Here is a 230,686-nt window from a genome sequence, read left to right as displayed (position 1 = left end):
TTTTATGTTATAAAAAATGTAACTTGCTGATCTAAAATACAAATAACAACTTGTCCATTTGTCAGCCAGCAATGCAAACTTAAACAAGAATCAAACTCAATATTAACCATATGATTTATAAGTAAATTACTTGCAATTCTGTGCCTATATACTAGACTAGCCACAATTAGAATTTTTAGGATAAGCGCTATGAAAGGTAATCAAAAAGTAATCGACGCCTTCAATACATTGTTAGCTAACGAATTAGCTGCTATTGACCAGTATTTTATTCATTCTCGTATGTACGATGATTGGGGCTTAAACAAACTTTATGAGCGTCTTAACCATGAAATGGAAGAAGAAAAAGACCACGCTGACTGGCTAATCAAGCGTATTCTTTTTTTAGAAGGCGTACCAAACATGACCAAACGTCGTGATCTGTTAATTGGTGACGATGTAAAAAGCATGATGCAAAACGACTTAACCTTAGAACTTGAAGTGGTTGAGTGTGTTAAAGAAGTTATTGCCATCTGTGAACAACAGCAAGATTATCAATCACGTGAAATTCTAGAAAAGCTATTATTTGATACCGAAGAAGATCACGTCTACTGGTTAGAGCAACAATTGGGTCTGATTGACAAAATTGGCACTCAAAACTATCACCAAGCTCAAATGGGCGAATAAGGACTTATATTATGAAAGGCGATAAAGACGTTATTGCAGCACTAAATAAAGTACTTGCTAATGAGCTTGTGGGTATTAACCAATACTTTTTACATGCACGTATGTTTAAAGATTTTGGTTTTAGTAAACTAGACAAAGCTGATTACAAAGTATCGATACAAAAAATGAAAAACGCCGACCGTTTAATTGAGCGTATTTTATTTTTAGAAGGCTTACCTAATCTTCAAGATTTAGGACGTTTACGTATAGGCGAAAACAGCGAAGAAATGATTGCCGCTAACATGAGCTTTGAACTTGATACCGTAGACGAGCTACGTGCTGCCATTAAACTCGCTGAAAGTAAGAAAGATTACATTAGCCGTGAAGCGCTCGACAACATTTTAAATGAGCAAGAAGAACAAATTGATTGGCTCGAAACACAACAACTGTTGATCAAAAACACTGGGCTTGAAAACTACTTACAATCGCAACTGTAAGTTAAAGTTATAAATACAAAAAAAGCAGCTAAGGCTGCTTTTTTTATGTTTAATTTTTAAATGTTAAACCAATTCGTTTAGATAGGGGTAATTATATAGATTACTCTTAAGCCACTTGATCGGTTATATCTGCAATTTGAATCAGTTTACGATTGAGGATCTTTTTAGTACAACAACAACACTTACCGCATTGGCTGCCCACTTTAAGCTCTTTAGTTAGCTCGCGCATGGTAGTAGCACCATCGTCGATGGTTTGCTCAATTTTTTTATCGGTCACACCGTGACAAAGACAAATATACATGAATACAAACAACTCTCAATTTCATTTAGTAGGTTTATACTAATCTAAACGAAAATAGTTATCAATTGGTTTTTTATAAAAATTGATTTTTTTGCATTTTTTTTGGCCAGCGCCACTTAAATTGAGAATTCGCGGCAGCTTGAGAATTGTTTGAGTTTTAATCGAGGTATGGCACTTAAATCGAGATTTATTAACTAAAGTCTCGCCTTAAATTTAAGTAGGTTTAGATTTAGGTAAATAGTTGAATGATTAAAATGAATTACATTAAGCCTGAAGAAGCCTTAATGTATAAATATAGAATTAATGCGTAGGCTATTTCTGGTTTGTGCCAACAGCGGACGCTGGTAACTCCCGTGCAGGAGCGAAACTTAAATGCGTCGAATTGACACGCTTGTTATGCATTATTGCCACCACCCTTGATAAGGATCGAACTTTAGAACTAATTCATTAGGGGAAAATGAGTGAGTAATTTTTACTGATACATCTCTAAATTCGGAACCATCGTTTCTCCTAATATACAGATTCTCTGTATTTACGATCCCAAGCAACCCAGTTGGATCTTCAATATTTCCGTCCTTAGAAATTGAGTTTGACCACGTTACTGGAATTTGCTGATTATCTTGATCATATACTTTTACGGTTGTTACAAATACTTTTCGAGCAGATTTATTGAAAAGTGCTGTACGTACTAAGGGGTCATTATGAGCTTTTTCAGAAAGCCCCACCTGATGCAAGCGTCCTGCTATTAAGGTTTCATCCGACTTAATCTCATCGTATATACGTTTAGAAAGGAAGTAACTAAAGCATGCTGAAACAGCAGCGACTACCGCAGCAGATGCTGCGATAATTGTAGTTATGTTCGTGGTTGTGATATCTAGCATATTTGAGTTATCTCGCTACTTTGATTGAGGTGTGCATAACAGTGTAATAGTACAGTCCCTGCGGTCCATATATTAGTTTTTAAAGCCAAACGGGTAAAATCTTGACTTCAGACATTTAAATTCTAACTGTCCGATTATCGATCACAGCTGAGCTTCGCAAAAGTGCCATGAGCGGAAGTTAGATACGCACAATTTTTTGTCCTTATTTAATTTCTTATTAGCAGTCAATTACGACTTTCTAGAAATTATCGTTCTTATAAATGCAGCTGACATATGTAACGCTAATTCTGCATCCATCTCGCCAACGCCTGACATTTTATTACTACCATGCCTTACCGCTGGTTCAGCATTTGTATATGCATAAAACTTCTCAAAAACTGTTACAAGCATAGGAGAAATAAGTTGCTCCCTTTTCATTGCCTTTAGTGCGTCACCTAGTGTAGCGCATTTGGGATAGATAGTTTTACAAACACTCTCAACTGCACTTACGGACTCTTTAATTGAATTCTCAGGATCCTTACTTGGGCTCAATATATAAGATCGAGCTTTGGAATAATGGACTCTTGCGGGTTCAAATTTATCCTGCAAAGTAGAGTCTATAGCTGATACTCTTGTTTCAAGATCTTTGGGAAGTGAGGTCTCTAATTTACCAGCATCATTCAATTTCCACTGAATTTTATGCTGCGAAAATAAATCATTTACCTTTTGCCTATATGACGGAAACATAAATGATTCGAATCGCGAGTTTTCCCATGCTGAGCTGTACTCTATTTCCTGTTCTTTAATCTTTATCGCTGTAATTTCAACAAAGTCATAAAATTGATACCATTCGAGATTCATAAGTCTGCATTTCAATGCATCCCAACATGTCCATGAGTCAAAATCTTCGGAGTCAGTTTCGTGCCCATTTTCTGCACATAACCTTTCAATTAAGTCTTTAACTCCCAGCGGTTTTGATTCTTCATTCTTTTGACGGCTATCACCATCAATATAAAGGAGAGGCTCCAAAACATTAATAAAGAAAAGGCTTTTCAACCAATTTGGCGCTTCTTCGCTAATTGGTTCATTTTTATACTCTGGGTCAAAACCAAATCTATGGGAAAACTTCATACCTTTCCTTAACTACTAACATTTTAGTATTTATACGATACGCAATTTGTGTTGCATAATCGCTTGTTGGGCTGAGTCGCTATCTGTTCGATGTGTCAGGATAGGTGTTGTTTAAGCTATGGGAGTTTGCTTTTAGAGGTTTTAGCTAAATCAGCTTACTTATTTCCCTACATTGCTCAGCGTTAACTATGTATCCATTACACCTAAAGTTTGCTCAATAAGCAATTACATTTATCCAATTTCAATGACCGGTTATCGCTCAAAAAAGCCCTTGAAAAGTTGCTCATTTAGCAATCTAGGTTAACACTATCAAGAAAACAGGTGTATATTTCCGAAAACGACCTTTGAAGCCATAGAAACGGAAGTTTGCTTTCGAAATATAGCAATACAGGCTTTAAAACCGGAAGTTTACTTCCGTTTTGTGCTTTAAGATTATAAGCTTGTATCTAGTAAAAGCTGAGAAGTCCAAACTCGTTTCTGCCCCAAAATGAGTTAACGTAATAACTCTATAGGTCGACTTTGAGCGAAGCAGTCAATCAAAAGTTTTGATATCTGAAGTCAAGATTTGATCCTCGTCGGCTTTTTCAAAACGAATGGGCACGAGCTTTTGTAATAGTGGCAAAACAAGTAAAGGAAGGCTCAGAGCGATTAATAACACAAACAACGGCATTTGCACTACTCAGCGCTCTCACCAATGCATCAACAGGGGTTATATCATCAACAGATTCAATAAAACAATTGTCTTTCTCAAACTCACTGATATCGTCGAAATATGCTTCAGGCGAAAACCAATATAACTCAAGCGACTTAACTACCACGTTATTGTTGTTTGATAGTTTTTTCCCTAAAACGATGAGGGGTTCGGCTTTTTTACCTAAACGGAGCTTAAGCAAAAGCGTTTTTATCAAATCCATGTGCTTACTATATGCCCAATAAAATAGTGACATGTTTTATCGTGCATTATTAGGTACATTAAAACAATAGTTACTTTTATGGACTACCAGCGTTTGTACTTTAAACTATTGGTTAATTAATTTAATCCATTCAATTGGATTCGAGACAATGAATTGATATTTATTACCATCTTTTAATACGATTTCAATTGCATCATGTGTATAAGGCAAAATACCCGCAACTTTACCAGAGCACTTACTCACTTTTACAATTTCACACCGTGCAAACATATAAGGCCCTAACCCAAATTGTGCATTCAACGGCGCAAAATGAATATCGGTGTTGGTTAGCCAAAATTTGCCGTCGGCTTTGATTGCCCCTTGTTGAATCGTGGCGATGGTCGATTTGATTGTTATTGCATGCATAATAGTATTCCTTTATGTGGTGCTTTTAAGTCATTACCAAGTGACGATATTTAAGCTGACTGTATTACCTTTCTCTTGGTTTGCCTACCGTTAAGTAGTGCGCCCAACCACGTATTTTTAACTAATAATAAATAACTTATTTGACCTATAAGTAATGTAACAACCACGCTAACTATAAACTTTACTAAAACTGGCCAACTAGTATTAATTAATGGCATCTGAATATAAATCAGCACTGGCACATGTATTAAATAAATCCAATATGATGCATTTGAGATGCTGCGACTGAGCTTACTTTGGTGATTTAAAAAACGATGCCCAAGTAAAAACGTTATGGCGGTTAACAAAATAACACTCAGTCCTTGTGATAAAACATGCAATACATGTAGCTCTCCCGCTGCGGCAAAATACCCAGTAGTTGCGGCGGCAATCACTTCATCTAAGCTTGGCGCGGCTGGTAATAAAGAAAAATAAGCAGTCAGTGATAGTGCAACACCCAAAATAAGAGGCCATAAGTACTTATTATATGACCAAATGAGTTGCTGTTTTTTATTAAGCCCCACTCCCAACCAATAAAAACTGCCGTAAAAACCATACGACCATAACTGTGGCGTGAGTTTATCAGGAGCAGGAAATGGAATAGATTGCCCCATTAAAGAAAACGTTAACACGATGGGAAGTACAACCCACATAAATAAAGGGTGAGCGCTAAGCGCATCGAATTTATTGCCTAATAAGTTAGTTGTTTTCAACAACCAGTGAATTAAGCAAAACTGGAATAAGTTCCACAAAAACCATAAGTGCATAGTGCTAACAACAGGCTCTTTAATAACTTTAAACACAGCAAAAATCGGCGGTATTGGATTAGCTATACCGGCTCCAAAACTCAAGGCATGGTAGTAAACGGCAAAGCTTAACGGTAAAAATACAATAAAAGGCAGTAGAATATGTTTACTGCGATGATGTAAAAAGCGCGCGTTGCTCGATTTATCTATTAAAAGTGCACTGCAAAACCCTGCAATAATAAAAAATAACGGCATACGAAATAAGTGCAGCGTATGCGTAATATAATCAAATAGACCATGTGTGCTTGGGTCTGCCGTAAACCAAATATTGCTAAAGAACGGACTGTAGGCTAAAGCGGCATGAAATACGATGCCGAGCAATAGCGCGAGGCTGCGTAAATTATCAATGTAGTGTAATCGACTGTCTTTATTCATTAATGTGCCCAACTAACTTTTATTAATCAAGCATAAATGAATGAGGTTTCATGGCACTAGTCACAAAGCTCATAGCCCGAGCTATGACAGATGTCACTGTTTTTACAACGTGAGTTCTGCAATAATTGCTAAAAAAATATGGCCACAGTAATGGAATCAACTATACGACATACAACCGATTGGCATTTTTCAACATTGGCATCGTGGCTTGGGGTGACATCGGCGTGTGCCTATTATGCCAACTCAGAATTAGCACTATATTTGCAAATCATAGTAAGTGGTTCCATTTTAGCTATTTTGCTGTATGTGTTAAAACAACCCAACAAATTTGTTCACGGCGTAGCGCTTGGCTATTTCTTGCTTATTTTGGCAATGATACAACTGAGTTCAACATCCTTAGTTTTTATCCACCTAGTGATGTTTACCGCGGTTTTTAGTCCTCATTTTTCGCTTCCTAAGATACTGGCTTGTGTTGTGGCCGCCATGCTGGTGTATGGTTTAACGCATTATGCGCGCTGGGAAAATGGCATTCCTTGGATCACGTTTACAATTTGGTTTTTCTTTTGCTTGATGAATTGGTTTGTCAGTCGCCGGATTGTCGAAAGTTTAAATACACATTACCAATCCCGACAAAACTATAAAGAGTTAAAAGCCACCCAACACATGATGGGGGCGATGCATGCAGCGCAAGAGCGACAAAATATATCACGCGAGCTCCATGATTCACTCGGCCATAAGCTTACCGCGCTCAGCATTAATTTAGATTTTGCTAAAAGAGCTGCAAATGAAGCCACCGTTGAAACCCTCTCTCTTTGCCACCAACTTAGCCAAGAAGTATTGGCAGAGGTGCGCGAAATCGTTTCCACTCAGCGCAATGACAAAACGATACTTAAGCAAGCTCTTGAGGCCATTTGCGAACTAACACCTAATTTACACTGTGATCTCCAACTAAGTAAGGAGACAGAGCAGCTCCCGCAAGACTTTGCCCTGTGTGTATTGCGGTTTACCCAAGAGATGATCAGCAACACCCTTAAACATACCCAAGCAAACCATTTTACTTTGCATGTAAATGTCTCCCACGTTGGCCAACAGCCGCTGTTAATTGCAAAAGCGTATCACAATCAACCAGAGACCCATTTACCAAAACAAGGGAACGGATTAGCAGGATTAAATGAGCGAATGGCACAATTTGGTGGTGAATTTTCACAACACCTTGAGCAAGAAACACTGATCAATACCATGACCCTACCACTAAATTTAGAAGAAAAAAGCCATGATAAAGTGCCTACTAGTTGAAGATCAGACCTTAGTTCGTTTAGGCCTCGCTAATTTACTTAACCTCGATAACGCCATTAATATAGAAGCCCAAGCTGAAGATGGCTTGCAAGCGCTTGCACTATTAGCTGAGCATAGTTTTGACATTGCTTTACTCGATATGAGAATGCCGAATTTAGATGGGCTCGGGGTGCTGCAAAAAATGCGCGAGAAGGGTGATAAAACCCCCGTGCTAATCATCACCACATTTGAAGATTGTGATGTATTAGTCAAAGCCCTTAATCTAGGTGCTCGTGGATATGTACTTAAAAACATTGAACTTGAAGAACTCATTAGCGCTATCAAGCAGGTCGTTGCAGGTGAGCGAGTATTGCAAAGTGCGGTGACTGATTTTCTACTCAAAAAGCAACTAAGCCCTCAGCTCTGCTTAACAGGCAAAGAACAAACCGTATTGCAGTGTTTGTCTTTAGGCATGTCGAACAAAGTGATTGCCAAAAAGTTAGATAACTCTGAGGGGACTATTCGTAATCATGTGTCACAAATCCTTGCTAAATTAGAGGTAAAAGACCGCACTCAGGCCGTTATAAAAGCCATTAATCACAACCTAATTTAACATGCGAAGAATACCAAATTACTATTTTCGATTAGGCTTAAGTGGTGCAATCAACATAAATAAGAGTAAACAAAACCAACTAATATACAAACAGGCGACTATCCATGCGAGCTTTACTAGGCGTTCCACTTTTTGTGACCTAGCAATGAGTATGATTGGCATCACCCAAATCTTGATTTCAGACATTAAAGATCTTCAGTCTGCTCATGGCACAGAACCGCCCATCGACTCTAACTCATAACTGCCCAAACCCTAATCAGTAATACATTCGCTATCCTCATAGTAACTTTTAAATAGGAGGTCACTATGAAACCAGAACTAAATCACAATGCGACTGGTGTGAAACGTCCTTTCAAGCTTGAAGAGATTTGGCGTATTCGCACTCGAATCGAAATTAAAAACAACTTGATGCAATTAGCGTTACTCAATTTGGCTATAGATAGTAAATTAAGATCATGTGATTTACTGTCTTTAAAAGTTCGAGATGTCGCTACCCAAGATCAAGTTTTTGAGAGAGTGCAATGGATACAAAAGAAAACAAGGATCGAAGTTCAATTTGAGATAACGCCGAGAACACAACAAAGTATTAGCCGTTGGGTTCAAGAAGTTAAATTGCAACCTAAAGATTATTTGTTCCGGAGTTTACGTCGCTCTAATCAACCAATAAGCTATTCATATTACAGGTCTATTATCAGGAGTTGGGCTGAGCAGTTAGGGCTTGATTCTGCTCTATATGGAACTCACTCAATGCGAAGAACCAAAGCGACATTGGTTTATGCTCGAACCAAAAATATAAGGGCCGTTCAGTTACTGCTTGGCCATACAAAAATTGATAACACCATAAGATATCTCGGAATTGAAATTGAAGATGCAATTAAGATATCCAGAGAAACGGATTGTTAATTTAATATAGGCAGCAACCCCCAAGCTGCCTTTGCCCCAAAACGTGTTAAAGCAATTATTCTATAGGTCGGCTTTGAGCGATAACCGGACACTGAAAAAGTTAAATTTATTCCTGTGTTTTAAGTAGAAATCTAATTTTGTCCAATAACATTATTAAACGCCGTTTTGGGGCAAAATAACATGCTTAATTCCTAGCTGTTTTAATTACTTGTTTACAAAGGTAATTATTGGTGAAATTATCAGGGTATGTAATATACGCCGTTTCGGTGTGTTATAAACCACCAAAATGGTGTTCAATAAGCTGTTAGCTGTTTTGCTATGTTCTAGGCTTTTTTCAAATAAAAACATCGACTTTCTTTTTGTCGGTTAACAATAAAGCAGCCTTTTCTTGATATAAATCAAAAGTATCGTCTGATATAAATTTATCAAACGTATTAATTATTTCTTTCATGTAAGAGGCTCTTACTTGATAAGTCTGACGTTCAGGATATTCTTTAGCAAGTCCATCTAATTTCTCTGAACTATTAGAAAAATACTCCATAACATTAATTTTTTTATCAGGATCTACATCCCCTCCACCATAAGAAAGGATCCTAAGTTTAGACTCTAAACTATTCATATCTTCTCTTTTTTTGGATATTATGGGGTTTCCTGACTTACCTAATCTAACTGGTTCATCACTATCGTATTTTTGTGTGTATTCTCGTTCCATTTCATTCACATTTTTAACAATACTATGAAGTTCTTTTATACTCATATTAGAAAAGTTGAGCTCTTCTTTTTTAAATACTTTTTCATATGCACTTCCCTCAATTAATGATGAATCAAAAGCATTATTGTCTTTTTTTTCTTTAACTTTAGGATCAAGGTGAGTTGTGTTTATATTAATTTTTAAGCCACTTTCGCTTGTTTTAGTAGAAAAGCTTTTTATTTTTTCATCATCACTGTTTGTAAAAATAGATATTTTACTTTCAAATAGAGTAGGTAGTAGATTGGTGCTGATTTTCATAAAAATCCTTTTTCATATGTCGTTTTCTTTTATCGACATAATTTTATAAAACTTAAGCTTTTATTTTAGATTGTTTTCTATTAACGACTCATAGGGCTGAGTCGTTAATAGAAAGTTTAACTAGCCACCAGATCTTACTTCATAAGTAATTCCACCATAAGTAGATCCAGTTGTTGTTTTATTTTCAACTTCCCAATAATAAGTGCCTGCATTAAAGATAGAAGTGGAAACTGCTACGCTATATCCGCCAGCAACTCTATCTCCATTGCTATCAACCAAAGTCACTTTGAAATCATGTCCGTCATAGTTTCTTAAAATTGCAAAACTGAATCGCCCCGTGTTTGCCAGAGACTCAATAACTTGAGAAACTGGAACTATGAAAAAATCAAATCGCTATACATCAGAATTTCGTGAACGTGCAATTAGGCTTGTTACCACACAACAGCATGAATACCCTTCTCTTTGGGCTGCGCTAGTATCGATTTCAGATAAACTGGGATGTACCCCAGAAACACTTAGAGCATGGGTCAAGAAATCTCAAGCTCAACCGTCTAAACCCTCTTCTAATACGCAATCAACTGAAGAACGCCTTGCCGTCTTAGAGCGCGAGAATAAAGAGCTCAAGCGAACGAATGATATCCTGAGGCAAGCTGCCGCTTTTTTCGCCCAAGCGGAGCTCGACCGCAAACAGAAGTAATAGTGGATTTTATTGATGCTTGCAGAGAGCATTACGGTGTCGAGTCAATTTGCAAGGAATTGCCGATTGCACCATCAACGTATTATTCTCATAAACAGATACAAAGAGAGCCTGAGCGACTGTCTAACCGCAAAAAGCGTGATGCTGAGCTGATAATACTCATTCGCGAAGTGTGGGAGGATAATATGTCAGTTTATGGTGCAAGAAAAATATGGAAGCAGCTACAGCTTGACGACCATCAAGTCGCCCGCTGTACAGTCGAACGATTGATGCGAGTTATGGGAATTCAAGGTGTTCGTCGGGGTAAAGCACATAAGACAACGATACCTGACGAGCAACAAGATAAGCCACTTGATTTAGTTAATCGTCAATTTACTGCTGAGCAGCCAAATCAACTTTGGGTAGCTGACATCACCTATGTTGCCACATGGAGTGGGTTTGTTTATGTCGCTTTCGTGATAGATGTTTTTTCACGATACATTGTAGGTTGGCGTGTATCAACGACAATGCACACAGAGCTTATTCTTGATGCGTTAGAGCAAGCTATTTGGCATCGTGGCAACCCCGAAGGGTTAATTCACCACAGCGACAGAGGCAGCCAATATTTGTCTATACGATACACTGAGCGACTTGCTGAAGCTGGAATTCAAGCGTCTATAGGCAGTGTGGGTGACTCTTATGACAATGCATTGGCTGAAACAATAAATGGATTATTTAAAACAGAGATTATTCGCAGAAATGGCCCGTGGAAGAATGTTGATGCTGTTGAATACGCAACGTTAGAGTGGGTCAATTGGTTTAATAATCAACGCTTATTATCTTCAATTGGGTATATTTCACCAGCTCAATATGAAACAGACTACTATGATAATTTAAACGAGTCAGGTAAAGTGGCCTGACTTAAACAAACTGGTCTCCGATGAACTCGGGGCGATTCATTTGTATACATTCGACAGCGTGCCTATTATCTCATTTTGTCATACACAGTTTTCATCTAAAATAACCTGTTGCGCCTTTAAAAATAGGCGTATACGCTTTGTTTACACCCGTATACATCAGAGGTATTTTAGAATGGCTATTCTAAGCATCCGAATTGACGATAAATTAAAAGAGTCTTTAAGTAGTGAGGCGCAAAAGGAAGGTATTTCTTTATCTGAATATGTGAAGAAATCACTGGAAATTAAGAGCGTTGATACTCATATACTAGCAACAGAGAAAAACTTAAAAAGCTCTGTTGATAGTATTAAAGATTTAGCGCTCGTCTCTCAGGAGACTGTACACGAAGTTGAACTAAATATTCAGCGGCTAAATGAATCGCTTAAAAATGCAAATCACTTAAAAGAAATCAAAAAATTGAAATGGATATTGATTTCTATATCCCTCATCTTTGTATCAATCTCGATCCCAATATTTCACTTTAATATTGCTTATTTCAAAACCTTCTTTTATTAGGCTTTATCCTGAATAATTTAAGGCCTATGAGCCAAGCCTATTAGTAAATATTCCAGTTACCGGAAAGCCTTTGCCGTCCAACACCTCTGTATTAAGCTTTTCACTTTACGATGAATTACCTTCAACAACTTAATTTAAATAAACTTTTTAAAGGCGTTTTCAAAAGACTATAAGTGTATAATTATGGCGCAGGTTTTGCAGTTAATATCACTCATACGATCATACTAAGGAAAAGAACCTATGCGAGTTGATGCAAACGTACATTATTTTAATGGGAACCAGCGTACCAAGCCTTCAACAGAGGCCTCAACGTCATTTTCGGCTGCATTAACAGCAGCACAAACAGACAATGATAAGACTGACAGCAGCACAAAACAGGCGGATTTCACTAGTATGACCCGGCAAGAAATGCGGGACTGGGCCAACACTCAAATCCGCAATGGAGAAATGTCTCTCGATGACGGCAGGCCTTTCATGGCTATGACTATGAAAATACCCGTAAATGGAGGCGAACTGGCAGGTGCACACAGTGATGAAACACGATATAACTTCATTCAAAAAACGCGTGATGGCATCCAAGGCGCACTGTCACGCAATGACGAGACTACTTTGAAGATGTTAGAATCAGCTATGTCTATCATGCAAGACAAAAGTACTGGTGTTAACATTCGTATTTAGAAATATAAAAAGGCCAGAATGTCTGGCCTACATCATTAATAAATCAAAGAATACTGATCTGGACTGACATAGTATTCCATGGCGAATTAGTCGAAGTATTTTGGTATTTGAATAATCCGTTTTGATGACCATCGACATTGTATTCATTGAGGAAACCCACGACAGTTTGCCCAGCGGTACAAGGCCATGTGTAATTACTACCAGTCACACAAACAGGCGTACTTGAGTACATTGTGGAACTCGGAAGTAACCCACCGTTCATCCAAGCAATATGATTATAACCATAACCAATTTCTAAAACAGCAGTACGCAGCTGCTCTCCCCCATGATCACATGCAGTTGTTGTCATACCAACAGTGGACTCCCACCCACAATCAGTTGAACCAACAGCATATACCCACATTGAAGATAGCGGCGGAGCTGATGCTCGAGCCATTAATTCAGACTCCATGCGGATGTTTTTGATTTCGGCAGGAGCTGGAGCATTCTGACTAGTGAGTACAGGAAGGGAGGTAATTACTTGTTGACTGCGCGGAACTTCCTCAGCATAACTCATATTACTTACACCAGTTGCTATGACTACAGATAGCAGGCAATTAATTAAATTTATTTTCATAGTCCTTGAATTTCCCTTTTAATATCAATTGAAAGGTATTCATAGTTCACGCCTTTAGCATTGTCAAAAAATGAAAACATAATGATAAATAATTAATTTTTATATTTGTTAACTGATAGCAGAAAATCAAACACAAGACCTTCATCCAACAACTGAGTTTCACCGGTGAAACTTTAATTTTAGCGGCTAAAATAATGGGGTATCACACTTTGACCTGCAATACCCCCTACCTAACAATTAACCTATTAAACTTATAACCAATTGGGCTACAGAAATTAGGGAAATTAAATTAATAGAAAACCTTCCTTCTACTTTCACTTTATAATGAATATCTATTTTCATTCGCGTGCTCATTAATATTGATAGTGCCCCAACCGCAGTGTAATCTTAAATTGCCGTAAAAGATTGGCGGTTAGAACGTGGCATCCATGCCATTTTACTATCGTTGATTTTCAACCAGGCCTCGTGCCTGGTTACCTTCATTTTTTATGTTTCTTTGATACTAACAAAATTTTTTAACTATCTGCGGCGCTGAAAAAATTAACCTGTCGCCTTAGTTCCGCTTAATCATAATTTAACGCATAGCACTTTTACGAATAAGCAAAAGGTGAGTATTTATTAAAATAATTGCCGGTGTATCTACCATTTCACATTAAAAACAGGTGCGGCGGCACTCTAGGTTACACTGTCGTATTAACCTAGAGGCCTTGCCATGTAAGCGCTAATAACGAATTGCACACGGGAAAGTTACACGCGTGATGTGAACGGTACTTTTGAACGGACTCGATAAAGTTATTGAATAAACAGGTCTGATAAACACAGCCGTACGTATTGCTATCTGTGCGTTGCTAATTTAGAAAAGTCCCTGACACGTTTCTGTCCAAAAACGAGTTTACCTGACCGTCTGTTTCTCGCTCTAAGCGCAGTTCAATCACACATAATTTGCTTGGCGTGTTGCAAACAATGACAAGATTACCTACCCCCTATCTGCAGTAACAATAATAAAGATTGATTGGATTATGCGAGTAAAAGCTTTTTGAAATGAGACTTGAGTTATTAACTTAAAGCGCAAGAAATATAAACCCTGAATAATTTTCATATAAAAATTCAGTAAAATTTTTTATCCATATTATACTTTTTTATTATTGCTGTAATTTTGGATAACTATGTTAAACAATTATTCTGTGCGTACCCGTTTAGCCGTGCTTGCATTGCTACCAATTATGATTTTTTTAATTACATCGTTTTTTTCAATAAACACAATGGGAAGGTTAGTAGCAGGGATTGATAGTTTATACGACGACCGTGTCGTACCACTTAAGCAAATTAAACATGTGTCAGATAATTACGCTGTAAATATTGTTGACTTACTTCACAAGTATCGTGCTGAGTCTATTACCAAATCAGCGCTTTTAGCGAATATTAATGATGCTAGAAATACGGCTGATAATGAATGGAAAGCCTACCTGAGCACACAGCTAACAGCTGAAGAAAAGCGCTTAGTAGATAACGTTGAAAGCAAACTACAGCCCGTGCTTACGCACTTAAATAATTTAATTTTAAGCATTAATAGTGGTGAGTTTTTATTAATCCCACAAAAGCAATTTGTTTATGAGCTTTACCAATTATTTGATCCGCTGAGTGCCAGCTACCAAGCTTTAATTGATTTACAGCTTAAAGAAGCAAGTGATTTTAAAGTTAAAGCTGATGAGAATTATCAATTTATAAAATTGATAATGAGTGTGACAATCGCGATATTGATTTTACTGTTACTGATTGTTGCTTACTTTATTTATTCTTCGATACAAAATCCATTAATGTCATTACGCGATACCATAACGCACATTGCGACCAATGCTGATTTAACAGCTCGTGCTGAGGTTCAGGGCAAAGATGAGATTGCAGATACCGCATCTAACTTTAATGATATGCTACTTCGGATCCAAGGTTTAGTAAAAGATATGGCAGGCGCAACACTGACACTTGCCTCTGCAGCTGAAGAAATGAACTCTATTAGTATTCAGGTTGCCAGTACAGCAACGCAGCAAGAGCAACAATCGGCTATGATTGCAACTGCAATTACTCAAATGAGCAGTGCAATAGAACAAGTTGCTCAAAACGCGCAAACAACCTCCGACAAGGCAACAAGTGCCGACATTAAGGCAGGCCAAGGGCAACAAGCTGTTGCTGATAATATAGAGTCAATAAATACGCTCTCAGCTTTAGTTAATACAAATACGCAGCTCATCACAGATCTAAACACACAAACCAATGATATAAACCAAGTTGTTATGATGATTCAAAGCGTTGCTGAGCAAACTAACTTGTTAGCTTTAAATGCAGCTATTGAAGCAGCAAGAGCTGGCGATTCTGGTCGTGGTTTTGCCGTTGTAGCCGATGAGGTAAGGCAACTTGCCCACAATACTCAAAAGGCAACCGCTAGTATTAATGAAATGATCACTAAACTACAAGGCATGGCTCAGCAAGCTGTTAATGCCATGGGTAACGCAGAAAGCAGCGCTAAAGAGAGTGTTGACCATGCTAATTATTCTTCGCAGGTGCTCAGCGAAATTAACCGTGAAGTTACTGAAATTGCAGATATGAATACTCAAATATCAACCGCAACACAGGAGCAAAAAATGGTCGCAAATGAGCTAAGCAGTAATATTAATGAGTTTAGCGCGAGTATCACGTCGGTTAGCGAAAGCTCACAGCAAAATGCACAGGCATCGCAAGAACTTGCACAGCTTGCGGCAATGCTACAAGGGCAAGTTAATGTATTTAAAGTTTAGGTACTTTCATTTTGCCGCATGTTAGGAGTTATACCTTAAATGAAAGCCTTATTTGCCATCATTTAAAATTATTAATTGATGGCATTCTTGTTACTTTAAGCACTAGTTTGATTTGACAATATATTTATCCAATCACTGGGGTTTGAGAGTATAAACTGATACGAGCTGCCATCTTGCGTGAAAACCTCTATCGCATCAGCTGTTATTGGAACAAGGCCTGCGCCTTTGCCTTTACATTCAACCACTTTTAAAATTGTATCACGGGCAATTGTATATGGTTCTAACCCTAATTTTTCATTAAAAGGTTCAAAATTTAAGTCTGTTTGCGTAATCCAAAACTTTCCGTCCGCTTTCATAACTCCATTTTGAATGGTTGCCATTGTTGATTTAACGACCGTTGATTGCATATTTAAATTCCTTTACACGTGCATATAATTTCAAATTGTTCAACTTCTTTCTGTTTATTATTACAGCTAACTTGATAGCCAAAAGCAAGTTTATTTGTGCACTAACGCCACAAAGCCACCTTTTAAATTTAAAAGTTACCCGCATATATTTACCTGCTTTAAACTTTGTGGAATAATCACTGCCCTCTTAGGGGAGTAGCCCGCTCAGTAATGAGTAAACTTATCAACATAATTGCACCTCATGTGCATGGTAAGTTTGTAATGTTGTAGCAAGCGTTATCGGCGAGACCTAGGTAGACACTATCCTCATGGCGGGAGATAGCTGCTTGCCTTGGTTTAGTATTCCCGCCTGAAGATTATATTAATGGATATTTTTTTAACCTCTACCGTCACTGTTGCCCTTGCTGAAATAGGCGATAAAACCCAGCTTTTATCTTTACTATTAGCTGCTCGCTTTCATAATAAAATTGCACTTATTTTAGGCATTCTCGCTGCTACTATTATTAATCATGGTTTATCTGCATGGTTTGGTGATTGGCTAAGCGGGAACTTTGCCGTCGAATACTTACCTTGGATAGTCAATATAAGCTTTATTGTGGTAGGGCTGTGGCTACTTATTCCAGATAAAGATGAAGAAGTGAGCCATAAATACGACCGCTATGGTGCATTTTTAGTGGCCTTAATCTTATTTTTTATTGCTGAAATTGGGGACAAAACACAAATTGCAACCGTATTGCTCGGCGCACAATATCAATCAGTACTTTGGGTTACGGTGGGTACTACAGTAGGAATGTTAATTGCTAATGTCCCTGTTATTTATGCCGGTAAGGCGTTACTAAAAAGAATTCCATTAAATACCGTAAGAGCGATAGCAGCCAGTGTTTTTGTACTGTTGGGTATTTATGGTTTAGTGACTATATAATGATTAAATAACGTTTAAATCACTCTTTAATCGTTAAACAATAAAAAGCGCTTACCTACTTTTATACAAGTTAGTTGTAAGCGCTTTTTATATAAGGGTATATGATTTAGGCGTTATTTACACAATAGCAGCCTTTTGTATCCGCTATTAATAATGATGAGTTAAATCCGGCCTGTAAATTACTAATAACGGTTTCCACAAAGCCACTACCTTGAGAGCATGCCAGCCCTTCAGATAAAGGCCCTGCATAAACAAACTCACCATTTTTATCAATTAAAACGGCGGCAGGTGTGGCAGGGATCACTGACTTTAACTCATTATTTAATACAAAATTTTGCACTTCAACGCCTTGGTTTGTAGCAAAGCGTTGCAGGGCTGATAAATGAGGCTGTGCTTGAATTGTACAGCCGCAATTTTCTTGCGTAATAATCACAAGTTGAGCACTGTCTTTGTTTTGCCACAGTACTTGGTTTTTAAATTGCGAAAACCAGTTTTGTTGTTTAAGCATATTACCCTCATCAAAGGGCTTTAGCTGCCCTAGCTGAAAGTAAACAAGTGCCGACACAACAAAAGCAAGCCATATACAAATTAAGCTAATGGTGAAATAACGAGACTTACTTAAATTTTGCAATACTTTGCTCTAATACATCAATACTTACGTCTATCAGCTGCACTTTAGCCGTTAACTGCTCAACTATTTTAGCCTCTTGATACTGATTTTGGCGCATTTGATCTGTACTCATTGCTATTTGCTCTGTATTTCCAGCCTGTTCGGCAACCACTTGAGCTACTGAGTTAGTGCTGGCAGATACCGCTTGAATTTGATCACTCATTGACGAAATATTCTCTTTCATCGTTGCGCTTATTTTTGTTAAATCAACCACAAATTCTACACATTGATTCATCGACTGAGTTGACGTGCGACTATTATTTACCAGATCTGTAAGCGTAGACGCTATTTTGGTTGTTGTTGCTTGGCTGCTATTTGCAAGCGAGCGTACTTCATCGGCAACAACAGCAAACCCTCGGCCATGCTCACCCGCTCGTGCGGCCTCTATTGCAGCATTAAGGGCTAATAAATTAGTTTGGTCGGCTATGCCTGAAATTTCATTGAGTAAACTAGTAATAACATCCCCAGCGGCCACTAAGTGGCTTAACTGCTCTTCAGTGTTTGTTAACAAGGTGAGTAGCTCGGTGCTTTTTCTGTCGGTTTGTAATACTTCTTCCAGCGCAACATTGGCTGATTCAGTAATGCTATTAACTTGTTGTTTTAAAGTATCGCTTTCTTGTTCAACTAACTTAAAACCATGCGCAACTTGTGCGCCTGAATTAGCAATATCATCTGTTTGCGCGTTTCGTTGCTGCGCGCTATTGGCTAACTCATCATGAACATGAATAAGCTCTTTAGAGTTATTTTTTAAAGAGTCAGACTGAACTTGAACTTGCTTAATCACATCTGATAAGTACTCAAGCAAAGTATTAAAACCAACTACCGCTTTGCTTGTTGTGTCATCTGCTCGCATAGAAAGCTTAACTTGATTTGGATCTTGCATTATTTGCTCTGTGGCATAACTTAACGATAGACCCGCACGGCGTTCGCGATTTAACGTTACGGCAATAAAACCAGCTACAAGCGCTTCCACAATGGCATACGCTGCGTGAATAAGCACTGTTGAAAAGGCGAGTCGGTCTGGATCAAATACGTAAAACCCCGTGTTTTGTGTTTGCAAATAGTAAAAAGATAAATGGTGTATAGCTACAAACACAATAGCGGTAATAAACACTCGCCACTGTATGAACATTATTAGCATGGCTAAGAAAATGAATATTTCGAAATGCACTTCAATAAGGCCATAGGCTTGTTGAATATGTAAAAATGAAAACATCATAATTGCAGCCGCAACAACATGCGGTGTCATTTTGCTATCGGGTTGGGTTTTTAAAAGCCAAATGGGGAGCAAACATAACGGTAAGCCGACAAGAAATGCTTCTGTCAAGGTGCCAAAATAAAGACCAATACCTATAGACTCAATAAACAAAAGACTAAAAATAATTGTGAATAACCGACTTACACTAGACATAAAAACCTTAAATTAATTGTGTTCTAATTTAAACACGTTCAGCTGATATTTAAACTCAAAACAGCTAGCTATTTATTATTTCAAATCAAACAAAGTACAAATTATTTGATTTAAAACCGTTTTTAATGCGCTACTTAACAATTGGTAGTATTTGTTTAAAGGTAGACGTCCCTGCTTTTGTTGTCCATTGAAATATGATGGTCTCTACACAAGAGACTATAGCACCGGCTTGACGAAGCTGTTCTAGTGCAATAGCTTTGTGCTCTGTGTTTCTTGATGCTACTGCATCAGCTGCCACAGTGACCGCATAACCCTGCTGTAATAAATCTAAGCATGTTTGTAACACACAAACGTGCGCTTCAGTGCCAATTACAACTATATGTGGGCGATTTAATTGCGCAAGAATATCTAAAAACCCCTCTTGTGCACAGGCACTAAAGTTAATTTTTTCAAAATAGCGTGTATTAGGTAACACAGATTTTATTTTCTCATCACTTTCACCTAGTCCTTTTTTATAATGTTCTGTAATTATTGAAGGAATTTGATGAATAGCACTTGCTTTTGCTAACTGCAGAGCACAATCTAGCGTGTCATTAAACGAAGCAATCGCTGGTGCTAACTTACTTTGTAAGTCGATAACTAAAAGTATACTGTGCTCTGCTTTAATATTTCCTGCGTAATTCATACTATGTCCTTACGTTATAACTAGATTAACCTTGTAAAAAACAACAAAAAAAACAACAAACAGTTTACATTTAATGCTTTTTGTAATTTTTGGATTAAACTCATGTTATATTACGCCAACATTTAATATCAACCTTGTTCGTTGTAAGGGTAAGTGCTTTTGAGTAAGTTTTTCTTTATTGTTTATATGTTTTTATTTGTTTGCTCGCAGCATAGCTTTGCTTCACAAACTTATTCAGAACAATTACAACGTATCACTAACAACGAACAATTGTCGCAAAGCTTTATAGTGAAATCACTCCAAGATGACATGAGCTATGTATGGATTGCTACAACTGAAGGTTTATACCGATTCGACGGATACCAAGTCACGCCTTACGAGAGCGAATTGGGTTTAAAAAATAACTACATTAATAGTATTTATAAAGCAATTGACGGCCAAATTCTGGTTAATACTCAACTTGCAGGAAGTTATTTGATTAACCCTAATACCTTGCAAGCAGAGCTAATATATTCAGGGCACTTAAACCAAAATCAAGAAAAGTTCTCTCCTGTTCAGGCTGTTGCTGAACAACCGGCGCATTTTTATTTTTCTATTGATTCGCACATCTACCGATATGGTAAAACATCAAAAGACCTAACACTCATCTCATCTTTGCCCGATGAAAATATGTTTATTAGAGCATTATCATTATACCAAAACACATTGTATATTGGTGCCGATCAGGGGCTATATGTTTATAACTTTGCCAATAACGACCTACAACAAATAACACTTAACGACATTCAAGAAGTTACAAACGATAGCAACAATGTTAAATTTTTATCCATAGATGATGAGCTTGGTTTGCTAGTTGGTACGGTTGAAGGAATGTATCGGATTGCTTTTGATGAAATTAAAAATATAAACCCTTCAGCATTAACAACTTTGATAAGTGACTATAATATTTGGGATTATATAAACACACCGTATGGTGAGTTTATTGCCACAGAAAGTGGGTTATTTGAATTCGATAGAAAAAACACAAGCATTAGCCCTATTTTAAACTTCAAAGATAGTAACTACAACGTAACAGAGAACACAATAAACGATATTATGTTTGATGAGTCGGGCTTACTTTGGTTAGGTTCTAGAACACATGGAATATTTACTTGGGCAGCACAAACAAAAAAGTTTAAAAAAATAACCTTACCTGAAAATAATATTGTAAACACTATTTACCAAGATAATAGTAAATTACTGTGGATAGGCACTGACGATGGACTTGTTCAGTATAACTTAGAAACCCAAAAGAGTGACTTATATCTACAATCTAAAGATAGCAAAGCGGTCTATGGCCTATCGGCTATAGGTGATATTTTCCCTGCATATGGCAAAGGCGATAACTACCTATGGCTAGCAACTTTTTCCGGGCTCGATCTCTTTAATAAAGAAACAACAACATTTGAAAAAAACAAATACATTACTCAGTACAAGTTAAATACCGACTATACGTTCGGCATTGCACAAGTTGCACCCGATACTTTTGCTTATATTAACAATGATAACTTTTATATATTTAATGGTAATACAGGCGAAAACCGAGTTATTAATGGACTAAAAGAGCAGGTATCGCCCATGCTTGCATATACGTTTCATACCCCCTCTGAGGCTTTCCCTGGCGAATTACTGTTAAGTACCTCTGACACACTTTATCGATACAACGAAGAAACAGAGACTTTAATTACTATTTTTGAATCTAAAACAGCAAAAAACAATCTTTACCATACAGTAGAGAATTATTATTACGATGCTAAGCGAGGGCTGCTGTGGTTAGCCACCACCCAAGAAGGCTTAATTGCAGTAAACGCTAAAACATATCAGCAAGTGCATGTATTTGATAAACACAACTCATTAAATACTAACTCTATTTTTAAACTTATTGCAGATAATAAAGACTTTTTATGGGTAAGTACTGATAACGGTCTTTATCAACTTAATTTAGATACGCTTAACATCACCACGTACACAATAAAAGATGGCTTAAGTAACAATCACTTTACAGCTCTAGCAGCATTAAGGTTACACAACAACGAGTTAGCGTTTGGTAACCGTAGCGGCGTGCTAATGTTTGACCCAGAGCAATTTGATAATGAACAGCGAAAAATCAATAATAACTTAGCAATTACTAATATTAGTTTGTTTTCACAAGCCCTTAATTACTCCCCTTCAAAATACAGCACTGATCCATTAATGCTTAAGCACGACGATATGGGCTTAACGGTTCGGTTTTCAAATTTTGATTATAAAAATATTAATAAAACCTACTACAAAGTTGAGCTTACAGGCCCTTCGTCTTTGAGCTACAACGATTTAAAATCTAACCAGGTGTTTTTTACTAAATTACAACCTGGTGATTATATTTTGTCTGTGTCTACTCAACAGCGAAATGGAGTGATCACAAGTGACCCCATACAGTTAAAATTTAGTGTAGCTTACGCCCCTTGGCAGTCTCCTATTGCATATACTTTATATTTTATTGCTATTGCTGTTATTTTGTTTTATTTTTCTGGCAATACCGAAGCCGTAAAATTGCAATTGAACAAGCTCACCGCGCCGCTGTGCACTCTAAAACACAAACTGAGCTGGCACTAAAAAGTAATAAAAGCGGTGTATGGAACTATAGCTTTGCAGATAACTCAGTAAATACAGATAGAGGCGCAGAGCTTGGCTACGAGAACTTACCTGAACGCATCGATATAAGTAGTTTTTTTAATATTATGCATCCTGATGAGCGTCGCAGGCTACAAAGTAAATGGAATACTTTTACAAACCAAACTAAGCAAAAACATTGGCAAGCTACTTATCGTTTACGGCACAAAGATGGGCACTGGTTATGGTTTCATGATTTGGGGCAAACTATTTATAATGAAGACACTAAAGAGCCTCTTTATGTGTCGGGTATTTTTACTAATATTACCGAGCAGCTGGCAAACGAACAACAAGCCAAAATATTAGGCGAAGCATTTAGTCAAATAAATGACTTTTTACTTATTTTAGATGAAGACCTCGTGCCATTTTCAGCCAATAACAGCTTTATGGATGTGTTTTCTGATGAAGGCAGAGAGGGGGTTGTTACCTCAAAATTATTTATTAATGCCATTGGACAAGCTAAGTGTAGAGAGTTTGCAACAATTTTAAAAGCACTTAAACCAAAAGAAAACTGGCGAACAAATGCTTATGTAAAGACCACAAAAGCTGAAAAACACCCTATTCATTTAAGTGCCACAGCCGTTGCTAATGAAAAAGATAAAGTCAGTTATTATGTTATTGTTATTACCGATTTAACAGAGCAGAAACGCGCTGAAAATGAGTTACGCTACCTTGCTAATTACGATGCGTTAACGGGCTTACCTAATCGTAGTTTAATGAATCAAAAAATCGAAAATGCCATTACAAGCGCCGCTAAAGACGATTCGCAATGCGCTGTTATATTTATAGATTTAGATAAATTTAAACCCGTCAATGACTCTTTTGGCCATGCAGTGGGTGACAAACTATTGTGCAATATTACCGAGCGAGTGAGCCAATACTTAGGTGATGACGCTACATTTGGCCGCCAAAGTGGTGATGAATTTTTAGTGTTAGTTGAAAACGTTACCTCAATGGCCTCTTTACAACACACTCTCAACGAAATGAGCAAAGAGCTGGCTAACAAGGTTATTATTGAAGACTTCGCTATTAATATATCAGCCAGTATTGGTATTGCATTGTACCCATACGATGCAACATCGACCGATGCCCTCATACGTAACGCAGATATTGCCATGATGCATGCTAAACAAGCAGGCAGAAATGGATTTCAGTTTTTTAATGAAAAAATGAATGAGCAAATTAAACAAAAGCTTATTCTTGAAAACGACTTAAAAGATGCTGCTAGGGACAATCTGTTTTTTAATCACTATCAACCTATTGTTAATACACTAGATAAAACAATAAGTGGGGTTGAATTACTCATGCGCTGGGAAAACAAAGGCAAACCGGTTTCTCCCGCTTTATTTATACCTATTGCTGAAGAGACTGGCTTAATTGATATGTTAACTGAGCAAGCATTACAGCGTGCAATTACTGAGCTTGCTCCACTTTTGAACATTAACCCGTTGTTTTACATATCGTTAAATTTGTCTCCAAAACATATTTTAAAGGCCAATATAACGCAGCAGCTCAGCTCCATACTAGAAAAAGCACAGATAAAACCACAACAACTTCGTTTAGAAATTACAGAAAACACGCTATTAGAAGATAAATACAAAGCAGCTAAGCAACTAAAAAGCTTACAGGCTGCTGGGTTCAAACTGTTTCTTGATGATTTTGGCACTGGCTATTCATCGTTAACTTATTTGAGTCAATTTCCAATTAATGTGATAAAAATAGATCAAAGCTTTGTTAATAGTATTGGTATTGATAAAGGGGATGAATCTATTATTAAAACGATTTACTCACTCGCTGAAAACTTAGAGTTATATTGTATTGCAGAAGGGGTAGAGACGCGGGAGCAGCTAGAATTTTTAAAAAATATTGGCTGTCATAAGCTACAAGGTTACTACCTTGCTCGCCCTATGAGTGCTAACGATTTAATGAGCCCAGAATGCTTCGAAAAAATTATTGATTTGATATGAACCTAAAAGCGACTTAGTTAAGTCGCTTTTAGGTTTAACGCATTAGTGTATGTGCTTGCATTCGTAGCTTTCTATTTGTAATACGCTGTTGCGCACATTAAATTTATCTGCAAGCAGTTTAATTACCTTTAAGCGGCACTCTTCATCATGTTTTTCTATAGTACAGTGTTGTTTTAGCACAACATGAGCACCAACAATAACCTTTTTGTTTTTACGAACAACAGTGACATTGTGCACATTTGCAACATGTTCCATGGTGGTTATTTCTGTTTCAATATCGGCCACTTTAGGTAACTTAGCTTTATTTGAACGCAACCCCTTGAGACAGCTAATAATGACCTTAATACCGGTAAACAAGACAAAAGACGCAATTAACATGCTCGATAAAATATCAATTACATTCCAGCCTGTTATGTATATAAGTACACCAGCAGCAAAAGTAGAAACCGTTGATATTAAATCAAAAAACGAGTGTAAAAACACGGCATACACATTAATGCTCGCCTTACGGCCTTTATAAAGCACCCATGCCGCCGCGCCATGAAATAAAAAACCAATAGCAGCAATTACCGACATTAAGTAACTATTAATAACCAGCTCATGTCCCCCTTTATGATGCATAAAGCGCTCAGTGCCCTCATATAAAATAAGTGAACTAATGGCTAGGTATAAAACGCCGTTGATCAACCCTCCTATTAGCTCTGCTTTTTGATGGCCATCGTTATAGGTTTTAGCTAAATGAATAGCAAAGCTAGACGCAATGAGAGCAATGAACAAAGAGCTATTATGAACAAACAAATGCCCTGCATCAGCAAGTACTGCAAGTGAGTTTGCGTAATACGCACCCACTAATTGAATCACCATAAATGAGCAGGTAATTGCAAGTGCAATTAACAAACGGCGACGAGAAGCGTGATGTGTGGTTATTTCTGTCATGAAATATAATAGACCTTCACTAAAAATAAAGTAAGCTTATGAAATAAAGCAAATTGGGAAATACGTAATGATATACAGTCACAATTGTAATACGTAGGCCAAATAAACGCACTAAAAACTTAGTAAAACACAAAAAACTGTACTAAAAATAACTAAGCAGATACAAAAATAATAATTAATTCATAAATATGGTCAGTTATCATATTTTAATGCGGAGAAACCCGTGAGCCATGACTCAAACAATACAATCTGGAAGATTTTTAATCTAATTAATTTAGCGGTGATTGTTTATGACAATAAAACACATAATTACATCTTAAACCAACATGCCAAAACGTTACTTAACATAAATAGTGACGACGCGCTTAGCAGCGATGTTTTTAACAATATTACGCTTCGCGACTTTAATGATGATACGGTGATAACCATTGAGCAATTATTTTCATCAAATATCACAGCTGTTTTATTAGAGTGTGAATTTTCGCCGCAGCTTTTAAATGTTAATCATTCAATAGTTAATGACTCTGTATCTATGATCACTTTAGAGGAAAATCATAGTCACGCAGAGCAATATAATTTTGACCATATTATTTCAAAAATATCCACCAAACTAATTGATATTCAAAATGATAATATTGATCAACAAATTAACTTTGCACTCAAAGCCATAGGCACCGTTTGTAAAGCGGATAGAAGCTATTTATTTGAATTTAATACCGATAGTGAAACCTTAACCAATACGCATGAATGGGTGAACACCGGCATAACTGCCTACAAAGGTAGGTTGCAAAACGTCCCTAAAGCCGAACTACCCTACTTTTTTGATGTAATGAACTTAACACACCTATTTAAAGTTAATGATGTTGCTCAGCTACCGCCAGAGGCGAATTCAGAAAAAGCAGAATTTGAAGCGCAGAGTATTCAGTCTGTTTTATGTGTTGGCCTGCGCTTTGACAAAGAGCTTGTTGGTTTTATTGGCTGTGACTGTGTTAACACAAAACGCCACTGGAGCAAAATAGATTTAATAAGAATCAAGCTCGTAGGCGAAATTATTAATAACGCACTCAAAAACATAAACTATAAAAAAAGCTGCAGTTAGCCCAAAAACAATTAATTAACGCTAATACAAAATTAAATAAGTTAGCAAACACCGATGCACTTACTGATATTGCCAACCGCCGATTTTTTGATACTTCCCTAAAGAGCGAAATTAAACGCTCTGCAAGACAACACCAACCAATTAGTTTAATTATGTGTGATATCGACTTTTTTAAGCGCTATAACGACAATTATGGCCACCACAAAGGCGATGAAACGTTAAAACACGTTGCTCGTGCTTTAAAAAGTTTATGTAAGCGTGAGGGTGACATAGCAGCTCGCTATGGCGGTGAAGAATTCGCAATCATTTTACCTGCTACGAATATAGAGCAATGCCATAAATTTGCTTTGTTAATTGAGCAAAAAATAAAAGCGCTGAATATTACGCATGAGTTCTCTCCTATTGCCCCTTACATAACACTTAGCTTTGGTTGTTTTTGTAGTTATCCAAATGCAGATACACACACAGAAACCCTAATAAAAAGCGCTGACATAGCTTTGTATAAAGCAAAAAAAGCTGGCAGAAATCAAATATGTATTTTTGAATAATAAACAATCATAAATTACTCTTTTCACAATGAAAGTCATATCATTATATTAATAACCACTTTGTGCTATTTAAATGAACAATAAATTGCCCATTTAAATTTATAAATTAAAAACACTTTCTTAGCTTAAGTCATCAGCACTTGGGATAACCACGCCATATAAGTCATTAATGGTTGCTAAGGCACTTTTATGTAGATCAGATGCCAACACATCACTTACTGAAGTTTGTAATGGCCTTGTAGCGCACGCGTCAGCGACTACCGTTGCGTGGTTACCTCTTAAAAATGCACCTTGCGCTGTAAATGTCACACACATGTGGGTCATAAACCCAACAATGATCAATTTATTATTACCAATTACATCTACTTGTTCGCCTAAGCCTGTTCCTACAAAACTATCGGGAGCTGTTTTAACGATAACTTTTTCATCCGCAATTGGCGCGACACTTGAGTGTATTTGGCCTATTTCGGCATTAATATCGTAAGGCGAGCCTTCACCACCATCATGCATAATATGAATAATTTTAGAACCAGCAGCACGTGCATCAGCCAGTAAAATTGCCGCATTATTAAGAGCATCTTGCCACCCTTCTAACTCCATAACACCTTGTGTATAAGTATTTTGATAATCAACAAATATAAGTGTGGCGTTTGTAAGTGAAGCGGGTGTTGAGTCAAGCCCATTAAGTTCACGAAGTGTCGTCGTCATAATTTATCCTTTAATACCGAGTAAAATTTAAGTTTATAAGCTATCACGGCTGTGACAGCCGTGATAGCTGCGTTTGCACCATGACAGCTTATACTTTATAGTCGGTTGCAAATAGTGTCCTAAAGGACGGTAGTCGATGATATTAGGCCAAAATGACATTACTCTGTGAACATACCGTTGCGATTGTTGCTTATAACAATATCAGTTTGTTTCACCTATCTATTCCGTGTAGTATTTTTGGTGAAGACTTAGACCGCGTGGGCGCTCGTCCATATAAAGTTACAGTATGTACAGAAACTGTAGGTCTGGTGCCAACACTTTCTGGCTTTCCCATAGAAATAAAACAAGACCTGTCAATACTTGAAACTGCTGATACTGTCATCGTACCCGCGTGGTGCGATCCTGATATACCCGCCTCAACAGCTTTACTTAATGCACTTCGCCGTGCACATGCTCGTGGAGCAAGAATGGTAGGTTTATGTTTAGGCGCTTTTGTGCTTGCTGAAGCAGGTATATTGGATGGCAAAACAGCATCAACCCACTGGGTATGGGCTAACGACTTCGCAAAAAAATACCCAAAAGTAAACTTTGATAACGATGTACTGTACATTGATGAAGGAAATGTTTTTACCTCAGCAGGCGCCGCTGCCGCAATTGATTGTTGCCTACATTTATTACGTCGTGATCACGGCGCAGATATTGCCAACAGCGTGGCCAGACGCATGGTTGTGGCGCCTCACCGCAGTGGAGGACAAGTACAGTACATAGAAAAACCCATTCCTCGACACATCGATAGTAACCGTTTAGAGCCGGCTATCACTTGGGCACTAAAAAATTTAACTAAACCTTTAACAATCGATGAACTCGCCAGTAAAGCAAGTATGAGTCGCCGTAATTTTTCTCGACTTTTTAAAAAAGCAATGGGCACTACATTTACACAATGGCTGCTGAGTCAACGTCTAACCATCGCGCAGCAGCTATTAGAAACAAGTAACCACAATATAGATAGAATTGCTAATCAATCTGGGTTTTCATCGAGTGTTAGCTTTCGACAACAGTTTTTAGCCGCTTTCTCTATTTCACCTTCCGCTTACAGAAAGCAATTTAAAAGTAGCGAGCCGCAATAAAAAGTTACTCGCACATACGCAAATCACTTGTTAGCATGAGGTATTATCAAAGGATGGAAATGAGCATGACGAACAATAATCATACGTTAGTCGTTGAAGGTGGTGCAATGCGCGGTATTTTTGCTGCAGGTGTGCTTGATGAGTTTTTAGAGCAAGGATATCAACCCTTTAATCGGTATTTTGGAGTATCAGCTGGTGCTACAAATGTGGCAGCCTATTTATGTAAGCAGCCAACACGCAACTACAAAGTGATCACCGATTACTCCTGCAGGCCAGAATTTATTAATCTCGCACGTTTTATCAAAGGCGGCCATCTATTTGATTTAGATTGGCTGTGGCAAGAAACAGTTCGTGAAATCCCCTTGAATACCGACGAATTCTCGCAATCTCCTTACGATTTTTATATTGTTGCAACGGCAATAGATTCAGGTAAAGCTCACTATTTGCAAGCAACGGGCAATGAAATGGTTGAGCAATTAAAAGCCTCTTGCGCCATCCCAGTCGCTTATCGGGATTACCCAACAATAAACGGGATCGCAATGACCGATGGTGGCGTTGCCGATTCTATTCCGGTAAAAAAAGCCTATGAAATGGGTGCATCAGAAATAACAGTTATCCTTTCCCAACCTTTAGGCTATCGTAAAAAAGACAACAAAGTACCGTGGTTAACTAAACAACTCTATAAACAGAGCCCTGCGCTTGCAGAGGCCGCCATACAGCGTTCTAAAAATTATAATGACAGTATTGATTTTTTGCACAATGCTCCGTCAGATTGCAAAATAAATATTATTGCACCACCAACAGGGTTTAAAGTCGGCCGCACCACTAAAAATCGAGCTATACTCAATTCAGGCTATCAAATGGGCATAAGTGAAGCTAAAAGTTACTTGGATAAACCTAGATTTGGTAGCAATGGTTATGAGCGATAAAACCATTCCAAACAGATTGCTCGAAGTCAAAATTGCATTTACTCATACACCCAAAGCTATTGAAATTATAAAATATGTTTATGGTGAACGTTACTCAACGTGCTTGAGCATACACAGGTAATACAAGAAGGGTTATTAATAAACAGCGTGGACTAAGAAGAACTACATAGTGATATAACCCTGAATTTACATCTAATTCAAGCTATTAATTTTTAAACCCGCGAGTTAATGTAGTAAGGAATTATGTGTTAATGGCTTATTGTCAAAAAATAGATTATGTTTAGGCATAGTGCTTGCTTGTGTTTTTGTGTACGTACTAAATAAATTAAGGTTTTTTGTGAATTTTCTTCGATGCTTTCATAATATAGTCTCTGATCAACAGCTTAGCTTTGATCAAAAAATTGCAGACTTACTTGCTTTTGGGCTCGATGTTTTTCAGCTCGATTTGGCTATTATCAGCCGCGTAAAAAATAATTCTTACACTGTTTTACATGCTATTACCCCTGACAATTCTCTTGCTATTGGTACTGAGTTTGAGTTAAACGGCACCTATTGTACACATACTTTGTTGGCCAACTCTGCACTGGCATTTCATAATGCGTCGCAAAGTAGTATTGCAAATCATCCTTGCTATATTAATTTCCAATTGGAGGCGTATATTGGAGCGCCTATACGAATAGGTACTGACGTATTTGGAACTGTTAACTTTTCATCAGCTCAAGAATGCGCCCCTTTTAGCGATGAAGCTTATGATTATATTGAATTATTGGCTCAGTGGTTGGGCTCAGAATTTGCGCGCAATCAGGATAAAGTTAATCTCACTAAAAATAGTGACACCTTATTGAAACTTGAAAATGTTGCCAATATAGGCACATGGGAAGTCGACCTAATAGACAATAGCATTTTTTGGAGCCAGCAAACTCGACGTATTCATCAAGCCGAAGAAGGCTATACTCCAAACATGGAAACAGCCATTGAATTTTATAAAGCGGGTAAAAGTCGAGATAGCATTAATAAGGCGGTAGAAAATGCGGTATCTAAGGGTGAAAAATGGCATTTAGAGCTGGAAATAATTACCGCAAAGCAGCAAAATATTTGGGTGTCGACTTTTGGGGAGGCCGAGTTTAACAACGGCAAATGTGTGCGATTATTTGGTACTTTTCAAGATATAACTGAAGCCGTTAAGTTACGCGAAGAGTTAAAACAAAAAAAAGCACTTGCAGAACAACTCCTCCAAGACCGTAGTATGCTGTTTGCCAAAATTAGTCATGAGCTTAGAACCCCGCTTAATGGTATTACGGGAATGTTAGCGACTCTCATTGATGAACACGATTATGACAAGCGGGCAGAAAAAATTAAAGTCGCCCTTCGAAGTGCTGACATTTTATTAAGTATTATTAATGAAGTACTCGATTTTTCAAAAATAAATCATGGTGAGTTAAAACTGGAGCCTCACCACTCTCTACTTAAAACGGTATTTACCGATTTGGTTTCTTTATATTCGGTATTGTTTAGTAATAAAAACATTGAACTGCTAGCCACTAATCTCATTCCTAATGATGTTTGGGTACACTGCGACACCTCTCGATTAAGCCAAATTGTCTCTAATTTACTAAGTAACGCGTTAAAATTTACAGAGCATGGATCTGTTTCTCTCTATTCGCAATTAGCATTAGACACAAAACACCCTTTACTTACCATTAAAATAACCGACACGGGTCGCGGCATGAGTAAAGCGTATTTAAACTCATTATTTAAGCCTTTTACCCAAGAGGTTGATGCTAACAACAATAAAGGCGGCACCGGATTAGGTTTAGCAATTGTTAAAGAACTCGTTGGTTTTATGAATGGCAAAATTGAAGTAACGAGTGAGATTAATGTGGGTACGTGTTTTACCTTAACTATCCCGATTGAACTTGGCAAACAACAAATACAGACACCGAGTCTTAAATCGATTAATAATCATGGTGCCAAATTATCAGTACTGGTGGTTGATGATAACGAAATAAACCGCCTTGTGTTAGAAGCTGCGCTGGATAAGTTTAATATAAAATCAGACTTTGCCATAGATGGCCAAGACGCAATTTTAAAGTGCAAACAAAAGCATTACGATCTTATTTTTATGGATTGTATTATGCCAATACTTAATGGTTTTGAGGCTACCAAACAATTAAGATCTAATAACATTTGTAGCCCCAAAAGCACATATATCGTCGCTCTGACGGCTAATGCTTCTTCCCAAGATAAACTAAGCTGTAAACAAGCGGGCATGGATATGTTTATAGCCAAACCATTTAAGCTTCCAGCAATAGAAGAAGCAATTACAAATACATTAAAAAGGCTGAGCGTAGCCACATTATAATAACGAGTGTCGCTCAGATTAACTTGCACTAGAAAACAAAGGATCATTATGACAAATAAAATTATTGGTATTGTACTTATTGTTATTGGTATCGCACTGGCAATATGGGGCTATGACGTTTATGACTCAGCAGCCTCTCAGGTTACCCGCGCATTAAACGGCGAAACACCTATGGAAGCCTGGCTTGGCTTTATTGGTGGCGCAGTCTGTATTTTAGTGGGTATTACCCGACTTAAATAGCGCTCAAAAAAGCCGCCTTTGGAGAGGGCGGCTTGGGTGAACAAACAGCTATGGGTGAGAGCTGTTATATCAAGAGACTTTAAGCTAAAACACTATTAAGCAGCGCTTTGCTCTGCATCGGGCGTTTGACGAATTAAATAGTCAAACGCACCTAGGCTTGCTGTTGCGCCCGCCCCCATCGCAATAATAATTTGCTTAAATGGCGTAGTGGTTGCATCACCTGCAGCATAAACGCCTTGTAACGATGTTGCGCCTTTGGCATCAATGAGTATTTCACCAAATTGGCTCAGTTCAAGGTCGCTGTCTTTCAACCATTCGGTATTAGGTATTAAACCAATTTGTACAAATATACCGGCTAAGTTCAACTGTTTACTCTCGCCGCTTAGGCGGTCGGTATAACTTAACCCCGTTACTTTTTTGCCATCACCAAGTACTTCCGTGGTTTGGGCGTTTTTAATAATAGTGATGTTTTTTAAGCTATTAGCTTTACGAATAAGTACCTCATCGGCGCGTAACGTATCAGCAAATTCAAGCACAGTAACGTGTTCAACTATATTGGCTAAATCAATTGCCGCCTCAATACCTGAATTACCACCACCAATAACCGCAACCGGTTTACCTTTAAATAGAGGCCCATCACAGTGCGGGCAGTATGCAACGCCATGGCCTTTATACTGTTGCTCACCGGGTACATTCATTTCGCGCCAGCGTGCACCGGTTGCTAGTACGAGTGATTTTGCTTTTAATACAGCGCCATTTTCTAAAGTAATATCATACCCATTACTGCCTTTTTGCAGGTTTGCCGCGCGTTGGTTGTGCATAACATCAACATCGTATTCTTTAACGTGTTCTTCCAACTGAGCCACCATTTTTGGCCCTTGCATTGCTTTAATTGAAATAAAATTTTCAATCGCTAATGTATCAGCAACTTGACCGCCAAATCGCTCTGCTACAACCCCAGTATTGAGCCCTTTACGTGCTGAATAAATAGCTGCCGAAGCACCAGCTGGCCCACCACCGACGACAAGTACATCAAACACCGACTTTTCATTGAGTGATGCTGCTTGGCGCTGTGCACCTTTGCTATCCACTTTATTTAAAATATCAGTGAGGCTCATGGCCCCTTGGCTAAAGGGTTCACCATTCAAATATACAGCGGGTACAGCCAGTATGTTTCTTTGCTCTACTTCATCTTGAAATAACGCCCCATCAATCATGGTGGCTTTAATATTACTATTTGTTGCTGCCATAGTATTAAGTGCCTGCACAACTTGCGGGCAGGTTTGGCAACTCAAGCTAATATACACTTCAAAATTAAGTGTTTGTTCAAGTGTTTGTATTTGTTCAATGTCATCTTTACTTGCTTTACTAGGGTGACCACCCGTATGTAATAGCGCTAACACTAAACTAGTAAATTCGTGCCCCATAGGTACACCTGCAAAGGTAATATGGGTGTTTTTTTCTGGTGAATGCACCACCATAGAAGGCCTGCGGGCGCTAGTATCGGGATTATTTATTACACTAAACTTATCGCTTAGTGACGCTAAATCGTTTGCAAGACTTTCTACTTCTGTTGATTTTTTGCTGTCGTCCAAGGCGATAAGCAGCTCAACAGGCTGAGTCAGCGATTCAAAATGGCTTTTTAGTTGGTTCTTTATGTTGTTATCTAACATGGCTTAGCCTCTTAAGGAAAATTAAAACAGCAAGGTTCCCATGCCATCAGTGCATGTGCGAAATTTTAGAAACGTGTGATGGCGTGGGAGAGTGCCCAGTGAACCTATACAGGCTCACTGGGTTTAGAGTCATGTTCTACTCTAAATTTAGTTAGTGGTAAGGTTTAAATCTTACCAACTAGGTCTAGTGAAGGTGCTAATGTGTCTTCACCTGGCTGCCAAGATGCAGGACAAACTTCGCCATCGTGTGTTGCAATGTATTGCGCTGCTTGTACTTTACGAACTAACTCTTTAGCACTGCGACCAATGCCTAAATCATGTGTTTCAACAACTTTAATTTCGCCTTCAGGGTTCATTACAAATGTACCGCGAAGTGCTAAACCGTCATCTTCAATCATGACACCAAAGTTACGTGTGATGCGTCCTGTTGGGTCACCAATCATTGGGTAAGTAATTTTACCGATGGTGTCTGACGTGTCATGCCATGCTTTGTGCGTAAAGTGTGTATCAGTTGATACTGAATAAACTTCAACGCCCATTTCTTGTAACTGTGCGTAATGATCTGCAAGGTCACCTAATTCAGTTGGGCATACAAATGTGAAATCTGCAGGGTAAAAGAAAAAGATAGACCACTTACCTAATACGTCTTTTTCAGTGAGTTCTACAAAGTCACCATTGTGGTAAGCTGTTGCATTGAAAGGTTGTAATTTTGTGTTAATCAATGAAGTGCTCATAGTATTCCTCATTTATGTTTAGTGTATTTAAAAAGTTAACGCCTTGTGCGTTGGCTTGATTAATACAATAAGGCCATTGAGAAATTAAATAAAATTGATTGTTTAGATTAAAACAATCGATTTTTAAGATTGAAAATCCAAGGAGTGATCTACTGCTTACTTTTAAGCGTTAAAGCAGTTATAACTCAACTACCACTCATAGTCAGTTGCGCTATATAGATTTTAATAAGATTACGCTGCACATCCTTGCTACAATAACGTGGTTTACATTACACAACCTTCAAAGGCATTTCATTTATGGAAAAATTCGTCAATCACATTCAACTAGGCTATTTAGGCTTATTGCCATTTTTAGGCTGTGTGGGCTGGCCGCTCATGTTTGGCAGTAACAGTGTAAATTTAGAGTTTTTTAGTTTTTACAGCATTGCTATTTTAGCGTTTATGGCGGGTAATTTATGGCATGCAGGCCAACAAAGCTTTGCCGATGCGATTAAAGCAGTGCTACCGGTCATTCCTATTCCGTTTTTATCATTCTTACCGATTGAGTGGATGCTTGCTTGGTTAGGCGCGAGTTTTTGGTTAGTACTGATTTTTGAAAAGGCCACAATACAGTGGCAGGGTTATCATAAAGATTATCAAAAAATGCGCTTTGTGCTCACATCTGTGGTGTTTGTTTGTCATATTCTTATTATTGGTATGAGTATTTACCCTAAATAGTCTGCCATTACTTAACCATTGGTCTGTAATAGGGTAACATCCGCGCACTGTATTGAGAGGACACCCCATGATAGACCAATTACGCCAACAGCTTACTGACCTTGGTGAGAATTTTGTAGAAAAAAACGCTGCTTTCAAAATTAAAGTGATCCCGTTTTTTTGCGCTATTAGCATAAAAAAAGATCATAAAAGTGAGGGGCGTCTTTCTTTTTATTCAAATCAGCTCATTGAAATATTTATGGTGGTGTTGTTTGTTTTATTTGGCTTAGCCATTTACGACCCTCAAGCCGGTTTTACTCATGGCCCTATTCATATTGTGTTTGCTATTTTGATTACCTTTAACTTAATTCTTAAACAAGTTGCCATCGAAGGGTTAAAAACGCGTTTAGCTATGTATAGGTTACATCAACAGCTGATTAGTACACCGCATCCTGACACATCGCCTGTTACTAATAAAAACATATAATTTAATATGTACTTAAACCCAAATTGGAACATACTCACGGTAGGTGATGGCGACTTATCGTTTTCAAACGCGCTTTACAACCACATTAAACCGCAAAAGTTAGTTGCCTCAACCTATGATGCAGCTGCAACTCTTACAGAAAAATACCCCGATAACGCGCTTGCCTCACTTAAAGCACATAAAATTGATGTGCTTAATGAATTTGATGTCACCAACACACAATGTTGGCAACAACTAGCCGAGCACCTAAACAGCTTTGATGTAGTGATTTTTCAATTTCCACTTATTCCTGCGTTTATTGGTCGCGACGCATTTGATAAAAATACACGTAATAACAGCATGAACGTGCTTAACCGTGCGTTACTGCATCAATTTATAAAATATGCCAATGAGTTTGCCTTGAACCCACAAGGCCCTGGGTTATGCTACATAACCTCAAAAGATGTTAAACCGTATCGTGAGTGGAATATTGAGGGGAGTTTAAATACCCATTTAAACGCGGCATACCAAGGACAAATGCCATTCGATATCAGTCGCTTTGATGGCTATAAAATTCGCAATGTCGACCGTGACAAACACGTCAAAGACACCAGCGGTATTACTTATGTATTTAGTGAAAATACACTACCCGAACTAAGTGATATGTTAACAACCCCTAATTATCTAACTGATGATTATTGCCCGCTTTGTCGTGTGGGGCCGTTTTTAGCGGATGAAGATAAAAACAAACATTTTGCCGCTAAAAAACACCAGCAAATGGTCAAACTAGAGCAAGACTGGCAGCAATGGTTAACGGCGTTTTATAAGTCAAGTTAATCGTGCAGAGTGCTTAGGGTCTGTTGACCTTTCGGATTAAAATTTGTTCAAACTAGGGGCGATTAAATCGCGGCGCGAGGTTTGTAACCTAGTGGGCTAAGTAAAAACCGAGCAACAAAGAGTAAATCGCCCCTAGGCAGAACCCTTCGGGCAGCGCTTGTTTGGCATTGATGCTGCGTTATCGCCAATTTATGGGGAATAACCACACGACATAGGCTCTGCCTTGCCTAAATACCAAAAAGACTGCTGCAAATTCAACCTTGAAGGTCAACAGACCCTAATTAAGTCAGCTGCTTTTTCTGCAATTGCTATTACCCCAGCATTGGTATTTCCGGTAATAATACTGGGCATTATAGAGGCGTCTACCACCCGTAAATTTTGCACACCGTGAACACGTAATTCGCTATCAACCACAGCCATATCGTCTTGGCCCATTTTGCAGGTTCCTACGGGGTGATATTCTGTATCGGCTGTTTGCCTAATAAACTCAATAAGCTGCGCATCATCATTAATATCAAGCGGATACACCATATCTGCACGAATAGTATCAAACGCTTTGCTTTGCATTATGCTCAATGTTTTTTTTAGCCCAAGTAGCATAACCTGTAAATCATCGGGGTGGCTTAAATAATTAGGATCAATGAGTGGCGCACTTACAGGGTTGGCATCCGCTAAACGAATAGTGCCGCGGCTTTTAGGGTGCATTATGCTGCTATGAATACTGTATCCATGGCCATAATGCAGTTTACGGCTGTGATCGTCCACCAGCCCAATAACAAATTCAAGTTGCACATCGGGCACAATAGAATCTGTAAATAAGTTTATAAACGCATGTGATTCGGCAAAGTTACTGGTTAGCTTTCCTTCGCGTTTGGCAAACCAATCAACGCATCCTTTTGCAATATTAAACGCACCGCTGGCACTTATTCCAAATGTGCCTTGCGAATATTTTGCTTTGTATAATGGCACAACGGTTAAGTGATCGTGCAAATTACTGCCTACACCTTCTAATGGGGTTACAAGCTCAATGTTATGCTGCTTTAAATGATCTGCAGGCCCCACTCCCGATAACATTAAAAGTTGGGGGGAGTTAATCGCACCGGCACTTAAAATAACTTCTTTATGGGCATTTAGCACATAGCTTTTATTATTAACTGCAACTGTTACACCAGTTGCAGATTTCCCGCAAAAATTAATTTTATGCACCTGCGCATCAGTGAGCACGGTTAAGTTTTTACGAGCTAAATTAGGTGTTAAGTACGCTTTTGCCGCACTGCAACGCTCCCCTTTATGTTGAGTGACCTGCGATAACCGCGCACCTAGCTGTTGCTGCGCATTAATATCGTCATTAAGGGCTACGCCTTGCTCTTGGCATGCTTTTAAAAACAGCTGATTAACTGGGCTTGGTAAACTTAGCTCTTGCACATGTAAGGGGCCATTTACACCATGATATGGGCTGTTGATAAAGGTTTTGTTGTTTTCAGCTTTGATAAAATAAGGCAGCAAACTGGTATAATCCCAGCCGGTATTTCCCATAGCGGCCCAGTTGTCGTAGTCTTTTTTATTCCCTCTAATGTACACCATGGCATTGATTGAACTTGAACCACCAAGCACTTTACCTCTGGGCATAAACCCACAGCGGTTATTAAGCTCTTTTTGTGGCACCGTATTGTAATGCCAGCTATTAATGCCATAAGGCACACTAGCTGCAACTCCCGCAGGCATTTGCACCATAGCACTTTGGTCACGGCTGCCGGCTTCAATTAAACACACACTCACATTTTTATTTTCAGATAATCGCGAGGCAACAACACAGCCGGCACTGCCTGCGCCAATCACAATGTAATCAAATGAGGTGGTATGCATAAAATATCTCCCATTAAAAAAACTACTTTGCATGGATTATCTACTAAAAACTTGATATTTTTAGACATCTCTTCACTAATGCAATTGTTATGAGCAGCCTAATTAAAGCCACTTCTTTACAGGGAATTGATACATTAATTACCGAACTAGGTGGTGATACAGCAAACATTATGCGACATTGCGCTATTGAGGTAACGTTAAACTCCCTTGAAACCCAAAGCTTAACTTATCGCCATTATGCCGAACTTTTAGAATACTGCGCTCATAGCTTAAACTGCCCAAGTTTTGGTCTTAAACTCGCTAGCAAACAAAGTTTTGATATTTTAGGGCATATCGCTATCGCCGCTAAAAGTGGAACTGATTTAGGTGAAGCGCTTACATGGGTAATTAAATACCTGCACTTACATACACCCGCACTTAATTTAACCACGCATACACTTGAAGATGACCAAAATATATTTTTATCATTCGAAATAAAACTCAAGCCATTACCTGTTATAAATCAAGTTATTGAATTAACAATTGCACTGGCGCTCGCTACCTTAAAAAAAGTGAGCCAAAATCAATGTAAACCCATTAAGGTATTTTTACCGCAAAAGCTTGATGCAAATCTGCGCGCTTACCATCAACACTTTGGCTGTAACGTTATTGAACACAGAAACAGCGCCGGTATTTTAATCGCCAAAAACGATTTATTATTGCCACTTAATGTTTCTGATCAACACAAAGTACAAGCCGCATTAAACTTTTTAGCCGCTAATAATGCGCATACTCAGTCGTTACCTTCGCAAGTAAGTGCACTTATTCGACCCATGCTGCCCCTTTTTCAATGCTCAAATCAAACGATAGCAACGGCACTTAATCTGCATCCTCGCACCTTGCATCGTGAACTTAAAAAACATAACACCAGCTTTGTAAAACTAAAAGATGCCACTCGCCGCGCATTATGTGAACACTATTTAATGCAAAACCAATTTTCTATTTCACATATTTCCGAGCTGTTAGGTTATCAAGAACAAGCCACATTAAGTGCCAGTGTAAAACGCTGGTTTAACTGCTCTGCTCGCGCATTTAGAGCAAAATATTGTTAAACTGCAAAGCTGTGTAAAATACATAAAAAGGCTAAACATGAATTTTGTGATTGTAGGTACCAATTTTATTAGCGACACCCTACTCGATGCGGCAAGTACTCTGAGTAATTTTAATTTATACGGTGTGTGTTCTCGGGCAGAAAGTAGCGCTGAGCGATTTTTAGCTAATCACCCCACTCATTCTCAAGCAAAAATATTCACCTCCATTGACGCTGTTTGCCAAGACGAGCTTGTAGAGGCAGTATACATTGCCGCACCTAATAGCCTGCATAAAGACTATGCTGTGCAATGTTTAGCTGCGGGCAAACACGTACTTGGCGAAAAACCCTCAGCAGCAAATAGTCATGAGCTTACTGCTATTTTAACGGCTGCTCAAAAACATCAACGTTTGTACATGGAAGCGATGATGACAACGCATTTACCTAACTTTGCTGTTTTAAAAAACGCATTAAAAAGAATCGGTACACCGCGTAAATTTATTGGCCAATTTAGCCAATACTCGTCTCGTTACGATAAGCTCAAAAACGGCGAGCGCCCTAATACCTTTTTACCTGAATTTGCAAATGGCGCATTAGTAGACTTGGGTATTTACCCACTTTATTTACTTATAGCACTGTGGGGCGCACCAAACAGTGTGCACGCCAGTGGCGTATTACTAGAAACCGGTGTTGATGGTGCCGGCGATGTACTTTTAAATTATGCAGATAAACAAGCGGTAATTAGTTATTCAAAAATATCGCAAGGCGAGAACATCACCGAAATACAAGGTGAGTTAGGCCGTATTCGTATTGAAGCTGTATCGCAACTTAAAAAAGTGGAATTCATCGCTAATAATGGCCAAAAAGAAACAATAAGTACAGATTTTGATGAGCATTTTATGAAGTATGAAGTGGCACACTTTATTGAAATGATTGAGCAAAATGCATTAGAGTCACATATTAACAACCACCAGCTTTCACGCGATGTGATGACGGTTCTCGATACCGCCCGCGCACAATTAGGCGTTATATACCCTGCAGATAGTAAAGCTAAACTATAAATTTTTACTCAATCAGTCAGCCCACATTACCTGCCACCTCAATCTTAAAAAAGAGTAACGCTTATTTTTCATTCAGCCCAGTGATAGCCTCTCATCACTGGGTACTCCATGTAAAACGTTAATTTACATTTACCTGCGAGGGTAAAAGCAGGTAATATGCGCCGCAATTAAATGGCAATATTTAAGGACGACCATGCAAAAATCAACCAAAGAGCTATTACTGGCTATTTTATGCATATTGCTTGCAATGATCACTATTCAGTCTGGGGCTTCACTGGCTAAGCAGCTTTTCCCTATTGTTGGCCCTGAGGGCACAACGGCCTTACGTTTAGGTTTTTCTGCCGCTATTCTTTGTTTAATTTTTAAACCTTGGAGACACTTTCCGGTTGCAAGCCAGCGTTTACCCATCTTAATTTATGGTTTGAGCCTAGGCGGCATGAACATTCTATTTTATTACGCCATTGAACGTATTCCACTGGGTATTGGTGTTGCGCTTGAATTTACCGGGCCACTTGCCGTTGCGTTATTTTCATCAAGACGAAAGCGTGATTTATTTTGGGTTGCTTGCGCAATTACCGGAATATTATTACTGTTACCCGATATGAAAGGCCAAGAAAGTTTAGATCCAATTGGCGTGATTTTAGCTCTAGCAGCGGGTGCGTGTTGGGCAGGTTATATTTTATTTGGTAAAAAAACCGGCAGCCAAAGCTCTGGTGGCGCAACAGTAGCGATGGGCATGACCATTTCAGCTATTGTGCTTGTACCTTATGGTGGCATATCACAAAGTGCCGCATTTACTTGGGATATTATTCCGTTAGGTATTGCCATTGCGGTACTCTCTAGTGCCCTACCTTATACTTTAGAAATGATCACGCTGCGTAATATGTCGCCGCAAGGGTTTAGCATTATGATGAGCCTTGAACCCGCTATTGCAGCACTCGCTGGCTTAGTTATTTTAGGTGAACTACTTAGCATTTGGCAGTGGCTTGCTATTTTATTAGTTATTATTGCCTCGGTTGGCAGCTCAACGTCAAACAGTAAAAAGCAGCCATCTCCTGCTTAATATTTAATTAAATATTAAGCTACCGAGACACACAAAACCCACGCTATTTGCTTGGGCTTTGTAGTTAAGTTATTCACTATTTTATAGGGGATGGCTTGCCATGTGGGCTTGAGCGCAAATATTGCTTTGGTGCCTGCACTTGCGCGCCCAACTCGGCCGCAGCATGCCAAGGCCAATGTGGGTTATATAAAATCCCCCGCGCTAAAGCGACACCATCAGCACGTTCATCACTAATAATACTTTCAGCTTGCTGCGCCTCGGTAATTAAACCCACCGCTATCACTGGCATATTCACAACCTGTTTAATGGCGGTTGCAAACGGCACCTGAAAATTCTTAACAACAGGTATATCTTGCTCAGGGCTTAAACCCGCAGTGCTTACATGAATAAAGTCACACCCTAACGCGTCAAGCGCTTTTGCCAGTTCAATTGATTGCGGTAAATCCCAACCACCATCAACCCAATCGGTTGCTGAAATACGTACACCCACCGCTTTATTGCTTGGAAATGCCGTTCTTACAGCTTTAAATACGTCGAGTAATAATCGCATTCTATTTTCTAGGCTACCACCGTATTGATCATCACGTTTGTTTGCCAGCGGCGATAAGAACTGGTGTAGCAAATAACCGTGTGCGCCATGTATTTCTATTAAATCAAGGCCCAACTCGTCAGCGCGCTTTGCCGCATTAACAAAGTCACTTATGAGCGAATCTATATCATCTTGGTTCATCGCTTTGGGAGTGGGGCTGTTTTCATCATAGGCAATGGCTGATGGCGCAACCGTTTGCCAACCATTGAGGTGATCGGGTATAAGTGCCCCACCGCCATCCCATGGTTTATCGGTTGACGCTTTACGACCTGCATGGGCTAATTGAATACCAATAGGCATTGGGCTGTATTGTCTTACGGCCGTTAAACTTTTTGCTAATGCAGCTTGGGTTGTATCATCCCATAATCCTAAATCGGCGTAACTAATTCGCCCTTCGGGATTAACGGCCGTCGCTTCTAAAATAAGTAAACCCGCTCCACTTAAACTCAATTGCCCTAAATGAATGGTATGCCAGTCACTTGCAGCGCCATTGTTGGCCGAGTACTGGCACATGGGTGCAATAATAATTCTATTCTCTAGGCTTAACTTACCAAGTGACAATGGTGAAAACAGCTTTGACATTATAAATCCTCATATAACTAACTCACAGCCACAACTAAATTGTGCTGTTGGTGTTATCAATAATTAAACGTGTATTTATAAAGGTTATGGGGGGGAATATTCATTTTTATAGTGTTTATAAAAATATAAGTAATGACGTTTTAAACTATTCATTATCCAGTTTTTATCTATATTAGGCACAATTATTATTTTGGTTGATTTTTAAAGCAACGCCTTTGTTTATTTAATATACAGCGTGAAACACTCAAACTCACTTTTATATTTTTATTCTAAAAAAGTGAATTAAAATTCATGTTTTTATTTCCATCACTAAAACACCCTGATACTATTAGCGCTCATTTATAAACACATTTTATTGAACTAGGATCACTTTTTATGTTTAAACCAAGCCTGTTAACCTTGGCTGTATCAAGCGCACTGAGCGGTGTATTATTTAGCAGTAATGCAGTGGCTCAAGAGCAAGTTATTGAAAAGAACAAATCGCTTGAAGTTATTGAGGTTACAGCAACGCGCCGAAGTGGCTCAATTCAAGCTGCGCCTCTTAACATTACCGCGCTCGATGCTGATGTAATGAAAGATCAAAACATCAGTGAGCTGGCCGATGTAGCACGTTGGGTACCTGGCTTAACAATTACAGATCAAGGTGGCCGTGCCGGTTCACCTATTATAGTCCGTGGTTTAAATACTAATTCATCAGGGCCTTCATCAGATGGTGGCACTGTTGCCACTTATATTAATGAAATTCCTGTCTCAGTTGATATGCGTTTAGTTGATGTAGAGCGTGTGGAAGTGCTTATTGGGCCGCAAGGCACATTATATGGGGCTGGCACACTTGGTGGCGCTATTCGCTACATGCTTAAAGAACCAGAGCTTGATTTCACCTCAGGTGAAGTATTTGGTGATGTTTTTCAAACTCAAGAAAGTGATTCGGTCGGTGGTGAAGCGGGCTTTATCTTCAATTTACCATTAATTGAAGACAAACTTGCTGTTCGTACCAGCTTAAATATTTATGAAGACCCAGGGTTTATTGACTACGCCTACACCGTTCGTGAACCAGGTGTGTCGATCACCGACCCTGATTGGACAAATCTTGATGCAGTAAACAGCAATCTTAAAAATGTAAAAGACGCCAACGGTGAAACCACCACAACTGGGCGTATGTCATTACGTTACAAGGCAAACGAGTCATTCGAAGGCACATTAAACTACTTCTATCAAAAGCAAGACACCGAAGGTCGCTCAATTGTTCATCACAATAGCCTAAACGAAAATAATGGTTTAAATGATCGCATCGGCAAATACGAGTCAGCGTACCGTTTTGAAGAGCCACGGGAAAAAGAAGATCAATTACTCAGCCTTGAACTTAAAGCCGACTTAGGTTTTGCTGAGCTGGTATCAGCTACCGGTATTTCACACTTTGAAGCCGATGGTCAACGCGACCAAACTGACCTTTTAATTCGTTTAGACTATGGCTACGAAGAGTTTCCTTCGTTTTCAGCATTTACCCGTGAATTAGACGAAGTCGATACCTTCACTCAAGAGCTACGTTTGGTCTCACAAAGCGATAGCGACCTAAGCTGGATTGTTGGTGGTTTTTACAACAAAACCGATACTGATGCATCAAGCAGAGAGTTTACACCAGGCTTTGATCAGTTCGCGGTTGACAACTTTGGTGGCGCACAGCTAAGACCAGACTCTTTAGAATATTTAGAAATTACTGGTAGCAAAGTCACTGAATCTGCACTTTTTGGTGAAGTGGGTTATCAAGTAACCGATAAACTCGATATTACTATTGGCGCGCGTTTTTACGAATACGACGTAGAATCAAAAGCGGCTTTTGACTTCCCATTAGCAAATACCTTGTATGAAGGTGCTGCACCTGATGCAATCTCAATTAATTTTGAAGAAAACAAAGCGGGTGACAACGGTAATCTGTTCAAATTTAATGCTAAATACCAATTTACAGATTCAGTAATGGCGTATGCAACTATAAGTGAAGGATTTAGAATTGGTGGCTCAAATGGCTTAGTACCTTGTCCAACACCTCTACCTGAGGACCAACAAACAGGCTGTGGTACACCAGATGAAATGCTATACGATGCAGATACAACCACCAACTATGAGCTAGGCTTTAAAAGTACATGGTTTAGAAGCCAACTACACTTTAATGCCGCACTATTCAATGTAGATTGGGATAACGCACAAATTGCCGGTGCAACAACAGTAGGCCAATTACCTTACTTATCAAATGCTGGTAGCGCAAATGCGAAAGGGATTGAAATTGCCACGCGTGCAATTTTATCAGACTCGTTTACTGCCTATGCAACTTATGCCTATACAAAAGCAGAGCTAACCTCAGACGCTCCGTATTTATTTAATGCCGATGGCACTGATGGCGCAAAAGATGGCGACCGTTTACCAGGCTCACCTGAGCACCAGTTCTCTATGGGGATTAACTACCAAACAGAAGTGTTTAACGACAAAACCCTCGATATAAACTACGGTTTAACTGCACAAAGTGATGTAATTTCAAAAGTAGGCCTACGTGACAACGGTGAAGCACTCCCGGGTTATAGCTTAAGTAATATTTCAGCTAAATTAACCGCCGATGCATGGTCGACTACGTTATATGTAGATAACCTATTTAATAAATATGCGGTGACTTCTGTTCGTCGCTCAGATGCGGATATTACAACAGCCAATGGCGCAGACATACAACGTAACTATGGTTACTATATTAATCGCCCGCTTACTGTTGGCATTAAATTTAACTATAAGTTTGAAATATAATTAAGCGACAAGTTTGAAATGTAATTAAACGATAAGTTTAAGTACAATCAAGAGGCTCAAATTAATTTGAGCCTTTTTATTTTGTAAGTACATTATTTATAAGAGTATTCATGCAGCCAAACTTAAAGCAACTACACCAAAGCGCTATCAACAACTTAAACCAAGGCAATATTCAGCAAGCGCATAAAGCACTGGTTGAGCTAGTGACACAGCAGCCTGACTTTGCTGATGGCTACTTTTTGCTCGCTATGGTTAATTTACAGGTTGGTCAAATTTATAAAGCGATAAAGCTAATTGAAAAAGCATTAAGCTTTACTAAGTCTATTGAATATACAGCGCAACTTGCCAAGTGTTACGCCCTTACCGGCGATTTACAAAAAGCGAAAAGCACCGCCCTCGGCGTTAAGCCTGAACATATTAGTAAAGCACTTGATGCCGATACATTAGGCGTGGCGCTCACCCAAGCGGGTTTACATCAACAAGCAGCTGATTACTTTATATTCGCATTAAGTTTAGCTGAGGCGAGTAATACTCGTCAGCCGCAGTTTTATTATAACTATGGGGTATGTGCTAAATTTTTAGGCCAGTTTGATAAAGCACAACACGCGTTTGAAAATGCCATTGCACTGAATCCGCTTCATCATCAAAGTCATTTTGCTTTAGCTGATTTAACTAAAGTCACTGAGCAAAATAACCACATAGCGCGACTAAAAAACGCATTTGAACAGGTCAATCATCCTGACGCTAAACTGCATATAGGTCATGCGCTCGCAAAAGAATATCAAGACTTAGGAGAATTTTCAGCAGCCTTTGCCGCGTTACAACAAAGTAAAAAAGCAAAACACGCTAATAAGGCGTTTGATAATCAAGCGTCTGAGGCACTATTCGCACACATTAAACAGCTCAGTGTTAAATATAAAAACCAACAAACAGCTGGCAACCAAAGCTGTGAGCCAATTTTTGTGTTAGGTATGCCGCGCTCTGGCACCACATTAATTGAGCGAATTTTATCAAGCCACAGCGACGTACAATCGGCTGGCGAGCTGCAAGACTTTGGCCTAAGTGTAAAAAAGCTTAGCCAAACACCCACGCCTCAAGTACTCGATACAGACACCTTAAGCCAAGCTTACCAGCTTGATTTTGCAAAACTTGGCAGCACTTACCTTGAGGCGACCCGTGTAGTTACCGGTAGCCATAAACACTTTATTGATAAATTACCGTTTAACTTTTTTTATATCGATTTAATTACCAAAGCACTGCCTAATGCTAAAATCATTTGCCTACTTCGCGACCCCATGGACACCTGCATTGGTAACTATCGTCAGCTATTTACCATTAACAACCCATATTATGCTTACTCCTTAGACTTACTCGACACCGCTAAATTTTACAGCCGCTTTTATAAACTGATGCAGCACTTTAGCGCCCTGCACAGCAATATTAAACTAGTAAAATACGAAGAACTCATCGCCGCACCAGGGCAAAAAATAAAAGAGTTAGTGAGCTATTGCGACTTAGACTGGCAACCGCAGTGCCTTGATTTTCATTTAAACACCGCACCGGTATCAACCGCTAGCAAAATGCAAGTGCGCCAACCGCTTAACAACAAGGCCATAGGCCGCTGGAAGAATTTTAAGCCCCATACAGATGAAGCGCAGACTCATTTAGTTAATGAAGGAGTGATAGGTTTAATTAAATAACAACAATTGTTACGTGGACGGGTAGTTCATTGTGATTAATTTTAAAGTTACCGGATGGATATAAGTTTTTAAGCTGAATGTATTTGGGGGTTTTTCTCTGTTAACTTACCCTCTTCCACTTAAGGAAAAACCCAACGCTACCATAAAAAACTAACAAAAAGTAATACACCAATTACAACAGCAGCTATAAATAAGTATTTACCAAGCTTAGCATTGAGTTTAAGAGATTCTTGATGTTTAGCCTTAAGCATAAGTAATTGTGTTTCGTTTAAATCGGAACAATGCGTACATTTATCCAAAAACTCAGAATAATACAGTTCACACCTATCACATCGTTTTTGTTTAGGTTGCTTAGATCTCCATGATATGCTCATCCCTAGAGACATTATAACTTCCACTCGAGAGTACCTGCGTACTCAACCTTAACCAGCCTACCATTTAATAACGCAGGCTTAAATCGCCATAGCTTTAAAGCCCGTAAACCTTCCTTTTCAAATACACCTTTTGGGGCAGATTCAATTACTTCAACTCTTTCTAACGCTCCAACTTCATTAACTATTGCTTTGAACTTTAAGTAGCCCTCTACGCTTTTTTTAGCCGCATCTTCAGGATATTTTGGTTCAATCTTCACAACCCATTTAGCAGGTGAATCTGTTTGCGCATTGATATACACAATACTTGAATTTGCCACTTTATCAGTACTATTACAACCAACCAGTAAAAGGACTAAAAATATAGTTATGTACTTCAAAGACTACTCCTAAAAATATAGCTCAGTTAAATGTACAACTAGTGTTTAAGTTTACTAAGGTGTGCAGCAACACGAAACAAGACCAACCATTATGTATCCGATAATTTATGGCCTTGTTATATATTTTATTGCATTAACAAATCAGAAAAAAGCTACCTAAATTAACGTTAGCGTTTTGCATTATCGATAGTCTGCAAAGTGCCAAAAGCGGATATTGAGCACCATAGCCACTTTTTATGTTTTAGTTACTACGACATACCTATTATCCAAGGCATAGTAATACCTAAACTGACCGACGATACTCCAAGGATAAACTTTAGATGATTCATAGAACTACATTTTGAATACATATATATCCCTGAAAAAAGCGCAATTACCGACCACATGGCAGACCCCATAAAATATGCTCGAATTGCACTTTGATTTAGTGCCGTTGTATAAGCAGGGTCTGCAATAAAATTTAAAAGAAGTGCGACGAATAGCCCCATGAAAGGTAAAAAGCCTATCATAAAAATTCTTTTCTTAAGCACCCATTTCTTCATATGTATGAATCCATTCGATTAAAAACATAACGCCGTTGTAACCGGCTAAAAATAGTGGGTTAAAATGTGTAGCGAAGCGAAACCTAACCCACTGTCTTAGTTCCGTTTAAATGCCTTGTTAAATTTTTATTTGTACCACTTTTGATATGAGTTAGAAGTTACAGCCTCTCCTGCTTTTTTCTCATTTTGATTGCACTCTTTACACAGCAACTGGATATTTGTTACATCATTAAAGCCATATTGAGCAAGTGCTACAATGTGATCATAATTTTCTTTGTTGTCGAGGCTTACAATACCAGATAGATCTTTATTACACAGGACACATTGCCCTCGATCTCTAAAATATACAGCCCTCTTAACCCATTGCGGTATATGACCTCGTTTTAATCTACCTCGTTTAGTTACAAGATCACTATCAATTTCTTTAAGGTCTTCTCTTTCAAGTGCTCCCGAAATCATTAAATTAAATTCCATGAGCAGATCTCGATTTTGAAAAAGAATATAAAAAACTTCTTCGACTGTATGAGTTAATAATTGATCATAAGCATCATTCAGATGTTCCATATAATTATGAATCAGATCATCATAATGCTTAGTATTATTTTCATTCTTCTCCATATAACTCTGGAATGATATATGAGGGATAGAATGAAATTTTAGGGCTCCTTCAATAGGTAGTCGTTTACTTTTATTTTCAGCAAACTTATTTAAATTCTCATAGTAAATACGATTTATTACAAAATATAAATATTTATGAAAAAGTGAAAACTTAGGAAACGTTTCTATCAAATAGGTGACATTACCATCACCGTAAAATTCATTCAGAGCTCTAGCCAATTCAAATTGATCTTGAAGGGTATTCTTAATCACATTACAAAAATAATACGTTTCATAAAATTTAGCGTTTAACATGAACCCTCCAAAAAAATTTAACATTTTAATAGTGCGCTCATCTCGCATATTTCTGCCGACTTAACGCTCATTTATCTAGCTTATATAGTTTTAACAAATAACCTAAGGTATTACTATCACAAAGTTTTCTAAAACTTTTAAGTAAAGTTAAATGAACCAATATGCGCGCAGCGCTCATTTTCATGAATATATACGCAAAGAGCTGTTTAACCAATCAATTAACGACGATATTTAGCCAATCTCAATGGCTGGTTTTCGCTCTTTACCAAATTTTACTTAAGCGCAGAAGACGTTGTAATCTTGCTAGTTATTTGTGATAACAAACTCGTGGTAGCCTTCTGTTTCAGGGGGGTCAACTTTATCAACACGCACAACGTTTAATTTAGCAAACAAACTATTCCAAAATTTCAACGCTGAACTATCGTTTAAATGAACTGCTACATGCCACTGATTTGTTTCAACAGGCATCAAATTTTGAATAACGAATTTAGCAATGCCTTGTTTTCGATATTTGGGTAGAATAAAAATATCAGCCAACTCAGGTATTTCTTTGCCAACGATCTCAGTTGGTTCTACGGTAGCAAAACCAGCAATTTGGTTAGAAACGAGTACAAGATAAATAATGCAGTCTTCCTCACCACGCACTACACATTCTAAATATTCTTCATCAATATCATAGCAACCATCTAAACCAACATCTTCTAAGTCAAATATACTCTGATGATATTGGTAAAACTGCCATAGCATTTTTATTGCAGCGATATCGATTGATTCAGCTTTTCGTATTGTAGTGTCCATTTTATACCTATTTCCTTATGTGTGTGTAGTGGCATAGTTAATTTGGTCACCCATTAAGAAAGAAATGTTATGCTAATAAGCATACAAATTTGGGTGAAAAAATGACGAAATTAAAACGCGCAACATACTCTGCGGCAATCAAATTAGAAACGGCTCAGCTTGTGGTGGACCAAGGTTATACACAAGAAGATGCAGCCAAGGCTATGGGGGTGGGTAAATCAACCGTCAGTAAATGGGTTACCCAATTAAAGCAAGAGCGTAATGGTCAGTCACCATCTGCTTCGCCAATGACGCCCGAACAAATTGAAATCCGCGAACTTAAAAAGCAAATCCAACGCATTGAATTAGAAAAGGATATATTAAAAAAGGCTACCGCTCTCTTGATGTCCGACTCCCTGAACAATTCTCGTTAATTGAGAAACTAAACCAACGAGAGCGTTACCCAATTAGCGTGCTGTGTAACGTATTCAATGTGCATCGGAGCAGCTATAAATATTGGGCTATACGGGATACAACGCCGACGCCAGAGCAAGTAAGGCTAGAGGCTGAAGTTAAAGCAATACATGCAATGAGCGGCGGCTCAGCTGGGGCGCGGACAATCGCGGCAATAGCAACGAACAATGGTTTTGAATTGAGTCGTTATCGTGCTGCTAAGCTAATGGTTAAATTAAAGCTTGAAAGCTGCCAAGTACCTCAACATTCATATAAACGTGGTGGTAATGAACACCTTGAAATTCCAAACCTGCTTGATAGACAATTTGATGTTGTTGAGCCAGATACCGTGTGGTGCGGTGATGTGACGTATATTTGGGTAGGTAATCGCTGGGCTTATTTAGCCGTTGTTATTGATTTATTTGCACGTAAAGTAGTTGGCTGGGCCATGTCGTTGTCGCCAGATACTAATTTAACGCTAAAAGCACTTGAACTCGCGTATGAAAGCAGAGGAAAACCGACAGGACTGATGTTTCATTCAGATCAGGGTAGTCATTATACAAGTTTAAAATATCGTCAACGTTTATGGCGCTATAAAATCAAACAAAGTATGAGTAGGCGCGGAAATTGTTGGGATAATGCGCCAATGGAACGATTTTTTAGAAGCTTTAAGACGGAATGGATGCCAAAAGTTGGATATGAAAACTTTAGAGACGCTAAATATAGTGTGAGTGATTATATCAACGGATATTACAATAATGTTAGACCACATCATTATAATGCTGGTTTAGCGCCGAATGAATCTGAGATTAGATATCAAGATTCTAAAACTGTGGCCAAAATTAGTTGACCACTACAGTGGTTCGACATTAGCTTTTACTAAAGAGATGAAGATTCGCTAGTAGTTATCTTTAAAAAACATCATGTTATTAAACGATAACGACTCGAAAATAACAACAAAATAAATTTTAAGAATGAATTGAAAAAAAACCGCCAACAAGCTGATAGTCAGGCGGATAAAACTTCACGTCACACAGAAAAACTCTGACTAACAGCTTCTCGCTCTTTGTCGAACTTCGCAAAAGTGTCAACTTTAGTCATTCAGGACTATCTCGTTTATGCTTAAAAAGTTGTCGAAAATACGACAAGGTGGGCTTTGTACGATATCACAATAACGTGGTCAAAAAGGTTAGCAGGCAAACACAAGGGAATGGACGAAGTGCATATTTTATTCAGGCGCTTAAATGTAGAAATATCATTGTTAATTTAATAAGATAGGCTACAAATTTAGAACCTTAGTTTCTGTTTGCTTAAATTATTGAGTCGACCGTAACTCTTACCTCTGCGATCGAAGATGATATTTAAATTTACCAAAAACTGGCTCTCTCCAAATTTTGTTATGGTTGTTTTGTTCTCAATAATATCCATGATCTCTACCTATTATTTACATGACTCTGAGTCTGTAAAGATAAAGGCTGCTTTGTTTGTTTCTCCTTTTTTCTATTTAACAGGGCTCTATTACTTTTTGCATTTATTAACAACTCCCAATGAAATTACTTTAGGCAACAACAGTATCGAAATTGATGGTAAGGTTTATTCGTTAGGCTTAAATACTAAGTGTAGTGTTTTATTTAATAAAGCATCACAGGCTGAATTCGAAATAACCATAAATAATAAAAAGATTGTCACAACGTCTTTTTTTTATAAATGTGATTTTAATGAGGAAGAATTTATCAGCTATTACATTGATAATGAATATGTGTTTGCAGACTCAATGGCATTTAATTAATGGATAGTATCAAGCTGCTTTTAGTTAAATGCACACCTGTCGGTTCCCGTTGATAGTAATGACAGAACTAACTTAGATTTTGCAGTGACCAGCTAAACCCATCCTTATGGCTCATACCTACATGCTAAGTTTTGATCTAATAGTCAAAACTCAGCACGTAAATTAAGGGTTATTGCTCATCAGCGTCGCGAATGCGTTCTTTACGTTCTTGCTCTTCATCAAAGGCGGCTTGAATTTCGTCAAGTACTGAATCTACATCTGCAGCTTCGCTGTCGTCTTCAAATTCGCCACTGAGTTTTGAGTGCGGGGTTAAGTTAGCATCTTCATACAGTGCCCACATTTCTTTGGCATATTGCGTGTGTAATAACGCAGGTGCAAATTGGCCATAATAGCGGCGCATGTTATTTACATCGCGGGCAAACATGGCTTCGGCGCTATTATTAGCAGAGGCGTTAACCGCTTGGGGTAAATCAATAATTACTGGGCCGTTGCTATCTACAAGTACGTTAAATTCAGATAAGTCACCGTGAATAATCCCAGCGCATAGCATTAGTTTGATGTAGTGCATCATTAATGTATGTTGTTCAATGGCTTGTTTCTCGGTTAAATCAACTGCGCCAAGTTGTGGTGCAACATCGCCTTCGTCATCACTTACAAGTTCCATTAACAAAACACCGTCAATGCAGCCGTAAGTTTGCGGTACCCGAACACCTGCTGAGGATAAACGCGAGAGTGCGTCAACCTCGGCATTTTGCCAAATTTCTTCTTCTAATTGACGGCCATAGCTTGAACGTTTACCCATAGCACGGGCTTGTCGGCCACTGCGTACTTTGCGGCCCTCTTGATACTGGGCGGCTTTTTTAAAACTTCGCTTACTGGCATCTTTGTATACTTTAGCGCAGCGAATGTCATCGCCACAGGCCACTACAAATACATCGGCCTCTTTACCGCTCATTAACCGGCTGATCACTTCATCAATAAAACCATCATCAACTAATGGCTGTAAGCGTTTAGGTATTTTCAAACGACACCTACTAAAAATACAGGGTTGGCTTTTTGTTTTGCTATGTGGTTCAAACGAGGCATACCTTTGGGGATTGAAGAAAGTTATAAATTATTAGTAAACTTTAAAGTTACATTTAATGACTAAATTACGCAGCTAGAATAAGCGACTACAGCTAAAAAGCCAACCGCCTTTTTTGCTTTTTAAGTATTATTGACCAAGAACCGAGATAAAACCAAAAAACGAGTACGGTTTAGCGTACTCGTTTACTTAGTATTATTAAAAAGTGTTTAGAACTGCCACACTAAAGACGCCCAATAGCGACGGCCATCTTCAACATAGCCATACTCTTGCTCTGTGATCTCTTTATCAAGGAAGTTGTAAATTCCAGCACCAAGTTTAACGCTGTCACTTAGCTGATAATTAGCGCCTAAATTGGCAATGGTATAATCAGGAGCAATTAAACTACTTTGTGAAGGCCCTGTGGTAGGCTGGCTTTCTTCTCCACGATATTGCACACGTAACCATCCGCCTAACTTATCTGTTGGACGCCAATTTAAAGACGTTTGTAAACTATGTTTTGGTAGCTGATTAAGTGGGCTCCCTTTATATTGACCGGTTTTTTGCTCTGAGTCGGTGTAGGTATAACTGGCACTCACATCAATTTCAGTTGAAATATCATAATCTATGGATATCTCAATACCTTGGGTTTTGGCTTCATCCACATTAATGTAGGTAGTTGGCATGGAGCCGAACTGATTTGGGCCATCTGTGCACTGCGTTAATGGGCATGCTATGCGGGTTATTTTGTCATCAAATTCATTATAAAAAACGGTTGTCGATATGCTTAAATCTCGCCCAGAATCATAGTAAACACCCATTTCATAGTTAACTGATTGCTCAGGCTTTAAGTCAGGGTTACCATAAATATTACCGCCACGACTCACTTGTCCCCATTGCGCGGTAGATTGGCGAATATTTGGCGCACGGAAACCCGTTGATATGCCGCCTTTGATGGTGATTGTTTTAGATGCGCTATAAACACCATACAAACGTGGGCTCCAATGACCCGCAAAGTTGCCATCATGATCGTAACGTAGGCCTGCGGTAAGCTTAAAGTCATCCGTAGCTGCCCACTCGTTTTCACCAAAAACTGACCATTGCTCGTTTTCTACATGGGTTAAGTCGCTAATTTTATTGCTTGTATAATCATCCAATGACTCTTTTAAATAGGTCGCACCAAACGTAGAGTTATGATCACTAAATAGCGGTAAACTCCATGTCGTTTGAATGTCGGTATTTTCGATAAACATTTCACGTGAGTTATTATCAAACTTATCGTACTTAATGTAACTACGCGACGAGCCAAAGTCGTAAAAACCGTTGTGTGACATAGAGTATGTTTGTTGCTCATACTCAGTAGTTGCTGATTCAGGGCAGCCACGTCGACCACAGTTTTCACCTGGCGCAAGCGGGGCAACTGTTTTACCAAGTGTTTCGTCTAATGTTTGTTTTGCCGAGCCAAGTTCAAACATTAATTCGTGACTATCATTAGGTGTTAATGTGAACTTGGCTTTAACATTACTTTGTTCTTTACCTCGAAATCCTGCAGTAAACTCATCTTCATTTCGCTTTGAAAACTGCCCATACAATTGCACGCCCAATAGATCTGGAATAATGCCACCAGAAGTGAAAAAGCTGGCTTGGTTTATATCACCTGACTGACTTTGCTCTTGAATGGTGCTGTCTAAACGCAGTTCACCGTACCACTGCTCTGGCGCTTTACGGGTAATAATATTGATGACACCACCAATAGCATCAGAGCCATACAACGACGACATAGGGCCACGTATTACTTCAATACGTTCAATCGCTGAAATTGGCGGCGTCCAAGCACCTTCTACGCCTGGGCCATCACTATTAGGTCGTGTTTCTCTTGAGCTTTGGCGTTGTCCATCAATAAGAATAAGCGTGTATTGGCTAGCCATACCACGCAAGCTAATATCTTTTCTGTCGCCTCCGCCGGTCACTATTACACCCGGAATATCAGCCATTGCGTCAGTTAAGTCACGATAAAAGCGTTTTTCTAGCTGCGCTCTGTCTATAACACTAATACTTGCAGGTGCCTCTTTGAGCATTTGTTCGTAACCAGAAGCAGTGACAACCATTACTTCCATATCTTGTTTTTTTTCATCAGCAAAAGCAGGGTTAGCAATTGCAAAAGTACTTAAAATAAATGCAGTTACCGGCCTTAACTTACAACTTACCGTGTTCATGATATTTCTCCGTGACATTTAGCATGTAAATGATAATAATTAGCGTTTGCGATAATAGTGAGAAGTTCCCTTTCTCACAACGTTATTTTTATTAAAGCTAATTTAAGTAAGGCTTAACGGTATGAGTGATAAGTTAACTAAAACCCTGAATATATTTGTTCGCACAGTACAAACGGGAAGTATGAGTAAAGCTGCCGCAGACCTTTTAATGACAACCTCTGCAATTAGCCAGCAAATAAAACAAATAGAGCTAGATGTAGGTTTGAGTTTATTTAATCGCAGCCCTCGAGAATTAACGCTTACCGAGGCCGGTGAGCTGTATTATCAAAGTTGTTTACAAATGCTTGCCGTTGCAACAGCTACATCAGAACAATTACAGCATTTACAAAATTGCCCGAGTGGGCAATTAAAACTAGCAGCCCCTGTTGGTTTTGGAGGTGGGTTACTAAGTGAGCCTGTAAAGCATTTAATTAGCCAATTTAGTGATATAGATGTGCACTTAACGCTTTCTGACGAGCCGATTGATATGATCAGAACAGGTATAGATTTAGTGCTGGCAATTGGTCCTCTCGAAGACTCAAACTTAATTGCACGCCAACTCGCTAGTTGGCCATTAATACTGTGTGTTCATAAAAATCATGCACTAGCACAGCAACCAAAAATCACACTGGATGACCTAAAAGCGCATAACCGCATTGCACATATAGCTGTTGATCCGGCGCTTACGCACCTTACCCGCGGTGAAAGCACAACACTACCAAAAGCGCGTATTGCCATTAATAATATGCAAACTGTGATTCAATTTGTTCTCGACGAGTTAGGCTATGCTATTTTGCCAGAGCCTGAAGTACGTAATTTTTTAGCTACAGGAGAACTTTTAGAAATATGCACGGATTGGCAGCTTCCCCATTACGATGTATTTGCTCTAACGCCTGCACGCGACACGTTAGCAGCAAAGACAAAAGCTGCAATTAAAGCACTTAACGCATCATTTTCAGCTATTTAAATAACCTAAGTTCAGGTTAAGGCTTGTTTATAGTTAACTAATTGCAAGCCAAACTCCTACTAGCACCATTAAACTTCCCGCAATACGGTTCATCCACTTAATGTTATTGCCTTTGGTTAAAAATAACCGCAGGCTTTTACCACCTGTTGCGTAAATCATCATACAGATAAACTCTGAGAGTAAAATAATGGCCACCAGCACCGCTAATTGCGGCGCAACACTGTATTGTACGTTAATAAAAGGAGGTAATAAGGAAATCATAAACGCCCATCCTTTTGGATTGGCAATGGCGGTTACAAACCCCTGTGAAAATAATGAATATCGGCTCACGGCTGTTGTGTTATGCGTATCAACCGACATTTTTCCTTTTGCACGCCACATATTAATGCCAATGTAGATTAAATAAGCGCCACCTAGCCATTTTAAAATATCAAATGCACTGGGGTAATTAAGCATAACACTGGCTACACCAAGCACCGCGGCTACCGCAACTGTTGCTACACCGAGGAGTTCACCTATCATCATCCATAAAGTTCGTCGCACGCCTATACTCATGCCTAAAGTCATGGCCAGTGTCATGCACATACCAGGAGTAATAGACACAAAAAAGAACGTAGGAACAAATACCGCAAGTGCAGCTACATCAATCATTTAAAGCTCGCAATAGGTTAAAAATAAAGTCGTGATAGGTTCATCCCAGAGGGTAAATGAAAAGAGCAAAGATTAAAGACAAATGATCTGACCCGATACAGGAGACACGGGGTTTTAATTTATTGATTCATATTGCATGGGGCTCATATTACAGAATTAGGCACTTCTTGGCCGTGGTTCATTATCGTTGATTCATTAAGTTTCTCAATATAGAAAAATAGCGACATGGTTGCATATTCGCTTTGTAACATATACTAAGCGCTTATTCAGCTTTACCACGGTAGTATTCACACCCTTGAACTTTAATAAATATAAGGTTATCAAAAAGGAGTAAGTTACATGGCAGCTACACCTAAAAGTACTTACGCGGTTACTAATGCGAAATCGGCTTTATTGAACCCTGAGCACAGTATTGAAGTAAGAGGCGCACGTGTTCATAACTTAAAAGATGTGGATTTAAACCTCCCCCGTAACTCACTCGTTGTATTTACCGGTATATCTGGCTCTGGTAAATCATCTCTTGCCTTTGGAACGTTATTTGCCGAGTCGCAACATCGTTACCTTGATTCGGTATCGCCTTATGCGCGCAGATTAATAGATCAGGTAGACGAGCCTGATGTCGATTCAATTGAAGGCCTGCCACCAGCGGTCGCACTCCAGCAACAGCGTGGTGCGCCATCGGTGCGTTCATCCGTGGGTAGCGTAACCACTATTTCTAACGCACTGCGAATGTTATATTCGCGCGCAGGCGAATACCCCAAAGGGCAAGGCATTCTTTATGCCGATGCGTTTTCGCCAAATACGCCACAAGGGGCATGCCCAGAGTGCCATGGTATTGGCCGCGTATTTAACGTAACCGAAGAGCTACTGGTGCCCGACCCCACTAAATCAATTAGGGATCGCGCCATTGCCGCATGGCCACCGGCTTGGCAAGGTAAAAACCTAAGCCGTATACTTACCTCTTTAGGTTACGATATTGATAAACCTTGGAATACCCTGCCTAAAAAAGCCCGAGATTGGATTTTGTTTACCGACGAAACCCCTACAGTGCCAGTGTTTCCCGAGTACACGCTTAAGCAAACCCAAGCTGCTATTAAAAATGAAGAAAATCCTAGTTACATGGGTACGTTTTCGAGTGCTAAACGCTTTGTTTTACAATCGTTTGCAAGCACTCAAAGCCCGCGTACTAAAAAGCGCGTGTCGCAGTATATGCAAGTATCATCGTGCCCACAGTGTGATGGTAAAAAACTCAAAAAAAAGTCGTTATCGGTTAAAGTCGCAGGCTTTGATATTGGTGAAATTTCGCAGTTAACACTTAGCGAACTTGCGCAAACATTAAGTATTGCCGCTAGCAAGCCTGCTAAAAGTAACGCTGCAAATCCAGAAAAAGCTATAGTGGCAAAGCGTATAGCAGGCGATATTCTTAAACGCGTTGAAGCGTTAACTAAGCTTGGTTTAGGGTATTTATCACTGGAGCGCACAACCCCATCGTTATCGCTAGGGGAATTACAACGCCTAAGGCTTGCAACGCAAATTCGCTCAAAGTTATTTGGTGTAGTTTATGTGTTAGATGAGCCATCGGCAGGTTTACACCCTGCAGATACGCAAGCCTTATTAGCCGCATTAGATGAACTAATAGCCGCTGGTAACTCGGTTTTTGTGGTTGAACACGACGTAAGCGTTATTCGCCATGCCGATTGGGTGGTCGATGTAGGGCCAAATGCTAGCACACACGGCGGTAATATTGTTTACAGCGGCCCTGTTGAGGGTTTAAAACAAATTAGCAGCTCACATACTAGCCAGTATTTATTTAAAAATGAAGAAAATCACCTAGCTCACATACAACACAAACAACACAAACAACGCCGACCAAAAGCATGGCTATCGCTTAAAAATATTGAGCGTAATAACTTACAAAAACTCGATGTAGAATTTCCACTTGGGGTTATTACAAGTGTTACGGGGGTATCTGGCTCAGGTAAATCGAGCTTAGTAAGCCAAGCGCTTGTTGAACTGGTTTACGATGCACTTGGGCAAAAATCGCAGCCACAAATACCAACAGACAACGCTGAGCTGCTCGAGCAAGAGCTCGACATAACAACCGAAGGACAAATAACGCAAGGCATTGAGCATATAAAACGCCTTATCACGGTTGATCAAAAAGCCATTGGCCGCACACCTCGTTCAAACCTTGCAACTTACACAGGCTTATTCGATCATGTACGAAAATTGTTTGCTAATACCAATGAAGCAAAAGCGCGTAAGTACGATGCCGGTCGTTTTTCGTTTAATGTTAAAAAAGGCCGCTGCGAAAACTGCGAAGGTGTAGGCTTTGTTAGTATAGAGCTGTTATTTTTACCTAGTGTCTATTCACCCTGCCCTGTGTGTAATGCTAAGCGCTACAACCAGAAAACACTCGAGATTACATATAAAGATAAAACCATTGCCGATGTGCTTAATTTAACGGTTGAGTCGGCGCATACATTTTTTGACGATGAGCCCGCTATTGAACGCGCGCTAAATACACTGCTACAGGTAGGCCTTGGCTATTTACGTTTAGGGCAACCCGCTACTGAGCTTTCAGGTGGCGAAGCCCAGCGTATAAAACTGGCCACTGAACTACAACGTGCTCAGCGCGGCGATACGCTTTATGTTTTAGATGAACCAACCACTGGTCTACATCCTAAAGATGTGGCCATGTTAATGACGCAGTTAAATGGCTTAGTTGATGCTGGCAATACCGTTATTATGGTCGAGCACGATATGCAAGTAGCCAGCAACAGTGATTGGGTTATTGATATTGGCCCAGGAGCCGGCGACGAAGGCGGGCATATAGTTGCACAAGGTAAACCTGAAAAAGTGGCAAATGTAAAAGCGAGTAAAACAGCACCATTTTTACTGAAATAGTTAAAGAATAACGCTTTTAATTTTATAAAAGCGTTACCTATAGAGTAGTTAACGCTTAAAATAACTTCTTGGGATGAATTCAATATCTGCAATTCAGATTAATTTATACACGCCGTTTTTATTTTGATAACCAATTAGAAATAGCCTCGCCTATTTCATTCGGCGAATCTTCTTGAAGATAGTGGATACCGCTCACGGTTACCTCAGCTAGGTTTGGCCATGTGCGCACAAAGTCTCTTGCGTAACCAACTAAAAAAGCACCTGGTTCTGCATTAATAAATAGCTTTGGAATATCATGAGAGTTGGCTAAATAACTCGCATAGCTTTTTACTAAAGCGACAGTATCGGCAGCCTCTCCGGCAATGGGAAGTTGGCGAGGCCCTGCTAAAATTGCACGGCGATCCTCCCCGGATTTATAAAGGGTCTACGATATTCGTCGTGTTCTTTTTGCGTTAATTGACGCGAAATAGTCGCTGGTAATATTGTTTCAATAAAAAAGTTATCATCAAGCACCATTTTTTCACCCTCAGCAGAGCGCAAGGTGCTAATTGGGCCATGTAAGTCCTTAAGAAAGTCATCCCATGTTGGAAAATCGGTAACAATTGCTTCCATTAAGGCAATCGCTTTTACTGCATCACGATGTGTATTAGCCCAGTTAAAACCAACACCAGAGCCCCAATCGTGCAGTACTAAAGTAACATTACTGTTCACGCCCAACGCTTCTAAAAGTGCAAATGTGTATTTGCTGCTTTCATGGGTGTTATCTAACTTTTTCGAATCTCCTAATCCAATCATATCCATAGCAATTAAACGCCCTTTTCCTTGTAAATATGGCATAACATTTCGCCAAAGGTAGCTAGATGTAGGATTACCATGTAAAAACACAATAGGATCGCCTTCGCCTTCATCTATTTAGGCCATTTTTTTATCTAATATAGTTTTAAACTTTTTTGTATAACGTAATGTTTCTGAATCATTTTTTATTTAATTGATATACATGACTGAATCACACAATAAACGAGCGTACTTAACTTGTCACTATATTTATGTGATCGAATCACATACAATTGAATTTATGAAAAATGAAAAATACATATCAAATTTAATCGGCACGTTTGCCACCTTTGTTTCTAATGACATTGAAAAGCAGATTGCCGAATTAGGCGGGCGACGCTTAAGCCACGAATCGGCACTCGTCACTATTTACAACCACCCAAATGAAACCATAGATGTACTGAGCAAGGTTTTAGGCTTAACGCACTCTGGTGCGGTTAGATTAATAAATACGCTTGAAAAAGAAGAGCTTGTAGAGAGGCGTAAATCGGTAAAGGATGCTCGCTCTGTTGTTTTATACGTAACTGATAAAGGAAGTCAAAGGGTTAAAAGAGTACTAAACAGCCGAGAAACAGCCACCTCTAAAATACTAAATAGCTTTAATGATGAACAAAAACAAAGCTTTTTAAGTTTGATAGAACTAGCGCTTAGCAGCCTAACAAGCGAGCAGATAGAAGCCCGTAAAATATGCAAACTATGTAACGAAGGTGTATGTAGAAAGCGTGGTTGCCCAGTAGAAAATGCTATTAAATAAAGTACACCCCACTTAAAAATTTATCCAATAAGTTAAAGAATGATAACAGCCACTTTAGTCGTTTTTCTTACATGAAATTAGGTAAAGATGGATTCGATTATAGTTATAAAATTCATGCATCTTTTTAAATTGTAAAGGTATTCCCCCCTTGTACCTTTTTTAAAATAAGAAAAAAGAACCGTTTTAATGAGAGTTTTTAGCTATAAGGTTGACCCATCTAGTTACAAGTGTTAAAAAGTGAAAATGAACACTAACTTAATAAAGGAATAATTGTATGATAAAGGGAATAAAAATCGCTTTAGTATCAAGTGTAATGCTCTCTGGCTGTGTAGTTACTGAAACTATTAATGGAGGTATTGCTAGTTTAAATAACTCTTTCACAACTGCTGAATTACCTATTACATACACAAAAGCGGCTAAAGAAAGTGGCACTGAGAAAATGAAGCGTCTTGCAGTTATTTCAAATAACAGAAACGCAGCTACAGGTATAATTGAAACAAACCTTTCAAATATTCGTGTGAATGGCCAACCTTACTTTACCTTTGTTGATAAAGCTTCTCTTAGTAAAATTATAGAACAACAACGGTTTAATGAAAGTGATATCAGTAACTCAAAAAACAGAACCCGCCTAGGTAAACTTACAGGCGCAGATACACTTATCACTGCTGACTACACTGCTGATGTAGATACCTCTACTTACTACGAAAAAGACAGTGAATGTATACAAAAAGGTGATAAATGGTACAAGTGTGAGAAGTCTAGAGAAATAACCATTAAGTGTTCAGAAAAAATTGCGAAAGTAAATTTTAAACCTAAGGCTGTATCTGTAGAAACAGGGCAAATTGTTTTTACTAAACAATATTCACGCCTATCAAGTAGTAAAGTATGTAAAGGTGACGACCCTCATCCATCTGACTCTGTATTACGAGGCAGAGCACTTGCCGCTGTAATAGAAGAATTAAAACAAGATGTTGCACCACACCAAGTGACTAAAAATGTAAAGTTGATGGAATCTGATGATTCAGATTTAACTGATAAAGCAGAAGAGTTATTAGACCTCGCTGTTGAATTTGCAGAAAAAGACATGCCTGACCACGCCTGCAAAACCTTTGCAAAAGCTCAAAGTCAGTATTCAGAATCACTGGCTATAAACTACAACAATGGTGTGTGCGCAGAAAGAGCGAATGATTTAGAATTAGCAAAAGCATATTATGAAAAAGCGAGCAACTTAACATTAGACGTTGACGAACTTAAGTTTGTTATTGAAGGCCAAACACGGCTTGTCGAGCGTGAATCGGATAACGCAAAGCTAACTCTAGCAACAACTTCAAACCGTTTGTAATTTAAGTTAAGGCCTACCAATTTTGTGTTAGGCCTTATTGCTGTTGGTAAAACTATGACTACTAGAACATCCTCACTACTATTAGCGGCAATAGCGCTAAGTCCTTTCCTTACTAATGCAGCATCACATTGTAGTTGCAGCTCATACTATGCAAAGAATGCCCAGCCTAAGTGGGTAGGAATAGATATTGTTGATGATGAAAAATTAGCTAGCTCAGGCTCTTCACAATGCTCTGGTTTAAAAACAATTGATGAACGTCGGTCAGCTAAAAATGCGCGTGAAGAGCTCGCAAAATTACTAAGTACTGATATTTCAGTGAAAGAAATAATTAAAAACACCTCATCAAGCACAGTAAGCCATTCTGATTACAAATCGGTGATTGAGTCTCAAACCAATCAGCTATTAAAAAGCGCAAAAGTATATGATCGTTATGTAGACCCTATTAACTGTACTGTATATGCAGCTATTTCAATTAGTAAAGCCGATCTTGAAGAAGGCCAACAAGAAAAAATAAAACAACAACAAGCAATGCTAGGCGCAAAAAATAGTTGCTTAAAAGTAACGGGCGAAAATAGCTCTCAACTTACAGAGTTACTCACTGAGCAACTTTTACAGCATGGATATAAATTAACAAACTCGGCTTGCGAAGTGACCTATTTAGTTAAAAACTCGATAATAAAAGCACAAAGTAAACTTGTAATTACACAGTTAAAACTTCAAATAGATACACAAAGCAAAAAGTCTATTTGGCAACAACGTTTTGAAGGAAAAGGTTTGAGCTACTCTAAACGCTCAAAAACCGAGTTAATTCATTTAGCCAATCAAGACAGCACAACTAATTTAATAAATAGCATTGTAAAGTTAAAAAATACTGCTATCGATTCTTATTAGCGATTATATTAAGCCATGTTTTAAACAGTTATATTTAACACTGATAAACTATATTTTAAGGATGAAAATGTCTGTAGGAAATAACTTAGAGCCTGAGGCTAACACTGAAGAAAATAAATCTTTGTTAGCTAAATTGAAAGGTTACTTTATTTTACTTATGGTTACTTTAATGGGTCTTGGAAATTGGGCCGATAGTAAAGCACTCATAATTGAAGGGTACAACGGATTCATTACTCACTTTACGAACCAAATCGAAGAAAAAAAGATTACTGCGCTAGATATTGGCAACTACTTACCTTACGCTGAAAAAAAAATAGGTATTCCGCAAGTAATTAAAACATCATCTTTGAATACTGATTACGAATATAGGTATTACAAAAATACGAAATATTTACTCACACTTATTAATAAAAATACTCGTATAGTCGGCATCGCCGTACATAGCTTAAAATACGATAAAGCTATGGTACCGGAATTTACACCCTTAATACCTTTTAATAAAAAAATGCTCAGAGTTAATAGTCTAAGCGATGTTATAAAATCAAGTAACGAATTTTATTTTGATTCTCATAATATTAAATATTATATGCAGTCAAAACAGTTAAATGCTCAAGGTATGTTTTTGAACCTTAGCGTTGGCTTTAGTAACTACGCACCATTACTTGATGAAACGCAAAAAGCTTTATTTAAACTTGATGAGTTAATGCTTACTCAAGATGACGAAAAAGCCTTAGCTAAAACAACCGAGATACTTGCTAACACTGCGGCTACATTTTATGCAGTATCTGAGCTATCTAGTGAATACATCTCTGATTCATTACTGACCAAGTATGAATTTAACGCTTATTTTTAAGGATAAAAAATGCGTCACACTTTATTATTTTTTGCTTTATTTAGTGCTTACAGCGGGGCTACCACGCCGACGTTCGAAGAATTTAAAAAACAGCAACTTGCAAAACAAACCACTTTTAAAAACGATCATCAGTTGGAATATCAAGCATTCAGACAAGCATATCTCGAGGAATACGATAAATTTAGAGATAGATTATTGCAAAACTGGTCAAGACCTGTACAAAGCTCATTATTAGAACGTGTTGAATATAGTGCGGATAAAAAAACACGTATTATTATTGATGAACAAAATTCGACCGTGACTGTACAAACACTTGAAGACTCAAATGAAACAGGACTAAAAGCGACTTCTCAAGAAGAAGCATTAACAACAAATCAATTGTTAAATAATGTTAAATTATCGCCGGTTTTAACTGATATTTTTAAAGACCTTAGCTTACTCGATAAAGCAGTAAAAACAGCAAAAGTTGATATAAAAGCACAGCCAGACAAACATGAAAGCGAAGTCGCATTAATTAATGAAATTACTTCTCAACACGAGCAATCATTGAGTAGTTTAGATAAAAACGAGCAATTACCTAAAGCACAAATTGATATCCAAAAAGAGCAGCTTACCAAAGAAAAAGAACAACGTATTAGTAATTTAAATAATGCGCTAAAAAAAACAAAAGAGCAAAACCTTACCTACAAACGCATTAAGTCGCATACTTTCGCTCTACCCGATACTTATTTACAAAAAAAAGTAGCGCCTTTTGTTACTTATTATAGCCAGTTTTCTAAAGACCAATTATCTTTACTATTAGCTATTTCACATGCTGAGTCGTCATTTGATCCTAATGCAAAATCGCATATTCCAGCATTTGGATTAATGCAAATAGTGCCAAACTCAGCAGGCTTAGATGTTGCTCGCAAACAATTTAAAAAGGATATAGCTCCTACAGCTAAAGAATTATTCGACCCAAAAACTAATATAACTTACGGTGCTGGGTACTTAGACATTTTAACGACTCGATATTTGCGCAAAATTAATAATCCCATAAGCCGAAGATATTGTGCCATTGCAGCTTATAATACTGGCGCTGGTAACGTAGCTAAAGCATTTAACTTAAATAGAAGTACGAATATAAATAAAGCGGTAGCCTTAATAAACCAATTAGATAGCGAAGGTGTATACGCACAACTTATAAATAATTTACCGTACGACGAAACAAAAAAGTACTTACAAAAGGTAAGTAAATTAGATATTCAATATCAAAAAAACTTAGAACAATGGAACCTTAACAATAAGGAAGTAAATCATGCGAAATAAACTTTTAATATTGGCAGTTGCTGGAGTTATTACAGCATGTGGTACAACACCACAAAAGTCTCAACCTCTTGCTGAAAACGATTCTGTTCCAAGCTGGGTTTTACAACCTACTGCACCCGAGGGCGGTTTGGCTTCATCTAGCTGTGTAGTATGGACGGGAAATATGGCTGCAAGTAGAGCACAAGCTATTGCCAATGCACGTGCCGATCTAGCAACTCAAATTAGTGCTAAAGCGCAAGTAATGGATACACTAATAAACAAACAAACCCAACAGCAAGACTCAACGACGACTAATTCATCATTTACGCAAATAAGTAAACAGGTAGCTGAGCAAAGCTTAGTAGGGGCTATTGCTAAAGAAATTGGTTTTGCTCGCTTAGATGGAAAGAAACAGTTATGTGCGCTTGTAACTATGGAAAATACTAAGCCTTTATTTGATAAATTAATCGAAACGTCAGGAAAGAATTTAAGCCCTAATGATGAAGATATGCTTTATCGTGAATTCAAATTAAAAACAACAACTGATGAGCTTAAAGCGCTAGATAAATAAGCGTTGAGGGCGTTCAGAATTCTGTGTCAGCCTAAGTTGCTAAATATCTAGCACACCATCTAACCTACCTTCGAAGTGGATGGCCAATTGCGACAATGTCAGATTCCAATTATGGATTGGCATTGTCCATTTCTTCGAGGCATTCAATATGCCTGCATACAATAATTTCATCAAGCTGTTTTCATTAGGGAATGCTCCCTTAGTCTTGGTGAGTCGCCTAAACTGACGATGTACAGCTTCAATTGCCATTTGTGGTATAAATAGCTTTTCGCACGTAATCTGGATACTTGAAGTAAACCGACAGATTGCCCCACTTACGACGCCAAGACTCGATAACGATAGGGTATAACTTGCCCCATTTGGCATCTAATTCGGCGAGAGCGGCTTCTGCTGCATCTTTAGTGGCAGCCTTATAAACGGGTTTCAAGCCAGCCATAAACTCTTTTTGGTGCTTTGAAGCAACATACTTCATCGAATTACGAATTTGATGAATAACGCACTCCTGCACTTCGGCGTCAGGATAGATTGTTGCTATTGCTTCAGGGAAGCCTTTTAGTCCATCAACACAGGCAATTAAAATATCGGATACACCACGATTATGTAAATCTGTTAATACTGATAACCAATAGTTAGCCCCTTCACTTTCAGAGATATATAAACCAAGTAACTCTTTGCGGCCCTCGATATTGACACCTAGTACGGTATAAATAGCCTTACTCACGTAGCGCCCATTTTCTTTAATCTTATAATGAATGGCATCAAGCCAGATAAACGGGTAAAGCGTGTCTAAGCTGCGCGCTTGCCATACTTTAAGCTCTGGTATCAGTTGGCCTGTTACGGCAGTGATGGTGGCCTCTGATACCTCAACGCCATACATATCCTGTATGTGGCCTCGAATATCTCGATAGCTCATACCTAAAGCAAACATAGATAGGATTTTCTCATCAATTTCAGGCGTTAACTTGGTTTGGTTCTTTTTAACAAGCTGAGGTTCAAACGAACCTGAACGGTCTCTGGGCGTTTCAAGTTCGAATTGGCCTATGGATGACTTAACTGTTTTTTTGGTTGAACCATTTTTACGGTTAACTTGGGTCTCAGATTCTAAATGCTGCTCTAATTCAGCTTTAAGAGCCGCTTCGGTGAGTTGTTTGATTAAGGGTGTTAGAACACCGTCTTCGCCAGTAAGGCCTTTACCAGCTTGAAGTTCAGCTAATGCTTTGTTGAAGTCGAAAGATTGAGTCATGTGTCACTCCTGTTTTCTTAATAATACTGAAATGACACAGATTTCTAAACACTACCTAAGCGTTTCATAACAGCCCTAATATAAGTTAGGGTTGTTATATTAATTAAATAACTACAATAAATTACCCTAGTATTAACCAAACCCCCACTAGCACCATTAAACTCCCCGCAATTCGGTTCATCCACTTGATGTTATTGCCTTTAGTTAAAAATAACCGCAGGCTTTTGCCACCTGTTGCGTAAATCATCATACAGATAAACTCTGAAAGTAAAATAATGGCCACCAACACCGCTAACTGTGGCGCAACACTGTATTGCACGTTAATAAAAGGAGGTAATAAGGAAATCATAAACGCCCATCCCTTTGGATTGGCAATGGCGGTTACAAACCCCTGTGAAAATAATGAATATCGGCTCACGGCTGTTGTGTTATGCGTATCAACCGACATTTTTCCTTTTGCACGCCACATATTAATGCCAATGTAGATTAAATAAGCGCCACCTAGCCATTTTAAAATATCAAATGCACTGGGGTAATTAAGCATAACACTGGCTACACCAAGCACCGCGGCTACCGCAACTGTTGCTACACCGAGTAGTTCACCTATCATCATCCATAAAGTTCGTCGCACGCCAATACTCATGCCTAAGGTCATGGCCAGTGTCATACACATACCGGGTGTAATTGATACAAAAAAGAAGGTAGGAATAAATACCGCAAGTGCAGCTACATCAATCATTTAAAGCTCGCAATAGATTAAAAAATAGTGTTAATTATGAATGAAAGGGTAAAGGAAAAAAGCCAAAGGTGAAAGGTAAAACAACTATCAGTAAGGTAGAAATAACGGCTTCGAGGATCGGGTTAAGAGCACCGAGCTTAGCCTGAGGTTCTAAGCCCGATACTCGAAGCTCGAAGCCTATAACTCGGCGCAAAGTGCCGTGAGATTGAGAGGGGATATTCTTAATCTCACGGCATAATACACTATTGAATGGGTTGTTCGTCCATATCAACTGGTTCAACATTATCCTTTAACAAGTACTTATCAAGCCATTGCTCTTGCTCCCACAGTACATGTAATAAGCTTTTACGGGCACGGTAGCCATGAGCTTCGTAAGGAAGCATCACTAAACGCGCTTCTTTACCCAAGCCTTTAAGCGCTGCGTACATACGCTCACTTTGCATTGGAAAAGTGCCCGAATTAGGGTCCTCTTGACCGTGGATCATTAACATAGGTTCGTTAATTTTTTCAGCATGGAAAAACGGCGACATGTTTGCGTACACACTTTGTGCTTGCCAAAAATCACGTTCTTCACCCTGAAAACCAAACGGCGTTAATGTGCGGTTATACGCACCACTGCGGGCAATACCTACCTTAAATAAATCGCTATGTGCTAATAAATTAGCCACCATAAACGCACCATACGAATGCCCTGCTATAGCAATGTTATCTTTATCGGCAATGCCCTTTTCAACCAGTACATCAACCGCTGCTTTAGCACTAGAGACTAGCTGTTTTCTAAAGTGATCATTTGGCTCACTGCCATCAACGCCTACAATCGGCATTTTAGGATCATCAAACACCGCAATCCCTTTCGCAAGGTAAGGCATAGGGCCCCAATAACCTATGTAGGTAAATTCGTATTCAGATTCACGCACTTGTGATGCAACTGCTTTATCTTTATATTCAAGTGGATATGCCCACATCAATACCGGTAATGGCCCTTGTGTTTTGTCATACCCTGGTGGTAAATAAAGCGTACCTGAAAGCTCAACACCGTCATCACGGGTATAACGTAGTTGCTCTTTGGTTACGCCTTTAAATGCAGGGTAAGGATGCTCAAACTGAGTAAGCTGTGTTAGCGAGCCTTTATCTAAATCGCGAATAAAAAAGTTTGGCTGCTGCGATTTAGACTCACGAATAGTAATGAATTTTGTGCCTTCATCGTCTAACAATGCACGCACACGCTCGTAATAAGGCGCTGCTGATTGCCATAAACGTTTGGTGCTATTCGTTTTAACATCGTACTGATCTAAAAAAGGAATGTTTCCTTGCTCAGACGCGCCATCGCCACGTAAGTAAATGTAACGTCCGCCAACAACTTTTATTACGCTAACACCTAAATCGTTACGCTCGTAAATTGCACTGCCTGGATCTTTATAGGCATCGTTATAACTGCGCTCTGAAAATAACACGCGGTTACTATCGGCATTACGTGGTTGAATTACATAAGTGCGCACTTGTCGGTCACTAAAACGCCAATCACTTAGCATGGCAATATTATCATTACCCCATTGTATACCCGCAAAACGACGCTCTACTTTGGCAAATAATTTAGGGTCGCGTTTAAATGGCGCTCGTAAACTGTAAAGGTAGTCATGATATTCAACCTCAGTTTTCATATCACCGCCATCTTGTGCCTCGGCCCATATGACTTCAGCACCTTGATCGGCTCGCCACTCAAAATCACGACGACCTGTACGCACACTGTCGTAGCCTTGTGGAATGTTGTCGGCAAGAGGTTGCTTTGCCAGCTCTACTAATGCATAGCCACGCATTCCCCATATTTGCCATGTAGTTGCAAAACGACTGTAAGGGACTTGATACGAAAATGGCTCGTCGATGGTCGCGACTAAAATATTGGTTGAATCAGGCGAAATTGAAAACGATTTAAATAAACCGGCACGGCCAATCGGCTGTGCTTTGCCATCAAGCGTGATATACGCTAATTGACCTTGACCATAAAATTTAAATTGTGCTTCATCAAACGGGCTGGTCAATAAGTTTTGATAAGTCCTTGCTGGGGCTTTTTCGCCAGTACTTTGTTGAATAACCGGCACTGTGCTTTGGGTATCATTGGTTAATCTTGGTTTGTCTAAGTTTACCGCTAAATTAGCCACAATCGCCGTGCTATCGGGTAACCACTGATAAGGCGTAGCGGTTAATACTGAATTAAGTGCAAGCTCACTTAACTGCTTAGCTTGTTTGGTTTTAACGCTATAAACCCATAGCCGTGCGTTATCCGGTTGTTCAACAATAAACGCTAAATGTTCGCTATTTGCTGACCAACGCGGCGAGCGAATAATCCCCTGAGGCAAATTATTAACGTTTATTACTGTTCCACTTTGAACATGCTTAAGCTCTAACGCGCTGTACTTTGCACTTACCCGTGAGCGTGAAAAGTTAGCAGGATTAAGCTTAATTCCCGCAAGCTTAAATTCTTCTTTGGCCAGCTCATCAAGCGACACAACACGCTTGCGTTCAAACAGAGCAAGCCATTGACCATCATTTGATAAAGAGCTAGTTGGTGCTAACTTAGCATCTACGAGTGCCGCAAGCGCCGGTGAAGGGGTTTGATATCCTTGCTCTGCATAACTTGCAGGCAATAAAACAATGCAGCCTACCAAGGCAATAAATAGCCTAAAAGCATTCATGTTTTCATCCTTTTTTATTGTTAAATATTACCCGCTATATAAACACGTTTTACCTTGTTCATAAAGTGTTAAGCAAGGATAAAATCAGCTAAATGATGCTTAAGTAAGGCGAATAAGTTAAACTACGCGATTATTTACTTATCGTTACTGTGTTGTCGTTATGTACTACGACTAAACAAAACGCAGCGTATTTACACTGCTGAAAAAGCACGCAAATAAACTAGGGTCTATTGACCTTTGCGGATTATAATTTGTTCAAACTAGGGGCGGTTTAATCGCGGCGCGAAGTTTGTAACCTAGTGGGCTAAGTAAAAACCGAGCAACAAAGAGTAAATCGCCCCTAGGCAGAACCCTTCGGGCAGCGCCTGTTTGGTATTGATGCTGCGTTATCGCCTATTTGTGGGGAACAACCACACCACATAGGCTCTGCCTTGCCTAAATACCAAACAGACTGCTGCAAATTTAACCTTGAAAGGTCAACAGACCCTAATAATAAGAGATCTAGCCAATGAAAAAAGTGCTGGTAATTGGCTATGTATGGCCAGAGCCCAATTCGTCTGCTGCGGGTACGCACATGATGTCGTTACTTAATGCGTTTAAATCGCAAAACTGGGATGTTGAATTTGCTACGCCTGCACAACCTACAGAGCACATGGTAAATCTGAACGATTACGGCATCACCAGTCAAAGCATCGCACTTAACTGCGATAGTTTTGATGATTACGTTAAAGCCTACAACCCAGATATTGTTATGTTCGACCGTTTTATGATGGAAGAACAATTTGGCTGGCGCGTAGATAAGCATTGCCCAAATGCACTTAAAATTTTAGACACCGAAGATTTACAATGCCTGCGCAATGCCCGCCATGAAGCCCATAAAGGTGAGCGTGAATTCAACCATAGCGATTTACTATCAGACATAGCTAAACGTGAAATAGCCGCTATTTTACGCTGTGACTTAAGCTTAATTATCTCAAGCTATGAGATGGAACTACTCAATGAAGTGTTTAAAGTTGAGCCTAGTGTGTTACATCATTTACCATTTATGGTTGATTTAAGCGCCTTACCTGAGCAAACTAAATCGTATGATCAGCGCCAACACTTTATGACTATTGGTAATTTTAGGCATGCCCCTAACTGGGATGCAGTACTGTATTTACAAAAAATTTGGCCGCTCATCCGCAAACAACTACCGCAGGCAGAGTTGCACATTTATGGCTCATACCCACCACCTAAAGCCACCGCACTCAATAACCCTAAAACCGGTTTTTTAATTAAAGGCTGGGCAGATGATGCTTATGAAGTAATGCAAAGCGCGCGCGTTTGTTTAGCCCCGCTTCGTTTTGGTGCTGGCATAAAAGGCAAACTTTTAGAGGCCATGATCATGCAAACCCCAAGCGTCACCACGCCAATAGGTAGCGAAGGTATGCATAACCATTTACCATGGCCTGGTGCTATCACTCAAAATGCAGAAGAATTTGCAAACGCTGCTGTCTCAATTTATACCAATCAGGCTGAGTTTATAGCTGCACAAAAAGCTGGTAATGAGTTACTTAATACACTTTATGATAAAGCGCAGTTGAGCGACAATTTAATCGAAAAAATTCAATTAGTAAGCCAAAATTTATCTGCGCATAGAATGAAAAATTTCACCGGTCAAATGCTAAAACATCACACCATGCGCAGCACACAATACATGTCGCAATGGATAGCAGAAAAAAATAAAAAATAACGGTGAGAAATGACTAGACAGACGGCGATTTGTGTTTAAAATCGCCGCAAATAAACTTGGGCAATTTTAGCATTATTGCCTATATTTTTAGCTTAGTTATTTAATAGTTGGTTCAAAACAAATTTGAAAACCGCAACGTTTACAGAAAAACGCAAATTTATCGTTAAATTGGGCAAAATGCTTCATAAGTACGGTACACCGGCATATCGCTTAGAAGCCCATTTAATGGAAGTGGCGACTTACCTTGGTCTTAAATCATCGTTTGTCATGTCGCCAACATCGGTTACCTTTGTTATTTGGACTGATGGTCATGAAGATGAATACACCCATGTAGCCCGTGTAGACCCTGGCGATCACGACTTAGGCTCACTTGCAGATACCGATGATCTCGTTAATAAAATGCTTAATGATGAATTAACGTTGCAAGAAGTTGATCAGCAACTTGATATCATTTTTGATGCCCCAAACCCTTACAATAGAGTGATTACAGGTATTGCCTTTGCTACCTCTGGCGGCGCATTTGCAATGCTTATGGGCACCAGTTGGAATGACGTGCTGTGGTCTGGTTTATTAACCTTTGTTGTTTATTTATTTGTGCTGTGGTCGGCTCGTTCCAAGCGCGTTGCCCACATGTTAGAACCCTTAGTGGCGATTGTTTCAGCGGTACTGGCGTGTGCCATTAGCGTTCATTTAGATGCGCATATTAATATTCGTTTAATTGTTCTGTCGGCCATTATTGTGTTTATTCCAGGCCTAGCACTGGCACTTGGTTTAGCTGAACTCGCAGCGCGGCATTTAGTATCTGGCACAGCACGCGTTATGGACTCGTTTATGTTGCTGTTTAAACTTTATTTTGGTGCATTTATTGGTATTGCTATTGGCTTTGCTATTTTTGGTCAAGCTGATTTTGTACAGCCAGAGCCACTGCCTAAATGGACAGCTTGGTTGGCTATATTTTTACTATGTAGCAGCTTAATTGTGATATTTAGAACTAAGTTTAAACATGCTGCTTGGTCTATTGCTTCAGGATTTATAGCCTACGGCACCAGTATTGGCTCTGCCATGTATTTAGATTACACGCTAGGTACCTTTGTTGGCGCATTTTCAGTGGGCGTATTTAGTAACTTATTTAATCGAGTTGCTAATGCCCCTGCTTCCATTGTAGCTATGCAAGGCTTAATTGTGTTGGTACCGGGGAGCAAAACGTACATAGGTTTAAACTCACTCATTGAAGGCCAAGACTTTGTTTACGCTGAGCATATTGGACAGCAAACGTTTTTAATTTTTATGTCGCTCGTGGCAGGACTTATTTTTGCAAACGTGGCGCTCCCTCCTAAAAAGAGTCTATAAATGTATGCGCGGTATTGCACAAGAATCACTTCACTTAACGTCCTCTTTTGAGGATTAATCGCATTTTTTAGTATATTGGTTACACATTGTTATAATGAGGTAAATCTTATAAAGCAAAGGAAATAACAATGCTAAAAACTAGCTTAGCGCTGGCAATTGGGCTTTCAAGCTCAGTTGCATTTGCGCAATCGGCCATCACTGTTGAAGACATTCCAAAAATTAAATCTGTGATCCAAACCAGTGTTAGCCCAGATGGCGACAACGTTGCGTTTACACGATCGTTACCGCGTACATTATATGTTGATGAGAATGGCAGTAATTACAGTGAGCTTTATGTTGTTGATGATAAAGGCGTTGAACGTCCTTTCATTACCGGCTCGGTTAATATTAAAAGCATAGAATGGTCAAACGACAGTAAAACAATTTATTTTTTAGCCAAGCTAAAAGACGATAAATTTACCTCGTTATATCAAATCCCTGTTGATGGCGGCCAAGCACAACCTGTTCTTGCTTTAAAAGACACATCAATTTCAAGCTACAAATTAAGCCCAGACAACAAACAGGTGGCTATTTTAGCGATGCCTGCAGCAGACAAGTCAGAAAAAGAACTTAAAAAACTTGGGTTTAAAGCTGAAGTATATGAAATGGGCTTAAAGAACAAGCAGCTTTTTATTGTTGACTTAGCTAAAGCGGATAAACCACTTACCCCCACCGCACTCAACGTTGATAACTACGTGAGTGACGTTAATTGGGCTGCTAATGGTGAAAAGCTACTGGTTAAAACTCAACCCACGGCACTGATTGATGATAAATACACAAAATCTATGTGGCATTTGTTTGATATTGCTAGCAATAAAGTAACCTTATCGTTTAAAACTGAAGGCAAGCTAGGTGATGCAGAGCTGTCGCATGATGGTAAATACATTGCTATTTTAGGTGCAGAAGATAAGCACGACCCTGCAACAGGCCGCTTATTTATTGCTGACACTAAAACCGCTGAAATCACTGAATGGTTACCTGACTTTATGGGTCACGTTGTTGATTTTGAATGGTCGCATAAGCGTAATACACTTAACTTTATTGCCAATGTAGGCACGCAAAGTTTTGTAGCGAGCATTAAAACGGGCTCTAATAAATACAAAAAATTAGTCAACGAAGGTGAATTTATTGCCTCACAATTGAGTGTTTCAGATTCAGATAAAACACTCGCACTTCGTGGTAATACCGCAAAACACCCTAACGAAGTGTTTATTGTGCGCAGTAATAAAGCAACACGTTTAACCGATTCAAATAGCTGGTTAAATGATAAACGCTTTGCCAAGCAAGAAACCATTACCCTTAAAGCACGCGACGGCGTTGAGCTTGATGGCGTGCTCGTTTACCCATTAGATTATGAAAAAGGCACACGCTACCCACTGATTATGTCGGTACACGGTGGCCCTGAAAGCCATGATAAAGACGGCTGGGTCACTAACTACTCACGCCCAGGTCAAATGGGTGCAGCACGTGGCTATGCGGTGTTTTATCCCAACTACCGAGGCTCTACAGGTAAAGGCGTAGATTACTCAAAATTAGGCCAAAACGATTACGCAGGTAAAGAGTTTGACGATTTAGTTGATTTTAAAAATCACCTTGTTGATATGGGTTTAGTAGACACTAAACGTGTTGGTATTACTGGGGGATCTTACGGTGGTTATGCATCGGCGTGGGGCGCAACAAAACTAACCAAACACTTTGCTGCAAGCGTTATGTTTGTGGGTGTCACCAACCAACTGTCTAAATTTGGTACTACTGATATTTCTAACGAAATGAACCTAGTTCATGCGCGTTCATACCCATGGGATAAATGGCAGTGGTACTTAGAACGCAGCCCTATTTACTGGGCAGGCCAATCTGAAACACCTCTGCTTATTATGCACGGTAAAGACGACCCTCGCGTTCACCCTGCACAATCTATGGAGCTTTACCGCTACATGAAAGTGCAAGGTAAGGATGTACGTCTTGTTTATTACCCAGGTGAAGGTCATGGTAACCGTAAAGTGGCAGCGCAATACGACTACAGCTTGCGTTTAATGCGCTGGATGGACAACTATTTAATGGAAGGCAAAAAAGAGATGCCTGCGTTTGAAATTGACCATGCTGCTAAGTTAAAAGAAGTCAAAGACGCAAATAAATAAGCACTTATAAACGCGTTTAATTTTAAAAGGCCAACATAAAAATGTTGGCCTTTTTTATAGGTCTAAATTGGCGAGCACGCATCCTTAGTGACATAGCACAGCTTATGTTAAACTCTCGGCAATTATTTTGTTAACTGCTAATTTTACTGCCATGTCAAACCCTGCTAGCTGCTTTACCGTTTTTGATGAAAACGTCGATTCCCTTGCTCTGCCTGAGCAGTTTACATTTCCATTTTATTATAAACCGCACCCTTTGGCCGTTGTCGCTGCACAGCAATTACAACAGCAATTAAAAAAGCTAGATAAGGCTATTTTAGATACGGATGATATTGATGCGGGTAAAATGTTTGGTGTGCTCGTCGTTCAAAATCAGGCGCAACAACTGGGATTTATTAGCGCCTATTCGGGGCAAATAGCGGGCATAGATGAGCAACTGAATTTTGCACCTAATGTGGCACTTAAACACATAGACGATGCTGTATTTAGTCAGCAAAGCCAAATCATTAACGCCATTAATGCGCAAATTACGGCATTAGAAAACAGTGAAGATTATCAAGCCCTTGAGCAGCAATTAGCTACAGCACGTAAAAATTATGAACAGCAACTTGTAGCCAAACAACAAGCCATGCAAGTGACCCGCAAACAGCGAAAAGAGCAACGCCAAACTGGCCAAGAGCAACTCAATGCCGATGACTTTGAACAACTTAAAACAACCTTAGCTGGGCAAAGTATTGTTGAGAAAAAACAACTGCAGGCATTAAAGCAAGACTGGCAAACGCAAATTACAGCGCTTGAGCAAACCCAAGCAGCTATGCTGGGTGAAATTAACGGATTAAAAAAGCGCCGCAAAACACTCTCAAAAAACCTACAAAAGAAATTATTTGCTCAATACCAATTTTTAAATGCACACGGTGAAGTGACCGATCTGAATGCTATTTTTGCCAAACTTCCTGAGCACACTCCACCTTCGGGAGCGGGGGATTGCGCCGCCCCTAAATTATTACAATATGCATACAAGCACGATTTAAAACCAGTGGCTATGGCCGAATTTTGGTGGGGTGCACCGCCTAAATCAGCAATTAGGCATCACTTACATTATTACCCATCGTGTTATAGCAAATGCCAACCCATTTTAGGTCATATGCTAAAAGGCTTAAATGTTGAAGAAAATCCATTACTAACAAACCCTGCAAAAGGAAAAGACTTAACTATTGTTTATCAAGACGATGATTTACTGGTAATAAACAAACCCGCGGAGTTTTTATCGGTGCCAGGGATTAATATTGATGATTCAGTGTACATGCGTATAAAAACTCAGTTCCCCGCGGCTTCTGGCCCACTTATTGTGCATCGGTTAGATATGTCGACCTCAGGGCTGTTAATTATTGCGCTTAATAAGCGCGCGCATAAAGCGCTGCAAAAACAGTTTATTGAACGCACAATTGAAAAGCGTTACGTTGCTTTAGTGGCGGGCAATATTACTGAGAATAGCGGAGTGATTAATTTACCTCTTGTGCTCGACTTTGATGATAAACCACGCCAAATGGTGTGTTATAAAACCGGTAAACCGTCGTTAACAACATGGCATGTACTGGAGCGCAAAAACAACACCACCCGACTGCAGTTATACCCTAAAACAGGGCGTACACATCAGTTACGGGTACATTGCGCTCATCAATTAGGTTTAAATACCCCGATAGTTGGCGATACTCATTATGGTGAAGAGGCAGAGCGCTTACATTTACATGCCGAGTATTTAGCCTTCACCCACCCTATTTCTCATCAACGTTTAGAATTTGAAGTAGCCGCTGATTTTTAAATCAGCGATACTAAAACTCCCCTCTGTTTTAAAAAGCCTTGCCATTTTTTTATATTGCAAAGTCGGTAACCTTTACCGTTGCAATATAGAAAAATTTACCTGCATTATGCAAAGCCTCTACTTATAAATAATAAATAGTTATATATTTCAATACATTAAAAGTTGGCATTAGCTTTGCTTTTATAAAAATAAGTATTTATTACAGTCCACTTTATTTGATTAAAAGCGCCAATAAGCGCTTTTGATGACACACAGTAAATGGGTAACTAACCGTTTACTGCGTACAACAGAACTTCCTACACTCCCTGTGTACTTTATTGGTTATAGGCTAACGCTTATAACCATTTTTTTTGCCTTTATTATTTAATCGTAAATTTTACGTCTTGATCGCGTAATAAATAAAGCGCAAAACACGCAGCCCACATAGGCCACGCCGCAAAAAACAGTAAATTATTAAAGCCATCAATGTATTGATTATATGAAGAAAGCGTAGATAAACCATGCATTATAAAAATAGCACCGTAAGTAATACGTTTTTTAATACCGACCAAAAATGCTATTACTAGCAATAATTGCAGTGCACCTAAAATATAAGCAATAGTATCGGTAGAGCCACTGATCCCATAAAAATGTTCAAAAATACGGGCGCTATGCCCCGGATTTACAAATTTATCTAGCGTCCACATTACCATCACTATAAACACCCCACACCGAAGCGATAATAAAGACCACTGCAAACGATTTTGTACATCAGTATTCATTGAACCTGTCATAAAATTTCCTTAAAAAAGATATAAATAAACTAATAAGCAATAAAGACCGTACAAACTCCCTTTTATTTCATAATAATTGTAAATAGCTGTTAAGCTTGTTTAATAAATCGATTAACAAAGCAGCTATTTTTAATATTTTAATAAATAACAATATTGTTAAATTGCTGAAAGTTATTTTTAAGCCTTTCGGTCTTTTATAACCATCAACATACAATTACAGAGAGAAAACGTTTGAAATATTCATCCTTGGCCGTATCTATAGCCGCTTTATTAAATACACCCGCTATTGCTTTTGCTACAACAAAGCCTGTAACAGAAAATGCCATAGAGCGTATTGAAGTAGCGGGCCAAAGTTTAAATTCTCAAGGACTTTCTGTTAAAGATGCAACCATAAATGGCCCCTTTGGCGATAATTTAGCACTGCAAGATATAGCACGTTCAGTCACGCCTATTTCAAAAGAGCTAATAGAACAACTTAACATTACCACCTTGCAAGATGTACTTGCTGTGAGCCCTAATACGTATGCCGCCAGTGGCTTTGGTGCACCAAGCTTACCCACTATTCGTGGCCAATTAGGTGAGCTTTTTCAAGATGGAACTCGTCGCCAAGCAGGTAATAACGGCTTTGGTGTGCCGTTATCATTTAACGCGGTAGAACAAATAGATGTAGTTAAAGGCGCTCCTCCAGTATTGTTTGGTTCAAGCCAGCGCAATGGTGGTTTTGTAAATTTACACTCTAAGCAAGCCTCCACTGAAGAACACAAAGGTAAAGCGAAGCTCTCTGCGGGTCGTTGGGATCAATACACCGCTCAGCTTGATTACACCGCACCGATTGTAAAAGACAAAATTGGTTTTCGTGTGAGTTATGAACACCTTGATCATGGAAGCTACTACGATTACTCAGGGACTAAAAGTGACAGTCTTTTTGCAGCACTGCGAGTATTGCCTGATGATAAAAGCAGCTGGGATATTAACTTTGAGCTATATCAGGTTGAGTTTACCGACAACGCCGGTATTAACCGCCCTACTCAAGCACTCATCGACCATGGTCTTTACATTACCGGCCAAGGCGTTCAAGCAAACGGCAGCACAGTACCCGCAGCGGGTTCAATTGTATCTCCTACAGGGTTAGTTAACATTGATCGCAGCACCGTACTTACCGACCCTGATAACCAAAACGAAGCCACTACTTACCTACTACACAGTATTTATAAGCGCGAGCTTTCAGATAAAGCGTCGCTTAAAAATATTAGTTATTTTCAGCACTTAAAACGTGATGAAGTGGCTCAAAACAGTTTTGTTGAAATTATAGATGGTGCCGATACCGCACAAAACCGCACTGAACTAACGTATCAATGGAATAATGAACAGCAGACTATCTTAGCCTTTGATGTGCGCTACAACAAAGTACTTGGATACAGCCAATTTACCACCGAGGCCGACACGCCAATTGATTTAACGGGTCCACTTTCAAACCGTCGTATTCCATTAACCGATGCGCAAAAAGCACGCTTAGTTGAGCTGCGCCCCGGTGTATTTGTATCTCCAGGTGGTCAATACGATATAAACGGTGATGGCAGTGGTGATTTTAACTTATCAGACACCACCGACTCGCGTTCTTGGCAAACTGGCTTTGCTATACAACAAGACTCACAGTGGACAAATAAACTGCGTACCAGTGTGGGTTACCGCCTTGATTATTATGATGTAGAAGCACACGATCCCATAGCGCCACAAGGACAAACAGCAGCCAGTGATAGCATTAACGACACGCTGCAATCTGGCCAAATCAGTTTTAATTACAAGCTCAATACTGATTTTACAAGTTACGGCGCAGCAAGTTACAACGAAGCGACTTCAAATAGTATGGCCGGTGGTAACACCTTAGGTGGTGACAACACGATTAGTGCGCAAAACTTTGCAACCGAAAACACGCTGGTAGAATTTGGCTTAAAATATGCGCCTACCAACAGCGATTGGTATGCTGATGGCGCCCTATTTAGCCAGCGCCGTAGTTTACGCAACCGCGATGGCAGCAATACCGGTATTCGTACCTCAGGTTTTGAAGGCCAAGTATTTTACGACGCTTACCCATATTGGTTAAGTGCAGGTTATAGCTATATTGACGCACGCTACGATAACTCTGCGACTGGCCAAGACTCGGCGCAAATTGCTGATGCGTTTGATAACTCACGCCCAGATATTATTGCCGGTAATGGTATAGGCGCGCCAAGTTATACAGCGTTTGCCCCTTCAAATAGCCAAGTACAAGGTATTCCTGAGCAATCGTTAAGCGTTAATGGTAGTTATTCAATTAATGAGAAATGGCAGGCAGGTTTTTCAGCTTTATATACAAAGAGTTACCCGCTAGATTTTTTACAAACAGTGAAAATTCGTGACCAATACACGTTAAACGTCAATACCAGCTACGCGTTTACGCCTAGCACTAAGTTGCGATTAGATGTGAACAACGTCACAAATCAAGATAACTGGCGTCCAGTGTTTGAAGGCGGCTATTTTGGCGCAACATTAGCATTCCCTGAATTACCAATAAACGCCAAGCTTACCCTAACGCATAACTTTTAAGCCCAAGAGATAATATGATTAAAAAACTATTGTTATTATTGATTGCAGCAGCCGGTATTGGCATGTTCTTTCATTTTAATTTGCACCAGTTACTTACACTCGATGGCTTAAAAGGGTCGATGGATCAGTTTAACCAATACAAAGCGCAATCGCCGTTGTTAGTTATTGGCGGGTTCTTTTTACTCTATGTGGTAGTAACGGCTCTCTCTTTACCCGGCGCAGCTATTTTAACATTGGCCGCAGGCGCATTATTTGGCTTAGTAGAAGGCTTACTGGTGGCGTCGTTTGCCTCAACGATTGGTGCTACCCTTGCCTTTTTAGTGTCACGCTATTTATTACGCGACACCATTAAAAAACGGTTTCCTGAGCGTTTAGCTGCTATAGATAAAGGCGTAGATAAAGAAGGCGCTTTTTACCTTTTTACTTTGCGTTTAGTACCGGTATTTCCGTTCTTTTTAATTAACCTATTAATGGGCTTAACCGCTATTAAGTCGTGGACTTTTTATTGGGTGAGCCAAATTGGTATGTTGGCAGGCACCTTTGTATTTGTGAATGCCGGTACTCAACTTGCACAAATTGAGCGTTTATCGGGCATTTTGTCACTAGATTTAATTCTGTCATTTGCTCTATTAGGTGTATTCCCACTGATTGCGAAAGCGATTTTAAATGTATTTAAAAAACAACGGGTTTATAAAAACTACACTAAGCCCAAAAAATTCGACCGTAACATGATTGTTATTGGCGCGGGTGCAGGCGGCTTAGTTACCAGCTATATTGCCGCCGCAGTAAAAGCCAAAGTCACCTTAATTGAAGCCGGCGAAATGGGTGGTGACTGCTTAAACACTGGCTGTGTGCCTAGTAAAGCGATTATTAAAAGTGCAAAAATAGCACAGCAAATGCGCCATGGCGAAAACTATGGCCTTGAAAACACTACACCGCAGTTTTCCTTTAAAAAAGTAATGGCACGTGTACATCAAGTCATTGCTGATATAGCCCCGCACGACAGCATAGAGCGCTACACAAATTTAGGTGTGGAGGTTTTAAAAGGCTATGGAAAATTGATTGACCCGTGGACAGTGGAAATTAAACTTAACGATGGCAGCACGCAAACTCTTACCGCTCGCACACTTGTTATTGCCACCGGTGCACGCCCGTTTATACCGCCACTGCCAGGTATTGAAGAAACCGGTTACGTTACCAGCGATACTTTATGGAGCAAATTTGCCGAGCTCGACGAAGCGCCCAAAAAACTGGTTGTTTTAGGTGGGGGCCCGATTGGTTGTGAGCTTGCACAAAGCTTTGCTCGTTTAGGCTCAAGTGTGACGCAAGTTGAAATGACTCAGCGCGTTATGATCAAAGAAGATGTTGAAGTGTCAGCTTTTGCACACCAATCATTGGCCGATAGTGGCGTTAATATTTTAACCTCACACCAAGCGCTGCGCTGTGAAGCACGCGAGGGTAAAAAGTACCTCGTGGTGAAGCACAACGACACCGAAATTGATATTGAATATGATGAGCTACTGTGTGCCGTTGGCCGAAGCGCACACCTCAAAGGCTATGGCCTTGAAGAGCTTGGTATAGAAACTAATCGAACCATAGTAACTAACGACTACTTAGAAACACTCTACCCTAATATTTTTGCCGCAGGCGATATTGTAGGCCCGTACCAGTTTACTCACGTTGCGGCTCATCAGGGGTGGTACGCGGCGGTTAATGGCTTATTTGGCCACTTTAAAAAGTTTAAAGTAGATTACCGTGTTATTCCATGGACCACCTTCATTGATCCAGAAGTCGCGCGCGTAGGCCTAAACGAGCAAGAAGCGATTGATAAAGGCATAGACTATGAAATCACCCGCTTTGAGTTTGAAGAGTTAGACCGCGCCATTACTGAGAGCGCCAATAATGGCTTTATTAAGGTGATCACCCCTAAAGGAAAAGACAAAATACTCGGAGTTACTGTGGTTTCTGAGCATGCAGGCGATTTAATTGCTGAATTTGTTTTAGCCATGAAACACGGCCTTGGCCTTAATAAAATTCTAGGCACAATTCACAGCTACCCAACATGGGCAGAAGGCAACAAATATGCCGCTGGTGAATGGAAACGTAACCATGCTCCACAAACTGTTTTAAACATGCTTGAAAAATACCATGCATGGCGCCGAGGTTAAGCCTTTGTATACGTTATTGAAGTTTTTAGTTTTAAGTGCACTACTGGTCACGGCGTTTAAAAGTAGTGCACAAAACCTGCACGATAGTTGGAACACGCTATTAACTAAACATGTTGTCGCTATTAATCATGGGCACAGCACTGAGGTTGATTACGCTGCAATTAAACACGAGCATACCCAATTAAAAGCATATTTAAATACGTTAACAGCCATCACACCAGGTGAATTTAACACGTGGGGTAAACACAAACAGTTGGCGTTTTTAATTAATGCCTATAATGCCTTTACCGTTGAACTAATATTAACGCAGTACCCTAATATTGAATCAATCAAAGAGTTAGGTAGCTTTTTTAGTTCACCGTGGAGCAAAGAGTTTATTTCGCTGCTAGGTAAAACACGCAGCCTTGATGATATAGAGCATGAGTTAATTCGTGGTAGTGGTAAATACAACGACCCGCGTATTCACTTTGCAGTAAACTGCGCCAGTATTGGTTGCCCTGCACTTCGTGAAGAAGCCTACTCGGCCGATAAACTAGAAGAGCAATTACACCAGCAAACTGTTCGTTTTTTGTCAGACAACACCCGCAACATGGCAACAGGCAATACTTTAAATGTATCGTCTATTTTTAAATGGTACGGCGGTGATTTTGAACAAGGCTTTAAAGGAGCAAACACATTACACCCGTTTTTAGCACAATACGCTGATGCATTAAAACTGCTACCCGCTCAACAAAAAGCGCTGCAAAATAATGACATGAAAATTAAATTTTTAGATTACAACTGGAATTTAAATGCACGTCGTTAAGCCAATACAAATACTCAGCCGATATTGTTTTTTGAGTATTGCTTTGTGCATTGTTTTAGTTGCTAGCTTTAAAACCATGGCAACCTCTCCCTCTGATACTCGCTGGCAAACTATCCAAAGCCAAGGTAAAAACCAACCCGTTTATTTTTATGCATGGGGCGGCGATCCGCAAATAAATGCCTACATTCAATGGGTGGCTGAGCAGGTCAAAGCGCAATATGATATTGAATTAGTGCATGTAAAATTAAGCGATACCAGCGAAGCAGTAAGCCGAGTATTAGCAGAAAAATCAGCCAATAATCACGCTCAAGGCAGTGTCGATTTAATTTGGATCAATGGCGCTAACTTTGCCGCTATGAGTAAGCATGACTTGCTGCTTAAAGACTGGGCCCAGACGCTGCCAAATTTTGCATTAACCGATCCTAATAATAACCCCGCGGTAAACTTTGATTTTGGTTTGCCTACAAACGGGATGGAAGCGCCTTGGGGGCAAGCGTCGCTCACTTTTTATTACGACAGCCTAGCAATAGATGGCAGCACAACGAATCAATTACCCACCACCCTACATCAGTTATTAACTTGGAGCGCGCAAAACCCTGGGCGTTTTAGTTACCCAAAGCCGCCTGATTTTTTAGGCATGAGCTTTTTAAAATACGCTTTAGTGGTACTACATAACAACAACGATGATGAATTAAAAGCACAGCTAAACCAGCCAGCTACAGATAAAAACACCACTGAGGTGCTCAACCCTTTGTGGGTATTTTTAAATAAATTACACCCTACGCTTTGGCGTAGCGGCAAACATTTTATGCAAAGTGGCGCACAAATGCGCCGCTTAATTGACGATACTGAGCTTAGTATCGGGTTTACCTTTTCAGCGCCAGAAGTGCCCGCTGCAGTACAACGCTTTGATTTACCCACCAGCACCCGCAGTTATGCTATGCATGATGGCAGTTTAAGTAACACCCATTTTGTAGCAATACCGTATAATGCAAGCCATGCACAAGGCGCACAGTTAGTCGCTAATTTTTTATTAAGCCCTCAAGCGCAAGCTCATAAACAAAAGCCCACTATTTGGGGCGATAAAACCGTGTTGATCCAATCAATGCTAAATACCCAGCAACAAGCCTTATTTAAAACCACACAACCGCACCCAAGTGCGCTGCCTTTTAATAGCATAAAACGCACACTCAGTGAGCCTCACCCAAGTTGGGTTAATGCCATAATGCAAGGTTGGCAAACGCGCTATGGGGTTAGCCAATGAATAAAGTACCCGCTTCAAATAGCCTATTTACCTTTTTGGTCAAACTAAGTCCTTACTGTTTGGTTGCATTGCTTACTTTACCCGTTTTAGGGGGGGTAATCGGCGTGCTTTTACCTGCCTTTGGTTGGGCGCCGGCACTCAATGAAACAAATATTGGCTTAGCAGGATTTAACGCATTATGGCAAACGCCTGGATTGACACACATGGTAGAGCTGAGCATACGAACAGGGCTTATTAGTACCTTAATCGCGTTTGTGCTGATGATCATTATGCTTGGCGCGTTTTTTAATAGTGTGTGGCTTAAACGCATTGAATATATTTTAAGTCCAATATTGGTTATTCCGCATGCCGCTGCCGCGATTGCGGTGAGTTTTTTAATTGCGCCATCGGGGTTATTTACTCGTTTATTTTCTCCATGGTTAACTGGCTGGCAATTAGCGCCAGAAGGCGCGTTACCTTACGACGCTTTTGGCTGGAGCATTATTATTGGGCTTGTGCTTAAAGAGTTACCTTTTTTACTACTGATTGCATTGAGTGTTTTGGCGCAACCCGAACTTGGCAAAAAGCTACGCAAACAGCATCAAATTGCGGTTAATTTAGGTTATTACCCTATGGTGGCGTTTTTTAAAGTGGTGCTACCCAGTTTATACCCACTGTTACGTTTACCTATTTTTGCAGTACTTGCTTATGCCAGCGCCAGCGTTGAAATGCCACTCATTCTTGGCCCAAATACCCCTCCCACTTTAGCCGTTGCTATAATGCACTGGTTTAACGATGTAGATTTAAACCTGCGAATAAAAGCCTCGGCGGGTGCCCTGTTACAATTAGCGGTCACTGTTGGACTACTCTTAACGTGGCTATTGCTTGAAAAAATCATTGCTCTAGTTTTTAAGCAATCACTTATTAATGGCCGCCGCCAGTATGCACATCAATTGATCTGCACATTTACTCATGTTTTCACGAGTCTAATTTTAATTTTTATTGTTGCTGCGCTAATTGGGTTAGTGATGTGGTCAATAGCGGGCTATTGGCGTTTTCCGGATACCGTGCCCTCAAGCGTGGTATTTCTGCATTTTCAACATGCATTTACACAAATACATACTCCCTTGTTTAATACCTTAATAATAGGGGTAATAAGTACGCTGTTTGCTATCACTATGGTATTGCTGTGCTTAGAAGCCGAGCAGTTAAACACGAAACCCATGTCGAAATGGACACAGTTAATTATTTATCTTCCTTTATTAGTGCCCAGTATTGCGTTTTTATTTGGTATTGTGTGGTTACAACAACTGCTCAATAGCCAGCATGCCTTTTTTAATGTGATATTTGTGCACGTTTTATTTGTTTTACCGTATGTTTTTTTATCTATTGCCGATAGTTACAGGCGTTTAGACCCTCGATTAGCGCGCGTTGCCGCAAGCTTGGGGACAAGTCCCTGCAAGGTGTTTTTACAGGTTAAATTGCCACAACTATTCGCCCCTATTTTAATCGCGATAGCGCTTGGACTGGCGATTAGTTTTGGCCAATATTTATCTACACTTTTAGCCAGTGGCGGGCGTATAAGTACCATTACCACCGAAGCCGTAACCCTTGCTAATGGCGCAAGCAGACGCACCAGTGCAGTTTACGCCATTTTACAAATGGCATTACCGCTAATTGGTTTTGGTGTGGCATGGGTGTTACCTAAATACTTTTTTAAAGCGCGCGCTTAACTATAAAACCATTAAGGCTATTTAATGCAGTCATCATTACACATCAAAGATTGTCAGCTTTACCGTCAAGGCGAGCTGTTACTAAGCTTAAACGAGCAAGTAAATGGCGGCGAAATACTCACCATTATGGGGCCATCGGGCAGTGGCAAGTCAAGCTTATTAAATTGGCTTACAGGCTGTTTGCCCAAAGACTTTAGGGCACAAGGCGAAGTATGGCTAAATGATCAAAATATAGATAACACACCCCCGCATTTACGCCATATTGGGGTGCTCTACCAAGACGCTTTATTGTTTTCGCATTTAACAGTGGCAGGAAATATTGCCTTTGCTATGCCCAAAGGCAATAAAAAGCAGCGTCTTGAAAAAATAGACCACGCCCTAGAACAAGTTGGCTTAACAGGATTGGCAGCCCGCCATCCCGACAGTCTATCTGGTGGGCAGCAAGCGCGTGTTGCACTGCTACGCATGTTGCTCAGCGAACCTAAAGCTATTTTACTCGACGAGCCTTTTAGTAAACTCGACACCCAATTGCGTGTTGATACCCGCGAACTGGTGTTTAGTCAAATACGCGAGCATAAATTGCCTGCCATTATGGTTACGCACGACCACAGTGACGCCGAGGCAACAGCTGGCAAAGTGATTACTTTAGGCACTGATGCTTAAAACCTGACTCATATTCAAGGCAATACGTATGTTAGATAAATTTGTTACCCCCATTATAAAGCCACTACTAACACCGGTTGTTATGCTCATTAATAAAAGCGGCATTACAGCTAATCAACTCACTGTTTTTGGTTTTTTAGTGGGTATGTTTGCCGTGCCTTTACTTGCCTTTGAAATGTGGTATGGCGCATTAATCGCCATTGCGTTGAATAGAATTTTAGATGGACTGGATGGCGCATTAGCCCGCTATGCTAATCAAAGTTCTAGCGCGGGTGGGTTTTTAGATATTACTCTCGACTTTTTATTTTACGCAGCGATTCCACTGGGCTTTATTTTGGCTAATCCAGCACAAAATGCCATTGCAGGTGCTATTTTACTGGCTACTTTTATAGGTACCGGTTCCAGCTTTTTGGCCTTTGCGATTGCCGCTGAAAAATTTAAACTCGACAAACCACAATTTAAATATAAAAGTTTTTACTACTTAAATGGCTTAACCGAAGGCACAGAAACCATTGCCTTATTTGTTGCCTTTTGTATTTGGCCGCAGCACTTTGCCATAATGGCCAGCTTATTTGCTGCAGCTTGCGCCATAACGATTTTCACCCGTATTTATGGCGGTTATCACACATTAAAACAACTAGAAGCTAATATCAGTAAAACGGAGGCTATCAATGGATAACGAATTATGGTGGCGGCTTGGATGTTTTGTAAGTATTTTAGTCATAATGATGCTGCTTGAGTGGCAAGCCCCTGCACGGCAATCGCCCATAAAAGCCACTAAACGTTGGGTTGCGAATTTTGGTCTTGTATTTACCTCTTCAGTGATTGCTCGGTTAGCGGTTCCTTTAGGGTTAACCGCCGCCGCGCTTTATAACCAAGAACATAGTATCGGTGTGTTTAATCAACTAACTATGCCTCTTTCAGTAGCAATTATACTTAGCCTGCTGTTGCTAGATATACTGATTTATTGGCAACACAGATTATTTCATAAAATTCCAATTTTATGGCGTTTACACCGTGTTCACCATGCTGATGCGCACGTAGATACAAGCACTGGGCTGCGCTTTCACCCTATTGAAATAGGTCTTAGCATATTGATAAAGCTTGCCGCCATAACTGCTCTTGGCGTGCCCGCCATTGCAGTACTTATATTTGAAATAACACTCAATGGGTTAGCACTGTTTAACCACGCAAATATTCGCTTGCCAAGCGCAATAGAAAAACCACTGCGCCTCATCCTTATCACCCAAGCGCTGCACCGCATACATCACAGCCAAAACCCCGAAGAAACAAACAGTAACTTTGGGTTTAGTGTAACTTGGTGGGATAGACTTTTTGGCAGCTATAAATCACAGGCAAGCCAGCCTGATAAACGTATTGCACTTGGTTTGAGCCAATACCCAAACCCCGAACAAAATTCATCCTTGTGGCAATTGTTAATAATGCCATTTAAAAAATAGCAATACGGCTAATGAAAACGCCCATGTACACCTTTTAAACCTTTATTTATAACATTACTTGGGCGTTTAACCGTTCCTGTTAACAAAAACACCCTATTAAAAGTAAATCAATTGTAAATTATTTAAACAAATTCTTGACCCAGTTAAAAATCCCCCATATTATTTGTAAGCGCTTACATTTATCACACATGAAAATGTAAGCGCTTACAAAAATGAAAAAATCAACAAATACACTATATTCTGACAATAATCAGTTGAACGGGGTTCAGTTATGAACATTGAAACAACACGCATTACTCGCCTTTTGGCTGCTATTTCATTAGCATCTCTGGCGGGTTGTGGTGGTGACGCAGCAACCACTACTACAGATATTGAAAAAGTAAACCCTACTGAACCAGTCTCTGACTGGCGTATGGTATGGAACGATGAGTTTGACAGCACTAGTATTGATACTAACAAGTGGAACTTTGAATTAAACTGCGCTGGCGGTGGTAACAACGAGAAACAATGTTATACCGACAGTGAAGAAAACGCCTTTATTAAAGACGGTGTACTAAACATAGTCGCCTTACCTGCAGAAGAAGGCGCAGAAAAACCATACACATCAGCCCGTTTAAACACCCGTTACAACGCAGACTTTACTTATGGCCGCTTTGAAATGCGTGCAAAGTTACCTTCGGGTCAAGGTAGCTGGCCAGCTTTTTGGATGATGCCAACCGATGAAGAATATGGTACTTGGCCGCGCTCTGGCGAAATTGATATTTTAGAAGCGGTAAATTTAAAAACAGTTGCTGAAGATGGCACCGTTGAAGCTAATATTCATGGCACACTTCACTATGGTCGCGAATGGCCAAATAACTCAAGTTCTGGTAAAGCGTATACATTCCCTGAAGGGATGAATCCTGCAGACGATTTTCATACTTACGCAATTGAATGGCAAGAAGGCGAAATTCGCTGGTACGTAGATGGCTATTTATACGCCACTCAACGTCGCTCTGAAGTTCGTTACAATTCAAAAGATGAACCTGTTGGCTTAAAGCATAAAGGTTGGTTTGCTGAATACTTTGAACAAGGTAGCGGCGAGCTAACAACGCATTGGGATAATGCCCCATTTGATAAAGACTTTTACCTTATTTTAAACAATGCTGTTGGTGGTGATTGGCCTGAAAACGTAAATAACTTAGGCGTTGACGCTGCAGCATTTGCAGAAGGTCAAAGTTTTGAAATTGATTACGTGCGTGTTTACGAATGTGCCTCTAACCCAACCACAGGTAAAGGCTGTGAAACAGTACGCCCAGGTTACGATAGCCTAGAAGATGCACTTGTTGAAGGTAAAGCCCCTGTACCTACCCCGCCAAGTGATGGTGTTGCAAAGAATCTTGATATTTTTGATGGCAGCTTAAATGCCAACTGGATCGCATGGGATTGTTGCGGTGGAACAACACCAGAAACCATTACTGACGCTGACAAAGGCGAGGTAATTAAGTTTAACATTAACGATAATAACGGGACTGTGCTTGGCTTCTCTACCCGCGGTGGTCACTTCTCTGATGATTTTACTGGCACTTCATCTCCATTTGATGCATCACCTCTACTTGATTTAAATGGCCGACTCACCTTTGATATGAAAGTAGTAACGCCACCAACATCTTCAACTACTTGGTTATTAAAAGCCGAAGCGGGTGATGGTGGTCCTAATACCGGCGATGTAGCCCTTAGCGATAGTAATGAAGGTGTTACTCCTGTTACTGGCCAATGGCAAACCTATACATTCCCACTTTCTTTACTACAAGAAAGAGGCTTAGATTTAAGTGCCATTGATGTATTAATGGTATTCCCAGCATGGCAAACAGGTGCAGGCGCTGAATATTTAATTACCAATGTTGCGATTGAAGGTGATTTACCTGGAAGCCCAGAAGTTGACCTATTCACAGACGGACAAAATCTAGATTGGCCAATGTGGGATTGTTGTGGCGGTTCAACACCAATTGAGGTAGTAGATGATGAAGAACACGGTTTAACCGCAGAGTTTAGCATTGGCGAAGCACCCACTGTAATGGGCTTTAATACTCGCACCTCAGCCGGTGGTAGTGGTAAACCATTTGATGCAACAAGTATTTTAGAAAATGGTGTACTACAGTTTGATGTAAAAGTAATGTCAAATCCAAATGATCCAGCAGCTGTTTGGACAATGAAGATTGAATCTAATGAAGGCGATACAGCGGTAGAGCTTCCATTAACCGATGCTGGCGATGCACCCGTTGCTGGTGAGTGGAAAACTTATACCTTTACATTCGCTGACTTAGCGGGCGCAGGTTTAGATGTTAGTGCCATTGATGTAGTGATGATATTCCCAGCATGGGGCACAGGTGAAGGTGCGGTTTACCGTGTTGATAACGCTAAAATGTACGATCCGAGTGCATCAGCAGGCGATGAAATCACTATTTTCCAAGATACAGCCGCAGATATGTGGAGTATTTGGGACTGTTGTGGTGGCTCTACACCGACTGAAGAAACTGACGATGCTGAACACGGCACAGTGGCTGAGTTTGTTATTGGTGCTACACCAACAGTAATGGGCTTTTTAGCTGACGAAGGTGTTTCTTTTGATGCATCAGCAATATTAGCAAATGGTGTTGTGCAATTTGAAATGAAAATGGTGACACCACCAAATGATCCTGACTCAGTGTGGACATTTAAAATTGAGTCAACAGGTGCAGCAACGGCGGTAGAGCTTCCTCTTGCACAAAGCGTTGAAGGTGAAGTACCGGTTATTGGGCAATGGCAAACATACACGTTTACAGTGCAATCATTATTTGATGCAGGTTTAGACATTAGCGATATCAATGTACTGATGGTTTTCCCAGCGTGGGGAACAGGTGAAGGTGCAGTTTATCGTATCGACAATGTGGTTATCGCTAACCCATAAACCCTAATTCAGTGGTAGGTACTAAATTAAAAGTACCTACTTACCGTAATAAATTAAGTAAAAGCAGAGCAATTATGAACACAAATAAGTTTAAAAAAAGCCCACTAGCGGCTTCTGTGTCACTTATCATCGCTGCAAGCACATTTAACTTCGCTTATGCTGCGCAAGAAAATACTGCCGAACCTGAACTAGAAGTTATTGAAGTAAAAGGTATTCGTGGTTCATTAATCCGTTCAATGGATGTAAAGCGTGACGCATCAGGCGTGGTTGATGCCATTTCTGCTGAAGAAATGGGTAAATTTCCAGATACTAATTTAGCTGAATCGCTACAACGTATTACGGGTGTATCGGTAAGTCGCTCAAACGGTGAAGGTAGCCAAATTACCGTACGTGGTTTTGGCCCATCGTTTAACCTTGTAACACTTAACGGCCGTCAAATGGCAGGCACCGGTTTTACGCGTTCATTTAACTTTGAGAACTTATCATCTGAAGGCGTTAGTTCACTTGAAGTTATGAAAACAGCGCGTGCGGATACACCAACAGGTGGCCTTGGTGCAACTGTAAATATTGTTACCGCTAAACCTCTACAAAAGCCGGGTCAGCGCTTTTCATTGATGGCTAAAGGCATTCACGATACATCGGTAGAAGAAGGTGATGAAGTAACACCTGAAATTGCAGGTATTTACAGCAATACTTTTGCTGACGAAATGTTTGGTTTTTCAGCTAACTTTTCATACCACCGCCGTGATTTTCAGCGCCAAGCAGCCAATGTACGCTCTTGGTTAGTCAACCCTAACCTATCGGTTGATGCTGAAAACATAATTGATAACCGCCCAATGGATGCAGATGGTAACCCAGCTAAGCAGTTTTTCGATCCAAATGCTGGGGATAATGGTGAGTTTGTATCTGCCGCTTTCTTCCCACAAGAAGTCAGCTTTTCAAAAGATGATATTCAGCGTGAACGTTTAAATGCGCAAGCCACTTTTCAGTTTGCACCAACAGATAACTTAACGTTTACACTAGATCACACAATCTCAAATGCAACAACAGGTAATAACTCACTATCGTGGGGTATTTGGAACGGTTCGTTTGGTGGTAATGGTAATGCCTATGAGCTAGATGAAAATGGCACCGCTATTTACTATAACTCAGCCGGTGATGATGCCTCATTCACGGCATTTCGTGAAACTGCCGAGGTAGACTCAAAAGCAACCGGTATCAATGTTGAATGGTTAGCAACAGAAAACCTTAGTTTTAACTTTGATGCCCATACTTCAAAAACCACAACAGATAATGGCAAAGATCCTGGCTTAAATTCTAATGCCCGTATTATTTTGGGCTCAGCAGAGTTATCTACTAAAGAATACTTTTTCCGCGAAGGCGATGTACCGGGTTTTAATATTAATTGGAACAACGGCACACAAGAAGTAAGTCCAAATCAAATTGGTTCTAACTTCAGTATTTTTACCAGAACACCAGGTGAGTCAGAAGTTTCTCAAGTACAATTAGACGGTAAATTATTTACTTATACAGATATTGGTCTTGAAACCGTTAAATTTGGTGCGGCTTACACTAAGCAAACACTCAGTGGTTGGGGCGGCTCTAATAACGCCAATGCACCTGGCTTTAACAACGGTACATTCGCTGAAATTTTCCCAGATGCGATGTTCGAAAGGATTGATTTAAGCGGATTCCTTGATGAATTTTCATTTGGTCCTAACGGCGTAGCGCCAGGTTATGCTTACACTTATGACCTTGATGAAGCATTTGCTCGTCAAAGTGCTTATTTGACCGAAGACGTAATTGGTAGTGATTATTACCGAATTGGTAGCTTTGATAACTTCCCAACTAACGAAGTAGAAGAAGAAACCATTAGTGTTTACCTTTCTAGCAACTGGGTATTTAACGTTAGCGACTACGACGTATTTGTAAACTTAGGTCTTCGTTATGAAGAAACTGATATTGTAAGCCCAGCAAAAAGTCGTGTAGCGGAACAAGTTTACTGGGCAGGCGGTTCAGAGTGGTTAACTCAATTTGCCGCTGGTGGCGAATTAGTTGAAGTAGACTATGAAGGACAATACGACTTACTACTTCCTATGATTGATATTAAAGTCGATCTTACGGATGACTTAGTAACCCGCGCATCATGGGGACAAACAATCACCAGACCAACTCTTGGCAATATGTTAGGTAACTTGGCTTTAACACCATCACCTAAATTAAATTCAAGAAGTGGTAGCCGTGGTAATCCAAACTTAGAGCCATTTAAATCAACTAATCTAGATTTAAGCCTTGAGTATTATTACAGCGAAGGCAGTTACGCTGCTGTTGGTCTATTTTGGAAAGACGTAGATAATTGGATTGATAACACCCAGGTAAAAACTACCTTTGAAGGTTTACATGATGTGTATTTAGGTGAGCGTTGGAACAATGCAGTAGCCGCCATTGAAGGTCGTGGAGATCAAGCAACTGACACTGCAATTTACAATGAAATTGTAGCTAATGGCGTAGGCATTGGTGAAAACAACCGTATATTACCAGATCCAGCGACTGATCCGCTGATTGAATGGACCATCAATTCACCTGAAAACGTTGGTTCACGTAAAGTAAACGGTTTTGAATTTGCTGTTCAGCACTTGTTTGGCGACTCAGGCTTTGGTGCAGGCTTTAATGCCACCGTTGTTGATGGTGATGTAGAGTACGATAACTACTACCTTGCCTCTCAAGCAGTATTAGCTGGTTTAAGTGATTCTGCAAACATACAAGGCTTTTACGAAAAAGATGGCTTATCGGTGAAAATTACCGGTGCATGGCGTGATGAGTACTTAATTGCGCAAGGTTTACCTGACTCAGGTGCTACGGCTCCTCCACAATACGCAGAAGAGTACTTACAGTGGGATATTAGTGTGAACTACGAAGTTAACGAAAGCACAACGGTATTCTTTGAAGGTGTGAACTTAACCAACGAAACCGAGCGTTCATTCAGTCGCTTCGAAAGTCAGTTCTTAAGCGCGGCTCAATACGGCCCTCGTTATGCCTTTGGCGTTAGATACTCTATGGGCAATTAATACATTGCCCAAATACAGTTTTTGATTACCCCTTATAGTTGAAAAGTCAAAGCCGCTCATTGAGCGGCTTTTTTTATAACTGTTTAATTTTTTCTAATAGCTTATCGGTTGTCCAATCAATATCGTTATAGGCAATATCGGGTTTATAATAATCGCCCTTTCCTCTTGCTCTATTCACATACACTTTATTAGGCACTATCACTTTACCTAAACCTGAGGGTAACTCAGCTAATCGAACATCCATATACAGTGAGTCAGCACTGCTTGGCGCGCCAAATAACTGAGTGTTTGAAAACTGCTTAAATACATCAATGGCATCAAGACACGCACTTGCACACTGTGGCGGCACAATAACAAAAACCTGTGTTTTAAAGTCACTCTCTGGCACCGTGCTATCGCTTTGGTTTGGTTTACTTTGCGGCTCTTCGATGTAAAATAGCTTATTATTTTCAAGTGACTGCGCCATACCTGCAGCTATTTCTTTAAACTCTTTTTGTGCTTTAGGTTGATCTTTCAACACTTCAATTAATGATTTAACATGGCTAGTATTATCTTTTGACGCTCTCCACCAAACTCGGCTATTTTTTGAGTAGTTATCCATTTTTTGTTCAACAACTTGCTCACCCCACAACGCTTTTGCAAGCTTTAAGCTCCAATACGACGAGCCACCTTGGTTATGACGAAGATCTAAAACCACCGTTTTTGCACTGAGTAACTTAGAACGTTGATCAGTCACTTTTTTATACAAGTTATTGTAATCATGAGTTTGCTTATCGTTATTTGCAAAACTGGGCATAGCAATCCACGCTATGTTTTGCGCAGGCCAAGTTAAATCGGTTGTAAGCTCATCCCCATTATAGGCATGTGTTAAATGCTTACTTACACTCTTTGGCCGAACAGACCAATCAAGGGTTTTACTGTAAGCTTGCCCATTGGCTTTAACAAATTGACATTCTTTTAGAGGTGTTAAAAATGGGTTGCCCTCATCAATTAGTAACCGCCAACCTTGCTGCCACCAATGCCCAGGTTGTGTAACCTGTCCATGAAATTTAAACACTCTTTGTCGCATTAACGTCTCGGTACTTTGCCTATCGCAACCACTTATCACATCACCTTTATTTATATTATCTGTTTCACTGTAATACACTTTTAATGCATCACCCCGCCAAACGGCACTAAAACCTGGCCAACGACGAGCAGGTCGTTCAACGCTTGAAAACACACCTGCATGACCATCTTGTAGCACAGTACTAAAACGCGCAATTGCCGCAACATGAACCTGCGGCCCGCTCGCTTTGGCAGACAGTGCAAGTGCTTCTGCTTTTGCTTGCTTTAATAGCTCAGGAAAGACTGGGTTGTTAACATCAAACATACCGGGGTGGTTTTTTGCCGAAATACTGTAAGCAGCTTCAATATCACGATCAGTAACACTGCGCCATTGCTCTGGTGTTTGAGGAGTAACTGCTAATTCTGCCATGCTCAAGGTAGGCGTAATTAATAAAGCACTCAATAAAGTACGGCTAACTATTTTTGTTTTTATGTTCATGAAAATCCATTTTAAATTAGGTTATATAATTACTGTAAACCCATTTGGTGGAACTAAAAATACCTTAAATCAAATAAGTATCAGCAAATTATTTTTATAGCAGTAACTTAACAACATTAAAAGCAGCTAACAACGAGTAAGATTTAAAATGAACTGGCTTTAAATTTAGAGCAACACCTTACTTAGACGTTTGTTCAATTTTGGTTTGCAGTAGTGTTATGCGGGCGTTGAGTTTTCTAAAGCTATACTGTGAATAGAAAAAGTTCAAAAAGAAAGCAGCAAAACCTGAACAAGCAAGCCCTATCAATGGGCTGAATAAAACATTAACAACAAAACAATAACAGCCATCGCTATCGTAAGCCCCAAATAATGAGATGCACTAAATAACTTTCGGTTGTTTTTTTCAAGTTGAACTATATGAGAATCTATATCCATTAAAAATTTCCTTTTTAAAAACTGATACTTAACAAATCAACACTAACTATTCTTTCAGCTTACTACCTACATAGTATTATTTAAACAAGTGAGTTACTCCACTGCGCCTTAGTTAATCGATATAACTGTACGGTACGACCATGAAATTCATGAGTACTGTAGTCTGTAAAGCCAATTTTCTTTGCTACTTTTAATGACGCAATATGCTCAGGTTCAATAATAACAACGACTGATTGATGAGTAGTTTGCGTAAACACATACTTTAAAACACCTTTAGCCGCTTCGCAGGCTAATCCTTTATTCCAAAAATCGCCCGCTAATCGATACCCTAAATTAGGCTCTTCGTTACCCGCGACACTTTGTGGAGAAACACCACAAAACCCTATAAGTAGGTTACTGTTTTTATCTATTAGTGCCCATGGGCCCAAACCGTATGAACCGTAGCATTGTAAACACCACTTTATAAATTCACGAGTTGCAGCTTCATCGCACACACCACGAATTGAGTATTTCATCACCTCATCGTCACTAAGAATTTCACTTAATGCCGGCACATCATCAATTGAAAACTGCCGAATAAGCAACCTTTGGGTTTCACAAATGTTCACTCAAACCTCCTTGTAATCACAGCTAAAAAATTTCAACAAACAAGTGATTAAGGTTGTTATCTCAGTTATTTCGCTCTTTTTTATATTTCGAATGCCACAAAAAGTATCCAAATAATATGCCTACTAAAGGAAATATTATTAAAGATGAAATGATTCCATCAAAAAAATCTTGCTCACCTGTAAAGTACATAATTAATTGAAATAAAATAGCTGTAGGAATTCCCCAGCCTAGAACACCTTTTAGTAAAATAAAACGGAATTTAGTGTGGTTTATATTCATGAGCCTTCCTTGAGTTGTGGAGCCAAATAATAAGCTGAAATAAATCATAGTCGTTAGTGAGTTGAGTCTCTAAATTATTGGAGGCGATTTAAATTAGTTTAAAATTACATTAACACTATTGAAAAAACACTTAACCAACTTAATTGGATACCATAAGAGATACGTTGATAGCTACCAGGGTTACTTTGTAGTTTTATTGCTTTAGCCATAGCAAACAGATAATAAACAGTAGCGATAACAGAAACAATTGAAAAAACACGAAAGTATAAAGGAGTAATTTCTGTGGTTGGACTGATCGCTATTAATATTGGTGCTACAACCAGCGAAAGTAACATAATAAAACCAGCCCAAGATTGAACCTTGCAGCTAAAAGTTGGATGTTTAGTAAATGGGTCAGCATCCATAGGAAAATAACCCGCAACCCAGGTACCAATACCATGCACTATAACTAACCAACCAACAATATTAACCAATATAGAAACATTAGCCAATTGCGCCAAATACCAGCCAAAAAAGCAAAATAGAAAACCTAAAGGATAATTATTAATTAGCGGTGACAGTTTTTCAGTTGGGCTTCCCGTTGCACCTAATTCACTACAAAATTGTTTAGAATGACTGTAACCTTCATAAAACCGACTTGCTACATAAACACCAATGAATATCCATAATGTGGCTATTAACCCTGAATAAATCGCAATCGTTTCAAACATCACCATAATCCTTTTTGTGATTAATTCATTAAAGCCTTTTTGAACACAGAGGAGAAAATGAGCCGGCTTCGAGTGACGAGCTGTGAGCTTGTACAAACAGCCTGAAACCTAGTCATAACAGCCCTGAGCTAGAACCTTTAATCTACTTTTTCAACCCAGCGCCTCATTAATAAATCATTTCTTTATCATTATAATTAACCACTAATCAAATGCTATCGGTATTAGTTTTAAAAAAAACAAAGCGCTACAAAAATGTAGCGCTTTCATTACTTATAGGTTGTTTGTTTAAACTAAAACGCGTTATTAAAAAAAGCCAAGCGGATCTTCGCTGTAACTTACTAGCAAGTTTTTAGTTTGTTGGTAATGATCAAGCGCGAGTTTGTGAGTTTCGCGGCCTATACCAGACTTTTTATAACCGCCAAACGCTGCATGTGCTGGGTACATATGGTAACAATTAGTCCATACACGACCTGCTTCTATTTTGCGACCAAAGTGATAAGCACGATTCATATTACGGCTCCATACCCCTGCGCCTAAACCAAATTCTGAGCTGTTAGCCAGTTCAAGTGCTTCGGCTTCGTCTTTAAAGGTCGACATTGAAATAACGGGGCCAAAAATTTCTTCTTGGAACACGCGCATGTCATTACGTCCTTTTAATAGTGTAGGTTGAATGTAATACCCGCCGTTTAGCTCGTCGCTTAATTGCTCAACATGGCCGCCAGTTAATACTTCAGCACCTTCTTCTTTACCAATTTCAATGTAGCTTAAAATTTTATCAAACTGCGCTTTAGAGGCTTGAGCGCCTACCATGGTTTCACTATCAAGCGGGTTGCCACGTTTAATTTGTTTAGTACGTTTTAAAATACGTTCTATAAATTGCTCATAAATATCTTCTTGAATGAACAAGCGTGATGGACAAGTACATACTTCACCTTGGTTAAAGTAGGCAAGAATGGCACCCTCAATTGCCTTATCTAAATATGAGTCGTCTTTTTCCATAACATCGCTAAAGAAGATATTAGGCGATTTCCCCCCAAGCTCGACCGTTGAAGGAATAATATTCTCGGCTGCACATTTTAAAATATGTGAGCCCACAGGAGTTGAGCCTGTAAAGGCAATTTTAGCAATGCGCGTACTAGTTGCCAGTGCTTCACCAGCTTCTTTACCAAAGCCGTTTACCACATTTAAAACACCCCCTGGCAGTAAATCGCCAATAATTTCCATCAACACTAAGATTGAGGCGGGTGTTTGCTCTGCGGGTTTTAATATTACACAGTTACCTGCTGCAAGTGCAGGCGCTAATTTCCATGCGGCCATTAATAATGGGAAGTTCCACGGAATAATTTGCCCTACAACGCCTAGAGGCTCATGAAAATGATACGCCACCGTAGTTTCGTCTATCTCGCCAATACTGCCCTCTTGAGCACGCAAACAACCGGCAAAGTAACGAAAGTGATCGGCGGCCAGTGGAATATCAGCGGCAAGGGTTTCACGAATCGCTTTGCCGTTATCCCATGTTTCGGCCACTGCAAGTAGCTCCAAGTTTTGTTCAATACGGTCGGCAATTTTTAATAGTATATTGCTGCGCTCGGCGACTGAGGTAGTGCCCCACTGGGTTTTTACTGCATGGGCTTTGTCGAGTGCAAGGTTTATATCGTCTTTGTCTGAGCGCGGTACTTTACAAAATACCTTGCCATTAACTGGGCTTATATTATCAAAGTACTGGCCGTTAACTGGGGCAACCCACTCGCCGCCAATGTAATTACCATACTGCTGTTTAAATGTGACGAGTGCGTCTGCTGTGCCTGGATTTGCGTAAATCATATGTGTGTTCTCTTGTTGTTGTTAGCTAAAAGTCTAAGCCGAAATTTGTTAGAGTAATGTAGCAACTTGCTTTATATTTAATCGGTATTGATTGACATTAGACCATTAAGCGCTTAAAAACTTGCTTAGCTGTCCAAAAAAGTTGTCTGTGAGTCCACATTAAAAACGCTCTATAACGATTAAAAAAGGCTGAACATGCACACATCTCAGTTAAATAAAAAACGCCAACAACTTGATGTACTGATTGAAAACAAAGTGACCTTTGCTGCCGATAACTCTGAGCTAAGTATTTACGATACCTATAAAAGTGCGCAAAAAGTGGCGTTGCACTCAAACGAATTACTGTTTTGTGCCATGCTCAGTGGTAAAAAAATAATGCATGTTGAGAGCAGTCAATACCACAAAGCGTTTTTACCACATGAATCGTTTGTATTAGCGCCTGAGCAAAGCGTGCTGATTGATTTTCCGCATGCATCTATGAACGCACCCACCACCTGTTTAGCCATTGAAATAAGCACCGATAAAATAACCAATGTGGCTAATGCGCTTAATATGCAGCAAAATTTTGCAAACGATGCCTTGTTTGAATACAACCCTAATTTAGTGCATACCCAACATAATACGCAAACTCAGCAGTTATTAGAGCGCATGGTGCATTTATTTAGTGAGCAAGGCGCTGAGCGACACTACTTAATTGATTTATCGTTAAACGAATTGATCACCCGTTTATTACAACAACAAAGCCGTGATTTATTGCTGGCAAACTGCGATAAGCTGCGCCTAAAAAGTAACGTGAGTGATGCACTGCATTATATTGAAGAGCATTTAAGCGAAAACCTCGACATAAACACCTTGTGCAAAATAACCTGTATGAGCCGTAGTAAGTTTTACCAGCAATTTAAACTTGCTTTTGGTACAAGCCCTGCACTTTGGCAGCAACAACTTAGGCTTAAAAAAGCCCGCACGCTTTTATTAGAAGGCCACGCTATAAGCAAGGTATGCTACGACCTGGGTTTTAATAGCGCCAGTCATTTTAGCCGTTTGTTTAAGCAAACTTTTGGTATTGCACCAAAAGCATGTCGCCATTAACCTAAAACAACAGTTTTTGTTATATTAAACAGCCTAATATGCTAGATTGTTTGCAATGTTGTAAGTAGTAATGAGTCACCGATGAGTAAACCCACCCGCTGGACATTAAAGAGTATTGCCAAAGAATTAGGTGTGTCTAATGCTACGGTATCAAATGCGTTTAATCGCCCGGATCAACTCTCTGCTAAACGCCGCGAAGCCATACTTAAAGCGTGCAAAGAGCTGGGGTATTATGGCCCTAATAAAGCGGCGCAGTCTTTGCGAAGTGGCACGTTTAATATTGTTGCATTAGTCCTTCCTGATAGCGTGGAATACATGGTATCAGACCCTGTTGCGAGCAGTTTTATGCGGGGAGTAACCTCTGTACTTGAAAAAAACAATATTAATGTTTTATTGTTTTCAGGCAATAGTGACAACCTCAACAGCGTTGTTGATTTTGTCGATGGTTTTATTTGTTATGGTCGCCCGCGCAATAAAGCACTAGTAGAGCAACTAAAAACAGTCTCTAAACATGTGGTGACGGTTGATTTTGACATTGCCCGTAACGCCTCAATTAATGTTAATAACGAGCAAGCCAGTTATGAAATAGCCAAACATGTTTTGCATAATCAAAATGATAAAGTGGCTATATTAGGTTTAAGATTACTTGATGAAAATGTATTGTGCCGGGTATACGAACATCACGAATTTGAAACTGGCCAATCTATTTCGCATCAACGTTTGCGTGGTTATCAACGCGCCTTAAGTGAAGCTAATATAACGGTTGCCGACGACCGCATTTGGAATATTCCTGAAAGCAGTGAGCGCTTTGCAAATATTGCCGCAAAAGAGGTATTAACAGCCTCCCCTCGCCCTAACGTGATTATATGCATGAGTGATTTAATTGCCCTTGCCACCATGCGAGAAGCCATAAAACAAGGGATAAAAATAGGCAGTGAGCTGCGTATTGTGGGGTTTGATGGCATAGAAGAAGCCGCTCGTTTTGTACCTCGCCTTACTACAATTCATCAAAATAGCCAAGAAAAGGGCGTTATGGCTGCTAACTTATTTATTTCCAAAGAAGAAAAACAATATGAAGTAGGTTACGCACTCGATATTGGTGCAAGTAGCTAAGCACTGCTAATAAAGCAAATAAAAAAGCCAAACAGAGGCTGCTTGGCTTTTGGTTTTCAACAAATAAAGCTATTTAAGCCAATAAACTTTGTAAGTTTAGAGTGCTTTCTTGAGTGCCATTAACCTGCGAAATAAGTGCAATACGGCTTGCAAAGTCAATCCTCAATGAAATTGATTGTTGTTCAAACTTCCACATTAAACAACAAACACTTGCGCCGCCTTGAGCCGAAAATTCACCTGCAAATGCGGGATGTTCATTACGCATTTTAATTAGCTCTATGAGCCCTTTTACTACCGGTTTATTAAGTGCTTGCTCTATTTTAGCCGCGTTCAAATATGGGCGATTTATATCACGGCCAACATTGGTTTTTGCTAACAGTTCCATATCGTTTTCACAGGCAAATAAGCCGCCGTAATAAACTTGCGGTACACCTGGCGCAAAAAATTGAATTGCGCGCGACAGCAAATAGTCAAAATCATTAGCGCCTAATGCATTGTAATAAGTACAGTTCACTTGATATAAATCGACATTACTGGCAGCAGCGCCTGTTGCTTGGCGGCTTTGATTGTTACTATTTGCATGCATGGTTTCTACTAGGTTATCAATTTGCTCTGCATTTAATAAGCCTGGTTTTTCACCCATTGGGCCTGCATCAATAATGCCTATGCCATCATGGGTGTCTAGTACCGTTAAACAGTTACGCGGCGATATTTTTAGCCATTTGAGTAATGCATCCGCATTGTTATTAAACAAGCTATGTAGAATAAGTGGTGGCAACGCAAAGTCGTAAACCATATTAACGCGCTTAGCTACATCTACTTGTGTTTGATAATGGCTATGAATTTCTGCAATGGTTTCCATGCCTAAATCGTTGGCTTGCTTTGATAAGTTATCTAAGTAGCCAAACGTTTCATCTAGCATAAAACAATTAGTACCCGCCTGCTTAATGGCATAACCCGCTGCATCTAAACGAATAATATTAACGTTGTTAGCAGAGAACTTAGTAAGTACATTATTTAAATACGCAATTCCCGCCTCTACTTTTACGTTTATATCAATTTGATTGTCGGTAAAAGTGGTCCAAAAATCATACGTTTGACCATCACCGCATTTCATTGGTGTAAAACAACTGCCTGGGCGTGGACGGTAAATAGCTTGCTGCTCAGCCTCGCTCATGCCATTGGGAAACACGTCTTCTTTGGTTAAAAATAAATCCCAAAATGCTGACGCTTTACCTTTAGCCAGTACATCTTGAAACTGAAAAGATTGCGCCGACACATGATTCACTATTAGATCAGCCATTAAATCATGGTCTTTACCGAGTGCCTTTATGTCGTCCCAAGTACCGATTCGAGAATCAACTTCACTATGATCAATCGGGTCAAAGCCTGCATCGCTGCCATCAATTGGGTTATAAAATGGCAATAAGTGCACACCACCAAAAACGCCCTCTAATGGGCCATGTAAAAGAGTGGTAAGTGCATTTATATCTCGGCCAGTAATTCGATCAGCGTATGTGATCAATTGAACTTTATTCTTCATCATTGTGTGATTACCATGTTGAAACTTAATCGATTAAGATATATCTTTAACTAGCACGTACGAATTTACAAGTTATTTTTATAAATTTTACATACAAATATCGTGGCGACATTAATACTATAATCAGTAACTGACTGACTTACTGAGTGTTAAGAACGCATTTAACGAGGAAAAGCACATGACAAAATCACACACACACGTAAGCAGCGATCCGTTGCAACAAATTCGCTGGCTCACATATATGATGTTTTTTATGTTTGCCATGACCTCCGATGCCGTTGGCATGATCATTCCCGAGCTCATAACTGAATTTGGTTTAAGCATGACCCAAGCCAGCGCATTCCACTATGCGCCTATGGCACTCATTGCCTTTAGCGGATTATTTTTAGGCTTTTTAGCCGATAGCCTCGGGCGTAAAAAAACGATTATGCTTGGGTTATTAATATTTTCTGCGAGTTGCTTTTTATTCGCCATTAGTAGCAGCTTTATATTTTTTGTTTTTTTGCTTTGCTGTATTGGTTTAGCTATTGGCTTATTTAAAACCGGCGCTTTGGCGTTATTAGGCGATATTTCTCATAGCAACGCAGAGCACACTAAAACCATGAACAAAGTAGAAGGCTTTTTTGGTATTGGTGCCATTGTTGGACCTGCACTTGTTGGTGTATTACTGGTACAAAATGTAAGTTGGACTTATTTATATATTATTGCCGGCATTATGTGCTTAATTTTAGCGTTTTTGGCGTGGCGTGCAGAGTATCCAAGCGTTGTTAAAAGCACTGAAAAGCCCGCTTCACTTGCTACCACCATGAAAATGATTAAAAACCCCTACGCGCTTGGCTTTTCGCTCGCCATTGCGCTTTATGTTGCAACCGAGGTTGCCATTTACGTATGGATGCCGACGCTGTTAAAAGACTACACAGGCTCTTGGCCCCTTTTGGCAACCTATGCACTCACCATATTTTTTATACTGCGTGCCGCAGGGCGTTTTATTGCGGTGTGGTTATTAAACCGCTATAGCTGGCAAGGTGTTATGGCTTACTTAAGTTTAGGTATCGCATTGTGTTATGTGGGTACTTTAGTCGGTGGCGTTGATTGGGCTGTTGGTTTATTGCCGCTTTCAGGGTTATTTATGTCGATGGTTTACCCAACCTTAAACTCCAAAGGAATATCGTGCTTCCCGGTACAACAACATGGCGCAGTTGCTGGGGTTATATTATTTTTCACTGCACTTTCAGCCGCATTAGCGCCTTTATTTATGGGTATGATCAGCGATTACTTTGGTCATGTACGTTATGGTTTTTACCTTGCAACCGGCTTTGCCATTATTTTATTTTTAGCGATGCTGTTTAACTATTTCCGTGACCCATCAGCCAGCGCTTTACAAGAGAGCAACCTAATAACTGAGTAAATCAACAAATTGGGGGCTAAAAAAACACTATATAAATCAATAGATAAGTAAAAAAACATCAAATAAAGAATAAAATAATTTGCTTATTGTAAAATATTTGTTATTTTTACTTAATCGATTAAGTAAAAATAGCAAACCCCTTCGGGCTCACAAAACGAGGCGTTCACATGACAACACACAACACACCTTTATATTTAATGAGTGCTTTAGCGCTGGCTGTAAGCCAAGGCGTTTATGCACAACAAGAAGAGCAAAACACACAAGCGCAAGCTAACAAAGGTCTTGAGACTATCGTTGTAACCGGTGTACCACGTCGTACAACCATTATGGCATCAAGCTCATCAGTGAGCAGTTTATCGCTTGCTCAAGTTGAAGTATCTACACCGCGTTCAACTGCTGAAGCGTTTAGAATTATTCCGGGCGTACGCTCAGAATCAACCGGCGGTGAAGGTAACGCAAACATTGCTGTACGCGGCTTACCTGTGGCCTCTGGTGGTGCTAAGTTTTTACAATTACAAGAAGACGGTTTACCCGTTATGCAATACGGTGATATTGCTTTTGGTAACGCTGATATATTTATGCGCCTAGATAATACCGTACAAACTATCGAATCAATTCGTGGTGGTTCGGCCTCGACTGCAGCAAGTAATGCACCGGGCGGCATAATTAACTTTATATCTAAAAATGGTGAAAACGAATCAGGCAGTGTTTCTACAACACTGGGCCTTGATTACGACACTATTCGTACAGACTTTGAATACGGCACTTACCTTAGTGATAGCGTACGTTTTCATGTAGGTGGTTTTGTGCGCCAAGGTGAAGGCCCGCGTGAAACAGGTTACACATCAAATAAAGGTGGGCAAATTAAAGCCAACCTTACCAAAGACTTTGAAAACGGTTACGTGCGTCTTTATTACAAACATTTAGATGACAAAAGCGTGGGTTACTTACCAATGCCAATGTATGCAAATGGTGACTCAATCCCAGGGTTTGACGCACAATCAGATACCCCGCATTCAGCATTATTTACTAAAACAGTGCGTTTAAATGGCGAAAATCAAATTAGTAGCGGCGATATTCGCGATGGCATGAACCCGCAAGTTGACTCAGTGGGTTTTGAAGCTGTATTTGACTTAGATAACGATTGGCGTATTGAAAACCGTTTTCGTAAATCCTCTGTTAGCGGTAACTTTAATTCACTTATTCCTGCTGAAGTAGGCAGCGCGACTGCTATTGCACAAAGTATTGGCGGCGCAGGTGCAACGCTTAGTAATGCAAATACCGGAGCTGCATTTAATGACGATTTAGCCATGCGTATTCATACGTTTGACGTCACAATGAACGACTTTGACTCTATTGTGAACGACTTCAAACTAACTAAATCACTAAGCGATGATACAAGCGTTACATTTGGTTACTATGCTTCAACGCAAAATATTGCTATGTCATGGTTATGGAACTCTTACCTAATGGAGCTTAAGGGCGATAATGCGGCGCTACTAAATGTAACAGCTGCTGATGGTACAGCGTTTTCTGAAAATGGTTTATATGCATACGGAACGCCTTTTTGGGGTAACTGTTGTCAGCGTGATTACGATACAGAATACGATACCCGCGCCCCGTACGTTTCATTTTCAACAAAAGTGGGTGATGTAAGTATTGACGCAAGTGCTCGTTACGATAGTGGTGAAGCACGCGGTAATTACGCAGGTGCAGTAACCTCTACAGTTGATATGAATCGCGATGGAGTGATTTCAGTTCCTGAACAAAATGTAGCAGGCATTGATACCGCAAATGCTAGCCCAGTAAATTACGATTGGGATTATGCATCCTATTCAATTGGGGCTAACTACCAAATAGATTCAAGCCTTGCGACATTTGCAAGACTGAGTAAAGGTGGCCGCGCAAATGCTGACCGACTTTTATTTGGTAAAGTACGCGCTGACGGTTCGGTTGCTGATGAAGATGCCGTTGATGAAGTAAACCAGTATGAATTTGGGGTTAAAAAACGTTTTGATTCACTCTCAGTTTTTGCAACAGCGTTTTATGCAGAAACAGAAGAGCAAAACTTTGAAGCAACATCGCAAACCTTTTTTGACCGTGAGTACGAAGCAAAAGGGATAGAAATTGAATCAACTTACTTCATCGATGCATGGGATTTTCGTGGTAACTTAACATGGACTGATGCAGAAATTGCTAAGGATGCACTTACCCCTGAAGTGGTAGGTAATACGCCACGCCGCCAAGCTGATTTAATCTACTCTTTAATGGCTCGTTATAGCTTTGATAAAGGTGCTGCCGGTGTCAACTTTATTGGTACTACTGATGCTTACGCTCAAGACAATAACGACCTTAAATTTGACGGTTACACTCAAGTAAATGGCTTTGTAAGTTACGATTTATCTGAAAACCTTAATATTGCACTTAATGTAAATAACTTATTCGATACGGTAGGTATTACAGAAGCTGAAGAAGGCTCAATTCCAGATAATAACATTATTCGCGCCCGTACTATTAATGGCCGCACAACATCAATAACGCTTAAATACGCGTTTAACTAACTATCGTTAGTGTAACAAGCGCAGAAGCTATGTTTTTCAGCGATTGTTACACTAACTTTAATTAGTTTTAATAATTCTCCCTTGAATTTTGACCTAGCTCTGCTGGGTTTTTTAGGATTTACACTATGACCAAATTACTTAGCCTCGGCGAGCTACTTATTGATATGCTGCCACAAGATTCTCAAAACAGTGCTTATTTGCCCATTGCAGGAGGTGCCCCTGCCAATGTAGCGGTAGGTTATGCAAAGTTAGGCGGCAAGGCTGCTTTTTGTGGCGGTATGGGTGATGACTACTTTGCTAAACAATTAAGTAAATCGCTTGAGCAATATAAAGTAAGTACAGAGTACTTATTTACGATTAAAGACTCTCAAACGGCCGTGGTTATTGTGAGTTTAGATGAAACCGGTGAACGCAGCTTTAATTTTTATCGCCACAATACCGCCGATTTACTGTTAACGAGTGATCACTTATGCCATATCAAATGGGATGAATTGAGTACCCTACACTTTTGTTCCAACACGTTAACCAATCCAGCCATTGCAAACACCACCGTGTGTGCTTTAAAGCTGGCTAAAAACAACCATAAACTCGTTAGCTTTGATGTAAATTTACGCTATAGCTTGTGGCAAAATAGCAATGACATTGAACACAATGTACACGCGTGTTATGCCTATTGCGATATTGTTAAGCTATCGCGTGATGAGCTGAACTTTTTAGCTGAGCAAACACAGCATGCACCTGATGATTACTTACAATCTATTTTAAATATAGGTGTTAAATTGGTATTTTTAACCGATGGCCCTGCACCGGCAACGGTTTACCATAAGGGATTTATATTAAATGAATCGGCGCCAATCATTAATGCTGTGGATACTACCAGTGCCGGTGATGCGTTTATTGCAGGCGTGTTATATTATTTAAATCACACCGATGAAAATAGCCCGCTCATCGAAAAAATTAATAATGAGCACCTAGTAAAACACGCTTTAAGTTTTGGTTTGCGCTGTGGCTCTAAAGCCTGCTTAGCTAAGGGGGCATTTCCCGCATTACCTACACTTCAAGAGGTATAATACCAATCCGCAATAATACTTAATCATTTTACGGGGCTAAACGTGTTGCTATCTGCGTTAAAAAATTCTCATTTAGAACAACTAAATAGCAAATTTTTTGCCTAGCTATAAACACGTTTTTCCAGCCTCAAAATAGATCACTTAATTAAGCGAATTGGTATAAATACTTTAAAAATAAAGGCCGATTATGGCCTTTATTTAAGCATCCGCTTCTTCATCATTACTTTTTAACCATTCTAAAGCCGCAGTGGCGTTCTCAAAATATTGAATTTCACCTGATACAAACCAACTGCCTAATTTAGCGATGGTTGATTGCCAGTCTTTGTTGCCGTATATGGCTATTTTTTTAAATTCTTTGTTATGCTTTAAGCCAAGTTTTAAATCATCCCATGCAGCTCTAAGTTCCCAGCCATCAAGCTCAGTACCATCTATGAGTACATTAACAATAGGATGTTTAACTTCGCCAAGCGCAGAGTCAATCATCGGCGTGATCACCTCATAATCTTTATGAGTGAGTGTACCTATAGCTTTTAAGGTTAAAAAAAACTCGCAACCAGAGCGCTCAATACCAATAGATAAGCCGTGTGTTAAATTTACCATAACCCGAACTCCACAATAATATGAGCATCAAGTATAGGTGATAACTTATTAACCAATAGTGAAGTAGATCAAAAAACAGGCACATCACTTTTATTGTGCCCATTTTAATTAAATGCTGAATTATGCATTTTTAAGCCGTGCTATTTGGTTTTCAACATCTGTTAAATGACCGATTTTAAGCCACACTCTGGCTCCTTCACTGCCTGCTGTTGCTTTAATTTCGCTGTTAGGCGGCACTCTTAACCAGCTGTGCTGTACTAATGTATCGCCTTGCTCTTCAAGCGAGCCCTCAAGTACTAAAAGCTCGCCCCCACCTAAGGCGTTTAACGATATTTCACTGTTAGGTGAAAATGCTAAAATACTCACCTCTTCAAAGGCATCTTTATAAAGAGAAACTACATTTACATTACTAAACTCAGGGTGAGGAACGCTGCACATGGTATTAGTTTGCAAGCGAACATGCTCTCTATCCTCTGGCTGAAACTGCCATAATTTCACAAATATCACGCACCCGTTTTCAGAGCTTGGTGTATGTTTTGACTCAGGCGGATTACGAATATAAGAGCCCTTGGGGAAATCACCATGTTCATCTTGAAAAACACCTTCAAGCACAATAAATTCTTCACCGCCGGTATGTGTATGGGCAGAAAAATGGCTGTTTGGCGCATATCGTACAATGCTGGTTGCGCGTGCAACCTCATTGCCCACTCTATCAAGTGGACGCCTATCAACACCCGCCATCGGTGAGGCTATCCATTCTAACGATTCGCTATGTACAACAACACGTTCGCTAAAATCAGCTGCAATTTTCATATTTGACTCCATATCTAAGCGGCAATACTTGGACGCTGAGCGACCTTTTCTTGCCATGCTATTAAATGTGATAGCTCACTAGGAATAGCTATTTTTGCAAAGCCTGCAAACACCAGACCGGCGTACAAAGTAATATCTGCAACACTGAAATTCTCACCAGCAACATAAGCAGAGTTGGCTAACACTGTATTAAAATAAACAAAGCCTTGGCGCGCTTTTTCACCTTGCTTTTCTCCCCAAGCAACATTTTGATAGGTTTCAAGCGCTGGGCCTAAACCATCCGTTGCATGATGAAAGTAAGTGGCTACAGCATCAAGTACCATTGACTCCGCACGTTTTTGCATCATATTAATCACTGCACGCTCTTTTGCCTCAACACCGGTTAATGAAGGGCCTGCAAAAGCGGTATCAATATATTCAGTAATTGCGGTGCATTCTGCGATGAACGTTCCATCATCTAGCTCTAAAACAGGTACGCCTGCTAAGGGGTTTTTAGCTAAAAAAGCCTCAGTACGGTGCTCACCATTTAATAAATCGACAGCAACAAATTCTACTTTATCAGTCGCCTTTTTTTCAGCAAGCGCAATACGTACACGTAATGGATTAGGAAAGTTTTCTACATCATAAATTTTCATAATTATCTCTTTATATTTTTAATCACAGTTTGAGCTAATACTGGCAAGAATAAATCACCTACCTACTGGTAGGTAATTTATATTAAGATCTCGACCTTTGCAAACTAAAAATAAAAGAGCTTGAAAATAACTACCTACTGGTTGATAATTTTTTGCAGCGATATGAAGGAAGTTTAAAATGACAAAAAAAGCAGCCCTGTTAAAAGCAGCAGAAAACAAAGTTAGACTTGGTGGCTATAGCAATTTTAGCTTTAGAGAGTTGGCCAATGAAATTGGTATTAAAAGTGCCAGTGTGCATTATCACTTTCCAACTAAAGCTGATTTAGGTGCAGAGCTTGCGCATCAATATACCGATGCCTTTATCGCTGTACTTGGTGAACCAGAGGCACACAAAGCAAACGGTAAAAACCCTATTGATATTTACACTCAGTTATTTAGAAATGCACTCGTGATTGATAAAAAAATGTGTTTATGTGGCTTGCTCGGCGCAGAAAGCGACAGCCTACCTGATAAAGTGCGGGTTGAAGTTCAGCGGTTTTTTAATAAAAATTTAGCCTGGTTAACCCAAGCACACGCTGCGAATGGTGAAAAAAACCCTGCTCGCGCGGCAATACAAACAGTGAGCTTATTAGAGGGGGCGATGATGATTAGTAAAACCCTAGATGATATCAGCTACTTCGAACAAGCCACTTTTTAGCGATTGGCGATCAAGTATAAAAAAAGCGAGCCTTTATAAGGCTCGCTTTTACATTTTTGAGATTACGATTTATTAAGCCGTACGCACTTTATGCTTTGAATGCACAACAGCTAATACAATAAACCCTATAACAGCCACCGCTGCACCAATCGGTTTACCTAAATCACTTGATAAGTTTAACCCTATTGCCGCAGTCATTATGTATGACAAGGTCACTGCTGTAGCGATTACTGCTGGTATACTAGTGATCCAGTGGAATGTACCACGGTCAAATAAATACTTGGTCGCAAGCCACAACACACTGGTAGAAAGCAGCATATTTGAGAATGCGAAGTAGCGCCAAATCACAGAGAAATCGAGCTTAGTCATAAAGTAGGCAATGGTTAAAATAGGGATTGCTAGCAATAAACGATTACGTAAACTTTGCGGAATACTAAACGCATCAACCACGGTCAAGCGCAGTGAACGAAACGCCGTATCGCCTGAGGTAATAGGGAAAACAGCAACAGCAATAATTGCCATAATACCGCCAAATACACCTAAGTAGCTGTTTGCAATATGGTTAACCACCAAACCTGGACCACCAAGATCAAGCATAGCTTTTAAACCCGCATAGCCTTCTGGGAATGCAGCAATACCAGCAAGTGCCCAAACACAACCTACAATGCCTTCACACATCATCGCACCATAATAAACTGGGCGTACGTATTTTTCGTTGGTTAAACAACGAGCAATAATAGGTGCTTGCGTTGAGTGAAAACCACTAATAGCACCACAGGTAATGGTTATAAATAGCAGCGGCCAAGTGGGCAGTCCATCAGGATTTGGTGCTAAGAAGTCATGAGCGTGATCGGCCTCAAAGTATGCTAAAAAGTCGCCCGCTACTGGTAAATGCGGTGCGTTTATTAGCAGTGATACCGCAATAGCTACTGTCATCACAATCATTAACAAACCAAAAATAGGGTAAAACTTAGTGATGATTTTATCAATGGGTAATAACGTGGCTAAAAAGTAGTAAGCTAAAATAGCCAAAACCCAAAAGGTATTATTTGCAAATATTGTATCCTTAAATATATCAAGGTTACTTAATAATCCTGCCGGGCTCATAATAAATACAACACCAACAAAAAATAGTAGCATCGCAGTAAAAATAAGCATAAAGCCTTTAAATACAACGTTGTAGTAGTGCCCTGCTATTTCCGGTAAGCTTTTCCCGTCTTCTTTTATACTCATTACTCCTGAGAAAAAGTCGTGTACAGCGCCACCCAAAACATTACCAAGCACAATCCATACAAGCGCAACCGGACCATATAATGCACCCAATATTGGGCCAAATATGGGGCCTACGCCTGCTATATTTAAAAATTGAATCAAAAATGCACGAACAGGGTGAATTGCAACGTAATCAACACCTTCGCTAAAGCGTTTTTGTGGTGTGTCGACCGTTGAATCCATGCCCGCTTGCTTTTCAACAAACGGGCTATAAAACTTATAGCCTAATATTAAAATAGTTAGGCAAATAAAAAAGATGATCATAAAGCACGCTTCTCTTTTTGTATGTGTGTATAGGGCCAAGTATTGCAGCCCAAATTTTAAAATAACAATTGAACGTAGCATATGAAAAAGCACGCAACAATGAGACGTTTGGCTAATGCTCTGGCAAAATCAAATTTATTCAAAAAAATTAAACTAAGTAACAGCATAAGTTACTTATAAAAAAACGTTAAAAGTGCTTATATTGCAACTAAAATCTATACGCCAATTTACAACAATAGCTACACCTGAATGATTAATTAGCCTACGATAAACATTATTACTACTTTTAATGTACTGCCGTTGGCCTACGTGGCTTTATAAAAAACAAGGATGCCCTCAATGACACAGTTTACTACGCCCGATTTATACGATGAACATCGCGACCATGTGCAAGTCGCTGACAGTGGCTTGCAACACTTTGGTAATAAAACTCTCTTTTATGGTCAAGTAGTGACTGTCACCTGCCCAGACGATAACTCGTTTGCTGGCAACATATTACATGAAAATGGTGAAGGCAAAGTGTTGGTTGTGGATGGCTTTGCTAGTAAGCGTTTTGCATTCATTGGCGATATGATTGCAGAGCGAGCCCTAAAAAATGGCTGGCAAGGCATTATTATTAATGGTTGCTGCCGCGATATTGAAATTCTTGCCACGCTTGATTTACCCGTGATGGCGCTAGGCGCTACGCCGCGCTGCACCACTAAGCGCGGTTTAGGTGCCAAAGATCACCCGGTTAATATGTTAAACACCACAATTAATACCGGTGATTGGGTGTATGCTGATGTCAATGGATTAATTATTAGTAATAAAGCCTTGTTTTGAACAATCAAAGTGACTGTTCGCGATAAAAAAAGCAGCTCGAAAGCTGCTTTTTATAAAATCAAACAATAAGGTTTTACATTAAAGTGCTAACCATACATCGGTTGAGCCTGGCTCGTTCCCTTGAGTCCACCATTTAGCTTGGTACTTATTACCTTGATAAGAAACTTCATCACCACTGTTATAAATAGCCGTTGGCTGCCAAACTTCGACACCCGTACCATCTGTAGGCTGTGTTGTTGCCTCCCACGCACCACCTAAATCAGGACGCTCGCCTTGAGTCCACCACTTTGCTTTATATTCAACGCCGTTATAAGTGACGACATCGCCACCAACGTATGCAACACTCGCATCCCAATCTCCTGTTGGTGGAGTGGTAGTATCACCATTTGTCACTGTTACGCTAAAGCTTTGCGTTGTAGTTAATGCGCCATCACTTACTGCAACTGAAACAGTGAAGTTTGTATCTGTATCTACAGCGCCTGCCTCAATACTTACATTTGCACCGCTGCCCACTAACGTTAAGCCTGCTGGTACTGTCCACGTATATGTAAGCGCATCGTTTTGTGCATCGTTTGCAACTACAGCAACACTTGCTGATGCGCCTTCTTCAACACTAACATTAGCAATTGCATTAACACTCGGTGCTGTATTTTCGCCGCCTGATGTCGGCGCAATAACATTAACAACAACATCACGATTTACTGTTGCTTGACCATCTGATACCGCAACGGTTGCAACATACTGTGTATCTGTAGTCACTGTTGGCGCATTAATAACCAGTGATGATGTATTTTGTCCAGATACTACTAGCGCGCTATCAGCACTCCAGCTAAAGCTCAGTGGATCGTTATCTGCATCGGTTGCAGAAGCCGTTACTGTGATGCTCTCGCCTGAATTAACAGACACAGATGAAGACACTGAAACAACCGGTTTTTTATTACTTGGCGGCGCAACTACGCCCCCTAAGCCATCATGCATTGCATTTAGAATGTCACCATTGTCAGCATCAATTTCCCATGCAAATAAACCGCCTAAGTTATGCTGATTAACATACGCACCTTTGGCCAGCACAGACTTACGGCTATCATAGGTGATCAGTTTACCAGTTGAGCGATTCCATACATAAGCGGCTTGTGCTTGCTCATCATAACCCACTTCAAAACCATTAATACCGGTGCCTGCCGCACCAATCATATTGGCTTTAACGCCTTTGTAATCAATAACTCCATCTTCCCATACACCTTGTGCCGTGGAGCCTTTTAACGGGCCATTACCAGAGGCGGTCATTGGGTTACCATCAACCGCTGCATTTTGCGGGTAAACACCTTCCCAACCACGGCCATACATGGCTGTGCCGACGACGATTTTTTTCGATGGTACATTTTGCGCAAGTAACAGCTGTACTGCATTATCGGTGGTATAAGCAGGGCCTTTACGAGGTTCGCCATTTTCATCAAGCCCAGTGCCATTACATTGACCAACACTCATGTGCTCGCCACAGTAAAGTGCAGTTTGATGACCAGTTACGTTACTCCATGCACCATAAAAGTCATAGGTCATGGCAAAAATGTAATCCATGTACTGGCTTGCGGCTTGATAATCTACATCTTCAATTTTATCGTAACCAGCACCAATGGCTGAGGTTAACTCGTAAGTACGACCCGTTTCTGCTTCTAGCTTATCAAGCATAGCGCGCAGCTCTTGCATAAGCGCCACATAGGCTGGGCCATCGTTAATTGGATCGCCAATATCAGGATTGGGGCCGTCACCACCTGGGAATTCCCAGTCAATATCAACACCATCGTAAAACTTCCAGGTTCTTAAAAACTCTTCCATTGAGGCAACAAAGGTGTCGCGGTTTGCTTTATTAGTAAAACCACCAAATGGGTCTGATAACGTCCAACCACCTACAGATGGTAAAATTTTAATATCGGGGTAGCGCTGTTTTAGTGCCATTAACTGCGAGTAAGTACCACGAATGGGATCTTTAGCATCAACCCCTGGCAATGCTTTTTGTACTGCGGCCCATGGGTCGTGAATAACCACTTCGTAATCTGCAGAGCCCGCACAGGCTGTTTCCAGTGCGCGCTTAGGACCGCCAGTTAACGACGCATTTTCACCACAAATTGGAATGAAGCCATACAAAATATGACTCAGGTTTTGTGCTGGCATATTCGTTACATCGTAATCACGGCCATAGATCCCCCACTCAACAAAGTAAGCGCCCGTCACTAAATCTTGCTTAACGCCAATATCACGGTTATTTGGGTCAACATCCATAGGTAATGGTGCTAAATGTCCGCCGTCAGTGTCAGCAATTACAATTGGCTTACCCGCACTTCTTGCACAGGTCGTGCCGCCTTCACATAGTTCAACATACATTGTATGGCGGCCTGCTTTATCATAAGGGAATGAAATAGTGCCACTTTTAGAACCATCAGCAAGCGTGCCCTCATTTACTAGCATGTCATCAAAGTACACTTTATAGCTATCGCCGCCATCACCGCTCCACGCACTCCATTCAATGTTGATATTAACTTGCTCAACACGGGTAACCAGCTGTTTGTAAGAACCGTTTCCCTCAAGGTCTACCTCAACAAACGAATATTGCTGTGGCTCCCAATTAATACTTGGTGTAGAAGGCGCTGCCGATACAGAACCGGCAAATAGTGCAACACCCATAGCTGCGGTTAATTGTTTAATATTCATATTTCTCTCTTATCTATTTTTAATGTGGTTATTTTGGTTTAATAAGTTTGAACTACAAAACTTAGGCTTTTAGTTACAGTGTTTTCCATACATCGGCTTGTCCTGGCGTATCGCCTTGAGTCCACCAATTAGCGCGATAGCGCTGTCCTTGATAGATTATTTCTGCGCCTGCTTGATAGGCTTTGTTAATACTCCATGCTGCTGGATTAGTACCCTCCTCAACAAGCTCCCACGCACTTGAACTATCGGGATGCTGACCTTGATTCCACCATTTAGCTAAGTAAACACGCTCTTGAAAACTCACTTTATCTGTTGCTTGATAAACCTCAGTAGTGCTCCAAGGCGCTATAGCAGGATCATTGATAACGCTGTCATTAACGGTGACAACAAACTCGGTTTGGGTCGTTAATTGGCCATCAGAAACAGATACCACAACGGTATAATCTGTAGGTGTTGAAACTTCAGGTGAAATTAAGTTGATATTGGCATCGCTACCGGTAAAACTCAGTGGTGCCGGTACTGACCAAGTATAAATTAACGCATTTTGCTCATCATCAAACGCATGTAAATGCACAGCCGTGGTGGTGTTTTCATCAACTACTAGGTTTTCTGGCTTACTAACAATAGGCGCTGTATTATCAGGGGTGCCCTGCACGCTTAATGTATAAGTGTAATTTGGATTGCTTCCATAGACTTGGTTTGTTAGTACATCAGCGCTGTTAAATACAACATCACCAACTTGATTTTGCACACCAATCTGCACTAAATGCGCATAATCAAGGTTAAGTTGTGACGCCAACACTTGCTGCCAATTTACTTGATTATCGGCATTGATTTTAAGTTGTTGATTAATCACCTCTTGGCCAGATTCATCAAATAAGCGAGCCCATACAGTGTCGCCTGCAATGGCATTTTGCCCTTGACGTACAAAGTACCCAAGGCTTGCCCACGCATTCGGATTGGTTGGAGCAGCGTCGTTTACAATATTTATATCACTACAGTTATAAAAGCCTTCACCCACAACATCGTTTCGTTGCCAGCGGCTGTACAAAATGGCATCACCGTTGCGTCCTTGTGGAATAGCCACACTCATTTGATAATAACGCTCACCATCGGTGTCTTTAATCACGTCAACATTTTGATGCTCCTGAACTAGCTCTAAGTCTTGCCAGGTCAATACATCAGTAGCGGCATTAAAAGTTGGCTTAGTTAAGTAAAACTGCCAAAAGCTGGGGTTATGTGGTGTTGATGCAAGGTAACGAACTTGAATTTCACCATTAGCATTGGGCACTACGTCACTACGTTGCCAATGTGGTGATGGTAAATCCATACCGCGTTTGGCTGTATCGCCACCAGCACATAAAGTGCCGTTTGGTATACTGGCCTCAACTGCGGTTTGATTTAAATAGTCAGGAGTATTAACAGAAAATTCAATCGCTTGCACAAACTGCACCGTGCCGGATTCTAGATATGCTGATCGACAAGCAAGGTTAGGAATATTTGTGCCATCTTCTGGCCACCAGTATCCGCCATCATCTTGGCAAAATGCTTGGCGTGCTTTAGGACTATCCATATAACCATGTGCTTGTACTTGCGGTGCTAGCATACTCAGTAGCAAGCCACCTGCGATTGCAGATAGCGTAATCGTGTTAAGTTTAATTGATGCCATTATTTTATCCTTTATTAGACTCAATACATGGGGCAAGCTCAGGCCTACCCCTCATTGTTTTGTAAATTACAGGCTACAACTTAAGGTCCAATCTGCTGTTGCACCCGGCTCAGAGCTTGTCCACCACTTGGCTTTATAAACTGCGTTGTTATGCACCATTAGATCGCCGCCAGCAGCATGACTTGGGTTGCCCGCCCAGTCTGTTTGAGGGAAATTTGGATAAACAGGAATCGTGGCTATATCAACTCCTTCACACGTACCTACAGGGTCACCGCCACCGTTATCTGGATTGCCCGTGCCATCACCCGGTGTTGCACCTGGTAGCATTGGGTATTCAGCTTTGAATGCGTAAGTTTTTCCATCTTTTTCAATGGTAAAGTTGCTAGGCCCAGTGATTGGCATGTAGTACATCACTTGTGCATTCACAGTTGCACCAGCGCTAAAGTCTTTTGGTTGACCGCCCCATTCATTGTTCAGTGTGATTGAGAAACGGTGGAACTCGTTCTCAAAACCGCCAATATTATTACCCGCTGCGTTCGAGCCATTTACTTCTACTGCCATGCCCAGTTTTTCTTGTGCATTCCAGTTGGATTTAAAAATAGCAGAGGTTGATACCGGTACATCAAATGAAATTTTTGCACCGCTTAAATCAAGGCTTGAGTTATTGGTAAACGCAAATGTTGGGCTGATTGGGTAGTTATCATCACCGACAGGGAAGTCTTTGGCTTCAAATGTGATATCTACAGCTTCAGCAGGCACTGTAAAGTTTGGATTTCCGCCATGTACATCATATGCAACACCGCTTTGATTAAACTTATCGTATGCAAGTGAAGTAAGCGTTGACCCCATGAAGTACTCGCCTTTTGCTGAGTCGTAATCAAAATCACCAGCAAGCTCCCAGAACATGATACCGCCAAGGCCGTTGTTAATAACATAATCAACTTTAGAGGCCATCGACTCTTCATCTTCTATCGACAGAAATACTTTTTTATCGGCATTCCAAAGCCAAGGTGCGACGGCAACACTGTCGTAATAACGTGTGTAAGAACCTGTTAAGCGATCGTCAGCATCGGTATCGGGGGTTAAGCCATACACTTCGAGGTAAGAGCCAACAATACCATTTTCGAGATTTTTAGCGTGCCATAAAGGATTTGAACCGGCGGGCATTTCTTGACCTGCGTCGTTCTTATCGTGCCAAAGGTTATCAATACCTAATGCACCATTACCACACTTGTTCTTTTCACCAACCCCTGTACCTGTGGCACAATCAGCTTGGTTTGGTAAAGCCGATTGACCCCATAGACCATTAGTTCCGCCCGACACATCTTTAAAACCTCGAGTATAATAAGGAATACCGATATTGATTCGACCGGCAGCCATTGCCCCTCGGAAATAACGAACCGCCCAATCGGTGTTTAAGTAACCAATCCCTTCAAATTCTTTAGTGCCGTAGACGTTCCATTGTGTCAGTTCTGAGTCTAAACCGGTGTCAAACAAGGCAGCATTGTGCCCTACATGTGAGTTCCAAGCGCCATGTAAGTCGTAAGACATAATGTTTACATAATCCAGATATTTAACCGCTTGAAAGGTTTCCATACCTCGTAATAAATAACCAGAAGATGGAGACGCAATAGTGAGTAAATAGTGCTTACCTGCTGCTTCACCTGCACGGTCTAGCTCTTCACGTACTTTTTTCATTAGCACTTGGTATGAGGCATTCAATCCTGCACGGCGCGCGTTGGATATAGGAAAATCATCGGGGTGACCTGAGTCGTTCATTGAAGATGGGTATTCATAATCAATATCAACGCCGTCAAATCCATATTTTTCAATAAACTCAACGGTGCTTTTTGCAAATGCATTAATACCTTCATAATTGACTGAGCCATCAGCATGGGTGGTCATGGTATAAAAGCCACCACTTTCAACGCGGCCGGTTTCATCAAAATACCCCCCCGTTTCAGCCCAGCCACCTACCGATACCAAGGTTTTAACGTGTGGGTGTTGTTTTTTGTATTTATTTAAAAGATTAAAGTGTCCTTTGTATGCAAACTCAGGATCCATTTCAGCGCCAATAACGCCTGGCCATTCCATGTTTGTAGCAGGATTATTTGCTGAATTAGGATCGCCAATAGATACTTTATTATTGGCATCAACATGCGCAAAGGCATAATTAATATGAGTAATTTTATCCCATGGAATATCATTAACTAGATAACTTGGTTGGTCATTAGCACCATTTCGCCAACTAGTAAAATAACCAATAACACGACGCGGGTGGTCAGCTCCCATAACTTCACGACCATCAGCATCATACACTGTACAATAAGGCGTATTAACACCGGGGGTTTGATATAACCCTTGTGGTTGACAATCAGTTACACCACTGCCGGGCGCTGCAGAGTCAACAACATTTAGGGTTTTTGTGGTTTGTGCTGTAGCCCCTTCATTATCAGTCACTGTAAGTGTAAAGCTGGCTTGCCCAAGAGCTGTAGCCTGCCATGTGTACTGACTAGTTGCTGATGTCGCTTGATGAGTATCATCACCATTTATAGCAAAATTAAGCGCGGTGATCTCACCATCGCTATCGCTACCTGAAAGCTCAAACACAACTTGTGAACCCACAATTAGCTGTTCAGGTAAGGTACTCAATGAAATTGATGCAACGGGTACTTGATTAACAGGATTAGTAACGTCATCTGCAACTGTTAAGGTATTGATGATTTGTAATGACTGCGCACCTTGATCATCCGTTGCAATTGCACTTATTTGATGAGAACCCGCCACAGCTTGCCAATCAACGCTGTAAGGTGATGAAGTATCTGCAGCTAGAAAAATACCATCAACAAAAAACTCAACGGTGGTTACCACTCCATCGTTATCAATTGCTTGCGCCGATATGACAACGCTGTCTTTATCGGTTAGTTGAAAACCGTCTGCAGGCATTAACTCGGTAATTACTGGAATTTCATTATCAATGACAGCGTTGTCACATACACCCAAAATTTTCCAATCTTTATAATCACCAGCATTCTCCACTGGATTGGCTTGCGTCCACCAGCTAGCTTCATACGCTGTGCTTTGCGCTTGCACTTGATCTCCAGCAACGTGTGTCTGGCCTGTTTGCCACTGTTCTAACGCACTGCAATCAATAGACGCGTGTACATTTAAACTAAGAAAACTTAACGATAAAGCACTTAGATTAAAGGCATTTGTTATTATTTTACGTGAGCTCATTGGCTCCTCCATTAACGATGTTTATACTCATTATTTTTTACCTTTCAGGTACAAACTTAACATGGATATCGTAAATATCAAGAAAATAATGCACAAATAACAAACAAAATAAATACAAAATAGTTACATTGCAAAATTAACTAATTATTTATTACTATAAAATTAAGAAGGGATATTCCATAAAAAAGCCCAGCATTGCTGGGCTTTGAATGTCTAAGGGGTAAACGTTTTATTCAGAAAATGAAACCGTAATAATATTCGAACATACGTTTTCAGATACGCATAACTGATAGTCGTATGCCGGTAATGTTGCGTTACGCACATAATCACGGTAACGGCCATTATCTGATACGGTATCTACTAGTTCGCCATTTCGGTATAGGCTAAGTGACTCAGCCCCTACTTCTGCCCAGTTTAACTCAACACGCATAGTATCAAGACGTGACTTGTTAGCGCGTTTTAAGCTCAATTCAATTTCAACATCACTAACAACCACTGTTTGAGTGAATGTATCTGAGTTATTTTCACTATCCGTTACGGTTAATTCAACCTCATAACTTCCTGACTGAGCGTAAACATGTGTAGGATTTGGGTTTGTTGATGTTGAACCATCACCAAAGTTCCAGCTCCACTGTGAAATGTCATCATTTACATCACGACTTGTATCTACAAATGTAGCAGTTAAACCTTGTGCTGAAACACTAAAGCCAGCTTGTGGTGGTTGTGGGCTTACCTCACCAATAGCGCTAAATGTAAGTGACCAACCATTGATATTACCCGTATCTGCACCAGCTGTATCTTCAACATGAAGTGTCCAATCTCCGGTTGCCACTTCAGAATTAAATACGCTTGATGTAAATGACTTAACAATATCGTCTGCACTGCCACCTTCATTGCTTTGTAAAGTTACTTCTGTACCTTGCGCTGAAATAAGCGTAAGTACTAAGTCACCAGACCAAGTATGCGTAATATCTACATCAGCAGTGGTGCCAAAAATAGTTAAATCATCAGCAACCGTAATAACTGAGCTTGCGCCCTCTGGAGAATTATCTGGAATAGCGATGTTTTCATCACTGCTGTAAGTAAAGTCATTTAAACCAGCAGGTTGAAGCATTAAGCTAACAGTTTGTTCTTTAACTTGCTCTTCAGTTGTTGCGGTAACAGTAAAGTCGTAATTTCCCCACTGAGTATCGCTGTTAGTTGCAACCGTTAGAACAACTTCATCGCCCGGACGAGCGGTAGTTGCGCTTAGTGATGCATCGGTAAGATCTGAAGCTAAAGCCAGTGAAACGTCACCTTCCCATTGTGCAATTGAGCCAATCGTAAAGGTATAAGTAACCGTATCACCTACAGTCGCTTGCTGAGAAACCGGCGATACAGATAATTTAAAGCCTGGAGTTGGATCAGCATCAATTAGCGCTTGGTTAACATTTAGGCGTGTACCTGCAACCGTTTTACCATTTAATGCCGCATTAGCATCACCACTAGACATAAGTAATTCTTTAAGCTCTAGTGTTGTTAAATCAGGATTAACTGAAAGTACAAGTGCAGCAGCACCAGCTACATGCGGTGTTGCCATAGATGTACCTGAATAAGTAGCATAGCTATTACCAGGAACGGTCGACAAAATACCTGAGCCAGGTGCGCCCATATCAACACTTGTTAGGCCCCATTGAGAAAAGCTAGACATATTATCTCTGCTATCAGTACTAGCTATCGATAATACGTTGTCGTTTTCATAATTAGATGGGTAGTGTGGATTTTGATCGTTATCAACCGCATCGTTACCCGCAGCAGCAACAAATAAAATATCAGCTTGCTCACTAGCCGTAATCGCATCAGCTAACGCTTGGCTAAAACCACCGCCGCCCCAGCTATTATTTAACACACGCAGATTAACACCCGCATTTTTAAGGCCAACCATGTAATCGATACACTTAATAGCACCAGAGGTAGAACCTGTACCATCTGCGGCTAAAAACTTACAACCAACAATAGAAACATCATGGTTTACACCAACAACACCGACACCATTGTTACCACTGGCACCGATTGTACCCGATACGTGTGTACCATGGCCTTCGTCATCCATCGGATCACCAACATCAGTAATTGCATTAATACCGTGAACGTCATCAATGTAACCGTTTCCGTCATTATCGATACCATCACCGGCAATTTCACCACTGTTTACCCACGCGTTCGCAGCTAAATCAGGGTGACTATAATCAACACCCGTATCAATAACACCTACTACAACATCACGACTACCTGTAGAGATTGACCATGCTTCTGGTGCATCAATATCGGCATCAGCCGTGCCACCAGTTTGGCCTTCGTTGTTTAAGCCCCATAAATCATCAAAACGAGGGTCATTAGTTGCGCTTGCTATGCTCACTCGGTAATCAGGCTCAACATACTCAATAGCTTGATGCGATTTTAAGCGCTCAATTGCTTCTTTAGCGCTCATTCCTGATATTTTAAATTTTGCGAGGCGGCCAGAAAATAACGAGGTGAAGTTATCATCAATTTCATCGTTATTTAGATCAGATATTTTGGCTTTTACTAACGAACGAGCTTGCTTACGCATTTTCGGCGAAGCATTCTTTTTATACTTAACAATAATCGAGTCACTGCTCGCAGTTACTTTTTGAGTTGTACTGTTAACATCAGGCAATTTAGCCGCAGCTAAACAAGGTAAAAGTGCAAGTGTAATAATAGATAATTTTGTTTTCATTGTTCTATCCGTAATTAAGTTAACTTAGCTTTACTAAGCGAAATATTTACGTTTATGAATTTAAGTAATCACGTGGCAAGCGTTAAGAAAACGGGTAATCAGTCACTAACTCAAGTAAAAAAAGCAAAATCAGGAACAAAACCATTATTTTTAACTAGAAATACAGTAAAAAAAACATTAATAGCAGCCATTTTAATGAATTAAATAACTTATTTTTAACATGGCATTAACTCATTATTTTTTACTGGTTTTTGATGTAAATAGATAGAAAATACAAATTAAACTGGTAAGTAATTGAAATTTATAGATTTAAATTACCATTAAAAAAGATGATTCAAAATGAACTCATTGAAGAATACAGTGACTGAGCAGTTATGAATTAGTGAATGGCAAACCACCTTACCAAGTACTAATGACCAAACCCTAGTTCATATTTAAAACAGCATTTTACGTTTAAGAATAAAAAGCTAATCACACATTATGGCAGCACGGCATGCTGCAACGAAAATACCTTTTTAAAACTTAATAAATAATCAAGGTATTTTATTTTATCTTTCAAGGAGAATAATAATGAAATTGAATAAATCACTTTTAAGCTGTGCAATTGCAATTGCAATGGGCGCCAGCTTTACAGCAAACGCAAACACAGAAACAAAAGCAGGTTCAACTTCTGAGCTTGCAGCTAAAGTATCTGTAAGTAGCATTGAGAATGCTGTAACAGTTAAGCAATCATTTTCTGACAACACGGCATTAGTCTCTCAAGATGGCGATGGCAATACTGCACTAGCTACTGAAATCGGTAACAACAACGATGTTAAAATAGCTCAATTACAAAATGGTAATTACGCCGAAGTTGAAACAACAGGTGATAACAACCAACAAACTTATGCTCAAGATGGTGTTGCTAATGGTTTCATTACGCGCATAACGGGTGATAACAACGGCGTTTATGTTTCTCAATTCGGCCAAGGGTTATTTCAAAACAATGAAGCAATCAATATTATCACTGGTAGCGACAATAATATTGACGTTGAACAAGGAAATGGCGGTCACTGGTTTTACAACATGGACATGAGAGGTAATGGTAACGAAATTATTTCATCTCAGTCTGGTATGTGGCAAGAATTTGAAGTACTTAGCTTATCAGGCGATGAAAACATTATTGAAATTGAACAAACAGACACCTGGAATGAATTTAAAATAGGCTCATTACGCGGTAACGAAAATGAGATTGACGTTAGCCAAGATGGTTCACGTAACATCATTACATTTACTGATATTGCTGGTGATGACAACGAAATAGCTATTGAACAAAGCAGCGGTGATAACAATACCATTACTTTTGCAGCCGTTACTGGTAATGATAATGAAATAAAACTAGACCAAGAAGGTTCGAATAATGCTATTGAGTCTGGTCTTTTTGACGGTTCATTCAATGAAGTAACAGTTAATCAAATTGGTGATGAAAACCTTGCGACTACTGAGCTAATGGGCGATAACAATGAGCTTACAGCAATGCAAGTTGGTAACACTAATGAAGCATACATGGGTGTCATTGGTTCAAATAATGAATTTACAGTAACCCAGGTTAGTGATTTTAACTCGGTTCATTTAGCTAACTTTAATGGTAGCGGTAACGATGTTGATCTTAGCCAATCAGGTGGCGATGAAAACGCAATTTTAGTGCAGTCTTCATACCCTGATGTTTCTCTCACTTCAAACGATAACGATATTGATGTTAATCAAGTCGGTAATCAAAACGAGGCGATTGTTACACTAGCGGGTATCCTTGATAGTAACGCAAACCAAATTGATATTGCTCAAAATGGTGATATTAACGTTATTGACTTAATGGTAGAAGGCAGTAATCACTCTATTGATATTGCACAGCAAGGCGAAGGTAACTGGGTAGGTGGAACTGGAGATTCAGCGTTTTTATTAGGCGGTGAAAACGTTTCATTCTCTGTTACTCAAACCGGTAACTACAACACTGTTGAAGGTAACGTAATTGGCTTTAACAGTACATTCTCTGTCACTCAACTTGGTGATGGTAATACAGCAACAATTACACAAATGTAATTGATGAGACGGGGAGAGTAACCCTCTCCCTTATTTTAACTATGAAAAATAAACAATATATCTATCTTTTTATACTTTTAACTTTTTTTACTCCTTTGAGTAATGCCAGTGCTGAATTAGAAATCGATGGATTATTACTAAACAAAAGTATTAGTCGCTTTGGGTATCAATTTTACAGTGAATTTTCAAATTATTGGCGTGAACTACCTTCAACAGCTGGCTTTAATGTAGAAATAAAAGAAACGGTTATACCCCGTGCTGGTACTAAATTAGTTTTAATAATGAATCATAAGATTATTTATGCAACCCATTTGGGACGAAAGTTAGAGCCTTTGGACGAGCGAGTAGAGCAAGCAGTGCACTCTGTAATGGACGCCATGGCGCGATCGAATATGCAAACAGCGAGTCCTGATATGGCATTGAATGGATGGTAACAATGAAAAAAATAGCATTAACAATAATAACAACTTTAAGCTTTTCAGTCTCCGCAACTGAAATTATTTATACCCCTATTAACCCGAGTTTTGGTGGCAACCCTCTCAATGCCAATATGCTGCTTAGTAAGGCACAAGCACAAAATAAACATAAAGCGCCGGTTGTCGAAAAAGGGTATGCAGAGCAGTTTCAAGATTCATTAGAGCGGACATACTTAAATCGAATGGTGAGAGAAATCACCGACATGGCTTTTGGGGAAAATATTGAAGACAGTGTTTTTAATCAAGACTCCATTTTTATGAGTGGTGATTATCAAATAGAAGTGATCACCAGTACAACCGACACTATCACGGTTAGAATAACAAATGTAATTGATGACTCGGTTGTGGTTATCGAAGTACCGAGGTTTGGATAATGTATAAATTAATAATAATAACAATCGCTCTTTCTCTTAGTGGTTGCTCTACTATGGGTAATTTAATCCCTCCGTCAAAACAAAGTGCGGTAACGTTAGAGCCAACAGATGTCTTTTCTGATTTAAAAAGCTTACCTAAACCTGCGGGCAGCATTCCAGTCTCGGTTTATTCATTTCGCGATCAAACCGGTCAATATAAGCCACAAACTAATGTTAGCTCGTTTTCAACGGCCGTCACTCAAGGTGCAAACTCTATTCTAGTGCAAGCATTACATGAGTCTGACTGGTTTACGCCGGTTGAACGTGAGGGTCTACAAAATATTTTAACAGAGAGAAAAATAATTAGAGCGGCACAAGCGACTAATCCTAATCAAGGCGAGCTACCGCCGTTAACCACTGCGAAAATCATTTTAGAAGGCGGTATAATTAGTTACGACACCAATGTAAAAACGGGTGGCTTAGGAATGGAATATTTTGGTATTGGCGCATCAGAGCTATATCGTGAAGATGCAATATCAATCTATTTACGTGCCGTAGATGTAAGAACTGGCCAGGTATTGTTATCAGTAGCCACCAGCAAAAAAGTATTGAGCCAAGAAATGCGAGCAGGTTTTTTTAGGTATGTTAGCTATAAACGTCTGGCGGAAGCTGAGGCGGGCTTTAGTGATAATGAACCAATGAGCATTTGCGTAACGCAAGCAATAGAAAAGGCGCTTACAGATCTTATCACCAAAGGTATTGATAAAGGCTTATGGGCTAAACAGGCAACTTAACCTACTCTTGCAGATGGCCACAACGTCATTGATGTGGCCAAACAAATAACGATTAGCTCTCAACGGGTAATAATACTGAAATATATCTTTGCGCCCAATTGGCCAATTCAACTCTATTACGCGAATTAGTTTTTTTAAATGCGCTATAAAGGTGAGTTTTAACAGTGTGGTCGCTAATGTTTAGTTTGTCCGCTATTTTATTATTACTCGCTCCTTGTGCTATTAAATGAATAACCGATTTTTCTCGTTTAGTTAAATGCTTATAGTCAGCTTCATTTAACGTGATATCTTCGCTTAAGGAGCTAAACGAAGAGGCCACACTTAGAATATCATTAAAGGCCTTAGAGATTACTTTACGAGTAAACCAAAGCTCACCAGTAGAAATTCTTACTAAGCCTTTAAATATATCTTCTGCTGCTGCCGATTTATAAAATACCCCATTAAAATGATTGAGTAATAAGTTTTTTTCACATACTTGCTCTAGTTCTACATTAAAAAGCACAACTTTATACTGTTTAGCCAAACAAATTAAATCTGCTGGGATCAAGTCCTGCCAATCATTTTGAGAGCCATCAATTAGAAAAATGTCATAAGCACCACGCTGATCAATATGTGGGATAGTACTGTCCATTTTTATATCACCAAAAATGGCTTGAAGTGTTCTTAAAATAACTGTGTAGTTTTGAGAATGGAAAGACGATTGAAGCGTTGTCTTAATAAAAGCCGAGCTTTTTTGCAACATATAACTCATCCTTGAAACATTAGATTTACAACAATCGTCACATTACCTAAATTAACTACAAAACACAATGCTCTTTTGGTATAAGCCAATGAGTTTAGTTACCCTATAAAAGTGTATAAAAGCGTGATGTAACACCGTTAGTCCAACCAAATCCTTGTTGTACTTGATATTCACCCCCGCTGGCTTTTTGTTGCGGTGTGCATACGTTATATTTTTCGAGCAAGCATTTATTTTCAATAAAATCTTGTTCTACCATTGTTAGCCAGTTTTTCATTATGCGTGTAGCTAATTGATCAATACCATAATTACGCAAGCCTTTTACCGCAAACCATTGTAATGGAGCCCAGCCATTCGGGCTGTCCCATTGCTGTGGAGTATCAACAACCGTTGTTACAATACCACCTACTTTTAAAAACTGCTCGCTCAATACGTTTGCAACCAGTTCAGCTTGCTGTTGCGAGGCTAAATTAACAAAAAGCGGGGTACTTGCCGCTGCACTTAAAATAGCAGACGGCTTAGATAGCTTATGATTATAATCAACAAAAAAACGCTGCTCATTACTCCAAAGATATTGATTAATAAGTGACTTTCTTTTTACAGCATAGTCGCTGTACGTTTGTGATTGTTGCTCATTGCCAAGCAATTTAAAGCATTCACTAAGCTGATTTTCTAAATTGTACAGTAGGCAATTTAAATCTATAGGTACAATATCTGTCGTTTGAATTGAGCTTAGTAAGTTTGACTCGGCTAACCAGCGCGAGCTAAAGTCCCACCCAGATTCGCACGCAGCACGAATATTACGATAAAACTCAGTTTTTTTATCATCACTAAACCCTGATGCAAGCGCTAAGTCTTCTCTTAATGACTCTGCGCGAGGAGCCGCCTCATCATCCCAATAGCGATTTAATACCCCACCACATGGCATTGTTACCACGCGTTTTACACTTGTTTGCGTATCACTGAGTGTATCTGCTCCTTGCATCCAAAATGCGTGCTCTTTTGTTAAAGCTTCAACACACAATTTAAGCCAAGCTAAATTATGTGTTTTACTGTGAGTGTGCTGCCATAAAAGATCAACCATCAGCGCTAAAATAGGCGGTTGTGAACGCGATAAATAATAACTGCGGTTACCATTTGGAATGCAGCCGTAATCGTTAATTAAGTCTATAAAGTTTTGTAGCATGTCTTCTACTACATCACTTTTATCTGCATCAATTAAACCTAGCGCAGTAAAGTAACTATCCCAATAATAAATTTCTTGAAAACGTCCACCAGGCACAATATAGCTGTGCTTTAAAGCGAGTAAAGAATTAGCTTTGGGTGTATCGGCTTCACGTCGAAGGCCGCTCCACAGTGAGTTTATGTAGCCTTTTACACTGGTGGTATTTGCAGCCCCTTTCATTGTTAATAAGGGTGTTGTTATAAAATGCGCATCAACAAAGTCTCTTAATTGAGTTTTATCAAGGGGTGCTATTTGCTCATACTGTTTACAGGCACTTTGCCAATCAACACGCGCTGTTGCATCAGCAAACGTTTTACAGTCGCTAAATATGTGCTGTGTTTGTACATCTTTAAATAATTGGCTATTAAAAAAACTCATAACTGTCCTAATCTATTAACTATTGACTGCGTGTTGTGAAATGGCATGGGTGCGTTTTTTAAAAATAATCACGCTAATAAAAATTAAACTAATGGGCACAAGTGAAAGATAAAAAGCATGCTGGCCACTAAAGTGCTCAAATACATACCCGGTTATCACCGACCCTGTGGTGCCACCAAGTGCTGAAAACACAACGATTAACCCTGTCATTGCAGCATGTTGATGCTTTTGAAGCGCACTGAGCATGACTGAGTTGAGTACCGGATAAATGGGTGCCATAAAAAAGCCAATTAATGGCAAAACAAACGCCGCCAGAGGCGCATCAAATAAACTATTCACCTCGCTTTTAGGTAAGTTTTCCGTTAGTGGTAAGGTAATAATGATCAATGCAGCCATAGCAACTAAACAACAGCTAAGTACTACAAACCAATGAATATGCTTTAATACTTGGCCCGCCACTAAACGCCCTAAAGCAAGAGCTGCGGCAAAAATACTCGCTAGTTGAATACTAATAGCTACTGGTAATTGCAAAACTTGATTATTAAATGTAGGCAACCAAGTCCCTACCCCTTGCTCGATTAACACATACAAAAATGCACTAATAATAAAAATCAGCACTAACGGTTGATAGGTAAGTTTGAGCATAGCAATAAAGTCACTCCAACCCGAGTTGCTTTTTTGACCTTTGATAGCAGGCTTTATTGGTGCTATTACGACACTGATAATCACCAAAAGCGTAAGCGCTGCTAATACGTAATAAACGTTCAACCAGGCATTGCTATCAACAGGGTCTATAAATGCGGTGAATACCCAATAGCCACTTAATACACCCACCATAAAAATGCCTTCTATGGTGTTCAGTAATGATGAGTGACTATTTGCATCCTCAGTCACTTGGCCAATAATTGAATAAACCGACACCTTAACGACCGCAAAACCACAACCCACAGCAGCAAATAACACTTTAAACATGTAAAAGTCACTTATTACAGCCGTACTCAAACACGCTATAGCGACAACTATCAGTGCTAGCAGCATTGCAAGCTTGTAGCCTAAACGTGGTATAAATGAAGCAACAACAAATGACATTATTGCAATTGATAAGTCTTTAAACCCCTCTAAAACCGACGCTTCTGTTTTGCTTACCCCTAATGTGTTTATAGCCTGCAAAATAACAGTGCCTACGCTATTTAATAAAATTGCGAAAATAAAATAGCTTGCAGCAATTGCCAGTGTGATTTTTATTTTACTCATTGCGTGCCTCGTTTATAGCGACATACGCCATAACGTTTATAAAGCAAATTACCCATAACTGGTAAATTACCGTGTGTGTTAGTCAGTGAATCCTGAGTTTAGAGTAGAATAAATATCATTGCAATCGTTTGCATTTTAAATTTAACAATTAATATACATGCATACTAGATTAACGTTTGCTTGACTGGCGAGTAATTAACTCTATATCAATAACTTGTGATTCGACTTTTTCACCTGAAAACTGTTGTATTAACTTTTTAACTAACAAAGTCGCAGCAAATTGGGTGTTTTGTTTAATTGTAGAAAGTGAAGGATGGCTGATATCAGCCATGGCAATGTCATCAAATCCAACCAGAGCCACATCGTTGGGAATACTCACGTAGCGCTCTTTCAGCGCTTTCATCGCCCCCAGTGCAACCATGTCACTACAGGCCATAATCGCGTCAAAATACAACCCTTTTTCACGTAATAATTGATTAATTGCTTGATACGCAGAGCGACTGGTAAGATCAATGGATATAACATGCTGCTCAAGTTTATGGGTAGAAAGTGCAGCAGCGTAACCACGATGCCTTTCACTAATTTCACCATGCTCAGGATCGCCTAAAAATAAAATATTTTTAGCACCGTGTTCTATTAAATGAGCGGTCGCTTGCATTCCTCCTAAGTAGTTATCGCTGCCGACAATAGGATAATTGCTTTGTGTTTTTGGATCCCCCCATACAACTAAAGGAATACCTGCATCGGCAGCCGCTTCTATATTAGTTTGGTTTTTTCCTTGCCCCACAACAATAATGCCATCTGCTCGGCGGCCATTAATAAAGTAATTAGCCCAGTCATCTTGCGCCATAATAGAGTTAGATAACAACAACTCTAACCCCTGTTGATTAAGCGCAAGGTTAATTTCGCTCACTACCTTGAGTAAAAATGGATCGCTGATTGATTGCTCGGTTTGCTCATCAAGATTAATAATGACGGCAACAACATTGGTCTTTTGCGTACGCAAACGGCTAGCCGCCGTGTTAAGGCTAAAATTATGTTTTTTTGCAAGCTGCTGAAGCTTGTCGCGGGTTTCTTGCTTAATGAGCGGGTTATTATTCAGCGCGCGCGAAACCGTTGAGGTAGACACCCCAGCAAGCTTTGCTAAATCAGCTAATTTAATTTTTTTATTATTCATAAAACCCTAAACGCTCCACTGCGGCTGTTGCTATATCTAACTTACTGACAATATAGCATTATTATTTTTTACTGGCTTGCCCATTAACTTAAAAATTACGCTCTTGTGTAATTACGCTCAATAAAACAACAGCCCTTATTAATAAATAATTTACAAATAAATATTGCAAACGTTTGCATTTATCTCTAGAGTTTCAATTTATACAGCCTGTTTACATTAAAATTTAATCAATCTCGCTGTAATACACACTGTTTAACACACTAAAAACGGAATCTCACACATGAAATTCAATAAAACAAAAAGCATGCTAGCCTGTGCAATTACTTTAGCCCTAAGCACACACGCTGCTCTTGCAGCAGAACAAGCAAAAGAAAAAAAAGTTGAGCGAATTGTCGTTTCTGGTACACCCGCAGGTGTTGGGATCAGAAAGATTGATGCCAGCTACGCTGTAACAAATATTGATTCATCACAAATTATAAAATTATCACCTAAAAGTACTGCTGACTTATTTAAAGCCGTTCCCGGTGTGTGGGTTGAAAGCTCTGGCGGTGAGTCTGGTGCCAACGTATTTGTGCGTGGGTTTCCAGGAGGTGGTGATGCGCCATTTTTAACACTCAGTATTGAAGGCTCGCCAGTTTACCCTGCGCCTACTCTTTCATTTTTAGAAAACTCATCGTTATTTAGAATCGATGAAACGATCGAAACAATGGAAGCACTGCGTGGTGGTCCTAATCCTGTGCTATCCAATGGTCAGCCTGGTTTAACAACCAACTTTAGATTAAAACGTGGCAGTGAAGATACTCAAGGCTTATTTAAATACACCACCTCAGATTACGACTTACAACGGGTTGATGCTGTAGTAAGTGGTGAAATCACCGACGACCTATATTTTATGGTAGGCGGCTATGTTAAAAGCTCTCCTGGTATCCGTGATGCAGGCTTTACTTCTGAAAAAGGCAGCCAATTTACAATTAACATTACTAAAGAGTTAGACAATGGCGAGCTTAACTTTTATACCCGTCAAACAGACGATCATGGCGCATGGTACCTACCAACACCACTCAATGTTAATGGCATTGATGCTGAATATACCCAACTTGGCACACTTAACCGTCAAGCGACGATTTTTACCGGCCCAAATGCGCAACCACACGACATTGACCTAGGTGATGGCCGAGGATGGGATGGCCATGTATCCGGCGGTAGTATTAAACTTGAATTTGATAATGGCTGGCAATTTATTGATCGCTTCAATATTACCAAAGGCGATGCCAATACATTTGGCCTAGTACCCAATGGTTCAGCAACAACCGTTGGTGAAGTGGCCGACAATGGCCAAACGGCATTCGGTGCGGTAACTAACACCGAATATGCTAGTGACACTGCGATTCAGCAACTGGGTCGCTGGGTAGTATTAAAAGAAATAAGCTCGTTTACTAACGACTTAGCTTTTTCAAAACAATTTGGTGACTTATCAGCCACTTTTGGTTATTACACAGCAAGCACATCTGCGAGCGATTGGTGGAGCTTAGGTAATACCGCGTATCATGTGCTGGAAGCTGGTGGTGAGTTATTAAATGGTATTGAATGTAACCAAAACACTGACGGGTGTGGTTTTAATTACGATATTAGCTCAACAGGCGATGCACGCACCAATGCCCTTTACTTTACAAGCCAATATAAATTTGCAGATGCATTTACGCTTGATTTAGGTGTACGTAAAGAAAACCATGATGTGCAGTACAGTGTTGATGAAGACCTTGACGGTATTATCACTAAAACTGTTGATTACGATGAAAGTAAAACCTCATGGACAACCGGTTTAAACTATTCAATTAATGACGACATGGGCGTGTTTGCACGTGTTAACCGTGGTTATAAAATGCCATATTTTGATGACTTTAGAGATAACTTTGGCGCATACCAAGGGGGTGAAAAACTCATTAAAGAAGTAACGCAGGGCGAACTAGGTTACAAGCTTATTTCAGACTCTACCGACTTCTACGCCACCTTTTTTGTCAATGAAGTAAAAGGCGATACCTTTGTAAGTCGCCCGGGTGTGCCGGCTGAAATTTTAACCAACGAAGCGTATGGTGTTGAACTTGATTACAACTTTAATCATGAATCTGGCTTTTCTGTTAATTTAAATACCACATTACAACAAACCGAAATCACTGAAAGTCCAGAAAATAAAGGCAATGAAGCACAGCGCCAGCCTAAATGGCAAGTACGTGTAACACCAAGCTATGACTTTGAAGTAGACGGCATGTATGCCACTTTATATGGAACAATTTCAGCGGTGGATGACCGCTTTGGTAATAACGAAAACACCGTGACACTTGATGGCTACGAAAAAGTAGACTTAGGTTTAATTATTGAACCAATGGAAGGCATTAAACTGCAATTAGCCATAGATAACCTAACCGACGAGCAAGGCATCACTGAAGGCGACCCACGCAATGCCGACGCCCCCAATGGCCGTTACATTATGCCGCGTACAACACGCTTAAGTGTTAGTTACGCATTTTAATACACTCCCTAAGCAATAAATTAAAGTCGCGGTGTTTAGTACACGGCGGCTTTTTTTATTATAGGTGTCAACCTATTAGCAAGCTCTCTATGCGCACTAACGGGTAAGTGTATGCCCTCTTTCTTGCATGGTTTTATCAGCGGATAACAATCTAAAAATTCACACGTGTGACGATCAGAGGCGGCTTTGAACTCAATGGATAATTGTTCAGCTTTTTTACCTGCACCTGCGTAAATGCTTTTATAACTTCCCACTTCACGAACCTTGGGCGGGCTTATAATGATTATCTTTGATATTGTTTTACAATGATAAAAGGCTTTAATGGCTAAAATTAACTCCTCAAGCGCTTTGCCAATATCGATAGCAAACAGTGCAAAACGTGCTTTTAAGTCATTGGTGCCAAGCTGAATAATAACAACATCAACAGTGTGCGCTTCCAGATACGGTTTTAAATATTTAATGCCCGATTTATCTCCCATAAACGGGGGGTTATTGACTAAAGTACGATTAGGCTCCCCGGCTTCAATCACTTCAAAGCCGGTGCCCAACTGCTGCTTTAATAAAGTAGGCCAGCGTTCAATTTCGCTCAGCCGTTTGCCATCAACAGGAGAAATACCAAAGGTATTGGAATCACCAAAACACAGAATATTCATTAAAACGGATTCAATGTATAGCCTTGTTGCTGTAACTGCGCATGCGCAGTCATCGCAGAAAGCGCCATTTTCACCCCAGGTATAAGCTGATCTGCTGCTACCTTCATATGCATTGCCGACTGCCCGCATACATATACCTGCGTGTTATTAGCAAGCAGCTGTTTAATTAAAGATTCGGTTTTGTTATCTTTTTCAAACCGAGCTTTATAATCACTGTTTTGCAGTACATCAACGCTGGCTCCACCGTGTACCACCAGCGCAAGCTGAATATTTTCTGGTTTTACGCCGTGAGCCACATGCATATTAATAAATCGCGCTAACGAATTAATATGATTATTTTGCGCGCCCTTTTCAGCGCCTTTACCTACATCAAAAGCTATCTTAAACTGCGCTTGGCTTAAATCAGACACATTCTCGGGCACATTATAAAAATAACCATAGTCTTTAATAACAGGCGCAGGCTCTGCAGCAAGAGTACTAAAGCTAGCCAAAAGTAAGCTTGAGCCAATAAGTAACGTTTTCATACATCATCCTTTTTACTTTTTGTTTAGCCTAACGCTATTTAACGTGATTAACTAGCCTGAATATGTGAATGCGATTTAAAAGTCATTCCTAAATAATTAAAGGTATGTTTAAACATATCGATAAATGCGTCTGGCGCAGAGGGAGATGCGGCATTAGACAGCAGTGAAAACTGCTTTTGACGTAAAGTTCTAAGCTTCGGTTTTAACGCCTCATCATCCATGTAATCTGTGATCCTGTCCATAAATGCTTTCATTTGTGGCGTGGTGTTATACCAGTACACAGGAGATGAGAACACCCAATGTTCGTAGCGAAGTAACACTTCAAACAAATTATAAAAATCATCATTGTGATACTGCTTATCGTAGCGATAAGGTGAAATAACATAATCATCTAAGCAAAAAACAATGCCGCTTTGTTGCTTACTATAGGCATTAACTTGCGCGGTAGTGTTGCCATTTTTACGACCACTTGAATATATGATTGCGATATGGTGTGCTGATTCTTCTTGCATTGGGTTAGCTCCTTTTCTTATGATGGAGCAAAGCTTAAAACCTCAAGTTAAGTTCAGGTCAATAAGAAATAATTTAATTTTTAAAAGGAATTAAAGTGATGGCGGTACAAAAAAAGCTTACTGAAGCCAACTTAACGGTTGGGTTTGTCGCTAAACGCAGTGGCGTTAAGGTATCTACACTGCACTTTTACGAAACTAAAGGGCTAATACGCAGTTGGCGAAACAGTGGCAACCAACGACGTTTTAAACCAGATGTACTAAGGCGAGTCGCAGTTATAAAAGCGGCACAAGCGATGGGGATCACGCTGGAAGAAATTAAACAAACACTGGCAACGTTACCAGAGCAGCGCACACCTACCCAAAAAGACTGGTCTGCACTTTCAAAACAATGGCAAGCACAGCTTGATGAGCGCATTGCTTACATGCAACGTCTACGTGAGCGGGTTGATGGCTGTATTGGCTGTGGGTGTTTATCAATGAGTAAGTGCCCTATTTATAACAAAGACGACCACTTAGGTGAAACCCAAAGTGGTGCCATTTTGTTAGAGCGAGATTAAGGCTTATAAGACATTAATCTAGACCATTTAAGCCTTCTCGTGCAGCACGATATAATGCCCCTAGAGTTGAATCAAATACTGATTTAATAAAACTGTAAGTCAGCTCTACGGCTTTACTAATAACTTTGCCAGCAAACACTAGCATGTGGCCGAGTAAACCTAAGGTTTGCGTTGCAAATGAGGCTGACGCTTTGGCTATTTTATCAAGCGTTCGCGCGAGCATATCGTAAAAAGTTAAGCCTGTACCTATGGCTGCTTGTGCCGCAACAGCACTGTAGTAACCCGAATCTTTTAATAAGGTAACTAACGCAGCGCCCAGTTTATCTGCCCAGTGTGAACTAAATGAAGCTTGGTTTCTGTCTTCAAACTTTAAACGTACCGGTGTGCTTAAGAAGTGGTTTGCTTTTACAGTTAAATTGCCCCAGTCATTACTGTTTGCGGTATTAACATAGCCTGGCGTACCACTTAACTTGTGGGCTGCGCCTTTAAGACCTTGACCGTTATCAAGACGAATTTCTTGGCCATTGTAGGGCGCATGTGAAAATGGCCACAAAGGCACTTTTGTAACCGGATCAGCACCGTGTGTACAGCGGTATATTTTATCAATACGAGAAGTAGCAGCGCGCGAAAAGTTATCAAGCCCTACTCTTGGCGAGCCAAATGTATATAATTTAACGGGTAACGAATACTCTGCTTTTATCCAATCGGCTGAAAGCGTAGCCAATGCACCACCTAAACTGTGACCAACAATGTGCACACAGCCGGTTATTTTGTCTCGAATGTTAGCCGCTACAAACTCTTGTAAAGCGGGCTTCATGCTATAAAAGGTTTTATTAAACCCAGCATGTACCATACTGCCATTAGAGCCACCGCTTAACCCAAAGTGTGCATCTGTTAGGCCATCTCTAAGAGAGGCCGTGCCGCGAATAGTGATTACTGAATCACCTTGATACAGCCCTTGGCCATGTCCTAGCAAACCAAAACCAGTGCTTAAACCAAATAAATGAGAGAAAAAACCACCAGATATTCCTTGTACTGCTTCAGGGCTAACCCCAAAGTTAAAGCTACCTCGCAGAGAAGGATGCAAAGAATTATTAAGTAACGTGGTACTTTTAATACTCTTTGCTTTATAAGCAAGCAAAGCAACTTGTACAGCTTGTGTAGGAGTTAAAGTATTCATAAAATTCCCTTTAAATGATTATGTTAAAAGTTACATTTTACATGCACCATATATCGTAAAGAAATGCTCTGGTGCTTCTTCTATAGGTATGTCGTATGTTTGTGGCTCTTCGGCAATATCACACTCTAAGTTAGCGAGTAAGTTTTTTAGGGTATCACTCCCTTCGTGCATAGACACGGTTGTGTACCAAAGTACAACGCCCTCAGGCGTACCATTTTCTAAATAAACATGCTGAACCAGTGATTCATTATCAAACATGTTTGCAGGCTTACTCGTTTTTATAGATTTTTCTGTGAAGGTAAAAAAACCATTTTCATCGGTTATTGCTTCATCTTTATATTCATCACCATAAGTAAGCGCACGTACAACCTTAGTATTTGCAACAGGCTGCCCTTTATCTAACAACTGCCCCTTCATCGGAGCCGATAAAACAAAATCCTGCTTATTAAAAAAACCAAACATATCTGCACAAGCCTGTGTTGTAGTAAAAATAATAGTAATAGATACAACTACCAAAAAGTAAGCTTTAAAACGCGATAACAAAATATACAACTCCCTACTATTAGCCTCAAAATATACGTGTCGTATTGCTATTTAATGACGTTTTAAACTCTTAACTATCAGCGTTAATGAAATTGCCATTTCAACTAAAATTTATTCTAATTGGGTACAAAGCGCACTGCAAGCATTTAGAGCAAAAAACAAGCAATAAATCTTTCCCTAAAAAAACACTTCATAAACCAGCTTACATATAATGCTAAACCCTAGTCCCATCATTAATATATAGCCATACAAAATAGCAATAGCGCCACCCGATGCATCCCCTATTTTGTCTATTTCAATACATGTAGAGCACACTATAAAAAAGATAAAAAAGTTAGCAATTAAGCCTAATATATAAGCTTCGCCAAATAATGGGGAAATACCGACTAATAACGCACTTAGCATAATAAGTATGCCTGAAAGCGCCTCCTTCAGAGAAAACTTATACTCAATAATTTTGAGCACCAAGGTCACGACCATTAATGCTAAAAAATAAACCGTAGGTTTAAACTGGCTATATAAATAATCCACACTAAACATTTGGCTAATCGTTAATGAGGGCTCTTTAGCTGGGCTTAAATCTTCTGTTATCGCGCTTGAAGCGTCATCGGTAAAAAAATACGCTACCGCAACAATAATTAACTTTATCATTCCAAAAAAGATAAAACTGGCGACCATAAACCCTATTGAATCGTCTCTGGTTAATCGCTTGTTTGCTTTACTTTCTACAATTTTAGCTAGCAATACACCCAATAAGCACACACTACCTAAATAAAGCAGCGCGACCCAAAACTGATCAAGATAAAAAACCGATAAGCCAGGGGCAATAAATAAAAACATTGAATCTTCATTATCTAACGAACTTTTAGGCTCAACGCTGTATTTTGACTGTTTAAAAAGTGCTAAATAAACAAATAATGGCTGTAAAAACAGCATTAAAATGCAGGTGTTTATAAGAGTCATTTATCATCCTTGATTACTGCCAACACACTGCGCCGAGAGTATTGGCAATTTCGAAACTAATTAAAGGTTTATTTTTTGAAAGTAGGTTTTAAGCTTTAATAAGCCCGACTCAAGCTCAAACTTTTGTATTTTAGGGTTTTTAAACTTAAACCCGTTTGATATGTGGGTATTGATCATCGTCGCTATGCCTTCAAAACCCGCAGGGGCAGTTGCGACTAAATCGCTCAATAATGGTTGAATAAGCTCTTGATGCTCTTCAATTTTGGTTGGATCCTCGTAAATATCGTATACAAGGTTGGTTAGTGTATGTTGGTTTTGTTGTTCCATAATAATTCTATAGCGCCTTAATTTGGCGTTTATAGCTCCTTTTTGTATCAGTTTTTATTCAATGATTTATTCTTAATCAAAAATTTTTTTAGCTAACTTTATCAAATCAACAGCTCGTTCTTTATCATAAGCTAAAGGACTGTGGTCAATAACATATTGTGCATGCTCATTTACTGCAAGCCAATCCTGCTGCGATTCATATAAGTTTGCTAACTTAAAGTGCGCAGCCGCAACTAACGAATTTGGTAATTCTGCATCTAATGCTAAAAATTCTTTGTAAAGGGCAATAGCATAATTAATATCTTGCTCCACAAACATACCACTGCCATATAACCAAGCTAAAGTTGAATAAGCTTTTGGCTCTTTTGCCGCAACCCGCTTTTTGGCCTCCTCTAATAATCGAGTTCCATCTCCATTATGGAGGCTTAGTGTAACCAGTGCCTTCCAGTATCCCATTCCATAAGCTTTTTCACACCACTCTTCAAGATACTCAGGCGCGTTAATTAAACTTTTATGGCACTGCTCTGCGGCAGCTAATACAGTCAAATCTGGAGCATTTATATCTATTGAATTATCCCATCGAGGGCCAGCGGCATTACTAATTAAGCTAAAAGTAAACAGTGCACTAATTAATAAATACTTTGTCACATGACTGCCAAGTGAAAAGCTATATACGCGTGAAAAACTCACAAATTACTTTCTTTCAAATATGTTTCAGCCTCATCTCGCCATCTCTGTGCAAGTTCCCTACGACCTTCTCTTTTTGCCTTATCAATTACATATTGAGTATGAGTTATTACTTTATCCCACATACCCAGCTTTCTATAAATTGTAGCTAACTCAAAATGTGTAGAAGTTTTAAGTGTAATTGCTTGGTTATTTTCTTGTGCTAAATAAAGCTGGTATAAGCGTGCAGCTTTACTTAAATCTTTTTTAACTAAACGGCCGCTTTGGTATAACCAAGCTAATGTATTAATAGCATTAGCTTCACCTTGTTCAATTCGAATATTTAATTCATTTAAATAACGGGACCCATTCCCAGTATACATACCAATATAATACAAGGACTCCAAGTGACCCATTTCGTAAGCTTTTTCACACCATTCTTCTAATTTGTTAGGTGCGTGCATATAGCTTTTTTCGCATTGCTTAGCTGCAATTTCAACGGTTAAGTTCGGATCATTAATATCAATATTCGCAAACATAGATGCTTTAGCATCCGTAAAAATAAAAAAAACAATTGCTAACACAAGTGTCACTGGTGCTTTTACCATTGGAATGACCCATCATTATTAATACGCTTTTCTGGTAGGTGGACTTGAAATGATTTAACCGTACTTTCATACGGAAAACCCTCTTTGTAGAAGTATTGTCCTTTCAAAGTCTCTTGTTGGCTAGACATGCCCTTACACGGCCTGTCGCTGTAACAAGATAAGCCACCAATAAAATCAATAAAACGAACATTTTGAATACCGTGCTCTTTAATTAAAGAATCAATACCTATTTGATACTTTAAATTCTTAACTGCGTGCCATCGACTCATAAAAGCAACAATTTTATTCTGCTTAGCTCTCTTGAGGATTGTAGCTAAATTATAAGCCCAAAGATCGTTTCTAAACGTATGCGCGTCAAAACACTCTCCAGTCACGGCTTTTGTCGATGGGCATACACTATCCATTACTTCCATCGTTTCTACAGAAACATCCAATGCAACTATCTTCATTCCTGCATTGCGTGCCGCCTTTACCAGCTCACCATAGGCTTGAGGAGTAAAATCACCATGTGTCCAATATTTATCAAAATATTGCTGTATTATGTTAAAGCCTTTACCTGTTCGTTGATACAGTTCAATTTTTTCCTGCATCGAGCTAGGCAGCATTTCTATAGCAAAATGTGTAAAACCCGCAGCCTTTAACTGCCTAATCGCTTTTATAGCCTCATATTTATAGCCAGCAGCACTATGGCTCGATTCGCCTAACATAACTAAACGCGCATTACCGGCCATTGTTCTGTAATTTACATCCGTGTTTATTTTATTCATTATCTATCCTTGATTTTATTTAAATTTTCAAAACACCATCTATAAAATTCAATAGCGTTATTATTCTCAGAGCTGTAAGGAGCAACTGCATATTCATAGTTCATTGCAAATAAAAGCTCTTGTGTAGTGAAGTTACATTCTTTACTTTTTGAATAACATTCCTTTACTCCACGCCATAATGACATTGCGCGGCTAAAATACTCGTCACCCCATTTTTCTTTAAATTGCTTGCTGGGGTTATTTTTTAGCGTAAATGAAGCGACGTCTTGAAGTGTTAAATTTTTGATATTTATACATGCCATAATGAACAAACTAATATTCAGGTGCTTTGCAATATAAATTTTCTAAGGCAGAAACAATTGTAGTATCAGGTACAAGATTATGTACTGAAACAAGATGTAAAATAGACGAATTAATTACAATATTAAACTCACCATTTGGAATCCTATATTCATAACTGGAAATCTTTTTACCATTAGTACCAAATGTTATATACGTCTTGCATCTGGGACAAACCTCAACACTTCGTAATTTATTTATTATCTGGGCTTGCCTTAATGCTAATAAAAACCAATCAAGAAACACGTCCCTATCCTTTAATGATTGGAAATTTTCTGTCATTAGTGTTAAATCAATACGTACATCATTTCTTTTATAAGATATCATCAGCAGTACCTTAAATGAGAACAATTAAAAATTTAAATATATTTCTCTGTTTGTTACCAAGCTAATTTTCACAAAACTAAGCATCAACACACTTCAATTTACTAATAAATTGATTCAAATCATCACGGTCAAACTGCAAACAACCAAAGTCGAAGTCAAAATAAAATATTTTGCCAATGTTATTCTCTCCATAACCTACACATATAACGGCCCCACCAAATAAACCTAGAAAAGGAAAAACCTCGTATTCACTTAAATATCCTTTAAAGCTTTCCCATATATCATCTAGCTCTTCATCACAAAAAACTTCTTCTATAACTAAATATTTATCTGGGATTTCTTTACTAAGTTCACTATACAGTGTGGTGTCAACTTGTGAAGATAACAGTAAGGTACATTCTGGCTCTCGCCATACTCTTTTAATTATATGTTTAATGCTCTTAATTTCAGTCATACATCACACCTTATACAAGCTCTTTTGGAGACTTATAATTCAATACGTTATTAGGATTATCTTTGTTATGTTTTATCACTGCCCTGCCTCCAGTATGTGCAACACCTCCATTTCTAACAGAGTGCACAGATTTAGGAATGAGCATCATTGTTTTAGCATCTTGGTGATGATGCCAAACATATTTAGTTTTATCGTATACTTCAATACCAGCTTTTTCCATTGCTAAGGGTACATCATTTAGCATATCCCCAGTCAAGCCCTCTACGGAGACTGTTTTTTGTGAGTATGGAGTAAAATCAGGGAAACCATCGGTATCGAACGCAACATCCCCGCCTTTAGTTTTAACAATAGTACCTGCTAGATCCGAGTTAATTATTTTTCGACCGTTAATTACCTTGTCAGGATTGATATCATTAATTAAAGCTTTTTCCAAAGCTGACTGTTCTATGCCATATGGCTTAGTTATACTTCGAGTATCTTCACTAGCATTATCTTCAAGCAACTCACTCCAACTATCGTCATCTTGTAGCTGATAAAATTTATTTGATTCTTTTTTGAAAATGCCCTCAGTATGGTGAATCACATTCTCGTTTTCATGCCCAAAGATTGAAGCACATGCAGCCCAATGGCAATCCCCTACATTTTCGGCTAGAAGTTCTGATATATCTGTTGGTTTAGAAACTTGAACTGAACTATCGAGAAGCTCGATATCTCCAGGGTTATCAAGTAACACATACCCGGGGATAACATCACCAGCAACATATACCTTTTTATATACATTACTATTTAAGGACCCGCCACTTTCTATTAATTGCCCAAGGTCATCTGTTATTGTCGCTCCATTAAATGCATATACCGTTAGAGTACTTCCCACAGGGACTATTGCAGATTTAGTCTCATCTATAATCCCATGGCCAGCAAAAACAACCCTTTTAGCATCTCCTTCCTTACAACTCAACCCAAACGGGTCCACCCAATTAACTGGATTCGGCGCATATTGATAGTGGTTTATGCCACCCACAAGGCCAATCGGATCTTGGTTTATAAAGCGTTGTTGTTTGGGGCTGTAGTAGCGGTAGCGGTTGTAATGTAAGCCACTCTCGATATCTAAATATTGCCCTTGAAAACGTATTGGCTGAGTGAAGCTATTTGTAGTGTTTGCCTCTGACTCTTCATAACCATATACATCTGCTTGGTTTTCCCAGACTACTTCTGTTTTGTTGTTGGTTACAAAACGTGGAGTATTCAGTTGGTCTAGGTGGTAGTAGTACACCTCACCTTTTTTAATCAGCGCGACTGGGTGAAATTGATTTGGCAGGTTGATATACCAGGTATATTCACCCTGTTGGTATTCGCCAATTAGCTGGTCGTTATCCCAAATGTAGTCAATTTTGCCCTGCTCGGTGTGTTTGGCGATACGACGCCCGAGTGGGTCGTAATCGTATTGAGTAAGCGTACCGTTGTTGTTAAAGCAACTTAGCTGATTAAATGCATTGTATTCGCGGCGGGTTTTTATACCTTTGCCGGTTTCGCGTATTTGGTTACCAAATTCATCATAATGAAAGTCGCTGTCGCCAAAGTGAGTTAACCGGTCGGCATCAGTGGTACCTGTAATAACATCATCATTATCACTTAAATCACTAGCAAACGTTGCTGCATTTGAATCGTTATATTCGCTATTAATTACATTAGGTGTGCTTTCTGACTGGTTACTTTCAACCTTATTGCTGGCGTCGCTATCATCATTGTGCTGAGGAGTTTGCTGCTCAGCTAATTCGTCATTTTTAACCGTTGACTGGCTAACTGGGTTACCAAAGCTATCCCACTGGTATTGCGTGGTTTTTGTGTTCTCAGAACTTACTAGATTTTGTTGAATTAACTGGCCTAGGCTGTTGTACTCAAAATTAATATTATGACTACTAACACCTTCCTCTTTACGCGCAATCAGCTGGTTTACGCTGTCGTAGATGTACGTACAGGTATCAAATAGTGCTTGCGCAGGATGGGTTAACTGCTGTTGTGTTAGGCGGTTAAATACATCAAATTGTTGGGTAAGGGTTATGTCATTACCAAACTTTTGCGTTTGAATATTACCTTGACTGTCATAGCTAAGCGCTGCAAGTTCAACAGCCGTGCTATTGGCTTGCTGTAAGTGAATGCCACTCAATTGACCAAATTTATTATAACTGTAATTCAGTTTGCTTGAATCTGGCAAGGTCAGTGATTGCCTTCTGCCGTAGTCGTCGTAACTGTATTTTAAGGTATGGGCTTGTTGCTGATTATGTACTTGCTCAGCACGTACTAATCGCCCGCCTTTATCAAACTGCTGCTTTAAGGTTGATTGTGCATTGTGCGCACGAGTAATTTTACCTTGCAGGTTATAGCTGTAGTAATTGGCGTTATTAACGATGTGAGTATCGGTTGCCAAACTGGCATGCTGCGCAATCACGCGGCCTAATTTATCACGCTCTATTTTTACATGGCGTTTATCGCTTTGTGTAACCGAGGTTAAGCGGTTGCAAGCATCGTATTTATATTGCTGTAGCGTGCCATCAAATCCAGTTACTTGCGTTGGGTTTTCGTTAGCGTCATAACTTATGCGGTATACATGGCCGTCGCTACGTTCGATAGCGGTTAGGTTGCGCTCTTTATCGTAAGTTAAATGCAATGCACTGCCATCGGGCTGAATAACACAATGTGGCTGGCTTAGCCCTTCAAAGTGTTGCTCGGTGGTATCACCCTTACTGTTTTGCGAGCTAATTAACCGCCCTGCATCATCGTAACTAAAATGTTGATGCTGTTTATTTTCAGGGTCTTTTTCGTCAAAGGCAATAGTTTGCGCAAGCTGGCCGTGCTCATTGTATTTATATTGAGTCAGCAAACCTGCGTTATTAATGGTGGCATTTACACGGCCTAAACTGTCGTAGCTGTAGCGAATGAGCTCATCGTTATGGTGTTTGGCTAAAAGCTCGCCTTGCTCGTTCCATACAAATTTAGTGACTTGACCATCTTTATTTATGTGTTGGGTTAGCTGGCCAAATTTGTCATAGCTGTAAAGTACGGTGCGACCGTCGCCAAAGGTTTCACTTTGCAGCAAACCCGCCACACTGTATTTACGGGTTATTGTTTGACCATCAGGCAAGGTGGTTAATACACGCTGACCCAATTGGTTGTAAGCAAATTTAGTGACACTGCCATCTGGCTGCGTTATTGATTCTAACTGACCGTAAGGGGTATAACTGTATTTTATTTCACTGCTGTCTGGCTTTATTTCCGTTATTTTTTGGCCTTGTGCGTTATAGCGGTAGTGCCAAACATTACCATTAGGATCGGTGTGCTTAACTAACTTACCTTGCGCGTTATGTACAAAGTGTTCTTTATGCCCACGCGAGTCTATACAGGTTGTTTCACCAGCGTCTAAATTATATTCAAACTGATACGTATAGGTGTTGTTATCGCCCCATTGTTTTATACACTTAGCACTTGATGAGTAACTATCCCATTCAAAGTGATGGCTAAAACCACTGGCACGGGTACGCTTAGTTAATAAATTAGCGGCGTTATAGCCATAATGCTCTGTTTCACCTTGTTGATTGGTCGCGCGAACGAGATTTTTGTTTTCATCATAATCATATTGCGCAAGTAACGGCGTTAGTAATACTGGCTTGTTGTTATCACCTGTACGATAAGCCGAAATGTTTGCCAGCAACCCTTGCGGGTTATATTTTAAAATACAGCCGCGTGCTTTATTAACCTCAACGCGATGCAAGCGCTCTTTCGCATCGTAATAAAAACCAATACTTTGGCCTTTTTCATTAATAACTTTTTCGAGCAACCATGAGTTTTCGCCAGCTTTAAACGTAAGATGCTGATCATCTGGCGTTACCAATACTTGCTTACCATTAGTTTGGTAATGCAACGCCAAATTACTGCTTAGCTGATAGCTCGATTGCCCCGGTTTTACTTTTTCAAAGCGGTGTTTAGCGCCATGCTCATCTTGGTATTCTAACCAGTAGGTGCCTTTTTGTTTTGGGCCTACTTTAGGTGGCGGTAAGTAATGCTCAGTTAACTGCACCATAAAGTCATGTCGCCAACCATTACCCATTACACTGCATACATCCGCATGCGATGAACGGTATAGGCGTCGCCAAATTAATTGTTTGCTACCTGCTAAGGTGAAATCAATAAGCGGCAGTATTTCTTCACCCGAGAGCATAGAAACTGGATCAGAGCGGCACTCTTGTTTGGTGATAGGTTCTTCACTTGGGGTATTATTACTTGCACCGCCACTGTTTTTAGCCGGCGCTTGAGAGGCACTTTTACCTGAGGCTGTTGAACTGCTCTTACTACTTGGCTTTTTACCTGCTGCGCCGCTATTAGTGTTATCGCTTACTTGAATAGCCGACTTAGCTTTTTGGTGATAACAACTAATTTTATCTGCAACCAAAGCTTGGGTTAATACACTCGCGGTTTCACGGGCTGACGCACCGCGCGAACAGCTCACTCCTGCAAGGTTAAGCAAGTTAATAACGTCTAAACGTTTAGCGGCGTCGCTAGTAAGCGCACTGCCTATTTGCGCAATTTGATTTTTGGCACTTTCAGGCGTGTTAGCTGCTACAGCAACAAAGCCCGACGGCGCAGAACCTTTACCAGCGACGAGGCAAATTGGGTAACTTATTCCTTGTAAAACAACGGTATTACTTTGCATTAGCTGTCTACTTCCTCACTTATCCATAAGTATGATGCTGCACCTTGATGCTTAGCTTGCTCTTGGGAGAGCATTAATGCATAACTAAAATGCTCAACAATTGCAGGGCTTGTGGTTAATTGGTACAAATTAACTAACCCTTCTAGTGCGCCTATTTTCCCTAATTTATAATTGGGTAGTTCGTAATATGTGTGCTCATCAATTAAGCTAGTAAGTAGCTGTAAATTGTTTAGCCAACTATCATCATCTACCCCATTTCCCGGTGCAAAAATTAGATCAATCTTATTCTCTGTTTGTTCAGCTAATCGCGTAAGCATACCTGCTAGCTGATTATGTTTGCTAAAATCAATAGATGCTGCAATCTCATGGCTTACCTGCGACCACCCGCAAGGCACCATTTCAACTACAGCCAACGCACCACCTACACCTTGATATACAAACTGTTGCTGTTTATTTGCTTTAAAAGTTGCATCTAAAGCAATTACATTAAATTTTTGCCATTTTTTTTCACCAGCCAAAGCTATAGCAGAGTGTGCACCTGTTGTTCCATGAAAAATCAGCTCGTTGCTATGATCGGGGTATAACTGTTGTAAGCTTTGAGCTAATAACTGTTTTAGCTCATCTTGAAATGATAATGCCGGTAGTAACCAAATCATCGGCAATGTGCTGTCTGTGACTTCTGCCATTAATTCTTTAGATTTAATTATGCAATCGTAAACACATGCATCCCAAGACTGCCATTGCAACTCATTAAAAACAGCACTGTTATCGTCAAATAATAATGTGTCTACGCTGCTAATATTTGGGACAGAAAAGCATGTCATCTCGATTGAAAATGCACTCATGGTGCCACCTCGTCCTGAGTTTTATTGGCAGCGAGATGTTGATAATAGCGATATAAATTAAACACCCCTTGGCTATAGCTATCCATGGCCGATAAATAAATGGCATTAGGCACTTCATCAAGAGGGTGCCCTGCAATCAGTCGTAAACTCGACATGGCGGTTTCATATTTAGGCCAGTTATGTTTTAACTGCTGCTGAAAATCTATTAGCGCGCTTTCATCACCTTGCCAAGCGAGTCGCTGGATATCGTACTCCACTAGCTGATCGAGTTTATCACCTAACATGCGTCTTATTAGCGCAATAATTAACGCGGGTTGCTCTACCTGTTGTAATAAAGAATTAGCCAAAACAATTAGTTTTACAAAACCGCTTTGTAATAAAATATGCAATGTGTGATCAACCGATAAGGTATTACTGGCATGATTACTTAAGCTGTTTACTTGCTCAAAATTTAACGACAACAAAAATAACGACATTAAGGGTGATAGATGGGCTTGCTCACTTAATGCATCAAAAATAGCCGTTAATATCTGTCTATCGTGGTGCTGCGCAAGGCTGGTAATTTGATTTATAGTGACCAGTGTTTGCGGGGCAATCTCTTCCTCAGCACTGTAAGCAAAAAACAAGGTGTTTAAATTTAGTAGCCGAATTAAGTTAAAGCTATGCTGTTGGATAACGACTTTATTTATAATGATTTTAAAAAAAGCACTCAGCGCTGGCTCATTAAGTAATTCATTTATAAATATAATATTTTTATTTTGTGGCAAGTTAGCCATAACTTCAATACATGCTTGGGCAACTAATTCATCGTTTTTGGTGTTAGTTATTATTTCGACTAGTTGCTCAGTGGTGGGCAATTCAAAGTTATTTTTTTGATTATTGTTTTTTGCCGTTAACCAACAGCTTTCTAATAGCGTTTTTCTTAAATAGCGAACATGACCTACACACGTAAACGGGCACAGTTGAGCGTTACTAATTTGTAGTAATTGTGCTTGATGATCACTTAAATAGGTCGCTAGCAAAGTTAACCACCAATTAACACGGTTGGGTTGCCCACAACGATTTTTCCGCCGTGGCCACTATCATCGCCCATTCTGGCGGCAGGTTTACCATTAATTTGAACACTACCCGAGCCTGTTTTTACGCTGTCTGGCGGGCCAACACACACTATCATATCGCCTTTGCGGGCAGCGGGCATGCCACCTATTAACACATTGCCAGAGCCAGCAACTATAGGTCCACCCACATGTGGAACTTTAGCGGTCACTTTAGGGCATACATGCATATGACCAATTGTAGCAGCGGGTTTACCCATTTTGACTCCTTGTCGTGTCTTTGTTGGTTTATGAAATGCTATTCATAAAGCGGGATAACTAATAGCTTGTTACTGGTTACCAGTAGCGAAATTTCTTCAATTAACTCATCTTTACTGTGATCAGAAAGTGCCACAGCGCTTTGAGTTGCATATTGATATAAGTTTGAAATTACATTTTCACTATTAAGTGCATCACTTAAATGAATAAAAAACTGCTGTGCATAATAGCCATTCATGGCTTTTAAATGACTTAAAGCCGGGCTTAGTAATGGATCGTCTGGCCTGTTTATCGGTAAACACACTAAATGCGGTAAACCATAACGGCAGTAAACAACGTGCCCGTTATTTGCAATGCCGTTTCTAAATCCTGATTGAAAGTTATTGACTATTTCCATCATTAATTTAACTTAATTACACCAGCAGATAAGGTAATGGCACTGCCATCTACTTTTACATTACTGCCTTTAATATCAATGTTTGTACCTTCAATAGTAATATTGCCACTACTGCTCATTTTAATTTGCGCAGAGCCTGTTTTTATCACTATTTCGTCACCCGCTTCAATATTAAGTGTTTTACCGACTTTTAAGGTGTCATTTTCACCCATTTCAGCAACACGGTTAGCTGTGACTTTGAGATTATCGTTATTGAGGATTTCAACATTACGGTCGTTATCTATTTTTTCGTTTTGATCGTTTTTAACGTAAAGCTGTTTATCTTTTTCGGCTTGCATATACACAAGCTCGCTGCCTTTTTTATCCTCAAAGCGCAGCTCATTAAAGTTATCTGCTCCACCTTCTTTAGTTGAGCGAGTCTTAATACCACTTTGCGTTTTTTCACCAGGTAATGCGTACGGAGGCATTAGGTCTGCATTATAAACAGCACCGCTTATAATAGGTTGATCTGGGTCGCCATTAATAAAATCAACCAGAACTTCTTGACCTACGCGGGGAAAGAAAAAGGCGCCCCACTTTTTGCCAGCCCAATTTTGTGCAACTCGGATCCAGCATGAACTTTTAGAGTCTTTTTTACCTTCACGATCCCAATCAAATTGCACCTTAACGCGGCCATATTGGTCAATCATAATTTCATCGGCGCTATCACCCGTTACTATGGCTGTTTGTACGCCGTTGATAACCGGTTTCTTTTTGCTCACTTGCGCTCTGTATGGAATGTCTTTTGGCACACATTCAAAGTGGTTAGAATACACTTCTTCACTCGATGCTTGTGCAGCGCCTGATTGGTTTGGTACCACAATCGACGTCATCATCGAGGTGATAGCAAAGGTTTTACCTTCAAGGCGTGGGTCTTCATGTTTTTTGAAACTAAACAGTTTACCAACAGAGAATGAGCGGCAGTCACTGCGCCCGCTCGAGAGCTTCATGTCTCTTTGCAGTGACTCTAGTTGAACTGATGCCAAATTAGCCGCGCGGGGATGACACTCTGCTTCAGCTGTATATTCAAAAATTTCTGATACCGATTGGGTCGGTAATTCTGCGTTTGCTTGCTCTGCATCAGGGTAACGTGATGGCTGTTTAAAATCGTAGCCCAAACGTTTGAAACTACCTGGCGCTAAGCTTAATCCGCCCTGCCAACGCGAAACATGAGACTCACTTAAATGGCCAGTTGAATGAACAACTTTAGCCTCACCACACATTTCATATGCTGTAATATCATCTGCTAAAACTAATGTATGATTACTTTTTGTATGCTCAAAGAAGTAAAAAATCCCCTCACTTTGTAATAAGCGTTGGATAAAGTCAAAATCTGACTCTTGGTATTGCACACAGTATTCGTATTTGGGGTAGGTTTTACTGGTTTTATCTGAAAAAGCCACATTGTGTTGGCCAAACAAATCAGCGAATATATCTTTAATTGTTTTCTTTTGGAAAATGCGACTGTTTTTACGATTACGCATAGAAGCGGCAAAAGGCACAATGGTAGCTTGATAATCAATGTAATTTTTTTGCTCATCAACATCCGCCGTACGGCTTCCGTTAGAAACAAGCTGACTCACGATACCGTGATAAAAACGCTCTCCCCCACCCTCGGCATTTTTTACCTTGATAGAAACAGGCTTGCCAACCAGATCTTCATGTGCAATTTGTTGGCCTATGGTATACATATTGACCGACATAACAAACAAATCTGACATGGCTTCTTGAGCAACGAAGCGTGTTAAATAAAGGGCATCTTTACCAACAGGAGTACTAATTTGAATTACGTTTTTATCTTGTGTTGCTTTTTGCATTCCTTGCTTTTCCCATCCTGAAGATCAAAAAAAGCCCTGGGCAAAGCCCAGAGCTACAATCGGGTAACAAATATTACATTTGTTGACCTTTAACACCGCTGTAACCATATACAAGTGGTGCAGTGATGTTGTTTTGGTCGTCAGTAGGTGTAACAGTCATCATCATTTCAGTGTAGCTGATAGTGATTGTTTCAATTGGACGGTCGTTTTGAACTGATACTGAGTAGCTAGAGATCATGGCATCTGTAAGTTCGATTTTCATGATTTCTTCAACTTTATCACCTTGTTTAGTGATATGGAAAACAGCAGGTAGACCTTTACCAATAGTTGCTTCTTTGAAAAGATCCGGAGATGCTTTATCTTGAAGTTTAGTAATAGTCACATCGCCTAAACGAGTAGAGCTAGATTCACGATCCATCGCCGTACCAGTCGCTGCGCTAATTTCACGGCTAACGTTCCAATCTAAAGATAAAACTGTAATTAAATCTTTGAAAGACTCAGCAGTAGTTTCGCCTTTGATTGAACCGTATTTTAAATATGTATTTGCTTGCATTTGATAATGCTCCTTTTTATTAAACAATATTATCCATTATGTGGATTCGTTTACTTTGGTTACCCAAAATTCCTTGAAATCATTATCTTTAAAACAGCAATGAAAAGGTCTTCAGAATTCCTTTCCCTAGATGAAGACAATGTCTCAAAAATTCCTTGTTTCTATATAAAACACACGAATTATAATGCCCTAAAACTAAAGAAACAACCTTAAAAACAAGTTATTTTGAATTAACTTTAGTTAATTCAACATCGAACTCATTATCTTTAATTAACAATGAGATAGATGTTACTTTTTCACCTTCAACCATGCTTGAAAGCAAGATCTCAGACAATAGAGGTAGTACTTTATTCTGTAATATGGTGTGAATATTTCGTGCACCCGATCCGGCATTTTGACAATTTGCAATAATGTGCTCAATCACATCATCGTTATACGTTAATTGCGCATCATAGTGCTTTTTAACACGCTTAATTATTTTACTAATTTGCAACGCAGCAATCTGGGTAAGAATTTCATCACTTAACGGAATATATGGAATAACGTTAATTCGTCCTAAAAATGCAGGCTTAAATGCCCCTAATAAATCATCTTGTAATGCTTTTAATAAGCCTTTAATACTTGGCTTACTTTCTTCATCTTCAAATAAGCTCATTGTGGTATCAGTACCCACATTTGAGGTCATAATAATGATGGTATTTTTAAAGTCGATATCTCGGCCTTCACCGTCTTTTATGGTGCCTTTATCGAATACTTGATAGAAAATATCTTGCACGCCTGGATGGGCTTTTTCCATTTCATCTAGCAGCACCACACTATATGGTTTTCTTCTTACTGCTTCGGTTAAAATACCGCCTTCGCCATAACCAACATAACCTGGAGGTGAGCCAAGTAGTAATGACACTTTATGCTCTTCTTTAAACTCAGACATATTAATAACTGTTACGTTATCTTCACTGCCATATACTTCTTGTGCTAGTGAAAGCGCGGTCTCTGTTTTACCCACTCCGCTTGGGCCTGCCAGCATAAATATACCATTAGGGCGACTTTCATCTGCAAGCTGAGCACGAGAGGTTTGTACTACTTTAGCCATGAGTTCAAGCGCATGATCTTGGCCAACTACGCGTTGTTTCATTTGCGCAGCTAAATTTAAAATGCCATGAATTTCATCTTCATGCATTTTACCAACAGGAATACCAGTCCAATCAGAAATAACCTGTGCAATCAGCTCTTCATCAACTTGCCAATGCACCATGTTATGTTCGTACGAGGCTAGCTTAAGCTTACTTTCTTTTAACTGCTCAAGTACTTCAGCAGAAGAGTCTGCATCGTTGGTGTTAATCGATTCAAGCGCTTGGTTTAATTCTGCAACGATGCCTTTTTCAACGTTGAACTGCTCATTTAATGGTTCAAGTTGCTGTTCAATCTCAACTAGTTCAGATTTAAGTGCTGATAATTGTTCGCTATGATCTAAACCGGTTTTTTGCTCACGATTTAACATTAAAACTTGCGCTTCAATTTCACTAAGTCTATTCATTAACTGCTCAATCGCATTAGGTGTCGATGCTTGGCTCATAGCAACACGAGCACAGGCCGTATCTAACAATGCAACTGCTTTATCGGGAAGTTGCCTGGCAGTAATGTATCTGTGCGATAGATGCACCGCACTTTCAAGTGCTTGCTCTGAAATAAAAACTTTATGATGCTTTTCCATAACAGGAACTAAACCACGTAGCATAGCAACCGCTTTTTCTGGCGTTGGCTCTTCAACCTTTACCACTTGGAAACGACGTGTTAGTGCAGCATCCTTTTCAAAAAACTTTTTATATTCAGCCCACGTTGTTGCTGCAATAGTACGTAATTCCCCTCTTGCTAAAGCAGGTTTTAGTAAGTTAGCCGCATCGTTTTGACCCGCTTGTCCGCCACTACCAATCATAGTGTGAGCTTCATCTATAAAAAGAATCACAGGGTCAACAGCGTTTTTAACTTCGTTAATTAACGACTTTAAGCGATTTTCAAACTCACCTTTCATGCCCGCACCTGCTTGAAGCAAAGCCAAATCTAGGCTGTGCAACTTAACGTTTTGTAATACTGCAGGTACGTCTTTTTGGGCAATTCTTAGGGCAAGTCCTTCAACCACAGCGGTTTTACCTACACCCGCTTCACCCGTCAAGATTGGGTTGTTTTGACGACGTCTAGTTAAAATATCAACCATTTGACGTATTTCAAAATCACGACCTAGAATAGGGTCTATTTTCCCCGCTTTTGCTTGAGCGGTTAAATCAACTGTAAATTGATCTAAACTCGGTGTTTTAGATGAACCATTTGCAGGTGTTGCAGCAGTTACATTGGCGGTATTTCGCTCTTGCGATTGTGCAACAATTTCAGGCCATGCATGTAACAGTTGGCCTGGCTCTATGTTATTAAACAATTTGCTACAGCGCGTTACTAAACTTGAAAGCGTATCGTCTTTTGTTAGCGTATAAATAACATAAGCACTGCGAATTTGCTCATCGGTGAATTCTATACTGGTACTTAACCATGACTGCCTTAATAATGTAGTCACATGCACTGATAGGCTAGGCGATGAATCACTGCCCGTTTTAAATGACTCTAGTGATTGGTTTAAATCTTGCTTCACCTGATCAATATCAATATCGAAAGAACCGAATATGAGTCTAACATCGTCTAGTTGCTGCTCAATCATGGCTAACAACCAATGCTCTAATTCAACCGTAAAATGGCTGCGGCTATTACATATTGCAACAGCTGCCTCTAAGCTTTTTCTACAATCTGGACTTAGTTTTTCAACTAATTTATTTAATGTCATCGTTGACATACGCTGTTCCTTTTAATTTTTAATTATCCTTTAAACGATAACTTAATAGGGTTAAATTTAGGGGTGTTTTTACTCGCCATTAAAAAGCTATTAGCGCCAAGTTGGCATTCCCGTTTAGACAACTGCACCGCATCAAGTTGTTGAAAATCTGATTCGATGATAAGTCGAAATGAAATCGCATTGCCCGCATAATCTTTTACAATTTTGGTAGCTAACTCAAATAACTTGCCTTTCGGTAACAAGGATTTTGCTTTATCAATATCAGTAGTGCTGATATGAATCTCAATATTAGAAGAAATATCCCATATCTTTTTACCTATTACGGTATCAACGCCTAAGCGAGCATGTTGTCCCTCGTATAGGCGCTCACTTGCTAAACAGGTTTGTTCTTGTGGCTTCAAATCATGCCACTTTCCTACCATTTGTTTGATGACAACATCACAACCAAGGTAAGAGCTCAATACACTTTTTAAATCAAAAGCGTTGCGAATTTTTCGGCTATACAAGCCAGAAAAATGCAGCTGATGATCATTATAGCCGCCACTTAAAAGTCCCAATATTTGTGTATATGGGTCTTTGTTTTTATCTTTGTTCACATGATTTAAAGACGGCTTATATTTTTTCCACGCTCGATAATATAAAGACACCAAACGATGATTAAACATGTCGTAAAAGTCACGCATGGTGGTATCTTTATAGCGAAGACGCTGCATCACCAGCTCGCTGTAAAATTGGGGTAAAGCACCTGAGCAACCCGTTAATCCCATAAAAGAGATCTGCATGTTGACTTTATGCAACCCATCTTCAAAGCTAGCTTGCTCTAATTTTGTGATAGCGTTACCTGGGTAACCAAATTTTTGTGTTGCGGTAAATTTAATTAACTCTTGCTTTGGGCTACTGTCATACCCTACATAGCGATACTCTAAGCCATGCTTTTTCAGCTGGTTTTCAATAATGAAAACAGCTTTATAAAAATCAACTTGTGACGCTTGAGAAATAATATGCTGGATCATATTAACGGGCTTTCCCCAACTCGAGCAGGCCATTGATAATACACTTGCTCTTGTTCTTTGAGCCTTAAACTAACACGCGTGAAACTATTGATTGCCGCAAATTGTGCAAAGAAATGATCGAGGATAGAAGCAAAGAAAAACATACCACTTCCCGAAAAATCATCATTGGCAAAGGTAATTTCTATTTCGCTTCCCGTTGCGAAGCTTACTCGTCCTTTTTGTACAACACGCGCCGTTGCTGGTTCTACAATCACGCGGTAAATATTATCGATAAGGCCTTTTGTTTGCGGTGAAGCTCTAAAGTCATACAGCCGTAACACTTCTTTAAGCTTGTTACATGCATCATCTCCACTAAACGCATCAAGGGTTAAATGATTAACTAATTGCCAACGAGTTGCATCGGCTAATATCGGTCTAACTGCATGAGTAAATGGGATTAAACAACGTATTTTTTTTATTACATCACCACGTTCAGGCATTAAAAGTCCGAGTTCATCATCTCCAAAGGGCATGCTAGCAGGAAGGTTTCGATTACTGCAATTAGCACGTACTGTTAATACCGTGTTCCCTTCAGCATAATCCATAGCGCTATTTTCAAATCGTGCATCTACCAATGATAGAAACGATTCCGTACCTGACTCAACATAGCCACCGGCCCAAGAAGCGGTTTCTCTGCGGATGTGCCAAAATAAATCATCATGGCCTTGGTATCGTGGATGAGTCTGCCCATAAAAAGGACACACTATTTGTTTGTTCCCTTTGTGATCAAACGCAATAACTTCTGAGATACCAATCACCTCTGAGATTTCAGAGTCCATATAGCGTGGTGTTAATTGGTATTCGTATTCACTCAGCTCAGGGCGAATCGGTTCTAGTTCTTGCTCAAACATATTGATAATGGGTGTACATCCCATTAAAAACATATTTTTGTCTACTTGCTTTTCAAGCTCGGTTGACTCTGAATCAAGATAAATATACACACTGCATTTGTTAGACTTTTTAGGCAGTGATGAACGAATATTTTCAAGCTCAACAAAGCGAAACTTTTCCGGAAAGGTAAAGTTTTCCACCAGTAACCGATAACCAGCACTTGAGCGCTGCGAATAGGGCACCACCGCTTCATTTGCATCAAAGCCTACGGCTTTTAACTGGTTTTTAGAAAGGTACTTTATACCCTCTTCACCATTATCAAAAGCAATACCAATAGCGTGTTTAAATAATAGTTCATACACTTTAAGCGTATGATGCCATTGGCCATTTATAAATAATCGTAATTTTTCCAGCCCGGTTTCAGCTAATGATACACCCGGATATTCACCGGTTAGCTCAAGTTTGAAAATTGACTTAGCTTTTTCATGCCAACGAGGCTTAGGGGCAACAAACGGACTATTATCAAATTGGGCACTTGTGATCTCAACCGGCCATAAATAAGTTTCGTAACAGGTTTGAAACTTACATTGCTTCATCGACTCAACATTGGTTTCTACTTCACTGCCTCTTGGAATGACCACACCCGTGGTGGACAGATTTTCAGCTTCTAATTTTACCACCGACATAGAAGGGATAGGCGCTTGGTAGTCTGGCAGCATCTGTCCCAATAGAGCATCAGTTAGCTCAGGAAAGCTGTCATCAAGTTTTTGCCTAATATTAGCAGTTAAAAATGCGAACGATTCGATTAGCCTAGATACATGAGGGTCTTCAATATGGTCATCGCTTAACTTTAATCGCCCAGCAACTTTAGGGTACTTTTCAGAAAAGTCTTTACCCATGTGGCGAACAAACGCTAGTTCGCGGTTGTAGTACTTTAATAACTCATCGTTCATAAAGAGGCCTCAATAATCTTCATACCTAAATTAACCGGCTCAACTTCAGAATCAAAGCTGATAAATTCAGGTTCTGGATCGGCATACAACAAGGCGTTAATCCTTAGGTTTAATACTCTGTTCACGGGTACTTCATCATCGGTAAACACTTCTACCTCAATAAACCGCGGTTCAAATTTTAAAATTGTATTTCTTACGGTTTCGCATAAAAGTGCACGCCCTTCGTGTGAGCTTACAGACATACTCGAAAAGTCAGGCAAACCATATGATAAACACGAAGTCGACAACTCAGCATATTGTGATGGCCAGGTATGCCACTGAATTCGAGCATTTAGCAGCGCTTCTATGTCTCTACGCACATTTTTTCTCAGCTCACTAATGCTGATCCCCTCAGTACGAGAAGGCGCATCTTGAAAGTCAGGCTCATCGTCAATGAGCCTATCTAAAATAGATGCTTGGAGTTGCTGCTTATGTTCAATCATAATCGTTTATTGCACTTACTCTGCTGTTTCAACGGCGTTGATTTTTAGACTAGGAATAGTGATTGCTTCATCGTTGACAAATAACATTTTCATTCCTTTACCTACAATAAACTCATCTTGTAGCTCATCCCAATCAGAAACCTGACCTAACTTTTCCAGCTCAGTATTTGAGTTTGCATAAACCAGCGGTAAATGTGCCGTGCCTGACGGACCGTCTTTGATAGTGATCTCAACGCGTAACCAGATGCTCTCTAATAAAGACGTTACAGGTTCTACTTTTAATGCTTCAATTTCATTAAAGTTTGCAAGGTAAAACTCGCCATTCGTGCCTAGCACTTCTAAATATGGGCTTAAGCTATCATCTAAATCTCTAATTGCTGAATGCTCATCATCAACGCTTTCAAGACGAAGTGCTTCCATTTGTTTTGCAAGCGTTGCCGCTTCAGATGTTTCGCCTTCAAGTAGGGCTACGTGCATTTTTAAGAACAAGGTGTCTAGCTCATTAGCTTCATGAAAGAGTTTAGGAATACCCTTACCTTGATAAAAATCTACACGCGATTGTTGTGCGCGAATTAAATGCCTAAGGTTAACCGCACCTACAGCAAATTCAGGGTTCTTTTGCACCATAAAATCTAGCTGTTTATCTGCTTTTTCAAGTTCACCGTTAATGCAAAGTAATTCAGAATAAAGACTTCTAATATCAAAATTTAAAGGCTCATCTTGCAACTCTGTAGCGCAACATAATAAAGCATCAGCAAGTTTTCCCTCGCGAATTAAACTGTGTATTTTTTTCATTACTATTCCTTTATTTTATGATGAGGACTGAGCTCTGTTATTAACTTAATACTCGAGACCATTTGGTCTAACTGAAAATGAGGCTGTAACTGCAAAACCGAAAAGTAATGACCCGGATTAGCCTTGTTTTCACTTACTTTTATTTTTGCATTACTGAGTGGGTATTTACTTCTAATGTGCTCAGACGCAGAGTCTGACGCGGTTGTGTAGTTATTGATCCACGCTTGTAAATCTCTTTCACACGCTTGAGCCGTGCTGTAAGAGCCTACACGGTCTCGGGCCAATAATTTTAAATAGTGCGCAAAGCGCGATACACATAAAATGTATTGCAACATAGACGATAAGCGCGCATTGATATTAGCAGCGCTTGAATCGTAATTTTTTGTCTTTTGAACCGACGCATTACTGTAAAAAACAATATGTTCGGTATTTGTGACCGAAGAGGCTGGGATAAAACCGAGTTCAGAAAATTGCTTTTCAAACTTACTGGTTACTAACAAATCCAGTGGCGGCTTGGCTTCTTTTTGATAAGTATCATTAGCAAAACTATCGCGAGCTAGCCCTGTGACTAAGCCTTTTGACACTTTCCCTGGCTCTATACCACGTATATGCCCAAACCAGCCGCTATCGCAGTAAGCTCTGATTATTGTTGATACAAATTGATAGGCTGCATTTCCCCACAGCATATCTGTTTCTGGATTAATAATTTGTTCTTTGAAATAGAATTCTTGATGGCGCTTACCGTCATTAGCATAAGGCGGCCTAACTAGCACATGAGGAAGTGTAAAACCCATGAATCTAGCTTCTTCCATTTTTCTAAAGCTTTGCCATTTTATATATTCAGGCTGCTCAAAATGATTAAATAAATCAGAGTAATAACCTAAATCTGAAAAGCTATCTGCGCCAAATAAGTTAGCCGATGCTGAACATATAAAAGGAGAAAATGCGGCGGCAGCCGTTCTTGACACTTCTTTAATCGTATCTATATCGTTATAAATAGTGCCCGCTGAGCAACCATTACTAATTTCATAATCACCAATCACAATACCAAAGGGCTCGCCGCCGGCACTGTCAAATTCGTTTTGATAGAGTAATTGAAAAAACGTACTTTGATCGAAATCTATCGCTTTATTTACGTCTTTTGAGAGCGTTGGCCAGTCACAATTAAGCAATTTAACTTTTACTTTTTTTTCTTTGTCTTGTTGCTCTGTTTGTAATAATAGCCACCATAGATTTCGCCAACTAGCTTCTAAATTTTGAAAGCTTTTTGCATGAATTATATGATTGAGTTGTGAAGAAATCAGTTGATCGAGTTCAATGATCACACGCTGTAAATAAGGACTCAATGACTCCTTATTCCAAGAAAGTGGAGAATCAGAAGAGCCTTCAAGCCATAATAATAACGCTTTATCTAGGTTTTTTTCGTTCAAAAACCTATCGAGTAAAGCGTCATTATCACTTATTCGAGACTGCGACTTTTGTTGAAAAGTGAAGTCTTGATTGATAAATGAAAACTCTTCGTGATTCATTCTATTGCATCATCCTTAATGCGAGAGAGCGGTATTATTAACCGATCTCTGGGATTTTAGCTACAAGGCGTAAAGAAGAAGTAAGCTCTTCCATTTGTAACCAAGGTTTAAGCCAAGCAACAGCGTTATAAGCACCAGGTTGTCCTGGGATCTCTTTTACAGATACTTTCGCATCAGCAAGAGGGTAACGTGCTCTAATATCTTGACCACCGCCCTCTGTCGCATTTACATAAGACAGAATCCAACGGTTTAACCATGATTCAACGTCTTCGGCTTCCATAAAGCTACCAATTTTATCGCGCGCCATTACTTTAAGGTAATGAGCAAAACGAGAAGTCGCCATTAAGTAAGGTAAGCGTGCTGAAATGGCAGCATTAGCGGTTGCATCAGGTGTTGAGTAGATTTTTGGTTTTTGACAGCTTTGGCCACCAAAGAAAACAGCATAATCAGTGTTTTTATAGTGACATAAAGGCAAGAAACCTAACTGGCTTAGCTCGGCCTCACGACGGTCTGTAATGCCAATTTCTGTTGGACATTTAAGATCTGGATCGCCATCATCACTCGTAAATATGTGCGTTGGTAAGCCTTCTACTTTACCACCACCCTCTGCGCCACGAATAGCAGTACAGAAACCATATTGAGAGAAAGCAGCGGTCATGTTTGTTGCCATAGCGTATGCGGCATTACTCCAACAATAATCACTATTATCAGTACTAACTGAACGGCCATCTTTCGCTTCAACTTCAAACTCTTCGTAGTTAAATTCTTCAACTGGTTTTGACGCTGCACCATAAGGTAAACGCGAAAGGAAACGCGGCATAGTAAGTGATACAAAGCGTGAATCATCGCTGTCTCTAAATGAACGCCATTTAGTGTATTCTAGTGATTCAAACACTTTTTCTAAATCACGTGGCTTAGTTAATTCTTCCCAATTATCAAAACCAAATAACGACGGTGATGATGCGGCAATAAATGGACAGAAACCAGCAGCTGCAACATTAGACATTAAGCTTAATGTTTCAACATCTTCTGGGTGATTAGTAAATTCAAAGTCACCTACAATCGTGCCATACGGTTCACCACCTGGGGTACCAAATTCTGACTCATATATTTTCTTAAAGGTTTGGCTTTGATCAAACTCAACAGCTTTACTTAAGTCTTTATGCAGCTCTTTCTTTTTCATGTTTAAAACACGAATTTTTAATGTTGAGCTAGTTTCAGAATTCATCACTAAGTGATGTAATCCGCGCCATGAGCCTTCAAGTTTTTGAAACTCATCCGTGTGCATTACGACACTTAACTGCTTTGAGATTTTTTGATCGATTAATTGAATTGCTTCATTAAACGTCACAGTCATGTTTTTGTTCCATTGAACTGTGCCTTTTAATGCTTCTTCAGTTAACGTTTTCAGTAACTCTTCAGCACGGCTTGACTCTGTTTGTTTAGTCGCACCGATTGCTTGCTCTAAAAGTGAAGAACTAACTTCTGCTACTGATTCTGATTCTGTTGCTAATTGTTCAGTGCTCATTTATCAGTCTCCTCTAAGTTAAGTTCTTTCGCCATCGAGTCTAAGCTTGCTGTGTTGCTTAATACTTCTTCTAGTACGTTTTCAAGTTCTTCTGAGCGGTCAATCTTCGTCATCAAGTCACGAAGCTTGTTACGCGTTTCCATCAATTTGCGTAACGGCTCTACTTGATTTACAACGGCTGCAGGCTCGAAATCGTCAATCGATTTGAAGTTCAAGTTAACTTCAAACTGAGAACCATCATCCGTTAATGTGTTGTCTACTTTTAAACGTAGAGATGGGCTCATACGCTTTAAAACATCATTAAAGTTATCACGATCAATTTGAATAAAACGTCTATCTTTTAGTGGCTTAAGCGCTTCTGTATTATCACCAGAAAAATCGCCCATTACACCCACTACAAAGGGTAATTCTTTTTTTACTGCCGCGCCCTCAGTTTCCACATCATAAGTGATATGTACTCTAGGTTTACGAACTCGTTTTAACTTATCATGGATACTCATTGAGAACTCCTTTTACTATGTTTCAGTTTCGCTGATCTTAATGCCAGACAACTTAAAGTATCCAGTCCTAGCATCACTATCTGTAATTAACTCATTTAATAACTCAGGTAGCGATAATTCGCTCCATCGAATAACTTGTTCTATCGTGTAAGACATCGGTGAATGAGGTTCAGTCTTTCTGAAAAAAGTCGCAATTTCTTGAAGTTTCTTAATTGCGTTTTCTCTTGAATTAATCTCATCACTGCTAAGCTTTTTAGGTTGCTCTGAGTCAGCTTGAATCGCATCCTCAACGAGTTCCTCTTCAGGCTCAGCGTTAGCTTTATCTAGTGCAGTTTGCGCTGCTTCAAGCTTATCTGCTGCTACGTGTTTTACCGCCGCTAAGCTCACTTCTAATGCTTGTTTGATGTTAGACGTCGGTTGTGGCTCACCTGTCACCTCATCCATAACTTCGCTCAAGGCAGCAAACTGCTCTATCGCATCTTCAATATCGTTTTTTAAAGACACAAAAAATTCGGTACTGGTCTCAGCGGCACTTTTTTCTAATTGCTCAAAATCAACTGCGCCTTGGGCTATTTTCTTTTCGCGCTTTTCATCATTTAAACGCGAAATATCATACCCTTGCTGATACTCCCAAAAAGAAAAAGGATCCATACTGACACTGTCTGTCATATAAATGCTTTTTATTGGGATGATCAACGTGCCTTCACCGGCTGTACCATTTAAGCCAACTAAGGCAGACACTTTGTCTGAAATTTCATCACCGTCATCAAGTGTTGGATAAAGGGATTCAAAATGGTGTTCCAAAAGGTGCTTAGCAACACTAAAACCAAACGCTATTCCTTTAAACCCGTGAACGCGGCATAAACCTTCAATTAGCCATGCAAGGTATTCAATATCCTTGCTTTCGCTTTTAACTGCCTCACTGCATTGTTCAAGTAATGGCAGCCAATCTCGCGAAAGTGAAGCAATTCCCTCTTCATCGACTAAGGCATTTCTTTCAGCCGCACGAAGTTGGTTTCTTAAATCTTTTAAGGCATAGTAAGTAGACGTTGGAGAGACGTCTGAGCGCGGATCAATACCTGCAAACTCAGCATCTGAAATAGGGGAAATATACTCTTCAAATAAAAACATTCCATTGTCCTAAATATTATCCATGTGCTCTAAGAAGCAAAGCGGAAATTATATTACATTCTTTAAATTAAATTACAAGCCTTGACGCTATTATGCCGATAAGCTGGCTAATGTTATTTTATAAATAATTGAAATAACAGTTTTTTTGTTCCTGATTTATTTACAACTTTTTTTCTTGATTATACTAAAACGGGCTTAATCAGCTACTTAGTGAACAATGGAATCGTTGCCTCATCTTGCAAATTGCAAGATTGTATCGATTGATTGGCATCCACATCATCATATTTTACTAAAATACAGGTCACGTTATCTTTGGCTCCTCTGACTAACGAAGAATGCATTAACGCCATTCCTGAATCAATAATACTAGAGGGCTCTAATGACAAACATATTTCTTCATCTGATAACTCGCCAGTAAGACCATCTGAGCACAGTAAAAATATATCGCCTGTGTTTATATCCCCTTCAACAATATCAACTTTTACTTCATCCATTACTCCTACGGCACGGGTAATTACATTAGATAGTGGATGATTTTTAGCTTCTTCAACAGAAATCATTCCTTCATCTATTAAGTCGTTAACTTGGCTATGATCTCTAGAAACTTGAGTCAACTTACTATTGCGCAACAAATAAGCTCTGCTGTCGCCAACCCATAAAATGTAATAGCGCTCATTTTTAACAAACAAAGCTGTCACCGTGCTGCCCGCTGTTTTGTTGCTTAAGTATTGCGCGCTATATTCAGTTAATTGTTTATTTGCATCTTCAATGGCTTTAACAATGTCACTGACGTTTAAATCTTCTAGTTTAAACTTTTCAACATGGGTTCTTATAACATCAACAACTAATTGGCTGGCAACTTCACCCGCTTCATGTCCTCCCATACCATCAGCTACTACCCATAAATTATGGCTGTTAATTTCTACATGCGCGTCTTCGTTAAGTTGCCTAACAGCACCTCGGTGGGTAATGGCATAACTTGAGCTTAAATTATTAATCACTATTTTTTACCTGTGTAAAATTCCATTCCCAATGTTTCCATCGTCCATCTAGCATAGCGGCCACTTGATTTACAGGCGGTAGAGCCGAAGTGATCAACACCATAGGCTTAATATTGCATGAGCCATGAGTCCACCAAACACTGTAATCACCATACTTTTTATATAAAATGGCATGCATAGTATCTTGTAAAATGTGATCACTTAATTCGGTACCAGAAAACTCCAATGCTGTAGCCTGTTTATTCTTATCTAGCGAGTTTGCAAAACTAACTTGCTTTTTAGTTGAAGTAATTTCGCTCAAAGTATTAGCTAACTCTTTACGCCAAGAAAATAAATCAACGGAGCCATCAAGTACTTTGAGTACTGCATCTTCGTACTCCAACGAAAAAACACCAGAATGAAGCACATCGACAGGAGCAATATGTGTTGTTCGCGTTACCGTGAGAGGATAATGCCTCCCCACAGCATCCATACTTGGCAATAACGTGCCCATAACGCCAGTATCACCCACAATATTTGGGCTTAAGGCAAAATGCCAAACGGGACCTGTTAAATAGTTTTCTTGCCAAACATCACCAAGCTGTTCTTTACTTACAGCAATGGCAGCCTGAAGCCATTGCTCCCAATGCTCTGAAAACTCTTTAGTAACATTATCTTGAACAAAGTCGCCTAAACAAGGGACTTTGCCAAGATAACCAATATCTACAATCGGGTCGGACATGAGAACTTCTCTACACTGCTATTCCAAAAAGGATGCCTGATTGAACTCGGCAATAATTCTACTTTTGCATTGTTACCCATTAGTGAGAAATGCAGCTCTAAGTCTTCTCGCGTTTTACTTCGCTTTTCACTCAGTTCATCTAACATTCTGTATAGTGACCACTCACCTTGGTAGGTGGTGTTAATTGAACGCCCACCATTTGGTGGAGTAAACACCACTCGAGTTTTGCTTTGACCACTTGCACCAGGCCAAACAAAATTGGTCACCTTAAGCGGACCATGACGATAAATCATAGATTGGCCATCAATTTCAATCATGAAGCTTGAGACCGTTTTATCTAATTTAAAGGTACGCAAGCCAAACTCAATTCTTGGAGTATTACTACCACGGTCAAAAAATGCGGTTTGAATTTTGTAAGCATGCTCGAACATTTTTAACGTGTTGTTGCTAATACCAATATCTTTTTCAAACTTCCAAGGGGTTGAACTCATGTCCACACTCGGGGCTACGTAGCTATTGAAAAAGTTGTCTATGGTGCCATTAGGACCAAAGAAGCGGGTAAAGTCTTTAATGCTGACTTCTTTTTCAGCCTGCGGAGCAAATGGGTAACGGCCCACAATCGCCGCGTTATACTCGCGTAAAACTTTACTTTTCCAAATTTCATTTAGATGCCTGTTAGCACTATTTTTGGTTATGTTGCTAGTATCTCTACTAATATCCAGTAACCAACTATTAAATGGATAAGGTAAGTCGCTGCTTTGATACTCTAATTGGCGAATAAAGCTAGGTTTGCTCTTACCGCTTATTTGATCTTTAATGGAGTACTTAAGCTGATCGCCTCTATCAAGCTTGGTTAAATAAATATTTAACTCTCTTAAATTTTTCTGAATATTATCAAGTTGCTGAACATCAATATCAATAATATCTTCAAAGGCTTCTTCTACTTGGTAACCTGGTAGATCAATTTCAAATTTTGGAGCTTCATCAGGTAAAAAGCGCTTGATTCGATTTGCTTTAGTTTGCATAGCGACTTTAGCGGCATTGGCTGCCACATCACCAGCTACTTTTTGATTTTCAGATACTGGTAGTTTAGTAAGCTGAACATTCTTTTTCACCGCATTGATGATATTTTTAATCGGTGCTTCAGAGCCTGCTAGCACATCAGTAATATTGACGCCTTCAGCGGGTGAGCTGTATTGATTAAGACTCAAGTCATCTAAAAATGACTGCCAATAATAAATGTAATCTTGGAAATAGCGCTGCTCTAGTTTCTTCTCTATCTCCGCTTTAGAAATATCGTAAGTTCCTGAGGCTTCTTGCCCGTAAACCCAGCTACTAGCCATTAAGTTGCCAAGCATTTTTCCTTTTTCAATATTAAAAATGCCATGAAAACCATTAAAAGTGTATAACCCTGGAATGCTTCGCGTTAAGTCGCCGTTATTACGAAAAGTAAACTTTTGTGCACTTTCAAAGCTAATAATATCGGTTAGTCTGAAAGGCGGAATACTACTATCAAGAAAATCAGCTTGAAGACGCTGGTATGCTCTTTCCGCAATCGGTAGTTTAGTTAACTCTGCACGTGCAACTCGCACAGCTTGGTTATCTATTTCGGTTTGCGTGATTCCCTCATTGAGTAAAGCTGAAATATGATTCATTAACTCACCACGCGTTTGCATATTCATATCACCGGGTAAGTTTCTGTCTAAATAAGCACTGAACCACACCACAATATCTTCACTTTCAAAGTATTCAGGTTTAAACAACATTAAGTAACACTTTAGCGTTTCATATAAATAGCTTAAGTGTTCTGGATGCGCTTCCATTTCCTTAATTAAAGTATTAGCAACAAATGGCTCTAAATACGTTTGTAAAGAACGCTTGTAAGCATTAGTAGAAGATTCTTTAATTTCGGTTAACTTATTAAAACCAACTGATGAAGCATCCTCAGGGTTAATGAGCTCAGAGTTAGTAGCAGGTAGATTTCTCAGTGCATTTAGTCTGTCGTTCAACACCAATAAATTATTTCTATCAAACGAAGAGGCATCGAGCTCTTGGTAAGTAGTAATTGCCTCATCGGTGGCGTCTATTAAGTTGCTATTCCATGCAAAACTAAAGTACCACGAAACTGAAAAACCTAATAAAGCAACACACGCAGCTGAAATACTTGCAACGCGAAGCCATTTATTTTGCTTATCATGATGTTTGTTAGTGCTTGCTAAGTTTTGCTCAGGAAAAATAACACTTTCTAAAACATTCTTAATAAAGAAACTTTTAGATTGATTTATGTAATCTGTTTTCCCTGCGCTCGCATCATTTAAAAAGCTTGACGGTGTCCCTTCTTGCGTCGCACTGGTTAAGTACACCCCTCTGAACATGGGTAATTCTTCATAGGCATTGGGGGTGAAAATTTCTTTTAAAAAGTCATCACCTACGCCCTGCAATACCCGTAACTGTCGAGGGAATTCAAAAATTTTGGCACGGATAGCTTCGTTACGCTCGTTAATAAGCCGACGATTTAACATCTCCGTAAGCTTAGAAATTAAAGCATGGAACTCTTTATTGAACGCATCTACCTGAGTATCTTTATCTAAATCAAGTTCAAAGGTAATTCCCCAAACCTGCTCACATTCTTCTTCAGTTAGCTCAGCAAAAAACTCTCTAAAGCCTTCAATTAAATCAACTTTAGAAAAAATAACATAAACAGGAAATGTCATCCCTAGTTGGTTTTGTAATTCTTGAAGACGCTGTTTTATAGCACGAGCATGTAGGTTTCGCTCAGTTTTGGTCTGGCTCATTAGCTCAGAAATACCCATGCTGATCATCACGCCATTAATAGGGCGTAACGGGCGATGCTTTCTTAATAACCCTAAAAAACCTTCCCATGCTCTTGAGTCATGTTTTGCGTGGCTACTTTGTGTTGTGTAACGCCCTGCGGTATCAATTAATACCGCTTTATTGGTAAACCACCAGTCACAATTACGGGTACCGCCTACACCATGAACTAAGTCAACGCCTAGCTTATCTTTTAATGGATAATCGAGGCCTGAGTTATGAATAACCGTTGTTTTACCTGCACCCGGAGGGCCAATCATAATATACCAAGGTAACTGGTATATATTTTTACCTTTAAATAGCTTTACATCTTTTAGTAGATCTATAGCTTCATTCATTCTCGTTTTAAGAGTAGTAATTTCTTCGTTTACTTCACTACTATTGGCATCATTGTTATCAATTAACTCATCTGCCATTTTTTCATCGCGCTTATTTTGCTGCATAAGACGATAAATTTTGGTCACTGAAAAAACTAATAATACCAATAAAATAGTTAATAATCGTGATGCTACACCTGCAAGCGGTACATAGTCTGCCACTGCGATTAAAGGGCCACCAAACCAAATTAATAATGATAAGGCTAAAAAGCCGATAATTAATATAGCGGTTCGTGATGTTAGTGCGTAGGTTATTTTTTAAATTTTTGTGAGAAACTCATTGCAGCCTCATTAAAATAATAGATCGATTTCAATTCGTCGGTTTAATGACCGAGAAGCTGAATCTGAATTGCTGGCGATAGGCTCTGCAGCGCCCTTTCCTTCTGGCCATAAACGACCGCTTAAGTTGGTACTTTTAGCCATTAAATTAGCAACCTGTGTTGCTCTGGCTAAAGAAAGATGCCAATTAGAAGGATACTTATCTGTACTAATTGGTAAGTCATCTGTGTGGCCCGTTATAAGCACTCGCCCTTTAGTTCCCTCTAAGCTTAACGCTAACTTTTCTAAAATAGGCTGAAATGATGGAAGTAGTTGAGAATCCCCTTGTTTAAACAAATTTTCACTGTTTATCGTTATGCGGATCCCATCGGAATTTTTTGCAACAGCAACAATCCCCATTTTAATTTCTGTTTGCAGTAACTGTTCAAGTACACGCAGCTGCTGATCTTTTTTATCAACCGTTTGATTAACAGCTAACGGATGAATGCCCGCTAGTTTTTCATTAATCGCAAAAACATCGTTATTTAGCTTCATATTTATTGATAGATAAATCATCAATAATATCAGCCCCAGCACAGAAAATATGACCCACAGTGGCACTTGATTTCTTAGTTCAACACCTGCAGCAACTCTTTGTTGCCAGTTTGGAGATAGTTTATTATTAATCGGGCCATCAAGCTGATTGAGTAAATGGTAAAGCTGTGAACGATACTCTTCGACTTTTGTATCGCCGCCGGCATCTAATCGATATTTCCCTTTAAAGCCTAAGTTTAAACAGTGGTATTGCAACTCCAAAAACTGTTTGTTTTTTTCAGGTTGCCCTAACCCGGCATCAAGTAGAGTATAAAAATACTCACCACCAAAGGTTTCTTTGTGAAAAGTCGACAGCAGACTTTCATCAGCCCACTCCATTGAGCTCCACTTTGAATTCAATACAGACTCATCAAGAATAGCGCATAGGCAATAGCGTGAATTATTAATCACTTCTTTTGATAGGTGCTGGTTACGGACTTCCACTTCAAAACGCTTTATAGCCTCAACACAGCGGTGCTTGAGCGCTGCTAGATTGCTCATTTCAAGCGATTGATTTATGGATATCACAAGAGAAAAGCAATCTGTTGCCGCTTCTAACAAGGGATTTTTAAAAATTGATACCTTATTATTGCTCATCGGCTTTGCAGAGGGTGGCTCAACCGACATAACGGTTTTATCAGCATCATTTTGCGCTGCACCACTGCTTGGGGTATTTCGCCCTAGTCGGCCAGGGCGTGGTTTTATAATGGTTTCGTCCATTGAAACTCTTCCTTTTAAAAAGTTAAGTTCTAATAGCCCAAAGGCTTAATTGGAGTTCTGGGTAACTTCCTGAGAGGTGGATAGCAATTCCTCCGCTGGAGCGCAGTTTTTCCCAATGTTCACCATGGCGATTTAATTCAAAATAATGAAAACCAGCATGGTAAGGGATCTGTCTTGGCGCTGTTGGCAAGTTACTAATTGTAATACCTGGGATCTGGTTGTTAACAAGATCACGAATGGTTTCAACGCTGCCAATTTTAATTTGCGAAGGTAGAATTTTTCTCAACTCTTCATGCGGAACGCTTGCTTTAATTGCTAAAACAAACTGCGCTGAATTTAAAATAGATTTATCTTTTAAGGCACCAAACGAAATACCAAACTTACTTTGTTCAAGCTTAATTTCAGTCGCGGTTTGCTCAATTACATGGCTTAATGATTGGTATAAAAAGTTAACCACTTCACTAAACACTTGCCCTAAATTTGTGTGATCATAATTAGGTAATTTAGGCACTCTTTTATTAGCCGTGCTAAAGGTTGATAACTCACCTGCCAGTTCAATTAAGCGGCTATAAAACACGTTCGGATGTAAACTATTAACGCTGAGCAAATTATTAAATATCGCGTCATATTTATTTAGTGTTTGCAGCATTATAAAATCTGCAACTGACGTACTACCCGCATAACCTTGGCACAACCTAGCAGCAATGCTTTCAGCGCGTTGCTTTATCATTGAGCCAATTTCTCTCACTAGCCCCGATAAAGGTTTACACTGCCCTACTTTTAAAGAGGGAGGAATGTACTTTGCATCTAACTTTATTTGCCCTTCGCTGCTCACATCCACTATTCGTGCTAAAGGCAACACGATATACCCTGAATGATCATCAGAAGACAGCATCAACTTACTGTATACTTTTGCAACTTGAATTATTTCTTGAGACTGCGCTCCCAATAAGTCATCACTCACTGCCAAATCGTTAAGCTTATAGCGAGTAACCATATTATCGTCAGTTGACGATATATTAACGCCACTATTTTTTAGCGCAGGAATAGCCAAATAAACAATTTCATCAAACACATCTTTATTAACCACTAAAGGCTCAGGTAAAGAGGTTGACTGAGGCATATCAATTGGCAATAGATCCGGGGTGATTGCAGTTAATGAATCAACAGCGAATTGACCACTGTTAAGTAATTCATTATCAATACTAATATCAATTATTCCCCATGGATCAGCAAGGTTTCCACTGCATACTTGCTTAATCACATTTGAAATATATTTATCTGATTGCTGAAAGTGCTGAGGTCTTAAAAACATCCCCTCAGTCCAAGCAACACGAGTGTTATCACCCATTTTAAAAATCCTTTTTTATTGCTCTCTCATGTATGTAGCAATCGCTTCTACATTTACATTGATGTCGTCATAACCGGTGGGGTCAACTTCAATAACCGCTCTCCACCTTGCTTGGTCTATATTTCTGTAAGCAACAACAACCCCAACATAACGAGTATTACGATTAAGGCTCATTTTATATTGCTGTACTGAATCAGGTTGAAGCTCTAACTCATCCTTTTTTAATAAATCAGGGCCTAATATCTTTTCTGGCGTATCGTATAAGCTAAAAAAATCCTGCGTGTCAAAAATTGTTCTTGAGCTCAACTCAAAAATTTTCATCACCACCGGAGAAGGGCGTTCTGATGTATCCGGATTAACATTTTTAGATACATTGATGATCAGATCTGTAGAAGGAGGTACGATTTTATTCATCGTAGTACATCCCAGTACCAAAAATAGTAAACTAAAACTCATTAAATAGAGCTTAACTTTATGCATTATTTACTTTCCTTTCTAGAGCGTTTCTTTGATTCGATCGTTATATGCTTTTAAAAAATCATCAGACATAGCCATAGCGCCTTTCGCGTTAACTTCCTGAGAAATATCATCATATAAACTTTGATATAACTTCCAGCATTTAGACTCTATTTGGCCTGGAATAATTTTTAACACGTTAGAATTATCGTTTGCCTGTTGATTAATTTGCACGGGAGAAACTTGCGATAACATCCCTTTGAGCACGCCATCTGCACCAGCGAGCAGTGCTTGCTCGTGCTTGCGTGTATCTACAAAGCTTTCTTTAATAGATTCATTCGAAGACAGAAAGCTTGCACTATTTTTTATGAACAAGTTCTGAATAACATCATCAATATTGGCAGAAAACTTCAATGGGTTGTTCTGTTCGGTCTGAAACATTGTATGGTTCAGTCTTAATTTGTTCTTTACAATCGCGCGTTGGCGTAAAGATTCCATGAGCTCTGTCAGTAACAAACTTAAGCCCTGCCCCATCTCAAACCACAGCTTTTCATTATCTAGAGCACTTTTAAGCTCATCCTTAATCCCCAATCCGTTTAAAAAGGCATCACAAAACACTTTATCATTTTGAGCAAAGCTTTTTACAGGCGCTGTTTGTTTTACAGCTTGCTGCTCAGCATTATAACGTTTAGTCGGCGCACTTTCTTTTATTGGAGCTGGAGTGTCAACTGGCGCTGAAGAATTCACTTCGTCATTACCAAGATCAAACTCATCGGTATTCATAAGGCGAGTTAGCTCATCCCAATCTTCTGGAATATGATTATCCGCTGTTGCTTGTTGTGAAATTACAGATACCGCAGGCATAGACTCATTCATAATTGAATCATTGAATAACGGCGCAGACTCTGCAGTTTGACTACTATGTGAAGCAAATGTACTTACTTGTTGAGAACTGTTTGAAGTAATAGGATTACTAATATCTGCGTGTGGCTCATCAGCTAAACTAACATCAACCTGAAAATCACCAATAGTTAAGACATCACTATCTGACAAACGTTGTTTATTACCTTGACCTAAAGGCGCCACTGCAAAATTAATAAACAAACCATTGGTTGAATTATCGTATATATAAAAAGAATCGCCTTCTTTTTCAATTCTACCGTGCTTACTTGAGATAATTTTTTCAGGATCGGGGAGATGCCAATCGCATCCCTCAGAGCGACCAAAAGTGAGTGAATCTTTTACCGTTTTGGTAGCTTCGATTTCAGGCGAAAGTCTGTGATAACTAGTGATGTTTAGTATCAGTTCCATTTGATAAGTCAGTCCCTATAGCATTATTGTGAACAGGATAAAGTAGAAGCGAAACTATTGTCAACATTGAAATTAACACAGAGAAATGTCGCATTGTAGATTTTGTCTCTAAAACAATACGGCCTATATACTCATCGACGGCGTTTGTTACTTTTCTTTTTAATGCTTTTTAACTAGGCCAAAAATAAACACTTTAGAGACATCTTCTGGCTTTAAACCGACTTTTTCAATTCACTATAAAGCGAGTTCACCGGCAACAATATGCTATTCAGGCATTGCTATAATTGTATATTTTTGTAAAATACATGCTTATATCAGAGGGAAAATTGATAGGTAAGTAGAGATTATTTACCTTTGTAATTATTTAACTAAACACAATAAAAGGATTTTTTAATGAGCAATATTAATGATAACAACGATAAAACTCAGATTGCTTCTCTAGACTCCAGCACAAAAAAAACATCAAGCATCCATAAACAAAACCTCCTCGGCAAAAAGATATCCGATCGCTACCTAATTGAAGAGCTCATCGGGCAAGGTGGAATGTGTTACATATATCGTGCGCGAGATACCTTTTTAGAAAACAGCGGTCGCTCTGAAGCATCGGTCGCTATAAAAGTGCTCCAAGAAGAGTTTTCCAACTCTGAAGAAGCTATTTCATTATTGAAAGATGAAACAGCAAAAACACAACAACTTGCTCACCCTAGTATTGTAAAAGTGTACTCAGCAGACTCTGATGGCGATTTATATTATGTCACTATGGAGCTCATTGAGGGAGAAACTCTAGAACAAATTATTAAGCGAAATAAACCCTCAGGTTTAGCGTTTAAAAAAGCGAAAATTATTTTAGAGCAATTAACTGACGCCCTTATATATGCCCACTCACGTGGCGTAATACATAATGATCTTAAGCCTTCGAATATTATTTTTGACTCTAATGGTAACCTCAAAGTGCTTGATTTTGGTATTGCTAAACACAAAAGTTTGGACGACCAATATGCTGTTAAAAACGAAAGTGAGTTTGCAACCATTGGTGGTTATACTCCAACGTATGCTAGCCCTGAGCAGCTAAAAGGCGGCGAAGCATCCATTAAAGATGATGTATTTTCATTTGCCTGTATTGCTTATGAGCTTCTAAGCAGTAAGCACCCATTTAACCGCATTGCTGCAGATAAAGTCCCTAAAAATACTACTGTAAAAAAACCAAGTAATTGCCCTCTCCTTTTATGGAAAAATTTACATAAAGCATTATCTTTAAGCGCCAGCCAAAGACTCGATTCACTAGAACAAATTTCAAAAACGCTAAAAGTAAACTTAAAACCCGCTATTTTTGCCAGTGTGGCTAGTGTGGCAATTATTGCCTTAATCACTCAAAATTATTTTTCAAGCTCAGATAATACCAAGCAATTACAGGCACAACTTGATAACGCCAAGGCAATCAACCAACAAGTGGAAGCATGGATGTCTTGGCAAGGCCCTACTATTTTAAACAAGCTAGAACAAATTCCGCCACAGTATGAGGTGCTTAAACAAGGATTACTCAGATCAAATCAGCAAAGTATATTAGATAGCTTTAATGATGAAGCAAGCCAGTTTAATAATATTGCGGGCCGTAAATTTAAAGATTTTGATAAAATAATAGCGGTCTATTCTAATGCACTGAACTACTATCCCGATTCAGAAAAACTTTCGATGCAATTAGAAAGTGTATTGAGAGAGCGCCAATCAATTATTTTTGATATTACCGCGAGAATAGATTTATTACTCGAACAATCACGCTACAACGAAGACCAGCCCAATAGTATTGCTCATCTCGTTAAAGATCTAAAAGAAGTAGATAAAACTTACCGTTATCAACCAACAGATCTGCATCTTGATAACTTTACTGTTGCGTTAAACACAGCCATAGAAAGCGATGATGTCATCTCACAAAAAGTACTTTTAAATGTGGGTAAAATTGTATTTTCAAATAACAAAAAAGCAGAAGAGCTTCTTGCTAATTTAATGAAGCGTGAGTCTGCAATTAATGCACTAACCGCATACCAACAAAAGATTAATTTAGGCGAACAAGCCGAGTTTCCTCGTGCCGATGCGGTCATTTTTTATGGTCCAAAGTTTCAACGCTTTTCTGCACAATTAGAAACTATTGAAGATCATAAAGCTTTAATGGAATTTGAAGAGTTTATTAAATCCGAATCGACAGCACTACCCAACGATTTTTCTCTTTTAGTATCACTTAGAAAAGAATTATCGAGACGTTACATTAGTACAGCGAACGATTTAATGAAAAAAAGAATGTATAAAGCAGCTGAACGTTTGGTTGAAAAAAGTGAGGCCATCACGCAATCGTTAGACAATATGCTTTAAACAACTCTTATTTATTGCTCAAAAATAACACAGATATAATTGAATATAGATTAGTTAGCTATTAGACTAACCCAAAATATACATAATAAAGTCAAGGACGACGAGTGCATTTTCATCATCATACACTCCGCCAAGATTTTAAAATATTTAGACTTTTTATAATTAATGGAGTACCTATGAAAAATTTAAGCTTATTAGCTGCAGCCGTTATACTTACGGGTTGTTCGACAACTTCTAGTGTAAATAAACCAGAGGAAGTAGTTATTGAGCCAACGTCTCAAGTTAGCGAAGAGAATGCGCCGATATCACTGACTGTTATTACTAACCCTGCAGACTCTAGAGTACGCATTATGAATATAGTGCCTGTATATCAAGACGCTATAGAACTAGATGCAGGTAAATATGATATCGAAGTAAGTAAGGCAGGCTATGTGACTTATAGAAAGTGGGTAACGGTTGACAAAAAAACCATCTTAACTATTGAGCTAGATGAAAAACAGCTAAGCCAGTCTGCGCAATAAGCGAATTATCAATTTAAAATGCCTTTATTACGCTCAATAAAGGCATTTTAAATACGGTAATAGGCAAACCACGCATAACTAATTACACTAATATTAACTACAATACATACCCATAGCACTGCAATAAAAACTCGTTTTTGTGACTTATGCCGTAAACTTTGCTGCGCTATAAGTGCACCGGGCCACCCTCCAAATAAAGCCAATAGATGTAAGTGTCGTTCAGGTATACGACTGACTTTTTTGTGGTTTGATTGTACCGCTTTTCGCTTATCCCATGCGTAATATATATATGTAATACAGCTGATCAAAGAAACATATATGGGTAAGTACATTTCAACTTCATTATTTAAGTAAGCTAACCAAAATAAGGCTATAAACAAGCTGGAAAATATAATTAAGCTACTTTTTATCAAAAAATAATCGCCTATAATGAAGATAATTAAAAGAAACACCAAGGTTAAATTATGACATATTTAAAGGCTTCGATGCTGCTGTTTTCACTATGTATATTCAGTATTCAAGCAAATAATAAAACGGATTTACTAGAGCCTGAGCTTGCGGTATTCACTCCTTACTTAGGTACTTGGCAAGCTGATTTTCATATAGATAAAAACCCGCTTCCAACCCAAGATGTGACCAAATGGGAGCGCACCTTAAATGGTAAAGCCATTCGCACTACGCATTCTATAAATGAAGGTGAGTATGGGGGCGAATCAATGATTTTCTATGATCGCAAAAAACAGTCATTAGTATTTTATTATTTTACTACGGCTGGCTTTTATACCAAAGGAGTCATGAAAGTGTTGAGCCCAACACAATTTGTTGCTTATGAAGACGTCACTGGCAGCCAAGAGGGCATCACTAAAGTTAAATCAACTAGTGAATTCAAGGATGAGCAATTTGTTGTTTCCACCAGTTATTTAAAAAAAGGTGAATGGACTAAGCCGCAAATTCGCACCTACCATCGCAGCAATAAAGAAGTAAAGTTTAAATAAGTTTTACTTATTGCCTTGTAATACCTAAAAACGTATTAGTTCTTTAAAAAACAGTGTTCTAGCCATTAATAATTACGATTTTGAACTAGAACACTGATCTTAAGTTACTTTATAAATTTTTTAAACGCATTATCAACAGGCGTATCTGCAAGATGGTTGGTGTAATTACTCATCACCTTTTGCGCAAGACCCAACACAATTTCAAGAAGCTGTTGTTTTGTATACCCTGCTGCAAAAAACTTTTCCTGCTGTGACTGACTTAACACACCACGTTCTCGTGTCATTTCAAGCGTTGTCTCACGAAGTGTCTCAAGTTTAGGATCAGCAAGCGGGGTTTTATTGACTAATGCATCCACAATATTCTCATCAACCTTCATGGCAGCGGCTATACCACTGTGTGCTGGCACACAATAATGGCACTCGTGCTCAACATTAATCGATTGCCAAACAACCGTTAACTCTTGTGCATTAAACGATGTTTTTTGAAATAACTCATGCAGTACTTGATAACCCTTTAGCAATGTTGGTGCCTCAGCCATCACAGCATGAAGATTAGGCAACATTCCAAAAGCGGCGACAGAGTCTGCTAATAAAGGTTTTGCCTCTGCTGATACATTTTCTTGCGTGTATAAGGTAAATTCAGCCATAGTTTTGCTCCTATATAATAAATAGTATTAAGTCGTGTTGAGAAACATATTATTTGATTTTGAGCGGTCGCTCAAGTTAAAATTGAACAGTCGCTCAAATTAATAGAAACTATTATGGCCAATAAAATTAAATTTGAACGTGAACATGTTGTTCGCGTGGCAAGTCAGCTGTTCTGGGAGAAAGGCTTTCATGCTACTTCTACCCGCGATTTACAGGAAGCTATAAATATGCGACCAGGAAGTATTTACTCTGCATTTGGCTCTAAAGAAGGGTTATACAGTGAATCTTTAAAAGACTACACCGTACAGATGAAAAGCCAAATTGAGGGCTTTATAGCAAACTCTGATTCGATTTTAGGTGGTTTGCGGGCATTTGTTGAAAATGTAATTATTAAAACCAAGGACTGCAGTCCAAGTGCTATTTGTATGTTAGTAAAAGCAAATACCGAATTTGCTGAAAAAGACACGGCTTTAAGTGAGTTAAGCGCAGGCTTACTGACTAAATTTGAATCTTATTTAACCACATTGTTTACCCGCGCTATTGAAAATGGTGAGCTAAGCGGTGATTTAACTGCAACTGCATACGCACAATTTTTCCAAGTGCAATTTACAGGATTACGAGGTTACTTTAATCGCCCTGCAGTCGAGCATTTGGCGATGCCGATGATCAACCAAATGTTTGTACTAATCAAAAAACTGTAATCCTATTGGGTGCTTGTCTTTGCGCTTAAATAAACTCTTTTTATATTCAGTTTGATTATTCAGCGTATAAAAAAGCGGCTAATCTGTATTAAATTAGCCGCTTGTTTAACTCTAAATAAAAAAATTTACGTTTTCAACTTATTCAGCTCAGCGTCTTGCTGTGCAACCAACTTATTGAGTTCTTGGCTGCTATCGCCTGCCTGAGCAGATAAATCAGAGAGCTGAGATGCCGCATCAGAAATAATAGTTAAATTACGATTTATTTCTTCAGTGACCAAACTTTGCTCTTCAGCTGCGGTTGCAATATGGGTGATTTGGTTAGTTATTTCATCCACTTTTACAACAACACTGTGCAGTGCATCAAAGGCAGTAGAAGTTTCATCAACTGCATTTTCAGCACGTACAACGCCTTTTTCAATGACAGTTGAGGCATTTCCTACTTCTGATAACAAGCTATCAATTAGGCTGCTAATATCGTCGGTGGATGAGCGAGTTTTAGACGCTAAAGCCCTAACTTCATCCGCAACAACAGCAAAACCTCGACCATGTTCACCGGCACGTGCAGCCTCAATGGCGGCATTCAATGCCAGTAAATTTGTTTGCTCAGAAATAGTTCGGATCACATCCAAAATTTGCGTAATATCATTACTACGTGAGGCCACTTTTTCGACTGCTTGGTTGGCTTCTTTGATTTCCTCAGACATTGTTTTAACTTGGGTCATCGCAGAAGATAAACTCGACTCGCTGCTAACCACTAAGGTATTGATTTCATCAGCTTGTTGCGCAGATTGCTCAGAAGCTTTTGCCACTTCAAGTGCTGTCGCGCTCATTTCGTTCATTGCCGTCACCACACTTTCAATTTCTTTAAACTGTGCCTGAACATTATGCTTGGTTTCTACGGCAATATTTGAGGTAACTTCGCCTTGATGCTTGGTTTGATCCGAGACCGCTTTTAGCTCACTAATGAGTTCACGCAGTTTTGATAAAAACTTATTAAATCCTCCGGCCAAAGCTATAAGCTCAGCATGCGTATCCACATGTAGTGTTTGTGTTAAATCACCTTCAGAGCTGGCTAGGTTATCTACACGTTCTTGTATTTGTTTAAGTGGCGCTACAACACTGCCTACTACAAGCTTCATTACTATAAATGCCAATACCGCAATCACAGTCCCCGTGATCAAAATAATCACACCCAGCTCTTTTGCAGCCTCAGACATGCCAGCAGTTAATTGAATAGGTCCTTCAAAGGCAAGTTCAGCGGGAACTTCAATTAGCAGCATCCATTTCACATCAGCAAGCTTAATTTCAATCGGGTAAGACACCATTATTTCAGCGCCTTGTTTGTTTGTTCCTTTGGTGCCTTTTAGAGCTTTATAACTCTCATAACTTTTAGCGCTAACCGCTTCTTTTAAAGGGCGACCTAGTTTTTCTTTGTAGTGGCTCGTACCGACAATTAAACCCAAATGACTAAGTAAGGTTACTTTTGCTTTACCATCATAAAGCGCTTTTGAAAGCTCTTCTGTCAATTTTTGAAATACAGGTAGTGTAATATCCGCGCCTGTTACGCCAACAAATTTACCTGATTTAATAATAGGCACCACTAAAGAGGTCATCATCTCAGAATAACCCGGAGTTATTTCATAGAGGTAGGGTTCCATGATACAGGGTTTTAATTTGTCTTTTGCACACAAGTACCATTCAGCTTCACGTAAACCGAATTCATTAATTTTATCAACATATTTTTCTGAGGCATCTTCTACTACTTGTTGTTCAACAACGCCGTTCGAATTTCTCGTTAGATAAACCTCTAGTGTGCCAGCTCCAGCAACTGAATGATCGTACCCTTGGGTAAAATCACTATCTTTGCCATCAAAGCCATTTTTTTCAAACTGTGAGTAAATACTAGAAATAACATCATTGCTTTCTAGTATTGAGCGATTTAGTAGAGCGACAGATTCTCTGTTTATGGATGTTTTATCGGCGTCTTCTAAAATACTGCCAAGAGAGTATGGGATCCGATAAGCTTCATTGATAAATGCCGCAATTTTCTCACCGTATGCGGCTGCATTTGCGGTTAATCGACCATCTACTTCACTGACAATTAATGTTTCTGCCTCTGAAGAGGTTTGTGCATTACTTGATGATAATTTAGACCACAATATTCCTGAAAATAGTACAACCGTTAAAAGTATACTTCCAACACTTATCCACAATAACTTTTTTGCTAACGCTATTTCCCGCATTAAAATTACCTTACCTTACATATGTATTTTTTAGTTTAGACCAATTAAAAGAACATACTATAAAATATTTCAGAAATACCGTTTAGTGACTTATTTTAGTATTTAGTGTTCGGCTAACTTTGTTTAGTTAACCGTTGAGTGATTAAACAAACGAGCAAAAGTAAGCTAGCGCTTACCCACAAACAGGCCTGCAGCCCATATACTTTATACATAAAACCAGAAAGTACTGTCCCGACCAGTCTTCCTGCAGCGTTAGCCATGTAATAAAAACCTACATCCAAAGAAACACCATCACTTTTAGCAAGGCTGACAATCAAATAACTGTGTAATGATGAGTTAATAGCAAATGCAGCACCAAAAATAAATAACCCAACAATTAGCGTAGTGTTTACAGCTATATTAAACTGCATCAAACAAGCTAATAACAAGGTGACACACGCCAATACTCCCCCCCAGTAAAACGCTTTCTTTATCGCATCATTACTGACAAGTGACTTGCCTGTAATTTTTGGTGCTTGAGATTGCACTACCCCATAAGCAATCACCCATAGTGCCATAAAACCACTAACCCACCAGTGTGGCCAATTAAATTGCGAGGCTAAATAAACAGGCAATGCAACAACAAACCATACATCACGAGCAGCAAATAAACAAAACCGAGCGGCACTAAGTAAATTAATCGCCCTAGACTTAGAAAGTAACGCTTTAAATTTTGGTTTATTTTTAGCTTTGCCTATATCACCCTCTAAATACACTAAGCTAATGATCCAAGCGATAGTTAAAAGCATAATTAAAGCAACTAACGCTCCAACAAATCCTAGTAAAGTAAGTAATAGCCCCCCTAAAAAGAAGCCAACTCCTTTTAATGCATTTTTAGAGCCCGTTAATATAGCAATCCATTTGTATAATTGGCTTTGCTGATTATCACCTTCGGGAACTAAATATTTAATCGCACTTTTAGCGCTCATTTTATTGAGATCTTTGGCAACCCCACTTAAGGCTTGCGCTAACATTACATAACTTACCGATAACCAATCGCTTGGTGCACACAACATAGCTAAGGCCACAACTTGCAGCCCTAATCCTATGTTCATGGTTTTATTTAAACCTAAATGCGCACCTAACCAACCGCCAATTAAGTTAGTAATAACCCCAAATAACTCATAAAACACAAACAGCATGGCAATCGCGAGCGCGCCATACCCTAACTGATGAAAATACAGCACCACCAGCATGCGAAGTGCGCCATCTGTTAGTGTAAAAGCCCAGTAATTACCCGTAATAATGCCATACTGTTTTAAAGCCGATGGTAAATTGGCGATTTGCGAAAACATCTTCAATACCCTGAACTAGTTTACTAAATCACTTTGTCCTACTTTGAGCATCAGCTCAGCAGTCCGGTTGGCATAACCCCATTCATTATCATACCAAGCATAGAGTTTAAGTTGAGTGTGGTTTATAACCATTGTCGAAAGCGCATCTATAATTGTGCTACGAGGGTCTGTTTTGTAATCAATAGATACCAATGGCTTTTCTTCATAGCCTAAAATGCCTTTTAGCTCGTTATTAGCCGCTTGCTTAAACCATCCATTCACTTCTTGTTCGGTTACACCACGCTCTAGTTCAAACACGCAATCAGTAATTGATGCATTGGTTAGGGGGACTCGAACCGCATGGCCGTTTAATTTTCCTTTAAGTTCAGGGAATATCTGCGTAATAGCCGTTGCACTGCCGGTAGTGGTAGGAATTAAACTTGTTCCGCATGAGCGCGCGCGACGTAAATCTTTATGAGGTGCATCTATAATGGTTTGGGTGTTGGTAATGTCATGAATCGTTGTTATGGATCCATGCTTAATCCCTACTTTTTCTTGCAATACTTTTACCACAGGCGCTAAACAATTTGTTGTGCATGAAGCCGCGGTAACAATTTTATGTAACTGCGGATTATAAAGATGATCGTTCACCCCTATTACCACATTCAAAACACTCTCTTCTTTAACTGGGGCAGTAACAACCACACGCTTTACACCTTGCGCTAAATAAGCGTTGAGTAATTCTGTGGTTTTCATTTTACCGCTGGCTTCAATCACCACATCACATTGTGACCAGTCAGTCTCTGCAATCGATTTATTATTCGTTACTTTAACCGTATGCTTTGCTACAGAAAAACTATTATCATCGGCTTGCACCTCATATTTTAGGCGCCCGTGAACCGAGTCAAATTCTAATAAATGGGCATGTGTTTTCGCATCAGCAGCCACATCATTAACATGTACAAATTCAACCTCAGGCCAATCAATTGCCGCTCGTAAGGTTAAACGTCCGATTCGTCCAAAACCATTTATGCCTACTTTAATCGTCATTATAAAATTCCTTTAGTTAGTCACAGCATTTTAAAATTCGCTCAGGACGCTTGCCCATCACATTTAAACGCTGTAATTGATGCTCATAAAATGTAGGGGTGGCATGTAATGTTTTTGTAATTACATCTTTCGCCCAATCAGGTAGTGATTTATTTAAGCTATAGAACACCCATTGATTTTGCTTACGATCAGCAAGCAAACCGCATTGACGTAATACAGCTAAATGCCGTGAAATTTTAGGCTGGCTTACATCAAGTGCCGCCACTAATTCACATACACATAACTCATCTTCATGCGCAATAAGCAGTATTGTCTTTAAGCGGGTGTCGTCAGCGATACATTTAAAAAAATGCAGAGGATTTAGTTGATTCATACAGTGTAGTCTTGTTTTGCATACAACAACAATATATGAAAAGAAAGACATATGGAATAGTGAATATATGAAATTTCATATATTCAGGTAAAGTTATCTATTTTCCGCGTCAACTCAAGTTTGGCTTTTAGAGGTGTGCCCAATAAAAAACACGCAATGATCACTCATGGCGTGTTTTTATAAACAATATAAAGAGGTTAATTAAATAACCGACAGCTCTACTTCAATATTGCCACGAGTTGCATTTGAATATGGACATACTTGGTGTGCTTTCTCTACCAAGGCTTGTGCCGCTGCTTTGTCCATATCACCTAGTGATACAGCCAATTTTACAGCAATACCAAAACCGGCATCAATCGCACCAATAGACACTTCAGAGTTAATGTAAGTATCACTTGGTAACGCAATTTTTTCGCTACCCGCTACAAACTTAAGTGCACCAATAAAACAGGCAGCATAACCTGCTGCAAATAATTGCTCTGGATTAGTGCCTTGTCCATCGTCACCACCTAACCCTTTAGGTGTTGATAAGTTAACATTTAAACGACCATCATCCGATTTAGCAACGCCTTCACGTCCGCCTGTTGCCGTTGCTTTTGCTGTATAAGCTACATTTTGTAATACATTCATAGTGAACTCCTAAGATTAAAATTTCTAAGTCAATTACTTTGCATGCAAAATAATAGATCAACTAAATTCCGATTGCAAATACTTTGCATGCAAACTAAAATACTCTGTATTGAAATGAAGGATAAAGCGATGTCGTTTGAACAGTTAAAATTAAAAAATCAGTTATGCCATCGTTTATATATGGCGTCCAACAGCATAGCCCGTGCCTATCGAGAACCTCTAGCTGAGCTTAACCTTACCTATCCTCAGTATGTTGTTATGATGGCGCTGTGGGAACAAGATGAAGTAACTATCGCTGAGCTAATAGATAAAACCGCAATTGATGGTGGCGCGCTTACTCAAATATTAAAAAAAATGACCGACAAGTCATTACTTAACGTTATAAAAGACGAACACGATAAGCGTAAGCGTTTGGTGCAACTGACTCACACGGGTCACTCTTTAAAACTTGAAGCTGCCGACATCCCAAAAAGGATTTTTTGCAAATTTGACAGTATCGACACAACCCAAGCACAACAATTAATGCAGTTACTCGACTTAGTGGTCAATGATCTGACCGACTAAAAACCCAGCTTTACCCAGCTATAACTTAACAAACAAGGCGTTAATTAATGACGCATTTAAAAAAACGACTTATTGCTATTACTTACAGCATTACATTACTGGTAAGTAATGGAGCACTTGCCAATAATAGTGAATTAACCACTGTTGCGACATTTGATGCACAACACCCGCCTGGCAACATAGCCATTACGCCATCTGGCCGTAAGTTTTTATCTATACATGGTTTTTATGGGCAAAATCAAAAAATCATGGAGCTATTAAGTGATGGCACCACTAAACCCTACCCTAATGAGCAATGGGCTTACGCATACAACAAGGGTAAAGGCTTTTACGGGGTACTCGGTGTTAATGTATCAAGCGACGGCATACTGTGGATGCTTGATACCTCAGGGCCTGATCATGCGGGGAGATTAGTTGGTTGGGATACCAACCAAGAGCAACTGCATAAAATTATTTACCTAGCCAAACCAACAATTACCGATACCTCGTTTTTAAACGATTTAGTTATCGATAATAAACACGGCGTTATTTACATTGCCGATACAGCACAAGGCAGTCAGGCTGCGATTATTATAGTAAACCTAAAAACCGGTGAAGCGCGAAGAGTATTACAAGATAGCCAATACACCACCGCCGAAAATATTGATATGGTTATTAATGGCCGAACAATGCGCCTAGGCGGACAACCTGCGCGTTTAGGTGTTAACCCAATTACGCTTGATCCTAACGAAGACTGGCTTTACTTTGGGTCAATGTCGGGGACTTCGGTTTATCGTATTGCCACCAGCGCAATTAACAACGAGCAGCTTTCAGCAAAAGCGCTAGAAGCTAAAGTAATGCGCTACGGCACTAAACCCATTTCCGACGGCATTACGGTGGATGGGGGCGGTAACGTCTATGTGACCGATATAACCAATGGTGCAATTGGCGTCGTAAAACCAAATGGCGACTATGAAGTGTTATTTAAAGATGATCGCCTAAGCTGGCCAGATGGCTTTAGTTATGGTGCAGATCATAAAATATATTTTACAGTAAACGATTTGCACAACTCGCCGGTGTTAAGCAATGATAAAACTCAAAACCCTAATAAGTTTAAAGTGATGTCGTTTACGCCCCTTGTAAAAGGTAAAGTAGGTCGTTAATAACCTAACGCAATTACCCTAGCCCTGTCATGTAATGCAGGGCTTTATAACATCACACCAAAAAAGTGCATATTTTATAATCACTCCCCCAATTTGGTGCCTCAACCAAACTAGGTATTAAAGAAATAATAGTAAATATCTGATTTATATTCATAAAATATTCAATAAACAATTGGCATACTTCTTCCTTATATTTAATTGTCATTAGTTACACCAAGGAAAAAAATTATGTCTAATTTATACAACACTCTTTATTTTTTATGGCGCTTAGATATCACAGTGTGGCAAGTTAATGAGCCAACAAATACGCATACCACCAGTGAGAAAGAGCGTATCTACTCGCGTTAAAAACTATTTTTGAACAGACTTTGCAAGCTAAGTCATAGCGTTGTATTGTAAAAGACTATTTAATTGGTTAGTGGAACGTGTATGCATGCTTTAGAAGTTAATTTTGACGGCTTAGTCGGCCCTACTCACAACTACGCAGGTTTGTCGTATGGCAATGTTGCCTCGTTAAATAACGCGGCGAGCTTTTCAAATCCGCAAGAAGCAGTATTGCAGGGCTTGGCTAAAATGAAAGCCATGCGCGATAAAGGCTTAACCCAAGGGGTATTTGCGCCTCATGCTCGCCCAGATTTAAATGTATTGCGGCGTTTAGGGTTTACTGGCAACGATGCACAAGTCATTAATAAAGCCTTTAAAGCCGATCCTATTTTATTGCGCGCTTGTTACTCTGCCTCAGCCATGTGGACCGCTAATGCAGCCACCGTATCGCCTTCACCTGATACTAACGACGGCAAAGTACACTTCACTGCGGCTAATCTAAATAATAAATTTCATCGCTCTTTAGAGCCAAACACCACTACACGTTTGCTCAAAGCGATGTTTAATAACGAACAATACTTTGCACACCATTCACATTTGCCTGAGCAAGGTTTTTTTGGTGATGAAGGCGCAGCAAACCATACTCGCCTGTGCGACAGCCATGGTGAAACCGGGCTAGAATTATTTGTATTTGGTGCAAGTGCCTTTAACAGTCAGCTTGTTAAATCCGTTAAGTTCCCTGCAAGGCAAACCTTGGAAGCGTCTGAAGCCATTTGTCGATTGCACAATATAAAAGATACCAGCCAAATACTATTACAACAAAACCCTGATGTGATTGACCAAGGGGTGTTCCATAATGATGTAATCGCGGTGGGTAACGCTAATGTTTTATTATGCCATCAGCAGGCGTTTTTAAATCAAACGCAAGCATTAGACGATATCCGCGAAGCCTATGTAGGTAACAAACAGCTTTATATTATTGAAGTGCCAACCAGCAAAGTGAGTATTCAAGATGCCGTTAGTAGCTATTTATTTAATAGCCAACTGGTTAGCCTTAGTGACGATAAAATGTTGCTCGTTGCCCCACAAGAATGCCAGCGTAATCCTGCTGTAAAAGCGTATATTGAAGAAATGATTATTGACGATAACCCCATAAATCAAGTGCAGTTTTTTGATTTACGCCAAAGCATGCAAAATGGCGGCGGACCTGCTTGTTTGCGTTTACGCGTGGCGCTTAATAGCCAAGAATTAGCAGCGGTAAATCCTGAGGTTATTTTAGATGAGCAAAAGTACACCCAATTATGTGATTGGGCTACGCGCCATTACCGCGATAAACTCGGTGCTAACGATTTTGCCGATCCAGCGTTATTAACCGAAAGTTATCAAGCGCTTGATGAGTTAACCCAGTTACTTAGCCTAGGATCGGTATACCCATTTCAACTAGAAGCTTAATTGCTTTCGGCTACTAGGGTTTGAAACATACGTTCAAACCCTTATCGCTAATCTCTCTAAATTCAATTAAGGTTAAGTTTATATAATTATACTTATAGCTTAACTATTCAAAAAAATATGATTCTATCTATTAGGGTAATGAATTACTCCTGATAGCATGCTTAAACGACATTACTGTCACTTAATTAACCCTAACTAACTCATTTAATTGAGTCTATACACTCAAGCTTGGCAGAATTCCAAAAAAGGAGACAAACCATGGCAACACAGAAAGTAATTTTAATTACCGGCGCATCGAGCGGCATTGGCGAGGCAACCGCTAAAACATTGGTTAATAATGGCCACAAAGTGATCTTAACCGCGCGCAGCGAAGATAAACTCAATAAACTAGTTGACGAGTTAGGCCATGAAAATGCATTTAGCGTTTCAGCCGATGCCACTGAATTTAATGAACTTGAGAATGTAGTGAGTAAAGGCGTTGAAAAATTTGGGCGATTAGACGCAGCATTCGCTAACGCCGGCATGGGTGTGTCATCACCTGGTACAGAGAATGGCGATCCTAAAGAGTGGTCAGCCATGGTTGACCTTAATATTAAAGCACTACTGTGGACCGCCAAACTCACTTTGCCTCATTTACGTGAAAACCAAGGGCATTTTATTTTAACCAGCTCTGCAGCAGGGCGAAGACCCATTGATGGCTCTATTTATGGTGCCACTAAATGGTTTGCCCATGGCTTTGGTCAAAACCTTGCGGAAGAAATGAAACCTTGGCATGGCCGATGTACAACCATAGCCCCAGGCATGGTGAATACACCATTTTTTGATGAAGCAAAACCAGATAAGCTCGATCCTCAAGACGTGGCCGATGCCGTTTTGTTTGCCATTGAAGCTAATCAGCGTAATAGCGTACGCGAAATCTATTTAATGCCCACCAACTAATAATAAAATATAAAGGCCAATATTTATTGGCCTTTACTATAAAAGTGCTTACCTGTGCTTTGTCCAAATCACTATCTATTCAATCAATAAAAAATCACTTATTGAAACGCCGCTTACCATGCTAAATCACAACTTTATGTCTATTATATAAAGAAAGTAATTCAATAACTGGAACCCATTTAATGGCTCCCAATAAAACTAATAATATGCCAGCTCATCAATATGTTACTAATGACCCGTTGCATCAACTTTTTGATGCTGTCGATTCTATTTCAGTACAAGGTTACGATGAGCAACGACGTGTTATTTATTGGAATAAAGGCAGCGAATTACTTTATGGGTATACACACCAAGAAGCCATTGGCAAAAAACTCGAAGATTTAATTATACCCGCGCCAATGCGAGAGCCCGTTATTAAAGCGCATAGTAATTGGATTAAGTATGATATTGAAATTCCCGCATCAGAACTCATACTCAGCCATAAAAATGGCAATGATGTAGCCGTATTTTCAAGCCATGTTATGTTTACCAATCAGTACAATACCAAACAAATGTACTGTATTGATATTGATCTGTCTGAGGTTCACAAAGCACAAGCAGAAGCCGTATTTAATGCCACCATGCTCAAAACTTTATTTGAGGCAATTCCTGATTTATTTTTTGTACTAGAGCAAAATGGCACTATTACTGACTACCATGCAAATAATGAAAACGATTTATATATTTCACCTAACCAGTTTATTGGTAAAAAAATGGTGGATGTATTACCTGAAAAAGTAGCGCAAAAGTTTCAGGTTCATATAGAAAAAACGATAACACAAGACAGTATGGTCAGTTTTGAATACGAATTAAGCATGCCTGAAGGCGTAATTTATTACGAAGCGAGATTGCGTTTACTGCCGAAAAAAAACCAAATTATGGTGATTATTCGTGATATTAGCGAACCACACCGCTCCGCTGAACTAATTCGTCATCAGGCCCACTTTGATAGTTTAACCGATTTACCTAATCGCTTTTTATCTCTAGACCGCTTATCACAAATATTACTGGAAGTACAAAAGAGCCACGAAAAAGCCGCGGTGTTCTTTTTAGATCTTGATGACTTTAAAAAAGTGAATGACTCTTTAGGCCATGAAGTGGGCGATGAACTATTAATTGCGGCAGCAGCAAGATTACAGCAAACACTTAAAAAAAGTGACACAATAGGCCGATTGGGCGGCGATGAGTTTATTGTTTTAATATCCAATTTAAATGATGAAAACGATGCTTTAGCGATTGCTGAGCGGTTACTTCAAGCATTTAGGAAACCCTTTAAACTTGTAGGTAGAGACTTAATACTGACATTAAGTATTGGGATTGCTATTTCCCCTAAGGATGGCACCTGCGCCTCGGTGTTGTTACGAAATGCCGACACCGCTATGTACCAAGCAAAAACCATGGGGCGAAACACGTCCTCTTTTTTCACCCCACAAATGAACGTCGCCATGCGCCGCCGCTTTGAAATAGAAGAGCAAATGCATGGTGCACTGGAGCGTAATGAATTTGAGCTTTATTACCAACCACAAATAGATGTAAAAACAAACACCATCGTTGGCGCTGAAGCCTTGCTTCGTTGGCATAATATAGTGTTAGGGGAAATCACACCAGATGAGTTTATCCCAATTGCAGAGCAAACCGGCTTAATTACGCCTATTGGTGTATTTGTTCTTCAACAAGCCTTACGCTTTTTAAATGAATGGCAATCAATTAACAAGCAAAACTATACCATGGCCGTTAATTTATCGCCGCGCCAATTCAGAGACCCTGAACTGGTTAATATAATTAAACACACTCTGCATAAAAATAGTATTAATAATGAATGTTTAGAGCTGGAAATTACCGAAGGGGTGCTGATGAATAGCCAAGCGTCAATTCATGATGCCTTATTGCAAATTGATGAGCTGGGCATAAAACTGTCAATGGACGACTTTGGCACAGGGTATTCATCATTAAGTTACTTACGAGAATACCCTTTTGATGTGCTAAAAATTGACCGCAGCTTTATTACTGGCATAACAGATAACAAGGCAGACTGTAATTTAGTGAAAGCGGCCATAGCTATGTCACACAGCCTAGAAATAAAAGTAGTGGCTGAGGGGGTAGAAACCAAAGAGCAGCTAGATTTACTCAACGAGCTAAACTGCGATATTGCTCAAGGATTTTATTTAAGTAAGCCCTTGCCGGCCGCCAAGCTGCTCAATTTTTCATTGCGTTACTTAAAAGCACTTTAGTTAAAAAGTGCTTTTATAGTTATGCTTTAGCTCATGATTTTAAAGAGTAAATCGCGCACAGTAGCGGGCTCAAACGGTTTGTCACATATTGCGTCCACACCCGCTTGAGCAATATTAGCTAAATGGGTATCGTTAGCTTCTGAGCTCACCATCAAGATTGGAATATGCGAGTACGCATTCGATTGTCTTACCGTTTCAGTTAATTCTTTACCATCCATTTCTGGCATATTGTAGTCAGTAACAATTAAATCAAATGATTGGCTGTTTAACATTTCAATTGCTTGTTTACCGTCTTCGGCCTCTACCGGTGCTGGAATTCCCATCCCCGCTAGCACTCTTATTATGTGTTTTCGTGCAAAACGGCTGTCATCAACTACAAGCACTCTAAGAAGCGTCACATCAAAGTGCTCTAGTTCCACTTCTTGCTCGCTAATAATATCTAAAGTAGCTTTAAGCGCTCGGGTTATTTCGTCGGCACTAAACGGTTTAGGTAAAATCGCTAATACCCCCGATTGCCTAAGTTGCTCTAAATGGCGCTTATTACGCTCGCTCGATACCAACATAAATGCCTGTTGCTCAGTATTACTATTACTGCGTATTGCCTGTAATAAAGAATCTGCAGTACCGTCACTAAAATACATACTACTAATGACTAAATCAGGGTGATAATTTGATAAAGCAGCCAGCGCGTTTTCTTGAGTGCTGGCCGTTTCAATTTGTGTAACACCGCACTGAGCCAGTGATTTTTTTATTAGCTTTTGTTGAACTTCAGAAGGCTCAACTAATAAAATAGATAAGTTGGCTATTGCCGTTAAATCACTCATTTCAATCCTGTTAATATTAATTCTATAATTTTTATAACGCTCATTATAAAGTAATAACTTACAAGAAAAAGCTAAAACAGCAACAAAACAGCTTGTTTACCTAGACTCAACACACTCAGCTTAAAAACGGTAGTTTATGCCCGCATAATAACGTCTTCCCGAATAGCTTGAGTTTAATAACCGAGACTCTGTATCGTTACCTAGGCGCTTTACCGACTCAGATTTAGTTAAATTAATAACTGCAGCGGTCAAACTCAAATCCTCTAATAAATTAATCGAAGCATTTACATCAACTTGCTCGTATGGGTCTTGGTATACATTTAAGCCGCTATTTAAACCCAACACAGTTTCACCGCGTTTATTATAAGAAGCTCGAATATTAAAGGCATCTCCTTCATAATATATCGAGGTATTGTATTGATACTTAGCACTGCCTATTAGTGGCGATTTACCAAACTCTTTACCATCCACTTCTACATCGGCTTTATTGGTTTTGTTATAAGTGTAGTTTGCATAAAAACCAAAACCACTATCAAAGGCATGCTGTATAAATACTTCCGCCCCTTTAGATACGGCATCAGTGCCATTACCTACTGTGCTATATGGCGATACGGTAATATTTCCTGCCTCAACTATGCCCTCTTTACCAGCAAAATCTTGTTGTACGTCAATGACTAAGGGTACAACAAAATTATCAACAGTTTTATGAAACAGTGCTAAACCAATGGCAGAGCCTTCGCTGTAATAATATTCAATAGATAAATCAGCTTGCACCGACTCAAATGGCTTTAAGTTTTTATTACCGCCACTGCCACTAAAACCCGGAATTTCATTAAACTCAGCTCTATCGTCTGCCCACTCATCTGAGACAAACGTGATGCGTTGTTGTGCGCCTAAATCGGCATAATCAGGGCGAGACATCACTTTAGCAACCGCGCCTCGCACCACTACATCATCACTTATATCCCACGCAATATTAAAGCTAGGAAGAATTTGAGTATCGGTACTCTCTTGAGTAATAAGTTGATAGTCTTCAACAAATCTATCATCTCCGGTTACCGGCTCGCCGCTGTCATCATCAGTATGATCTAATAAATAAGTATATAGGTCGGTTGATGATGTCATGGTTTTCGTGCGTACCACACGTACCCCTAAATTACCGCGCACGCTATTAAACTCAAAGTCACCTTGCAGATAAAACGCCGCTATTTGCTCTTCAATATCATAAATAAAGTTATCTTCTTTGCGTGTATACGGCACATAATGACTGGTCACAATGTCACGATATTTTTGCCAATCAATACCGGGCATTTGGTTTATATTAAAACCACCAGCAATGTTACCTTCGTTAATAAACACGTCTTGTGCTAGTGGCATACCGTTGTTCCACTGATAACTGTCAAAACGTGTGATCCCCCCCTCGCTGGCTTCTCCTGCAGCAATATCAAAATTAGGATCTAAAAAGAAGGTATTACCGGTTTCGCGATGCAGTGTAGCTTCTCGGTACTTTACGCCGGTTTTAATTGTTCTTAAAATGCCCCAATCGGTATAAATATCAAAGTCAGCTTGGTAGTAATCTTCTTCGAGTTCACTGCGCACAAAGCTTGAATTTGACGAGCCTGGATCGCGCCCACCGCCCACACCATTTAGTAAGTTAGCTAGCGTATTAGGGTCTATATTTAAACTAATATCGTTTTCATTAATTTGCCAACCCGCTGTTTGCGATGCATTTTCTATACGGCTTTCATTTTCACCGGCGTTTGAACTTTTATACGCCGCTTCCCAACTCTCCTTTGGCCCGCCTTCAGAGCGCGTATTGCCCGCCACAAAACGGGCTTTAAAATAATCGCCTTCATAGGTTAAATTAAAATCGAAGGTGTCTGAGGTCGACTCTTCACGCACATAACGGCCTCGCATCCACGGCAATTGCATATCATTCTCTGCGCCACTCGCAGCTGCATCAAATTGCATCCCATTGATAATAGTGCCCGACTCATCCAAACTTACATCGGTTAAAAAGTCAGGATTTAAAGACCATTCTGGTATATCAATCACCGACTCTGTTCTATTTTTATCAAGTGAAAATCCAAAATAGTTAAAGCCAATTTCAACACGGCTGGTTGGGCGCCACTGCGTGCTAAATTGCACCCCTTCTCGCTCACGTAATTCGTTTACAATTGAGCCACGAACCACTTGAGGAAACCAAACATCGTTATAATTATTACCCTGAGCATCACTTATTGAGTCCCACTGATTATTATTATCAACCAGCTCGCCATTGGTATCTACCGGGTTATCACCGGCAAAGCGCCATACGTTTGCATCTGTGCCTCCTGAGAGAGTTCGGTTAGTGCGTTTTTGTGAGGTATAACCAAACAACATGCCAAAGGTATCAGCCTCGTTCTTCCAAGAATAAAGCGCGGTTAACTGCGGCTCAGATTCTTCAGTCACATCGGCATAGGTGCTTTCAATGTTAATTACCCCAGAGTTTGCCTCCATACTCAGCGGTTTACGACTATGCATTAATACCGTGCCGCCTACGCCCCCCTCATCTAAACGCGCTTCTGGCGATTTATACACTTCCACGCTTTCAATCATGGCTGAGGGCAGTAATGCATAATCAAATGAGCGAGACGGCTCACCTGGTGATGACGCAATAAAATTACCATTTAGCTGAGAAAAGGTTAGCTCAGATGATAACCCCCTAATACTTACCGATGAGCCTTCGCCTCCGTCACGGTCAATCACCACGCCAGGTACGCGTTGTAATGAATCAGCGACATTTTTATCAGGAAACTTACCAATATCTTCTGCTGTTATGGCATCAACCACAGAGCTCGATAAACGCTTTATATCTAAATTAGCCGCCATACTGGAACGAATACCACGCACCTCAATGACTTCCATATCTTTGCTTTTTAATGTTTTATCTTCTGCTTCATCAGCATATGCATGATTGACAACAGATAGAATAGACACGCATAGCGTTGATTTAATAAAAAGTGGAAGAGAGTGATGTGCAGCGTGGGTTATCCGATGAGCGGTCATAGTTTTAACAGTTCCATTTAAAATACAGTTAATACTTAAAGATGAGCGTACCGGCTAAAGCTGATACGAAAAAAGTAGCTGTATTTTACACAACCAAACTTAATAGTTTGTTAATGTAAACTGATAAGTAACTGAATAACCTATCAAAAAATAGTCAATTCGAATAAAGGTAGGAAGTTAAGCAGCAAAATTGCTATTTAGCTGCTTATTAAAAGAGCATAAAAAAGGAATGACGCGATTAAACAGCAATACACCGTTATTTTTTATCACTAATAGCCTGAATATAATAGCCTAAACTCGCATGAGAAAGTTCTCCCATATGACTGGTAACTAACTCACCTTGGCTATTATAAAACAAAGTTGTTGGTAAGCCCGCAGCACCTGATTCGCGACTCACATTACTACTTTGATCAAAAAACACATGATTTAGGTCGAGTTGCTGTTCATCAAGGAACGCTTTTACCGTGTGTAAGTCTTCGCCTTGATTGACAAATGCCACCGTGATATTCGGGTTATTTTTTTGAGCCGCTTGCAGTACCGGCATTTCTTTTCGACACGGCGGACACCACGACGCCCAAAAGTTAATCACCACCGGCTTACCTTTGAAGTTTTGTAAGTTAACTTGCTGCCCTTGAATATTATGCACAACAGACTGCGGTAACTGCACACCCGTTTGGTAAATAGACAGCGCAAAATTAGGAATAATCATTGAACAAAAACCAACAAACCCAGCAATAGCATAGTTTTTCATTACCGCTTTTTTACCACGTGCATAAAATGCTAAAACCACTATACCGCTGAGCCAGCCATAATAACCAATAAAGCCGCCATCGCTAATATTAAAAAGCTGCCACCAGTTACCTTGATAGGCATCCCACATAGTAAACACAAACGCTAACCGCGAGACTAAAAAGCCCACCACAATTGCTTTAAAAACAGTGTCTAAAATCGCTTTTTGTAATGGATGTTGGCGTGTCAATAAATAGGTAAGCCCCCAAAAAATGCCTAACCCTAAAAAAATGATCAACTGTGAAATGGAAATAACCAAAGGCCCAAGAGAAATACTTAACATTGCTGTCATCTTCTTATAATGTATTTTAGTACTTAAAATAACCGGTACGTAGTGTGAATTAAAGGCTAACAATAACATAGCCTAAGCTGTACTGATTATTAATAACGCATAATAGGTTATGTATACCAGCAGCAATACAAAACCTATTTACCTAGTTAACCTTGTTGCTGTATGTACTCCAACGCAGTCATTTTTTTATAACTTACATTTGAGTGCAATACATGAGTAGGGTCGGGGTCAACAATTTCAATAGGAATACTGTAACTTCGCGCAATCTCGAGCGCCATTTGAGTAATATTAACGCTGAACGAAGTACCCATAAACACCATTTTATCGGCATCAATCATTCGCTGCTGCGCTTCAGTAATGCGGTATAGCTCGGTGTAATATTCATCAAATAACAACACAAAGGGCTTTAAAGAATGATTAAGCTTTGGCTGATGGTTTTCAATATTGAATAACGCAAGTAGAGAGCGATGTAAGTTGCTCTCATCAACATTACTCCATAGCGTAGCTTGTGGTGTAACTTTATCACCTTGATGATGAAATACAGTCATTTGATCAAGCCGACCATGAATCGCAATGTAATTTTTATTACCCGCCTTACCATCTAGCCCATCAATATTTTGAGTTATTAAGTTTTTATCACTAAGCCAATGATGCACTTCGTTAGGACCATGATGACGATAAGTTGCAAAGCGATGATAATACCAAGCTAAAAACTCACTTGGATTATTTTCATACATTGCACGTGTCGCCATTTCCATTGGCGTATAGTTTTTACTACCAATAGTCCAAAAACCATCCTCACCGCGAAAGGTGGGAATACCGCTAGCAGCACTTACACCTGCTCCAGTAATGTATAATGTATTCATAAAGTCATCTCTTATATTCAATAACCCTATAATTCTTTATAAGATTGTATATTTGTGACCTTTACTCTTTAGCTATTAAATTATTTAAGCTTCGGCCATTTAGCTGAAAATAAAGTTGGGCACCAAGAAAGCTCTTTATATTTTTAATTTCGCTCAAGAGCACTTTAAATCCTTTTTTAATTGTATGTGGAAACTATGCCAAAAATAAACAATAACTAATTAGTTACAATGCACTTAGCTTTCTCAGAAAAACATATAATTAATCTACTAATTAAGTAACTAACCCATTAACCTCACATATTTTTCTGCCAGCTCATCTATAGTTTCTCGGTGATTAGGGTCAGGCTTTATACAATCAATGGGGCATACGCTCACGCACGTTGGCTTGTCGTAATGACCCACACATTCGGTGCATTTATCTGAATCTATTTGATAAATTTTAGCGCCCATATAAATGGCTTCATTTGGGCACTCGGGGTCGCACATATCACAGTTAATGCATTTGCTGTTTATAAGTAAAGCCATGATTAAACTCTCTATTATGAAACAGCTTGTTTGAAAGGATTGCGGGTGTCTTGGTTTTCATCTAGGTTGCGCATCAGTATCGCGTGCTCTAAATCAATGTTGTCAGGCAGTGGAATTTTTACGATATGGCCTGAGCCTTTAGCATCAGTAATGCTTTCGCCTTTTTTATTTTCCATACTTTCTAGGGGAAAACTAATATTGCCTTTCGGCGTCATTAGCTCTAATGAATGACCAACACAAAACTTATTTTTTACATCTATTTCAACCAAACCATTAGCATTACGCCCTAATACCTCACCCACAAATTGCTGCTTGGTAGATACAGAGTGACCGTATTCGTAATTTTGATAATCTTGATGGGCGTGGCGTTTTAAAAAACCTTCGGTATAACCGCGGTGTGCAAGGTTCTCAAGAGTTTTAAATAAATCAGCATCGAATGGTTTACCTGCAACCGCATCGTCAATCGCTTTACGGTATACCTGTGCGGTACGGGCAACATAATAAAATGACTTAGTACGCCCTTCTATTTTTAGGCTATGCACCCCCATTTTTGTTAGCTGCTCTACGTATTGCACGGCGCGTAAGTCTTTTGAGTTCATGATATAAGTGCCGTGCTCGTCTTCAAATGCAGGCATATATTCACCCGGGCGACCTTGCTCTTCTAGCATAAATACATCGTTACTTGGTGCGCCTTCACCTAACGTAGGTATAACCGTTTTAGGGTCAATTTTATGTACCATTTCACCGGTTTCGTTTTCTGTACCAGGTTTAACATCATACTCCCAACGACATGCATTGGTGCAGGTGCCTTGGTTGGGATCGCGTTTATTAATATAGCCTGAGAGTAAACAACGCCCTGAATAAGCCATACACAGTGCGCCATGCACAAATACTTCTAGTTCTGTTTCTGGGCACAGAGCACGAATTTCGCTGATTTCTTCAAGCGATAGCTCGCGAGACAAAATTACCCGCTCAATACCTTGTTTTGCCCAAAACTGTACGCTTGCGTAGTTCACTGCATTGGCTTGAACCGACAAATGAATTGGCATATCAGGCCATTTTTCACGTACTAGCATAATTAACCCAGGATCTGACATGATCAATGCATCCGGTTTCATAGCAATCACCGGCTCTATATCACGTAAATACGACTTAACTTTTGCGTTATGCGGGGCAATATTCGACACTACATAAAACTTTTTATTCAGCGCATGTGCTTCGTTAATCCCTATTTGTAATGTATCTAAATCAAATTCGTTATTGCGCACTCTTAAACTGTAACGCGGTTGGCCGGCATAAACCGCGTCGGCACCATAGGCAAAGGCATAACGCATGTTTTTTAAGCTGCCTGCGGGGCAAAGTAATTCAGGTACAAATAAGGTTGAAGAAGAAACAGCTGACATGTGCGCTCCATACATCGAACCGGGTTCAAGCCGGTTGCATGAATAATTAAGGAAAATAAAGCGCGCAAGTATAATGAGATGGCAAAAGAGAAACCTTGATCAAGATCATCAAAATTTCTCTTCTGCGCTAATAAATGAAGAGCTGTAAATTTAAGTTATTTTTTACTGCTTAATTGGTTCGAGAATTGACTAACGGCATCAACAACTTGTTGCGCGCCTTTTTTAATATCACTCATTACATCACCAGATTCTTTGGAGAGCGCTAGACCTTGTTGCGCTTTATTTTTACCTTGCTCAATTACTGCAACGGTTGATTGAGTTAAATTTTGGTTTTGCTGTACAACATCCACGATTTCTTCGGTAGCTTTACTGGTTCTGGAGGCAAGTAAACGCACTTCATCAGCCACCACCGCAAATCCACGGCCTTGCTCGCCTGCACGCGCGGCCTCAATAGCCGCGTTAAGTGCCAATAAATTAGTTTGATCAGCAATACTGCTAATGCTCTGCACTATGCTCGCTATCAGTTGCGACTGTTTATCTAATGCTGAAATTTCTTGAGCAGCTTGCTCCATTTGCACCGACAGTTCGTTCATAACCTGAACTGTTTTTTGTACCACTTCAGCACCTTTATCCGCGTTATTATCAGTTTCGATAGAAGTGCCATGCGCAATACTCGCCGCTTGCTCTGTAGCCAGTTCTCTTTCTACTTGGTCAGTGATCACTGTGGCAAATTTAACTACTTTATAGAGCTCATTTACTTCATTAAAAATCGGATTATATGAAGCCTCTAACCAAACTACATGGCCGTGTTTATCAATACGTTTAAATCTGCTCGCAATAAACTCACCATTACGCAAACGTTGCCAGAAGGCCTGATACTCTTTACTACTCGCTTCTTGTTCGTCACAAAACATACCATGATGCTTGCCCACCACGTCTTGTCTTGAATAACTCATACTTTTTAAAAAGTTGTCATTAACACGTAACACCATACCTTGAGTATCAAACTCAATAACCGCTGTTGAACGATGCAATGCTTTGATTAAATCTTCGTTTTCTCTTGAACTCTCAATTATTTGTGTAAGCACAGTGCAATGCAGGGTTAAATACTCAAGCTGACCTTGCTCGTTTTTTATAGGATGTAAAATGCAGCGTAACCAATCTCGTTGTCCGTTTGGGTGGGATACTTGGATAGCGCCGGCAAAATGTTCTACTTTACTTAGCGCTTTTTGAAAGGCATGAAAATCCGCGTTATTTCTAGCATTTTCAGGAATGAAGTCTAAAATATTTTTATTAATTATTTTGTTATTTGAGTAGTTAAACTCTCGCTCAAAATTTTTATTTTGTCTTAAAATAGCACCTTGCTTATCAAGCTCTAACACCAGCATTTCACTGTCTAAGCTTTGCTTAACCTGCTCCCTTACAGAAAGCTTACTTTGTAAATCAGCGATTTGATTTTTTAAAGATTGGTTAAAAAACATATTGTTACCTTAGTGTTTAAATGTATCGGCATGCATATTGAGTCTATAAAAAGTGTACTATGAATAAAAAGTCTCACCACTTAAACAAAAGTATAGCTCATGTTTATAAACACATAGTAAACGTAAAAACATTGTTTTTAGTTCATAAATCGGGGTTAGCAAATTAAAAAAGCAAGCAAGGTAGAATAAATTAGGTTTTTTTGACTAAAACGCGTATAATTCGCGCCCGTTAATATTCAACCTTTTATTTAAATTATTGGAGCACAAAGATGGCTTTAGAGCGTACTTTTTCAATCGTAAAACCTGATGCAGTTGCTAAAAACCACATCGGCGCAATCTACAACCGTTTCGAAACTGCAGGTCTTAAAATCGTTGCAGCTAAAATGGTTCACCTTTCACAAGAGAAAGCTGAAGGTTTCTACGCTGAGCACAGCGAGCGTCCTTTCTTTGGTGCTTTAGTATCTTTCATGACTTCTGGCCCAGTAATGGTTACCGTTCTTGAAGGCGAAAACGCTGTTCTTAAAAACCGTGAAATCATGGGTGCTACTAACCCAGCTGAAGCACTAGCGGGTACTTTACGTGCAGACTACGCTGATAGCATCGACGAAAATGCGGTTCACGGTTCTGACGCTGTTGAATCTGCTGCTCGCGAAATCGCGTACTTCTTCGCTGACGAAGAACTTTGCCCACGTACTCGTTAATTCGAGTTCACAGCTAACCCTGTGATGCAAAGTATGAAAAGGGCTTTCGAGCCCTTTTTTAGTCATTACGTAAAGTATTAACCGTTTATTTATGATGTTTTACTTAATGATTATAGTGGATGAATTGTGTACAATTCGCCCTTGTAAATTTTTACCATCACCGCCACCGATTGAGGTTGTTACATGACCGAGCAAAAAAAGATTAACTTATTAGATTTAAACCGAGATGCAATGCGAGAGTTATTTGTATCATTCGGTGAAAAGCCATTTCGTGGCGATCAGGTGATGAAATGGATTTATCATTTTGGCGTAGATAATTTCGACGAAATGAGCAACGTAAACAAAAAGCTAAAAGAAAAGCTTAAAAATGAGTGTGAAATCGTTGCACCTGAAATTTCAGTTCGCCAGCAAGCCAGCGACGGTACAATTAAATATGCACTCGTACTTGAGGGCGGCCAAGAAGTTGAAGCTGTTTGGATCCCAGAAAAAGATCGCGCCACATTATGTGTATCGTCTCAAGTGGGCTGTGCACTGGAATGTACTTTTTGCTCAACGGCACAACAAGGCTTTAACCGTAATTTAAAAGTGTCTGAAATTATTGGCCAAGTATGGCGTGTAGCCAAAGACATTGGCCTTGATGGAAACAGTGAAAAACGCCCTGTCACTAACGTCGTTATGATGGGAATGGGCGAGCCGCTACTGAATGTTAAAAACGTAGTCCCGGCGATGGAGCTGATGATGGACGACTGGGGCTTTGGTTTATCTAAGCGCCGCGTTACATTAAGTACCTCGGGTGTAGTACCTGCCCTTGATTTATTAAAAGAAAAAATAGACGTAGCACTGGCTATTTCACTTCACGCTCCTGATAACGCACTGCGTGATATTTTAGTACCGATCAATAAAAAGTACCCAATTGAAGAATTTTTAGCGGCCTGTCGTCGTTATATTGATGGCTCAAAAGCCAATAAAGATGTCACCATTGAATACGTTATGCTTAATGGCGTAAACGACAGTACCGACCAAGCACATGAACTGGTTAAAACGCTAAAAGGTACGCCATCTAAGGTAAACCTTATTCCGTTTAACCCGTTCCCAGGTAATGAGTATACGCGTTCAAGCAACAGCCGAATTGACCGTTTTTCAAAGGTATTACAAGCTGCGGGGATTACCTGTATTGTTCGTCGTACACGAGGGGACGACATTGACGCTGCCTGTGGTCAGTTAGCTGGCGATGTGGTTGATAGAACAAAACGTATGGCTAAAAAGAAAATGCGTGATGACAATGCAATTGCAGTAAATATTCACCAAGCCTAACTAAGTAACTCTGTGCCTTTGTGATAAATTGTTTATTTTTAAATAAATGATGCAACACAAAGGCTTTGAGGTAAGATAGAGGCTATGGAAATAAATAAAGAGACAAGGTAATGCGATCTTTACTTGCTTTAGCACTATCAACACTACTTTTAAGCGGTTGTGTGACTGAAAATAGTTACAACGGCAGTGACAAACCCGTCGTCGAAAATAAAATAAACAACGCAGGCGCAGCACGTACCCGCATTGCTTTGGCATTACAATATTTAAACACCGGTAATAATTCCCAAGCAAAATACAACCTTGAGCGTGCGAGCGAATATGCACCAAATCTTCCCGAAGTTCATTATTCTTTAGCCTATTACTACCAACAAGTTGGCGAAAATGCATTAGCCGACAAAGCCTATCAAAAAGCGTTGGCGATTAAGCCTGACGATCCGAACACCCTAAATAACTACGGTACGTTTTTATGTAGTATTGATGAGTATGATCGCGCGACCGATCAATTTTTAAAAGCGATTGAAATTCCTAGCTATATTCGTGTAGCACAAAGCTATGAAAATTTAGCCTTATGCGCCATTGAATTTAATGACTTTACCAATGCAGAAAGCTACTTTCAACAAGCGCTAAACCACAGCTCGCAACGCGCCTCTACATTAATAAGCTTAGCGGCTTTGTATTACGCCAAAAGTGACTTATATAAAGCCAGTACTTTAATAAAACGTTATGACGATACTGCACAGGTTTCTTCGCGAGCATTGTTACTCAGCTACTTGGTTAAACAACGCATGGGTAGAATAGAAGATGCTGAAAAAATTGCAGCTACCATTTTGCAAACGTACCCAAATAGTGTTCAAGCTAACGCCATTCGTGACAACCAATTAAGGCAAACAGAGTTTGAAGTGCTGCGCGAAAAGTACCGCCAAGCACAACTTGATGAATTGCAAGAAAGCAGTAATAACAATCAAATTATTGTGGAGCCAAAAATAAAAATTATTCGTAAAAAAAGCCCAACATCTGCTGTAAACTCTGATGATTCAGTAAAGTAAGCTGCATAAAATACAACAGAGACACAAATACCTTTTTAAATTAGTATAAATAAGAGTAAAAACGAGTGTATCGGTTGATATCGCTCGTTTTACTGTAAACCAATTTAGCATTTCAGTGTGATTCAATGCTAAACTGCTATATGTTAGGTGCATTAAAGGGCTTTAAAAATAAAAACAGCAAAAATTTTAAAAGGGCGATACTAACGTTTTTATAAAACCGCAGCTGATGATACCCTTTAAAAGCGTGCATTCTAGTAGCAAGAATAAACGAACACTAAAAAATAAAAACAAAGTCTTACTCTGGTTATTAAGCCAAAACATTAACTTTTACTCGTGGATCCAGACTCATACATATTATGAATGAAGATAATACACAACCGCAGAGCGACGAACCCTCTGTAGGACAAATACTAAAATCGCATAGAGAAAATGCAAATATCAGCATTGCTGAAATCGCCTCGCTATTAAAGCTAACAGAATCACAAGTTGAGCATATTGAAAGCGACGAGTATCATTTACTCGGTGCAAAAACGTTCGTTAAAGGCTATATAAAAAACTACTGCCGCACACTAAACATTGATAGCACAGCTATCTTAGCGATGCTGCCGGCTTTTAGCACATCAGATAAACCGGTCGATATGCAAAGCTTTTCAAGGCGCACAGAAAAAGAAGCCCATGACAGCCGACTTATGACCGTAAGTTACTTAATTTTAGCTATCGTTATTGGTTCTTCTGCAGTGTGGTGGTGGCAAAATGCAATGCCTATTGATGAACAAACTAAAACTATTAATGCTAATAACTCGCTCATAACTCAACAACAAGAAAACACCAAGCTGTTAGCTGAAGCCGCCGACGAGGCACTATTAAATGACATTGAATCTACAGAAGAAGTAGATTCTGCATTACAAAATGAACAACAAACAATTCAAGCTGCGCCAGTTAATAATGCACAGAGCACCAGTGAGCCAAAAAACAGTGATTTAAGCACCATTTTTATGATGTTTAACGATGAGAGCTGGGTAGAAATTCACGATGCCAATGATGAAAAAATTGCTTTTGGTGTAAAAAAAGCAGGCTACGAAATGACCCTAACCGGAGTAGCGCCTTTTTCAGTGGTATTAGGCAAGCATGATGTTGTTCGTATTACCCTAAATGGTGAGCCAGTTGATATTTCGGCCTTTCCTAAAAACCGTTTAGCTAAATTTAAATTACCCTTAGCAGAGTAGTCGCTATGTTTTCAGAATCTCCTATAAAACGCAGAAAATCCACACGCATAAATGTGGGTAATGTTCCTATTGGTGATGGTGCACCTATTGCCGTGCAGTCGATGACCAACACAGATACGATGGACGTTGATGCCACTGTAGCCCAAATTCAAGCTATTCAAGATGCCGGTGCAGATATTGTTCGCGTGTCAGTACCGACCATGGATGCCGCTGAGGCATTTAAAAGTATTAAAGAGCAAGTGTCGATACCCCTTGTCGCCGATATCCACTTTGACTATCGCATTGCATTAAAAGTAGCAAAATACGGTGTTGATTGTTTGCGTATCAACCCAGGCAACATTGGCAGTGAAGAGCGTATTAGAGCGGTAGTTGATTCAGCGCGTGAGCATAATATTCCTATTCGAATAGGGGTAAATGGCGGTTCACTTGAGCGCGATCTACAAGAAAAATACGGCGAACCCACTCCAGAAGCCCTATTAGAATCGGCTATGCGCCACGTAGATATATTACGCCGCTTAGACTTTGATCAATTTAAAATTTCAGTAAAAGCATCAGACGTATTTTTAGCGGTAGGCGCGTATCGCTTGCTCGCTAAAGAAATCGACCAACCACTGCATTTAGGAATAACTGAAGCTGGCGGCATGCGCTCTGGCTCTGTTAAATCGGCCGTTGGTTTAGGGATGTTATTAGCAGAAGGCATTGGTGATACGCTGCGCGTATCTCTCGCTGCAGACCCAGTACAAGAAATAAAAGTTGGCTTTGATATATTAAAATCACTGCGTATTCGCTCGCGCGGGATTAACTTTATTGCTTGCCCAAGCTGTTCACGCCAAGAGTTTGATGTGGTGAGCACCATGAACCAACTTGAAGAACGTTTAGAAGACATTATTGAACCGGTTTCAGTGTCTGTAATTGGCTGTGTTGTTAACGGCCCAGGCGAAGCGCTAGTCAGTGATATTGGCCTTGCCGGTGCAAACCGTCGCTCAGGCTTATACATAAATGGCGAACGCCAAAAAGCCCGTATTGATAACAATAATATTGTTGATCAGCTCGAAGGCTATGTGCGCGATTTTATCGAGCAAAAGCAGCAACAAACACCAATCGATATAAAAATCGTAGAGTGATTTAAACGCCAGCAATATGCATTCAATTGACTTTTTTAGTAGCGGCATTCACAGCGCAGTACAAATTACATACACACCGCTATACTCGCAATTACCTTGTAGTTAGGGTTATAATGCGCGGTCGATTTTTTTAGTTTTACGTGGTTGCAGTCTAAGACTGCACATAAACAGATTTAGGATTTATCAGTGGCAAAACAAATTCAGGCAGTTCGCGGTATGAACGATTGCCTGCCAGGCGATACGCAAGTTTGGCAGAAAGTAGAGCACATTTTACGCGAGACCGTATCATCGTTTGGTTATCAAGAAATTCGTTTTCCAATTGTAGAATCAACCGACCTATTTAAACGCTCTATTGGTGAAGTAACCGATATTGTAGAAAAAGAAATGTACACCTTTGCCGATCGTAACGGTGATAATTTAACTCTGCGCCCTGAGGGTACCGCGGTGTGTGTACGTGCAGGTAACGAAAATGGCCTGTTATACAATCAAGAACAACGCCTTTGGTACATGGGCCCTATGTTTCGCCATGAACGCCCACAAAAAGGTCGTTACCGTCAATTTCACCAATTTGGTTTAGAAACCTTTGGTATTGCCAGCGCCGATATAGACGCTGAAGTTATATTACTCACGGCGCAACTTTGGGAAGCATTTGGCATAAGCGACCATGTACGCTTAGAGCTTAACTCATTAGGCTCAAATGAAGCGCGCGCGCAGTACCGTGATGCCTTAATTGCCTTCTTAGAACAACATACCGATGTACTAGATGAAGACTCTAAGCGTCGTATGTACTCTAACCCGCTGCGCGTTTTGGATACTAAAAACCCAGATATACAGGCAATATTAGTGGATGCGCCAAAATTATCTGAACATTTAGATACTGAATCAAAAGAACATTTTGAAAATTTATGTGAACGATTAGATGCCGCAGGCGTCAAATACACGGTTAATGAAAAGCTAGTTCGTGGCTTAGATTATTACAACCGTACTGTATTTGAATGGGTAACCGATAGCTTAGGTGCACAGGGTACAGTATGTGCCGGTGGTCGTTATGATGGCTTAGTTGAGCAATTAGGCGGTAAATCAACCCCGGCAGTTGGTTTTGCGATGGGATTAGAGCGCCTAGTTTTACTACTTCAAGCACTTGAATGTGTAGGTGACATACGCCGTAGTACTGATGTATATTTAGCAGCCATGGGCGACAAAGCCAGCATTCAAGCGCCTATTATTGCATCTACGTTACGTCGAGACGTACCTGGATTACGCGTTATGGTGCATGCTGGCGGTGGTAACTTTAAAAAACAATTAAAACGTGCTGATAAAAGCGATGCATTAGTCGCGGTTATTATCGGTGAAGATGAATTAGAGCAAGGCGTTGTGACCATAAAGTATTTACGTGAGCGTAAAGAACAAGTCACATTAGAACTAGAACAAGCTAAAGCGCTACTTGCAGAACTAATTAATAGTTAAAATTACATAAAGCGCAGCGAGTAAAGCGCTTTAATAGAGGTAAGCATGGAAATTTATTCAACTGAAGAACAACAAGCAGAAGCGATTAAACGCTTTTTTCGTGAAAACGGCCTATCACTTGCGTTAGGTGTAATTGTTGGCTTAGGTGGTTTGTACGGTTGGAAGGCCTACAACCAAAACCAAATAACAACAGCAGAGCAAGCATCTGATGCCTACACTAAGCTTGTTGAAAGTGATGACGTATTAGCCTCTGCTGATGCCTTCATCAGTGAAAATAAAGACACTCAGTACGCAACTTTAGCGGCATTTGTTGCTGCAAAAGAAGCGGTAGATGCACAAAAATTAGATGTAGCGAATGAAAAGCTAAGCTGGATTGTATCAAATGTCGATAACGCGCAGCTAAAAGCCATTGCCACTACGCGTTTAGCGCGTGTGCAAATTGCTCAACAACAATACGATGACGCATTAACTACATTAAATTCACCATTGCCAGAGGCATTTAATGCAAATATTGCTGAGTTAAAAGGCGATATTTACACTCAGCAAGGCAATAAAGAACAAGCACGCGTAGCCTACCAAGCTGCGGTTGATGCCGGTGGATTAACCAGCAATCCTCTATTACAAATTAAGTTAGATGACCTAGCAGTAACTAGCCCAGCGGCATAAGGTTTTAGGCATGAGAAAAATAACAACAGCAACGCTCGCCCTTTGTATAGCAACACTTATGGGCTGTTCATCAAGTGATGATGATGAAGAACTGGTACTTCCTGAAATAGCCAATCAGTTTGAAACAGAAGTTGTTTGGCAAGAATCAATAGGTAGCGGTGTAGAGCATTACTTCTCACGCCTATCACCAGCTGTTTATAAAGATACTGTGTATGTAGCGAGTCGCGAAGGCCAAGTAGAAGCGTTATCACTTGCCAATGGTGATACGCTTTGGGAAACCGATGTTCGTCATGATTTATCGTTTTGGCCTTGGAGCGATAACGATAGTGCAAAATTATCAGGCGGAATATTACAAGCTTATGGTAAAATCTATTTAGGTTCAGAACATGGCTATGTCATTGCCCTTGATCGTGAGACAGGTAAAGAGGTATGGCGTAAAAAAGTACCAGGCGAATCACTGTCTAAACCTGCTGCAGGCGATGGTTTAGTGTTTGTTAATTTAGCATCAGGTAAGTTACTGGCCCTGCATCCTGATACGGGTGAAGAGCGCTGGAGCTTTGAGCAAGAAGTGCCAGCACTTACCTTACGCGGTCAAAGTTCACCAACCGTCGCTAATGGTGGTGTGTTGGTTGGCCTTGAAACAGGTAAGCTCAGTGTTTTAATTTCTGAGAGCGGCTACTCAGCGTGGAGCGCAGAAATTGCAGTAGCAAAAGGCGCATCAGAGTTTGAGCGTTTAGTTGATGTTGATACACAACCACTTATTAGTGGCCCGTTTGCTTATGCGATTGCATACAATGGGAACTTATCAGCAGTTGATATTCGTTCTGGTAATGTTGTATGGAAACGTGAATACAGCAGCTACCGTGAAATTGCCATGGATTTGCAAACAATTTACGTTGTTGATAGTAACGGCGTTGTTTATGCACTTGATAAAGATTCAGGCATTGAGCGTTGGAGCCAACCTGCTCTTCGTGGCTGGTACTTAACAGGCCCAGCGGTTGCCGGTAATTATTTAGCGTTAGGTGACCAAGAAGGCAATTTGCATTGGTTAAATAAAGACACTGGCGAGCTAGTATCTCGTGAAGACTTTGACAGCTCAGGTTTTTTTGTTGAGCCTGTTGTTGCTGACGATAAGTTGATTTTATACACCCGTGATGGTGAAGTTAGCGCGGTAAAAATACCGAACTAACTGTCTACTATTAGTGTAAGGCACTAATAGTTAATTATTTTTTGTAAGGCTTCGCACTGCGAAGCCTTTTGTTGTTTTTTAAAGAGGTAGTTTATGCTTCCCGTGATCGCTCTTGTAGGGCGACCCAATGTGGGCAAATCCACATTATTTAACCGTTTAACACGTACTCGTGATGCACTCGTTGCCGATTTTCCTGGCTTAACGCGTGATAGAAAATATGGCCAAGCAAATTACGACGGCTTTGAATTTATCGTGGTAGATACGGGTGGTATTGATGGCTCAGAAGAAGGTATCGAAACCGAAATGGCTGATCAGTCATTACTAGCCATTGAAGAAGCGGATATTGTTTTATTTTTAGTTGATGCCCGTGTGGGTATGACAGTCGCTGATCAAGCCATTGCTAATCACTTACGTAAGCAAGAGAAAAAGTGCTTTGTGGTAGCCAATAAAACAGACGGCATTGATGCTGACTCGAACTGTGCTGAGTTTTATCAACTTTCACTTGGTGAAGTTCATCATATCGCTGCTGCACATGGTCGTGGTATCACTTTACTGCTCGAACAAACACTTCAGCCAGTTATTGCTGAACTTGCCGCACTTGATGAAGATGTAGCCGATGACGATGAAGAGCTTATCGACTTATATCAAGAAGGTGAAGAAGATGACACAGATCACCAAGCGTTTGCCGACAAGCCGGTAAAGCTGGCTATTATTGGTCGTCCTAACGTTGGTAAGTCAACCCTGACTAACCGTATACTGGGTGAAGATCGCGTTATTGTATACGATATGCCAGGTACAACGCGCGACTCTATCTATATTCCGATGACCCGTAATGATAAAGAATATATTCTTATCGATACAGCCGGTGTGCGTAAACGCAAAAAAGTAAGTGACGTGGTTGAGAAGTTCTCAGTCATTAAAACACTACAAGCAATCGAAGATTGTAACGTGGTGCTATTAGTGGTTGATGCCCGCGATGGTATTTCAGATCAAGATTTAAGCTTATTAGGCTTTGCCCTTAACTCAGGGCGCTCATTGGTTATTGCCGTGAACAAGTGGGATGGCCTAGATAACTACGTTAAAGATCGTATTAAAACTGAGCTTGATCGTCGCTTAGGCTTTATTGATTTTGCCCGCTTGCACTTTATCTCTGCGCTACATGGTACGGGTGTTGGTCATTTATTTGAATCAGTTGACGAAGCGTATGAGTCGGCAACTAAACGTATAAGCACCGCTATGTTACGTCGTATCATGGATATGGCACAAGCAGATCACCAGCCACCGCTTGTTCGCGGTCGTCGTGTTAAGCTTAAATATGCGCATGCTGGGGGTTATAACCCACCGCGTATCGTCATTCATGGTAACCAAGTTCATGATTTACCTGATAGCTACAAACGCTACCTAATGAACTACTACCGTAAAGCACTTAAGATTATGGGCACCCCAATCAAAATTGAATTTAGAGAAGGCGATAACCCATTTGCAGGGCGTACTAATAAAGTAACGTTGTCGCAAAAACGTAAAATTCGCGCGTTTAGTAAAGAAAACCGCAATAAATCGTAATGGCTTTAATTTAGTCAATTGAAAAAAACGGCGTACTTTATAGGACGCCGTTTTTTATGATTCAAAATTAAGTAATGCCAATTGCACCAGCCGTTCAACTGTAGTGCCTTGAACGTTTTTAGGCGCTTTAGGATAATATTTCGATTTTGGCGGCTTAATAGTTATAAACCCATGATTGGTGGCCATTTCATGGGCTAGCAGTTTTCGTTCTTTGGGTGTTAAATGGTTTTCGTGTATTTTGCTTAATTCGCCACTATCAAGCCATATTCCTGCACAGCTTGGGCATTCATCTATTTCAACTGCTTTTAGCGGTGAAAAATACCTACGCATCATCACTATGCTTGGGCATTTAGGGCAATTTACTCGCATTGCGACTTCACCCTCACCTTCGGCATAATTACTCAAATACTTAAGTAAAACCTGACCATGTTTTAACTCTGGCGAGCTAAATTTAAAAATTTGGCTGTTATCGAAAAAAACGCCGCCTAACGACGATGTATAAACAGTGATACCGCCAACTAATATAGGCTCCAATGGTGTATTTGTTCGAGGGCACAACATTTTCAAAAATCCTTTTTATTTTAATACCTAAAGTTAAATAGTTATTCTAACGCTTTGTGTATCAGGCCAATTAATGGTGTGTGACCTGCCAATACAAACTCATGTGCATTATCTGACATTTTTTTCCAAGTACAGCGAGTAATCCCAATCCATTTTTCTTCATCATAATCGGATTTCGAACCTGCAAAGCTAAGCATGAAATGCTCAATAAATATTTGGGTGTTGGCTATTCGCCTTATCGGTTAGCAAAATACGTTATTAAATATCGCCACCCCAATATGTTTTATTTTAAACACCAGTAAAACAATAAGCTAGACTGCTGTTAAAAACCAACGCATTAATTGAGTGAACTTGTTATTATCATAAAATCAGCGCGCATAAATAATAATTAAAATTTTAAAAAGTGAAATTCAACATGCTAAAAAAAACAATTTTAGCTATTGCCTTAGCAGCCACCTCGCTGCCAAGCTTAGCCGACAGTAACAGCGATTTAAAAACCATTATTGATAACCACTGGCAAAACGCCAAAGCTGAGAAAATATTTTTTAGAACCGATCCAGATGGTTGGAAACCAAACGGCACATTACCAAATTGGAGCGAGCAAGCCATTGCTAAGCGCCAAGCTTATAACAACAGCGTACTAAAAAGCTTAGCCAGCATTGATCCTAAAACGCTCAATAGCGAGCAGCTAATGAACTACCGCTTATTTAAATATGAGCGAGAAACCGAGCAGCAAAGCTACCTTTACCAAGATAAATACTTTCCGGTTAATTTTTTAAGTGGCTGGCATACTTACTTTGCAGAAGCGCCGGCTAACATGGCCTTTTTAACCGCCGAGGATTACGATGCCTTTTTAGTGAGCCTTGGTGATTACCCGCGCTTTAATCAGCAAAACATTAATTTACTGAAGCAAGGCATTCAAACTGGTTTTACCCACTACTGCGAAACATTTAAAAATTATGGCCAAAGTATTAGCGCCCATATAGTTAAACAACCTGAGAATAGCGCCTTATATGAGCCATTTACTCGTATCCCTAATACATTTAGCGCAGCGCAAAAAGAAACTTACCAAAATAAAGCTAAAGCGTTAATTGCCTCAAAAGTCGTGCCTGCTTACGAGCACTTTTACGACTTTTTTGAAAACGAATATATGTCACATTGTAGAGCGCAGCCCGGTATTGCAAGCATCAAAGGGGGCCTTGATTATTACAAATATACAGTAAATTATTACACCACAACAAATGCGACCCCCAAGCAAATCCATGAGCTTGGCCTTAAAGAAGTGGCACGCATCAAAGCGCAAATGCAAAGTATTATTGATGAAGTTGGCTTTGATGGCAGCTATAGCGAGTTTTTAGAATTTTTGGCAACCGATGAGCAATTTTACGCAACCGATCCTCAAGACTTGCTCGAAAAAACCGCCTTTATAACCCAAAAAATGTACGGCAAACTCCCTACTTACTTTGGCCACTTACCGCGCAATACTTTTACCATTAAAGGCTCTGCTAGTCGTGGCGCATTTTATATGCCACCGCCAGATAATCGCTCACCGGGGACTTACTTTTTAGCCTCAACTCCAAAACTGCAGCCTTTATATAATTTAGAAGCACTTAGCCTACACGAAGCCATACCTGGGCATCATTTACAAAACGCCATTGCTATGGAATTAGACGTTCCTGAATTTAGACGCACCCTTAGTCACTCTGCTTTTGGCGAAGGCTGGGCACTTTATACAGAGCGTTTAGGTAAAGAAGCGGGCTTTTACCAAAGCCCATACAGTGACTTTGGCCGTTTAGGCTACGAAATGTGGCGCGCTGTGCGCTTAGTGGTTGATACCGGTATTCATGCCTTTGGCTGGAGCCGCCAAAAGGCGATTGATTATTTGGCTGATCATACCGCTTTGCCACAAAGCGCAGTGGAAGATCAAATAGACCGCTATATTTCTTGGCCAGGCCAAGCGCTTTCATACAAAATGGGCGAAATTAAAATACGCGAACTACGTGCCAAAGCAGAAAAACAGCTAGGCGCACAATTTGATATACGCAGCTTCCACGATACCGTTATTGGTCAAGGTTCACTCCCTATGGCGGTACTTGAAGATGTAATTAATGACTGGATAGCACAGCAAAAATCAGCTATTTAAAATAAAGCTAGAACAAATTGAGAGGCGGTATTGTTACCGCCTCTTTTTAAAGCCCTATTAAACACCTCAAAACTAATCCCTACCCGCTTTTGTTTCGTAAAGTTAATGATTTTAAAAACCAGAGCTTAAGTATGAAAAAACGTATTCTGTATTGGCTGCAAAATGATTTGCGCATTGATGACAACCCCATACTCAATGATTTATCACAACAACAATGTGAACTTGATATCGTATTTGTGATCAATCCTGCTTGGTTTAAAAGCAATAACTATCAACAAAAACCCTATGGTGTACATAAACAACGCTTTCTAATGCAAAGCCTATACGAGCTACAGGAGTCTGTTTTAGGGCTTGGCCAAACCTTGCATATTTTAGAAGGCGATCCGGTAAGGGTATTAACACAGCGTATTAATGAGCTTGGCATTGATGAAGTTGTTTATAGCGAGCAAATAGGCGTTTATGAGCAACGCCAAATTACCGCGCTTAAATCGAAATGCGCTACTGTGGTATTTAAATCTGTGATGCAAGATACCTTATATCAACAGCAACAACTGCCCTTTGAACTTGCTGATTTACCAACCGGCTTTACCCCTTTTAGAAAAAAAATCGAAGCCACTGGTATCAGTTTATCCTCAGTGCCGTTCTCAGCAAAAAGACTTCCACCGCCTATTATTTTATGTGCTAAACAGCCTATATCAGAGCCGCCAACAGGAAACCCTTTACTCCAAGGTGGACACAAAGCCGGCCTTGCGCATTGTCTACAGTACTTTTCATCAGCTTTACCAAGCAGCTATAAAATCACCCGTAATGAGCTGGGTGGCTTTGATAACTCGACTAAATTTAGTAGCTGGCTGGCTTTTGGTTGTATTAGTGCCAAGCAAATTTTTTGTGCAGTCGATGCTTATGAAGCGCAGCATGGGGAAAATGAATCAACATACTGGATCAAGTTTGAATTGCTCTGGCGTGAGTATTTTAAGTGGCATGCAATTAATGTGAAGCATCAGTTATTTACTTTTAAAGGTAAAAAACAAAGCTCGCCACTGACCACGTTTAGCCCGAACCGTTTTGCAAAATGGTGCCAAGGCAGTACCCCATTTCCGCTAGTTAACGCTATTATGAAAGAGCTTAACGCAACGGGCTTTATCACTAACCGTTCACGACAAATTGCAGCCAGCTGTTTGGTCAACGAACTACAACTAGACTGGCGCTATGGCGCTGCTTACTTTGAACAACAACTTATTGATTACGATGTAGCCGCTAATTGGGGCAACTGGCAATATATTGCTGGGGTTGGGGTCGATCCGCGCGGTGGGCGACACTTTAATTTGGCAAAACAAACCCAGCAATACGACCCACACGGTGAATATATTGCCAAATGGCAAGGGAATGAGCACTGCGATGCACAGTTAGATGATTTAGACGCCGCCGACTGGCCTGTGTAATAATAAAACCTCGAACATAATACTGGCTATAAGCCCAAGGTCAAATCTTGGGCGAGAGTGCCGCTGGGTTTTTCTACTACGCGGTTAACTTCAACCCCGTTATGCTTAATAATAAAAGTGGGGGTATATTGTAAGTCATGCGCTAGCGCAATACCTGCCTCATCACGTTTGTCATAACCTACAGTAACAAAGGTTATTTTCGAAAGTTCAACCTTAGACTCATCAAGTAACTTTATTAATCGAGGTACTTCGCGAGCACTGTCATGACACCAGCTACCTAAAAGCACTAACAACTCTTTACCTGCTAATTTTTGCATCAATACAACGTCTTGCGGTGTAGGCGAGAATGTTTGGTATTGCTTAGCAAATTTATCGTGCTCGCTTAATAAACGCTTAGCAGTAACAGCGTCTGAGTGTGGTTTGAACGTTGCATTCGCTGCCAGTGGTAGAGTCAAAATAAAGAGTAAAATTAATTGTTTTAACATAACCTTATACTTAAATAGTGTTTTAGCTACTATACCCACAATCGAGCTTAAGTGAATACACTTACTTACTTTTATCCATAAAATCATCCACTTGTGATAAAACGGCTAAGTACTCACGTTTAGCTTCTTTGTTTTGTTCTAATTTTTCTAAATCACCGATTAACGTCACTAATTGCGTATGTGAATAACTCGATGTTGTTCTAAACTCATTCGTTGCCCCCACACCACTAAGTCGTTTTCTTTCATCCATACGATGACTATCTTCATTTTTCTCGAGCCAAATATCGTTAATAAGACGAATATTGCTCTCACTGGTGGTTGTTTCTTTTAATTCCTTTTTTAGCTCGTATTGAGATATTTCGGGATTAAACTGATACACTTTTTTATCTACATCCACCTCATGAGCCTGATCAAGGGCAACCAATTCGTTATTTTTTACAGCGGTACCAACAGTGTAATTTTCTTGTTTATCATAATAATCAGGGGGGATGTCAGAGCGGTTACCTTCTTCATAATTAAAACGTGTGCTCGCCGCTTTATCTTGAGTAACCCCAGTTAATCCTGCTGACTTTTGGTATTCTGTATTTTGGCTCAGCTTTGTGGTGCTTGTTGCTATGTAATCACCTTGATCCATTGCAAAAGAGAATTTTGCATCAAAATCAGCTAACTTAGAAATCCCATCGCCTAGGGAATTTTTATTACTGCTTCCTAGCCCTTGATAGCGTGGATCACGGGTGATCATATTGTCAACCAAATCAGCTACTAGCTCGCGTCCGTTAGTAAACTGCTGTGTAGCTACTGACTCTATTTGACTATAGCGCTCAGCGGCTGATGACATACTACTAAACGCACTTTTAAATACAGCCAACCCTTGTTTCATTACTTCATCACTTTTTTGGCCAAACGCCGAACGCGTACTTTTCTCTGAGCTATTGAGCTGGCTATCTTCTAAACTTTTATCGAGCGCTTTTATGTATTGCTGCATTTGGCTTTTGTCTTGCGCGCCAATGGTTGACATATCGAGCGAAAAATCAATGTTGTTCTGACCATTTACCGATTCAAACTCGAGTATTTGCTGCTCTGAATCTTCATCAAGGGTATAACTTAAATTAAGCTCATTGTCTTTTCCAAGTAGCGCTCCATCAGCATCGGCAGTATTTCCCTCTGACGTTGAAAAATACAAATCAAAACCCGAAAGCTGTTTATTATCAAAATTGCTTAAAAAGCTTAAATCTAAATCAGTTTGGTTTGCGGGTACATAACGACTGTAAGCGCTTTGTTTAGCTTTAAAAAATTCATCTGCCATTTCGCCTACACCAGAAAATACTTGCGTTAATGCTTGGTGTTCAGCCTCAAATAAGTCGCCATCTACTTCATAACTTACGCTAAATTCGTCAGTGGTTTCGCCTGTTTCCTCATCGTAACCTTGCGCAGAATGAAAAGTGATTTTAATAACATCACCTTCTTTGGTTTTTACCGACAGCTCAAATCCATAGTTATCATCATCCTCATATCGCTCGCGGTTAAAACTTTCCATAAAGGGGTCTAGCGAGCGTTCAACACGCTGCTGACTAGACGCTAAAAACGTTTTTTGATTGAACCCAAGCTGCCCCAAGTTTGATAAAATATCGCTAGTGTTAGCATAAGCGCCCTGAATATTTTTTACCGAGCTGTTTAAACGCTCAATTAACTGATCACTACGTTCATTTTTTAATAGGCCCTCTTGCTGAGAACTTATAACCGTTCGCAGCGCAACCTCTTCACTGGAGAGTTTATAATTTGAGCCACTGGGTGCGCTGGAAATCGTGAGTAAAGAGGATAATTGCTGATTAAGTATTTCATCGACTTGTTCGTCACTAAACTGACTGAGCATTTCATCGGTGATTATTGCCGTGCTTGGCGCTAAGTGAGCACGCGATTGCAAACCTGTGGGCATACTGGTTTGGTTTGAATTATTGACTGATTGGGCAAGCAACGCATTTAGGTTAGCATAATTGCCTTGTAGTTTATTAACCATGATTATCCTTAATCTTCAGTACAATTAAGTACTTTGTCGGCCATCTAATTAAAACCTTTAATTCTTTTTTATTATTCAAGCATAAAATATTTTAATAAAAACGTTAGTTTAAAAGTAATTAACACGTTTTGGCGAGCAATGATTTGAGTATATCAGGTACAAATTTGCGCTGTGCGGTAATGGCATAAAAGTGCTCAAATGCATCAGGTAAACGTTGGTATTCAACTAATAGGCCTTGTTCTATTTCATCCTTTACTACAACTGATGGCAATACCGATAGTGCACCACTATCACGAGCAAGTAATCGCAGCATAGCCATATCATCAGCCTCTGCTTTTATTTTTGGCTGATATTGCCAGCGGGCACACAAAGCATTAAATGAGTCTCTAATCGCGGAGGTTTTACTGGGTAGCACCCATTGTGCATCTGTGTAACCGGTAGGAAATTGACCGCGTGTTTTTTTATCTGCAGGGCCCACTATGGCTAATGGCTGACGAGATACCAACTGGCTTTGCCACAGTTGATCGTAGTGCTCAAGTCCGATGGGTTTATTGGTTAAAACTAAATCCAGTTCGTGCTCTGCCAAACCATTTAATAGCCCATCCATACGCCCTGCAGTAAGCGAAAAGCGTACTTCGTCGTTACTCATTAAAGGGTTAATAAATTCCTCGATAAAGTTACGAGAGAGCGTATTAAGCACCCCGATTGATAAATGCTGAGTTTGGGAAATCATCCCTTTATGAATAAAAGACGACAGTTCTTCGCCCTTAGTGAATATATCGTTAGCGTACATTTGCACCCGCTTTCCCATATCGGTTAATGCCAAGGTACGTCCTTTACGTTCAAATAACTGAATATTAATGGTGTGCTCTAGCTGTTTAATTTGAGTGGAGAGCGCTGACTGCGATAAATGCAGCTCTTTAGCTGCTTGGGTTAAGTTACCAATTCGGGCAACAGACCAAAAATAATACAAGTGATGGTAGTTCAAACGGCTCATTGTAGTTCTCTTTTATAGAACGTTTATATGCATTATATCTATTTTTATTTAGTTATCTAGTTTGTCATACTCCAATAACTAAATAAGGAGCACTGAATGAGCGAGTATATTATTTCGTTGTTATTACTAATGATGCCATTAAGCACATTTTTAGCGGCGTGGCTAATTGGCCGACAACCTTGTGCCTCAAATGGCAATGTACTGTTTAAAGTGATGCTATTTAATAGTGTTGCATTTATCAGTGCCGTTGCACTTTATCGTATTTATGCCTTTGATTTACTGAGTTTCTTATCGCTCTCAGTGACCCGCGCTATTATGCTAGGACTAATCCTGTTCATAACGCTAATATTAATTCGGTTTTGCAAACACTATATGCAAGGTGAGCCACGTGTAAACTACTTTTGGCGCTGGCTGCTATTAACCGTAACCGCAGTGATGATTGTAGTTATGAGCAATCACTTAGCGCTATTTTGGCTAGGCTGGGTGGCAATTAGTTTAGCACTGCACAAGCTATTAATGTTTTATCCTGAGCGCCCTCGTGCGGTACTCGCCGCTCATAAAAAGTTTATTGTGGCACGCGTAGCCGAATCCTTATTACTCGTCGCATTTATTATTTTATCGGTTACTCACAATAGCCTATACATTAGCGATATCACTACTTTTTATCACACCACCACACTACCGCTATCTTTGGCTGAACAACTCGCGGCCTTTTTAATCGCTTTTGCAGCTTTAATCAAATGTGCTCAGTTGCCTATGCATGGCTGGCTAATCAAAGTGGTTGAGGTGCCTACACCCGTCAGTGCCTTATTGCATGCTGGGGTGATAAATTTAGGTGGCTTTTTATTAATTTTATTTGCGCCTTTGTTTATTCAAGCTGCGGCTGCACAGTGGTTAATTTTAATTATTGCTGGTTTAACTACGGTGATCAGCGCTTTGATAATGACTACCCGAATAAGCGTTAAAGTAAGGCTTGCTTGGTCTACCAGTGCGCAAATGGGATTAATGCTCATAGAATGTGCGCTGGGATTATTTGAACTGGCTCTGCTTCACCTTGTTACTCATTCAACCTATAAAGCCTTTGCATTTTTAAACTCAGGCAACGGTGTAAACGAAGATCTGATTCGCCGCCACATTCCAAAACAATCACCCACGTGCTTTGCTTGGTTAACGGGGGCATTGGTGTCGATTACCCTAGTTAGCGCTGCATGGACCATTAGTGGCTATCAAGGCGCGGTCAGTGTGTGGCTACTTTTAGCATCGGCTTTAACTATTTTACTGGCCAACCAACATGGCGCTTCTAGCGTGCAAACTCACAGTAAAAAACTGCTAGTCGCACTATTAGTTGTTATTAGTTATGTGGTTGCTAAAAATATATTTACTTTAGCACTAGAGCTTGAGCAGTGGCGCGAAGCTGCATTTAGCCTCGCCGATAGCTGGGTAATAGCCCTTATTTTAACGTTAATGATTGCCAGCTACTTTTTACGCTACCAGTCTTGGCGACCACAGGTTAAATCACTTTCCACCCTATTATTTGCAGGTTTGTATTTAGATGAGTGGTTTACGCGGTTAACCCTAAAAATATGGCCGATAAATTTACCTAATAATGGCCACACCGATTTAAAAAATCATGCAGCTGGAATCACCGTTGAGGAATCAAAATGAGCAATCAAACGCATTCAAATCACACGGCATTATCGTTAAGTGACACTGAAAACAACATACTTAATAAAGTATGCGGTTACATAGCACCAAACTGGCCTTTAGATCAGATGATTGCCGTTAACCCATTTTGGGAAATGCGCCACCTTCCTATTGAAGATGTAAGCGCACGCATTGATACCTTATGTAATGCCAATATGCTAATGCCTAAAGACTTTTATCAGCACAAGTACGACAACGGCATTATTACTGATAACCACTTAGCCGATGCAGCCAAGTTACTTAACAGTGACTTTACGCATGAGCAACTCATAAAAACCCTTCACATTGATGTTCCTTTAGTGGATTGGCACAACATTGCAGATTTACTCGACCAGCAGCGCAATAAACATAAAATGGCTTGGCATGATGAAATCACCCATCAATTGAGCCAGTTTTGTGCCGCGCATTATCAGCAGCTTGGCCCTATGCTTCATGGTGATGACACATCATCACAATCACCTTTATATCGCCATTGGTTAACCGTTATTCAAGCGGATAAAGGCATTAGTATTGTAATGGATGAAAAGCATTTAAATGGCTACTTTAAGCGACTGCCCACTTGCGCTGATGAACTGATTGCACTAACACTCTCAACCCTTAATATAGATAACGACTCGTTAGAGTTATATGCTCATTCGCTGCTTTTAGATATTAATGGTTGGGCATCGTGGTTGGCGTATTTACGATTCCAAGGCCAACTTTACGCTAAACCCAAAGATGATATGAAACAGCTACTGGCCATGCGAATGGCATGGGACTTGGTTATTTGGCAGTATCTGGCAGATCATGATAGTGCTTCATTTAAACAACTACAAAGTCAGTGGCAGCAAGAAAAGTCACTCGTAATTGAGCGCCTGCATGCACACAAATTGGCACAAAAGCCATTATGGGTGTGGGCAAAAGCACTGGAGCTGAGCTATCAATACCCGCTTAATCATGCGCTACAAAACGCCACTAAAACGCCAGTGAACAACGCTCAATTACAAGCAGTGTTTTGTATTGATGTACGCTCAGAGGTTATTCGCCGCGCGCTTGAATCGCAAAGTAAAAATATAGAAACCTTCGGCTTTGCCGGTTTTTTTGGCTTGCCACTAGAATATCAAGAAAATGGTAGTGCAATTACTCGTCCTCAACTACCAGGGCTACTCAAACCAGCCATACATGCCACACAAACACACAAAGACGCGGCGCTTGAAGCATCTCGTCAAAATAGTGCTACATGGCAAAGTTGGTCAAAATCAGCCCCCTCATCGTTTTCTATGGTTGAATCAGCAGGCTGGCTGTATGCATTTAAATTAATAAAAAATACCTTTTTACCTAAAGGTAAAGCTAAAAAGTGCGCAACCACCGACTGGCAATTAACACAAAATCAGCAAAAACTGACCCTAAAAGACAAAACCGACTTAGCTCAAAAAGTGCTTAACACCTTAGGAATAAAAGAGTTTGCGCCGCATGTTATGTTGGTAGGTCACGCCAGTCATACAACTAATAACTTGCACAGCGCTGGCCTAGAATGTGGAGCCTGTGGAGGGCAAAGTGGCGAAGTTAATGTACGCGTGCTGGCTAACTTACTAAACGATACCCAAGTGCGCCAAGCGCTTAAAGAGCGAGGGCTAACACTGGCACAGAGCACGCAATTTATTGCCGCTATTCATAACACAACCACGGATGTCATCACCGCTTACGATACCGAGCTTAATGACAATCTAAAAAAATGGCTAACCGTTGCCACGCAAACCGCTCAGCAAGAACGCTTAGTAAATATCGACCCGCAGTTAGTTAATAAAACCGCGGATGAAATTAACCATGCTTATCAACAGCGTGCCCGCGATTGGTCGCAAGTACGCCCAGAATGGGGGCTTGCTAATAACGCCGCCTTTATTGTTGCACCACGAGCCTGGACTCGCAGTGTTAACTTACAAGGACGCTGTTTTTTACATGATTATGAATGGGAAAACGATAACGAATTTGCGGTATTAGAACTGATTATGACCGCACCCATGATAGTAACCCATTGGATCAATAGTCAATATAATGCCTCGGTTACCGACAACCATAAATACGGCAGTGGTAATAAAATACTCCACAATGCAGTCGGCGGTAATATTGGATTATTTGAAGGTAATGGCGGTGACCTTCGTATTGGCTTAGCCATGCAGTCACTGCACAATGGGGAAAAATGGATGCACGAACCAATTCGCCTTAATGTATATATTGCTGCGCCGCAATCGGCAATCGCGGCAATTTATAACAAACATGTCATGGTGAAGGAGCTGATTGATAACCATTGGCTCACTCTCATTCGCTGGGGCGATGATAATACCCTAGAGCAGTTCGAAAATGGACATTTCTCAACTATTTCAGCCTCTAATGAGCCAATATAAGCTATGCCAAAGATAGTCATTGCTACTAAACATAAAAAGGCGCCTTTAGTAGCTCCCGCTTTGGAGCCACTTGGTTTTGAGGTATTCACTACTGATTTATTTGATACCGATACACTTGGGATGTTTAGTCACGAAGTACAACGTCATTGTAGTGCCAATACAGCGGCACTGACAAAAGCTCAGCGCGCATGTGAACTCACAGGCGAGCAATTTGGGCTTGGCAGTGAAGGCAGTTTTGGGGGTGGGCCGTATCCGGGTTTAATGAACTGGGACGAAGAAGTTATTTGTTTTTATGATAAACACAATAACAATGCTATTTATGGATACGCTGGTGGGCCATTTTCGCCCAGCAGCTTAAGCATTAGCAGTGAAACCAGTGCTGAATCAATCACTACTGCATGTCAGCGCTATGAAAACCAGCATTGGATACTTGACGACACCCAAACGCTTCATAAAGGGCTTAGCATAGAAGCGCTTATTGCTTTGTATACAGAAAAAACGCCAAGCACAGGTACAATCACGCCTGATCTGAGGGCCATGTATAGCCCGCAACGCCAAGTAATTATTAGCCGAGCTGCAGAAGATCTTGCAAGGCGACTATCATCAACATGCCCACAGTGCCAAAACCCTAACTTTGTTGCTAAACAAGTTACAAAAGGCTTGCCCTGTGAGCTATGCAATATGCCAACAGAACAAATGAAATCAACTACTTCAGTGTGTGATAGTTGCGGCTTTAGCCACATTGAAACGAATAAAAAACGCGTTGCTGATGCAACATATTGCCAGTTTTGTAATCCTTAAGAGTTATTATGACATCATTACAACCCACTCAATTATTGAATACTGAAGAGCGTATTAACCAAGCCGTGGCACTATTAAAAGCGGGCGAATGCGTTGCCTTACCCACAGAAACTGTGTACGGCCTTGCTGCCGATGCGAGCAATAGTGATGCTGTAGCAAAAATATTTGCCGCGAAAGGACGCCCGACAAACCACCCGTTAATTGTGCATATTCCTGAACTATCACATGTGCACCACTGGGCAAAAAATGTAAATAAGGCAGCGATTACACTTGCTGAAGCCTTTTGGCCAGGGCCGCTCACACTTATTTTAAATGCAAAAGATAATTTAAATAGCCCTGTAACAGGTGGCTTGAATAGCATTGGTTTACGCGTACCAGCACATCCGCAATTTTTAGCAGTTTTAAAACAATTAAATACTGGACTTGCAGCTCCCTCAGCTAATCGCTACAAACAACTAAGCCCAATAAACACAGCCCATGTTATGCGCGATTTAAATGGCCGAATTAGCGCAGTATTAGAGGGCGGGCAATGTGATGTGGGTATTGAATCAACGATTGTTGATGCCACCACTGAGCAGCTTCGCATTTTACGCCCAGGACCTATATCCGCTGCAGATATTTTGCAGAAAACCGGACTGAATGTCACTACACCGCTTTCACATAATGAGGCAGTGCCTGGCAATGTAAAAGCGCATTATCAGCCACATGCTCCTGCAATACTTATTAATAGCGCAGATTTTCCAAGTGTTTTGAGTAACACTCCCCATTTGCAAACACATTATTTAATCTATTCAACCAAGGCAGAGCAACAGTTATTAGCTAATCACATTTCGCCTCAGTACATTACTAAGCTAAGTGCTTGCCCTGTTGAGTATGCTAAAAACATGTATAAAACGCTGCATCATATCGATGAGACAACACCGATGAATATTTATATCGAAAAGCCGCCAGTAAGCAGTAAGTGGGGGGCTGTGAATGACCGCCTTAGCCGTGCCACCACAGTATTTGCAGGATAAGTTAATTAACCGTTAGGTATTCAATAACCGTTGCTGCTGCCACTGGTTTATAAAAGTAATACCCCTGAAAACGTTTACAGCCAATATCAACTAACATATCAAACTGTGCCTGTTCTTCCACGCCCTCAGCTATAACACTTAAGTTATGGCTGTTGGCAATGGCAATAATACTTTGCACCATACTATTTGATTTAGAGTCCACCAAAATATCATCAACAAAGCTCTTATCTATTTTCAGTTCATCTATCGGTAAGCGTCTCAAAAGACTCAGTGATGAATAGCCTGTGCCAAAATCATCCATTGAAAAGCGTATTCCACGTGACTTTAAGCTCTTAATCGTATCAATCACATGTTCAAGATTATCCATAAAGAGGGATTCTGTTATTTCTAAAATGATACTTTGCGCAGTAACATTGTGCGTCTCTAAACTGTGTAATAATGTAGGAATAAATACACTACTTTGAAATTGCATTACTGAAATGTTTATTGCCAATTCAAGAGGGGTATCGCTGTGTTGCTGCATTTTTGCAAACTCACCAATAGATCGCGCTAAAACAAAGTCACCAATTTTAAAAATTAAATCACTTTGCTCTGCAATAGCAATAAACTCAGCGGGTGATACCATACCAAGCTCACCATCTTGCCAACGAATGAGCGCCTCCATAGCATGGATTTTACCCTGTTCATTTACTTGGCACTGATACGCCATAGACAATGACTGCTCGTTTAACGCCATATTAAGCCGCTCTTCTACTTTTAAACGACGTAAGTAAGCTTGTTTAATATCAGCATGATAATGACACAGCCATTGGCCGGTATCTTTTGCCCACTGGTTAGCTAAATGCGCACTTCGTACGAGCTTACTCTTTGTTATACCATGCTCTGGATAACAGGCTATGCCCACACTTATATTAAGTAATCGTTCACTATTGTTGGTTTCATATTGCTGGATTGCTGACTCTAAAATATGCTCGAATGCACGTCTGTTTTGCTCATCAAAAGTGTGAGGTGCAATAATACAAAATTCATTCCCACTATTTCTAAATACTAAATAGGGTGATAAAAATGTTGTTTTTAAAAAGCCAGCAAAGGTTTTTATCGCTTTATCGCCAAACTCCATGCCAAAGCGATTATTCATAGAACGCAAGTTGGTAATGTTAATGATTGCTAAGCTAAACGATGTTTCTTTTTTCTCTTCAAAGCTATCACGTAACGCTTTTCGATTTGGGAGTTTGGTCAAATCATCATGTCTTGAAAGATGGAATAGCTCATCAATACGCTTTTTTTCAGCACGTGCAATAAGCCTAAAACCAAAAAATAGCACCATACAAATAAACACATAAACTAGGACATACAAGCCAACTTTCCAATAATACAGATTTTTTATTGGTTGCATCGCCATTTGTGACAGAGTCCACAACTGATAACGGTTATCAAATTTTGCTGAGGTGATATACGGTTTGCCTTTTACCGTCGTTTCTATGCTAAACACTTCCTCGGAAGATTTAAGTGTTTGCTTTGTTTTACCTGTTTGCTCTATCAAAGCATTACCCGATAACCCCAATGCCTCTTTAGTCTGGGTTTTTATATAACTTGCTATATCTGCATCTCTAACCGAGCTGTATTGAATAAAGCCATCTATTTCTCTTGCTAGCATGATGTAATCATCACGATTACTTTGCAAAATATTTAAGTACTTAGTCCCTCTCGACACCGCCATACCTGCCGTCATAACCGCGATTACTGTGCCGCTCTTATCGCGTAATGCTTTTCTTATTGGGATGACCCACTCTTGTAAAGATTCATTAAAGTAAGTCTGTCCTAATACCATTTTGTCTGATACGAGGGTTTGCGCAAAGCTTTGGCGTGTATTTTTATTTTCTTTCAGGTTGATCATGGTTGAAGCGTTTAAGTTTGAGCTGTAATAAATAATCTCGCCTTGCGGATTAAACAGTCCAAAGCCTAATAACACGGGATTTTCTAGCAAAATATTATCAAGAAGTTTAATTGTCGACGTTTTTTCATGTAAATTATTATTAGAGAGAATATCTCTACCAATTAAATCTAGCATCAGCTCTTTATTTCTAAGGGTGCTTTTAAGTGCTTGCGCAGAAAATTCCACACGATTTTGGGAGCTCGTGCGGTAATCTTTTTTGATGTTTTTCCACTCGTAAACCAAAAGCACGCTTAATAAAATTAAGCCACCCAACAGCAAAAAACAGAAGAGTTTCCATAAATTATTTTTTATTAGTGCCATCTAATTCTCACAACCCCGCCACAACCTGTTTGGTAGTGTGTTATGTATTTGGGCTCTTAAAAGCACTTTATGGCTAGCTTGGTTTTTTTTCAAGCTATTTTATTGCAAAATTAAGAAAACACACACAAATAAACACCTTTAATTAACAATAAAGGCAACATTAATTAACAACCAGCAAGCTCGATAAAAGCATTATTGTTATTGCTAAGCTAAGGCCTCGTTGTGTCCTTGCATTTAATAAACGATATTATTAAGCGACCATTGTAGTTTATTTATTAAATATAATATTGATTTAAAACAATAGCTTTAGTTGTAAAATGTAATTTAAACCAGCTCATGTATGAAGTCGTTTTGTTTAGTCATAATTTTGCAATAATGATCGGTAATAATAGCTGCATTATTAATCAAAAATAGCATTTGAAGCCCCTCATGAGCGAATCTATAGTGCAACTTACCTTTGCACTTCCGTCATTTGAAGATCCTATGTCTGCGGCAATGAGTCACAGCATGGAATTTGAAACGCTATCGCAGGATGCTAACAGTCAGCATCAAATCACACTGCAATGCGTTTTACCTGAGGCTGCTCATGAAAGTGATATTATTTCACTCAGCGCAACTGAGCCAAATGCACGAGCGGCTCAATACTACACAGAAAAAACACTCAACCTATCTGATCTAGAACAAGGGCGAGTCAACCTAACTTTGAGTCAAATAGCACATAGTCATGATTTTGTGATGCAAATGATTTTGCATGGTAAGCACGGCACGTTAAAAAATAGTTTGCAGTTTGATATGCATATTAACCAATTTGGTAGTGGTTATACTGCACCTGCAACTTATATAGCGCCGCCTAGGCCGCATCGAGTACGTCAGTATTTCGCTAATATGGGAACAGCTTTACTTTCGCTTTTTTAGTTATTGGCGCACACTTTTCCACTGGTTTTTTATTACTCAATCAGCAAAGCTCACTTTACCCATAGTGATATCTAAAATCCCTTGGTTGTTATTATTTAAGCCTTGACGTTGCCCTGCCAAACATTCATTTGCCAAAATAGCAAACAGCACGGCCTCTTTGGCATCAGGATTTACGCCTAAATTCTCGGTGTTTTTAAACGCCTTAATGTTTGGGCAGTGCATCAGTAATTGCTCCATTAATAATGGATTATGAATACCTCCACCACTGGCATATACTACACAGTCTTGAGTATGT

The 230,686-nt window shown here is 39.7% G+C and carries 186 protein-coding genes, 4 pseudogenes, 1 riboswitch and 1 other annotated feature (1 of these 192 cut by a window edge); of the genes and pseudogenes, 87 read left to right on the top strand and 103 right to left on the bottom strand.

Annotation, left to right across the window (positions count from 1 at the left end):
- Positions 1 to 189: 189 nt before the first annotated feature.
- Together bfr (PSM_RS16985) and bfr (PSM_RS16980) are read left to right on the top strand one after the other, a co-directional pair.
- Entirely contained in the window at positions 190 to 663 is a 474-nt protein-coding gene (gene bfr, locus PSM_RS16985) for a bacterioferritin (protein ID WP_013463107.1), read from the top strand.
- An 11-nt stretch (positions 664 to 674) separates the two neighbouring features.
- Entirely contained in the window at positions 675 to 1,139 is a 465-nt protein-coding gene (gene bfr / locus PSM_RS16980; RefSeq protein ID WP_008112262.1) for a bacterioferritin, read from the top strand.
- A 106-nt stretch (positions 1,140 to 1,245) separates the two neighbouring features.
- On the opposite strand, the gene PSM_RS16975 is transcribed toward bfr (PSM_RS16980), so the two are convergent.
- From PSM_RS16975 to PSM_RS16950, 6 genes are all read right to left on the bottom strand, one after another.
- Positions 1,246 to 1,440 (bottom strand): (2Fe-2S)-binding protein, encoded by a 195-nt coding sequence (locus PSM_RS16975; RefSeq protein ID WP_013463106.1) that lies wholly within the window; start codon positions 1,438 to 1,440, stop codon positions 1,246 to 1,248.
- 401 nt (positions 1,441 to 1,841) lie between these two features.
- Positions 1,842 to 2,321, bottom strand: coding sequence for a hypothetical protein (locus PSM_RS16970; RefSeq protein WP_013463105.1), 480 nt, complete (start codon positions 2,319 to 2,321; stop codon positions 1,842 to 1,844).
- 228 nt (positions 2,322 to 2,549) lie between these two features.
- Positions 2,550 to 3,431 (bottom strand): AbiJ-NTD4 domain-containing protein, encoded by an 882-nt coding sequence (locus PSM_RS16965; RefSeq protein ID WP_013463104.1) that lies wholly within the window; start codon positions 3,429 to 3,431, stop codon positions 2,550 to 2,552.
- A 584-nt stretch (positions 3,432 to 4,015) separates the two neighbouring features.
- Entirely contained in the window at positions 4,016 to 4,345 is a 330-nt protein-coding gene (locus tag PSM_RS16960; RefSeq protein ID WP_147154729.1) for a hypothetical protein, read from the bottom strand.
- 105 nt (positions 4,346 to 4,450) lie between these two features.
- Positions 4,451 to 4,750, bottom strand: coding sequence for a hypothetical protein (locus PSM_RS16955; RefSeq protein ID WP_013463102.1), 300 nt, complete (start codon positions 4,748 to 4,750; stop codon positions 4,451 to 4,453).
- Positions 4,751 to 4,800: 50 nt separating this feature from the next.
- Entirely contained in the window at positions 4,801 to 5,970 is a 1,170-nt protein-coding gene (locus PSM_RS16950; RefSeq protein ID WP_041695990.1) for an acyltransferase family protein, read from the bottom strand.
- A gap of 150 nt (positions 5,971 to 6,120) precedes the next feature.
- Here PSM_RS16950 and PSM_RS16945 point away from each other — a divergent pair, with 150 nt between their 5' ends.
- The 3 genes from PSM_RS16945 to PSM_RS16935 all read left to right on the top strand — a co-directional run bounded on the left by PSM_RS16945 (position 6,121) and on the right by PSM_RS16935 (position 8,761).
- Complete coding sequence (locus PSM_RS16945; RefSeq protein ID WP_013463100.1) at positions 6,121 to 7,266, top strand: sensor histidine kinase; 1,146 nt, start codon at positions 6,121 to 6,123, stop codon at positions 7,264 to 7,266.
- The gene (locus PSM_RS16940; protein WP_013463099.1) at positions 7,244 to 7,858 is read left to right on the top strand and encodes a response regulator; all 615 of its coding nucleotides are present in this window, start codon (positions 7,244 to 7,246) and stop codon (positions 7,856 to 7,858) included. Before PSM_RS16945 ends, PSM_RS16940 begins: the two co-directional genes overlap by 23 nt.
- A gap of 306 nt (positions 7,859 to 8,164) precedes the next feature.
- Positions 8,165 to 8,761 (top strand): tyrosine-type recombinase/integrase, encoded by a 597-nt coding sequence (locus PSM_RS16935; RefSeq protein WP_013463098.1) that lies wholly within the window; start codon positions 8,165 to 8,167, stop codon positions 8,759 to 8,761.
- A 334-nt stretch (positions 8,762 to 9,095) separates the two neighbouring features.
- Here PSM_RS16935 and PSM_RS16930 read toward each other — a convergent pair whose 3' ends face one another.
- Positions 9,096 to 9,770, bottom strand: a complete 675-nt coding sequence (locus PSM_RS16930) for a hypothetical protein (RefSeq protein WP_013463096.1) — start codon at positions 9,768 to 9,770, stop codon at positions 9,096 to 9,098.
- A gap of 376 nt (positions 9,771 to 10,146) precedes the next feature.
- Here PSM_RS16930 and PSM_RS16920 point away from each other — a divergent pair.
- The 3 genes from PSM_RS16920 (at position 10,147) to PSM_RS16910 (ending at position 12,597) form a co-directional block, all read left to right on the top strand.
- Positions 10,147 to 11,366 (top strand): IS3 family transposase gene (locus PSM_RS16920; RefSeq protein WP_236613520.1). Its coding sequence is split into 2 segments (ribosomal slippage): positions 10,147 to 10,435 and positions 10,435 to 11,366, totalling 1,221 coding nucleotides; the frame shifts between segments, so codons are not numbered across the junction.
- Positions 10,425 to 10,541: a sequence feature (AL1L pseudoknot), on the top strand. (Overlaps the previous gene by 117 nt.)
- A gap of 172 nt (positions 11,367 to 11,538) precedes the next feature.
- Entirely contained in the window at positions 11,539 to 11,919 is a 381-nt protein-coding gene (locus tag PSM_RS16915; RefSeq protein ID WP_024606317.1) for a hypothetical protein, read from the top strand.
- Positions 11,920 to 12,159: 240 nt separating this feature from the next.
- Complete coding sequence (locus PSM_RS16910; protein WP_013463093.1) at positions 12,160 to 12,597, top strand: hypothetical protein; 438 nt, start codon at positions 12,160 to 12,162, stop codon at positions 12,595 to 12,597.
- Between the two features lie 43 nt (positions 12,598 to 12,640).
- Here the strand turns inward: PSM_RS16910 and PSM_RS16905 are convergent, their stop codons facing one another.
- Positions 12,641 to 13,213 carry a YolA family protein gene (locus tag PSM_RS16905; protein WP_013463092.1) on the bottom strand — a complete coding sequence of 191 codons (573 nt, stop codon included), beginning with the start codon at positions 13,211 to 13,213 and terminating at the stop codon, positions 12,641 to 12,643.
- A gap of 1,166 nt (positions 13,214 to 14,379) precedes the next feature.
- Here PSM_RS16905 and PSM_RS16900 point away from each other — a divergent pair.
- A complete protein-coding gene (locus tag PSM_RS16900) occupies positions 14,380 to 16,005 on the top strand; it encodes a methyl-accepting chemotaxis protein (protein ID WP_013463091.1) in 1,626 nt (541 codons plus the stop codon).
- Positions 16,006 to 16,100: 95 nt separating this feature from the next.
- On the opposite strand, the gene PSM_RS16895 is transcribed toward PSM_RS16900, so the two are convergent.
- Positions 16,101 to 16,412: a hypothetical protein gene (locus tag PSM_RS16895; protein WP_013463090.1), complete on the bottom strand. Its 312-nt coding sequence runs from the start codon at positions 16,410 to 16,412 to the stop codon at positions 16,101 to 16,103.
- Positions 16,413 to 16,590: 178 nt separating this feature from the next.
- Positions 16,591 to 16,693, top strand: a riboswitch (yybP-ykoY riboswitch).
- 83 nt (positions 16,694 to 16,776) lie between these two features.
- Between PSM_RS16895 and PSM_RS16890 the strand changes: the two genes are divergently transcribed.
- On the top strand, positions 16,777 to 17,334 hold the full coding sequence (locus tag PSM_RS16890; RefSeq protein WP_013463089.1) for a TMEM165/GDT1 family protein: 558 nt from the start codon (positions 16,777 to 16,779) through the stop codon (positions 17,332 to 17,334).
- Between the two features lie 106 nt (positions 17,335 to 17,440).
- Here PSM_RS16890 and PSM_RS16885 read toward each other — a convergent pair whose 3' ends face one another.
- The 3 genes from PSM_RS16885 to PSM_RS16875 form a co-directional block, all read right to left on the bottom strand.
- A complete protein-coding gene (locus tag PSM_RS16885; RefSeq protein WP_013463088.1) occupies positions 17,441 to 17,965 on the bottom strand; it encodes a DUF6436 domain-containing protein in 525 nt (174 codons plus the stop codon).
- A complete protein-coding gene (locus PSM_RS16880) occupies positions 17,949 to 19,415 on the bottom strand; it encodes a methyl-accepting chemotaxis protein (RefSeq protein ID WP_013463087.1) in 1,467 nt (488 codons plus the stop codon). Before PSM_RS16880 ends, PSM_RS16885 begins: the two co-directional genes overlap by 17 nt.
- 130 nt (positions 19,416 to 19,545) lie before the next feature.
- Positions 19,546 to 20,100 carry an isochorismatase family protein gene (locus PSM_RS16875; protein ID WP_013463086.1) on the bottom strand — a complete coding sequence of 185 codons (555 nt, stop codon included), beginning with the start codon at positions 20,098 to 20,100 and terminating at the stop codon, positions 19,546 to 19,548.
- Positions 20,101 to 20,259: 159 nt separating this feature from the next.
- Between PSM_RS16875 and PSM_RS16870 the strand changes: the two are divergent.
- A pseudogene (locus PSM_RS16870) lies at positions 20,260 to 24,758 on the top strand (EAL domain-containing protein).
- A gap of 42 nt (positions 24,759 to 24,800) precedes the next feature.
- On the opposite strand, the gene PSM_RS16865 reads toward PSM_RS16870, so the two are convergent.
- The gene (locus PSM_RS16865; protein ID WP_013463085.1) at positions 24,801 to 25,694 is read right to left on the bottom strand and encodes a cation diffusion facilitator family transporter; all 894 of its coding nucleotides are present in this window, start codon (positions 25,692 to 25,694) and stop codon (positions 24,801 to 24,803) included.
- A gap of 223 nt (positions 25,695 to 25,917) precedes the next feature.
- Between PSM_RS16865 and PSM_RS18860 the strand changes: the two genes are divergently transcribed.
- Both PSM_RS18860 and PSM_RS18855 read left to right on the top strand, forming a co-directional pair.
- Positions 25,918 to 26,793, top strand: coding sequence for a GAF domain-containing protein (locus tag PSM_RS18860; RefSeq protein WP_013463084.1), 876 nt, complete (start codon positions 25,918 to 25,920; stop codon positions 26,791 to 26,793).
- Complete coding sequence (locus PSM_RS18855) at positions 26,784 to 27,341, top strand: diguanylate cyclase (RefSeq protein WP_083808144.1); 558 nt, start codon at positions 26,784 to 26,786, stop codon at positions 27,339 to 27,341. The genes PSM_RS18860 and PSM_RS18855 overlap by 10 nt, the downstream gene beginning before the upstream one ends.
- A 120-nt stretch (positions 27,342 to 27,461) precedes the next feature.
- Here PSM_RS18855 and PSM_RS16855 read toward each other — a convergent pair whose 3' ends face one another.
- Positions 27,462 to 28,049 carry a cysteine hydrolase family protein gene (locus PSM_RS16855; protein WP_013463082.1) on the bottom strand — a complete coding sequence of 196 codons (588 nt, stop codon included), beginning with the start codon at positions 28,047 to 28,049 and terminating at the stop codon, positions 27,462 to 27,464.
- Positions 28,050 to 28,201: 152 nt separating this feature from the next.
- Between PSM_RS16855 and PSM_RS16850 the strand changes: the two genes are divergently transcribed.
- The 4 genes from PSM_RS16850 to PSM_RS16835 all read left to right on the top strand — a co-directional run bounded on the left by PSM_RS16850 (position 28,202) and on the right by PSM_RS16835 (position 32,707).
- Complete coding sequence (locus PSM_RS16850; RefSeq protein WP_041695989.1) at positions 28,202 to 29,176, top strand: GlxA family transcriptional regulator; 975 nt, start codon at positions 28,202 to 28,204, stop codon at positions 29,174 to 29,176.
- Positions 29,177 to 29,241: 65 nt separating this feature from the next.
- Positions 29,242 to 30,105, top strand: coding sequence for a patatin family protein (locus PSM_RS16845; protein WP_041695997.1), 864 nt, complete (start codon positions 29,242 to 29,244; stop codon positions 30,103 to 30,105).
- Between the two features lie 337 nt (positions 30,106 to 30,442).
- Positions 30,443 to 32,467, top strand: coding sequence for a hybrid sensor histidine kinase/response regulator (locus PSM_RS16840; RefSeq protein WP_013463078.1), 2,025 nt, complete (start codon positions 30,443 to 30,445; stop codon positions 32,465 to 32,467).
- Positions 32,468 to 32,515: 48 nt separating this feature from the next.
- Positions 32,516 to 32,707, top strand: coding sequence for a DUF3185 family protein (locus tag PSM_RS16835; RefSeq protein ID WP_013463077.1), 192 nt, complete (start codon positions 32,516 to 32,518; stop codon positions 32,705 to 32,707).
- Positions 32,708 to 32,802: 95 nt separating this feature from the next.
- On the opposite strand, the gene ahpF is transcribed toward PSM_RS16835, so the two are convergent.
- Entirely contained in the window at positions 32,803 to 34,380 is a 1,578-nt protein-coding gene (gene ahpF, locus PSM_RS16830; RefSeq protein ID WP_013463076.1) for an alkyl hydroperoxide reductase subunit F, read from the bottom strand.
- A gap of 164 nt (positions 34,381 to 34,544) precedes the next feature.
- Positions 34,545 to 35,114 carry an alkyl hydroperoxide reductase subunit C gene (ahpC, locus tag PSM_RS16825; RefSeq protein ID WP_008115650.1) on the bottom strand — a complete coding sequence of 190 codons (570 nt, stop codon included), beginning with the start codon at positions 35,112 to 35,114 and terminating at the stop codon, positions 34,545 to 34,547.
- A 297-nt stretch (positions 35,115 to 35,411) separates the two neighbouring features.
- Here ahpC and PSM_RS16820 point away from each other — a divergent pair, with 297 nt between their 5' ends.
- The 3 genes from PSM_RS16820 (at position 35,412) to PSM_RS16810 (ending at position 37,113) form a co-directional block, all read left to right on the top strand.
- Entirely contained in the window at positions 35,412 to 35,831 is a 420-nt protein-coding gene (locus tag PSM_RS16820) for a DUF3429 domain-containing protein (protein WP_013463075.1), read from the top strand.
- 67 nt (positions 35,832 to 35,898) lie between these two features.
- Complete coding sequence (locus PSM_RS16815; protein ID WP_013463074.1) at positions 35,899 to 36,297, top strand: hypothetical protein; 399 nt, start codon at positions 35,899 to 35,901, stop codon at positions 36,295 to 36,297.
- A gap of 6 nt (positions 36,298 to 36,303) precedes the next feature.
- Positions 36,304 to 37,113 (top strand): class I SAM-dependent methyltransferase, encoded by an 810-nt coding sequence (locus tag PSM_RS16810; RefSeq protein WP_013463073.1) that lies wholly within the window; start codon positions 36,304 to 36,306, stop codon positions 37,111 to 37,113.
- A 267-nt stretch (positions 37,114 to 37,380) separates the two neighbouring features.
- On the opposite strand, the gene PSM_RS16805 is transcribed toward PSM_RS16810, so the two are convergent.
- Positions 37,381 to 38,979 carry a GMC family oxidoreductase gene (locus PSM_RS16805; RefSeq protein WP_013463072.1) on the bottom strand — a complete coding sequence of 533 codons (1,599 nt, stop codon included), beginning with the start codon at positions 38,977 to 38,979 and terminating at the stop codon, positions 37,381 to 37,383.
- An 89-nt stretch (positions 38,980 to 39,068) separates the two neighbouring features.
- Here PSM_RS16805 and PSM_RS16800 point away from each other — a divergent pair, with 89 nt between their 5' ends.
- The 3 genes from PSM_RS16800 to PSM_RS16790 all read left to right on the top strand — a co-directional run bounded on the left by PSM_RS16800 (position 39,069) and on the right by PSM_RS16790 (position 42,172).
- Complete coding sequence (locus PSM_RS16800) at positions 39,069 to 40,070, top strand: AraC family transcriptional regulator ligand-binding domain-containing protein (RefSeq protein ID WP_013463071.1); 1,002 nt, start codon at positions 39,069 to 39,071, stop codon at positions 40,068 to 40,070.
- A 37-nt stretch (positions 40,071 to 40,107) separates the two neighbouring features.
- On the top strand, positions 40,108 to 41,109 hold the full coding sequence (locus PSM_RS16795; RefSeq protein WP_013463070.1) for a Gfo/Idh/MocA family protein: 1,002 nt from the start codon (positions 40,108 to 40,110) through the stop codon (positions 41,107 to 41,109).
- 193 nt (positions 41,110 to 41,302) lie between these two features.
- Positions 41,303 to 42,172, top strand: coding sequence for an EamA family transporter (locus PSM_RS16790; RefSeq protein ID WP_013463069.1), 870 nt, complete (start codon positions 41,303 to 41,305; stop codon positions 42,170 to 42,172).
- 76 nt (positions 42,173 to 42,248) lie between these two features.
- Here PSM_RS16790 and PSM_RS16785 read toward each other — a convergent pair whose 3' ends face one another.
- Positions 42,249 to 43,343 (bottom strand): NADH:flavin oxidoreductase/NADH oxidase, encoded by a 1,095-nt coding sequence (locus PSM_RS16785; RefSeq protein WP_013463068.1) that lies wholly within the window; start codon positions 43,341 to 43,343, stop codon positions 42,249 to 42,251.
- 375 nt (positions 43,344 to 43,718) lie between these two features.
- Here PSM_RS16785 and PSM_RS16780 point away from each other — a divergent pair, with 375 nt between their 5' ends.
- Positions 43,719 to 46,133: a TonB-dependent receptor gene (locus PSM_RS16780; protein ID WP_013463067.1), complete on the top strand. Its 2,415-nt coding sequence runs from the start codon at positions 43,719 to 43,721 to the stop codon at positions 46,131 to 46,133.
- Positions 46,134 to 46,243: 110 nt separating this feature from the next.
- Positions 46,244 to 47,833: a tetratricopeptide repeat-containing sulfotransferase family protein gene (locus tag PSM_RS16775; protein WP_013463066.1), complete on the top strand. Its 1,590-nt coding sequence runs from the start codon at positions 46,244 to 46,246 to the stop codon at positions 47,831 to 47,833.
- A gap of 385 nt (positions 47,834 to 48,218) precedes the next feature.
- Here PSM_RS16775 and PSM_RS16765 read toward each other — a convergent pair whose 3' ends face one another.
- The 3 genes from PSM_RS16765 to PSM_RS16750 all read right to left on the bottom strand — a co-directional run bounded on the left by PSM_RS16765 (position 48,219) and on the right by PSM_RS16750 (position 50,836).
- Positions 48,219 to 48,584 (bottom strand): energy transducer TonB, encoded by a 366-nt coding sequence (locus tag PSM_RS16765; RefSeq protein ID WP_013463064.1) that lies wholly within the window; start codon positions 48,582 to 48,584, stop codon positions 48,219 to 48,221.
- A 668-nt stretch (positions 48,585 to 49,252) separates the two neighbouring features.
- Complete coding sequence (locus PSM_RS16755; RefSeq protein ID WP_013463063.1) at positions 49,253 to 50,038, bottom strand: HNH endonuclease; 786 nt, start codon at positions 50,036 to 50,038, stop codon at positions 49,253 to 49,255.
- A 303-nt stretch (positions 50,039 to 50,341) separates the two neighbouring features.
- Positions 50,342 to 50,836, bottom strand: coding sequence for a GNAT family N-acetyltransferase (locus tag PSM_RS16750; protein WP_013463061.1), 495 nt, complete (start codon positions 50,834 to 50,836; stop codon positions 50,342 to 50,344).
- A 101-nt stretch (positions 50,837 to 50,937) separates the two neighbouring features.
- On the opposite strand from PSM_RS16750, the gene PSM_RS16740 reads away from it, so the two are divergent.
- Both PSM_RS16740 and PSM_RS16735 read left to right on the top strand, forming a co-directional pair.
- Positions 50,938 to 52,118, top strand: a protein-coding gene (locus PSM_RS16740; RefSeq protein ID WP_086008870.1) for an IS3 family transposase whose coding sequence is annotated in 2 segments (ribosomal slippage) — positions 50,938 to 51,196 and positions 51,196 to 52,118 — 1,182 coding nt in all. Because the reading frame shifts where the segments join, the coding sequence is not laid out codon by codon here.
- A 576-nt stretch (positions 52,119 to 52,694) separates the two neighbouring features.
- Positions 52,695 to 53,057 (top strand): hypothetical protein, encoded by a 363-nt coding sequence (locus PSM_RS16735; protein WP_013463058.1) that lies wholly within the window; start codon positions 52,695 to 52,697, stop codon positions 53,055 to 53,057.
- 169 nt (positions 53,058 to 53,226) lie between these two features.
- Here the strand turns inward: PSM_RS16735 and PSM_RS16730 are convergent, their stop codons facing one another.
- Together PSM_RS16730 and PSM_RS16725 are read right to left on the bottom strand one after the other, a co-directional pair.
- A complete protein-coding gene (locus PSM_RS16730; protein WP_013463057.1) occupies positions 53,227 to 54,081 on the bottom strand; it encodes a PA4780 family RIO1-like protein kinase in 855 nt (284 codons plus the stop codon).
- Between the two features lie 269 nt (positions 54,082 to 54,350).
- Positions 54,351 to 56,336: a ligand-gated channel protein gene (locus PSM_RS16725; RefSeq protein WP_013463056.1), complete on the bottom strand. Its 1,986-nt coding sequence runs from the start codon at positions 56,334 to 56,336 to the stop codon at positions 54,351 to 54,353.
- Between the two features lie 121 nt (positions 56,337 to 56,457).
- Between PSM_RS16725 and PSM_RS16720 the strand changes: the two genes are divergently transcribed.
- Entirely contained in the window at positions 56,458 to 57,342 is an 885-nt protein-coding gene (locus PSM_RS16720) for a LysR family transcriptional regulator (RefSeq protein ID WP_013463055.1), read from the top strand.
- 33 nt (positions 57,343 to 57,375) lie between these two features.
- Here the strand turns inward: PSM_RS16720 and PSM_RS16715 are convergent, their stop codons facing one another.
- A complete protein-coding gene (locus tag PSM_RS16715; protein WP_013463054.1) occupies positions 57,376 to 57,993 on the bottom strand; it encodes a LysE family translocator in 618 nt (205 codons plus the stop codon).
- A gap of 339 nt (positions 57,994 to 58,332) precedes the next feature.
- Here PSM_RS16715 and uvrA point away from each other — a divergent pair, with 339 nt between their 5' ends.
- Positions 58,333 to 60,900 carry an excinuclease ABC subunit UvrA gene (uvrA, locus tag PSM_RS16710; RefSeq protein ID WP_013463053.1) on the top strand — a complete coding sequence of 856 codons (2,568 nt, stop codon included), beginning with the start codon at positions 58,333 to 58,335 and terminating at the stop codon, positions 60,898 to 60,900.
- Positions 60,901 to 61,284: 384 nt separating this feature from the next.
- Here the strand turns inward: uvrA and PSM_RS18805 are convergent, their stop codons facing one another.
- On the bottom strand, positions 61,285 to 61,737 hold the full coding sequence (locus tag PSM_RS18805) for an alpha/beta fold hydrolase (RefSeq protein WP_236613549.1): 453 nt from the start codon (positions 61,735 to 61,737) through the stop codon (positions 61,285 to 61,287).
- 160 nt (positions 61,738 to 61,897) lie between these two features.
- On the opposite strand from PSM_RS18805, the gene PSM_RS16700 reads away from it, so the two are divergent.
- The 6 genes from PSM_RS16700 to PSM_RS16675 all read left to right on the top strand — a co-directional run bounded on the left by PSM_RS16700 (position 61,898) and on the right by PSM_RS16675 (position 67,432).
- Complete coding sequence (locus PSM_RS16700; RefSeq protein ID WP_236613548.1) at positions 61,898 to 62,488, top strand: MarR family winged helix-turn-helix transcriptional regulator; 591 nt, start codon at positions 61,898 to 61,900, stop codon at positions 62,486 to 62,488.
- A gap of 274 nt (positions 62,489 to 62,762) precedes the next feature.
- The gene (locus tag PSM_RS16695) at positions 62,763 to 63,830 is read left to right on the top strand and encodes a hypothetical protein (protein WP_013463050.1); all 1,068 of its coding nucleotides are present in this window, start codon (positions 62,763 to 62,765) and stop codon (positions 63,828 to 63,830) included.
- Between the two features lie 54 nt (positions 63,831 to 63,884).
- Positions 63,885 to 64,721, top strand: coding sequence for a TonB-dependent receptor (locus PSM_RS16690; RefSeq protein WP_138765091.1), 837 nt, complete (start codon positions 63,885 to 63,887; stop codon positions 64,719 to 64,721).
- Positions 64,722 to 64,788: 67 nt separating this feature from the next.
- Complete coding sequence (locus PSM_RS16685) at positions 64,789 to 65,574, top strand: ETEC_3214 domain-containing protein (RefSeq protein WP_013463048.1); 786 nt, start codon at positions 64,789 to 64,791, stop codon at positions 65,572 to 65,574.
- 9 nt (positions 65,575 to 65,583) lie between these two features.
- A complete protein-coding gene (locus tag PSM_RS16680) occupies positions 65,584 to 66,882 on the top strand; it encodes a transglycosylase SLT domain-containing protein (protein WP_013463047.1) in 1,299 nt (432 codons plus the stop codon).
- Positions 66,872 to 67,432 carry an LPP20 family lipoprotein gene (locus tag PSM_RS16675; protein WP_013463046.1) on the top strand — a complete coding sequence of 187 codons (561 nt, stop codon included), beginning with the start codon at positions 66,872 to 66,874 and terminating at the stop codon, positions 67,430 to 67,432. Before PSM_RS16680 ends, PSM_RS16675 begins: the two co-directional genes overlap by 11 nt.
- 39 nt (positions 67,433 to 67,471) lie before the next feature.
- On the opposite strand, the pseudogene PSM_RS16665 reads toward PSM_RS16675, so the two are convergent.
- From PSM_RS16665 to PSM_RS16655, 3 genes and pseudogenes are all read right to left on the bottom strand, one after another.
- A pseudogene (locus PSM_RS16665) lies at positions 67,472 to 68,675 on the bottom strand (IS256 family transposase).
- 121 nt (positions 68,676 to 68,796) lie between these two features.
- Complete coding sequence (locus PSM_RS16660) at positions 68,797 to 69,414, bottom strand: LysE family translocator (RefSeq protein WP_013463044.1); 618 nt, start codon at positions 69,412 to 69,414, stop codon at positions 68,797 to 68,799.
- A gap of 242 nt (positions 69,415 to 69,656) precedes the next feature.
- On the bottom strand, positions 69,657 to 72,107 hold the full coding sequence (locus PSM_RS16655) for a S9 family peptidase (RefSeq protein WP_013463043.1): 2,451 nt from the start codon (positions 72,105 to 72,107) through the stop codon (positions 69,657 to 69,659).
- A 508-nt stretch (positions 72,108 to 72,615) separates the two neighbouring features.
- Between PSM_RS16655 and PSM_RS16650 the strand changes: the two genes are divergently transcribed.
- The 4 genes from PSM_RS16650 (at position 72,616) to PSM_RS16635 (ending at position 79,185) form a co-directional block, all read left to right on the top strand.
- Positions 72,616 to 73,839, top strand: coding sequence for a glycosyltransferase family 4 protein (locus tag PSM_RS16650; RefSeq protein WP_013463042.1), 1,224 nt, complete (start codon positions 72,616 to 72,618; stop codon positions 73,837 to 73,839).
- A gap of 123 nt (positions 73,840 to 73,962) precedes the next feature.
- On the top strand, positions 73,963 to 75,189 hold the full coding sequence (locus tag PSM_RS16645) for a threonine/serine ThrE exporter family protein (RefSeq protein WP_028834183.1): 1,227 nt from the start codon (positions 73,963 to 73,965) through the stop codon (positions 75,187 to 75,189).
- 128 nt (positions 75,190 to 75,317) lie between these two features.
- A complete protein-coding gene (locus PSM_RS16640) occupies positions 75,318 to 77,366 on the top strand; it encodes a S9 family peptidase (RefSeq protein ID WP_013463040.1) in 2,049 nt (682 codons plus the stop codon).
- Positions 77,367 to 77,517: 151 nt separating this feature from the next.
- Positions 77,518 to 79,185 carry an RluA family pseudouridine synthase gene (locus tag PSM_RS16635; protein ID WP_029610025.1) on the top strand — a complete coding sequence of 556 codons (1,668 nt, stop codon included), beginning with the start codon at positions 77,518 to 77,520 and terminating at the stop codon, positions 79,183 to 79,185.
- Positions 79,186 to 79,544: 359 nt separating this feature from the next.
- Here PSM_RS16635 and PSM_RS16630 read toward each other — a convergent pair whose 3' ends face one another.
- On the bottom strand, positions 79,545 to 79,958 hold the full coding sequence (locus tag PSM_RS16630; RefSeq protein WP_013463037.1) for a hypothetical protein: 414 nt from the start codon (positions 79,956 to 79,958) through the stop codon (positions 79,545 to 79,547).
- A 231-nt stretch (positions 79,959 to 80,189) separates the two neighbouring features.
- On the opposite strand from PSM_RS16630, the gene PSM_RS16625 reads away from it, so the two are divergent.
- The 10 genes from PSM_RS16625 to PSM_RS16580 all read left to right on the top strand — a co-directional run bounded on the left by PSM_RS16625 (position 80,190) and on the right by PSM_RS16580 (position 96,613).
- Positions 80,190 to 82,544, top strand: a complete 2,355-nt coding sequence (locus PSM_RS16625) for a TonB-dependent receptor (protein ID WP_013463035.1) — start codon at positions 80,190 to 80,192, stop codon at positions 82,542 to 82,544.
- Positions 82,545 to 82,558: 14 nt separating this feature from the next.
- The gene (locus tag PSM_RS16620) at positions 82,559 to 84,712 is read left to right on the top strand and encodes an FAD-dependent oxidoreductase (protein WP_041695985.1); all 2,154 of its coding nucleotides are present in this window, start codon (positions 82,559 to 82,561) and stop codon (positions 84,710 to 84,712) included.
- Positions 84,693 to 85,517 (top strand): DUF547 domain-containing protein, encoded by an 825-nt coding sequence (locus PSM_RS16615; protein WP_013463033.1) that lies wholly within the window; start codon positions 84,693 to 84,695, stop codon positions 85,515 to 85,517. Before PSM_RS16620 ends, PSM_RS16615 begins: the two co-directional genes overlap by 20 nt.
- Positions 85,504 to 86,781 (top strand): ABC transporter substrate-binding protein, encoded by a 1,278-nt coding sequence (locus PSM_RS16610; RefSeq protein ID WP_013463032.1) that lies wholly within the window; start codon positions 85,504 to 85,506, stop codon positions 86,779 to 86,781. Before PSM_RS16615 ends, PSM_RS16610 begins: the two co-directional genes overlap by 14 nt.
- Positions 86,778 to 88,493, top strand: coding sequence for an ABC transporter permease (locus PSM_RS16605; RefSeq protein WP_013463031.1), 1,716 nt, complete (start codon positions 86,778 to 86,780; stop codon positions 88,491 to 88,493). Before PSM_RS16610 ends, PSM_RS16605 begins: the two co-directional genes overlap by 4 nt.
- A 24-nt stretch (positions 88,494 to 88,517) precedes the next feature.
- Entirely contained in the window at positions 88,518 to 89,156 is a 639-nt protein-coding gene (locus PSM_RS16600; RefSeq protein ID WP_013463030.1) for an ATP-binding cassette domain-containing protein, read from the top strand.
- 28 nt (positions 89,157 to 89,184) lie between these two features.
- A complete protein-coding gene (locus PSM_RS16595) occupies positions 89,185 to 89,835 on the top strand; it encodes a CDP-alcohol phosphatidyltransferase family protein (protein ID WP_013463029.1) in 651 nt (216 codons plus the stop codon).
- Positions 89,828 to 90,616, top strand: coding sequence for a sterol desaturase family protein (locus tag PSM_RS16590; RefSeq protein ID WP_013463028.1), 789 nt, complete (start codon positions 89,828 to 89,830; stop codon positions 90,614 to 90,616). Before PSM_RS16595 ends, PSM_RS16590 begins: the two co-directional genes overlap by 8 nt.
- A 271-nt stretch (positions 90,617 to 90,887) precedes the next feature.
- The gene (locus PSM_RS16585; protein ID WP_013463027.1) at positions 90,888 to 93,545 is read left to right on the top strand and encodes a glycoside hydrolase family 16 protein; all 2,658 of its coding nucleotides are present in this window, start codon (positions 90,888 to 90,890) and stop codon (positions 93,543 to 93,545) included.
- Positions 93,546 to 93,619: 74 nt separating this feature from the next.
- Positions 93,620 to 96,613 carry a TonB-dependent receptor gene (locus PSM_RS16580; RefSeq protein WP_013463026.1) on the top strand — a complete coding sequence of 998 codons (2,994 nt, stop codon included), beginning with the start codon at positions 93,620 to 93,622 and terminating at the stop codon, positions 96,611 to 96,613.
- 73 nt (positions 96,614 to 96,686) lie between these two features.
- Here PSM_RS16580 and PSM_RS16575 read toward each other — a convergent pair whose 3' ends face one another.
- The 5 genes from PSM_RS16575 to exaC all read right to left on the bottom strand — a co-directional run bounded on the left by PSM_RS16575 (position 96,687) and on the right by exaC (position 102,016).
- Positions 96,687 to 98,159 (bottom strand): S41 family peptidase, encoded by a 1,473-nt coding sequence (locus PSM_RS16575; RefSeq protein ID WP_013463025.1) that lies wholly within the window; start codon positions 98,157 to 98,159, stop codon positions 96,687 to 96,689.
- A gap of 515 nt (positions 98,160 to 98,674) precedes the next feature.
- The gene (locus PSM_RS16570; RefSeq protein ID WP_013463023.1) at positions 98,675 to 99,202 is read right to left on the bottom strand and encodes a GNAT family N-acetyltransferase; all 528 of its coding nucleotides are present in this window, start codon (positions 99,200 to 99,202) and stop codon (positions 98,675 to 98,677) included.
- 61 nt (positions 99,203 to 99,263) lie between these two features.
- Positions 99,264 to 99,482: a hypothetical protein gene (locus PSM_RS16565; protein ID WP_013463022.1), complete on the bottom strand. Its 219-nt coding sequence runs from the start codon at positions 99,480 to 99,482 to the stop codon at positions 99,264 to 99,266.
- Between the two features lie 104 nt (positions 99,483 to 99,586).
- Entirely contained in the window at positions 99,587 to 100,192 is a 606-nt protein-coding gene (locus PSM_RS16560) for a DUF998 domain-containing protein (RefSeq protein WP_013463021.1), read from the bottom strand.
- A gap of 303 nt (positions 100,193 to 100,495) precedes the next feature.
- On the bottom strand, positions 100,496 to 102,016 hold the full coding sequence (gene exaC, locus PSM_RS16555; RefSeq protein ID WP_013463019.1) for an acetaldehyde dehydrogenase ExaC: 1,521 nt from the start codon (positions 102,014 to 102,016) through the stop codon (positions 100,496 to 100,498).
- Between the two features lie 195 nt (positions 102,017 to 102,211).
- Between exaC and PSM_RS16550 the strand changes: the two genes are divergently transcribed.
- Positions 102,212 to 103,105 carry an AraC family transcriptional regulator gene (locus tag PSM_RS16550; protein WP_013463018.1) on the top strand — a complete coding sequence of 298 codons (894 nt, stop codon included), beginning with the start codon at positions 102,212 to 102,214 and terminating at the stop codon, positions 103,103 to 103,105.
- 81 nt (positions 103,106 to 103,186) lie between these two features.
- A complete protein-coding gene (locus PSM_RS16545; protein WP_013463017.1) occupies positions 103,187 to 104,218 on the top strand; it encodes a LacI family DNA-binding transcriptional regulator in 1,032 nt (343 codons plus the stop codon).
- Between the two features lie 73 nt (positions 104,219 to 104,291).
- On the opposite strand, the gene gtfA is transcribed toward PSM_RS16545, so the two are convergent.
- A complete protein-coding gene (gene gtfA / locus PSM_RS16540; RefSeq protein ID WP_013463016.1) occupies positions 104,292 to 105,764 on the bottom strand; it encodes a sucrose phosphorylase in 1,473 nt (490 codons plus the stop codon).
- Positions 105,765 to 105,939: 175 nt separating this feature from the next.
- On the opposite strand from gtfA, the gene PSM_RS16535 reads away from it, so the two are divergent.
- From PSM_RS16535 to PSM_RS16525, 3 genes are all read left to right on the top strand, one after another.
- Positions 105,940 to 107,169, top strand: a complete 1,230-nt coding sequence (locus PSM_RS16535) for an MFS transporter (protein ID WP_013463015.1) — start codon at positions 105,940 to 105,942, stop codon at positions 107,167 to 107,169.
- A 167-nt stretch (positions 107,170 to 107,336) separates the two neighbouring features.
- Positions 107,337 to 109,730, top strand: a complete 2,394-nt coding sequence (locus PSM_RS16530; protein ID WP_013463014.1) for a TonB-dependent siderophore receptor — start codon at positions 107,337 to 107,339, stop codon at positions 109,728 to 109,730.
- Positions 109,731 to 109,855: 125 nt separating this feature from the next.
- Positions 109,856 to 110,800 (top strand): carbohydrate kinase family protein, encoded by a 945-nt coding sequence (locus tag PSM_RS16525; RefSeq protein ID WP_013463013.1) that lies wholly within the window; start codon positions 109,856 to 109,858, stop codon positions 110,798 to 110,800.
- 198 nt (positions 110,801 to 110,998) lie between these two features.
- Here PSM_RS16525 and PSM_RS16520 read toward each other — a convergent pair whose 3' ends face one another.
- From PSM_RS16520 to PSM_RS16510, 3 genes are all read right to left on the bottom strand, one after another.
- Entirely contained in the window at positions 110,999 to 111,400 is a 402-nt protein-coding gene (locus tag PSM_RS16520; RefSeq protein WP_013463012.1) for an STAS/SEC14 domain-containing protein, read from the bottom strand.
- Positions 111,401 to 111,520: 120 nt separating this feature from the next.
- Positions 111,521 to 112,213, bottom strand: coding sequence for a cupin domain-containing protein (locus tag PSM_RS16515; protein ID WP_013463011.1), 693 nt, complete (start codon positions 112,211 to 112,213; stop codon positions 111,521 to 111,523).
- Between the two features lie 14 nt (positions 112,214 to 112,227).
- Positions 112,228 to 112,848: a glutathione S-transferase gene (locus PSM_RS16510; RefSeq protein WP_013463010.1), complete on the bottom strand. Its 621-nt coding sequence runs from the start codon at positions 112,846 to 112,848 to the stop codon at positions 112,228 to 112,230.
- 178 nt (positions 112,849 to 113,026) lie between these two features.
- On the opposite strand from PSM_RS16510, the gene PSM_RS16505 reads away from it, so the two are divergent.
- Positions 113,027 to 113,545 (top strand): TetR/AcrR family transcriptional regulator, encoded by a 519-nt coding sequence (locus tag PSM_RS16505; RefSeq protein WP_013463009.1) that lies wholly within the window; start codon positions 113,027 to 113,029, stop codon positions 113,543 to 113,545.
- Positions 113,546 to 113,617: 72 nt separating this feature from the next.
- Here PSM_RS16505 and PSM_RS16500 read toward each other — a convergent pair whose 3' ends face one another.
- Positions 113,618 to 115,081, bottom strand: coding sequence for a carbon starvation CstA family protein (locus PSM_RS16500; RefSeq protein ID WP_013463008.1), 1,464 nt, complete (start codon positions 115,079 to 115,081; stop codon positions 113,618 to 113,620).
- Positions 115,082 to 115,420: 339 nt separating this feature from the next.
- Here PSM_RS16500 and PSM_RS16495 point away from each other — a divergent pair, with 339 nt between their 5' ends.
- The gene (locus PSM_RS16495) at positions 115,421 to 115,903 is read left to right on the top strand and encodes a putative 4-hydroxy-4-methyl-2-oxoglutarate aldolase (protein ID WP_013463007.1); all 483 of its coding nucleotides are present in this window, start codon (positions 115,421 to 115,423) and stop codon (positions 115,901 to 115,903) included.
- Positions 115,904 to 115,981: 78 nt separating this feature from the next.
- Here the strand turns inward: PSM_RS16495 and PSM_RS16490 are convergent, their stop codons facing one another.
- The 4 genes from PSM_RS16490 to PSM_RS16475 form a co-directional block, all read right to left on the bottom strand.
- The gene (locus PSM_RS16490) at positions 115,982 to 118,612 is read right to left on the bottom strand and encodes a glycosyl hydrolase family 18 protein (protein WP_013463006.1); all 2,631 of its coding nucleotides are present in this window, start codon (positions 118,610 to 118,612) and stop codon (positions 115,982 to 115,984) included.
- A 73-nt stretch (positions 118,613 to 118,685) separates the two neighbouring features.
- Positions 118,686 to 120,281 carry a lytic polysaccharide monooxygenase gene (locus PSM_RS16485; protein WP_013463005.1) on the bottom strand — a complete coding sequence of 532 codons (1,596 nt, stop codon included), beginning with the start codon at positions 120,279 to 120,281 and terminating at the stop codon, positions 118,686 to 118,688.
- 66 nt (positions 120,282 to 120,347) lie between these two features.
- Positions 120,348 to 123,518, bottom strand: coding sequence for a glycosyl hydrolase family 18 protein (locus tag PSM_RS16480; protein WP_013463004.1), 3,171 nt, complete (start codon positions 123,516 to 123,518; stop codon positions 120,348 to 120,350).
- A 229-nt stretch (positions 123,519 to 123,747) separates the two neighbouring features.
- Positions 123,748 to 126,255 (bottom strand): S8 family serine peptidase, encoded by a 2,508-nt coding sequence (locus tag PSM_RS16475; protein ID WP_013463003.1) that lies wholly within the window; start codon positions 126,253 to 126,255, stop codon positions 123,748 to 123,750.
- Positions 126,256 to 126,825: 570 nt separating this feature from the next.
- On the opposite strand from PSM_RS16475, the gene PSM_RS16470 reads away from it, so the two are divergent.
- From PSM_RS16470 to PSM_RS16455, 4 genes are read left to right on the top strand one after another with little or no spacing between them, the layout of a single operon-like run.
- Positions 126,826 to 128,334, top strand: a complete 1,509-nt coding sequence (locus PSM_RS16470) for a curlin (protein ID WP_013463001.1) — start codon at positions 126,826 to 126,828, stop codon at positions 128,332 to 128,334.
- 41 nt (positions 128,335 to 128,375) lie between these two features.
- Positions 128,376 to 128,768 (top strand): curli production assembly/transport protein CsgE, encoded by a 393-nt coding sequence (locus PSM_RS16465; protein ID WP_013462999.1) that lies wholly within the window; start codon positions 128,376 to 128,378, stop codon positions 128,766 to 128,768.
- Positions 128,762 to 129,184: a curli assembly protein CsgF gene (locus tag PSM_RS16460; RefSeq protein ID WP_016900115.1), complete on the top strand. Its 423-nt coding sequence runs from the start codon at positions 128,762 to 128,764 to the stop codon at positions 129,182 to 129,184. Before PSM_RS16465 ends, PSM_RS16460 begins: the two co-directional genes overlap by 7 nt.
- Positions 129,184 to 129,957, top strand: coding sequence for a CsgG/HfaB family protein (locus PSM_RS16455; protein ID WP_024602690.1), 774 nt, complete (start codon positions 129,184 to 129,186; stop codon positions 129,955 to 129,957). Before PSM_RS16460 ends, PSM_RS16455 begins: the two co-directional genes overlap by 1 nt.
- Positions 129,958 to 130,009: 52 nt before the next feature.
- Here the strand turns inward: PSM_RS16455 and PSM_RS16450 are convergent, their stop codons facing one another.
- From PSM_RS16450 to PSM_RS16435, 4 genes are all read right to left on the bottom strand, one after another.
- A complete protein-coding gene (locus PSM_RS16450) occupies positions 130,010 to 130,699 on the bottom strand; it encodes a response regulator transcription factor (RefSeq protein WP_013462996.1) in 690 nt (229 codons plus the stop codon).
- 103 nt (positions 130,700 to 130,802) lie between these two features.
- Positions 130,803 to 132,299 (bottom strand): alpha,alpha-trehalase TreF, encoded by a 1,497-nt coding sequence (gene treF, locus PSM_RS16445; protein ID WP_013462995.1) that lies wholly within the window; start codon positions 132,297 to 132,299, stop codon positions 130,803 to 130,805.
- A gap of 15 nt (positions 132,300 to 132,314) precedes the next feature.
- Positions 132,315 to 133,553: an MFS transporter gene (locus PSM_RS16440; protein ID WP_013462994.1), complete on the bottom strand. Its 1,239-nt coding sequence runs from the start codon at positions 133,551 to 133,553 to the stop codon at positions 132,315 to 132,317.
- A gap of 169 nt (positions 133,554 to 133,722) precedes the next feature.
- Entirely contained in the window at positions 133,723 to 134,730 is a 1,008-nt protein-coding gene (locus PSM_RS16435; RefSeq protein WP_010389326.1) for a LacI family DNA-binding transcriptional regulator, read from the bottom strand.
- 280 nt (positions 134,731 to 135,010) lie between these two features.
- Between PSM_RS16435 and PSM_RS16430 the strand changes: the two genes are divergently transcribed.
- Positions 135,011 to 137,260 (top strand): TonB-dependent receptor, encoded by a 2,250-nt coding sequence (locus PSM_RS16430; protein ID WP_013462993.1) that lies wholly within the window; start codon positions 135,011 to 135,013, stop codon positions 137,258 to 137,260.
- 35 nt (positions 137,261 to 137,295) lie between these two features.
- Here PSM_RS16430 and PSM_RS16425 read toward each other — a convergent pair whose 3' ends face one another.
- Genes PSM_RS16425 through PSM_RS16415 form a run of 3 tightly spaced genes read right to left on the bottom strand, consistent with a single transcriptional unit; the run spans position 137,296 to position 138,949 of the window.
- Positions 137,296 to 137,913: a GDSL-type esterase/lipase family protein gene (locus tag PSM_RS16425; protein WP_013462992.1), complete on the bottom strand. Its 618-nt coding sequence runs from the start codon at positions 137,911 to 137,913 to the stop codon at positions 137,296 to 137,298.
- The gene (locus PSM_RS16420) at positions 137,913 to 138,437 is read right to left on the bottom strand and encodes a DsrE family protein (RefSeq protein ID WP_013462991.1); all 525 of its coding nucleotides are present in this window, start codon (positions 138,435 to 138,437) and stop codon (positions 137,913 to 137,915) included. The genes PSM_RS16425 and PSM_RS16420 overlap by 1 nt, the downstream gene beginning before the upstream one ends.
- 47 nt (positions 138,438 to 138,484) lie before the next feature.
- Positions 138,485 to 138,949: a flavodoxin family protein gene (locus PSM_RS16415; protein WP_013462990.1), complete on the bottom strand. Its 465-nt coding sequence runs from the start codon at positions 138,947 to 138,949 to the stop codon at positions 138,485 to 138,487.
- A gap of 98 nt (positions 138,950 to 139,047) precedes the next feature.
- On the opposite strand from PSM_RS16415, the gene soxR reads away from it, so the two are divergent.
- Positions 139,048 to 139,506, top strand: a complete 459-nt coding sequence (soxR, locus tag PSM_RS16410) for a redox-sensitive transcriptional activator SoxR (RefSeq protein ID WP_013462989.1) — start codon at positions 139,048 to 139,050, stop codon at positions 139,504 to 139,506.
- A 13-nt stretch (positions 139,507 to 139,519) separates the two neighbouring features.
- Here the strand turns inward: soxR and PSM_RS16405 are convergent, their stop codons facing one another.
- The 32 genes from PSM_RS16405 to tagH all read right to left on the bottom strand — a co-directional run bounded on the left by PSM_RS16405 (position 139,520) and on the right by tagH (position 176,613).
- Complete coding sequence (locus PSM_RS16405) at positions 139,520 to 140,686, bottom strand: lipase family protein (protein ID WP_013462988.1); 1,167 nt, start codon at positions 140,684 to 140,686, stop codon at positions 139,520 to 139,522.
- A gap of 30 nt (positions 140,687 to 140,716) precedes the next feature.
- On the bottom strand, positions 140,717 to 141,229 hold the full coding sequence (locus PSM_RS16400; protein WP_013462987.1) for a DUF6795 domain-containing protein: 513 nt from the start codon (positions 141,227 to 141,229) through the stop codon (positions 140,717 to 140,719).
- A gap of 177 nt (positions 141,230 to 141,406) precedes the next feature.
- Positions 141,407 to 142,192, bottom strand: coding sequence for a hypothetical protein (locus PSM_RS16395; RefSeq protein ID WP_013462986.1), 786 nt, complete (start codon positions 142,190 to 142,192; stop codon positions 141,407 to 141,409).
- Positions 142,193 to 142,252: 60 nt separating this feature from the next.
- On the bottom strand, positions 142,253 to 142,519 hold the full coding sequence (locus PSM_RS16390) for a hypothetical protein (RefSeq protein ID WP_013462985.1): 267 nt from the start codon (positions 142,517 to 142,519) through the stop codon (positions 142,253 to 142,255).
- Between the two features lie 72 nt (positions 142,520 to 142,591).
- The gene (locus tag PSM_RS16385; RefSeq protein WP_013462984.1) at positions 142,592 to 143,209 is read right to left on the bottom strand and encodes a hypothetical protein; all 618 of its coding nucleotides are present in this window, start codon (positions 143,207 to 143,209) and stop codon (positions 142,592 to 142,594) included.
- A complete protein-coding gene (locus PSM_RS16380) occupies positions 143,206 to 143,793 on the bottom strand; it encodes a hypothetical protein (protein ID WP_013462983.1) in 588 nt (195 codons plus the stop codon). The genes PSM_RS16385 and PSM_RS16380 overlap by 4 nt, the downstream gene beginning before the upstream one ends.
- Positions 143,787 to 144,560, bottom strand: a complete 774-nt coding sequence (locus PSM_RS16375) for a ChaN family lipoprotein (RefSeq protein WP_013462982.1) — start codon at positions 144,558 to 144,560, stop codon at positions 143,787 to 143,789. Before PSM_RS16375 ends, PSM_RS16380 begins: the two co-directional genes overlap by 7 nt.
- Positions 144,560 to 144,862: a hypothetical protein gene (locus PSM_RS16370; protein ID WP_013462981.1), complete on the bottom strand. Its 303-nt coding sequence runs from the start codon at positions 144,860 to 144,862 to the stop codon at positions 144,560 to 144,562. Before PSM_RS16370 ends, PSM_RS16375 begins: the two co-directional genes overlap by 1 nt.
- 440 nt (positions 144,863 to 145,302) lie before the next feature.
- Positions 145,303 to 145,680, bottom strand: coding sequence for a hypothetical protein (locus PSM_RS16360; protein WP_013462980.1), 378 nt, complete (start codon positions 145,678 to 145,680; stop codon positions 145,303 to 145,305).
- Between the two features lie 10 nt (positions 145,681 to 145,690).
- Positions 145,691 to 150,388: an RHS repeat-associated core domain-containing protein gene (locus PSM_RS16355; RefSeq protein WP_013462979.1), complete on the bottom strand. Its 4,698-nt coding sequence runs from the start codon at positions 150,386 to 150,388 to the stop codon at positions 145,691 to 145,693.
- On the bottom strand, positions 150,388 to 151,233 hold the full coding sequence (locus tag PSM_RS16350) for a hypothetical protein (RefSeq protein WP_013462978.1): 846 nt from the start codon (positions 151,231 to 151,233) through the stop codon (positions 150,388 to 150,390). Before PSM_RS16350 ends, PSM_RS16355 begins: the two co-directional genes overlap by 1 nt.
- The gene (locus tag PSM_RS16345; protein ID WP_013462977.1) at positions 151,230 to 152,255 is read right to left on the bottom strand and encodes a hypothetical protein; all 1,026 of its coding nucleotides are present in this window, start codon (positions 152,253 to 152,255) and stop codon (positions 151,230 to 151,232) included. Before PSM_RS16345 ends, PSM_RS16350 begins: the two co-directional genes overlap by 4 nt.
- A gap of 2 nt (positions 152,256 to 152,257) precedes the next feature.
- Positions 152,258 to 152,548, bottom strand: a complete 291-nt coding sequence (locus PSM_RS16340) for a PAAR domain-containing protein (RefSeq protein WP_013462976.1) — start codon at positions 152,546 to 152,548, stop codon at positions 152,258 to 152,260.
- Between the two features lie 38 nt (positions 152,549 to 152,586).
- Positions 152,587 to 152,946, bottom strand: coding sequence for a hypothetical protein (locus tag PSM_RS16335; RefSeq protein WP_016900103.1), 360 nt, complete (start codon positions 152,944 to 152,946; stop codon positions 152,587 to 152,589).
- On the bottom strand, positions 152,946 to 154,799 hold the full coding sequence (gene tssI / locus PSM_RS16330; protein WP_013462974.1) for a type VI secretion system tip protein TssI/VgrG: 1,854 nt from the start codon (positions 154,797 to 154,799) through the stop codon (positions 152,946 to 152,948). The genes PSM_RS16335 and tssI overlap by 1 nt, the downstream gene beginning before the upstream one ends.
- Before the next feature lie 73 nt (positions 154,800 to 154,872).
- Positions 154,873 to 155,352 carry an Hcp family type VI secretion system effector gene (locus tag PSM_RS16325; protein WP_013462973.1) on the bottom strand — a complete coding sequence of 160 codons (480 nt, stop codon included), beginning with the start codon at positions 155,350 to 155,352 and terminating at the stop codon, positions 154,873 to 154,875.
- Positions 155,353 to 155,572: 220 nt separating this feature from the next.
- Positions 155,573 to 158,191 (bottom strand): type VI secretion system ATPase TssH, encoded by a 2,619-nt coding sequence (tssH, locus tag PSM_RS16320; protein WP_013462972.1) that lies wholly within the window; start codon positions 158,189 to 158,191, stop codon positions 155,573 to 155,575.
- A gap of 23 nt (positions 158,192 to 158,214) precedes the next feature.
- On the bottom strand, positions 158,215 to 159,204 hold the full coding sequence (gene tssG / locus PSM_RS16315; RefSeq protein WP_033102982.1) for a type VI secretion system baseplate subunit TssG: 990 nt from the start codon (positions 159,202 to 159,204) through the stop codon (positions 158,215 to 158,217).
- On the bottom strand, positions 159,201 to 161,027 hold the full coding sequence (tssF, locus tag PSM_RS16310) for a type VI secretion system baseplate subunit TssF (RefSeq protein WP_013462970.1): 1,827 nt from the start codon (positions 161,025 to 161,027) through the stop codon (positions 159,201 to 159,203). Before tssF ends, tssG begins: the two co-directional genes overlap by 4 nt.
- A complete protein-coding gene (tssE, locus tag PSM_RS16305; RefSeq protein ID WP_013462969.1) occupies positions 161,024 to 161,509 on the bottom strand; it encodes a type VI secretion system baseplate subunit TssE in 486 nt (161 codons plus the stop codon). The genes tssF and tssE overlap by 4 nt, the downstream gene beginning before the upstream one ends.
- Before the next feature lie 15 nt (positions 161,510 to 161,524).
- Positions 161,525 to 162,304: a type VI secretion system accessory protein TagJ gene (locus tag PSM_RS16300; RefSeq protein ID WP_013462968.1), complete on the bottom strand. Its 780-nt coding sequence runs from the start codon at positions 162,302 to 162,304 to the stop codon at positions 161,525 to 161,527.
- 2 nt (positions 162,305 to 162,306) lie between these two features.
- Positions 162,307 to 163,833 (bottom strand): type VI secretion system contractile sheath large subunit, encoded by a 1,527-nt coding sequence (gene tssC / locus PSM_RS16295; protein ID WP_013462967.1) that lies wholly within the window; start codon positions 163,831 to 163,833, stop codon positions 162,307 to 162,309.
- Between the two features lie 37 nt (positions 163,834 to 163,870).
- On the bottom strand, positions 163,871 to 165,361 hold the full coding sequence (tssC, locus tag PSM_RS16290; RefSeq protein ID WP_013462966.1) for a type VI secretion system contractile sheath large subunit: 1,491 nt from the start codon (positions 165,359 to 165,361) through the stop codon (positions 163,871 to 163,873).
- A complete protein-coding gene (gene tssB / locus PSM_RS16285; protein ID WP_010389380.1) occupies positions 165,358 to 165,861 on the bottom strand; it encodes a type VI secretion system contractile sheath small subunit in 504 nt (167 codons plus the stop codon). The genes tssC (PSM_RS16290) and tssB overlap by 4 nt, the downstream gene beginning before the upstream one ends.
- A 15-nt stretch (positions 165,862 to 165,876) precedes the next feature.
- Positions 165,877 to 166,992 carry a type VI secretion system protein TssA gene (gene tssA / locus PSM_RS16280; RefSeq protein ID WP_013462965.1) on the bottom strand — a complete coding sequence of 372 codons (1,116 nt, stop codon included), beginning with the start codon at positions 166,990 to 166,992 and terminating at the stop codon, positions 165,877 to 165,879.
- Between the two features lie 203 nt (positions 166,993 to 167,195).
- Positions 167,196 to 167,993 (bottom strand): PP2C family protein-serine/threonine phosphatase, encoded by a 798-nt coding sequence (locus PSM_RS16275; RefSeq protein ID WP_013462964.1) that lies wholly within the window; start codon positions 167,991 to 167,993, stop codon positions 167,196 to 167,198.
- Positions 167,986 to 168,714 (bottom strand): type VI secretion system-associated protein TagF, encoded by a 729-nt coding sequence (gene tagF / locus PSM_RS16270; RefSeq protein WP_013462963.1) that lies wholly within the window; start codon positions 168,712 to 168,714, stop codon positions 167,986 to 167,988. The genes PSM_RS16275 and tagF overlap by 8 nt, the downstream gene beginning before the upstream one ends.
- Positions 168,696 to 172,085 (bottom strand): type VI secretion system membrane subunit TssM, encoded by a 3,390-nt coding sequence (tssM, locus tag PSM_RS16265; RefSeq protein ID WP_013462962.1) that lies wholly within the window; start codon positions 172,083 to 172,085, stop codon positions 168,696 to 168,698. The genes tagF and tssM overlap by 19 nt, the downstream gene beginning before the upstream one ends.
- A 129-nt stretch (positions 172,086 to 172,214) precedes the next feature.
- The gene (tssL, locus tag PSM_RS16260; RefSeq protein WP_013462961.1) at positions 172,215 to 173,495 is read right to left on the bottom strand and encodes a type VI secretion system protein TssL, long form; all 1,281 of its coding nucleotides are present in this window, start codon (positions 173,493 to 173,495) and stop codon (positions 172,215 to 172,217) included.
- Positions 173,496 to 173,517: 22 nt separating this feature from the next.
- Positions 173,518 to 174,846 (bottom strand): type VI secretion system baseplate subunit TssK, encoded by a 1,329-nt coding sequence (tssK, locus tag PSM_RS16255; RefSeq protein ID WP_013462960.1) that lies wholly within the window; start codon positions 174,844 to 174,846, stop codon positions 173,518 to 173,520.
- Between the two features lie 15 nt (positions 174,847 to 174,861).
- Complete coding sequence (tssJ, locus tag PSM_RS16250) at positions 174,862 to 175,326, bottom strand: type VI secretion system lipoprotein TssJ (RefSeq protein WP_013462959.1); 465 nt, start codon at positions 175,324 to 175,326, stop codon at positions 174,862 to 174,864.
- A 15-nt stretch (positions 175,327 to 175,341) separates the two neighbouring features.
- A complete protein-coding gene (gene tagH, locus PSM_RS16245; protein ID WP_013462958.1) occupies positions 175,342 to 176,613 on the bottom strand; it encodes a type VI secretion system-associated FHA domain protein TagH in 1,272 nt (423 codons plus the stop codon).
- Between the two features lie 393 nt (positions 176,614 to 177,006).
- Here tagH and PSM_RS16240 point away from each other — a divergent pair, with 393 nt between their 5' ends.
- Entirely contained in the window at positions 177,007 to 178,980 is a 1,974-nt protein-coding gene (locus tag PSM_RS16240) for a serine/threonine-protein kinase (protein ID WP_013462957.1), read from the top strand.
- Between the two features lie 176 nt (positions 178,981 to 179,156).
- Entirely contained in the window at positions 179,157 to 179,501 is a 345-nt protein-coding gene (locus PSM_RS16235) for a PEGA domain-containing protein (protein WP_013462956.1), read from the top strand.
- A gap of 47 nt (positions 179,502 to 179,548) precedes the next feature.
- Here PSM_RS16235 and PSM_RS16230 read toward each other — a convergent pair whose 3' ends face one another.
- Positions 179,549 to 179,914 carry a DUF1294 domain-containing protein gene (locus tag PSM_RS16230; RefSeq protein WP_013462955.1) on the bottom strand — a complete coding sequence of 122 codons (366 nt, stop codon included), beginning with the start codon at positions 179,912 to 179,914 and terminating at the stop codon, positions 179,549 to 179,551.
- Positions 179,915 to 179,965: 51 nt separating this feature from the next.
- Here PSM_RS16230 and PSM_RS16225 point away from each other — a divergent pair, with 51 nt between their 5' ends.
- Positions 179,966 to 180,496 carry a hypothetical protein gene (locus PSM_RS16225; protein WP_013462954.1) on the top strand — a complete coding sequence of 177 codons (531 nt, stop codon included), beginning with the start codon at positions 179,966 to 179,968 and terminating at the stop codon, positions 180,494 to 180,496.
- Between the two features lie 104 nt (positions 180,497 to 180,600).
- Here the strand turns inward: PSM_RS16225 and PSM_RS16220 are convergent, their stop codons facing one another.
- Positions 180,601 to 181,143: a carboxymuconolactone decarboxylase family protein gene (locus PSM_RS16220; RefSeq protein ID WP_013462953.1), complete on the bottom strand. Its 543-nt coding sequence runs from the start codon at positions 181,141 to 181,143 to the stop codon at positions 180,601 to 180,603.
- A gap of 114 nt (positions 181,144 to 181,257) precedes the next feature.
- Between PSM_RS16220 and PSM_RS16215 the strand changes: the two genes are divergently transcribed.
- Positions 181,258 to 181,845 (top strand): TetR/AcrR family transcriptional regulator, encoded by a 588-nt coding sequence (locus PSM_RS16215; RefSeq protein ID WP_013462952.1) that lies wholly within the window; start codon positions 181,258 to 181,260, stop codon positions 181,843 to 181,845.
- A gap of 125 nt (positions 181,846 to 181,970) precedes the next feature.
- Here the strand turns inward: PSM_RS16215 and PSM_RS16210 are convergent, their stop codons facing one another.
- From PSM_RS16210 to PSM_RS16190, 5 genes are all read right to left on the bottom strand, one after another.
- Positions 181,971 to 184,088 (bottom strand): methyl-accepting chemotaxis protein, encoded by a 2,118-nt coding sequence (locus tag PSM_RS16210; protein ID WP_013462951.1) that lies wholly within the window; start codon positions 184,086 to 184,088, stop codon positions 181,971 to 181,973.
- A gap of 113 nt (positions 184,089 to 184,201) precedes the next feature.
- Positions 184,202 to 185,422, bottom strand: a complete 1,221-nt coding sequence (arsJ, locus tag PSM_RS16205) for an organoarsenical effux MFS transporter ArsJ (RefSeq protein WP_013462950.1) — start codon at positions 185,420 to 185,422, stop codon at positions 184,202 to 184,204.
- Between the two features lie 15 nt (positions 185,423 to 185,437).
- A complete protein-coding gene (locus PSM_RS16200) occupies positions 185,438 to 186,451 on the bottom strand; it encodes an ArsJ-associated glyceraldehyde-3-phosphate dehydrogenase (protein WP_013462949.1) in 1,014 nt (337 codons plus the stop codon).
- Between the two features lie 16 nt (positions 186,452 to 186,467).
- Complete coding sequence (locus tag PSM_RS16195; RefSeq protein ID WP_013462948.1) at positions 186,468 to 186,824, bottom strand: metalloregulator ArsR/SmtB family transcription factor; 357 nt, start codon at positions 186,822 to 186,824, stop codon at positions 186,468 to 186,470.
- Between the two features lie 201 nt (positions 186,825 to 187,025).
- Positions 187,026 to 187,454: an organic hydroperoxide resistance protein gene (locus PSM_RS16190; protein WP_013462947.1), complete on the bottom strand. Its 429-nt coding sequence runs from the start codon at positions 187,452 to 187,454 to the stop codon at positions 187,026 to 187,028.
- A gap of 129 nt (positions 187,455 to 187,583) precedes the next feature.
- Here PSM_RS16190 and PSM_RS16185 point away from each other — a divergent pair, with 129 nt between their 5' ends.
- The 5 genes from PSM_RS16185 (at position 187,584) to PSM_RS16165 (ending at position 194,145) form a co-directional block, all read left to right on the top strand.
- Entirely contained in the window at positions 187,584 to 188,018 is a 435-nt protein-coding gene (locus tag PSM_RS16185) for a MarR family winged helix-turn-helix transcriptional regulator (RefSeq protein ID WP_024602753.1), read from the top strand.
- A 47-nt stretch (positions 188,019 to 188,065) separates the two neighbouring features.
- Positions 188,066 to 189,160 (top strand): L-dopachrome tautomerase-related protein, encoded by a 1,095-nt coding sequence (locus PSM_RS16180; RefSeq protein ID WP_013462945.1) that lies wholly within the window; start codon positions 188,066 to 188,068, stop codon positions 189,158 to 189,160.
- Between the two features lie 429 nt (positions 189,161 to 189,589).
- Positions 189,590 to 190,936 carry an N-succinylarginine dihydrolase gene (astB, locus tag PSM_RS16175; RefSeq protein ID WP_013462943.1) on the top strand — a complete coding sequence of 449 codons (1,347 nt, stop codon included), beginning with the start codon at positions 189,590 to 189,592 and terminating at the stop codon, positions 190,934 to 190,936.
- A gap of 258 nt (positions 190,937 to 191,194) precedes the next feature.
- On the top strand, positions 191,195 to 191,875 hold the full coding sequence (locus PSM_RS16170) for an SDR family oxidoreductase (RefSeq protein WP_013462942.1): 681 nt from the start codon (positions 191,195 to 191,197) through the stop codon (positions 191,873 to 191,875).
- A gap of 182 nt (positions 191,876 to 192,057) precedes the next feature.
- Complete coding sequence (locus PSM_RS16165) at positions 192,058 to 194,145, top strand: bifunctional diguanylate cyclase/phosphodiesterase (RefSeq protein ID WP_013462941.1); 2,088 nt, start codon at positions 192,058 to 192,060, stop codon at positions 194,143 to 194,145.
- A gap of 26 nt (positions 194,146 to 194,171) precedes the next feature.
- Here the strand turns inward: PSM_RS16165 and PSM_RS16160 are convergent, their stop codons facing one another.
- The 7 genes from PSM_RS16160 to PSM_RS16130 all read right to left on the bottom strand — a co-directional run bounded on the left by PSM_RS16160 (position 194,172) and on the right by PSM_RS16130 (position 203,373).
- The gene (locus PSM_RS16160) at positions 194,172 to 194,969 is read right to left on the bottom strand and encodes a response regulator (protein WP_013462940.1); all 798 of its coding nucleotides are present in this window, start codon (positions 194,967 to 194,969) and stop codon (positions 194,172 to 194,174) included.
- A gap of 120 nt (positions 194,970 to 195,089) precedes the next feature.
- Entirely contained in the window at positions 195,090 to 198,017 is a 2,928-nt protein-coding gene (locus PSM_RS16155) for a TonB-dependent receptor (protein WP_013462939.1), read from the bottom strand.
- Positions 198,018 to 198,273: 256 nt separating this feature from the next.
- Entirely contained in the window at positions 198,274 to 199,089 is an 816-nt protein-coding gene (locus PSM_RS16150; protein WP_013462938.1) for a TlpA disulfide reductase family protein, read from the bottom strand.
- Between the two features lie 155 nt (positions 199,090 to 199,244).
- A complete protein-coding gene (locus PSM_RS16145; protein ID WP_013462937.1) occupies positions 199,245 to 199,964 on the bottom strand; it encodes an SIR2 family NAD-dependent protein deacylase in 720 nt (239 codons plus the stop codon).
- 279 nt (positions 199,965 to 200,243) lie between these two features.
- A complete protein-coding gene (locus tag PSM_RS16140) occupies positions 200,244 to 200,489 on the bottom strand; it encodes a YfhL family 4Fe-4S dicluster ferredoxin (protein WP_016900100.1) in 246 nt (81 codons plus the stop codon).
- 14 nt (positions 200,490 to 200,503) lie between these two features.
- Positions 200,504 to 201,892, bottom strand: coding sequence for a prephenate-dependent tRNA uridine(34) hydroxylase TrhP (gene trhP, locus PSM_RS16135; protein WP_013462935.1), 1,389 nt, complete (start codon positions 201,890 to 201,892; stop codon positions 200,504 to 200,506).
- A 155-nt stretch (positions 201,893 to 202,047) separates the two neighbouring features.
- The gene (locus PSM_RS16130; protein WP_013462934.1) at positions 202,048 to 203,373 is read right to left on the bottom strand and encodes a methyl-accepting chemotaxis protein; all 1,326 of its coding nucleotides are present in this window, start codon (positions 203,371 to 203,373) and stop codon (positions 202,048 to 202,050) included.
- Positions 203,374 to 203,642: 269 nt separating this feature from the next.
- Here PSM_RS16130 and ndk point away from each other — a divergent pair, with 269 nt between their 5' ends.
- The 9 genes and pseudogenes from ndk (at position 203,643) to der (ending at position 213,669) form a co-directional block, all read left to right on the top strand.
- Positions 203,643 to 204,074: a nucleoside-diphosphate kinase gene (gene ndk / locus PSM_RS16125; RefSeq protein WP_008111339.1), complete on the top strand. Its 432-nt coding sequence runs from the start codon at positions 203,643 to 203,645 to the stop codon at positions 204,072 to 204,074.
- Between the two features lie 183 nt (positions 204,075 to 204,257).
- Positions 204,258 to 205,388: a bifunctional tRNA (adenosine(37)-C2)-methyltransferase TrmG/ribosomal RNA large subunit methyltransferase RlmN gene (locus tag PSM_RS16120; RefSeq protein ID WP_010389431.1), complete on the top strand. Its 1,131-nt coding sequence runs from the start codon at positions 204,258 to 204,260 to the stop codon at positions 205,386 to 205,388.
- A 110-nt stretch (positions 205,389 to 205,498) separates the two neighbouring features.
- Positions 205,499 to 206,404, top strand: a pseudogene (pilW, locus tag PSM_RS16115) (type IV pilus biogenesis/stability protein PilW); the annotation flags it as partial.
- A 386-nt stretch (positions 206,405 to 206,790) separates the two neighbouring features.
- The gene (locus tag PSM_RS16110; protein WP_013462931.1) at positions 206,791 to 207,660 is read left to right on the top strand and encodes a RodZ domain-containing protein; all 870 of its coding nucleotides are present in this window, start codon (positions 206,791 to 206,793) and stop codon (positions 207,658 to 207,660) included.
- A gap of 5 nt (positions 207,661 to 207,665) precedes the next feature.
- Positions 207,666 to 208,784 (top strand): flavodoxin-dependent (E)-4-hydroxy-3-methylbut-2-enyl-diphosphate synthase, encoded by a 1,119-nt coding sequence (ispG, locus tag PSM_RS16105; protein ID WP_013462930.1) that lies wholly within the window; start codon positions 207,666 to 207,668, stop codon positions 208,782 to 208,784.
- A gap of 186 nt (positions 208,785 to 208,970) precedes the next feature.
- A complete protein-coding gene (hisS, locus tag PSM_RS16100; protein WP_013462929.1) occupies positions 208,971 to 210,251 on the top strand; it encodes a histidine--tRNA ligase in 1,281 nt (426 codons plus the stop codon).
- A 45-nt stretch (positions 210,252 to 210,296) separates the two neighbouring features.
- Positions 210,297 to 210,917: a YfgM family protein gene (locus tag PSM_RS16095; RefSeq protein ID WP_013462928.1), complete on the top strand. Its 621-nt coding sequence runs from the start codon at positions 210,297 to 210,299 to the stop codon at positions 210,915 to 210,917.
- Between the two features lie 10 nt (positions 210,918 to 210,927).
- Positions 210,928 to 212,106 (top strand): outer membrane protein assembly factor BamB, encoded by a 1,179-nt coding sequence (gene bamB, locus PSM_RS16090; protein WP_013462927.1) that lies wholly within the window; start codon positions 210,928 to 210,930, stop codon positions 212,104 to 212,106.
- A gap of 93 nt (positions 212,107 to 212,199) precedes the next feature.
- Positions 212,200 to 213,669, top strand: a complete 1,470-nt coding sequence (gene der, locus PSM_RS16085; protein WP_010389444.1) for a ribosome biogenesis GTPase Der — start codon at positions 212,200 to 212,202, stop codon at positions 213,667 to 213,669.
- Between the two features lie 54 nt (positions 213,670 to 213,723).
- Here the strand turns inward: der and PSM_RS16080 are convergent, their stop codons facing one another.
- On the bottom strand, positions 213,724 to 214,230 hold the full coding sequence (locus PSM_RS16080; protein WP_013462925.1) for a TFIIB-type zinc ribbon-containing protein: 507 nt from the start codon (positions 214,228 to 214,230) through the stop codon (positions 213,724 to 213,726).
- Positions 214,231 to 214,271: 41 nt separating this feature from the next.
- Positions 214,272 to 214,445 (bottom strand): annotated as a pseudogene (locus PSM_RS18655) (DUF4202 domain-containing protein); the annotation flags it as partial.
- A gap of 200 nt (positions 214,446 to 214,645) precedes the next feature.
- Between PSM_RS18655 and PSM_RS16075 the strand changes: the two are divergent.
- Together PSM_RS16075 and PSM_RS16070 are read left to right on the top strand one after the other, a co-directional pair.
- Positions 214,646 to 216,373: a DUF885 domain-containing protein gene (locus tag PSM_RS16075; protein ID WP_013462923.1), complete on the top strand. Its 1,728-nt coding sequence runs from the start codon at positions 214,646 to 214,648 to the stop codon at positions 216,371 to 216,373.
- A 131-nt stretch (positions 216,374 to 216,504) separates the two neighbouring features.
- Positions 216,505 to 217,815, top strand: coding sequence for a DASH family cryptochrome (locus PSM_RS16070; protein ID WP_013462922.1), 1,311 nt, complete (start codon positions 216,505 to 216,507; stop codon positions 217,813 to 217,815).
- A 26-nt stretch (positions 217,816 to 217,841) separates the two neighbouring features.
- Here the strand turns inward: PSM_RS16070 and PSM_RS16065 are convergent, their stop codons facing one another.
- From PSM_RS16065 to PSM_RS16055, 3 genes are all read right to left on the bottom strand, one after another.
- Positions 217,842 to 218,300, bottom strand: coding sequence for a TlpA family protein disulfide reductase (locus tag PSM_RS16065; protein WP_029609904.1), 459 nt, complete (start codon positions 218,298 to 218,300; stop codon positions 217,842 to 217,844).
- 61 nt (positions 218,301 to 218,361) lie between these two features.
- A complete protein-coding gene (locus PSM_RS16060) occupies positions 218,362 to 220,317 on the bottom strand; it encodes a hypothetical protein (protein WP_013462920.1) in 1,956 nt (651 codons plus the stop codon).
- 118 nt (positions 220,318 to 220,435) lie between these two features.
- Positions 220,436 to 221,314 (bottom strand): LysR family transcriptional regulator, encoded by an 879-nt coding sequence (locus tag PSM_RS16055; protein ID WP_013462919.1) that lies wholly within the window; start codon positions 221,312 to 221,314, stop codon positions 220,436 to 220,438.
- A gap of 96 nt (positions 221,315 to 221,410) precedes the next feature.
- On the opposite strand from PSM_RS16055, the gene PSM_RS16050 reads away from it, so the two are divergent.
- Genes PSM_RS16050 through PSM_RS16035 form a run of 4 tightly spaced genes read left to right on the top strand, consistent with a single transcriptional unit; the run spans position 221,411 to position 227,219 of the window.
- A complete protein-coding gene (locus PSM_RS16050) occupies positions 221,411 to 222,979 on the top strand; it encodes an NADH-quinone oxidoreductase subunit L (RefSeq protein ID WP_013462918.1) in 1,569 nt (522 codons plus the stop codon).
- A complete protein-coding gene (locus PSM_RS16045; RefSeq protein WP_013462917.1) occupies positions 222,976 to 225,402 on the top strand; it encodes a YbcC family protein in 2,427 nt (808 codons plus the stop codon). The genes PSM_RS16050 and PSM_RS16045 overlap by 4 nt, the downstream gene beginning before the upstream one ends.
- Before the next feature lie 3 nt (positions 225,403 to 225,405).
- Complete coding sequence (locus PSM_RS16040) at positions 225,406 to 226,203, top strand: DUF6671 family protein (protein ID WP_013462916.1); 798 nt, start codon at positions 225,406 to 225,408, stop codon at positions 226,201 to 226,203.
- 8 nt (positions 226,204 to 226,211) lie between these two features.
- The gene (locus PSM_RS16035; RefSeq protein WP_013462915.1) at positions 226,212 to 227,219 is read left to right on the top strand and encodes an L-threonylcarbamoyladenylate synthase; all 1,008 of its coding nucleotides are present in this window, start codon (positions 226,212 to 226,214) and stop codon (positions 227,217 to 227,219) included.
- 1 nt (position 227,220) lies between these two features.
- On the opposite strand, the gene PSM_RS16030 is transcribed toward PSM_RS16035, so the two are convergent.
- Entirely contained in the window at positions 227,221 to 229,476 is a 2,256-nt protein-coding gene (locus PSM_RS16030; RefSeq protein ID WP_013462914.1) for a bifunctional diguanylate cyclase/phosphodiesterase, read from the bottom strand.
- A gap of 429 nt (positions 229,477 to 229,905) precedes the next feature.
- On the opposite strand from PSM_RS16030, the gene PSM_RS16025 reads away from it, so the two are divergent.
- On the top strand, positions 229,906 to 230,391 hold the full coding sequence (locus PSM_RS16025) for a hypothetical protein (protein WP_013462913.1): 486 nt from the start codon (positions 229,906 to 229,908) through the stop codon (positions 230,389 to 230,391).
- Positions 230,392 to 230,427: 36 nt separating this feature from the next.
- On the opposite strand, the gene PSM_RS16020 is transcribed toward PSM_RS16025, so the two are convergent.
- On the bottom strand, positions 230,428 to 230,686 hold the end of the coding sequence (locus tag PSM_RS16020; protein ID WP_013462912.1) for an anhydro-N-acetylmuramic acid kinase. 947 nt of this gene lie beyond the right edge of the window; the window shows 259 of its 1,206 coding nt (coding positions 948-1,206); its start codon lies beyond the right edge, outside the window — the gene reads right to left on this strand; the stop codon is at positions 230,428 to 230,430.

The sequence above is a fragment of the Pseudoalteromonas sp. SM9913 genome (assembly GCF_000184065.1).
GTDB lineage: Bacteria > Pseudomonadota > Gammaproteobacteria > Enterobacterales > Alteromonadaceae > Pseudoalteromonas > Pseudoalteromonas tetraodonis.
This window is presented reverse-complemented; position numbering and strand designations above follow the sequence as displayed.

Bases quoted from the DNA above. Each gene is read 5' to 3' on its own strand.
- PSM_RS16795 (WP_013463070.1), top strand. From the start codon at position 40,108: ATGAATTTTGTGATTGTAGGTACCAATTTTATTAGCGACACCCTACTC.
- PSM_RS16585 (WP_013463027.1), top strand. From the start codon at position 90,888: ATGAACATTGAAACAACACGCATTACTCGCCTTTTGGCTGCTATTTCA.
- PSM_RS16045 (WP_013462917.1), top strand. From the start codon at position 222,976: ATGAGCAATCAAACGCATTCAAATCACACGGCATTATCGTTAAGTGAC.
- PSM_RS16155 (WP_013462939.1), bottom strand. From the start codon at position 198,017: ATGACCGCTCATCGGATAACCCACGCTGCACATCACTCTCTTCCACTT.
- PSM_RS16360 (WP_013462980.1), bottom strand. From the start codon at position 145,680: ATGACTGAAATTAAGAGCATTAAACATATAATTAAAAGAGTATGGCGA.
- PSM_RS16225 (WP_013462954.1), top strand. From the start codon at position 179,966: ATGACATATTTAAAGGCTTCGATGCTGCTGTTTTCACTATGTATATTC.
- tssC (WP_013462967.1), bottom strand. From the start codon at position 163,833: ATGAATCACGAAGAGTTTTCATTTATCAATCAAGACTTCACTTTTCAA.
- PSM_RS16610 (WP_013463032.1), top strand. From the start codon at position 85,504: ATGCACGTCGTTAAGCCAATACAAATACTCAGCCGATATTGTTTTTTG.
- PSM_RS16405 (WP_013462988.1), bottom strand. From the start codon at position 140,686: ATGAATACTTTAACTCCTACACAAGCTGTACAAGTTGCTTTGCTTGCT.
- PSM_RS16370 (WP_013462981.1), bottom strand. From the start codon at position 144,862: ATGGCATGTATAAATATCAAAAATTTAACACTTCAAGACGTCGCTTCA.
- PSM_RS16055 (WP_013462919.1), bottom strand. From the start codon at position 221,314: ATGAGCCGTTTGAACTACCATCACTTGTATTATTTTTGGTCTGTTGCC.
- astB (WP_013462943.1), top strand. From the start codon at position 189,590: ATGCATGCTTTAGAAGTTAATTTTGACGGCTTAGTCGGCCCTACTCAC.
- PSM_RS16810 (WP_013463073.1), top strand. From the start codon at position 36,304: ATGTACTTAAACCCAAATTGGAACATACTCACGGTAGGTGATGGCGAC.
- PSM_RS16595 (WP_013463029.1), top strand. From the start codon at position 89,185: ATGTTAGATAAATTTGTTACCCCCATTATAAAGCCACTACTAACACCG.
- PSM_RS16700 (WP_236613548.1), top strand. From the start codon at position 61,898: ATGACTGAATCACACAATAAACGAGCGTACTTAACTTGTCACTATATT.
- PSM_RS16480 (WP_013463004.1), bottom strand. From the start codon at position 123,518: ATGAGCTCACGTAAAATAATAACAAATGCCTTTAATCTAAGTGCTTTA.
- PSM_RS16965 (WP_013463104.1), bottom strand. From the start codon at position 3,431: ATGAAGTTTTCCCATAGATTTGGTTTTGACCCAGAGTATAAAAATGAA.
- PSM_RS16440 (WP_013462994.1), bottom strand. From the start codon at position 133,553: ATGAGTAAAATAAAAATCACACTGGCAATTGCTGCAAGCTATTTTATT.
- PSM_RS16140 (WP_016900100.1), bottom strand. From the start codon at position 200,489: ATGGCTTTACTTATAAACAGCAAATGCATTAACTGTGATATGTGCGAC.
- PSM_RS16030 (WP_013462914.1), bottom strand. From the start codon at position 229,476: ATGGCACTAATAAAAAATAATTTATGGAAACTCTTCTGTTTTTTGCTG.
- PSM_RS16850 (WP_041695989.1), top strand. From the start codon at position 28,202: ATGACATTACTCTGTGAACATACCGTTGCGATTGTTGCTTATAACAAT.
- PSM_RS16630 (WP_013463037.1), bottom strand. From the start codon at position 79,958: ATGACAGGTTCAATGAATACTGATGTACAAAATCGTTTGCAGTGGTCT.
- PSM_RS16475 (WP_013463003.1), bottom strand. From the start codon at position 126,255: ATGAAAACAAAATTATCTATTATTACACTTGCACTTTTACCTTGTTTA.
- PSM_RS16200 (WP_013462949.1), bottom strand. From the start codon at position 186,451: ATGACGATTAAAGTAGGCATAAATGGTTTTGGACGAATCGGACGTTTA.
- PSM_RS16435 (WP_010389326.1), bottom strand. From the start codon at position 134,730: ATGAATAATAAAAAAATTAAATTAGCTGATTTAGCAAAGCTTGCTGGG.
- PSM_RS16975 (WP_013463106.1), bottom strand. From the start codon at position 1,440: ATGTATATTTGTCTTTGTCACGGTGTGACCGATAAAAAAATTGAGCAA.
- PSM_RS16075 (WP_013462923.1), top strand. From the start codon at position 214,646: ATGCTAAAAAAAACAATTTTAGCTATTGCCTTAGCAGCCACCTCGCTG.
- PSM_RS16375 (WP_013462982.1), bottom strand. From the start codon at position 144,560: ATGAATAAAATAAACACGGATGTAAATTACAGAACAATGGCCGGTAAT.
- PSM_RS16060 (WP_013462920.1), bottom strand. From the start codon at position 220,317: ATGGTTAATAAACTACAAGGCAATTATGCTAACCTAAATGCGTTGCTT.
- ndk (WP_008111339.1), top strand. From the start codon at position 203,643: ATGGCTTTAGAGCGTACTTTTTCAATCGTAAAACCTGATGCAGTTGCT.
- PSM_RS16560 (WP_013463021.1), bottom strand. From the start codon at position 100,192: ATGTTTGAAACGATTGCGATTTATTCAGGGTTAATAGCCACATTATGG.
- PSM_RS16950 (WP_041695990.1), bottom strand. From the start codon at position 5,970: ATGAATAAAGACAGTCGATTACACTACATTGATAATTTACGCAGCCTC.
- PSM_RS16450 (WP_013462996.1), bottom strand. From the start codon at position 130,699: ATGTTGCAAAAAAGCTCGGCTTTTATTAAGACAACGCTTCAATCGTCT.
- PSM_RS16525 (WP_013463013.1), top strand. From the start codon at position 109,856: ATGACCAAATTACTTAGCCTCGGCGAGCTACTTATTGATATGCTGCCA.
- PSM_RS16070 (WP_013462922.1), top strand. From the start codon at position 216,505: ATGAAAAAACGTATTCTGTATTGGCTGCAAAATGATTTGCGCATTGAT.
- PSM_RS16460 (WP_016900115.1), top strand. From the start codon at position 128,762: ATGGTAACAATGAAAAAAATAGCATTAACAATAATAACAACTTTAAGC.
- PSM_RS16910 (WP_013463093.1), top strand. From the start codon at position 12,160: ATGCGAGTTGATGCAAACGTACATTATTTTAATGGGAACCAGCGTACC.
- uvrA (WP_013463053.1), top strand. From the start codon at position 58,333: ATGGCAGCTACACCTAAAAGTACTTACGCGGTTACTAATGCGAAATCG.
- PSM_RS16660 (WP_013463044.1), bottom strand. From the start codon at position 69,414: ATGATTGATGTAGCTGCACTTGCGGTATTTATTCCTACCTTCTTTTTT.
- PSM_RS16905 (WP_013463092.1), bottom strand. From the start codon at position 13,213: ATGAAAATAAATTTAATTAATTGCCTGCTATCTGTAGTCATAGCAACT.
- PSM_RS16040 (WP_013462916.1), top strand. From the start codon at position 225,406: ATGCCAAAGATAGTCATTGCTACTAAACATAAAAAGGCGCCTTTAGTA.
- PSM_RS16845 (WP_041695997.1), top strand. From the start codon at position 29,242: ATGACGAACAATAATCATACGTTAGTCGTTGAAGGTGGTGCAATGCGC.
- PSM_RS16815 (WP_013463074.1), top strand. From the start codon at position 35,899: ATGATAGACCAATTACGCCAACAGCTTACTGACCTTGGTGAGAATTTT.
- PSM_RS16395 (WP_013462986.1), bottom strand. From the start codon at position 142,192: ATGACTCTTATAAACACCTGCATTTTAATGCTGTTTTTACAGCCATTA.
- treF (WP_013462995.1), bottom strand. From the start codon at position 132,299: ATGAGTTTTTTTAATAGCCAATTATTTAAAGATGTACAAACACAGCAC.
- PSM_RS16160 (WP_013462940.1), bottom strand. From the start codon at position 194,969: ATGAGTGATTTAACGGCAATAGCCAACTTATCTATTTTATTAGTTGAG.
- PSM_RS16545 (WP_013463017.1), top strand. From the start codon at position 103,187: ATGAGTAAACCCACCCGCTGGACATTAAAGAGTATTGCCAAAGAATTA.
- PSM_RS16210 (WP_013462951.1), bottom strand. From the start codon at position 184,088: ATGCGGGAAATAGCGTTAGCAAAAAAGTTATTGTGGATAAGTGTTGGA.
- PSM_RS16565 (WP_013463022.1), bottom strand. From the start codon at position 99,482: ATGAATATAAACCACACTAAATTCCGTTTTATTTTACTAAAAGGTGTT.
- PSM_RS16080 (WP_013462925.1), bottom strand. From the start codon at position 214,230: ATGTTGTGCCCTCGAACAAATACACCATTGGAGCCTATATTAGTTGGC.
- PSM_RS16930 (WP_013463096.1), bottom strand. From the start codon at position 9,770: ATGAAAATCAGCACCAATCTACTACCTACTCTATTTGAAAGTAAAATA.
- PSM_RS16620 (WP_041695985.1), top strand. From the start codon at position 82,559: ATGATTAAAAAACTATTGTTATTATTGATTGCAGCAGCCGGTATTGGC.
- PSM_RS18805 (WP_236613549.1), bottom strand. From the start codon at position 61,737: ATGCCATATTTACAAGGAAAAGGGCGTTTAATTGCTATGGATATGATT.
- PSM_RS16960 (WP_147154729.1), bottom strand. From the start codon at position 4,345: ATGGATTTGATAAAAACGCTTTTGCTTAAGCTCCGTTTAGGTAAAAAA.
- PSM_RS16145 (WP_013462937.1), bottom strand. From the start codon at position 199,964: ATGAATACATTATACATTACTGGAGCAGGTGTAAGTGCTGCTAGCGGT.
- PSM_RS16680 (WP_013463047.1), top strand. From the start codon at position 65,584: ATGCGTCACACTTTATTATTTTTTGCTTTATTTAGTGCTTACAGCGGG.
- PSM_RS16915 (WP_024606317.1), top strand. From the start codon at position 11,539: ATGGCTATTCTAAGCATCCGAATTGACGATAAATTAAAAGAGTCTTTA.
- PSM_RS16865 (WP_013463085.1), bottom strand. From the start codon at position 25,694: ATGACAGAAATAACCACACATCACGCTTCTCGTCGCCGTTTGTTAATT.
- arsJ (WP_013462950.1), bottom strand. From the start codon at position 185,422: ATGTTTTCGCAAATCGCCAATTTACCATCGGCTTTAAAACAGTATGGC.
- tssE (WP_013462969.1), bottom strand. From the start codon at position 161,509: ATGATTGAACATAAGCAGCAACTCCAAGCATCTATTTTAGATAGGCTC.
- PSM_RS16180 (WP_013462945.1), top strand. From the start codon at position 188,066: ATGACGCATTTAAAAAAACGACTTATTGCTATTACTTACAGCATTACA.
- tssB (WP_010389380.1), bottom strand. From the start codon at position 165,861: ATGAGTATCCATGATAAGTTAAAACGAGTTCGTAAACCTAGAGTACAT.
- PSM_RS16215 (WP_013462952.1), top strand. From the start codon at position 181,258: ATGGCCAATAAAATTAAATTTGAACGTGAACATGTTGTTCGCGTGGCA.
- PSM_RS16875 (WP_013463086.1), bottom strand. From the start codon at position 20,100: ATGAATTACGCAGGAAATATTAAAGCAGAGCACAGTATACTTTTAGTT.
- PSM_RS16855 (WP_013463082.1), bottom strand. From the start codon at position 28,049: ATGACGACGACACTTCGTGAACTTAATGGGCTTGACTCAACACCCGCT.
- PSM_RS16170 (WP_013462942.1), top strand. From the start codon at position 191,195: ATGGCAACACAGAAAGTAATTTTAATTACCGGCGCATCGAGCGGCATT.
- PSM_RS16955 (WP_013463102.1), bottom strand. From the start codon at position 4,750: ATGCATGCAATAACAATCAAATCGACCATCGCCACGATTCAACAAGGG.
- PSM_RS16500 (WP_013463008.1), bottom strand. From the start codon at position 115,081: ATGATCATCTTTTTTATTTGCCTAACTATTTTAATATTAGGCTATAAG.
- PSM_RS16615 (WP_013463033.1), top strand. From the start codon at position 84,693: ATGCATGGCGCCGAGGTTAAGCCTTTGTATACGTTATTGAAGTTTTTA.
- PSM_RS16380 (WP_013462983.1), bottom strand. From the start codon at position 143,793: ATGGTAAAAGCACCAGTGACACTTGTGTTAGCAATTGTTTTTTTTATT.
- PSM_RS16880 (WP_013463087.1), bottom strand. From the start codon at position 19,415: ATGTCTAGTGTAAGTCGGTTATTCACAATTATTTTTAGTCTTTTGTTT.
- PSM_RS16510 (WP_013463010.1), bottom strand. From the start codon at position 112,848: ATGAAAATTTATGATGTAGAAAACTTTCCTAATCCATTACGTGTACGT.
- PSM_RS16780 (WP_013463067.1), top strand. From the start codon at position 43,719: ATGTTTAAACCAAGCCTGTTAACCTTGGCTGTATCAAGCGCACTGAGC.
- PSM_RS16420 (WP_013462991.1), bottom strand. From the start codon at position 138,437: ATGAAAACGTTACTTATTGGCTCAAGCTTACTTTTGGCTAGCTTTAGT.
- PSM_RS16590 (WP_013463028.1), top strand. From the start codon at position 89,828: ATGGATAACGAATTATGGTGGCGGCTTGGATGTTTTGTAAGTATTTTA.
- PSM_RS16190 (WP_013462947.1), bottom strand. From the start codon at position 187,454: ATGAATGTATTACAAAATGTAGCTTATACAGCAAAAGCAACGGCAACA.
- PSM_RS16835 (WP_013463077.1), top strand. From the start codon at position 32,516: ATGACAAATAAAATTATTGGTATTGTACTTATTGTTATTGGTATCGCA.
- PSM_RS16050 (WP_013462918.1), top strand. From the start codon at position 221,411: ATGAGCGAGTATATTATTTCGTTGTTATTACTAATGATGCCATTAAGC.
- PSM_RS16755 (WP_013463063.1), bottom strand. From the start codon at position 50,038: ATGTTAAACGCTAAATTTTATGAAACGTATTATTTTTGTAATGTGATT.
- tagF (WP_013462963.1), bottom strand. From the start codon at position 168,714: ATGTCCGACCCGATTGTAGATATTGGTTATCTTGGCAAAGTCCCTTGT.
- PSM_RS16120 (WP_010389431.1), top strand. From the start codon at position 204,258: ATGACCGAGCAAAAAAAGATTAACTTATTAGATTTAAACCGAGATGCA.
- tssF (WP_013462970.1), bottom strand. From the start codon at position 161,027: ATGAACGATGAGTTATTAAAGTACTACAACCGCGAACTAGCGTTTGTT.
- PSM_RS16790 (WP_013463069.1), top strand. From the start codon at position 41,303: ATGCAAAAATCAACCAAAGAGCTATTACTGGCTATTTTATGCATATTG.
- PSM_RS16390 (WP_013462985.1), bottom strand. From the start codon at position 142,519: ATGGAACAACAAAACCAACATACACTAACCAACCTTGTATACGATATT.
- PSM_RS16605 (WP_013463031.1), top strand. From the start codon at position 86,778: ATGAATAAAGTACCCGCTTCAAATAGCCTATTTACCTTTTTGGTCAAA.
- PSM_RS16195 (WP_013462948.1), bottom strand. From the start codon at position 186,824: ATGAATCAACTAAATCCTCTGCATTTTTTTAAATGTATCGCTGACGAC.
- PSM_RS16470 (WP_013463001.1), top strand. From the start codon at position 126,826: ATGAAATTGAATAAATCACTTTTAAGCTGTGCAATTGCAATTGCAATG.
- PSM_RS16340 (WP_013462976.1), bottom strand. From the start codon at position 152,548: ATGGGTAAACCCGCTGCTACAATTGGTCATATGCATGTATGCCCTAAA.
- PSM_RS16820 (WP_013463075.1), top strand. From the start codon at position 35,412: ATGGAAAAATTCGTCAATCACATTCAACTAGGCTATTTAGGCTTATTG.
- PSM_RS16415 (WP_013462990.1), bottom strand. From the start codon at position 138,949: ATGCAAGAAGAATCAGCACACCATATCGCAATCATATATTCAAGTGGT.
- tssI (WP_013462974.1), bottom strand. From the start codon at position 154,799: ATGCAAAAAGCAACACAAGATAAAAACGTAATTCAAATTAGTACTCCT.
- tssH (WP_013462972.1), bottom strand. From the start codon at position 158,191: ATGTCAACGATGACATTAAATAAATTAGTTGAAAAACTAAGTCCAGAT.
- PSM_RS16530 (WP_013463014.1), top strand. From the start codon at position 107,337: ATGACAACACACAACACACCTTTATATTTAATGAGTGCTTTAGCGCTG.
- PSM_RS16580 (WP_013463026.1), top strand. From the start codon at position 93,620: ATGAACACAAATAAGTTTAAAAAAAGCCCACTAGCGGCTTCTGTGTCA.
- tssK (WP_013462960.1), bottom strand. From the start codon at position 174,846: ATGGGTGATAACACTCGTGTTGCTTGGACTGAGGGGATGTTTTTAAGA.
- PSM_RS16685 (WP_013463048.1), top strand. From the start codon at position 64,789: ATGTCTGTAGGAAATAACTTAGAGCCTGAGGCTAACACTGAAGAAAAT.
- PSM_RS16900 (WP_013463091.1), top strand. From the start codon at position 14,380: ATGTTAAACAATTATTCTGTGCGTACCCGTTTAGCCGTGCTTGCATTG.
- gtfA (WP_013463016.1), bottom strand. From the start codon at position 105,764: ATGATGAAGAATAAAGTTCAATTGATCACATACGCTGATCGAATTACT.
- ispG (WP_013462930.1), top strand. From the start codon at position 207,666: ATGTTTTCAGAATCTCCTATAAAACGCAGAAAATCCACACGCATAAAT.
- PSM_RS16575 (WP_013463025.1), bottom strand. From the start codon at position 98,159: ATGAACATAAAAACAAAAATAGTTAGCCGTACTTTATTGAGTGCTTTA.
- tssJ (WP_013462959.1), bottom strand. From the start codon at position 175,326: ATGCATAAAGTTAAGCTCTATTTAATGAGTTTTAGTTTACTATTTTTG.
- der (WP_010389444.1), top strand. From the start codon at position 212,200: ATGCTTCCCGTGATCGCTCTTGTAGGGCGACCCAATGTGGGCAAATCC.
- PSM_RS16690 (WP_138765091.1), top strand. From the start codon at position 63,885: ATGACTACTAGAACATCCTCACTACTATTAGCGGCAATAGCGCTAAGT.
- PSM_RS16940 (WP_013463099.1), top strand. From the start codon at position 7,244: ATGATAAAGTGCCTACTAGTTGAAGATCAGACCTTAGTTCGTTTAGGC.
- PSM_RS16300 (WP_013462968.1), bottom strand. From the start codon at position 162,304: ATGAAAAAAATACACAGTTTAATTCGCGAGGGAAAACTTGCTGATGCT.
- PSM_RS16185 (WP_024602753.1), top strand. From the start codon at position 187,584: ATGTCGTTTGAACAGTTAAAATTAAAAAATCAGTTATGCCATCGTTTA.
- PSM_RS16535 (WP_013463015.1), top strand. From the start codon at position 105,940: ATGACAAAATCACACACACACGTAAGCAGCGATCCGTTGCAACAAATT.
- exaC (WP_013463019.1), bottom strand. From the start codon at position 102,016: ATGATTTACGCAAATCCAGGCACAGCAGACGCACTCGTCACATTTAAA.
- bfr (WP_008112262.1), top strand. From the start codon at position 675: ATGAAAGGCGATAAAGACGTTATTGCAGCACTAAATAAAGTACTTGCT.
- PSM_RS16240 (WP_013462957.1), top strand. From the start codon at position 177,007: ATGAGCAATATTAATGATAACAACGATAAAACTCAGATTGCTTCTCTA.
- PSM_RS16235 (WP_013462956.1), top strand. From the start codon at position 179,157: ATGAAAAATTTAAGCTTATTAGCTGCAGCCGTTATACTTACGGGTTGT.
- PSM_RS16130 (WP_013462934.1), bottom strand. From the start codon at position 203,373: ATGTTTTTTAACCAATCTTTAAAAAATCAAATCGCTGATTTACAAAGT.
- tssA (WP_013462965.1), bottom strand. From the start codon at position 166,992: ATGTTTTTATTTGAAGAGTATATTTCCCCTATTTCAGATGCTGAGTTT.
- PSM_RS16635 (WP_029610025.1), top strand. From the start codon at position 77,518: ATGTCAAACCCTGCTAGCTGCTTTACCGTTTTTGATGAAAACGTCGAT.
- PSM_RS16505 (WP_013463009.1), top strand. From the start codon at position 113,027: ATGACAAAAAAAGCAGCCCTGTTAAAAGCAGCAGAAAACAAAGTTAGA.
- PSM_RS16550 (WP_013463018.1), top strand. From the start codon at position 102,212: ATGCACACATCTCAGTTAAATAAAAAACGCCAACAACTTGATGTACTG.
- tssC (WP_013462966.1), bottom strand. From the start codon at position 165,361: ATGAGCACTGAACAATTAGCAACAGAATCAGAATCAGTAGCAGAAGTT.
- PSM_RS16750 (WP_013463061.1), bottom strand. From the start codon at position 50,836: ATGGACACTACAATACGAAAAGCTGAATCAATCGATATCGCTGCAATA.
- ahpF (WP_013463076.1), bottom strand. From the start codon at position 34,380: ATGTTAGATAACAACATAAAGAACCAACTAAAAAGCCATTTTGAATCG.
- PSM_RS16800 (WP_013463071.1), top strand. From the start codon at position 39,069: ATGAGCAGCCTAATTAAAGCCACTTCTTTACAGGGAATTGATACATTA.
- PSM_RS16945 (WP_013463100.1), top strand. From the start codon at position 6,121: ATGGAATCAACTATACGACATACAACCGATTGGCATTTTTCAACATTG.
- PSM_RS16335 (WP_016900103.1), bottom strand. From the start codon at position 152,946: ATGATGGAAATAGTCAATAACTTTCAATCAGGATTTAGAAACGGCATT.
- PSM_RS16970 (WP_013463105.1), bottom strand. From the start codon at position 2,321: ATGCTAGATATCACAACCACGAACATAACTACAATTATCGCAGCATCT.
- PSM_RS16165 (WP_013462941.1), top strand. From the start codon at position 192,058: ATGGCTCCCAATAAAACTAATAATATGCCAGCTCATCAATATGTTACT.
- tssG (WP_033102982.1), bottom strand. From the start codon at position 159,204: ATGATCCAGCATATTATTTCTCAAGCGTCACAAGTTGATTTTTATAAA.
- tagH (WP_013462958.1), bottom strand. From the start codon at position 176,613: ATGGAACTGATACTAAACATCACTAGTTATCACAGACTTTCGCCTGAA.
- PSM_RS16640 (WP_013463040.1), top strand. From the start codon at position 75,318: ATGCTAAAAACTAGCTTAGCGCTGGCAATTGGGCTTTCAAGCTCAGTT.
- PSM_RS16220 (WP_013462953.1), bottom strand. From the start codon at position 181,143: ATGGCTGAATTTACCTTATACACGCAAGAAAATGTATCAGCAGAGGCA.
- PSM_RS16425 (WP_013462992.1), bottom strand. From the start codon at position 137,913: ATGAATATTCTGTGTTTTGGTGATTCCAATACCTTTGGTATTTCTCCT.
- PSM_RS16695 (WP_013463050.1), top strand. From the start codon at position 62,763: ATGATAAAGGGAATAAAAATCGCTTTAGTATCAAGTGTAATGCTCTCT.
- PSM_RS16150 (WP_013462938.1), bottom strand. From the start codon at position 199,089: ATGTTAAGTATTTCTCTTGGGCCTTTGGTTATTTCCATTTCACAGTTG.
- trhP (WP_013462935.1), bottom strand. From the start codon at position 201,892: ATGTCAGCTGTTTCTTCTTCAACCTTATTTGTACCTGAATTACTTTGC.
- PSM_RS16355 (WP_013462979.1), bottom strand. From the start codon at position 150,388: ATGCAAAGTAATACCGTTGTTTTACAAGGAATAAGTTACCCAATTTGC.
- PSM_RS16065 (WP_029609904.1), bottom strand. From the start codon at position 218,300: ATGTTAAAACAATTAATTTTACTCTTTATTTTGACTCTACCACTGGCA.
- PSM_RS16025 (WP_013462913.1), top strand. From the start codon at position 229,906: ATGAGCGAATCTATAGTGCAACTTACCTTTGCACTTCCGTCATTTGAA.
- PSM_RS16110 (WP_013462931.1), top strand. From the start codon at position 206,791: ATGAATGAAGATAATACACAACCGCAGAGCGACGAACCCTCTGTAGGA.
- PSM_RS16325 (WP_013462973.1), bottom strand. From the start codon at position 155,352: ATGCAAGCAAATACATATTTAAAATACGGTTCAATCAAAGGCGAAACT.
- PSM_RS16715 (WP_013463054.1), bottom strand. From the start codon at position 57,993: ATGATTGATGTAGCTGCACTTGCGGTATTTGTTCCTACGTTCTTTTTT.
- PSM_RS16430 (WP_013462993.1), top strand. From the start codon at position 135,011: ATGAAATTCAATAAAACAAAAAGCATGCTAGCCTGTGCAATTACTTTA.
- PSM_RS16515 (WP_013463011.1), bottom strand. From the start codon at position 112,213: ATGAAAATTGCAGCTGATTTTAGCGAACGTGTTGTTGTACATAGCGAA.
- PSM_RS16600 (WP_013463030.1), top strand. From the start codon at position 88,518: ATGCAGTCATCATTACACATCAAAGATTGTCAGCTTTACCGTCAAGGC.
- PSM_RS16490 (WP_013463006.1), bottom strand. From the start codon at position 118,612: ATGAATATTAAACAATTAACCGCAGCTATGGGTGTTGCACTATTTGCC.
- PSM_RS16485 (WP_013463005.1), bottom strand. From the start codon at position 120,281: ATGGCATCAATTAAACTTAACACGATTACGCTATCTGCAATCGCAGGT.
- PSM_RS16655 (WP_013463043.1), bottom strand. From the start codon at position 72,107: ATGAATGCTTTTAGGCTATTTATTGCCTTGGTAGGCTGCATTGTTTTA.
- PSM_RS16720 (WP_013463055.1), top strand. From the start codon at position 56,458: ATGAGTGATAAGTTAACTAAAACCCTGAATATATTTGTTCGCACAGTA.
- PSM_RS16650 (WP_013463042.1), top strand. From the start codon at position 72,616: ATGAAAAAAGTGCTGGTAATTGGCTATGTATGGCCAGAGCCCAATTCG.
- PSM_RS16890 (WP_013463089.1), top strand. From the start codon at position 16,777: ATGGATATTTTTTTAACCTCTACCGTCACTGTTGCCCTTGCTGAAATA.
- bamB (WP_013462927.1), top strand. From the start codon at position 210,928: ATGAGAAAAATAACAACAGCAACGCTCGCCCTTTGTATAGCAACACTT.
- PSM_RS16495 (WP_013463007.1), top strand. From the start codon at position 115,421: ATGACACAGTTTACTACGCCCGATTTATACGATGAACATCGCGACCAT.
- ahpC (WP_008115650.1), bottom strand. From the start codon at position 35,114: ATGAGCACTTCATTGATTAACACAAAATTACAACCTTTCAATGCAACA.
- PSM_RS16675 (WP_013463046.1), top strand. From the start codon at position 66,872: ATGCGAAATAAACTTTTAATATTGGCAGTTGCTGGAGTTATTACAGCA.
- bfr (WP_013463107.1), top strand. From the start codon at position 190: ATGAAAGGTAATCAAAAAGTAATCGACGCCTTCAATACATTGTTAGCT.
- PSM_RS16805 (WP_013463072.1), bottom strand. From the start codon at position 38,979: ATGCATACCACCTCATTTGATTACATTGTGATTGGCGCAGGCAGTGCC.
- PSM_RS16095 (WP_013462928.1), top strand. From the start codon at position 210,297: ATGGAAATTTATTCAACTGAAGAACAACAAGCAGAAGCGATTAAACGC.
- tssL (WP_013462961.1), bottom strand. From the start codon at position 173,495: ATGGACGAAACCATTATAAAACCACGCCCTGGCCGACTAGGGCGAAAT.
- PSM_RS16465 (WP_013462999.1), top strand. From the start codon at position 128,376: ATGAAAAATAAACAATATATCTATCTTTTTATACTTTTAACTTTTTTT.
- PSM_RS16725 (WP_013463056.1), bottom strand. From the start codon at position 56,336: ATGAACACGGTAAGTTGTAAGTTAAGGCCGGTAACTGCATTTATTTTA.
- PSM_RS16895 (WP_013463090.1), bottom strand. From the start codon at position 16,412: ATGCAATCAACGGTCGTTAAATCAACAATGGCAACCATTCAAAATGGA.
- PSM_RS16735 (WP_013463058.1), top strand. From the start codon at position 52,695: ATGATCTCTACCTATTATTTACATGACTCTGAGTCTGTAAAGATAAAG.
- PSM_RS16935 (WP_013463098.1), top strand. From the start codon at position 8,165: ATGAAACCAGAACTAAATCACAATGCGACTGGTGTGAAACGTCCTTTC.
- PSM_RS16455 (WP_024602690.1), top strand. From the start codon at position 129,184: ATGTATAAATTAATAATAATAACAATCGCTCTTTCTCTTAGTGGTTGC.
- PSM_RS16775 (WP_013463066.1), top strand. From the start codon at position 46,244: ATGCAGCCAAACTTAAAGCAACTACACCAAAGCGCTATCAACAACTTA.
- PSM_RS16785 (WP_013463068.1), bottom strand. From the start codon at position 43,343: ATGTCAAAGCTGTTTTCACCATTGTCACTTGGTAAGTTAAGCCTAGAG.
- PSM_RS16350 (WP_013462978.1), bottom strand. From the start codon at position 151,233: ATGAGTGCATTTTCAATCGAGATGACATGCTTTTCTGTCCCAAATATT.
- PSM_RS16520 (WP_013463012.1), bottom strand. From the start codon at position 111,400: ATGGTAAATTTAACACACGGCTTATCTATTGGTATTGAGCGCTCTGGT.
- soxR (WP_013462989.1), top strand. From the start codon at position 139,048: ATGGCGGTACAAAAAAAGCTTACTGAAGCCAACTTAACGGTTGGGTTT.
- PSM_RS16035 (WP_013462915.1), top strand. From the start codon at position 226,212: ATGACATCATTACAACCCACTCAATTATTGAATACTGAAGAGCGTATT.